This window comes from Shewanella sp. VB17, from assembly GCF_013248905.1.
Classification (GTDB): Bacteria; Pseudomonadota; Gammaproteobacteria; order Enterobacterales; family Shewanellaceae; genus Shewanella.
The window spans coordinates 3,861,454-4,092,139 of the sequence record NZ_JABRVS010000001.1; the positions used below are offsets into that span (position 1 = coordinate 3,861,454).

Here is a 230,686-nt window from a genome sequence, read left to right on the forward strand (position 1 = left end):
CCAGAATAATTATAGCTAATACGACAAAAGGAAAAGGAGTCAATTTTATGGAGAACATTCCATTTTGGCACGGAAGTGTGAGTCTTTCTGAAGATCAATTTTCGGCCGCGATGAAAGCCCTTGGATGTTCCGACATTGATATTAAGGAGTACTATTAATGTCTATTATACCAACACTAGTAGGACAACAATCAGACTCCCTAAGAGAAGCCTTTGGTAAAGCTATAACACTCTTAGCAGAAGAAGACAGTACTATTCTAGTCTTAGATGCTGATGTTGCAGGAGGTACTGGCGCGCATCATTTCAGAAGTCATCATCCAAACAGATTTATTCAGTGTGGCATCGCAGAACAAAACATGATATGCGTTGCTACTGGTATGGCGATAGCTGACTTTAAGCCTTTTGTTACCACTTTTGCAGTTTTTATGTTGAGAGGGTTCGAACAAATTAGGTTATCTATTGCTTATTCGAATAAAAATGTAAAACTCATCGCCAGCCACCCTGGGTTAGATGTAGGTCCGGATGGTGCTTCAGCTCAATGTTTCGAAGATATAGCTTGTATGAGGTCTTTGCCCGGTATGGTCGTATTGTCGCCATGTGATGCATTTGAAATTCAAGCTGCAACAAGGGCACTAGTCAATTATCGAGGTCCTGCATATATGCGTACAGGCCGCAGTCCTTGTCCGAGTGTGTTTGCAGAGGAGCCAGTATTTATAATAGGTAAGGGTAAATTATTAAAGCAAGGCATTGAACTAACATTAATTAGTTGCGGTGTTATGACTCACAGGGTATTGGCAGCAGCTGAAAAACTTGAAAAAAATGGAATATCCATACGAGTAATACATATGCCATCAATCAAACCTATAGATAAGGATTTGATTATTAGTGCAGCAAAAGAGACTAAAGCAATTATTAGTTGTGAAGATCACAGTATTACTGGTGGTTTAGGAAGTGCTGTCGCTGAAGTTTTAGCTGAAACTCCTTTATGTCCTTTACACCGAATGGGGATAGATAATCAAATAGGTCGCTCAGGTGAACCTGACGAATTAGCTATTTTTTACAATCTAGATGTTAATAGTATTATCAAAAAAGTTAAACTAGTACTTGATAAGGAAATAAATAATGCAAGCAACAGCTAAGTTAGTACTCATAACTGGTGCTAGTAGTGGCGTAGGAGCATCAATGGCGAAATGCTTTGCACAAAATGGTTATTATGTCGGAATAGGTTATAACAACAATAAAGAAAAAGCTGAGCGCATAGTTAATGACATTACAACAAAAAATGAACAAGCATTAGCAGTAAATTTTGATTACTCAAATCGAGAAAGTATTCAGAAAGCCATAGCAACCTTAACAAAGTACTTTAATAAACCAGTATCAATATTGATAAATAATGGTGCAATTGCTCAAGAGAAACCTTTCCATACGATTACAGATGAAGATTGGCAAAGAATGTTACTCATTAACCTTCAAGGACCATTTATGGCAACCCAAGAAGTGTTACCACAAATGCAAACTAAAAATTGGGGAAGAATAATCAATATAAGTAGCATTGGAGGGCAATGGGGAGGATTCAATCAAGTACATTACGCAGCTTCAAAAGCCGCACTGATAAATTTCACCCAATCTATGGCTAAAATCTATTCAAAAAATGGTATTGCTTCGATGACGATTGCCATAGGCCTTGTTGAAACCCCGATGTCAGCGTCAGAACTAAATACAGATTTGGGGAAGGAAAAACTTAAAAACATCCCGGCACAAAGATTGGCTACCGTAGAGGAAATTGCAGAATTAGCAGTACAATTATGCAAAGAGCAGTCATCATACTTGTCTGGACAAACTTTAAATATGAACGGAGGAATGTATTTTGGCTAACCTAATGACTATAGAAACATTATTCGAAGATATTTCACAATGTACCGAATGGCTAACACCTGAGGAAATACTAGCAACCTATCCCGAAGTTATTGTTTTTGGCACAGGACAAGCCGGGCTTAGCCTTAATGAGGTTCTTACCGACTTCAACGTCAATATTCTATATTTTGTCGATAACGATGAAAGCAAACATGGTCTAGATTTTTTAGGAAAAGAAGTTAAGTCGCCCACAGCCTTAGCTGGAGAAACTCGCCCAATTTTAATTGCAAGCTATTGGGCAAGAGATATTGCAGAACAATTACAAGATATCGGCAGCCAATATTTCGACTTCAGTTTTTGTGTCGACTTTAATCGTTGGAAAAATCATTTTAATTGGCAATGTTTCAATATTAATGCTGCAATTAAAACAGGTGAAAGATATTTAAAAGGTAATGATTTATTAAGCTATCTAGGTTGTTTAAGATACAGGCAAACCTACGATCCACTCTACTTAACTATACCTAATTGTGAACATTATATTCATACATTAGTTACGCCTATGTCATCAGATGTTTATATTGATGGAGGCGCATGGCAAGGCGATACCCTCCATGAATTAAAACAATTATTGGGAAATGAGATCGAAATACATAGTTTTGAACCCGATGAAAGTAACTTTAAACAGTTAAGCAATCTGATTACTAACCAAAAACTACCCAACTGCTACATCCATAAAAAAGCACTTTGGAACCAAGAAACGACTCTTAACTTTTTTAACTCATCTAATGCCGTACATACCATGCAAGCAAGGGTTTCAACAGAATTAAATCCTAATATAATGACCAAGGTACAGGTAGCTGCAATTACACTTGATAGCTACTGTCAAACACTAGAACGAACTCCAACTTATATAAAACTTGATGTTGAAGGCGCTGAACCACAAGTGCTAGAGGGGGCAACAATACTTATAAATACATCGGCACCGAAACTTGCAATAAGTGCATACCATGAACCCAATCATATCTGGGAGTTAATGGAACAAATAGCCTTGCTGAACACAAACTATCAATTCTTTTTTGTTCATCATTCTCAACAACTTTTTGAGTCGGTCATTTATTCAAAAGTGGATGCGTAGTCATGATTAGAAAATGTTTTTTATGCGAAGAAAGCACAGAAAAGGTGTTTTCAACTACCTGGGTGTTACCAGGTCTACTGCCTACTGAAATTGGGTTTTCAATTTGCCCTAAGTGCGGTTCTGTTTGTCAAAGTCCATCTGTAGACTTTGATGATATGATGGCATTTTACAGTTCAATAGCAGTATATACAAACCCTGGCCGCCAAGAATTACCTAGTACGGCAAAAATAAGAGATTTAGATGAACAGATACAATTTATTAAACGCGGAATAGGGAATCTGCCTAATTCTGTTTTACAAATAGGAAGTTCAGATGGGTACACACTTTCACGTTTTCGAGATGCGGGAATAGCACGAGTATTAGGCGTCGAACCAGGTGCAGCTTCGGTTTCATTAGCTAAACGCCTATATCAAGTCAACTGTATTCATGGTTCAGCTGAAACCTTTGAAACTAATGAAAATTTTGAGCTTATCCTCATGACGCACGTATTGGAGCATCTTTATAATCCACAAACTACGCTATCGAAATGTTACCGAATGCAACAGAAAGTCACAGAAGGTTTTATCTATATCGAAGTACCTTTGATGGCTAAGGCAAGTAGCCTTTGCCCAGGTTTTTTCTCTTTTGAACATATCAACTACTATACTCGAGATAATTTACTGAAAAGTCTAACTGATGTCGGATACTCGCCAGTTTCAGTGTTGGAACACTTTAATAGTAATCTCTCACCTGTTATAGGTATTCTTGCTAGTACCAAAGTACAGCACCACTATTCAGAATATCAAAGTTGTTACGTCGACAATAAGCAAATATTACTTGAATACCGTCAAAAAGAGATTAGTTATTGGCAAGGATGCCTAGATGCTTTGCTACCAAACCTATCTAAAAGCCAAAGAGTTTTTTTGTGGGGGGCTGGCATACATACAAGCCAACTAGTCACTAACACAAACCTCTTAGAGATCGTGAAAATTAATGGATTAACCGACACATCACCTTTGAAATGGGGAATAAACCAAGGCGATTGGTTATGTCAGTCTCCTAAAGATATAAATTGGAAGATTGGAGACTATGTGATTATATCCAGCTATGCCTCAGAAAAAGAGATATTTATCGCTCTATCTTGGTTAAGAGATATAGGGGTAGTAACTCTATGTTTGCATAACAGAGATATTTGAAGCTAAATGTATATCCAACTACGATATAGTGAATTGAAATGATTAATAAAAGCCTCATTATCATTGGAGCAGGTATAGAAGCCTGTGAAGGAATTAAAATAGCCAAGGAAATGGGCCTAAAACTGATAATCATTGATGGTGATCCCATAGCTCCCGGCTTTAAGTTTGCTGATATTAGTCTAATAATAAGTACCTATGACGGTAAAGAAATCACCAATAAAGCTCTAGCACTCAAGAACAGAGGAATTGTTATTGATGGTGTTATAGCAATGTGTTCTGATGTCCCACTAAGCGTTGCGAATGTTACAGATAAACTTAATTTACCTGGCCTAAGTATTAAATCTGCCTCATTAGTAGCTGACAAACTGTTGATGAAAGAACGTCTGCAACAAATGGGGATCCCTATACCCCATTTCTCAGCTGTCAATTCTTTAGATTCACTGAAAGCTCTGGCTTTAGATTGGGGTTATCCATTTATCATAAAGCCTGTTGATAGCCGTGGTGCAAGAGGTGTACAACTTATTGAGTCTGGTTGCCAGCTAGAGCAAGCTTTTATTCAGGCATATAATGAATCACCCACTCAAAGAGTGATGATTGAAGAATACCTTATTGGACCTCAAATCAGCACTGAAACCCTCATTGAAAATAGCAACTGCTATACCCTAGGTTTTTCAGATAGAAATTACGAGTGGCTACTGAGAACTAAACCCCAAATTATAGAAAATGGTGGGGACTCGCCAAGTAAACTATCACAAGATGAACAGCAACAAGTAACGGCAACTGTTGAAGCCGCTGCACTTGCACTTGGAATCACACAAGGTGTCGCTAAAGGGGATATGGTATTAACCCCTGATGGTGCCAAAGTGATTGAAATTGCAGGCCGCCTCTCTGGAGGGTATTTTTCAACAACACAGATCCCATTAGCTACTGGAGTTAACTTTGTAGAGCAAGCAATTAAACTTGCATTAGGCGAGCCATTAAATATTGAGCACCTCACACCAAGTAGGTTACAGGGGGTTGCTATAAGGTATTTAGATCTTAAACCAGGAGTTGTCGAACGAGTGCTTAATCTAGATAAAGCAGCAACCAGCAAAGGGGTTGAAATGCTGTCGACCTTTATTAAACCTGGCGATACGATTAGCTCATTAACAAGTCACACTCAACGCTCTGGATTTGTTATCTGTACAGGAACATCTAAAGAAGAAGCCGTATACCGTGCACAAAAGGCACTAGCTCACATAACGGTTGAATATTCCCATGAGTAATCAGTGTAATATATATACTATTTTTCACTTAAACCTTGCATTTTCCTCTATTGAAACAGAACAACATCGCACCGTCACCCAAAGGTGCTATTGGCCGCTTATTAAATTGATTGAGGAAGGTATTCCATTAGGCATTGAGCTAACCGCCTATACTCTAGAGTGCATTCAAAAAGTAGACCCTAATTGGATCAACCAATTTAAGGCTTTACTGAAAGATAACAGATGCGAACTCATTGCCAGTGGAGATAGTCAGATAATAGGACCTCTTATCCCCGCCGAAGTCAATCAACATAATTTACGTCTTGGTCAGGAGTATTACCAACAAATCTTAGGTGTTAGCCCCTCGCTGGCCTATATTAATGAGCAAGCCGTTTCTGCAGGATTATTGGATGTTTATATAGATGCTGGTTTTGATGCCATAGTCATGGAGTGGGATAACCCATACTCCCATAATTCTGATTGGTCACCAACATTTCAGGACCAACCTCAACAGATAACTAGCGCCAGCGGTCGCTCAATAAAGGTTGTCTGGAATAATGCTATTGCATTTCAGAAATTACAGCGTTATGCACATGGGGAGATAACAAAGCAAGATTACCTCAACTACCTAGACAAAGTAATATCTGAAAATTGCGCTGCTTTTCCTCTTTATGGAAGTGATGCGGAGATTTTCGATTATCGTCCTGGAAGATATAAAACTGAACAAGCCCATTCTCAAAGTGAGTGCGCACGCATTGAAGCACTGTTTATTACTTTGTCCCAAGAAAAAAAATACCTATGGGTTATGCCAAGCCAAACCTTAAGTTATTGTGATGAGACAAACCATCTTAATATCGCTGTTTCAGCACATCCTATTTCAGTTAAAAAGCAGGCTAAATATAATGTCACCCGCTGGGCATTAAGTGGAAGAGATGACCTTAGGCTAAATACACATTGTTTTGCTAAGTACCAGGAATTAACTGCCGACACTAACCAGTCAGATAATGATTGGCGCAATTTATGTCGATTATGGTCTAGTGACTACCGAACCCATTTAACTCAGATTCGCTTCGATAAAATAATAGCAAAGCTTCCAGCTATAATACCTTTCGTATTACCAAATTATAATAGCATCAATTCACACCCTCTTTATCAAATCTCATTTGATAAAGATAGAAATAAGATAGAGATTTCTTCAGTGGAGTTAGTATTAGTTCTCAACGCAAATAAGGGATTAAACATTGAGTCATTAGCCTTTAACGACCACTGTTTTTCTCCGGTTAGCGGTACATTAGCTCATGGACACTTTGACCATATTAGTTTTGGTGCAGACTTCTATTCGAACCACCTCGTTCTTGAACGTTTCCGCGAACGCGACAGAGTAACAGACCTGACTAAAGCAAAGTGGCAGCTTGAAGATGATAACGGTGCCTTAATAATAAGAACCTCTCTCACTACATTAAATGGCACCTTAACAAAATGGTACCGTCTCGAAGGACAATCTGTTCAATGTGGGTTTTATTTCGATGAACCATGCAGACCAGAAGCCTCATTAAGACTCGGTTATATAACCTTGCAGAATTGTGATATTCCTTGCTGGTTCGCCGCTTACAATGGTGGTTATGAAATGGAATATTTTCAAGTTGATAGCAATATAGATCATGGTAGCCCAGTATCATCCATTGTATCTTCAAATAGTGCGCTAGGTGCAACAACCGGTGAGGTATTATTTGGCAATGGAATTAAAGGTATTCGTATTAACTGGGAGCCTAATCAATGTGCTGCACTCCCCATGATTTCGAGTAAAAAAATAAACGGTAAGTATCTTAATAGGTTATGGTTCTCTTTAATTGAAGCTGATGAAACACTTAAACTAGGGGGACACTTACCTGCTTTTTGTTACACTATGTCTCCATATATCATGCTTAGCAATGGAGCTAAAATTTGAAATCAATTGCTATCATTGGTGCTAGGCTCAACTCCAGTCGTCTACCAAAGAAACACCTACTTCCACTCGCAGGTCATCCCCTCATACATAGGTTAATTACTCGATTACAAAGGTGTAGCTTACTCGATGAGATCATTGTTGCTACAACAGCTGATAATTTCAACCTTCCATTGGTAGAGGCTGTAGAATCACTGGTACCCGTTGCAAAATATAATGGTGATGTCAATGACCTTATGGGTCGGCTAGACTCTGTAGTCACCCAATATGATCCCGACTTCATCGTCTATATCTGTGGTGATTGCCCCTTAGTTGAACCCCTGTTTATCGATCATGCATTAGCACTACTCGCAACCTCCCCAGAAAAAAATAGCATAAAACTAAAAGATACAATAGTCAGTATTCATGAAGGCATTGGATTTTATAGTAGAGAGGGGTGGAACAAATTAATGTTTGTAAGTCAATGCTCAATGTCACGAGAACATGTAGGTTACGGGGACAAATTAACCCCTGTGCTTGAACGATTAGAAATTGACGATTGCGATGACTTTACGAGCATAAAACACAGAATTTCTGTTGATACTCTAGCCGATTATCAATTTATGCAGCAGATATACTCAAATTGGTATTTATCTAATCATGTAAATAGCATAGTCGATCTTAAATGGGTGCAAAACCAGCTAATATCTCAATCTCATTTAAGTAAGATAAATCAACATGTAGTACAAAAAGATCCAAGTAAAATATACAAAAAAATCAGTTTATATTGTCACATTAGCGCAAAAATTGGTATTGGACACTTAAAGCGCTGTCAATTAATCTCTGAATTCCTCATAGAAAACTTAGGAATAGGCATTGAGTTACATATTATAGGCGAACAGCATCAAATTTTGATAAAGAGCACAAATAATACGTGGTATCCGACACTCGATACAATGATTAACCAAATGAAAATAGATGAAAATCCACTATGGCTTCTGGACTTTCATCCTGAACATGTTGATATTGAAAAACTAAAATTAGCAATACAAAAAGTAAAAAAGCATTATCACACTCGAATAATCGCATTAGACAAACTCATCGCTATTATTGATCATGTCGATGAGTTATTTATCCCCTCATTTTATAGTCATTCACAGAATATAAAAATAAGCTATGGCTGGGATCATCTATTACTATCTAAGCCTAAAGAACACACAAATCTCGAGCAACTCCTTGTTATTACTGGGGGTAGTGACGCACTTGGTTATGGAGAACATTTACCAACGCTAATCGAATCAGTCACAGGCTCAAACATTCAGTTACATTGGGTACAAGGCCCTTTGGCAAAACCACCAAAATTGAGAAGTAAAGGACGTTGGCATATCCATAAAAACCCAAGTAATTTACCTGAATTGATTGCTCAGTCAAAAATTATCTTGAGTTGTTACGGTTTATCATTATTTGAGAGTATAGCCAGTGGAAACTTAGTTTTACTTTTACCCGTGGAGCATCTTTGTGGCAAGGAAGAACTATTAAAATTAAAATCTGCAAACTGCTGTATAACCACCGATAGTCAAGATATGAAACATAAAATCCAAGATGCTATTGATAATCCTGAACAATTTAAATATATGCAAAAAAATGCAAAAAAAATTCTAAAACCTGGAACAGGACTAGAGCACCTGAGCCAACATGTCACATTACAGCTCTCCATTTTTGATAGTGAAATATAAAAGGAATAATCTTTGAATAATATATTATTTGAGAACGATTATATACTCAGTGTTGGAGCTGGTAAAAATCAGCTCCCACTCATTAAAGCAATAAAAAAATATGGTTACAAGGTTATATCTTGTGATAAAAACCCTGAAGCTGAAGGTAAATCTATTTCCAATATATTTTTAAATATCAGTAGCCATGAACCAGAAAATATAATTATTGAACTAGGCTTATTGAATGTAAAACCAAAAGCAGTATTAACACGTTCAACAGGTATTCCTGTAGTAACCTGTGCGATAATTGCTGATAGCTTTAACTTATCAGCCCTAGACATTGCTACAAGCAAATTATTAATTCACAAGAATAAATTTACAACAAATAATAATAAATTAAATATACCTTCACCTAAATTATTTTGTAAAGAGCACTTACAAGATATATCATTCCCCGTGTTCATTAAACCTGCATATACGGTGGTATCCCATGCAGCTATGAGTGTTTGTCACAAATTTGATGATTTAGCTCCTGCTATAGCAAGTGCTAAGGCCGTATCTACAGATGGTAGTGTTAATATTGAAGAATACTTGATAGGTAATGATATAGCTTCTATTGACTTCGTTCAAAACAAAAAAATACAACACTTGGTCTCTATTGGAGAAATATCAACAGGGGCTCCACATTTCGATGGCTTAGGCTGGTATACTCTTGACAGAACCACAAGTGACATAGCCAGTTCAAGCTTTGCGACTTTAAAGCATAAACTTAATCTCTCTCACGGTTTTTTTCAAACCGCAATGAAATACAATAGTATTGAAAAGACAGCTAAGATTTATGAGATTCATGCTGAAATAGGCGGTGACTTAGTTAATGATGTTTTCATTCCTCATATTACTAATGGGTATGACATTTTTAAGAACAATATTTCACTATCATTAAATGAGAAACTAGATAGTTGTACTAAAGTAATAAAATTCGCAATAATATTATTTAGAAAAAAAATTAAGCAATACAACCTTTCAATACCTAAGCATACATACGTACAAGCAGTTGAACATAAAGATTATTTAACTTTTGACTTTAATAGTCAAAAGGATTTAAATAAATATCTTTACAATTTAACCTCACAGAAAAATGTTTCAATTACTAATAGAGAAAATTAATATGAAATGGGACCTTCACTACAAAAATATTCGCTCAAAAGCACCATTTGTATGGCCAGACATAAATGTTATTAGACTTTTATCTAAATCTTCTTTAACAATATCTTCAAATGTTCTTGACTTAGGTTGTGGAGAGGGACGAAATATTCGGGCCCTACATGAACTTGGTATTAATACCATTGTCGCAGTAGATCAAAGCAAATATGCACTGAATGTCGTTAATAAGCTGTATGGTATTGTTCCAGAACAACTCTTTTGTACAGATATCAGTCACGGTTTACCTATGTTACAAAGTAGCAAATTTGACCTAGTACTTTGTTGGGGACTAATGCATTACCTAACTAAACCTGAAGATACTTTACGAGAAATACACAGAGTTTTGGCAGATAATGGTTCTGCAATACTCTCTTTCAGTTCAAAAAGCGACCAAAGAGAAACTGTAGACAATGTTTGTAATTATTATGAACAAACACAAATCGAGACCTTGATGCAAACAGCTGGATTCAATATTAAATCTTTAGGTAAGATCACGGATCAATTTATCAGCGATGGTAAAATAGAATCATACTACTGGTTAATGGCTGTTAAACTATAAAGTTGTAGTCTGATATTTTTAACAATATAACTAAACTCCGATGTTGTAAGAGTGGGATAAAGTGGCAAAGTAAGGAGCCGTTGATAAAAAGCTTCAGCCTGCGGAAAATCTCCCACTTTAAAGCCAAAGTTAAGATAAAAAGGCTGTAAATGAACAGGGAAGTAATGCACATGTACTTGTATGCCCTTCTCTCTCATTTCATCAAAAACGGTTTTTCTATCTGCGATATCAGGCAAAATAACCAACATTAGATGATATGCACTCTCGCTATTAGCCATCGGTTTGATTAGAGTAATATCTGTTCCTGACAAAGCGAGCTTATAATCCTTAGCAAACTTATTACGTTTCGATACAAACTCATTTAATCGAGTCAGCTGGCTTAACCCTAAAGCTGCCTGTAAATCAGTCATTCGATAATTGAAACCCAACTGATGTTGCTCATAGTACCAATCTCCTTCATCAGGTCGTAACAATATAGCTGGATCTTTGGTTATCCCATGGCTTCGGTAGGAAGCCATGCTACAGGCCAATTGAGCATTCTGAGTAGCTGCAACACCTCCTTCCGCACTAGTGATAATTTTAACAGGATGGAAACTGAAAACGGTAATATCAGAATATTGACAAGCCCCAATTTTGAAACCTTGATAACTTCCGCCAATAGCATGTGCAGCATCTTCTATTACTTTTATGCCATACTGTTTAGCCAAGTCACCAATAGTTTGCATATCACAGCTGTGCCCCGCTAAATGTACAGGAATAATTACTTTTGGCAGCACTCCAGTCTCTGCTGCTAGAGCTAACTTCTTGCTCAGGGCTTTAGGGCACATATTACCCGATGCTAATTCCACATCGACAAAATCCACATAGGCACCGCAATAAAGCGCGCAGTTAGCCGAGGCAACGAAAGTGATAGGGGAGGTCCAAACTCGATCTCCAGGGCCAACATCGAGCGCTAAACAAGCGATATGCAATGCAGAGGTCGCACTATTTACTGCTACCGCATGAGCAGATCCTGTGTAATCACAAATAGCCTTTTCAAAAGCCGGAACTTTAGGACCTTGTGTAAGAAAGTCAGATTTAAGTACTTCCATCACAGCATCAATATCTGCCTGGTTAATATCTTGTCTACCGTAAGGAATCATTAAAAATTATCATCATCAAAAGCTTTAATTTGCTCAATGGTTAGACAATCTGGATTGTTACCAGAGTTATATTCAAACCTTTCTTTAACCAACGCACCTTTTGCCCCAAGCTTATTACTCGTATAATCAATATCACCACCATAAAAGCGAATACTAGGCGTAATAACATAATGGTCATCAAATTCCAAAGTATGGTGTGAATCATCTCCTGGGCACATTATCTCGTGCATCTTTTCACCAGGGCGAATTCCCACAATGTCATGTACCAAGTTTGGCCCATAAGCGATTGCAATGTCAATGAGCTTTACCGAAGGGATCTTAGGAACAAAAATCTCTCCACCTTGCATTCGAGAAAAGTTTTTAAGAACAAAATCAACACCATCTTGTAAGGTGATCCAAAATCGAGTCATATCAGGATGAGTGATAGGTAAGGCACTTGCTCCATCGTCAATAAGTGATTTAAAAAATGGCACAACCGAACCACGAGATCCAACCACATTTCCATAACGTACTGCCGCAAAACGCGTTCTACCAGAGCCAACAATATTATTGGCAGCGACGAATAATTTGTCAGATGCTAACTTAGTCGCGCCATAAAGATTAATGGGATTTGCAGCCTTGTCGGTTGATAGAGCAATGACTTTGTTAACATTATTGACTATCGCCGCCCTGATCACATTTTCGGCACCATAAATATTGGTTTTAATGCATTCCATTGGATTATATTCAGCCGCAGGGACTTGTTTAATTGCCGCAGCATGAATGACATAATCAACATCCTTAAACGCTTGTAACAATCGGTCACCATCACGAACATCACCTAAAAAATATCGCATACATGGAGCATTAAAGACTTGTTGCATCTCGTATTGTTTGAGCTCATCACGAGATAAAATTATCAAGCGCTTTGGCTTATATCTCTCCAAAATAGTTTTGGTATATTTCTGGCCAAACGAACCAGTACCGCCTGTAATTAAGATTGATTTATTATCAAACATGTATTCTCCAAAATATCGATGCACGGTCCTACACGAATGAAAGTCAATTGAAACATACTAAATCATTTTAAAGCAAATAAAAACAACATTAAACAAACAAAAAGACCACACTTAGCAACAGTAACGTTTGTAGAAAAATACTATAAACATTACTAATATTAGTAATTTAATTCTAATTGTCTAACCTTATTTTTTATAATAATGCTATAGAATTAGTATTTTGCAAAATAATAAAAAAATAGTTAAGCTTAATCTTAACTATTATCTTGTTAAAAAAACAACCATTTAAGAGTGGTAATGTAAGACAAATTATTTACATTTAATCGATTAATGTTCACGGGTTGATAAGCAATTAACAAGATTATGCAATCAGGATCAAAGAGGGGAAAAATGCTTAGTACTCATCCAGAAATATCTAACACATTTTCAATTAGTCAGTTTAATGAGTGTTACCTCCCCAGTGTTAATCGACGTACATTTGAAAAAAACCATTCAACGTCTCTGTTCGATGAAGAATTTAAAAGTTCCTTTTCAACTCCAGATACACTACACATAATCATAGGGTTGGATTCAGGTCTTCTAGCTAACTATGTCATGGAACGATCTTTAGCAAAAGGAAGTAAGTTCCTATTCGTTGAATTAGTTGAAGTGCTAGACCTGCTTGCTATTGATATACCAGATGCACATACTGATGATATATTTATTACTAACCTTGATGAATTCTCTCAACACATTACTGAACACGAAAATAACCTTTTTATCGTAAAGAAAAAATTCAAATTACACCGCTCAATAGCAGTAAAAGGTAACTACCTCGAGATTTACTGCACTTTGTCCTCTCAAGTTGAAAAAGCAATAGAGCATGAATATTTTAATCAAAGCATTGGTTTTAATCAAAAAATTTTTATAAAAACACAGTTAGAAAATGTGGCTGAAAACCTTCAACCAGCGACAGTATTAAAAAAACAGTTTACTGGTAAAACCTGTATCGTGCTAGCTGGAGGACCTTCACTCGACAATAGCATTGATTGGATTAAAGCACATGCTAAACAATTAGTGATAATCGCAGTATCACGCGTTGTTGGTAAGCTCACTAAGCTCAACATAAAACCCGATATTGTCGTGTCTGTCGACCCTCAATTTATTAGCTTCGATGTTAATAAAGAGTTCATGGAAATTGACCATAACACCTTATTAATCAACTCCTATCATGTTGTTCCACAAATTTTAGGTCAATGGCAAGGTACAGCACTCTACACAGGGTCCCGCTTACCTTGGGATAATCACAGTGATATTGACAATATCAAATCTATTGGTCCAACGGTCACAAATAGTGCCATCGAAATTGCGACGAAAATGGGCTTTAATCAAATACTCCTGTGTGGTGTGGACTTTTGCCACTCTCAAACAGGGAATACTCATACACAAGGCACTTATGGGGCAAGTCTAGGTCCTAATATAGGGGCAATACTGGAATGGGTTGAAACTAACGCTGGTGAAATGGCTGAAACCCCGATGACGCTCTTGCACGCTATTCAGTCTTTACAAACATTTGTGACAGAACATCCTAATATAAACATCATCAATTTATCAAAAGATGCAGCTAAAATTAACGGCGTCAATTATATTGAATCACAACATATCGTGCTTGAGGATATTAGCGATAAGCAACGTGCATTATTAACACCAGAAAATCATCAACTTCCCTCATTGCAAAAAATAGCTTATTTAAACAATACACTTAATGAACTGACCACTGCTAACAATAAGTTGAAAAAACTTCAAGTCATACTGGCTGATGCATTAGTCATAATCGAAAAAATGGAAATTGCTGAGAAAAAACCACAGAGAATGACTAACTTGGCAGGAAAGCTTGATAAAATGGAGCGAAAAATAAACCTTAAGTTTGATAAATTCGCAAACTTAATCAAATTTTATGGTTACTATGAATTCTCACACTTTTTGTCAACAAAAAAAGAAGAGGAATGGACACAACAAGATGTTAACGATCAATCTCGTGTCTATTACAATGCATTCCAATCAATCAACAATCAATTATCTACACTGATTCAATCTGCAATTATACGTATCAAGTCTAGAATTGATGAATATCAACCCTCATGTAATATTCAAGCATTGTGTCTGCAATGGAATAATGATAAACAGTGGGGAAGATCTGTTTTATGGCAGCAGCAGCATCCACAAGAATACGCTAACTTATCACCAAATGATCGTTTGCAAATTAACGCCTCCCAAGATAAGTTTTATGAACAGTTTACCGTCAAAAAATTTATTGATAAGACCGATCATGCTGTTACTCCAATTATGGGGAACGCGTTTAAAAAGTTACAAGTGTTACTGCAGAATAAGCATCTTTTAGGTATATCAAAAATAGTACAATACTCACATCCATTTATTGATACTGATCAAGAGGTTTTACGACTTTACCACCTAGCACTAAGCTACCAATATATGCTGGAGAACAAACAGGAACAGGCCTTAAAAACAATATTGTTAACCCCAAAAGACATGCGCCATGAAGCAGAACTAAAACAAGTCATTAGACTCGCGCTCAACCTTAACAAGCTCGAACTAGCAAGAGACAACTTTGCTAGTATTATCAAATACAGTGATGAATACTTACCTCAATATGCCCATGTACTCAAATTAAGTGAACAAGGACAAGAAGCCTTGGCTATCTACCTCGATTATCTCGATAAATACCCTAAAGATATTCCTGTACTCATTAAGCTTGGTATTTTCTTAGCAGAAGTAGGCCAAATTGAGGAAGCTAAAAGTGTCTTTTTGCAAGCTTTAGAGGTTGATCCAAGTAATTATGCAGCAGCCAACTACCTTGAACAAGTCAGCACCTATGCGCTTAACTAAAAGCGATGAAATATGTATACCTGTGATCATTGAATGTGTAGCTTATTCAAAAAAAGCTTAATTAATTTTATCATGAGATCGTGATATTCCCTTGCAAAGAATATCATTAACAGTTTAAAAGAAATATTCCTTAGAATCATAGCACAAAACATACCGTGATTGCCATCTGCGTAACTGAATAAAAGTTATTTTACTGTGTTCTGAAGCGGTGTCTGCCCCCATGATTGCATAGGCTATTAGATTACATGGAATCAGTCTTACCAGACATCAGACAGCTTTCTCAACTTAACAATATTAACACCAGAAAATGGTTGCTCTAAGGCTATTTCAATGATGAACAGACACCCCAGCTTATCGAGCACCTTACCGACTATTGGAGTTACTTTAAACGGTAAGATTAATGGCCATGTTCAAATACTCAAATCTGCACCTTGAGGTCCTTTGGGTATAGATTTTGTATGAATCACCAAAGGCACAAGAGCAATGGGATTACCCGCTATGCTTTGCCCTAAATTCGCGACTAAGAAAGCGTTACGCTAAACTCACTAATCCCATAAGCATTCACGAAAATGTTTACGGCACACTGAGTCATAACGTTCATTACCACCAATAGCTACTTGCTCACCATCACGCATAGCCTTACCTTCTTCGTCAAGACGAAGCACCATATTCGCTTTTCGACCACAGTGACAAATGGTCTTTAGCTCAACCAACTTATCAGCCCAGGCTAATAAATACTGACTGCCACTAAAAAGTTCACCTTGAAAATCAGTTTTAAGCCCATAACAAAGCACTGGGATATTCAAATTATCAACCACATGAGTCAGTTGTTTAACTTGCTCTTTACTGAGAAATTGAGACTCATCAATTAATATACAATGCATCGTCTCTGCTTTATTAGCATCTTCAATCATAATGGCAATATTATCGTCACAGCCAAACATGCATGCCTCAGTTTCAATCCCTATTCTGGATGCGACTTTTCCCACTCCATATCTATCATCAATAGAGGCTGTCATCACTAAAGTATTCATACCACGCTCGCGATAATTATAAGATGACTGAAGTAAAGAAGTCGATTTACCGGCATTCATGGCCGAATAGTAAAAATAAAGTTGTGCCAAGTCGATATTCTCTCATTAAATAATTTCTGTTAGCTTATCACCATTGATGCCAAAAGCTTATATCAAAGATAAAATGTCCCGTATCAAACAAAAAAGCCGCTTATAATAGCGGCTTTTTCTGGGGAGTACAGCTCAGTTTATACCGAAATGCGATTAACCTTAATTTTGAGGGCGATCACTGTTATCACGAGTAAGATACTGCAAGTCGCAAAACCGGCAATAACAGACTCGGTAAATCCAAGCACTGTGTAACCCACTAAACTAATAACAGCCACAATTAACGCATAAGGCAACTGAGTTACCACATGGTCAATATGATGGCAATTGGCTCCGGTAGACGATAAAATAGTGGTGTCAGAGATAGGCGAACAATGATCGCCAAACACAGCACCAGCTAATACAGCTGCCAGCATAGGTAACATCATATTAGTATGTGTTCCCATCGCCATATCTGCAGCGATGGGTAACATTATCCCAAATGTGCCCCAACTTGTTCCCGTTGAAAATGCCGTCAAACCAGCCAACATAAATAGTACCGCAGGAAGCAAAGCAAAAGGAATATTCCCTGTCGCTAAGCTCGCCATATACTTACCTGTTTCAAGTTGGCCAATCACACTTGCAATCGTCCAAGCAAATAACAAGATATAAATAGCGGGTAACATTGAGCGTGCCCCCTCAATAATCCCTTTCGCCATGTATGACTTATTTAGCCCTTGGCTTACCACTAACACCAAAGTTGATACCAAACCTACCGCAGCACCAAAGAATAAAGATGAAGCCACATCGGTATTTTCAAATGCACCAAGAAGGCTAAACGCTAAACCTTTAGCCTTAAGAGCATCACCGCCACTGCTGACCATAAAGTAAAAAGTAGCTGCTACCAGTACAGTGATAGGCAGAAACAACCCTAAAATTTTACCATTGTCAGCTTCAGGAAGATCTGAATTTGCCCCTGGTGGTAAACCTTTGGATTCATCATATAAGATACCTTTTTGCGCATTCAACTCATGTGTACGCATAGGGCCTATATCCAACCCTAGAAAAGCAACACATAGGAGTAATAATAGTGCGAATATCGCATAAAAGTTCATCGGGATCATCTGAATAAACACACTTAAATGACCTGAATCAGTAAATCCATGTGCTGTTAAAATCCCACCAATTAAGGCAATAATATATGCGCCCCAACTCGAAACCGGTGAAATAACACACACTGGCGCAGCGGTTGAATCAAGTAAATAAGCTAACTTACTACGAGAAATGTAATACCTATCCGTTAAAGGCCTCGCCACACTACCAACAACCAAACTGTTAAAGTAATCATCGATAAATACCACACAGCCTAAGAACATAGTTAATAATTTAGCATCACGCTTATTACGAATTTTTGTGCGTGCCCAGTCCGCAAAGGCTTTAGCTGAGCCACTGACAGTTATAAGTGCCGTGATCATCCCCAACAACACCAAAAAGCCTATTAGATAAAGGTTCCAACTGTTGAGACTACCATCATCCCAAAATAACCCCGCGATTTTTTCGGCTAAATACTGGCCTGAATTAATCACTGAAAAATCTGAAATCAATGTAGCACCAATAATAATACCAACCCCTAAAGAGAGCAGTACACGACGAGTAATAATTGCTAATAAAATTGCCACTACAGGAGGAAGCAATGAAAGTGCCGAATCGGCGTAACTTAAAGTTGTCATTTATATTTTTCTTCGTTTAAGTACGGAATGGAGAGCAACTGAACTGGTGGGATAATTAATATATATCGGGTACACCTATCGTATCAGTAGCGCTCCATAGTAATACCATATGTTAAAAGGTATAAAATCTTCTTGCCCTAAAAGACAAGAAATACTATGGCAGTGCTGCACCTATTCGATGTCAGCCCCAGCAGTAAACCGTGATGTGTATTACTACTTCGGCATTAAATCCTTTCATGATAGATAAACGGGCTCCCCCTACTATCACTACTGATATTTAATGCTCCTCTACATTCTCAGGACGTCATCTAACCTTGTTCCAAACGACGCGAAGGCCATAAAACCATAAACGGCTTTGGAGATCCTACCCCAAAGCTACTTGTTGTGATCTAAGTCACACTAATTCGAGTAAATTAAACCTTACTCAACTTAAGTTCAACACTAATGCGACACCTAAAACGGATTTAAACCAATTCAACCAGCTGGGGGACCACTTCAAACAGATCAGCCACTAGACCATAATCCGCAACTTGAAAAATAGGGGCTTCTGGATCTTTGTTAATCGCAACGATCACCTTAGAATTCTTCATTCCGGCAAGGTGCTGAATCGCACCAGAGATCCCAACAGCAATATAAAGATCTGGCGCCACTATTTTCCCCGTTTGGCCTACTTGAAGATCATTAGGCACAAAGCCGGCATCAACAGCGGCACGAGACGCACCCAACGCACCCCCAAGTTTATCAGCAAGCTGCTCTAAAATTGTAAAGTTTTCAGCACAGCCTAATCCACGACCACCAGAGACAATTATGGATGCAGCACCAAGATCTGGACGCACAGATTGAGTCAAACTTTGAGAAATAAAGGTTGATTGAGATTCAAAAATATTATCGATCGTAACCCTCGCCGCTGAGCCATCATTACTCACTTCATCAAAAGCACTACTACGTACTGTCATCACCTTCTTATCATCTAAGCTCTGCACCGTCGCCAACGCATTCCCCGCATAAATGGGTCTAACAAACGTATCTGTACTAACAACTTCAATCACTTCTGAAATTTGAGCCACATCTAATAACACCGACACCCTCGGCAATGTATCTTTACCATGACTGGAAGCCGCTGCGAGTATATGATCATAATCAGATGCAATGCTGACAATAAGCTCAGCAACATTATCTGCCATATGGCTAGCATAGGTAATATTATCAGCAACCAGTACTGTACTGACACCAGACAGTTTTTGAGTCGCTTCGACGACATTTCCGCACTCATACCCAACCACCAAGACATGGATATCATCACCAATCGCTTGAGCACAGGCAACGACTTTAGCCGTATCCAGTTTTAGATCACTATTATCATGTTCTGCTAACACTAAAATTGCCATTAAATCACCTTCGCTTCGTTTTTCAATTTTTCCACTAACTCAGCCACTGAATTCACCATAACACCTGATTGACGCTCAGATGGAGGTGACACTTTCAGAATACGTTGATGCAATTTCAAGCTAACACCTAAACTGTCAACAGACATAGTCTCTAACGGCTTACGTTTCGCTTTCATTATGTTAGGTAACTTAGCATAGCGAGGCTCATTTAAACGTAAATCAACAGTGACAACAGCAGGAAGTGGTAAGCTAAGACTCTGTAAGCCACCATCTATTTCACGAGTAACAGTAAGCACTTCACCTTCAAGTTTCACCTCTGATGCAAATGTGGCCTGAGGCATCTTTCCTAATGCTGCTAACATTTGACCTGTTTGATTGTTATCACCGTCAATAGATTGCTTACCAAGTAAAATGAGCTGGGCTTGCTCTTTTTTTTGTACACAATGGAGTAACTTAGCAATAGACAAGGGAACGAGCTCCTCATCAACTTCAACATGAATACCTCGATCGGCCCCCAGTGCCATAGCCGTCCGTAACTGCTCTTGTGCCGCTTTGGGCCCAATCGTGACCACCACGACCTCTGAAGCAACTCCCGCTTCCTTTAAACGAACGGCTTCCTCTACAGCAATCTCACAAAAAGGGTTAATTGCCATCTTCGAGTTTGCGGTATCGACACCTGTATTGTCAGCATTTACTCTAACTTTTACATTTGCATCGACGACGCGCTTAACGGGCACCAATACTTTCATAGGGCTTCCTCTTACGTCATATTTTAGCGGAGTGCATATAGGCCATTACCTATAAGTAAGTAGGCCTACTGTACTTGCTGTTAACGTTAACGTCAACAAGCTTTCAAACGCTCGTTTGCATAAAAAACGATAACCAAGGCAAAAATAAAGATTTTTATTGCTCAAAAACAATAAAAAATACTTATTTTTGATTTTTATTTGTATATTGGGCAATTAATATCAAATATTATTTGATCCTTGTTGTATAAATTCCTATCATTAGCTATCTAATATATTTTTTACCTCACTTCTATTAATTGGACCAATATTATTATGAATGATTTTCTTGAAATACTAACTCACGGTCGTCGTTTTAAAGCGGCAGTAAAAGAATTATCTATCGATGATTTAAATGAACTATCAGGCAAACTTGAAAAAATTATCACAGAGAGAGAATCTCAAGCTGAAGTAGAAACTGCAGCGATGGCAGAGCGTAATGCTAAAATTGATGAAATCCGTAAGCAAATGCAAGCAGTTGGCTTATCAATTGATGATTTAGGTTCTACTACTATTAAAGCAGCACCTAAAAAGCGCGACCCACGCCCAGCGAAATATACAATAGCAGCACCAAACGGTGAAGCTATTACTTGGACTGGTCAAGGTCGTATGCCAACAGTGTTTAAAAACGAACTAGATAAAGGGCGCACTATGGATGACTTCCTTATCTAAATACTATTATTTTAGATAGTGATTAAAACCGGCATATGCCGGTTTTTTTATAACCTAAAACAACAAAATAAGACCCATTACTAACATTAATAGCACCTTAACAAGGTAAAGCTATAACACTTAATCACAGGTAGATAAAATAACCTCCAAAATAAAACATATAAAAAAATTTTCGATAAAAAATTTAAATCTATAAAAACACAAATAAGAGCCGCAACATACTGATAACATTAAAAAATAATATATGTGCGTTGGTTTAACCTTAACTGTGATAATTCAATAATAAGATACAATCACTACAGCGTATAATCAAAAAAATGACCACTGTTATAATAAATAATAAAGTAATAACATCATCAATACGCTATCGACTTAAAAAAGTCCACTCTGTAAAATTCATCATTATTTAGCTATAGATTATGCTAATGAATTGATTTTTTTATATTTAAGAAGTAAATTATTACTTCTTATCAAAAAAAATAATACACATAAAAAATGCAAAAAATAGCACTATTCATAAATTAAAAAGCAATTTAACGTCATTGAAATCAATAAAAATACATGAAAAAAGCTATAAGTGGTGGCGTAATGTACAGTCAAGTAACCTCAATGAAATAATCTATGCTCTTATCTCAAATTAACACCGACATTGATAAGAACATACTAAGATACGACACACTACTAACTAATAGTTAACGGCTGATGAAACATAAACCATTATCGCCCTCAATCCACACCCGCTCATCTGCCACCAATTAACATAACAATAAATGCAAATGACCCCTATAGCATACAATAAAGAACTGCTACCATACTTAACTTTCTAAAACAATGTTAAAAACCAGTTTCACTGCTGTTTCTTTTTCAATCGACAAACACAATACATCAAACGTTATATCATCACTAAAAGTGACTCTTATGAAGAGATATAAGGACTATAGGCAAAAACCAATGCCAATATAATAAAAGCAGATCAAAATAATCAACAACAACCTCTTTATCAAAAGCATCTAAAGCGATAGAATCTCATGCACATGACACTACAAAAAACGTTAGTGACGACTATATTGTCTCTAGTGCTATATGCCTAAACATAAATGCCTGATTGTTAACCTTCGATCTAAAAATGGGTCAGCATCTATAATTTAGGATCGAAAATGATATTTACAGGCCTAAATGATGAAAAAAACCTTAACACCTATCCTTCTTTTACTCCTAAATGGTTGTGCAAACGGGTATACATTTAACAGTAACCTCAATGCAGAAGCTATCGATGAATATTTCAAAGTATCTGATGTCATTGTCTATGAAGATAGTCTACCTAACAGCAACTTTGAACCTAAAGGACTCGTTGAAGGAGAATCTTGTCAAATAGGAGTAAATGATGCGCCTGCAACGATAGTAGAAGCTCGTACACTCGCCAGACGTTCAGCTGCTGATAAAGGCGCTAATGGCCTTATTATCAAAACCTGCTTTGTATCAAAAGAACAAACACAAGACTGCGTAACGAGTGCCCTTTGCATTGGGCAAGCCATTAACCTTGCTAGCTCAGATATCCACTAACCTAATTTTAAGAAGCTAAATACAGATGACATTAACCAGTCAGCTTCAGGCTGTTGGCATATGCCGCACGCCATATAAGCAAAAGTTCGGGATCCCAAGACAGCCAGGTCTCGTCACTGCGGCCCGAGGCTTTGTCGAACTTCAGCCACCATTTAATCAAATCGATGCGGTTAGAGGATTAGAGCAATACTCACACATATGGCTACTTTTTAGTTTTCATGAAAATTTATCTCAAGGTTGGAAGACCACCGTGAGACCTCCTCGTCTTGGTGGAAACATAAAAATGGGCGTCTTTGCTACACGTTCGACCTTCAGGCCTAATGGCATTGGTCAGTCGGTGGTAAAATTGCATCAGATCAATCACAAAAATGGGATTGTCTCACTTGAGATCTCCGGCATGGATCTCCTCGATGGTACGCCCATTATTGACATTAAGCCTTACATTCCCTTTTCTGACGCCATTGAAGATGCACAAGGAGGCATCGCTCATGAAACACCAAGCCTAACTCAGGTCATATTTTCAAAGCATGCTCGCCAACAACTCATTGATCACCAAAAGCAAGCTCAATATCCAAGATTAGAAGCCCTAATCACAAGCGTACTAGCCCAAGATCCTCGACCCGCCTATAAGAAAGCTAAAAGCGATCCTAAAGAGTATCAAGTAGCACTGTATGACTTAGATATTATCTGGCATATCGAAGGAGACACAATTCAAGTGACAGAATTACGTTCAAGTTCAAAAGAATAAGGACAATTGACTCAATGCTAAAAATAAAAAATCTTGAGTAAATAACACTTAAAAAAATATTTAGCCAGAGGGAAGCTACTTTAAGGGTTATACACTTAAGAACCAGTTTACAGCTTGATTTTCATGGTATTGAACAAAGCTATCTTTACCATGACAATACACATCAATATCATTATTACATGTGCTGGCAAGCTCTATTTTTAAAGTTTGATACTCATGCATTATATCTGGGTGGGCTATCAAATAATCACGAAAGGCGAGATGTCTTTGTATGTGGCAATCTCCAACCATAAACCCATGAATTTGATGGGTTCGATGATCTCCACCCTTGCGATAATAGCGCCTCCCTTCAATGCCAAACTCCCCCATAGCTTCATAACCCATCTCTTCAAAAAAGCCAGATGCAGCATCTAGCTTTGTGAGAGAGTCCACTTCGATCATAATATCGATAATGGGTTTTGCAGCTAAACCTTTCACTGCTGTACTGCCTATATGGTGAACCTTACACACCATTTCACCCAATGTATTTAATAACGCGCACTTTTCCTCTTGATACAACTCAGCCCAACCTTGTTGATATTTTACCACATTAACTATCATAATTTTAACACCTTAATTTTGTTCGATCATAGTTAGAATAAATTTAAGACGTTCAGCAACAGAGGTTTTAGGTACCTCAACCAAGGTATAACCGAATTTTTGATAGGCGCTGACCATCTTGTCGTAAGTAGCAATAGCTTGCTTAAATTGCTGCTTACGCTCCGCATCATTTATAAAAATTTCTTCCCAAGGCGGAAAAATAAAAACTTGAGGATTATACCTAAGTGTTTTGCAGTCCATTACAAGTTGCTCTGGAATGACCAACTCTTCTAATCTCGAATAGCCATATGAATCAACAATTCCACGATCGAAGAACACTAGGCTCTTTGATCCTTGATAATAATCGAAAGTTAACATTTCAGCTTTCACCATTTCATCTCGAAACGCCACCTTATCTTCCCAAGGTAGTGCTGTGCCATGCTGGGTAACTTGCAACTGTATTATTTTTCGCCCGACCTCAGAGGCACATTGAAACCCCAAGTTAATTAGCTCATGTATCACACTCGTTTTTCCAGAGCCTGGGCCACCTGTAAATACCATGAAATTATTCAAAATAACCTCCTCTTCGTTGTAACTGTACCTCATTAGCTTTGAATCACACAATGGCATTTACATGATGAATAATGTTAACACTTAACCTTCAGCACTACGTTTGAATACATGTTGAGCAAAATAAATACAACAAAAACTAACGCAGCAATAAATATGCTGTAAATACACAGTCCGATTGTCATTGCTGCAAACAGGTCTGGCGCTTTCATCAACGTCGTCATCAATGAATCTTGATAATAAAAAAACCACTGATGATTATCAGGAAACACCACCTCATGAAACCAATAAAACACTCGAGTCGGACCAATGACAAATACACACACTAGACTAGCACCAATAGCGGCACTATAGACTGTGAACAAAATGTGTTTGTTGAACATAGGAAATGTTAAGGGCTGATGAAACATCAGTCCTCTAACGACGGGCAATAAAACAAGTACTAATAACACTACAATACAAAAAAATGATGCGTTATTTAATGTATCAATCAAATTGGCAACATCTTGTAGATGGATCACCTCGGCTTTGGTCAACAATGGCTGCGTATGGTAAGAAGTGTTAAAGGAAAGCTCGGTTAATCCAACGCCATGATGGTGAATGGCACTAACAATGTCAGAAAATAGCCGTACGTGCTCAGTTTTACCTAACTGTTCAAGTCCCAAAAAGTGCTTATTTTGCGGTCCAAACACATCTATGTGTTGCTCTATCTCAATCCAATCATAAAGGCTTGCATAATGAAAATCTTGTGATTTCATTACATGCCACGCAGCCCAAACTACGGCAATAAACACACATATACTCACGATAAACCAATAACAACTGACAGCTAATTGATTCATTTTTTTGGGCAAAAACATCATTATTTTTCATCCATTTTTTTGTGATTAAATGAAACTATCTCCAAACAACGTCACAATGCAGCGTTCAGCATTTCAACGTTATTGGATATCAATAAAGAACAAGCAGAAAATTAAGGTGAGAATATATCATAAAAAATAACTAAATTTGGATGAGGGCGACTTTATTGATGAACTGATACATCACTATCGCTTCCATGACACACACTAAGTCACCATCAATAGTTTCGAATCTGATTGGCTTAACCAAGCTCAAGCGTATTAAGTATAATGAAACATCATGAGGTTCTTCGAACGCAGCGACAATAAGTGATCAACAAAACCTCTCACAACAGTCAATGACTCTGTGTTGCGAAGGTTTGAATAATCATAACATTATAATCCACTTTGATTTTATTAAAGATGCAACAATAACTATCGAACCTATACTCAGAGTAAATTCTATTCACTGCTGTGCTCAGTAATCAAGGATTTTTGACTGTTATTAGCATTATTTTGGTACAGTTTGAGAAGCCATGAACTGGTTAGCTTGCTTTAAGTATTCCTCAAATTTTCCTTCTACTTTCATTTTTCGAAAAATATCTGCCAATCTAACCGTCAGCTCACTATGACGTTGATGTAGGTAACCATAAATATGAATTTTTTCTAATGTCGTGATCATTTTAATTTTTTTATCCGCAAATTCAGGCGTGTTTAATACATCATTGGTTATTCTATCAGCTGCTATGTAAAGATCGATTCGACCTCTACCTAATTTATGCAATGAATCAATCGGGGCTGAAGAATCATTGATATTGTCAGGATACTTGGATTGTGAAAGCCGTTTAGGCACCAGGTAATTTCCGCGATAATAGTCGATTTTATACTGACTACTGACGACATCCTGCCAAGATTTGATCTCGATTAATGGATTAGATGCAAATACGCCAATATGAGTAGTACTTATGGGTTCTTCTATCCGAATAAGATTCGGATGTCCTAACCCATAATGCTCAACTCGTAGCGCTTCACCATCGAGTACCCCTGAATCTGTCATCCGACTTGCACGAACAACAGGCAGAACTATATAGCTAAAATTTATATTGATGCGTAAAAAAGCATCAGTATAAATTAATTCAGCCCATTTCATATTTACATTGCTATCAGGATCAGCAGGAAATGCGAGCTTGATACTTTGATTGTTCGCTCCTTGTACTATTAAGCTAAACATGCTCAACGCACCAATGAAAACAATGCTTTTCAAGGTTAAGAATACATAATGTGAAGGCTTACACCATACAGTCACAACACGTGTAGTCGTACACTGGCAAATGGATATTAATACACCTAACATAAAAATATATCCTGAATTTATTCTTTAACCATCACACTTATTAAACTCTTCTGCAGCTTTCTCATAAACCGTACAAAAATCATCGCTCCCATTCGATGCTTTAATTTGCTTATCATCATATAATGCATTAATAACTTTCGATTTAGTCACTGTCACTCGTTTATTTTTACAAGATGAAACTGCCATTTCGCCACATTCTTGTGCACTACTTGCCTCTTTAAATTTAGAACAGCTTTGTTTACCTTTACACTTTTTATAACTGATCTTCTCTTTATCTGGACACGATGTACGAGTGTACTGAATTTCACAAGCACCAGCGAAAGCAAATTCAGTGAACATAAAAGTAAATATAGCCATAAATAGACAAATAAATTGAAGTTTCATACCAAAAATCCTCTTATTGTAAGTCGTGGGTTAGTTAAGTTTTAAAACGATTTAGCAGCGCACGCTGTGCCTCTGCCATTTCAGCAAGTTGTTGGCTCGCTTCTTGGTTTTCACGTGCTCGCACCGCCGTTTGCTCTGTAATATCATTGATATCATTGACGCTCGTTAATTGTGATTGGGCTGCAATGGTTTGCTGCTCTGATGCTGAAGCTATCTGTTGACTCATGTCACGAATAGACTGAATACTTTCAACGATATTATGCAGCATATCTTTTACTTTGTTACTTCCAACGACACAGTTTTGTGAAGCATCTTGTGATTCTTTCATGCTATCAACTGACCGTCCGGCTCCTTCAACTAAATGTTCAATAGCAGACTGGATCTCCTGAGTCGAATCTTGTGTTCGGCTTGCCAATGACCGGACTTCATCAGCGACAACGGCAAAGCCCCTTCCTTGCTCACCGGCACGAGCAGCTTCTATCGCTGCATTTAATGCAAGTAAGTTAGTTTGTTCTGCAATCCCTTTAATCTCAGATAATACTGAACTAATATTCATCGTATCATCGTTCAAACTTTGTATAACCTTCGCTGACTCTTCAATTGTATTACCTAACTGAATAATACTCTCGGTATTTTCCAGCAACACAGATTCACCTTGTTTTGCTTGCATATTAACCTGTTCAACTTGAGATAAGGTGACATTAACACTCTGAGATACTGACGATACAGTTTCAGTCATTTGTGAAATCGAGCTACTCATCGCTTCCATTTGCTGCTGCTGTTGATTGGCACTAGCAAAGCTCATATCTGCAATGGTACTGGTTTCTTCAGCTGTACTGGCCAATAAATGGGAATTATTTGCAATTTCCTGTAATGCATTACGAAGACTATTTAATAACTGTTGCATACAATCAGCCATATCCCCTAATTCATCTTTGCGCTTATTGTCAAACTGGACCGTCATGTCACCGGTTGCTGCGATCTTTAATTTCTCAACCACTTGTTTAAGGGGATAGCAAATTGAGCGTGTCACCAAAAATGACATCACTAAAGAGAGAATAACGATAAGTAATACCAAAATAATTAACGTCAATTGGCTGTCTGCCACAATGCCTGAAGCACTTTGCTTTACACCATCTGTGTAGACCTCTATTTTGTGATTCAGCTCTATAAGTAACGTTTGCATTGTATTAGCTTGAGTCGCGGACAATTCAAACTCTTTTTTTACTTTAGAAAAGCTTTTAAGATTATTAATCTTTGACTTAATCGCACTATTATCTCCACTTAATGCCCCTTTAAACTGCTGGATATTGTCAACCATCGCAATTAACTCATCACTTCCTTTAAGTTCATAAGATGATTGCAACGTTGTTAACAGCGTAGATATGTCTTTTAGACTAGTTTCCACCTCTTTACTTAGACCCATAATTTCAAAGGCCAAATTTGACTTAAGCGCCTGATTTGCAGTCCCTACCGTCACTTCAATTAACTCAACAAATCGAGCTATATCATCAACCGTTTGCTGATCTTCAGCCATGCTTTCTAAATCATAGGCAAAACTTAAACTTTCATCACCCATGTCACCAAATTCACGCGTCAATTTAGCCGTTATTTCTATTTGCTTAAGAACATTTAATAATTGTTCAATGCCTTTATTAGCAATACCGTATAGCTGTGCATTGGCCTTTTCAACTTGTGTGAATAGCTCAACAAACTCAGGTAAAGTATTAAGTTGATTACCTAAATTAATAATACTCGTTTGATTAACTGCTTGCACTTCAGTAAAACGTTCTGACAATAACATCGCTTCACTAAGCTTATCTGCTGTTATTAATTGCTTTAATACAAGCTCACTGGTCAATACACTTTTTGATAAGTTTGCAGCAGAAATAAGAATTGGCACACTTTGGGAGGATAATTTATCGATACCAGTATTGATATTATTAACACTGGTACGTGCAACAAGAAACAGCACGATAGAAAGCAATAATGAAATGGCGAATCCGCTATAAATCCTAGTTGTCACAGTCATATTACTACATCAATTTAAATGAGCCTCTATTAGCTATAGCAAATTATGCCGTGAATGCGAGAAAACGACTAAAAAAATAACAATATCGACTTAGGTATCCTCTGTTTTTATTCTACTGATTAGTCACTCCCGTGAGCGCGATAAAATAGTAATTCACCGTCTATGTTCCCTATCGAAAGCCGCTCAAGCACACTAAAACCATGTTGACTAAAAAGTTGAACGTCACGTTGTGCACAAGTAAAGACTCCCATCCCATCTAACTCAGGTTGTTCGTCACACCAACTCAGGGCCGCTTCAACCAATTTGCCCCCAAACCCCTTACCTTGCTCACAGGGAGACACGGCAATAAATTGTAATACACCACATCGAGGGCTGGGTAAATGCTCTAATAAGCAAGTCTCTTTTTTAATCAAGGATTGGGTAGATTGCCAACCAGTACTGAGCAACATTTTTAATCGCCAATGCCAATATCTAGCCCCTCCTAACGGTACTTGCTGTGTCACAATACACACAAGCCCCACCATTCTATCTGAGTCAAACAGCCCTATTAGTGCTTGTTCTTGTTGCCATAACTCGTTGAGTTCCTCACGTATAGCTCCTCTTAGTTTTTGCTCATATATTGCCATATCACCAGTGTGCAATAAATCCACAAAAAAAGGATCGTCATGATAGGCATTATAAAGTATTGAGGCTGCAACTCGTAAATCTTCAGCGGTTAAATATACAGCTCGATATGTCTCTAGTGATCCATTCTCATCTTTAATCATTTGTTGTTAACCTATTACCTCAAAAATAATGAGTGATTAATGTACCAAGTCAAAGTGATAGTGCAAATGTTAATCGCATAATGCTTTTAAAATAAACACTTTGTTGTAGTTTGATCCATACTTGTACTAATCATTTATCTTAGCGACACATTGATACCTAATTTAAGGAGCAGTCAATGGATACGACACCTCAAGATCTCAGCCATTTATTTGAGCAGTTAGGCATAGATAACAGTGCACCTAATATCGATAAATTTATTGGTGATCATAAAATTCCCAACAATGTACTTCTTTGTCAGGCTGATTTTTGGAATGAATCCCAAAAAAGTTTTTTAAAAGAGGCTATAGAGGAAGACGCACAATGGTCTGAAGTGATAGATCATTTAGATACCTTAATCAGAAAATAGTATCTCTACATTAGAGACTAGAAAGCAAATCAGTATTTATCATCCATACCATCTTACTTATCACATCATTTCATCAAATTTGTTTTCACTATGACGTTCTATTTCTTTATGATAGTTAACCTGAGATCGGGTTAAGCAGCGCCGCTTAATATCGCTATTTTGGCCCCTATCTTTGTTGTGCTTTCTAGTAATAGCCAGCTATTACGTACGAAATCCCGCCTTGATATCGACAAAGATTTCGGCATTAAGCAAGCGGGTGGGTAAATAATAACCAGGTTAAATTTAACCTGTTGATTTTAAGTAAAAAATTAAATATATCTGACACTCGTTATCCCGAGTTCAGGTTAGTTAATCTCGTTAAACGCAAATAGCAGATCAACAGGCTAATACCCTATTATGGTCTGTTTTATATATGAACCATTTAAACCAGATAATTGAGATAGAAACCATCATGAGTCCTTTAGAAAGCGTATTAGCAGCAGCAAAATCTATCGCGAACACAGGGAAAAAACCTAGCTTAGCGTTAATCAAAACAAAGTTAGGCATTAATATTCCAATGCCAATACTTATTCAAGGTTTACAGCAGTTTAAATCTATGTCTCAAGATTCTATAACGCAAATCCAAACACTCGATACTTGTTTATCCGATACAAAGCATCCTACACCATTATCTGAAATCGACGTATTAGCACTAGAAATAAAACAACTAAAAATGTTATATCAGCAACTTCATAACAGAACATCTCAGTTAGAAGCCGACTATAAGGCGCTAAAATAATGCATGTTATTGAACTAAGATTTGAATGTTTTGACGACACGACTATCACATCAGCAGAAAAAGCGATAAATGGTTTGCTCGAAGCTTATAGGGCCAATGGGCAAGTGTTGGGGAGAGAGTTCGCTATTGCCTTTAATGATGGCGATTTCAAAGTTCGACTCTTAATGCCAGAAAAAAGCAGTTTAGCTAAACGTTTCAATAGCCCTTGGGTCAACGCCGCATTCGATGCATTAACCCATGCTAAATTGCTTGCTCCACGAGAGAAGTATATTGGCCAAGATATCAATTCAGAAAGTAGCAATACTGAAAAGCCCAGTTGGCAACTGATCTACACCAGTTACGTGCACATGTGCTCACCGGTTCGAAATGGTGACACTTTACAGCCCATCCCACTTTATCAACTACCAGCAACCTTTAATGGCGACCATAAGCGTGTAATTAGATGGCAAACTGAATGGCAAGCTTGCGATGAGCTGCAGATGGCTGCAGGTACTAAAGCCGAATTTGCCGCTTTAGAAGAGCTCACTTCAACCAACAATGATCTTTTTCGCCGTGGTTGGGACATCAGAGGCAGAATTGAATTTCAAACTAAAATCCCAACTTACTACTACCTTTATCGTGTCGGTGGTGACAGCTTAGCAACAGAAAAAAAACGTCCTTGCCCTCGATGTAACAATAAAAACTGGTTATTAGATGAACCTTTACTGGATATGTTTCACTTTCGCTGTGATCCATGCCGTATAGTGTCAAATATTTCATGGGACCATCTATAAATGGCTCACAATCTGCAATCTAAAAGCGTTAACTAACTCTATTTTTCCTTAAGGTTCAGCCACATTAATTTAATTCTCTGCCAGATCCCTGGGTGATCTAATTCAGGCATCGATTCTTCTATGTGTAACTCAGGCGGCGCCACTCTCGGCGTCAAAACCTCAATAAATGCGCCCAATGAATCGGTCAGCTTCTCACTGGGTGTTTCACCTGGGATCTCAATCCACACGCTACCATCACTATTATCAACGGTGAGCATTTTATCACCATCGCCTAATACACCAATAAACCAGGTTGGCGCTTGCTTAAGTTTTTTCTTCATCATCAGATGACCGATGATATTTTGCTGCAAATAATCGAAGTCAGTCTCATTCCATACTTGTAATAATTCTCCAGCACCCCATTTTGATTCAAACAATAAAGGAGCTGAAAAATATCGGCAAAAAAGACCATTAATATCTGCATGTAGCTTAATATCTAATGCTGTATTCACATTATCAAAAGACACACTATCCTCTCTGTTAATCGGATGCCAGTAAACTGCTGTTTCAGTTCCCTCACCATGATCATCAAGAAACTCACCTTCAATACAAGGAGAATCCTCACCTTGGGGATAATACCGAGGAGACTCTCCTAATTTATCTAAGTAAGCTTGGTGGTATCTATTCAAAAAATGATCTAATGCAGGTAGAGAAGACACTTAATAGTTATCCAAAATTAGGTATAATAGTTGGCTATTTTGCCATGGAAAAAACATTGATGACACAAGTTCATGATCACTATCGCGATGCACAGGCTCTTTCTGAACTGACATTAGGAAAGTCAACAGGTTACCAATCTGAATATAATGCCTCTTTGCTGCAAGGCGTTCCTCGTCAACTCAACCGTGATGCCATCGGCCTCAGTACAGATTTACCCTTTCATGGCACTGATATCTGGACAGGTTACGAACTCTCTTGGCTTAATGCCAAAGGCAAGCCAATGGTCGCTATCGCTGATTTTTTTCTCCGTTTTGATAGTGATAATTTAATCGAGTCTAAGTCTTTTAAACTTTACCTCAATAGCTTCAATCAAACCAAGTTTGACACTGTAGAGCAAGTTCAATCAACCTTAGCCAATGATCTCAGCCGCTGCGCTAATGGTGAGGTAGTAGTCAACGTTATCGAGCCTAAGCAATTCACCAGCCAAAGCATTATTGAACTGCCAGGTACCTGTATTGATGATCTCGACATTGAAATTAACGATTACCACTTTAATCCCGATCACCTACTAAACAGCAGCGATAAGACAGTCATCGTCAATGAGACGTTAAATTCTAACTTGTTAAAATCTAATTGTTTGATCACCTCTCAACCCGATTGGGGCAGCGTGATGATCCACTATCACGGCCCCAAAATAGACCAAGAAAAGCTGCTGCGTTATCTTATTTCATTTCGCCAACATAACGAATTTCACGAACAATGTGTCGAGCGTATCTTCGTTGACATCAAACGTTTATGTCACAGTGCCAAGCTCACCGTTTACGCCCGTTACACACGTCGCGGCGGCCTAGATATTAACCCCTACCGCAGCGACTTTGAGCAACCAACAGAGAATCACAGACTCGCAAGGCAGTAATGGATAATAGCAGGGTCCTGTATACAAAACGAAGCAAGTTTCACCTAACTGGTTAGCTGCCAAGATTAGGCTTCGCTCCTAATAAATAGACATAAAGAGTAAGTCATCATATTCATCACAAAAAAAATAAGCTAACCTATTAAATTTAGTTAACTTCAAGGAATTATTAAATCCTTGAAGTTAACAAGTTTTATTTATACTTAAAGAAACAAAAATATATAGCTACAGTGTATTTAATTTGGCCAACATACTCTGCAAACTTAACGTCTCTGTCACTAAGGTAACCTTGTCAACATTGGATACACTTAAGGCAAAACGATATTGTTCATCCAATTTAGCAAGATAAACCCACCAATTTTTAGCCTCATGAATACTCATATCTTGATGATGAAAGTTCAAGTCAATATGTTCAAATGAACGACATTTTTTTACTTTATCTCCACTGTCTTTTAGTAAGAGAGTGGTTTCAATCATCTGACTAAAATCAAAACTAAAGGATTTAAGCGATAGGGCTAGCCCTAAACCTTTGGCTTTTATGTAAGACTCTTTCAGAGCCCAAAGATCGAAGAAACGCCCTCGCTGGCAAGATCCAGGTAATGCCAAAAGCGCATCAGTTTCAACTTGGGTAAAGTAATGCTTTAAAATAGGGTAGATATTCGTGCTCTCCCTACTGCGCTCAATGTCCACGCCCAGCTCAATGCAAGCATCATCAATCATTGATGCTTGATGAACATTGATTAACGCCACCACCAGCCAGTCACCACTGTGGCTAATATTAAACTTAATTCCTGTGCGGGCACTCAATTCGCTTGTTAATTCAGGCTTACCTTTCTCACCGTATTCAAAGCGCCAATCCTGCGGTACGATCTTTAGATCGACCGCACTACATAAAGATAAAATACCTCTAAGGTAGCCACGAACCATTAACCCTTTATCACGATCTTTTGCTTGAAGGTAACGAGACACTTTTTTCAGTTCATCTTCAGTTAACCACTCTCTGATAAACGCTGCTTGCTCTAGCGTCATTTCATTTATATTTAAAGGGCAAAAATAAACCATAACTTCTGTAGTGGGAGATGCTTGAAATGAGGTAAGCAAATGGGCTCCATTGAGATTCAATACCGATAAAATAAGATAGTAGCAGAGTTAAAGATAAGATAAATAGGCAATATTAATTGCTACTGCTAATCTCTTGCGGTTAATAATGAGATAAAAAAGCCACCGCTTTGTTGATGGCTTTACTTTTATCGATATCAATACTAATCAATACTAAAGGTGAAGCTCATGCACCTTGAATAGGTTACAGCAGCTTCATTTCCTGAATGATTTCATGGGCAATCTCTGGAGTCGTGCTCACGGGTTTTTCATGCATGTCTGCTTTTAATTGACCTTTACGGTGCTTAAGTGCTGCATCGAGTTTCTTCGCTGCTGACGCAATAGCTGGGAACATGATCTCATGTGTTCCTGAAGCTGAAATTCGGCTACCTTCATAATTTGTACGTAATTCAACTTGGTGCTCACCGTGTTCTTTTGAAATCGTCACATCTAGCGAGATTAACGTTGGGAAGTGAGTGGCTATTTTAGAAAACTTGTCGTTCACATGCTCTTTAACTGAATGGCTAACATCAACGTGGTGACCTGAAAGATTTATTTTCATAGGTTTTCCTTTTAAAAATGACTTCAGTAATAGAAATTGGGACTCATACGGGGAAACACAAGGGATGTGTAAAATAAACTTATTCAGTTACTTTTCCGCGCACTTAATTACATTTAACCCTTTACTATCAAATTTTTATAATTGCGTATCGATTTCAGAAATAAATTACAATGTCATTTAAAGCTATATTATCAATACTATAACTTACTTTCATGGTATATAGCAGCAAAAAATATGCTGTGCGATGGACCATTCAGCTCGCTAACTAATACTTACTCCTCATATGTCACAAAAGCAAGACTTTGAGAGATTCAATGTCAAACATTAAGATAAAACTAAACTAATCGTCATAAAAACGAACAAAGTGTGACATTTTTACTCATCTATAAAAATTATTGTAAAACACTTAATAAGCATAAACTAAGATCCTACGATTTGGTCTAAAACTCTCATAAAAAAGACCCCACTACATGAAGCCGATCACTTAACATAACGAGCATATTTGAGATCCAATCGACACCTTTACAAATTAAATCTAAATAGAAATAGTTCTCATTAATGGATATTCATGTAAAATCATTATATTATGCTTAACCGATATATGTTAAGCGCAATTCATTAGGACCAAAACCGTGGTATTAACTCATATAAAGTGGCGCAAATACGTTACAACATCGGGTGTTGATATTTTATCTCGCTCACTAGCCGCTATCATCGGAGGCTATTTTGTCGCAGCAACAGCTTGTGGACTTCTCTCTATCGCATTACCACTTCCTACAGCAGAAAGTGTGCTTAGCGCAATGATGTTATCATTTATATTCTATGTGGCCGCAGCGTTGTGGTCTTTTAGTGTCAAAAAAAGTGGGCAAGCATGGCGTGATCTCTTATCTACAAGCGCTATTTTTTATATTGCCATCTTAGTCATAGGTTAAGTTATGAAAGAAACATTTTTTCGCACCATGACTTGGTTGCATACTTGGGTCGGTTTACTCGTATGTTGGGTTTTATTATTAGTTTTTTTTGCTGGCACGGTGAGCTATTATCGCCACGAAATCTCACTATGGACCCAACCAGAACTACATAAAGACGTATTTCAACACTACCAAACAGAAAAAATCAACGAACAACTCGTAACAGGACAAGGTTATTTATCCACCCATGCTACTGGTGCTAAAGATTGGCGAATTAACTTACCTACTGAACGAAAACCTTACTTAACTTATGGCTGGCAAACACAGCCTAAACCAGACCAAAGTTATGGCCAATTTATTGAGCATGTCATCAAAATTCAGGATCTAGGGGTTGTCACTGATATTCGTGATTCCCGTGGGGGCGATTTCTTCTATCGTTTACATTTCGATCTTCATTATTTACCCACTAATATCGCCCGTTGGATAGTGGGGTTTTGTACTATGTTTATGCTATTGGCTCTTATCAGTGGCATAGTGATCCATAAACGTATATTTAAAGATTTCTTTAAATTCAGACGTAGCAAAACCAGTCGTTCTTGGCTCGATGCTCATAACATTAGTTCTGTATTAGCCCTCCCCTATCACTTAATGATCACCTACACCGGCCTTATTACCTTAATGGTTATGTATATGCCTTGGGGGGTAATGACAGCCTATGATGGCGATGTGAGTGCATTTCGTACTGAAGTAAAACCGCGCATTGAGCAAGTTGAAGCTATTGGAGTCCACGATGAGATGGTTGAACTGAGTACATTATTAGCGCAGGTCACATTACTTTGGGGAGAGTCACCAATTAAGCAAGTGGTTATTACTCATCCCTATGATAAAAATAGCCGTGTCACCTTCTATCAAGATACCCAACAAACTGTTACTGATAAGCGGGTTTCTTTAGTTTTCAATGGCATTACAGGTAAATTAATCAGTAAAGCTTCTCCTTCATCAGCAGTTCATACCACTCATGATACGTTAATGTCGCTACATACCGCCAGATTCTCAGAGCCTGTACTCAGAGCTTTTTTCTTTCTATGCGGTATAATGGGCTGTGCGATGATCGCAACAGGCACCCTTTTGTGGGCGGTAAAAATCCGTCAAAAACAACAAATAAATATTAAAAAAGGCATGGCTGCAAGCCTAAGTTTACGACTCGTGGAAGGATTGAACCTGACGTTTATCACTGGACTGCCATTGGCAACCTGCAGTTTTTTTTACGCAAATAGAATACTTCCAACAGACATGATAAATCGAGCACAATGGGAAGCAAACAGCTTTTTTATTGCATTAGTCCTCGTCGCCATATTAGCCTGTATTAATCGAACACTAACAAGCTGGCGGTTAGTATTGCGTATAACATCAATAGGCTTAATCGGTATACCACTGCTTAATGCACTGACATCAAGCAGCCATCTAATCAATAATATTCTCACCCATCAATGGACCTTAGTCGGATTCGATATCATGTGTGCTGTAATAGGAGGAGCACTTTGGCTTACTTCCAACACCCTAAAAAATAATGCCATAGCGAAAGTGGTGAGTCACACTAACAAAAAAATGAGTAACACTTTGATCGCTGACTTATCACCGAGCGACAGATAAGCCTATATCTGTAATATAAAAGAGAGTCTAAATGATTATTTCAAACAGCGTAGTCCTCAGCTTGTTAAGTTTCAGCTACCTTGCATTAGGATGCATGGCTCTGGCGATGTTTTCTCACTTTCGCGACTCCTTTAAGCGTTCTCCCACTCAAATAATAAGCCGAGGATTACATTGGCTGGGCTGGGCAATCCTAACCATAAGCTACGGCATAGCCATCAACAATCAAGGGGTTTCTTATGGCAGTATTATGTTTACAGGCATTATATCGCTTGCAGGACTCTTGGTTATTTTAACGGCTACCTACTTGCCTCGATACCTGCCGTATTTTATGACAGGTTTAACGTCATTGGGATTAACTTTAATGTTTATTAACTAACCTGTATTCCCACTAAATACTTTCATATAGCTGAGCGTTTTTCAATCACATTCAGTGAGTGTTCAGCTAAATCAGCATATCATACCTGTCCATTCTATTTTTAACATGATGAGACTAGTATGCAAATTACCCCACAGTCACACAGTACACATGAAGCATATGGCGTCACCTCTAAAACAGCAATAAACCCAGACTCTAAGGTACACTCAACTGTTAACCAACATAAAAATAGTGCGTCAATGGATCTCGTGACCATTTCAGTTCAAGCAGCTGAACTTTTAGCTCAATCGATAGCAACGGGTGAAACGACAACCTTACCAGCGAAACCTTCGTTTCCTTATGGCGGAGACAAGGTAGAAAACTACCTTGAGTTTCGCAAAGCAAAAAACCAGTATCAAATTTATTCATATATAGCTGGATTTGCTACAGGTAACAGCAAAGGAATGTCAGCTTCAACCGTGTATTACTTATCAAATAATGATGATGCACGTGCTACTGTTGTTAATCGTAAGGCACATCAACAGCAAGTATCAGCGATGCAGACCTACGCCAAAATGGCGCAAATGATAAATGAGTAACATCTCCACACAGCAAGCCAAGATACGATCACAGTACAAAGCTAAATTCATAAACCATAACAAGAATTATTGCTCTCCCACTATTTTTTATTTACATTATCGATGACTAAAAAGGTAACTAATTGAATGCCGTTCAGTCACCAAATTATTAGCAACTGTGTACAACTCAATTGCATGCCTATACTTAACTGATATTTATCAATACTGCAGGTTAAAGATGGGGTTAATAACAGAAGATAAAGAGATAAAAGATCACATAAAAGAGGATTTAGATCTCCTCAGCGATGAAGAAGCCTTACCCATCAGGCAAGATCCTATCATTGAAAAACTGCTACAAAAATTGCCGCCTCAGATAGCTGATAGCTATACAGATATACAGCTTCAAGGTATTCGGGTTTCTCTTGGTGATCGTACTTGGGGAAAACATTTTATCGATAATCGAGGCGCTTTGGCTTTCCCTTTTATTCGTTGGCGTTTTTTTTATGTTTTTTTACTTGGAAAAAACAGGCGTGCCTACACTCGCCGCGAAAGACATGCCTCAATGTTAATGTTTATAGGCCTGATGGTGAGTTTTATCGCCATCAGCCTACTGGTTGGCATCTTTACTCTCTATATCCTTAAATCAGCACTGGGTGTCGATTTACTAGAAGGAACATCACTCGGAGTCTGGGATTGGTTTAAAGAGCTATTTTAAGCCCCTAATATCATAGTTATATCAGAGGCTAATGAATATTAACCGTTATTTATCTACCATTGGCTCATTCGGGTTAGGCAGAGAAATAATGACTTGCTCGCTTAATGTTTTCCATCTTAGATATTCAGGATGTTCTTTATTTCGTAATTCCGGATACACCTTACGCATCTTAAATATCAATTTTTTAGCTTCGTTCCATTGATCTTTTTTCACTAAATTTTCAAGATGATTCAGTGCTTGTTTAGCACTCACAACCGCCTCCCGTTGTGGCATTCTATTGTTCGGTTGGCTCTTTGCTAAGGATCCGATACTCATTTTCACGTCTTCACTTAGCGGCTCAGTTCGTTCAGTATTAATATCCGTTTGTACTTGTTGCTCTTGAACACCGGAACTGATCTGCATTAAAGCAGGTCCTGTCTTATCATGCCTGATAGACTCTTTTTGTAATGGCGTTCTCATCTGCATCATAGCTGGAGTATAAATCTCATCTGATACTATCTCCTGCGTCATCTCTTGGTTAACCAATAGCGAGGTTGCCACAAGCATCACCGAAGCTGCTGATGAAATTGGCCAGCGATAGCGACGCCAAACACTGCTTTCAACAACAAAATGATTATCCTCCATTTTTTCTACTGCGCTTTTGGCCAACGTCATGATAGCATCATCAAGCTCTGCACTTGCATTTTCCTCTGCCTGAGCACGGTACCAAAGCTGAAGGTCACGATCAAATTCAGCAGGCTTACTTGCATTATCATCTTGCATTTTCAACCTCCTGCCACTTATTCATCACACAGGCTTTTAACCCCTGATTCGCATAGCGAATACGACTCTTGGCAGCTTCAAGTGTACTGCCGACGACTTCGGCAATCCCACTAGCAGTAAACCCACCTTCCATATTCAACAACAAGGCCTCTTTTTGCACACTAGGCAAGAGTGCAATACAATGTTTGAGCAACTTAGCCTTAGCATCCTCGATTAATTGAGTATCGGGTGATTCTGTATTATTGGAAAGAAATGAATCAGCATCATGCTCTTCACTGAACACATCACTAAAGAGATCTACAGGCTTTACAGCTCTAATATGATCAACAAGTAAATTATGAGCAATGCGATATAACCAAGTCGTAAATTTTGCACTACTTTCATACCTTACAGCGGCTTTAATCACCCGGCTCCAAGTTTCTTGATAAAGATCCTCCGCCAACTGAAGATCGCCAATCTGGCGTACAAAGTAGCGATAAAGTCCCCCTTTATATTTTTGATACAAGGACTCAAATGCAGAGACATCCCCTTGAGCATATCGAAACATCAATTGTTGATCAACGTCAGCCTCGACCCGCTTATCTAATGCTTCTGCCACATGACTCTCCAAATAAATACTTTGACCTTAGTTGTCTGTATTACTCCAAGGCGTTAATGATCGAAAGTGTGCACCGCTAAACCCTCTTTGTCTATCCCAAGTTCATCTGATTGCTCCATGTAGTGTGACAACGGCTTTGCCAACAACCTTGCAGTTTTACTCAAAATCCTCACTCTCTTAATCAAAGCTGCTTAATGCCGACTGTAATGGTTTAATGAAACTGTATTGGTTACTGGCTATCAGTAGGAGCAAAAGTTAACCCACTGCTCCACCCTGATAATTCCCTTATTGTGGTATCAGTAGCTTTGAGCTTTGATACTCTTTTGCTTGAGATCAACTCCGCTGGTGATTGGTCACTGCCTGCGACTAAGGCAAAACTTGAACTCATTACTGATGTTATTAAACATATTGAAATATAAAACCTTTGCTATTCGCACCGTCATTTAATTTAACTTACATGAGACTATCTAATGACATTCAACGGTTGTCGTTGTAAAGGTATAAACGGAGGTAAAGCAGAAAGTGGTTAAGAAATATCATTAATGCACCATCCAGCTATCATAAACGTAATAAACTTAATCAACTTGAGCAATTTGCCTGCAAGGCTTCGATTAACCAGCTTGTATGTGTATAATCATGCGAAAATTTCACCTATGTCGTGTTTTTAAGCTCACCCTACGAAGGAGTATGTATGAAAGTTGGTATCATTATGGGTTCCAAATCAGACTGGCCAACCATGGAACATGCGGCGCAAATGTTAGATACATTTGGTATTGCCTATGAAACACGCGTGGTTTCAGCACATCGCACCCCACAGCTACTCGCTGAATACTCCTCAACTGCTGCAGAGCGTGGCATAAAAGTCATTATTGCTGGTGCAGGTGGTGCTGCGCACCTTCCAGGAATGGTTGCCGCACATACCAGCTTACCAGTGTTGGGAGTACCGGTTAAATCTAAAGCCCTAAACGGGATAGACTCCTTACTTTCTATTTGCCAAATGCCTAAAGGTGTCGCGGTAGGTACCTTAGCTATTGGCGATCCTGGTGCTGCCAATGCAGGTTTATTAGCGGCACAGATTTTAGGGTGTCAGCAACCTGAAATTTTTGCAAAAATAGAGGCTTTCCGTCAGGCACAAACTGACTCCATACTTCTTAACCCGGATCCTGCTATTTAATATGAACATATTAATTTTAGGTGCTGGACAACTAGCACGTATGATGAGTTTAGAGGGGGCGCCGCTGAATTTAAATGTGCGCGCTTTTGATGTTAGCTCTCAAAAAATCATTCATCCACTTACCTATCAAGTGTTTGAACAAAGCTTAGAACAAGCTATCTCCACCGTTGATGTGATCACTTCTGAGTTTGAACATATCCCTGATGATGTCTTGGCTCTGTGCTGTCAAAGTGGCAAGTTTCATCCCGGTAAAGCAGCCATTAAAACAGGGGGGGATCGCAGTATTGAGAAAGATCTACTCGATAGAACTGATGTCCCATCAGCACCCTATCAGTTGATCACACAAAAACAGCATCTCTTAGATGCCGTTTCTGTGCTCGATTTACCCCTTGTAATAAAAACTTGCCAAGCAGGGTATGATGGCAAGGGACAGTGGCGTTTAAAATCGTTAGATCAAGTTGAATCTATTTGGGCTGAAATGGCCGGATTTATTGCGAGTGGGACTGAGAGCTTCCCCCACACCATCATTGCTGAGAAGATGATCCCATTTGATCGTGAAGTATCTCTGATTGGTGTCCGTGATAAAAAGGGGAATGTAAAAACCTACCCTATCACTGAAAACCAGCATACCAATGGCATCCTCACTCTATCTCTAGCGGTTAAGGTGGATGATAACATCCAACAACAAGCAATCAATGCCTTTAACAAGCTGGCTGTATCTATGGATTATGTTGGCGTACTGGCTATCGAGTTTTTTGAGGTTTCAGGCACCTTGATGGTCAACGAAATCGCCCCTCGCGTACATAATTCGGGTCATTGGACCCAACAAGGGACTGCTTGTAGTCAATTTGAAAACCACCTACGTGCGGTGACTGGATTGCCTTTAGGAGATACTCGCGCACAAAAGCCGAGTGTGATGATCAATGTATTGGGTCAATCTACTATCCCAACGCAGGTACTAGCGATTGATGATGTTAAAAGTCACTGGTATGGTAAAACACAACGAACTGGCCGTAAAATGGGTCATATTAATGTATCTGCTGAAGACAACATCGCGTTAGGCCATAAACTACTGCTACTGTCAGAAATACTACCTGAACAAGATTATCCTGGCGTTCGGGCAATGTCAGAGCGCTTGTTACAAGGTTAACTGGCGGCTAGATAATACTAATTGGTATTATCTAGCCGATATTACACTTTTATATTTCGGTTTTTTATGCTTTAAAATCAACCGAAAAATAACCGCCATAACCAAGATGAGTCAAGATCTTCCTTACAGGTTCGATACTGCTCTGCATAGCGCTTAGATCTATCATCCACCTTTTTAGCAACCTTGACCAACCAAGCTTTTTTATTATAAGTTTTACGCTTATATCCACCCCAACCCTCGTGATAATTAAGGTATTGATTACGCGCATCCCACTTAGAGACACCATTGATTTTATTAGTTTTATAGATAAACCAGCCCATAAAATCCATGGCGTCATCAAAGTCACTGCGACTTGACCATGAATTACCCGTCTCATTGACATAATCATCCCACGTCATGGTTTTTGCTTGAGCATATCCATAAGCATCGCTGGCACGACCTATAGGAATAAAACCCAGAAAATATTCCATTGGTGGAGCGGCATTATGCTTAAATGAGCTTTCTTGATACATCATAGCCAAAGGAACGTGTACAGGAACTCCCCATTTCTCCTGAGTATTTTTAGCAGCTTCATACCAAGAGCGATTTTCTTGATAAATAGAGCATAAATTCTCAGGCTCTCGTGGAGGCGATGTGGCACAACCTGACGTTAAAATAGCCAAAATTATCACCACAATGTAAGAAGGAACTGTCATTAATTCAAATACCGAAAATCTTAATTATCGAAGACATAGTGTCACATTGATGAAGAAAAGAAGCAACTCTCACCCAATAAGTTCAAAATACAACATTACTTAACCTCAGGCAGTTCACACTCATCCTCTTCTTGTCGCCAAATTTTAGGCTCCCAAAAACCAGTGTCTACACCTCGGTATATTTTATCTGTATTAAACTTAGCAGCGAAATGATATCTCCGATTAGCCTCAACTGTGATTGATAGCTCTTTAGGTGTTCTCGCAGCCAACTTTACTTTTAATGCAGGAGAGCTAATTAGTTCAGCTAAAGTGAATGTATACTCTCCTGGAGAAAGTTGATAATTTGGCTTAGAAATAACAGGTTGACCGTTTAAATGTGTCACTACAGCACGATACAAATCTTGCTCAGGGCTAGGCTCTAGATAACCAGATACCGTACCACAATACCGACGAGTATCTGGTTGTGAAGCACAACCAGATATGAGTATCGCTAGCCCTAAAAACAGTAAATAATAATAGGATTGTGGTTTCATTTAAGCACGATTTACTTGTGTATGGCCCGCTAAACAAGGCTCAGCAAAATAATCTTCAAGAAACGAATCAAAGCTCTGAGTTGTCTCAGCTTCCATCACTCTTTGTTTTTCGATAGAGTTAGTTGCCGCGTCTCGATACGCTTGCTTAACACTTTCAGGTAGTGGGTATTCATTCAATGTTTGGTAGTAAGTTTCGGCTAAAGATTTCACCCAATAACCATGATCAATTTTAGACGTGTTTAGCTCTTTCATCACCAAGCCAGAAATTGATAATTCAGGGTCATCAACCGCTCTACGCCAATGTATCAGGGCTTCGCGATAACTTTTATCTTCTTCTCTATCAAGTAACTCACATAAACAATCAAGTTCATCAAAGAGCTGATTCATCCAGGAGGAAAGTAAAATAGGTTCACCATTTTGGCTTAACTCAAGCTCAGGCTTACGTCCCTCTAAAATAACACGGTTTAAATTACTCGAAATTTCTGCTTCCTGAAAAGCATCACTCGAAGGAGATACATTTAATAGACAGTGCAATAAAAAGAGATCTAAAAATCTGATCTGTGAAGCTTCAATGCCTATTGGGCTATGAGGATTCACATCCAATGCCCTTACTTCTATATATTCGATACCTCCTCTGGCCAGTGCTTCGGAGGGTTTTTCACCATTTTCAGTCACTCGTTTAGCCCGAATAGGTGAATAGAATTCATTTTCAATCTGTAATACATTGGCATTTAACTGGCGATATTCACCATCGACTTTAACACCTATGTCTTCAAAATTTTTAGAAGGCTTATCAATTGCCGCTTTTATACCTATCAAATATTTTTCAAGAGAATCGTAGCTAATGTCTAACTGTTCTTGTTCCTTATTGGTATAACCAAGATCACTCATTCTCAATGAAGTTGCATAAGGAAGATAGAGTGTCCCCTGACCCATTTTCTCAAATGGAATATCTGTCTCTTGTTGCTTAATAAATGAGCCACATATAGCAGGTGAAGCGCCAAATAAATAAGGTAATACCCACACCATACGGCGATAATTACGAATAAGTCCAAGATAAGATTCTGAGATAAAATCACTTTTGGCAAGTGAACTACCTGAGAATTCATACAAATTGTTCCAAAGCTCTGATGAAACTGAAAAATTAAAGTGCACTCCCGAGATAATTTGCATCTGGGCACCATATCGATAAGTCAGTCCCTTACGATACAAACTCTTCATCAACCCTTGATTAGAAATACCATAATCAGCAATGGGGATATCTTTCACATCACCAACATAGCATGGCATGCTAACTGGCCACAGTCTTTGGTTATCAAGATTTTGAACGGTAAACGCATGGGTATAAGTCAAATCTTCCAGTAAGTCATCTATGTCACGGTAAACCGGAGTAATAAACTCTAACAATGATTCACTGTAATCTGTGGTGATACGCGAGTGAGTTAACGCCGATCCTAACGCTTGTGGATGGCTGTCAAGCGCCAAGTGTCCAGAGCGATTAATCCTTAATGCCTCGCGTTCAATACCACGCTGCATCCCTTGTAGTGCATGACGACCCTCAGGGTTTGAGAGATGATCAATTAATTCATTGAAAGCGTTCAACATATTCTTCTCTTGTTTCATCATTTTCGCTTATATGTAAGTCAGAGTACACTGAGTTAATTGATGTTGGCAACCTTCATTAACAAGGCAGTTCAACAGGACAAATACACAGTGAATAGACTCCATCTCCTGTGGGATTATTCATCCTGTAAAGTAGAGCAGTATCATGTTAATGTTTTCACTTAAGCCTAACATTAACATGTTTACTGCCCACTAGCCTTCTAGATATATGGGGCAGTTTATCAAATCACAACTCTAAAATTGAGACTGGATATCCAAGTGCGTTAATATCCGCCTCGATCTTAGCTTTATCTCCAACGATGACGATGATCATTTGATCAAATCTCAATTGCTCTTTAGCTAACTTATTAAGCTCAACTTTAGTCATATTATTAGTGATTTCAGTCTGCTTATCAGTAAAATCGGCATCAAGTTCATAACGCTGAATCAGACGCATAAATCCTGCTTTTTGGTATGGTGTTTCGTAGTCTAACGCTTTACTTTGAGACACTGAGGCTTTCATAAAATCCAGCTCTTCATCAGTGATCCCGGAAGCTTGGTATCCTTTTATCTCTTTAATAAACTCAATTAATGCCAGAGATGTTACATCGGTTCGGACACTCGCTTGAGCGCCGAATAATCCCAATTCACTGCCACCAGAGAAATAACTACGTGCGCCATAGGTATAACCCTTATCCTCACGAAGGTTTAGGTTAATACGGCTATTAAAAGCCTCACCTAGCGGATAATTCATCAGATATGATTTAAAAAAGTCACCAGTGGCATCCCAAGGTAAGCCATGTTTACCTAATTTGATAACGGACTGACTAGCTCCAGGTTTATCGAGTATATAAATAGTCCCACCTTTAAGCGTCGGTAAATTTCCTAATGCTGGTAATACAGAAGCTTCTCCTTTCCAATGGGATAAGCCAGCAAGCTTAGATAAAATCTCCGCTTTATCTAAATTGCCCACAGTAACAACTTGTGCATTTCCACCTGTGTATTGTTGATGATAAAAAGCAATGACATCTTCTAACGTTAATGCTGATACCGTCTCTAACGTGCCACTTGTACTCACACCTAGCGGACTATTAGCACCATAGACCAAACCATCAAATGCGTTACTAGCTAGATAGTTTGGATCGGACATCATGTGCTGTAAACCTTGCAGCTGTTGCTGCTTAAGGCGTTGAAAATCTTTAGCTTTAAATCCAGGTTCAAACAGCCGTTCTTCGACGATAGCTAAGGTTTCATCTAAATGGGAAGTCAAACTTGATACCTTGATGAAACTTTGATACCCACTGGCTCCAAAGCTCACACTGCTGCCTAGCATTTCCAATGCTTGTGCTAGTTGCTCTGTACTGTGTTTCAAACTTGACTCATTGAGCATGGCTGCAGTTAGTCCGGCTAATCCTGCTTTTTTGACAGGCACTAACCTGTGTCCACCATTGAGATATATTAACAGCTCAACCGTTGGCGTTTCTTGACTTTCGGTACCAATGATTTCAATCCCATTCGCGAGCTTACCACGCCACAACTTAGGTGATGTTAACTCTGGTGATTTACCGGCTGCAGGCATCACACTTCGATCAAATGCTGAAATGATCTGTTGATAATTAACCCCTCCTTTCACTGCAACATTTGAAACGTGAGTGGCTGGTGGGGTATAGGTATCAGGATGGGCAATTAATTCCTTTTGTCCTTCAGGAACGACACTCATCACTACCATAGGTTTATTTTTAATATACGTATTAAAGACCCGCATGACATCCGCTTTAGTCACATTGGCATAACGAGCTAAATCTAATGCGATCATATTAGGGTTCCCCCCAAATGTTTGATTAAAGGCCAGTGCAGAGACCTTACCGGAGACACTTTGCAGGCCGAAAATAGTACCCGCTTCAAACTGCACTTTCACTTTTTGTAAATCGTCATCGGTAACGCCGCGTGCTTCAAACTCGTCAATCGAGTCTTTCATCCGCTGTTCAAGATCCTTCAATTGACTCCCTTTAGCTGGGTTAGCCAACGCATATAGTGAGAATTGACACGCCAATTCCTGACAAGGATGGCTAACCCCGGCTTGAACCGCATATCCCTCTTTCACTAAATTTTTATAAAAAATAGAGGTTTTACCACCGCCAAGAATGTTTGAAAGGAGATCGAGAGCAGCTTCATCTTTATGCCGTTCATACACTGTAGGAAAACCTATACGGATAAGCGGTAAATGTATTTTATCTTCCATTGAAATATAACGAGTTTTATCTAAAGTAACTAAAACTTTCTTATCCGCTTTAACCTCTGATCCTGATGGGATCTCACCAAAATACTGATTGACCCACGCCAAAACTTGCATTTCATCGAAGTCCCCTCCTATCGTTAACGTGGCGTTATTTGGACCATACCAACGTTTAAAGAAATGTTTAACATCATCTACACTCGCCCGTTCCAGGTCTTCAGGCCAACCAATAACGGGCCAAGAATACTGATGTCCAGCAGGATAGAAAGCTTGATTAAACAATTCCTCCATACGCCCATAAGGCTGGTTATCAATACGTTGAGCACGCTCATTTTTAACCGTTTCACGTTGAACTTCAAATTTTTTCTCCGTTAATGCAGGCAGAAAAAAGCCCATCCGATCAGACTCTAACCAGAGCATCTTTTCTAATTGATTACTCGGTACCGTTTCAAAATAATTCGTGCTATCTGTATTCGTTGAGCCATTAAGTGTTCCACCAGCTTCGGTAACCGTTTTAAAATGCTGTTCGTCGCCGACATGCTCCGAGCCCTGAAACATCATATGCTCAAAAAGATGCGCAAAGCCCGAGCGTCCTTCTAACTCACGGGCTGATCCAACGTGGTAAGTCACGTTAACATTCACTAAGGGATCTGATTTATCTTGGTGCAAAAGCACCGTAAGCCCATTGGCTAATTGATATTTTTTGTAAGCAATACCGACTTCAGATTTAGCAACACTCACAGACTCAAGCAAGGTCACACCTTGAGGTAAATTTGATTCCACTTGCTGGTTCGCACATCCCGCCAACACAGCAGAAATAGCCACGGTTAATATCCATTTTTTCACTGTCAAACCCCTTATAGACTAAGCACTACTCAGTCATTTTATCATCCATAAAGTGCAAAAGCTGCCACTAAAAGATATCGAATACACTTACCAATTAATATCATCAGAGTCGATCTAAGCAGTGGAAGTTTCATCCAACCCGCTAATAAACACAAAAGATCACCCATAAAAGGTACCCAAGAGAGCAAAAGTGCCCAATAACCATACTTTTCAATGAGTACTAAAGAGTGACGGTACTTACCCCTAGTCATCTCTTCAGGTGCTCGTGCAAACCGCCCCAAACGGCCTAAATAAAAGCTGGTCATTGCACCAAGCGAATTGCCCAACGTCGCAACAACCACTAACCAAGCCCAAGTAGAAGGATTTTCATTTAACAGCGCTACCAGTAGAATTTCAGATCCTCCCGGTAACAAGGTCGCAGCAAAAAAAGCAGCTGTGAACATTAACAATAACGCTGACATGTATAGCTTACCTAATGATAAATAATAATTTTTTATTAATGAATACTAAGAGTTTATCAAGCTAATTTCATGCTACCCACCAGGGTTATTAAAACAAAATTCACTATCACAATAAGTTATAACGAAATGGGTTTGTCTTGCAAGTAGTAGAGGCTATACAATGGCCACATCGGATTAAAACATCCTATTCATTGCTTCTATTTTGAGCATTGAAATATATTAATGACCTCTTATTTATCATAAAAATTTTGGAAGAATCATCATGTGGCAAACGATTAAGCAGATCCCCTTTTGGCAAAAGGTCCTCGCTGGCTTTATTTTAGGGGCTAGTATCGGGGTTATTTTTGGCGATTCTGCCACTGTACTAAAACCGCTAGGTGATCTATTTATCAGTGCAATTAAGATGCTAGTTGCACCATTAGTATTTTGCGCTATTGTCGTGAGCATTACTTCTCTGAACTCACAGGTAAGCCTAAAGAGGTTAAGCTTTAAAACCTTAGCGATGTTTATGTTTACTGGCACAATAGCTTCGTTAATCGGTCTTACTGTTGGCTCGCTTATCGATATGGGCGGCTCTATGGAATTAGTCGCAACTGAAGTTCGTGAACGTAATGTTCCTGGTTTTGCCCAAGTAATCCTGGATATGATCCCAGTCAATCCCTTTGCTTCGCTTGCTGAAGGTAAAGTATTACAAATCATAGTCTTCGCTGCATTAGTCGGTATTGCCATCAATAAAATCGGTGATAAAGCCACACCGCTGAAGCACGCTTTCGAAGCGGGTGCTGAGGTCATGTTCCAGCTCACTCGCATGGTGCTGCAACTCACTCCTATTGGTGTTTTCGGGTTAATGGCTTGGGTTGTCGGTGAATATGGTTTGTCCACCCTGCTCCCTTTAGGTAAATTTATTGGTGCTATTTATATCGCAGCCTTTATCCACATCATCTTTGTTTATGGAGGTTTAGTTAAATTTGTCGCTAAGGTGAGTCCTATTCAATTTTTCCGTAAAGCCATGCCTGCTCAACTTGTCGCATTCACCACAGCGTCAAGTTTTGGGACTCTACCAGCAAGTGCACGTTGTACTGAATCTATGGGTGTATCGAAACAGTACAGCGCTTTTGTATTACCTTTAGGTGCAACGATGAACATGGACGGTTGTGGAGGCATCTACCCAGCTATCGCCGCCATATTTATCGCCCAAATCTATGGGATCTCATTAGACATGACTGATTATATGCTCATTGCAGTCACAGCAACGATTGCCTCAGTAGGTACTGCAGGTGTACCAGGAAGCGCGATGGTAATGTTATCCGTGACGTTAGGTGTTGTGGGACTGCCGCTTGAAGGTATTGCCTTTATCGCCGCCATTGATCGCATCATTGATATGATGCGTACCTGTACTAATGTCACTGGCGATATGATGACTGCAGTTGTGATAGGAAAGTCAGAAGGTCAACTCGATGAAGGATTATTCTACAGTAACAAAGAAACTGAACTCAGCGAAACTTCAGCAAAAAACAGCTAAACAAACACTGGTTTAGGTTCATTTTTATCACCAAATGAATCGATATAACACAAGCCGCTTATGCGGCTTTTTTATGCCAATATTTCTACCTTATTCATTCTCTTTGTCAACTATATCAAATGACCTAAAAATGCAGGACTCAGCCATCCTATGTGGCTCCAACACGAGCATGTGGAAGTGGATTGGGTATATAATAAACGAGAATAAAACAAAATGTACGCCACTATCCCTCTAAATAGATGTCCTTATCATTTACATTCCTACACTTTTAATGGATTAATTGGCGTGTTTATAGTATAAGCTCTCTCAATTTAGCGCTATTATTCACAATCGCAGTATGCAAAGGTCTCATGTCAGATAAATTTTTTTTTAAAGGACGCAAAAATCCTAAGCCTAAACATGAGAGTTTTGGCTACAACACTAAGCGCGCTTCTAAGCTTGGCACCCCAGATAACCCACTCACTTTGGTTGTCAGTCACGAAGAGCGGAAAAAGGAAATTGAATCGCAATTAAATAAACACAACTTAACCGCTGACATACAAATTAACTCTGAAGTCAAAGAGGACATAGTAGAGCTTGAGGCAATATTAGCTCTGCCTCGGACCATTCTATCCGATAAGAAGCCGAATCGAAATGAGCCTTGCCACTGTGGAAGCGGTCAAAAATATAAGAAGTGTTGTGGATGAAAACAAGCAAGATCCTGTAGATCTATCTACAGGATCTCATTCACATCGCTCATTATACCCACACTAATTGAGGTCATTCGAGGCCAACTTTATCCCCCTAACCAAGTACAGCGATTAATACTCCTGCAGCGACAGCAGAGCCTAGCACTCCAGCAACATTAGGCCCCATGGCATGCATCAATAAGTAGTTATGTTGATTAGACTCTAAACCCACTTTATTAACCACTCTTGCAGCCATAGGAACCGCCGAGACACCCGCAGCACCGATCAAAGGATTAATCTTCCCACCAGATAGCTTAGACATCAACTTTGCCATACACACGCCGGTAGCGGTTCCTATCGCAAATGCTATCGCACCAAGTAACAAGATCCCCAATGTTTCCAGTTGCAAGAATTTCTCAGCGGATAGTTTTGAACCCACAGCCAAACCGAGAAAAATAGTCACGATATTAATCAATTCATTTTGCGCTGTGCTTGATAGTCTATCTACCACTCCCGACTCACGCATCAAATTGCCTAAGCAAAACATACCAACTAAAGGCGTCGCTGCTGGCAGGAATAAAATGGTTAAACCCAGTACCATAAGTGGAAAGATAATTTTCTCTTTCTTACTCACTTCACGTAATTGCTCCATTTTAATTTGACGTTCAGACTCTGTCGTCAACAGCCTCATGATTGGAGGTTGGATCAAAGGTACTAAAGCCATGTAGGAATAGGCTGCAACCGCAATGGCTCCAAGTAGATCAGGAGCGAGCTTAGAGGCCAAGAAAATGGCCGTCGGCCCATCAGCTCCTCCAATGATGGCAATGGCACCAGCATCTTTCATACTAAACTCAAAACCTGGCACAAAGTTAAGTGCTACTGCACCAATCAAAGTAGCAAAGATCCCAAATTGAGCAGCAGCACCAAGTAGCAACATTTTAGGGTTAGCAATTAACGCCCCAAAATCAGTTAACGCGCCCACTCCCATAAATATGAGTAATGGGAATATTCCTGTTTCAATCCCCGCATGATAAGCAAAATAAAGCAGTCCACCTTCTTCCGTAAAGCCCCCATTAGGGATATTTGCCAAGATAGCACCAAAGCCTATCGGTAAAAGTAATAAAGGCTCAAACTGTCTCACAATAGCAAGATAAAGGAGTAAAGCACCTACTCCCATCATTAATAATTGGCCACCGGTAAAATTCGCGATTCCTGACTCAGACCAAAATGCAATTAATCCTTCCATCTAAACTCCTATGCCAAATCTAATAATTGATGACCAACGGAAACAGAGTCCCCCTCTTTAACCCAGATGTTATTGATCACGCCATCAGCTTCTGCACGTATTTCCGTTTCCATCTTCATCGCTTCTAATATAATCACCACATCGCCTTCATTCACAGCATCACCCACAACGACATTGACTTGAAAAATATTTCCTGACAGAGGTGAATTCATCGATAGTTTGGTAGCACTACCTTTTGTTATGTCCGTATGTGATGCCACTGGTGACGTAAAAGTTTCCCCTTTTTTCACTGGACATATTTCATTGATATTTCCCCCTTGTGATACCTCAACAACAAAGCTCTGGCCTTGTACATTCACGGTATAAGTTTCAATGCCACGATCTTGAGATGCGGTATTTTGAGGTTCGATCTTAGGATCCAATGTTGGCTTTGGTTCAAAAGTATTAGGATTATTTCTATTCTTAATAAATTTCAACCCTATTTGTGGAAACAATGCATAAGTTAGTACATCCTCAGACAACTCTTGAGCTAACTCAAGCTTCTCTTCATCGGCTTTAGCTATTAACTCTTGGGTTAACTTGGCTAATTCTGGTAAAAGTAAATCTGCCGGACGACAAGTAATAGCCTCACCACCATTGAGCACCTTAGCTTGCAACTCCAAATTCACCGGAGCTGGTGTCGCACCATATTCACCTTTTAATACACCTTCAGTCTCCTTTGTTAATGTTTTATATCGCTCCCCCGTCAACACATTAATGACTGCTTGAGTTCCCACTATCTGCGATGTCGGCGTCACTAATGGAAGAAAGCCGAGATCTTCGCGCACCCTAGGTATCTCTTCGAGGACTAAATCTAACTTATCGATTGCTTGCTGTTCTTTTAATTGTATTTCAAGGTTAGTTAACATCCCACCCGGTACTTGAGCACGTAAAATACGAGAATCAATTCCTTTTAACTCTCCTTCAAACTGAGCATACTTCTTACGAACGTCTCTAAAATACGCTGAGATATCCTCGAGCAAAGCCATATCGTAGCCTGTTGCTCTATCTGTATCTTCAACCATAGCAACTAACGTTTCTGTCGCGCTGTGGCCGTACGTTTGGCTCATGGATGAAATAGCGGTATCGAGAACATCGATCCCTGCCTCAATGGCTTTTTGATATGTCGCAGTACTTAGGCCTGTCGTGGCATGACAATGCATAGAAACGATAAGGTCTGTTTGAGATTTAATTTGGCTTATCATGTCAAATGCATCAAAAGGCTTAAGTAAGCCAGCCATATCCTTGATACATATAGAGTGACATCCCATGTCCTCAAGACGTTTAGCCATATCAACCCAAGTATCTATATTGTGCACAGGACTTTGGGTGTAAGAAATTGTCCCCTGAGCATGCCCTCCGACTTCAACGACTGACTTTACCGCGACAGCTAAATTACGCACATCATTCATCGCATCAAATATACGAAATATATCCACACCATTGCTATGTGCACGTTCAACAAACTTATATACAAGATCATCAGCATAATGACGATAACCTAAAAGATTTTGCCCACGTAATAACATTTGTTGTGGTGTATTTGGCATTGCCTTTTTTAACTCTCGGATCCGTTCCCATGGATCTTCACCTAAATAACGGATACAAGAATCAAATGTCGCTCCCCCCCATGACTCTAAAGACCAAAAACCCACTTTATCCAATAATGATGCGATAGGCAGCATATCTTCAGTTCGAAGACGAGTGGCCAGAATTGATTGGTGTGCATCTCTTAAAACAACATCGGTTAACGCTAATGGCTTACTCATAGAACATTCCTACTCTTATTATTATAATTGTGCTCGATATTGTTGAATAGCCACAGTAATGGCTGCAACTATTTTGGGATCAATATCCTGGTTGTTAACATCAACTCTATCTTTGATCACAGCTTTAGCGGATACAGGCAATGGAGCAAATTTCCATGCCACCAATTTAATCGCTAAAATCAGTATCATTAAAAAAACAAACACCAAACTCATGCCTAAAAGCATGATGCCAAACGATACAACAATTTGTTCTGATATCGAGTCCATATCATCCTCTTTAATTAGGCTACTTTGTGAAGCATTTACCATGTCACCGACTTTCAATAAACTTAGTTCTACATCATATCTAGGAAAACAATTTTTATTCGTCATGACAATAAAACACCTCATTGTGACAATTAAATTTGTTAAGGATATAAATTTATTCGCACCTGCTATAGCCGAAAACAATGATCAAGTTCTAACAAAATAGCGTATCAATTGTAAATTGGTCATACCAAATAAAAATAGATCTACCACTAGGAAATGCATTATTCACAAAATAAATGACAATTTATTGGATAATAAATAGAACCCAAACGATTTAAAATCACTTCGTTAATAAAAATCACACAAATCAGATGGGATTCATTCTAATGAAAAGAATAGTAATATGGCACAGTGGCACCCAATATCATTCTTAAGTATTGCATGACAAGGATCAGTGCTGTACTGCCAGTATTGAGGACATACACAAACTCATCCAAAATACTTATTTTAAATCAGCAATGGAGTAGCAAAATACGGCTGGACTAAAAGAGGGAGCTTACTCGATTATCAATATCACAACACCATAATGAGACTTGACAGTAACGCACTATGAGCCAGATAAGAAGATACCATCAGATTGTGACTTTGAAGCCTAATATTTTTAAATAGATTGTATGTGTTTATATAGAGAGAGATGATATTGATGACTTGATATGATAGGTATTGTATATATATTTCACGTTAAGCGAGATCTAACACTTAGATATGTGTATATTTATTACGTATGATGAAAATTATCTATAATATTCAATATGGTGCGGATGGGAGGAGTCGAACCTCCGACCGCCTGGTTCGTAGCCAGGTACTCTATCCAGCTGAGCTACATCCGCATATACTGATTAACGTCTACTTTTAAACCACAAAGTATTACAACAATGAATCAGGTGAGTGTAATAACTGATTCGATCAAATGGCGGAGAGGGAGGGATTCGAACCCTCGATGGGATTTAAAGCCCATACTCCCTTAGCAGGGGAGCGCCTTCGGCCACTCGGCCACCTCTCCTAACGTGATAAATGGTGCGGATGGGAGGAGTCGAACCTCCGACCGCCTGGTTCGTAGCCAGGTACTCTATCCAGCTGAGCTACATCCGCTCATTTATCTTTCTACTTGAACCTATAATATAGGTTATTTCACTTCCCGTTATGACTAACAAAAAATAAAATGTGGTGCGGATGGGAGGAGTCGAACCTCCGACCGCCTGGTTCGTAGCCAGGTACTCTATCCAGCTGAGCTACATCCGCTAATTTATCTTTCTATTTGCACCTACTAACATAGGCTATATCATTTTTCGTTATTACTAACAAAAATCAAATGTGGTGCGGATGGGAGGAGTCGAACCTCCGACCGCCTGGTTCGTAGCCAGGTACTCTATCCAGCTGAGCTACATCCGCAACGTGTTTCAATCAATTCCGTCATCTTACAAAAATGGTGCGGATGGGAGGAGTCGAACCTCCGACCGCCTGGTTCGTAGCCAGGTACTCTATCCAGCTGAGCTACATCCGCAACGTATTTGTCATTAAGAAATGGCGGAGAGGGAGGGATTCGAACCCTCGATGGGATTTAAAGCCCATACTCCCTTAGCAGGGGAGCGCCTTCGGCCACTCGGCCACCTCTCCGTTTCTTGGCGCACATATTACTGTTTGAATAAAATAAGTCAAACCATTTCTTATAAAGGGTTGCTAACTGGGGTGTTTTTAAACAGATTAGACAAATAACGCTCGACTTAGAGATATTAGTGCATTATTTCCCTCAAAAGACGCACCAAAAAAAGATAACTATCTTCATTTTAAAAATAAAAAAACCAGTTAATTACTGGTTTTTTTATCAGCTAATTTTTAAAGGTGGTATAAAACTAAAAGTTACCACCTTCTGAAGTATTTCCAGCTTTCTCTGATTGAATACGCTGGTAGATCTCTTCACGATGTACTGAAACCTCTTTAGGTGCATTGACACCGATACGCACTTGGTTGCCCTTAACGCCTAAAACAGTGACAGTTACTTCATCACCAATCATCAGTGTTTCACCAACACGACGAGTCAATATCAGCATTCGTTTGCTCCTTTAATTCTAATCTTCTCTAAACGGCACTAATCCGTTATATGCTTATTACAAGGTTAGTACAAATTAATAGTACTCAACCTTAAAAACATCATTTTAATACGGTAGATTCACAATAAACCGTATTATACACCACTACTAGCCTGATACTAAAAACAAACCAGAAGCAGGTATAATACTATACTTGCTTTATACTAAAAATAAGTCTGAAGCAGTATAAATACTATCTACACTGCAATTAACCTAGCATTAAAAGTTTAAAATCCCAAGGTTAAAGCTATTATTGTGTCATAATAATGATATTATCAACAAAAACCCCACACAAAAACAACCCACCAATCACACAAGTTACGATATGCATTAGAACTTATAGTATACTTGCCTAACAAAAAAATGATTAATATAACTAAAAGTACAACAAAATAAACGCCTTAATGATTCAATCAAGGCACTTAAATACCATGCACTAATGTCTTAAACCAAACGCTCGGCAAGCCATGGTATTACTTTTTCTAACGCTAAATCCAAATATTCAGGCTGAGTTCCACCCGCTTGTGCCATATCTGGGCGTCCGCCACCTTTACCACCAACTTGGGTTGCTATCGATGCCACCAACTCTCCCGCTTTGACCTTAGCGGTTAAATCTTTAGTGACACCCACAATTAAATTAACTTTAGCTTCTCCGCTAATAGCAAGTACAACAATACCTGAGCCTAACTTTTGTTTAAGCTCGTCTTGTAAACCACGTAACGAACTGGCATCGACACCCACTAATTTTTTAACCAAAACGTTAACGCCATTAATTTTTTCAGCCTCACTGGCTAAATCTGCACTTGTTGCTGCGGCAAGTTTATCCTTAAGTTGAGATAACTCTTTTTCAAGCAGTTTGGTTCGTTCCAACTGAGCTTTAAGCTTAATAACAACTGATTGGTTGTCTGTTTTAAGCAATGTAGCAGCTTGATCTAATTCTGTTTTTTGCACTGCAATATACTCCATCGCAGCAGCACCCGTTACCGCTTCAATACGACGTACACCAGCTGCAATACCACCTTCAGAGGTGATTTTAAACAAACCAATATCACCTGTGCGACCAACATGGGTACCACCACAAAGTTCAATGGAGAAGTCCCCCATGGTTACAACGCGCACTTCATCTGTATATTTTTCACCAAAAAGTGCCATCGCTCCCTTCTCTTTGGCTTGCTCGATACCCATCACTTCTGTGCTTAATTTATGGTTATGACGGATCTGTGTGTTAACAAGATCTTCAACGGCCTTCAGCTCTTCAGGTTTCACACTTTCAAAATGAGAAAAGTCGAAGCGTAGCCTTTCAGAATCAACTAGAGAGCCTTTTTGACAAACATGAGTTCCCAGTAATTGGCGTAAGGATTCGTGTAATAAGTGAGTAACAGAGTGATTTAATCCCGTTTGATGACGCAGCTTCTCATCGACCATAGCTTCGACAGTATCACCAATGGAAAGAGTACCTGAATTCAAACGTCCTTGATGACCAATAGCCTGTCCGTACTTTTGCGTATCTACAACGTTAAAATCAATACCTTTGGCAGTTAACAAACCTTTGTCACCACATTGTCCACCCGATTCACCATAAAATGGTGTGCTATCGAGCACAATTACGCCATCTTCATCAAGATTCAAAGTATCTGTGAGCTCACCCGCTTTATAAATAGCAGTCACCTTACTTTGCGTTCTTAATTCGGTATAACCCGAAAAATGAGTCTCTTCATCAATTTTCAGCTTATCATTGTAATCGGTATCGAACTGGCCAGCAGCTTGAGCACGGCTTCTCTGCGCAGCCATCGCCATTTCAAACCCTACTTCATCAACGGTGATCTCACGCTCTCGGCATACATCTGCCGTCAAATCGACAGGAAAACCATAAGTATCATAAAGCTTAAATGCGGTGTCGCCATCTAATACATTTCCTTTCAATTCATTCAAAGCTCCATCAAGAATGCCGAGACCACGCTCTAGAGTGCGCGCGAATTGCTCTTCTTCAGCTTTCAATGATTTTTCTACAATAGCCTGTGTCGTAATTAAACCTTTGGCGGCATCTCCCATCACTTCGATAAGAGTCGGCACTAACTGATAAAAGAAAGAGTCTGTCGCCCCTAGCTTATTCCCGTGACGCACTGCTCGACGAATAATACGGCGAAGAACATATCCACGACCTTCATTCGATGGCATCACACCATCAGCAATAAGGAAGGCGCAAGAACGAATATGATCTGAGATAACGCATAATGATTTATTTTTTAAATCTGTAACCTTCAAAATCTCAGCCGTTTTCTTAATCAAAGTTTGAAAGATATCAATTTCATAATTTGAATGCACTCCCTGCATAATGGCAGCAATACGCTCAATCCCCATACCGGTATCGACTGACGGTTTTGGAAGCGGCAACATATCACCATTGGCTTGGCGATTGTATTGCATAAATACAATATTCCAGATCTCAATAAAACGGTCACCATCTTCTTCTGCGGTACCAGGACGACCACCCCAAATGTGTTCACCATGATCATAAAAGATCTCAGAACAAGGACCACAAGGACCAGTATCACCCATCTGCCAGAAGTTATCAGACGCATATTCGGATCCTTTATTATCGCCAATACGGATCAGGTTTTCCGCTGGAACACCTATTTCCTGCGTCCAGATATTGTAGGCCTCATCATCAGTTTCATAGACAGTCACACACAAACGTTCTTTAGGAAGCTTCAACTCTTGAGTTAAAAAATCCCATGCAAATCCAATCGCTTCACGCTTAAAGTAATCACCAAAACTAAAATTACCTAGCATTTCAAAAAAAGTGTGATGACGAGCCGTATAACCCACGTTATCTAAATCATTGTGCTTACCACCCGCGCGTACACTACGCTGAGAAGAGGTTGCTCGAGTGTAACTCCGCTTGTCTTCTCCAAGAAATACATCTTTAAACTGGTTCATACCTGCATTAGTGAACAATAAGGTTGGATCATTAACAGGTACCAGTGAACTACTGTCTACAACCTGATGACCGTTAGTGCGGAAATACGCTAAGAAAGCACTTCTTAGCGCTGCAGTGGTTTGATACATGAAATCATCCTGAATTAAGTTAAGCTAACAGTGAGTATTAAAATCACCAACATACTATCTAGCCGGACATTATAATCAGTCTATAGGATAACAACCAGAAATTTAGAGTATGGAGAGATGGAAAAGAAATTAAGTTAGCAGTCTAAAGCACATTAAGCTGTAGAATATACCCAAGTGACTTCAAGATCCAGCATGTCGAGAAGTGGCAGAGTTCAAGGGCGTTAATTGCTCCTCGGTAACGGCTCCTGCATTACGTTAGTGCAACCAACAAGGGAGCAACCATTGTCAAATCGCTGCCTCATTCAACCATCTTATGTGAACTCAGCAATGAGCATTTTGAAGTGACTGGAGTATAAGTTTTCGAGACAGTTAATTAACAAAACCAAATCATGAGTAGCCATAAAAGTCATCATAATTTAGGCTCTGTTTAAACGTAATATTCATTTATACAAGACATATTCTAACGCATAAGAGATCTGATCGTAAGCAAAGCCTTGGCCCAAGAGATAGCGAGTTCGCCTAACTTTATCTTTATGATCTTCTATCTGAATGTGACCATATTTCTTTAACGCTTTTTTCTGCGCAAGCTCAAACCAATCATAATCACAGCTATCCAGAGCAAGATTTATTTCATTTTTATCAAGCCCCTTTTGCGCCATAACTTGTCTAATCCGTGTTGGACCATGGCCCTTATTAACATGGCTTCTAATGAGCAATTCTGCATACCGCTTATCATCAAGAAATCCGCTAGATTCACATCTATCTAACGCTTTTTCAATCTCAACAGATTCAAAACCTTTCAATTTAAGCTTGCATTGAACTTCATGGCGAGAGTAATCGCGGCGCGCAAGTTGCGCAACCGCAAAATAATGTGCTGAATGATTCATAACGATAATTAATTCAGAAAATTAAAATACTTCACCGGTTTCAAGATCAACATTTTCATCGCCGATACTTGAATCCGCAGCAGGAACAGCAGGCGTTAACAGCATCGCTCTTAGCGCGGTATCGATTTCTTCAGCAATCATCGGGTTTTCAAGTAAATGTTTACCTGCATTTGCACGACCCTGACCAATTTTATCACCTTTATAGCTGTACCAAGCACCCGCTTTTTCAACCAATTTATGAGCCACGCCTAAGTCAACCAATTCACCAGTGCGATTAATTCCTTCACCATATAAAATTTGAAATTCAGCCTGCTTAAATGGTGCTGCAATTTTGTTTTTAACCACTTTAACGCGAGTTTCATTACCAATGACTTCATCACGATCTTTAATCGCACCAATACGACGAATATCAAGGCGTACAGAAGCATAAAACTTAAGTGCATTACCCCCTGTCGTTGTTTCTGGGTTACCGAACATAACACCAATCTTCATACGAATTTGGTTAATAAAGATTAACATGGTATTAGTTTGCTTAAGGTTACCGGCAAGTTTACGCATAGCTTGACTCATCATACGAGCAGCAAGCCCCATGTGCGAATCACCGATTTCACCTTCGATTTCCGCTTTTGGCGTTAAAGCAGCGACGGAATCGACAACAATAATATCAACAGCACCTGAACGTGTTAATGCATCACAAATCTCTAACGCCTGTTCACCAGTATCTGGCTGTGAGCAAAGCAAGTTATCAATATCAACACCGAGTTTCTTTGCATAAATAGGATCGAGAGCATGCTCTGCATCGATAAATGCGCACACCTTACCTTCGCGCTGTGCAGCAGCTATCACTTCAAGCGTCAAGGTTGTTTTACCTGATGACTCAGGGCCATAAATTTCAACAATGCGACCCATTGGAAGCCCACCAGCACCCAAGGCTACATCTAAAGAAAGTGAACCAGTAGAGATAGTTTCAACATCCATCGAACGGTTCTCGCCCAATTTCATAATAGAGCCTTTACCGAATTGCTTTTCTATTTGGCCTAATACTGCGTTAAGTGCTTTCTCTTTGTTCGCGTCTATCTTCATTCCAGTATCCTCAGAGTCACAGCGATTACGCTGATTAAAAACTGTAATAGCTCCATCACTTCGTTAAAAGTGCTTTCAAAGAAGCTTCAATATGCAAACTAGTATACTGTATAGTCATACAGTATCAAGTGCTGTTCAAGATTATTTTTCTTCACTCATAATCACTCGATAATAAGTGCCTATTTAGACAGATATTATTCATTCGTATTTTTAATTAAAATTAACGACTCATGATGAGAAAATATTGCTAATATTGGCGCCAACCTTTATGGCCACTAAACATTCATGCGGCCTATTAATACGTCAGAAAAGAGACCTGCTGTAGAATGAAAGCGATCGCAACCCAAGATTTAGAAAAACATACACCCATGATGCGTCAATATTTGACGCTAAAAGCCGAAAATCCAGATGTGCTTCTCTTCTATCGTATGGGTGATTTCTATGAACTTTTTTACGATGATGCCAAAAAAGCATCTGAATTATTAGGGATATCGCTAACGGCAAGAGGTAAAAGTGGTGGTGATCCTATTCCAATGGCCGGCCTACCTTATCATGCCGTCGAGGGCTACTTAGCTAAACTTGTTCAACTCAGAGTTTCGGTCGCCATTTGCGAACAAATAGGCGACCCAGCGACATCAAAAGGTCCTGTCGAGCGTAAAGTTGTTCGGCTGGTCACACCTGGTACGCTTACAGATGAAGCCCTCCTTCAAGAGAAACAAGATAATCTACTTGCTGCTGTATATCATGATAAAACAGGATTTGGCTATGCCACCTTAGATATCAGCTCTGGTCGTTTTGTTGTTGCCGAATTAATCACATCTGAGGCATTAGAAGCTGAACTTCAGCGCACCTGCCCAGCCGAACTTCTTTATAGTGAAGACTTCAGTGAAATGAGCCTTATCGCAAGTTTAGAAGGTACACGTCGTCGCCCTGAATGGGAATTTGACTTTAATACAAGTCAAAAACTACTACGAGATCAATTTAACACAAAAGATTTACGCGGATTTGGTTTAGATGGTGCCCGTCTTTCTGTCCAGGCTGCTGGTTGCCTCATGCAATATGTTAAAGATACTCAGCGTACTGCACTGCCACATATCAATTCAATCGTTAGGTTTAATCAAGGAGACAGTATTATTCTTGATGCAGCGACTCGACGTAACCTTGAATTGACAACCAACCTTCAAGGTGGTCGCACTAATACCTTAGCAACCGTGTTGGATAATACCACCACACCTATGGGTAGCCGCATGTTGCAAAGGTGGATACATGAGCCATTACGTAATAAAAATCACATTGAAGCGCGTCAAAATGCCCTCGAAGAAATATTAGCAAATGGACTCTATGATGAACTTTACCCTTTATTAAAATCACTAGGAGACATCGAACGGATCACAGCAAGGTTAGCTCTAAGGAATGCTCGCCCTAGAGATTTTTCTCGTCTTAAACATGCCTTAGGGATACTCCCAGAGATCCAACAAATTCTAGCCAAATGCCAATCAGAACACATCAAATTGCTTGCCCGTAAGATCAGTGAATTTCCGCAAGAGCTGGCATTACTAGATAGTGCCATCATCGATAATCCTCCTATGCTTATCCGTGATGGTGGGGTATTAAAAACCGGTTACAATACCGAATTAGATGAATGGCGTGATTTAAGTCAAGGTGCGACAGATTATTTGGCAGAGCTTGAAGCAAGAGAAAAAGAAGCTACCGGTATATCGACATTAAAAGTCGGTTATAACCGTGTGCACGGCTACTATATTGAAGTCAGTCGTAGAGAGTCTGATCTTGTGCCCCTTAGTTATCAACGCAGACAAACACTCAAAAATACAGAACGGTATATTGTCGCTGAGCTCAAAGAACATGAAGAAAAAGTCCTGTCTAGCCAAGGTAAAGCATTAGCACTTGAGAAACAATTATGGGAACAACTTTTTGATTTAATTTTACCTCAACTTCATCCACTTCAGCAGTTTGCTCAAGGTGCTGCAGAACTTGATGTGATCACCAACTTTGCAGAGCGAGCAGATACGCTTAACTACCAAAAACCCATGTTAAGCGAAACCTCAGGAATACAAATAGAATCAGGTCGACATCCGGTTATCGAACAAGTGAGTCAAACTCCTTTTATCGCTAATCCCGTAGTACTGAATCCAACACGTAAAATGCTGATAGTGACAGGCCCGAATATGGGCGGTAAATCGACGTATATGAGACAAGTGGCTTTGATCACATTGATGGCACATATCGGCTGCTACGTGCCCGCTCAAAGTGCTATTATCGGCCCGATTGATCGCATATTTACCCGTATTGGTGCTGCAGATGACCTTGCATCAGGTCGTTCGACATTCATGGTTGAAATGACTGAAACCGCTAATATTCTTCATAATGCAACCCCAAACAGTTTAGTCTTAATGGATGAAATAGGACGAGGAACTTCTACTTACGATGGCCTATCACTCGCTTGGTCAGCAGCGGAATACCTCGCTCAGAAAATTCAAGCAATGACCTTATTTGCCACCCATTATTTTGAGCTCACTCAGCTACCAGAACTCATCTCAAATGTGGCTAATGTTCATTTAGATGCGATTGAACACGGTGATAGCATCGTCTTTATGCACGCTGTTCAGGATGGCGCCGCCAGTAAAAGCTATGGCCTTCAAGTTGCTGCACTGGCAGGGGTACCTAACTCTGTTATTTTAGCTGCAAAACATAAATTACATCATCTGGAAAGCCGTAATGCCAATCATTCTGAACGATCGTCATCACAAAGCATGCAACAAACAATGACATTTCCAGAACCAGTAACCTCTCTTCTTCAGGAGACGATGGACTCAATCAAGCCTGATGAATTAAGCCCTAAACAAGCACTAGACATCTTATATGAACTCAAGAAATTAAGTCATTAGATAACAATATTACCACCATTAAAAAGCGCACAATGAAGTGCGCTTTTTAATTATTGTTAACTCAAGTAAAATTAGCCTAACGTTAAACGGCTAAATTTTAAATATCGCCTCTACAGATAACCCTTGAGCGCTTAGCAGATCTTTAAGTCGCTTCAAAGCTTCTACTTGGATCTGACGTACTCTCTCCCTCGTCAGCCCAATTTCTTTTCCGACATTTTCAAGTGTCGAAGGCTCGTATCCCAACAGACCAAAACGACGTGCTAACACCTCTCTTTGCTTAGTGTTAAGTTCATCTAACCACTTAACCACCGACTTAGACATATCTTCATCCTGAACCTTATAGTCAGGACCGACATTATCATCATCAGCTAATACATCGAGCAACGCCTTATCGTTATCACCACCAAGCGGTGTATCGACAGAGGTGATTCTTTCATTAAGCTTCAGCATACGGCTGACATCTGAACTGGGAAGATCGAGTTTATCAGCTATTTCTTCAGCTGTAGGTTCATGATCTAATTTATGAGCTAATTCTCTTGCCGTACGTAGATAAACATTCAACTCTTTAACAACATGGATTGGCAGGCGAATCGTTCTTGTTTGATTCATAATCGCACGTTCTATCGTTTGGCGGATCCACCAAGTTGCATAGGTAGAAAATCGGAACCCTCTTTCAGGATCAAATTTTTCAACCGCTCTTATCAACCCCAAATTTCCCTCTTCAATCAGATCAAGTAGAGCAAGACCACGGTTGTTATAACGACGGGCAATTTTAACCACAAGCCTTAGATTACTTTCAATCATACGGTTACGGGACTTATCACAGCCTTTCAAAGCCTTACGTGAAAAATACACCTCTTCTTCTGCACTGAGTAAGGGGGAAAAACCAATTTCACTCAAATACAACTGAGTTGCATCCAGGTTTTTTTGCAAATCATCCTGAACTTGATTATCAAGCTCAGCTCCTTCTGCTTTTGTTCCTGTTGTTTCGGTAATAATGTCGGACTCAACCTTAGTTAAATCCACTAAAGGCTCTGCTACTGCTGTATTTGTTTTACGACCCATAAAATGATCTCCCAAATTTTGCTCAATTTGATTACTTCACGTTAATATCCTCCAATTGCCAAAACGGCCCTAAACCATTATTGCTTAGGTAAATATTTCATAGGGTTAACAGATTTACCATGATGTCGGATCTCAAAATGTAACATGATCCTATCCGTACCTGTATCGCCCATTTTCGCTAATGTTTGTCCAATGGTAACAAACTGTTTTTCTTTAACTAAGATACTATCTGCATGAGCATAAGCACTGAGGTAGTCATCACTATGTTTGACTATCACTAAGTTACCATACCCTCGAAGTGCACTACCTGCGTAGACGACTCGTCCATCTGCGGCAGCTTTAATTATGTCACCTCGGTTTCCCGCAATCTTAATTCCTTTATTTCCCTGCTCTTTGGCAGAAAAAGTACCAATCAACTTACCTTTCACTGGCCATTGCCAACGAGTAACAATTGTAGGTAATTCTTCTTTAGGCCTGTGGATAAGACCGTTAACATCTTGTTGACTAGTTGTTACAGAGTACGCATGATTTGGCTGTTGATCAAGAGATTTTTTTTCTGAGATTATTTGAGTCTTTTTTGTCGCAATATTTGAATTAACCTTTTGTTCCACAATAGGTTCTCCCTTATACACTGCGCTATTACGACTATTATTTGGTTTAACCTTAGCCACTGTGGCATTAGCTTCATTTAATTCCAAATTAAGGTTTAGCCTTTGACCAGGAAAGATTGTATATGGCTTCTTCAGCTTGTTTTTGTTAGCTAAATTGATAAAATCATTATCAGATGCCCACGCAATTGAATAAAGTGTATCACCTTGCTTTACGTAATAAAAATCAGATTTTAATGCTCCTTTAATATAAGCAGTCTTAACAGGCGTAGTCACGCTGGACACGGGAGCAGGTCGTTCGGACTGAAAACTACAACCAGTGATAACAAAACAAATAATACACAAAAATTGAACGTACCAGCTCATCTTTATTTTAACAACCAAAGAAATCACCTAACTCCATATAATTATTTACTGAAATAAATATTAATACCATAAAGTCAACGGATTAACAGCTTATAACTATGCAAGCTCACCATTGACTAAAGGTACAAAACGCACAATTTCTACCACTTTTGAACTGAACTTTTCACCTTGACGCACAACTTTTAAAAGCTGTTGTGAAGCCTCTCCAACAGGAATAATCAACACACCATTATCAGCAAGTTGAGTAAGTAAAGCCTCGGGGACGGTACTGGCTGCGGCTGTCACGATAATGGCATCAAAAGGTCCCTTATTAAGCCAACCTTTCCATCCATCCCCGTATTTAAAAGAGACATTATGTAAATCTAAACGTTTCAACCTTTGTCTTGCTTGGATCTGTAACCCTTTAATCCGCTCAACAGTGCATAACTCTGGAACCAGTTGCGCTAAAATAGCCGATTGATAACCCGAACCAGTACCAATTTCGAGCACCTTAGCAGGGCAATGTTCCAACAATAATTCCGTCATTCTGGCGACGATATAAGGTTGAGAAATCGTTTGCCCCATTCCGATCGGCAGGGCTGTGTTTTCATAGGCCTTATGTTCAAGTGCGGCATCAAGAAATAGCTCCCGAGGAGTATTAGCAACAGCCTGTAAAACGGTTTCATCCTTGAGCCCTAAATCACGCAAGTTTTTTGCTAAATTCAGTGCTGCCGTTGTCGCGACCCAATTCATATTCTATCTATCCACTGTTCCATTGATGTAATTTGATTAAATGCAGTGAGATCAACCGTTAGTGGCGTCACTGAAACAAACCCATTATTCACCGCGTGAAAATCTGTCCCTTCGCTAGCGTCTTGTTCTTCACCTGGTGGGCCTAGCCAAAATATATCACGCCCAGACGGATCCAAAGTTTTAACCATGCCAGCAGCCTTATGCCTAGCACCCAATCGCGTCACTTTAATTCCTTTAATCTGTTCGATGGGCAGATCTGGCACATTAATATTCAGAATTTGATCTTGGTCTATGGGGCTTTTTAACAAGCCTTTAATTATTTTACAGGTAAAATAAGCTGCACTATCATAATGCTTAAGTGTAGGGCCCACTAAAGAAACAGCTATGGCTGGCAATCCAAGAAAACGCCCTTCCATCGCTGCAGCCACAGTACCTGAATACAGAGTATCATCACCCAAATTAGCCCCTGCATTAATCCCTGAAACCACCATATTAGGCTCATCAGTATATAACTCCCTGATAGCCAAATGAACGCAATCGGTAGGTGTCCCACTTACCGACACATAACCATTATCTAATGTATTAATGCGTAAAGGGTTAGTTAACGTTAAAGAATTACTTGCACCAGAACAATTGCGATCAGGTCCTACAGTCATCACTTCATAGAAAACTGCCAAAGCATTGGTTAACGCCACAATCCCAGGTGCTGTGACACCATCATCATTACTTATCAGAATTTTTATCATTTATTTGCCAATGTCTATTTTCTTTTCGTTAACCTGAAGATCCTTGTTTACAATCCACTCAAATCTTTTCTTATTTGTTGACGAGCATGAAACTCACGATCGTTAACATCTTCATAATCAAAAATTTCTCTCAGTACAGATGTCGCATAGCAGCCCGCTGGTAACGCAAACTTAATAACTATCACATCATCACTTTGTTTCTCATAACTTAAATGTTGTGGCTCAGATAGCAGTGTACGACGTTCTTGCGTTAACCCCGCATGCTCTAAACCATCACGTTCAGCTTCAAAATCTGCTAACACCTTGGTTTCAAAATCTGCAGCTTCACCTTGTGGTAAAGAAGCTCCCCTGCCCCACATAGGTGCTGAAAGTTGAATGTCTTTTTCATCAAGACGTTTCACCATCGCATCATCCCACTGCTCAGCAGTAAAATAGCTTTTACTGCCAGCTAACATCACACAATCGCCAACCAACTTATCTAAACGATGTTCAACTAACCTTGCAGATACTGAAATATTAAACAAATAAGAACGAACTGCAGACAAATACATACTGCGTTTCTTTCTATCCTTCACTTTTCGCCCTGCTAGCATTTGACGACCAAATATGAGATTTTTACCATCATGACCGAACCTTTGTTCACCAAAATAGTTAGGTACACCGGTTTTATTTACCAGTTCGAGACGTTTAATAACCTCATCCATATGATCAACATTACGCAATGTTAAAGTAAAACGGTTACCTGCTAAAGCACCGATGCGCAATTTTTTATTATGGCGGCTACTGGATAAAATGGTTAACTGTTGACTATTCAGAGTTGCCCAATCTGGAGTCTCTTTTCCTGGTATCCGCACGCCAAACCACTGTTCAGTAATAGCGTTTTTATCTTTTTGACCAGCATATGTCACCTCTTTAGGATGGACATGAGCAAACCCAGATAAGAGGGTAGCAACATCATTAGTGTTCAGACCCTCTTTACGAATATGAAGTAAATGATGCTCTCCTTCACCAGTAGGTGTAAAAGGCAAAATTTCCTGAACTTGAAAGTCGCTATTATAAGTGCGTAGATCCGCTTTAGAAATGGGTTTACCGTGTAAAAAATGAAGTTCAATCATGGTGACTCTGTTCTCTCTATTGGGCAACTAATTAGGTACTAAATATGAATTTGACTCACTTTGAAATAACATAAGTGCATATTTATTATATTTTCTGCACTAAAATCACCGCTTCTACGGCGATCCCCTCTTTACGCCCAGTAAAACCCAATTTTTCAGTTGTTGTCGCTTTCACATTGATATTATCAAGTGCAGTCTCAAAATCTTGACATAATACTTGTCTTATCGCCTCAATATGAGGTGACATTTTTGGTGCTTGAGCAATAATAGTCACATCTAGGTTGCCAATATAAAAGCCTTTATCTTTAGCAAGTTGATAGCAATGACGTAATAAATGACGGCTATCGGCGCCCTTAAAATTAGTATCAGTATCTGGAAAGTGTTTACCTATATCACCCAGTCCTACGGCCCCAAGAACAGCATCACTAATGGCATGTAATACAACATCACCATCAGAATGCGCGATTAAACCTGTTTCATAAGGCACATTAACCCCACCTAATAATAAGGGTAAGTCACCACCAAACTTATGCACATCAAACCCATGACCAATACGTATATTCATTTTAAATCCATTCACTGACAGCCATCACTTAAACCATCAGCTCTAATAGGTTATAACGACAATTCAACGGAAAAATATCATTATAAAATTAATTAGCTAAAAATAATTTTGCTAGTCGAAGATCATCAGGATGCGTGATCTTAATATTTTCTACATTTCCCGAAATTAACCCAGGTGAAATCCCTGACCACTCCATTGCAGAAGCTTCATCGGTAATAGTGACATTCTCGGATAGGGCTAAACTTAAGTTATTTTTCAGCTCAGAGCCTAAAAAAAATTGCGGGGTCAATGCATGCCAAAGCTGCTCGCGGCAAACCGTTTTAGCTATGGTTCCATCACACTTACCCCGTTTCATTGTATCCCTAACTGGCGCTGCTAATATAGCGCCTTGAGGAAATTGTTCTCTCGATCCAATAAGCCTATCAATATCCTCATGAGTCAAACAGGGACGCGCTGCATCATGTACTAAAGCCCAAGTATCATCTTCAATGTCATGTAAACAAGCTAAAACAGAATCGGCACGTTCATTTCCACCGATCACGGTTTGTAGTTTAGGGTGAGATGCCTGAGCTAACGTATGAAATAGATTGTCATCTGGGTGCAGTGCCACCACCACCTTATTGATCTTAGGGTGCTCCAAGAGTATGAGTAATGTTAAGCTTAAAATGGTAGTGCCATTAATCTGAAGGTATTGCTTAGGGATCTCAGCCCCCATACGACTACCAATCCCTGCTGCGGGTACAATAGCAACAATCTTGTCTTGATGATCATTCATAATTCAAAGCTCATATTATATTAAAGAGGAGTTAATGACTCGACACTTCACTTGCTCGTTTATCACCGACAACACGAAAAAATGTTTCCCCTTCCTTTACCATGCCAAGCTCATTCCTCGCTCGCTCTTCTAACGCTTCAGTGCCACTACTTAAATCAATAATTTCCTCTCTGAGTACTTGATTTCTAGCAATCAACTTAGCGTTACTCGCTTGCTGGAGAGATATCTGTTCTTTCAGTTGAAACGATTCAGGTAGGCTGTTTGCTCCGACCCAAAGTTGGTGCTGCAACAAACCTAGCAGTGATGCCAATGCAAATAGGAGACGTTTCATTATGAGTTAAATTCCCACAGTTGAAAATTTGACAAACTTCTAGTAATAATAACAAAAAAGGCCACCTAGTGGTGACCTTTTCTAGCAAAGCTATCATTTAATTGCTATTAATGACGACGATTATCTAACCGATGACAACATTACTTGTATTGATTATAATTGGCCTTTAATTTCACGACGGCCATTATAAGGGGCTTTGTCACCCAATTGCTCTTCAATACGAAGCAATTGATTATACTTGGCTACACGATCAGAACGGCATAATGAACCCGTTTTAATTTGTCCTGCAGAGGTAGCCACTGCTAGATCGGCAATGGTTGAATCTTCCGTTTCACCACTACGATGTGAAATAACCACGGTATACCCTGCTTTTTTTGCCATGCTAATAGCAGCTAGCGTCTCAGTTAAAGAACCAATTTGATTAAACTTAATCAAGATTGAATTAGCAATGTTATTGTCAATACCACGCTGTAAAATTTTAGTATTGGTAACAAATAGATCATCACCGACTAACTGGATGTTATCACCCATAATTTTCGTCTGATATGCCCACCCTTCCCAATCTGATTCATCCAGACCATCTTCGATTGAAGCAATTGGATACTCTTCAGTCAATGATTTAAGGAAATCAGAAAAACCATTTGCAGAAAAAACTTTACCTTCACCCGTTAAATTATATTGGCCATCTTTATAAAACTCAGAAGCAGCACAATCAAGTGCTAATGTCACATCTTCACCTAGCTTATAGCCCGCTTTCTCAACAGCAACCTTAATCATTGCAAGCGCGTCTGCGTTAGAGGCTAAATTAGGTGCAAAACCACCTTCATCGCCTACAGATGTGCTCAACCCTTTGTCTTGTAATACTTTCTTCAGGCTATGAAAAATCTCAGCACCAACACGTAATGCTTCACGAAACGTCTTAGCACTAACGGGTTGAACCATAAACTCTTGAATATCTACATTATTATCGGCATGCTCACCACCATTTAAAATATTCATCATAGGCACGGGCATAGAATATTGGCCTGGAGTACCATTTAACTCAGCGATATGCGCATATAAAGGTATGCCTTTAAATGCAGCAGCAGCCTTAGCGGTAGCAAGAGAGACAGCCAGAATCGCGTTAGCACCTAGCTTATCTTTATTCTCTGTTCCATCTAAGTCAATCATCAATTGATCAATGTCAGCTTGAGATGTCGCATCTTTGTCCATCAGCACATCACGGATCGGCCCATTGATATTAGCAACCGCTGTCAATACACCTTTGCCCATATAACGAGCTTTATCGCCATCGCGCAGCTCTAATGCTTCACGACTACCAGTAGATGCACCTGATGGTGCAGCCGCCATACCGTAAAGTCCACCTTCTAAATGAACTTCAGCTTCTACTGTTGGATTACCACGTGAATCCATGATCTCGCGACCAATGACGTTAATAATTTTAGCCATAATTCCCTCGGTTTAAATTTAATAAAAATGAAATCTATTCACCAAAATCAACAACAAAAATTTTAAGGTTCATCAGCTAACTTTATAATGCATATACACCTAAATGGTACAAGGATATATTCAATTATATCCACTGTAAAATACAGTATCATCAAACAAGTTGCTGACAAACTTTATCTCTAATGGAGTCTTACTTTATCCTAAATCACGTTTTTGATATGCTGCTGCAGCGGCAATAAACCCAACAAACAATGGTTGTCCATCACGTGGCGTTGATGTAAATTCAGGGTGAAATTGACCTGCTACAAACCAAGGATGGTCTGGCAATTCAATCATCTCAACAAGTTGACGATCTGAAGACAGTCCACTAAATACAAGACCTGCTTCCTCAAGACGAGCTCTATAGTGATTGTTCACTTCATAACGATGACGATGACGTTCAACACAAGTATTCGCTTCATATGCCGCACTGGCTTTGGTGCCTTCTTTTAGGTGACAAAGCTGAGCACCTAGGCGCATCGTTCCACCGAGATCGGATTTTTCGTGACGCTCTTCAACATCACCATCTTCATTAATCCATTCTGTGATGAGGCCCACAACAGGATGCGGTGTTTCCTTATTAAACTCTGTTGAATGTGCGTCTTCTAAACCTGCAACATGACGAGCGAACTCAATCAGAGCAACTTGCATGCCTAAACAAATACCAAAATAAGGGAGGTTATTTTCACGTGCATACTTAGCAGCAACGATTTTACCTTCTACACCACGCTCACCAAAACCACCTGGCACTAAGATACCATCTAATCCTTGAAGCACTTCATCGCCTTTCGCTTCAACGGTTTGGGAATCAATATACTTTATGTTAACCGAAACACGATTAAACAATCCTGCGTGTTTAAGTGCTTCGTTAACAGATTTATAGGCATCAGGTAACTCAATATATTTACCTACCATACCGATAGTCACATCGCCGATAGGGTTGGCTTCTTGATAAATAACCTGTTCCCACTCATGTAAGTCGGCTTCAGGACAATCGATACCAAAACGTTTAACCACTAATTCATCTAAAGCTTGCGCCTTCAGTAGAGCAGGAATTTTATAAATACTGTCAACGTCTTTAAGCGAGATAACAGCGCGCTCCTCCACATTACAAAAAAGTGAAATTTTCGCTTTTTCATTGGATGGAATAGGCCTATCACCACGACATACCAGAACATCAGGTGCAATACCGATGGATCGAAGCTCTTTCACTGAATGTTGTGTCGGTTTTGTTTTCACTTCGCCTGCTGCACCAAGGAATGGCACTAAAGTTAAGTGCATAAACAAGGTGCGTTGACGACCTAATTCTACACCTAACTGACGAATAGATTCCAAAAATGGTAAAGACTCAATGTCACCAACCGTTCCACCAATCTCAACAATGGCAACATCATGGCCTTCACCACCTGCTAATACCTTCTCTTTGATGGCATTAGTAATATGTGGGATAACCTGAATGGTGGCACCTAAGTAATCACCGCGACGCTCTTTACGAAGCACTTCTGAGTAAATACGACCCGTAGTAAAGTTATTACGACGGTTCATCTTGGTACGAATAAAACGTTCGTAGTGACCTAAGTCAAGATCCGTTTCAGCACCGTCTTCTGTTACAAAGACTTCACCGTGCTGTGTCGGGCTCATCGTCCCTGGATCCAAATTAATATAAGGATCCAGTTTCATAATGGTTACATTTAGGCCACGGGCCTCTAAAATTGCAGCCAGAGATGCTGCTGCAATGCCTTTACCTAGTGATGAAACCACGCCACCAGTAACGAAGATATACCTTGTAGTCATTATGAACCTGAGAAAATGAGTTGGAAATACGTGCTTGTAATTAAGCACTAGGACGGGGAGATATTATACCAAAAAGCGAGCCATTCGACAAACAAGATTATTATAAAATGTTCATTTGATCGCTTACTCATGTGATTTTACTTCATTCCAGTATTGTTCTAGTTCATCTAAAGTATGTTCATCCATTGACTTATCTGATTGATTTGCAAATAATTCTACCCCTCTAAAACGCCGTTCAAACTTGCTGTTAGCACGCCGTAATGCTTGCTCGGGTTCAACCCCTAAATGCCGAGCAAGATTGACAACTGCAAAAAACAGATCACCCACCTCATCTTGTACTTTTTCTTCACTCACCTCTTGCTGCTCAACCTCATGGATAACTTCACTTATTTCTTCATGGATTTTATCAATGACTGGCCCAAGCTCAGCCCAATCAAAGCCCACTCGAGCAACCCGTTGTTGAATTTTTACAGCACGAGACAATGCAGGTAAACCCAATGGAATATTATCCAATACAGAATGTTGATTTTTATCAGCACGCTCTTTCGTTTTTATCTTCTCCCAATTCTCTTTAACCTGCTCGGCGCTCATCTCTTTTAACGACCCAAAAACATGAGGATGACGGGCTGTCAATTTATGACAAATTCTATCTACCACATCACCAAAATCAAACATCCCTTTCTCTCTACCCAGCTGACAATAAAAAACCACTTGAAACAGAAGGTCGCCCAGTTCATCGGGTAATTCATCGATGGCGGCTCTCTCTATGGTATCTGCCACTTCATAGGCTTCTTCTAAGGTAAATGGAACAATAGTGTCGAAACTCTGAGCCTTGTCCCAAGAACAACCTGTTTGAGGATCTCTGAGCTTAGTCATAATGTCTATCAGAGGTTGAATATCGTTATTGTGCATCACCACATCCTAAAATTATTTACTGGAACATAAAAATGGCGACCTAAGTCGCCATTTTTAACATTATCAAAGTTGTTACACTCTTCTTGCTTCACTCACGCCTTCAATCTGAGTTAGTTTAGCCATCACACGTGAAAGCCCATCTAAATTATACAGCTCAAGTTCAAGTTCAATCATTGCTGTTTGTGTTTTCACATCTGATGATGAACTCATGGCCATCACATGAGACTTTTCAGCTGCTAAAACCGAAGTGAGATCCTTAAGTAACCCAGAGCGATCATTGGCAATAATACGTAAGCGTATTTTGTAACCGCCAGAGTAATGCTCCCCCCACACCACATCAACGGCTCGCTCAGGTTGTACTCTTATCAACTCTTTCACCTGCTCACAATCAGCACGATGAACAGAAATACCTCGGCCTTTGGTAATAAAACCGAATATTTCATCACCCGGTACAGGCCGGCAGCAACGAGCGATATGACTCATTAAATTACCAACACCGTTGACTTCTACCTGACCTCTATTTTCTTTCTTCGATTTAATTCCGCCCTTTTTAACCAGATCTTCAACTGCTGTTTCATCATCAATCTGGTTAATATGCATCTGACTTTGGACATGATTAACCACTTGATTAAGACGTACATCTCCTCCTCCGATACTCGCCAATAAATCATCCATACTCACTAAATTAAAACGCTCGACGGCACTTTGAGCATCTTTAATTTTAAGCCCAGATCTGGCTAATTCCACTTCTAACATTTCTTTACCTGCAACGATATTTTTATCTCTATCTTGCTGTTTAAACCAATGTTGAATTTTAGAACGAGCCCGTGAAGTTCGAATATAACCTAAATTAGGATTTAACCAATCACGCTTAGGGTTGGGATGTTTAGAGGTAATAATTTCAACACGCTGGCCAGTTTCGACTTGATAAGTAAAAGGTACAATACGACCATCAACCTTAGCACCAATGCACTTATGTCCAACATGTGAGTGAATATAATAAGCAAAATCCAGCACACTAGATCCTAATGGCAAATCGACAACTTCACCACTGGGTGTAAATACATACACACGATCTTCAAATACTTGGCTACGCACCTCTTCAACCAAGTTACCACTTTCCGCCACATCCTCCTGCCATTGAAGAATTTTACGTAACCAGTTTATTTTTTCTTCATAACCACTTTGCTTACCCCCACTTGCCCCTTCTTTATACTTCCAGTGTGCTGCCACCCCGAGCTCTGCATCCTCATGCATCTGCTCTGTGCGTATTTGTATTTCAACGGTTTTCCCTTCTGGTCCAACGACTATCGTGTGAATAGATTGATACCCATTAGGTTTGGGATTAGCCACATAATCATCAAATTCACGTGGGATATGATGCCAAAGAGTGTGCACAACACCTAGCGCCCCATAGCAGTCTTGTAGTCTGTCGGTGACGATTCGTACCGCGCGAACATCAAACAGTTCATCAAACTTGAGATCTTTACCTCTCATTTTCTTCCAGATACTGTAGATATGTTTAGGACGACCATAGACTTTCGCTCTGATTTGATCTTTATCGAGTCTAGTCTGAAGTTGTTGAACAAAATCATCAATAAAAGTCTCACGATCTAAACGCTTACCATCAAGCTGCTTCGCTATCTCTTGGTAAGTTTTTGGATGTAAGTAGCGAAAAGAGATATCTTCAAGTTCCCATTTAAGCTGACCAATACCCAGCCTGTTAGCTAGGGGTGCGTAAATATCTGCAATCTCACGTGCCAATAAGACCCGCGACTCTTCACTGGCATTTTTACTTTCTCTAAGCAGGCAAATCCGTTCTGCTAGTTTAATAACCACTGCGCGTACATCTTCGACCATCGCCAGTAACATACGACGAATATTATCTATTTTGACATCACTGGTACGTGACTGATTATTGACTTTAAGAGCACCAATGGCATTCATTGTCTCGACACTCATCACTAATCGGGAAAGCCCACTACTAAATCTCTCCTCTAGTGCCGCTTTGGATAAGATGCCAGCATCAAAGACAATAAACAATACTGATGCTTGCAAGGTTTCAATATCCATATTTAATGGCGCTAAAATCTCAATCATCTCTCTGGCGCGTGCAAGCCAGGTAGTATTATCTTGTTTGCTATTGGCAAGCATGATCTCGATACGGCTGATAAGTTCGAGCAATATTTGGGCTTCATCCGTATCACTAATGTAACGGTTGACCCACTCTTCCAGCTGAAAATTAGGATCGCTAAAATGTGCTTCTCGAACAGATACCATCTCAATCTCATCCTTAACGTTAAATCAAAAACAATGGACCACTAAAAATTTACGTAATACAAATCAATCATATTAAATTCCAAACAATTTTGACATTATTTATCTCAAGTTCAAGTTAATTCAAACAATGCCATGGATTCAATGTGATGCGTTTGTGGAAACATATCAATTAACCCCATTTTTTTCAGTTTATAGCCATGCTTTAACAAGGATTCACTGTCTCTGGCTAAACTTGATGGATCACAGGAAACATAAACTATCGCTTTAGGCTTCATCTTTTTCAACCACTGAAGGCTTTCAAATGCCCCCGCTCTTGCTGGATCAAGCAATAACTTATCTACTTTTCCTAACCAAGGTTCTTGTGACAGATCAGCACTTAAATCTGTGTGAAAAAAACTCACATTAGACAAACCACTTTGCTTGGCATTGATTCTCGCTTGAGCAACCATCTCTGGTACACCCTCAACCCCAATGACTTGCGCACCGGATTTAACCAGCGGCAAGCTAAAATTCCCCACACCGCAAAAAAGATCCAATACACGCTCACCAGACTTAACTTGCAGCCATTCAACAGCCTGTTCAACCATAGCAGCATTAATATTCCCATTAACCTGAACAAAACTTCCCGGTGTAAAGCTCAACTTCAGTTCACCGTTTAAGGTATAAAAAGGACGTTCTTTAGAGCCTTCGAGTACAGAAAAATCCCCCTCATTGCCCTGTACAATCAAATTTATGCCGTGTTGCTTGGCAAACAAGCTTAATCTTTCGTTATCATTATCCGATAACGACTTTGTCATTCTCACAACAACAAACTGGCCATTATCAACATCAATAAGCTCAACATGGCCTAAAGCCTTTCTGCCTGACAGTTGATTTAACACCTTAGATAGCGGTGAGATTAACACCGTCAGTGCTGTCGCAAGAACCGGACAATCAGTGATACTGATCACCTCTTTACTCGATTTCGCTCTAAAACCTAACGTGATTTTTTTTGTCTCTTGATTATAATAGGTTGCTAAGCGTGCACGGCGACGATAGGCCCATTGCTCACTGGTAATAGCAGGCGCTAAGGTTTCTACTTTGGCATGACTCAATTTTCCCATCAATCCGATCAAGACAGATTCTTTATGGCTACGTTGCTTATCTAATGCTAGATGCTGAAGATCACAACCACCACACTCATTGTAATGACCACATTTAGGCTCCACTCGATCCTTTGAGCTAGACTCTAGTGTTAACAGCTTGGCTCTAGAATGGCGTTTTTTCTGGTCTGTTAGCTGAACTGTTACTTGTTCGTCAGGTAAGACACCTGAAATAAATACAACTTTACCTTGATATTGAGCAATACCAGCCCCTAAATGATCCAATCGGGCCACTTTGAGTGATATTTTTGCCGAGAGCTTCGTTGAACTGTTTGGTTTTGCTTTAAAAAACTGTGCCATTTAGGCCTCTAAATCAATAATAATACTGGCCAAGACAACCTGACTTCTGGCAGTCTAGTGTAACGTGTGTCGAGAACGAGGTAAATCAGCGAACCTAATGAATAAAGCTTACAACATGACAAAATATAGCCTTAGATCATGGGTGCTTGTATTGGCGTTAGCCCCGACGATCCTTGTTGGCATATTATTAGGGAGTTATTTTACCATAAATCGTTTTTATGAACTCGAAGAAACACTCATCGAACAAGGTGGCAATATTATTGAACCGCTTGCGATTGCCGCAGAGATAGGACTGAAGAATAAAGATTTTGAAACAACTAAAAAATTAATCACCGCAGCCCAACTTAATAAATCATCTTTAGTGCAATTCATTGCCATTTTTGATAATAAAAACAATATAGTAGTAACCTCTCATCACTATAAAAACCACGAACTTATGCGCTATAACAAGCCACTAAGTTCACTACTAAGAACGGAGTTGGAGCAAGTCGGTGATAGTTTCATTTTACGCAGCCCTATTTTCTCCTCCGATTATGATCTTCAATTAAATGCTTTTGATTTCAAAGATCCACAACAATTAATACCAACGAAGTTGGGCTACATTGCCATACTCGTCAATAAAGAGAACTCCTTACTTGAGCAGCACAGAGCGGCTGTAGCTGCCTTTATTATTGTATTGATCGGTGTTCAACTTAATCTACTCTTTACCTTTCGTCTGGTTAAAAATGTAACACAACCTATTACAGAGATGGTCAGAGTGGTGGCTAAAATTCGAGAAGGTAAACTCGATACCCGAGTCAATGGTAATTTAATTGGCGAGCTGGATTTACTGAGACGTGGCATAAATGCCATGGCGAGTTCACTATCGGAATACCATGACGAGATGCAACAAAATATAGATCAAGCAACTTCAGATCTAAGAGAAACATTAGAACAGATTGAGATCCAAAACGTTGAGTTAGATTTAGCTAAAAAACGCGCACTTGAAGCAAGTCGAATTAAATCAGAATTTTTAGCCAATATGTCACATGAACTCAGAACACCACTTAATGGCGTGATAGGATTTGCTAAGCAGCTCTTAAAAACACCTTTACACTCAAGCCAACAAGACTACATCAACACCATCGAAAAAAGTGCAGCAAATTTACTCAAAATTATTAATGACATTTTAGACTTCTCTAAGCTAGAAGCAGGAAAACTGGTGATAGAGAGCTTACCTTTTTCCTTACGTGAAATTATCGATGATACCGTCACTTTATTGTCAAACAGTGCCAGAGAAAAAGACATCGAACTGGCTATTGACATCGACCCTACTATCCCAGATGACCTCTGTGGTGATGCGATGCGATTCACTCAGATCCTCACCAATTTAATCGGTAATGCAATTAAGTTCACTGATAAAGGTAGCGTCCACTTAACTCTTAAATTAACAGAAAGCACAAAAAGTAAAGTCAACTTTCGGTGTGAAATAACTGATACTGGTATTGGCATAGACGCCTATCAGCAAGAAATACTGTTTCAAGCCTTCGGGCAGGCTGACTCCTCTATTTCACGTCGCTTTGGCGGAACAGGCCTAGGCTTGATCATCACTAAACGCCTAGTCAATAGAATGGGCGGACAAATTGGCTGCCAATCTGAAGCTGATGTTGGATCAACTTTCTGGTTTACTCTTCCTTTAGAAATTAGCCAATATCCTGTCATGAATTTTCTGGAAACCAAAACATTACTCAATAAAACCCTGCTTTTACTAGAGCCAAGAACACTGTCAAACAGCATATTAATGAAACATTTTGATCAATGGGGAATGAAAACAACCAGTATTCATTGCATCGATCAGTTATCAACACATTCCCCCAATAAATCGCTTATCTATGACTATGGTATTGTCAGTTGTAAGGCACTCAATCCAGATGTCGATTTTTCCATTCAATTGAAAACAATTAAGGCACAATGCCAATATGTAGTTCTCTTATTTTGTACGAATAAACAAGAATTGCACACCGTTTTAGGCTCAGTGGACAAAATTTTACCTGCGCCGGTCAGTGAGAAAACCTTAGCTCAAACACTTATCGACCCAAAATCAGACAGAACGTACCAACGTCAGGATAACAGCCAACCTAAGCCTATTTTCAGAGAAGCCTTAAATGTACTGGCTGTGGATGATAACCCTGCAAACCTGAAATTAATTGATACCCTTTTAAAAGAACTCGTCAGTCAGGTTACGGTTATCAATAACGGTAAAGGCGCGGTAGAAATTGCCCAAGAACGCAGTTTTGATATGATATTTATGGATATACAGATGCCTGGCACTGATGGGATCAGCGCAACTAAGCAGATCCGTCAGCATTCTTTAAATCGTAATACACCTATCATTGCAGTAACAGCTCATGCTATTGCTGAAGAAAGACAGTTAATCCAACAAAGTGGTATGGACGGTTACCTGCCTAAACCTATCGATGAAGCCGCACTAAAAGGAGTGATCAATCGATGGAAAACTCGCCCTAAATTTACCCATTTCGATCCCTTCACCCTTAATTGGGAGCTTTGTTTAACCCAAGCTAACCAAAAGACTGATCTCGCACTTGATATGCTTAAAATGTTAGTCGTATCCCTGCCTTCTACCACAGAACACATAAAAAGAGCATTAGAGGAACTGAATCAAAAATCAATGCTTTCATCTGTACATAAACTTCATGGAGCTTGTTGTTATTGCGGCGTACCAACAACACAAAAACTTTGCCAGGCGATTGAATCTAGCTTAAAGCATGGTGCTGCTGTAGAAGATGTCGAACCTGAAATACTTGAGTTACTTGACGAGTTAATTAAGGTAGAATCGGCAGCAAATCAAGTGATATCACAGTTATCAACGGATATAATAGATGACAACAAAACTAGGCTTCTTTAAACGTGTAAAAGCATTAGACCTTCAGCAGAAAAAAGTATTCGCCATCGCTTTATGCCAGCGCATGTTGCCAAATTATCAACTTTTTTCTGAAGTCTGTGAATTTGGCGATCCTCAGGTATTAGACACAGTGCTAAACCTATTATGGCAATCAAGCTATGATTCAAAATTAAAGTTGAATATCGACATTTACTTAGAAAGATTGGAGCTTATAACACCAGATCCGGCTAATTTTGATGTGTACGGCGTTTATCCTGCTATGGATGCAACCACGGCATTGATCGCGCTGTTAAGTGCAATACAAAGCAAAGTCGAAGAAGATATTGTCAATATAAGTAAACTATCATCAAGTACAGTAGCCAATTACATCGAAGCGATTTCAGAAGTAGAACTTGATGAAGAGGCATTCGATGACTACATTTTTAATCATGAAGTTATGCTGGATGAAAAAGCTCTACAAGAAAATTTATTAGAGCTCATTGAAGATAATCCTAAACTTAACGCTGAGTTTATTAAGTCATTACGTAAAGATATTATCGATGCAGGTATATCCAATATTGGGATTGGTACACAAGAAAACTAACTTTTATACCCAAAACCTCAAGATGCTGAATCCTGCATCTTGAAGTCACTTGAGTATAAGCACCATTTAATTATTTATGAATAAAAATAACGGTGGGAATTAAAAACACAGATTAATACTACTCAAATAACCCCCTAACACCAGATCGAAAACAACGCTGATAATCAAAGTGAAACACTGTGCCAATGAAATGACGAAGTAAATTTAAACACGGCCTCTTTATATCCGTAGACCCAAGATCGTAGTCCACATGACACCCGTTATGGTACTTTAGTTCGGTACACACCCTATTTGGAATTACTGCTCATGTCCCCCATCCTTACCCCATTATTTACTGTTATCTTCATGATGCTCTTGGGATCATTAGTGCAAAAAATAAAACGACTTCCAGCCAATACAGATCTCGTCTTGAACCAGTATGTTTATTACGTGGCATTTCCTTCCATCATGTTAATTGTATTGGCGAAAACTCCCATAAACGAAATATTACAATGGGGATTTATTGCTGGTTACAGTCTCGCCATGATGATCACTTATCTACTGGTGATATTAATATCCAACCTTACTAATAAGGGACGTGCTGACTTAGCTGCATTAAGGGCACTAAACACGACATTCGGTAACACCGCTTTTATTGGGATGCCTATGTTGACCATGTTATTTCCCAAGCAAAGCAGTGCCCTGACAGCCGCTGCAATTGCAAGCTTATTATCTGTTATTATCTTCGCTTTAGCCCTTGTCTCTATTGAGCTATACCAAAAAAAAGTGACTGGAGTGAAAAAGGAAGTCGAACAGTACTCACCGCTGTTCACTATTATTCTTTCCTTAATGCACAACCCTGTCGTTATCGGCAGTAGTATTGGTATACTCCTATCTGCCACCCAATTCGAGCTATTTGATCCGCTCTCTATTGCGCTAAAGCAAATAGGCATGACATCTACTCCTTGTGCCCTCTTCGCTATCGGCATGGTTCTGGCTAAAGTGAACACACATCAGGACACTCCCGATAACAAAAAATCTCTTTGCAACACAATTATCGAGCTAAGTTGGATAAATTTGGCTAAATTATTCATCCAGCCAGTACTAGCCTATGTTTTACTGTCGGCTTTCAACGTCAAGGGAGATTATTTCATAATGGGTGTGTTATTAGCTGCGCTTCCGACCGCTGCGAGTGTCTTCCTATTAGCAGACAGATACCAAATTAAGGTCGTAATGAGTGCGCAAGCCATAATGCTAGGCACTATACTAAGTATGTTAACCTTGCCTTTAATCGAGAATGTGCTCCATTAAAAAATAGTATCCACTGAACACTAGGACGGCCCTATATTTACCTGTCCAAGCAGAAAAACATCAAGCTTTATGGCACGATTTTTCACACAAAGCTTTACTGTATATAATAACAGTATATACTGTTTATAAACACAGTATAACAAAGTGAAGGGATCACAGCATGCTTTGCCAACTTAGCATTAATAATTTTGCTATCGTTCGATTTCTCGAACTTGACTTTAAACCTGGAATGACCAGCATCACAGGTGAAACAGGTGCTGGTAAATCTATCGCAATTGATGCCTTAGGCTTATGTTTAGGTAACCGTGCTGATGCAACAACGGTTAGACCTGGTGCATCAAAAGCTGAAGTCAGTACAAGGTTTTCATTAAACGATGTTCCCTTAGCAAAGCGTTGGCTTGAAGATAATGATCTTGAATTAGAGCAAGAGTGTATTCTTCGACGAACAATCAATAGTGATGGACGCTCAAGAGCTTATATCAATGGTAATCCAGTCCCTCTCAGTCAGCTTAAAAGCCTCGGACAACTGTTAATTGGAATACATGGGCAACACGCTCATCATGCTATGCTTAAAAATGAGCATCAACTCACTTTACTCGATAGCTACGCTAATCACAGACTGTTACTTGAGGCGGTGTCCTCTGGATATCAACGCTGTAAACTCATAGAGAAGGAGTTAAAATCTCTGCAGCAAACTCAACATCAACGTATTGCTCGCAAACAGTTATTACAATATCAAGTCGAAGAGCTCAATGAATTTGCACTCAATAAAGGCGAGTTTGAGGACATTGAAGCTGAACATAAAAAACTGGCTAATGGTACCGCACTGGTAGAAGCATGCAAAAAACAACTCAGCATATTACAAGACAATGAACAAGCCAATATTGAATCACTTATTAATACTGGGATCACTCAAGCTCAGGAACTTGAATCATACGATCCCCATCTCAAAAGCGTGGTCACTATGCTCAATGAGGCCCTTATTCGGATCCAAGAAAGCAGTAATGAAATAGAGTGCTATTTAGATAAACTTGAACTAAATCCTGAGTATTTTGAAAAGCTTGAATTAAGGCTTTCACAATTAATGCAGCTATCACGTAAACATCAAGTTCTCCCAACGACACTCTACGATCATCATCAAGAACTGCTTACAGAACTCAATTCATTAGATTCCGATGAAAGTGCTTTGCTCCAATTAGAAGAGCAAGTTAATGCCAGTAAACAGAATTACTTAGTTCATGCTAACAAACTCAGTCAAAGCCGGATCCGTTATGCGAAAGAACTAAATAAAAAAGTGACTCAATCGATACATGAACTCAGTATGCCAAAAGGTAAATTCTGTATCGCTGTAACATTTAACCCAGAATCAATGTCGCTTAATGGCTGTGATAACATAGAGTTTCAGGTATCAACGAATCCAGGTCAGCCAATGCAGGCCATCTCTAAAGTCGCATCTGGTGGTGAACTTTCACGTATAGGCTTAGGCATACAAGTGATTACAGCCAAAAAAGTATCGACACCGACACTCATTTTTGACGAAGTCGATGTTGGGGTTTCAGGACCCACAGCTGCAGTTGTTGGCCGCATGCTTCGCACCTTAGGTGATTCAACTCAAGTGTTTTGTGTCACTCATTTGCCGCAAGTCGCTGGTAACGGTCATCAACATATGTTCGTCAACAAGCACAGTAAAGCAGGGAAAACAGAGACCTCTATGGTCTCGTTAAATAAATCCCAGCGTATCGAGGAACTCGCAAGGCTACTCGGTGGCGATGTGATAACCAGCAATACTTTAGCCAATGCTAAAGAACTATTACAAAGTTAATTATTCTTAATAATGCCCTCTTAAACGGTATCTCAAAACCACTTAAACATGCAGGATTTAATATGTTGAAGTGGAATACTTAAACTGAGACTAAATAAATATTATTTTTAGATCTGTTAACCTGTTCTCAAGCTCAATATCACAACTTGCTGGCGATAAATCTACTTTTTCACATCGGTTTAGCTCTATTTCAAATTTTTTATTAATGATTGCTTTAGTCAATGCTTTACAATCTATAGGATTTATGCCCTTTTCTTTAAAACATAACGGCTGCTGAAATCCCTTATCTGCATCGTTGGAAATAAGATACGCCCAATCATCGCCCCATGAATCAAGACCCAGAATATGCTCGCCAGTATCGGTAAAAACCTTAATTTGAGGGCCCAACTTAATGCCATAATTAAGGTGGTTTGTGGCCATAACTTTTAAATTACAATGTTGAAATTTTTCAACAGAATTAGATGATACAAGCTTAGAAGTAGAAACAGAATCTAATTGAAATGTAAGGTCTTTTTGACAGCCACTGATGAGAACAATACTCAACATAAATATTGACGTAGTAGAGGGGATCATTTCAGTACAAACCCTATTGTAATTATTTGTATCCTAGTCTATCAGAATTTCATGACATATTGACTGTCATTACAAAGTAAACAACATGATAAATGCTGACGCAGGTAAACCAAAGATATTCAGCCGTTTCTCCTGCTCAATGGCCTCTTAATAAATTACCCCATGAAAAATGACAAGAGTAACAATAACATTATGATGTCACTCACTCTGCAACATGTTACTCCTTTAGATATTATGCTTATTTTCCATCATTAATACCGATCACATGCATTGAGCAAGGGCTCCTTTTTTTGTTGCAGCCATAACACAGCCACGCTCGCTATCCGATGCAGCCTTACAATCTGCCATCATGGTTTTACCATCCGGCGCCATACTGCCCAACACTTTTTTAGCGTGCTTAACCACCTCGGTACATTTTTCAGCGGGCACGGGAGCATAGTTAGTGCATCCGTTAAGTGATAATAGGGATATTGCTATTAGCGGTAGAAAAAATCGGATCATGTTATTTCGCTCGACAAAACTAAACATATTTTATCCTCAGTGGCTTATATTCATTTCGTTAACACTAAAAGACTAGAAGAGATATCTAAGTTTTGCGAAATCACTTGCCTTATATCAAGCTAAAATTTTTATCCCTCCCCACATACAATACACCTAACTGAGCTTAACCAGCATTTTACCGCGGTTTTTACCTTCAAATAGACCAATAAAAGCATCGGGAGCACTCGCCAAGCCTTCATAAATAGTTTGCTCAGCTTTAACCGCGCCGGTAGAAAGCCACTGCGCCATCTGTTGTGTAAATTCAGGGTAATGAGCCCAATGCTCAAATACAATAAAACCTTCTATTTTAAGCTTCTTCATTATGATCAAAGCAAGGTTACTTGGCCCAGGTGTCGGAGCTGTATCATTGTATTGAGCAATCATGCCACATACAGCAATTCTGCCATGATCATTCATATTATCCAGTGCGGCAGCAAAATGCTCGCCACCGACATTTTCAAAGTAAACATCCACCCCTTGAGGCGCTGCAACCTGTAACGCAGCACTTAAATTATCGACCGTTTTATAATTAATCACAGCATCGACACCTAAACTTTTCAGGTGAGTCGCTTTTTCATCAGAACCGACAGAAGCAATCACTTTACACCCCATTAACTGAGCTAATTGACACGCCACACTTCCTACAGCACCAGATGCTGCAGAAACAAACAAGGTTTCCCCTTCTTTTAGCTCAGCTATTCGATTCAACCCAGTCCAGGCTGTCATACCTGGCATGCCTAACACGCCAAGAAAATGTGACTCACTTAAAGGAGTTTCTGGAAGCAGAGTGTGATCACTACCGTCAGTCACATAATGACTTCGCCAGCCTAGCATACTGGTCACTTTAGCACCGACAGGGAAGCTCGAATGACGCGACTCTATCACCTCACCAATCGAACCACCTTCGAGTGCTTCACCAAGTACAAAAGGGGCAATATAACTCTCTCTATCTACCATACGCCCACGCATGTATGGATCCACAGACATCCATAAGTTTTTAACTAAAAATTCCCCCATTTGGATCGCTGGTAATGAAACAGGCACTAATTTGAAATTAGCATGAGTGGGTAAACCGTCTGGGCGTGAGTCTAATAATATCTGTTGGGCCTGCATAAAACCTCTTTTACTTTGTGCGCTAATTAATTGTGGTAAACTCTACTCTCAAATATCGACAAAGGCAATTGCTTTGCGCGCAAAGTATATTGTGATTAGCTAAGTCATGATTAAAACTGAGCATATATCGACACTAACAAGCACATTAAAGGCGTACAAAAGGTGACCAAAACATCTCATCAAGATAGACAAAAAACGACCCAAATTGATGATAGCAAGGGCACGACATCCCTATCTGACAACGTCTGTTTTGCCCTATACACCGCAAGTAATGCATTGGTCCGTGCATACCGTCCATTATTAGAACAATGCGACCTAACTTACCCGCAATACCTAGTCATGCAAGCTTTGTGGCTTAATGATGGCGCTAGCCTCACCGACCTATCTAAAGAAACACGCCTAGATCTTGGCACTTTAACTCCGATAGTTAAACGCCTTGAAACTAAAGCCTTATTAGTTCGAAGTGTTGATTGTAAAGATGAACGAAAAAAAATAATCCAAGTAACAGCATCAGGTACAGCACTTAAACAAGCGGCCTTATCCTTAAAGCAAATTTTACTCAATAAAGTCAGTATTACGGAGCTGGAAATCGACTCTTTACGAGATTTATGCCTAACACTCACAGACGATCTCAATAAGAAATGAACAACATTCTGTTTACTATGATCAGGTAATAATATCTGCCAAATATTTTCACAGCAACTCATAGAGAATGACCAATATATAAACCGCGCTATTGGTATTGATAGCCATGCCACCAGCGTAAAGCTAGAACTGAGTTTTTGGCTGATATTAGAAAAAATCACAAGGGACCAAGAAATGTCGATTGCAAATAGACGATATAGAAGTGTTTTTATCATAAAAACCATCCGTGCTATAATCGTCTGGCATAAACTTGATTTGAAACACCATATTTTTTATAAAAAGATCTCAAGCCATGCGAACTGAATTGAATCGCTCTCGAGTCCAAATCTTGGTGGGCCCAACGACGAACAATAGCATCATTTAAAATCCATTGACCTAAACTTCCAGCTAAATGACTTTTTCGTTCGCTCCAATCTAGACAAGCCTTACACTACATATTATCAAGATAATAGGCGCTATATATTTGTGTTACCTAGGAGGGAAAACCTATTTTTCTCCTGTATCTCAAATGAATACAGGCAGTTCATGTCACGCTAAAAATGAGACGTCATCAATCATTTTCAAACAGGCATTTTTTATGACCTCTTCAAACCCCAAAGCCTTGATATTTGTCTCTGCTTTATTGCCCCAATTTATTCAAGCCGATACTGCGTTAGTGCCTCAAGTCACTGCACTTTGTTTCATTAGTGCAATGATTCATTTTGCTATCTATTTAAGCTATGCAGCACTTGGGGAAAGGGCTAAATCTTTACTGAATAACAATCAAAGACGTCAACGGTTTAATCAATTCAGTGGTGTCATATTCTTAGTATTTGGCATTTTTATAGGGCTATCTACCATTTGATACTCATTTGTACTCATAGGCAAAGTCGTTGACGTCTAATCGCTAACCTCAGTGTCAGACACCAACTTCTTATAGCAAAAATAACCCTAGCTAAAAAGAAACTGACACAGGTCACCTAACAACTTTGCTACTGGTAATGCTTACCAAGGTAACTTTTCACCATTGCAGTGCCAGAAACCACCGGTATTATCAATGTTCAACTGTTCAATACATAAGACTAAGCCTTTAGCTGAATCCTCTGGTGTGATGTCCCCATTGAAACCCACCATGCGTGTTTTCACAAATCCGGGGTGAAGTTGCGCCACCGCAATGCCTCGGGGTTTTACATCTTCTGATAGAGATTTACCAAATGCATTCAACGCTGCCTTTGAAGCGCGATACCCATAATAATGTCCGGATGTATTGTCGCCCATGGATCCCATACGACTGGTAATATTGACAATTTTACCGCCCTTGTTTATCTTGGGCAGCAATACTTCTGTCACACGAAGCGGGCCATAAGCATTGACCTCCATTTGACGCTGAATGCTGTCGAAATCCAAACACCCTAAGCTTTCATTGGCAAATAAACCCGCGTTGTTGATCAAAATATCAATTTGTTCATTGCTTAATATTATGCCCAACTCTTCAACGTTATCGCCTTTAGTGACATCTATGTTTTCCACTACCATGGAGGCCATTTCATCCAACTCTTGGGAGGTCTCACGACAAATACCAATAACATTATCGCCTTGCTTGACATAATGGCGCACTAACTCAAGGCCAATGCCACGGTTAGCGCCAGTGATCACAACAGTTCTAGACATGATTATTCCTTATGATTATCAATGCTTATTTTAAAGTATGTACTTAAGCAACAATATCATAGCCATCGTTCAATAACATATCGAAGTCAGTAGTGCTTTTGGAGGGAATATAAAAGGGAGATAATCGCTGAGTACCTAAGTACCTGAGTATAAAATTACCACTAATTAGAACATTATTTAAACACTGATTTTTTACATTTTTAATCTTGCATCAAAATCACGATTTACGTATAACTACTGACTGAATTTACTCATTATTTTTTATATGAAACAAGTTAGATCACTGTTAGAACATGAGTTCACTACGCTGGAAGAAGCATTCAAAAATCATCCTAAACATCGTTGTAGAACGCGTGTTCATGCAATATTGAGTAGTTATCATGGATTCAGTCTCAAGCAAATTGCACAAATATTATTGGTAAAACCCGGCACCGTATCTGGATGGATAGATCTATGGTTTGATTTGGGGATCAGCTTTCTTTATGACGGTAAGCGAACTGGACGACCAGAAATCTATAATGAAGCTGAAAACTTACAGTTAAAAGAGTGGGTCGATGATGAGCCTTATCAACTTAAACGAGCTCAGGCGATAATGGCATCAGAAACAGAAAAAAAAGTCAGTAAATCAACGATAAAAAGAACATTAAAAAAAATTCAATTATAGCTATAAACGTGCCAGACATAGCCTAAAAAATCAACGTTCTGAATCAGACTTTTTAGATTGTCAGCAAACATTAGCAGGCCTCATTACAGCTGAAGAGGCTGGGAGAATTGAGCTCTTTTATTTTGATGAGTCTGGCTTTAGCCAGAAGTCAAACTTACCCAGCGCTTGGTCTCCAAAAGGAGAGCCGTTAGTGATGCCTTCATACTCTCATAGCAAGAGGCTTAATGTACTTGGTTTTTTAAGTAGAAAAGGAACACTTGTTTACCATACCACTGAAAGTAAAGTGAATACCGAGGTTGTTATAGAAGCTTTTGAGCACTTCATATCGACTAAACATCTTGATAAATTAACGATTATCTACCTTGATAATGCTTCATTTCATCGCGCTAAGCGTTTTAAAGAAAAGTGCTATGAATGGTTACTAAAAGGGCTTGTCATTATGTATTTACCTGCTTATTCTCCCGAACTCAATATCATTGAAATACTCTGGAAAAAGATCAAATATGAATGGCTATCTTGCCATGCTTTTATCACGTTTGAGACGCTAAAAAATAGTGTGAAAGACATACTGGATAATTATCAGTCTAAATATTCGATAACTTTTAGTTAAGCACTTAACGACATGCTCGTGCATGCCGTTAGGTAATTTTTGTTATTCATCTTTTTTGACTGGGGTTAAGCCTTTATCTCTCGATTCCACTGCTTTCTCTAAATCAAATCCGCCCATTTTCCAATTTTTAGCTTCGTCTGCATTAAAAGATTGTTTATTCCACAGTCCAGCACTTTCAACATCAAACCCTGCCATTGACCAGTTATTTGCTTTTTCTGGTGTAAAACCACTTTTTTTCCAAGTCTGTGCTTTATCAGCATTAAACCCTATCTCTTTCCATGCCGAAATATCTCTTTCTGACATTCCTTTCCATGTTGCTGGAGCAGAGGCGCATGCTGTAAGTATTAACACCAAAATAAGTGAGCTAAACTTTTTCATATCATCATCCATTGTCGTCGTGTGATAAACACTGACCATGCACCAATTTTATTGATTTATCAGTGCGATCAGATAAAAATCGCTTGGGTATTTATCATAGATAAAAATTATTTATGATGTTAAAGATAGACCTTCATATATTGAGCAGCAAGCCATCAACCAGATAATAATGGGAATAGTGATACATTACACCCTAGCTGCTAAGTATAATAACCGGACCAGAATCAATACGAAACCTTGTTACATTGTTCGTGGTAAACTTTAAATTAGTCAAAAAATGCCATGCTCCCACCATAAAAGGTGACTAGCCTTCATTTTAATCTGCTGACAATGATGACGTTATACGAACCCTTCAACTGCTTTTTTTGGTATAACTGGAGAAGAAAGTAATTCAATCAACTTTTCTTTAACCCCTTTTCTATCCTCTTTATACCCTAGCCAATATTCACCTTTAATATCTTCAGTTTTAAATAGATTTTCTATTTTTTCATCAATTGTACCATCGCTTAAACGTCCAAGTTGTAACCTTAAATCATTGCTTAATATCTGCAATGATTCTTTCGCCTGCTCGTGGAGTTTATCAACAACAATAGGTCGATTAGAAGATATTTGATTAGGTGTTGTCATAATGTTAAACAATAATCTTAACCTCAAATATTTGCTCTTTAAAAAATCATTGCTAAATCTCTCACTTTCAGATTTATTCATCCCAGTTACATCGACTTCTTTATCTAAGAAAAAACTCAATGGATCAACTTTAACAGTGGTCAAGTCGCTAGTCTCCATGGGGGGATAATATACTTTGCATCTCACTGCTTCCATCATTTCTTCTGCACTAATAAGATGTTTAGATTCTGCTGGTACTTCATCGTCAACATTGGCACCGACTTTATCATGCAATAATGATAAAAAATGAGTAATTTTGGGAACCAAAGCTTCTTTGTGCAACAAGTAACTATTGTTATCGCAAGAAAACATCACATCAATATCTGATCCTGGCTTTTCATTACCTGAGGCGTATGAACCATAAAGAATAGATAACCAAGTACCTCCACAACTGTCTGACAATTGATGACAAAATTTATCAATAGACTTTTTAATATCACTAGTATTTTTAATTATCTCTTCAATTTTGTTATCTAACTCTAAATACAATTTATCACTTGGAAGAATACTTTCATCACAAGAGTAGTCGTAGTTATATTGCTCACAAAAACGTAAACGTCGACCTCCTTCGTTGGTGTCATGAGTCTCTACAATCTGATCATTTGAGGTAATGAAAGCATCTTGCCTAATATACATATTCTTGCCTTGTAAGTTCTCACTATGCATAGACAATACCGGATACCAGTTATATTGATGGTCACTCTTTCTATCAACCTGATCAAAAATTTCTGAGTTCGGGCCACGCCTAGAGACAATGACTTTTGCAGTATCTATCGTCAACTGATCTCCTGCATTCGTTTCCTTACTACTTAACGATTTAAATAACGAACCATCCGAAAGTTCAACAAGATGACTTTTACCTACGGTTTTAATTTCTAGACTATTTATTTTTTTATCTTTAAATTCTAAATTCCCTTCGCTAATACTCGAACGCCTTTCAGAGCTGACTCGGGTAACTTCCCTCCCATCCCTACCAATATCATCACCTCTGAAGCTGTGACTCCTTGAGATACTAATCATAAAAACCTACCTTTTACCGTTAAATGCATATACTCATTATTATTTTATAGGATCAATAAAACTAACATTTTCAATGAGGAAATACCCCATCCTAACCTCATTTTCGTATTCAACAATCAATTTTAAAATCTCGCCGATGATGGTTTCGCACTCATCAGAGTTTAATTTAGTTCTCATGTTGTAATAAATAAAACCATGACCTAATTCAGAGCCATAGTGTCTTCTAAAGTTTGTTATAATACTAATGCTGGGGATATCTTGACCCTTTTGAACTTTAGACGTGATAAACTGATAGAACCCTTCATGTAATCCATTAGCTGAATATATATCTACCAAATCATGACTTGATTTAAAGTTAAAAATGACCTCCCAACCACATGAGCTATGATTTAATACAGCTATATTTTCTTGCTCATCAAAACACTCCTTTAGCTTTTGCGCCGATTCTAGTAGTTGGCAGAGGTAATTTCTTAGCCCATTTAAACCTAGGGAATTTAACGCTGCCCATGCACTCGCAATCCCAGCCGCACTACGTGAATTTTCTATCGTATGTGTAAAGGCAACAAGATCCCCATAAGCCAAATGACTTTTTTGTTTAGGAAATTGAGCTTCGTTAGTAATAAAGAAGCTACTCGAATAAGGGCATAATGCATTTTTATGAAAATCAACCCCCAGCGAATCAAACCGATGAATAGACGAAAACTTGTCCGTCACTTGCTTAAGTTTGCCAATCACCTTTTGGGGTGTTTCAAAACGGTCAAAAAAGTCTTGGGCATCATGGATTAAACTGAACCATAACCAACCAATAACACTATCTAAATGTAAGTATGGAGTATAATCTAAGTGATGATTTTTAACGATTTCTTCTACCGTTGAAAAAATAGTCTCAGTGTTATCACAAACAAAATCTAATGTCGTTCCACCGCATGCGATTATTGCAGCGACTCGTTTACCATTTTTAATTTGCGTCAAAAACGCATCAGTAAGATCAGAATTTGATAAACCATTAGAAGATGAGATCGGGATCCGTACAACACTTTGCCTGCCAAGACCGAGAAACTCACATACATGTTCAATGGAGTAATGAGCCCCTTCAGATGTTAAAATAACAAGGTCTTGAGTAACTCCTTGATTTATATATGTCGGACAGATACGGCTAATCGCTGACTTTATGGCATAAAGTAGGGTAACTTTTCCACCGCTGCATGAAGTCCCGAACGCCTTATCCCAGCCGACCAACTTACCTATAAATCGAGCAATCAGTTGCTCAAATAGAAGAGACTTACCTCCATAGGTATCCATTATTGAATTCACATTATAAAGCAACATTAATGAAGCTGCAGCCTGTGTTTCTGGGAGCGGCTGAGGTACCATATTATATACGGCATTATTTGACTGCGGTCTAATGCTCCCCTCTATAATTTGACTAAGATCAGCCATAGTTTCTTTATCTGATGCTCCATCAAGAGGAAAATGATAACTATCAATTAACTCTTCATAAAAAAAATTTTCTACTTTAAAGCGTGGCCCAGAACTTTGCTTAGACTCAATAGAATGGATTCCTTCTTTTAATAATTCAAGAAAATTTTCTACATGAATGTTAAAATCATCAACCTGACATGGCGTAGAGCCGCTTGAACTTAAAATATGCATACACACCTCAATGCTAATTAAATATCAATTGATAAATAACACACAGCAACAAGCTTACTTTAACTTTATTAAGGTAAAGATTTTTATTAACTGAGTATTCCCTATCATTTTTACATTTTCTTGATTTAATCGTGATCCGTAACAGACGCCTATTTTAAGAAAGGTTAAAATAGCATTACCTGTAATAATGGTAACCATTATTACTAATACTTTCAAGCTATTGACAAATGTTTATATTAAAATGACCTTAGGTTGTTATTATGTTTAACTGAAACCAAAAAAATTAACATCGCTAACAAAAAAACATAATGTTTTGTAAATCAATAATTATTTAAATCCCATGCACCAGAATAAAATAACACTATTTAACATTATTTCTCTTGTCCTATTTCATATATTTCCTATAAATAGCGAGTTATCAAGTACACCAGCTCATTTTATTTTTTAATCGTTAATAACAAAAAAAAACAGTATTTAACAAAATATAAAATATAATTAGAGATGGATATAAATTAACATATCGGTTTCATTTACCCCTTTGATTTATTAAACACTCCGAATTATATGATTACACAATAGAAAAAAATGAACCTCTTATATTTGGTTTTATTTATCCTTTTTATCAAAAATCACATTAAAAAAAGTCTCAGGACAGCCCATTAGTCTTATGGACATATTATAGCCACAAGGATATGTTGCAATTAATGCAGATACTTAGTCATAACAACAATTCTAAGCTGTAACTAACGAATTTTTGCTGCATTTCAACTTAAATACGGTTTTAGCAAGGATTATCGTATAACAGAGAGAATAATTTTTACCAATAATGAATAACTTATAATTGTAGTGGATGAAAAAATGCCCCCCATTAATGCAACGTTGTCTGGAACCTCATCAATCATGATGGATGAAATGAGTGATGAGGAAAACATAGCGCCTAACGAAAAATTGACTGTTATTAAAGTTGAAAAAATAAATAAAACGAGAGAATGGAATAACGTATCTAGTCAATTTCGTCACTACACAGTGGAAACAATAACCCCAGTTAACATAAAACGGGATAAGCCATTAAAAAGCAAGAGTCATCAGACACGCCCAATTAAACTGACTCCATCGTGCATGTTTGCTGATGTTGCCAGTACTCACGTTAATCAAGTGATAAGCCAAAAAGAAGATGCGAGTGGTGAGCATGTACTTGAAGGCTTCAGCGAAGAGTTTGATCATATGTGTAAAATATGGGAAGAGTTTATGTTGTTGGGATACAACCAAACAACGCCTGTAGTACACAAGACTAAATTGGTTACTTTGTTAAGTATGACAAAAACACTTCATCATCACCAAAATGAAAGGTTACAAGAATTTGGTGCAAGAATTAGGCGAGTGTTAGCTCTACTCCCTGAAAATGATAACAATAAATGGATAAAAATACAGCTCAATCATGGCACAAGAAGTAAAGCGGTCGTGATGGCTGCTTTTTTAAATGCGGTGTTCAGTGCATTACTCGATGCGTCTAAAAAATTGATAGGACTTGATGAACAGCCCAAAATATGGGCAATGCAGAGTGAGATAACCAACACTGATTTAGTCAACGAAGCTGCAACTCACCTTCTTGGTGGAGTAGAGGAAATTAAGGCCGATCCGAAGGCATTTAAACGTCTTAAAGCTGAAGTGCTCTCAACATTAACTCAAGAGAAAAAAAAGGGACTGTTAGGTCAAAAATTGCAGAGACTGCAACAAGAAGCGATAAAAAATGCGAAGGCAGAAGAAGCACATCAATTGAGGATATTGGCGACGAGCATACGAGTGGTGGCAAAAAAAGTAAATCCATCGAATTTAAAGGCAGTAAAACGAGTGTTTTCTTTGCAAGCACCAATATCAATAGAGAATAAAAAAAATGTGGATAATTTTCTAAGGCTTGCCTCTCGTTTACTGAGCGATTTATCCGATGAATTTGAAGATATTGGTCAGCAACTCTCCCCCCTTCCTTCTATAATAAGCCAAATTAGCTCATCGGTGACCAATAGTTTGATCGATACCTTAGTCGCTGTCGATAATCCTGAATACTTGTTTGATAAAGTCAGTTCTTCCGTTGAAAAGCATAAACAAAGATTACCTGTAATGGGAAAGCAGTTAATAGCGACAGGAAAATATGGCGTCAATAAAGTTAATCAGGGAATACGAACACAATTAACAGAACATATTGACCGCAATGAACGAATTGTGGATTCCGTGTTGAGATCGATATTGACTCAATTATTGGATGCCAGAGAACACTTGAAAAAAACAAGCGATCCTTTAAGCGAGACGCTAGATGAACTTAAAAAAAGTGAAGAGAAGCTTGAGGGGGAACTAGGGAGTAATTTTGTACGAAGATTTGGTTTGAGCCTTAAGGAACGAACTAGCATTGTAGACCAAGCCTTGCTAAAGGATCGAGATAAAGACAAAACATTAGTTACCTTGACGACAATATTAGATACACATTTAGAGATAAATAAGGTAATAAATACTCAAGATAGAAGGCAATGGTATGCTCTGAAAGAACATCTCACTGACAAATGTCATGCCGCACATCTAGCAGTAAAGCGAGTACATGAAATGGTATCTGATAATAATATGGATAACAAAATAAGGGCGATATTAAGTCAAGTGCCAGATGCATTACAAAATAAAGCTAAAACACAGATTGAGGCGCTAAATAAGCTGATTATTCCAGAGGTTAAAAAGTTAAGGCAAGCGGCAAGTACACTAGAGTCAGCCACGCATTTGGCGATGAATAATCAATTATTAGCGGCAAGTAATGAAGTGGTCAAGGCTGAGCTTTTATCGAAAGAAGCTAAAGGGTTAACAAAAATTATTAGTGCTATGTTTACAGGTGAATCACTCAATAGTTTTTCTCGTCAGGGAAGATTAGCGAAATCAATAGCGGAATGGCTCAATAAAGTGCAAGACAATTTTACGAGTGAGCCTAAGGAAATACGGGAAATAATTAACGGTTTGCTAATGACATTTCGCCATGGTGAAATGAAACAGAGTTTTTCTAAGTGGACAGATCCTATCGGGATCTTATTATCTGGCAGGGTCGATAGTGCATATACCGATGCGCAAGATAATGTACTGAGATGGAATTCAAGTGCTGCAGAAATTATGAAAACAAGAACAGGATTAACAGATTACCTTATCTGTTGGGGAGAACAGAATGTCTCTTATAGTGCGGCGCTAAGTATTATAGGTGGTGCAGTGGGAGAAGGCGCAGCCGCGTTAGAATATCTAGCGTCAACAGATCCTAGGTTGCAACCTAAATTAGACTTTTTAATGGTCGCATTAGCGCCAATAACCATGGCCATTGGCGTAAGGAAGTTAAAAAAATCGGTAAAACCAGGTGAAGACTTACCCTTTGCAGAGATAAATCAATTTATCCGAGAAGAAGCCTGTAAAGCCGCGTTTAGACTCGTAACAGGACTTCTTCCCAAAGTGGGTAAGACAAGCTTGGGAGTTGCCCTTACCCTTGGCGGCATAATGAGTGGTAGAAGTCATCTCGGGCAAACACTGACAAGTCAACTCCCTCTTGATGCCGCTTATGTGAGCGGTTATTTAAGCTACCGTGCTACGAGGGAGCAAGATATTGAAGAGCGAAACTGGATACGCGTGTAGCGATAAATCATTTCCAGTGACTTGGTTCGACAATATTATTGAGATATTTAATAACTAGAATGTTAATTGCAGATTCAACCTTGACCATTAAAACTATGGGTGGATGGTTAACCTGTATTGAACAATGATTTTTGGATAGTTTGAGTTTACATTAGTGGCAGTTCCAACCTTAAAATGGATAAATAGCCAGTCATTCTTAATCACAGAACATCCACGTGGAAAGAGACTAATTATTTATTTATTTTTTGTGTGCCGATAAGCTGTTTGGCTTGGATTAAATAAGCGTCAAATTTACCTTCAACTTTCATTTGGCGGAATATATCGGCTAATTTAAGCGCGAGATCATTGTGACGTTGATGTAGATAACCATAAACAGGATGGGTTTCAAGCTGGGTTAGCATTTGGATATTCACATTGATGAATTCAGGCGTACTTAACAGCTCATTCACGACTTCATTCGTTTCGATGTATATATCAATTCTACCTCGAATCAATTTACGCAACGATTCGCTTCGGCTGGATGAATCACTTAATCTGTCTGAATTAACGTATTGAGTAAGTCGTTCATGCATAAACTGCGAGCCGCGGTAATATTCTATTTTATATTGGCTGTTTTTTATATCTTGCCAAGAATCAATTTTGATTGATGAATTGTAAGCATAAGCACTGATGTTAAATACAGAGATCGGCTCATTTATGCGCACTAGATTGGGATGTGCAGCGCCATAACCTTCATATCTCCCCATTTCACCGTCTATCCTGCCTAAATCAGCCATTCTACTGGCTCTTATCATTGGAAGGATAATGTATGAAAAATCAATGTTAAGTCGAGCAAATGCATCTCTATAAATCAACTCACCCCATTTACCATAAATATCGACTTTGGGATCGTTTACATAGGCTAAGGTAATTTCCTGACTATTGGCTTTTACCACTATGATATTGAGCAATAACAAAATGATAATGACGCTCGTACCTTTAATCGTTTTATTCATATTTATACACCAAAGGTAATGAAGTAAAGTTAAAGTTAAGTGTAGACGAGAAGATATTTTACGAGCATAGGACGTCTTGAAAGAGGCTAAAAGAAAAATTATAGAAAAATTATAGCCAGCCATTGTTAATCAATAACATATCGACATTCCCGCGAACCTTCAACGTTCTGTAACTGTCAATTTATGGGAGAAAGGAGTGTTAAGCTCATATAACTGAGTGCTCTTAACAAAATGAGTTTTTTTGTCGTAAAAAGTTGATTTTCAGGCAAGAAATATCTGCTCTGTTGATAAACTGAGGAAGATTTTATTGGGGGTATATTAGAGCTCTGTTGCACTTATTACATAAATCCAGCGCCTAGCCTACTTTCAGATACTCACAACTCGTGGAAAAATGCCGTCGTCTTTTATTTAAGTGTTCACAGTAGCAACTTAGCTCTTGCAGTGTCCCTACTGCCCCATGAAATAGATGCCCAAACTCTGTGGTGATTTTGAGCCAATTGTCAGCAGAGCCAAAAATAATAGCCAGCCATAGAGCCAAAAATAATAGCCAGCCATTGTTAATCAATAACATATCGACATTCACGCGAACCTTCAACGTTCTGCAACTATCAACTCATGAGAGGAAGGAGTGTTAAGCTCATATAACTGAGTGCTCTTAACAAAATGAGTTTTTTTGTCGTAAAAAGTTGATTTTCAGACAAGGAATATCTGCTCTGTTAATAAACTGAGGAAGATTTTATTGGTGGTATATTAGAGCTCTGTTGCACTTATTACATAAATCCAGCGCCTAGTCTACTTTCAGATACTCACAACTCGTGGAAAAATGCCGTCGTCTTTTATTTAAGTGTTCACAGTAGCAACTTAGCTCTTGCAGTGTCCCTACTGCCCCATGAAATAGATGCCCAAACTCTGTGGTGATTTTGAGCCAGTTGTCAGCAGGAATGTTTAACCTCGTTAATATCTTATCTGCATTCGCTGAGATTGCTCCGCGTTTATCATCTCGAATAATACGCCCTGTTTCATCAATTAATTCAAGATAGTCTTTCAGCGCGAAGTTTATCCCTTTGGGTTGATTCAGCCGTTCATTCCCAATAAAGGGCAGTAATCTGGTGGGTTGTTTTCCATTGATTGCCGCGTTGACTCGCAATTGAAGGCTGGTGTAGTCTGAATTCTCTGGCGTATTGGCCATCTTAGCCCGAATTGGATTAAGTTCAACGTAGGCCATACAAGCCAGCACTGCCGCTTCATCCAAAAGCGCTTGAGATTTAAACCGTCCTTCCCAGAAATGACCCGTGCAGTTATCTTCAAAGTTGGCTTGCCTAGCAATGGGCTCATTAAGACATCGCATAAACCAGCTAATATCACTCAGCCGTGAGCGGTAAGTTGCAATAAAATATTTTAATTTAGCCACTTGGTGCTCATCAATCACTTCACCTCGAGCAAATTTTTGTGTGAGTGCTGTGCCGTTAAAGCATTGATGCCATTGTTCTACCACCTCCCTATCTGACCAGACATTGGCTTTATCTAAATCGATATATAACACAATATGCAAATGATTACTCATCACCGCATAGGCCGCCACATCAATCGCAAAGACGTCAGATAATTTAAGCACTTGCGCCTCAACCCAACCGCGTCGATGGTCATAGTTTTTCCCTGTGTACTTATCGTCACCACAGAGATATGCGCGGCGCACGACACGGCTACAACAATGATAATAAGGCGTGTCTTCGATACTGATTAGCGTTCTTCTAGGCCGAGGCATAACTCACTCCAATGATATCACCATAATTAAATTTTAGTCACAGCGACAGGAAGTGCAATTAACGATGGCTGTCTATGGATTAATTAGCAAAATGCAATTAACGATGGCTTTTTATGTGCTTTTTCCCGTTAATTTCAAGCTGGCCAACTTCTTCGATTTGGTTTTATTGGTGATTTATCTAGCACCATTATCTAACCATCCTGACACAAGAACCTTAAGACAGCACATAAGACTTATGGACATATTATAACCATAAGGATATGTTAAAAACATTGTGGGTGTCCACTTAGTGCAATTGCAGCGGCTATGTGACAGTACCACTAAATAGACATAAAAATTAATACCTTACCACTTACTTTATTCAGGGGTATTGTAGGCGATAAAGGAAAAGTCTATCTTGTTTTTACTATGGATGGCTTGGTTTGCTCTCTCATAGCAAGAGGCTTAATGTACTTGGTTTTTTAAGTAGAAAAGGAACACTTGTTTACCATACCACTGAAAGTAAAGTGAATACCGAGGTTGTTATAGAAGCTTTTGAGCACTTCATATCGACTAAACGTCTTGATAAATTAACGATTGTCTACCTCGATAATACTTCATTTCATCGCGCTAAGCATTTTAAAAAAAAACGCTATGAATGGTTACTTAAAGGGCTGGTTATAATCTATTTACCAGCTTATTCTTCCGAACTCAATATCATTGAAATACTCTGGAAAAAGCTCAAGTATGAATGGCTATCTTGCCATGCTTTTATCACGTTTGAGACGCTAAAAAATAGTGTAAAAGACATACTGGATAATTATCAGTCTAAATATTCGATAACTTTTAGTTAAGCACTTAATACCTATATTAGCAAGAAAAAGAATTATGATTAAATCATAAAAAATGAATTTAACTTACTCGTTAAAATATCACTCCAAGTTGAATCAACTTCTAAGCCATTTAAATCAAAATTAAATGCGATCGTTCTTCTGACGATGTCATAATGACTAATTTTGTATATTTCGTATAATTTATATTTCACTTCATCTGTTTCAAAGTTTTTATAAAACCACATAAGTAAGTCAAAATAATTCATTTCATCGCCTAGCAGTTGGTACTTTTCAAGTACTAATACAGAAAGCTTTGCTGATGGTGGCAATCTAGCCGTTTTTATTATAAGAGAAGAAAACATCAAGACTTTCAAATTATCAAGAGATTCATAAAGCAAATCATCAACAATATCATTAATGATTTCTTTAGCATTTTCATATTTACCCTGACACATATAAGATTCATATAAACGATAATAAAAAATATTTTGTTCTACTCCACTCGTTCTATACATCACTCCTCGTATGATAGATTCAGCTTGTTGGTAATGCCCAAAAACTAGAAAAAATATTATTTGTGACTCTCTATAAAATATAGATTTTAACATTTCAGGAGGGCATTCACTATCAATGGTAAGCATTCCATTTTTTTTCTTTAAATTTATTTTTAATCGCTCCAAAAACATAACGTTTTTAATAAAAGAAATATGATCAGCAATCATATAGTCATTTATTGTTATTGCCCCCAAAGTAATAAAACCATTATCGTTATTTAACTCTTCAACTATTCTATAAAATTCATCATAATTATTATTTAAAACATGTAATCTAGCTAGGTTAACTGTGGGCTGAAGTACTTTAATCAAAAAATCATTGTTTTTTGTTTCAAGGTAACGTGCAACCCAAAAATCAATGACTGTTTCCAACATTTTTCGACTTAAAACATGTTCACCTTTAAAAGATAACATAAAGGTGTAGTTATTTACTAATACTTCTATTTCACTATTTATCGATAATTTTTTTGGGTTTATTTTTGAAAACATTGATTTTTCAAAAACATCATACAGTCTCTTTGACCATGCCTCAATATTATAATACGCGATTAGATCTCTTGATTGAGATATTAGCTTTACATTAACTTGACATTCATCGTCCATATAACTATTTTTTTTATCTTTAACATCAAACAATAATCACCTCCCAGTTTTTAACTTTTAAAAGTAAAAATTCAGCGTTTAACAATTTCAAAGGTTGCCGATGAAATATTATTTTTTAGAAAATTCACAGCTGTGGCTAATACTGCGTCATCATCGGATAGGTAATAGGACATATCTCGTGCAACGTAAATATCAGGCTTTACCCCATAACCAACAAAGTCACGACCATCAGGATAAGAATCTCTTTTAGTACAAATTTTTGCTGTTCCTCCACCTGGAAGATCAATGATTAATGGTTGTCCTGTACTACCAAAAGTCGGCTCGCCGATGGTGGTGAAATGTTCAGCACCATCGGCATAAATTAGAAAGTTTTCAGCAGAGCTTGAAGTATTTCGACTGATTAAGATGACCGTGGGCACCACATTTTTTTCTGTAACATTGACCTCATCTGCAGAAATAATATCAGCAGGCATTTCTGTCCATGCTTGTCCTAAGAAATAAGATTCATATTTTTTTGCCCAAGTATAATCTTGTGAAAACTTCCCCCAAGCTTTAAACGTCGCATTATGGATACGCATTTTACTTTTAGCCCCGACTAAATCATGAAAAGTCAAGTGTTTAAGGATATCTTCGACAATCATAGTATTACCACCATGATTAAAGCGTAAATCCAAAATCAACCCCTTTGCTAATTGCATTTCAGGGAGCATCTTTTTAAATTTATCGATAATGTCAATATCATGAAAATTATTTAGTGCAATATAGTAAACATTATTATCAAGTAATTCACCCACAATGGATTTTTTGTTATTGATTTCTCTTTTGGTAACATTTTCAGATGAGTGCCATTTTATATTGTTATTACTTAAATTACGTTCCAGCCAGACATGTTTTATTGAATTATCTGGGAGTTGAAATTTAATATCCATAGTAGTACCTGGTTTTCCGGCAAGTAAGCCATAACCTTGACTAAAACTCCCCTTAATCGCCCAATCTAATTTTATTTGATAAGTTGAGCTGCTGATATACGGAAATACATCATTTTTTAACACATCAAATGTATCTCGGCCATCAATAGACAAAACTATGGAGCCTAATGGTATATCATTTTTAAACTTTTCCGCAACAGCAATAACAATAGCTTTGTTTTCAGCTTCTGCTAATTTTATACTTGGAAAAGATATGTTTTTATTGACTAAATCTTTTGGAATTGTCACATAAGTCATACCATCATTGAGTTCAGCAGCTAATTTACTTAATAATCGATAATATTCGAAATTATTTTTACTATTTTTAACTTCTGAAATATAAGAAATATATGTAGCATCCCAATCTAAACTTTTTACTTGATCAAAATAGGCAAAATTATAGCTTGCTTCTTTCCAAAAAAGTGAAAGACCATATATTTTTTGTTCTGAAGTTAAAATATCATTTCCAATGACACCACTATATCCAGAAAAACTATTTAACAAAAAAAACATTGCGAGAATTTCCTTTAATCCTTTCATGTGACCTCTTAATATAAATAAATGTTCTACTTAACAATTGTCAATGTAGTCTGACGTACTTTATCTTCAATAATAGTTGGGGATACTTCAAAATCTACCTGTGTCAAATCAATTATTCTGTCCGCCATTTTTATTGTTTCTTGTCTATGTGATATCATTATTCTGGTTATTCCTAAGAACTTTAGAACAGTATTTATTTTTTTTTCGGTTTCTGAATCTAAAGCACTACTCGCTTCATCTAAAAACAATACTTTAGGCTCTTTATATAACGCTCGTGCGATTAAAACACGCTGGATCTGACCTCCTGATAAGGTACTGCCCATATCACCAGCCAAAGAATGGAATCCCATAGGCATCGCCACTATATCATCATAAATAAAAGCATCTTGTGCCACTTTCTCTAAGCGTTGCATATTTTGATCGATAGAAAAAAAACTGATGTTATCTGCCAAAGAACCTGATAATAAATCATCACCTTGCATCACTGCAGACATTACATTTCTATAGTTATTCAATCCTATTTGGGTAATATCTTTATCATCTATCAACACAGCACCTGAAGTCGGTGGCAATAACCCCATAATGATTTTCATCAATGTCGTTTTACCAAAACCAGAAGGGGCAATTAAGGCAACACATTCTCCACCTTGGATCGTTAAAGATAAATTTTCAAAGATATAAGGTTCATTTTCATTATAACGATAAGATATATTTTTGAGTTCGATTTTACCAACTACATTATCTAATTCGGGATGATTAGTGTCAAGAGCATGCTCTTGATCCTCTAAGGCGATATCAGCTATCCGACTTAGATGTAATCCCATCATTCGCCATTCAAAGATTTTTTCCAATAATGTATGCGCACTAATAGTGAATTGTTGCCTGTATGCTAAAAAAGCAAATAGTACTCCAATAGTAATTTTTTCATCTAGGATTAAATATGCCCCTAACCATATTAATAAAACGTATTCCATTCCTTGTAGTAATTCTTTGAATGTATTATAGGCTATTGTTAACTTGCCTAATTTTATATCTGCATTCATCCAATCTGCATTTGCATTTTCTAACTTTGATTGTCGAATAGCCTCGCCACTGAATATTTTTACTGGTTGAACCGATCGTACTGACTCATAAAAAAGTCCGTCAGAAATAGCTTTTAACTGTAGTTTTTCTTTAGTGTGATTGCGTATTGGTTGGAATAAGATAATGCGGGATAATGTATACAAGGAAATGGCAGAAATAGCTATCAACGTGAGTTTAGGTGAAAAAACAAACATCATAATTACCGTAATAATTGCCATCACACCATCGATTAACCCCTCGACAAAGCCACTGCTTAACAGTTGTTTTATATATTCGAGCGAACCAAACCTTGAAGTTATGTCTCCGATAAATCGTTTACCAAACCAAGTCATGGGTAACCGTAACATGTGCCTGAATAAATTAGACACCAGTTGAATGCCTAATGTCGTTCGCAAATAAACAATGATCCAAGAACGAAACGCTTGTGTCACTACTTTTAACAACAATAACAAGGAAAAACCAAATCCTAATACTAATAAAAATCGTCTATCATTCGTTATGACTACATTATCAACCACTAATTGAATAAAATATGGGGCTAGTAAAGCAAGAAACTGTAACACCACAGACAAAATAATTATTTGTACTAAACTACGTTTCAAACCTGTAATACTTTTCCATAACACACCTAAACCTAGTTTTAATTCTTCATCTTTTTCGGTGAAATCATCTGTTGGCCTAAGCTCTAATGCAATGCCGGTAAATGATTTTGATACAGCCTCCATAGATAAAAACATTTCACCTTTAGCCGGATCATGAATAACAATGCCATTTCTTTTAACCGCTTTTAGTACTACAAAATGATTAAGATCCCAATGTAAAATCACTGGTGTATTAAGTGTTTTAAGTTGTTCCAGTTCTACTTTTAACGCTCTACCTGATAGATTTAGCTGAGAGGCTATATTGACCAGTTGTTTTAATGTCGCCCCTTTTAAACTAATTGGATATTTACGTCTTAAGCTGAACAAATCGATTTTATGGCCATAAAAATTTGAGATCATGCAAATACAAGTTAACCCACATTCAGCAGCTTCACTTTGCAACAATACAGGCAGTTTATTTTTATTACTAAAATTTAGTTTACTTGTAATATTTTCCATATTTTATCCGTGCAGGTGTAATTAACTGTTATTCTGAGCTGTCATCATTGGTTCAAAAATCCAGCCAAAAAATGAACGCGTTTCCCCAACAATATCCGCATCAAGTAACATTCCTGTTTGCAATTTAATCGCTTGATTTTTTATATCTATATTTTGCTTATTTAGCATCACTATCGCTCGATAGGAAGGTGCTTCAACAAGCTCAGAAACCTCAGCTTGAAAGGGTTGGATTAACGTTTGTGAGATATTTTCAATGGTACCGGAAAAGATGCCAAACTTTTGAAAAGGGAAAGCCTGATATCTCAGATTAATCTTGTGCCCTATTTTGACCTGACCTATGGCACTTGTCGGTATGTATATTTCTGCAACCAGTTGGTGGTTTTTAGGCAATAAAATCATAAGTGGTTTATTCATCTCGATAAAAGTACCATTTCTAACAAAAACATTAGCAACGATGCCATCATTAGGTGCTGTTATAATATAAAATCGATCAGATTCTTTATTCGCCAAATCTCTTTGAATATTGGCTAAATTTTGTTGATAACCCACCACCATCGATTTCCCTTGTACGGTAATATTACGGATACTTTTTTCCGTTTTTTTAGCCTGTTCAAGAAAATTCAATTTGGCTCTGCTGAGCGATTTCAAAACAAGACGCGCTTCGAGTAACTGTGCATATTTGGCATTATATTCGGTTTGAGAAACTTGTTTTTTATCTCTTAATTTTGAAATTATTGATAATTCTGAAGCTAATAACTTCTTATAATCATTTTTGATGTTTATCTCTTCTTGCGCAAGTTTTGCTTTTTGTTTTAACGTTCTTACTGCACTAATCAAATCCTCAACATCAAATTTATTAAGTTCTTTTTGATAGATTATTTTCTCATTTATCAACGCTATACTTTCTTTCAAGCTACTAATAAGTTTATTGTTTATAGAGCCACTCTCACCTTGCTTGTCTGTTCTTATTTTATATAAAGATGTTCCCTGTGATACAAAGTCACCTTCATTGAGGTAAATTTCTTCTACAATACCGGGTTGATAAGCCATAATCTCGGTATCACCAGTGCGACTTTTTAAAACACCTTTTACAGGAGTTGCCTGAGTATATTCTCCAAAAAAAAGAAACAAGGTTATAACAAGTAAAATTATAACAATGAATATGGAGATAAGACTAAAACTGATAGGTCTTATCAATATGACTTCTCCATGTCTTGATGACATAGCTTCAATAACTTCAGTTCTAAAAATTTGACGTTTCTTTTTAATCATTTTCTACTGTCACTCTATTTAATCTCACCCGTAGTATTTAGTGATTGCTTCAATATAAAACAATACCTTGAATAAAAATTAAATTATAACTAAATCCAGCCAAATTAAGATTATTTCAAGACAATATAGATACTATCTTAAAATAAAAGTTAATATCATGATAAAATAAGGCGGCATTTTATTACTTACTGTTTAAACTTATTCAGTACTATATTATAAATAATTAAAGGGTATTCTCATGTTATTTAACAGAACAAAAAATAGTAAACAAAAAAAAGAAGATGAACTTTCAACAGAAGTACTTGATAGTGAACTGTTGGATTTAGAAGATGATATTTTATCTGAAGCAGGAGGTGGGAACGCTCCTAATATGGGTTGCGGTGTAAACAACCCAAATTAAGTAAACAAGCTTATAAACACGTAAAAAATCATTCGAAAAAACAATGAAAATATCAAGAGCCAGAGAAGTATGACTTTCATATACTCTTGCTCTACTTTCACACAATCAACTACATTATATCTAATAACATTTACTTAAATAATCACGTGTCAATCATCATAGCATTTTCAACTCTTACTTTTAATTATTATTATAATAGAAACCAAATAAAAGTCATGCTTTTACGCTATTATTTGTACGATATTCCCTTGGTGATACGCCTATATTAATTTTAAAATTATTTCTAAAATTAATCGTACTACTAAATCCAGCAGCATCGGCTATGTCATCAATGCTCATTTCACTAATTATTAAATAGTTAATGGCCAGTGAAATACGTTTACTAGTTAGCCATGACTTGGGGCTTTGTTGATAGATTAACCTAAACTTCCGATCAAAGTTCCTTCGAGACATAAAACATCTTTCGGCCAGAAGATCTAAATTATCTATTTTAGCTAAATTTTTTTCAGCCCAGAAAATGGTACTCCTTAGCCTTTGATGACAACTAGAATATGTATCATTATGTAAAATACCTACTGGTGATACTTGTAAAAGATTAGCGACCTTGATCGCAATATCACTTTCAATGTCTTCCCCGATGAGATGAATACCTAGTTGCAACGCTGCAACACTCGATGCAGCACAATACAAGTTATCTTCGCCACTAAATGCAATATCGGTACTAAATTTCACTTGTGAGAATCTAATAGAATAAGCAGCAAAATAACGTTTATCTACTGCTATCATCTTCCCATTTAGTAAGCCTGTTTGAGCGAGTAATGAAACACCACTACCTAATGCAACCAAACGATTTCCTCTTTGATGAAATTCTATCAGAAGATCTAATAGTACAGTTTCATTCGCCAGTAAGTCAGAGTCAACATCAAGCAAAACAATAGTATGGCTTTTCAATAATACTTCTGATAATTCTTGGGTAAAGTTATCCCATTTTAATACTCTTGAATGATACCATTTAGAGCCGTTAGCTATATTATTAACAAATATCTCTTGAGCACAACTTAAGCTAAAAGAGTGATAATTTGTAAATGAAATAATAGAAACATCTAAATTTTCATTTGTTTTTTTAAAATCATCCAACACAATACTAATCCTTTAGAACTACAACAATATACTTAATACAAATCAATTTACTATAAAAACATTGATTTTTTCGAAACTACTAACCGACATTAAAGCTTGATAGCCACAACCCTACAACAATTACACAAAAAAATAAAATAAAATACATAATGCATAATGCATAATGCAATAAAAAATCTTAAAAGTGCTTAAAAAAAGATTAAGCTAAGGGTTTTACTTAACAATATCAATGCTAGTTCTCAGCAATAATCAACTGACCTTTTTATCTATACCAAAGTGTGTCGGTTATCCTTGAAATCTAAGAAGCACGTCTTAATTTTATCATTATTTGTCTTGATTTTTATGGTTTACGATTTCTTTTTTTGTTATTTTTAATTAGCCACATAACATAGTGGTGACTATTGAAAAACTAAAAAAGGATAGATCATGACTGAGAATACACAAGCTAAAGATAAAATAAATAAAATAAAAGATGACTTTTTGAACGACTTAAGCACTGACGAACTTGAAATTTTAGATGATACCGCAGGTGGTAAAGCAAAGCAGTGTGATAATTTGGCTTGCGATACGAATTGTTAATCCATATATGAACTGATATTTAAAGCCTTGATTATTAATCCTTGGCTTATTTTTAACCTATGGATAATATAATTACCATGAATAAACTAAGTACTCATTTTAAAAGAAATTATATCACATCTGCCAGTAATGGTTATATGCAACTCACACTATTACCGACTGAGAAGTGTAATTTTCGCTGCGTTTATTGCTATGAAGATTTTAAGATAGGCAAAATGAGCCAAGATACGATAAAGGGAATAAAGGCATTATTAACAATATCAGCTCCAGAGCTAAAAAAATTACATATTCAATGGTTCGGTGGTGAGCCAACTTTAAATAAACAAGGTATTATCGACATTTCTAAGCATATTATTTCCCTACAACAAAAATATCACTTTGAATACAATGCTAATATGACCACTAATGCCTATTTACTCGATAATAAAATGTTTAAAGAGTTTATTGCATTAGGTATTAGTGATTATCAAATCACGATTGATGGTACTGCCGAGCAGCATAACACCACGAGAAAGAAAGCCAATGGAAAAGGAACCTTTGATACCATTTGGCAGAATTTATGTAGCTTTCAAGAAATTACAACCCATTTTAAAATCACGTTTAGATTGCATGTCATGCAGGACAATACAGCATCAATGTTACAATTAAGTCATATGATTAAAGAACAATTTGGCCATGATAAACGCTATGTGAGTTTTATTCGTAACATTGCAAATTTAGGTGGAACAGTTAAAAATACCGTTGACCAATACGTACCCAATGAGCGACAAGATGTTAATGCATTAATCAAAAAAATGAAAAAAATAATGGAACCAGAGACACATCCCTCCGAGAACAAACAAAGTGATGATCCTTACATTTGCTACGCTTCCAAACCTCGCCATTTAACCATTAGAGCTGACGGTAGGTTAGCCAAATGTACTGTTATGTTTGATGATGAACGAAATGACATAGGTAAAATTAACCCCGATGGTACATTACAAATCAATGGTGATAAGTTTGATTTTTGGACTCGGGGTTTTACTAGTTTAAACTTAAAAGAACTGGCTTGCCCAAAAACAAATTTACCCATGCTAAAGCCTGATTATGGTGAAAGAATCGCAATCAATATGCTTTAAAGGTATTGTATGATTCACTAATTTTAGGCCTCCGAAATCACGAGGCCATTACAGTAGGCTGATGAAGAGATTAGTCAGTCATTAGTTGTGAAGTCTTTTTTACGGATGGTAGTTTTAGTCATGACTTTAGCTGACAATTTACCCGTCATTTCGACTGAGAGCAGTGAGTCCCTAAGTCGGCGGCGATTTCACTGGCACCGGCATAGATAATATTGGTGATAATGCCGCGAATAAGCTTGATACTGATCCCGCCATTAAAATCGGTGTTTTTCGTTAATATCAAATACTCCGCCAAATTCAATATGTAGGTTTCATAAACAAAAATAGTTATAACTCAAGAAATCCAAATAATCAGTAAAATAAGTAATGATTTTCAGCATCTTACTTTAGACTTTCACGTAATTCTGCTCTGACCTTCAGTGCTGCAGGTTTTGAATTTTCATTTAAAATCCCTAATTTTTGATGAGGAATATGAGATAGATCAGCTTCATTTTCATTGAAAATTTAATACTTAAACAACTCTAACCAAGCATTACGCTGACTCTGCGGCAAAACCCTCATTGACAATACAGCATGTTTAAAAGCTTCATTTGCTGTAGTTCCATAGCTTGGTATTTGATTCCACCAATAATTAATTAGCACATTAAAAGGTGCTAAGGCTTCAACTTGGTTCCACCACATACTTGGTATAAAAATAGCGCCACCAGGATATAATTCTACAACGATGGCATGTTGCAGCGCGGTTTTAAATTTAGGATATCTTACAAAATCCGGATTTTGCATATCAACTAGACTCATAGATCGTCTACCTGGACCATGATCTAATGCACCAATGTAAAGATTTTTAACTTGTTCTGGAGGAAAAAGCGTAAAGCATCTTTTACCAGCAACCACACAGGCAATATTATCTGCCTCATCAAAATAGGCAGCAACTGCTGTTTGCTAACCTATCCAAACATTGAATGCACATTAGAACCAGTAATCCGATAGAATCCACCTTTGCGACGGTTCGACTGATAACCCATAGAGTGAAAAGTTGCGGCAGCCTAAGACTACATTAGTGATGGTCTTTAAACTCGCCCAATCGGCAGAGAAGAGATTGTATCGTCTGCGAGGATTAAGCTACTGGCTGATGTAATCACAGGGGTGAAATTTAAAGACGGTGAAAGAATAACTCAAGATCAACCAGAGCATCAAGATGTGCTCATACACCAGATTTGACAATAACGCCAAAAAGTGGACCATACTGATAAGAGATTTGAAATCTGTACTAAATCGTTTTATCATTGAGTTTGAGGAACAATTAGCTCCCCATGTCTAAAACGGGTAATTCTCAGTTTTTAAAGTCGGTGCGTCAGATTAAGTCGGAACTCATACAGGTAATATCAAGCTTTTATCAGGCTACATTAACCACTTGGATTTCATTTCCCTGCCGTACGCTAGTGTGTTTAAGTTTAGGTAAGTTACTAGCCGGGCAACCAATTTCTCTTTTATCTAAACTAATAAAGCCCCTGACCCAAAGTTCCAATTTATCTCCATCTAACGAATAGCTACCATCCCTGTTTATTTTCCCTAAGGTATTCCTGTCATCATTAAACATCACTGAACATTTTCCTATTCGTCCGTCAGCTCTAATTAATAATTGTTTTGGCATGGCTGCATAACAAATGTAGGGGTTCTTTTTAGTATGTTTACTTACGGTATCTAAATTATAGGACATTAATTCTTTTATTTTATTGACTGTTCGTTCACCATCGCTTGGCTGGTGTTTACTTCCGTCACCTGTAACCCCTTTACCCAGATTTTTAATCGATTCTACATGAATAGTATATCTTTTGTCGCTGCCAAAGTTTTGAGTGATTTGATGACACAAATCCAACATAGATTGTGCGTTATCATCTGTGACATGTAATCTGATCACTAATTTGAAGTCATGTTGTGATTGTTTAAAAGAAATAAGGTTATGCCAAATTTGATCAAAACTTCCACTTCCATTAAGCTGTATTCTGGTTTTATTGTGTGCTTCCTTACCGCCATCTAAGCTAACCTGATAAGTGTTCACGCCTAATTCGACTAATCGATTGAAAAGAGGATAGTTTAATAAATATCCGTTTGTTGTCATTCCGCCGTTATATTTAAATCCATATGTACGTTTTAAATCCATTATGTGGCTTGAGATATCTTCTATTGCTTTACTATTCAGAGTCGGTTCACCTCCGAACCAGGCTATCGTTAAGTTTTTTAAAGTAGGGGCTGCTTTTGTTAATAAATTTTTTATACCATGAACAGTATCCTGACTCATTTTTCCTATTTCAAAATCTTCATAGCAATACACACATCTAAAATTACATTTCTCTGTAGGGAGGAGCATTAGATATAAATAGCCTTCACTGCTTGTGGCTATATATTTTTTTTTGAATTTATTATCTAGATCATCCATATAGTCATCCTAAAATCCCATTACATCTCAAAAGCTATCGCTGTGATAGATAAAGTTTAATTACCTCAAACTGGATCTGAGGGTTATTTTGTTACACCCTCGAAGGGCTTAAGTCGGTGTGCGAGTGCGATACCCTAAATATCAGTCGCTCTCTACACTCATTCACTAACTCTGGCTACGTATGTATTTCAGAATTATTTTTTCATTTAAGCTAAGTGTTGATACAAAATATTATCAAATAAAAAGATGAGTAGGGTTTATTTCCCTGCCCCTAAAATTTATTATTGAAATTTTTTTGCCATTTACAGTAACTAATTACCTTATTAAGGGGGCAATCTTGTATGAGATACCCCCGGCTAAGCTAGGGGATGCAATGTTTATTGAGTGTCACTCTCATTACAAAAACAGTCACAACCAGCTCCGCCACCACCACCAGATACATTTTCGTCGTCTAAAATTTCATCCTCAGATACTTCAACATCATTGATAAATTTTTCTTTAGTTTTCTCTATCATTTTTTTTATTTCTTCAGGCATAACTTTACTTCCCCTTTAATATTAAAATCATGATCATAATTTGGATTTTTAAATCAAATAAATACTATCATTGGAAAAATAAGATAATACGTAAAATTAAGACATAAATAGGTAAATATAAGTCATACTTAGATTCCAAGGATAACCGACACACTTTGGTATAGATAATAAGGTCAGTTGCTTAATAAGCTTCAGGCTCTCACACAATCCACCAAGGTCACCACAATGGGAAACCAACCTAAGCAACTGATACTCAAAGAAAGGTATCAGATTGAAGCATTTTGTAAATTAAATTTTTCAGCGAGAAAAATGGTTAAAGAGCTTGGCCGTAGTAATAAAACGATTTCAAATGAGTTCATTGGCTCCTGCAAGAAGGCGTATAGTGCAGAGACTGCGGAGCAGCAAATGCAAATACGCCGTAGTGAGGCCGCTAAATACACTAAATGCTCTGCAAGCTTAAAAAATCACGTCAGGTCGTTGTTAGTATCCATAGGTAGGATCTTAAGGGATTAGCCAGTATCATTTTGATTGAACAGTATTATTTTGAATAAAACTGGAGGTTGTACTCATCTCATGATCAAATATCTCGTGTGAAAGATCCATCCAACCACGAGAGAGCACGAAATGAAGTTTAACTGCATACCTAAGCGCCTGACAAGTATTCTTAACTCCACAAGCATTACACAATTAGCTAGAAAGTGTGGTTTTATGCAGCGCATGCGCAACATATCACCGACGGAGCTGGTATTTGCTCTACTCAACACTTTGGGAACAAGGTCAAATATCAACCTTTCTGATATACATAAGAATTTATGTATTGAACATGGCAAAGGCATTAGTTAACTTACCTCCGGCAAAGCCGGAGGCTTATTTAGGTGACGCCCTAAAAGGGCTTAAGTAAGTGCCCAAGGCACTATCTACATTCCGAATTTTAATTGAGCACGATGAATGTCATTTTTTTCTTGGTTTCGTATGTACTCTTTTATCATGTCCTCATCCAAACCAACCGTAGAAACATAGTAACCTCGTGCCCAAAAGGCCTCTCCATTGAAATTCTTTTGCCGTCCCTTAAACTGACGAGCAATTGAAATGGCACTTTTACCTTTAATAAATCCGACGACGTTGGATACTGAAAATTTCGGTGGAATGCTCAAACACATATGAACATGATCTGGCATTAGATGTCCCTCTTCGATCACTACCCCTTTCTGGCGGGCTAGTTCGTGAAATACATCGCCCAAATGCTTTCGAATAACACCAAATATTAACTTACGTCTCTTTTTTGGAATAAATACAATATGGTACTTACAATCCCAACGTGTATGGGACAAACTCTTAGGGTCTCGCATAGGTTGCTCTCCTGTCTTTTGATCGAGACTTGAGCGTACCTAATACCGCGGTATAGGTGAAACCTATGCGAGTCACCCCGGCAGAGCCGGGGGTTTACCGTTTGTTAATTATAAGCCATTTCACAACAAGCTGAAAAAACCTGAATTAACTCAACTACTTCGAGGTCTTACCGAACAAGCTGCCAAAGAATGGCTATTTGAGCCCTTACAACAAGCCTTTCCGAGCGAATATCCCTTTAAGGCGATAGAAGCACATGATGGAAGTTCTCTCAAATTACATATTGGTTTAACGGAACAATTTCCAGGTCGATTTACCAAGACTCATCCCGCAGCAATGGAGCTACACATGACCATGGACTTGATGTCGGGTGGCTACAATTACCTTGGCATTGCACCGGATTCGGAGAGTGAGAGGCACTATAATCCGTTTGCTTTTGAAATAAAGGATATCTTGCTACTTATGGATGCGGGTTACTTTAATATCGAATACTGCTATCAGGCTGACAAACATGGTGGTTATGTGATCATGCGGACTAACGGTCAAATTAACCCGAATATAATCGCTGCTTTTGATAGCCAAGGAACAGCCATTAAAGCGCTAGTAGGTAAGAAGATGAAGCGAGTTAAATTGAAGAAAGATCAACTTGTTGACCTTGATGTGCAATGGAGTGACAAGCCGGGTTTACACCGATTAATTGCATTCTGGGATAGAAAAAAATCTGCCATCGGTTATCTCATCACTAACCTAAAACGAGAGCAATTTCCTGCAGTCAAAGTGTGTGAGTTATATGGACTACGTTGGCAAATAGAGCTATTTTTCAAAGAATTAAAATCATATAACGGCTTAAAAACCTTCAACACAAGGAATAAATCCATCGCTGAGAGCTTAGTCTGGGCGAGTATGCTGACTTTATTACTCAAGCGTTTTATCGCCAAAGTGAGTGGCGAAATACACAAGGTGATGATTTCAACACAAAAGGTTGCTCGATGTGCAAACGATTGGCTCCCAGATATTCTAAAAGCACTGAGATCGGGACGAGAATATAGAATAAAAAATCAACTAAGGAAGTGGTGTCGATACTTAAGTGAATATGCTTGTAGATCACACCCTAAAAGAGATAACGAGACACTGTTTGTGCAGTTAACTGAACATGCCAGCGCTGCTAATAATGTATAAACCGTTATATTTAAAGGGCTGCAGCACCTTAAAGAAGCCTTGTTTCCTAAATCGAGGGAACCTTTTGCCGTTAGCGTGATCTGATCCCTAAAGATAGCTATACGGAAGCTGAAAAGTGGGAAAATCTAAACATAAAATAACCAATTGGTCTCAGTACAATAAGGCGTTGATTAATCGAGGCTCACTCACTTTCTGGATTGATGAGCAAGCAATTAAGTCTTGGTATTGTTGTGAACACCACGGGCGTCGTGGTCGAGGGTTCACTTACTCTGATGTTGCTATTGAAACAGCACTCGTTGTGAAAGGCGTTTTTAACTTGTCATTACGAGCACTTGAAGGATTCACCAACTCTGTATTTCAACTTATGGATGTGCCACTGACTTCACCAAGTTATAGCTGTATAAGCAAAAGAGCTAAGACTGTTGAGATCAACTATCGAGCACCGAGTCGTGGCTCTGCTGCACATGTTGTGATTGATTCAACAGGTCTGAAAGTTTATGGAGAAGGAGAATGGAAAACGCGTAAGCATGGTAAAGAAAAACGCCGTACTTGGCGAAAGCTACACCTTGCAGTGGATAGTAATACCCATGAAATTGTGTCAGCTGAAATAAGCTTAGTTAACGTTGCCGATAATGAAGTATTTCCCACATTACTTAACCCATTAAGAAGAAATATAACTCAAGTCTCAGCTGATGGTGCCTATGACACTAAGGCATGTCATAAACTACTTCAGCGCAAAGGATGCAAGCCAACTATCCCTCCGAGAAGTCATGCTGGATATTGGGAGGATGACCACCCCAGAAATGAAGCAGTAAAAGCACTCAAGGCTAACCAATTAGCGCAATGGAAACAGGATAATGATTATCATCAGAGATCACTATCAGAAACAGCGATGTATCGATATAAACAGTTAATTAGTCCAAAACTGAGTCTTCGGGATTATAACGCTCAGGTAGGTGAAGCGTTAGCGGGTGTTAAAGCAATGAATAAAGTCATAGGGTTAGGAATGCCAGTTAGGAAACACGCTGCCTAATTGGGTGAAACACCTTGGGGTGCTGCGTTTAGATTCGGGATTTGAGCAACAACGCCCCTTAAAGACTAACTTATGAGCCACTACGAAGAGCTGGTTCGTGTTTACGAGGAATTTTGGCTGTAAAAAAATCATAACCAGTCATTGTAAATCAACGAGATCCTAGAATAAAAGCCAACTCTTATAAACATAAAAAAATAATAAGGAGAGATAACTCTCCTTATTTACAATTTCACTTTATTTTAATCCATCAGTACTTCTAGCGTTTTAGCCCCTATTTGTCCTGCTTCACCCAAGCGATTTAAATTCATAGCTGCTGTAATATAAAACTGTGATGCTTCAATGAATTGACTTGTTATATAATTACCGCATTCCTCGTAAGGTATATCCAACTCATCACACATTTCAATATTATAAAAGTATTCTGTGACGCTGTTTGCCACAAAGGAATCAAACAAATTTCCTACATACTCTTCAATAAGTAGATTCGAGGTAAATTCCACAGCCATTATTTCAGTCGATTTAGACCAACAACGGGTTAACACTCCCGTACTAAATACACCTTGATGCTGGCGATCTATTGCCTCTAAAGCGGCTATATTTTGCACACCTTTATTGAGTACGTGATTAAGCCCGGTTAGCAGCCCCGTACTTAATACACCTTCATGCTGGCGATGTATTGCCTCTAAAGTGGCTATACTTTGTAAACTTTTATCTAGTACATGATTAAGCGCGATTAATTCATCAAATGATTCGCATTGCATTGGATGACTCGTGACTTCATGCAATATGTCATTTCGTTCTTTGACCAGCGCGACATGTGCTGGGGAATATAACAAGCCTAACCTTTGCCATTGCGCTAATGCAAATGAGAGCCGTACACCATAAAAACTATATTCATATTCAAGAGCATGTTCATGAAACCATATCACACGTTCAAGTGCTTGTGCGTATTCTTCATGATCGATTAAGTATGTGATTTTTTCTTGGTATTCAAACAGAAAATCTGCATCTGATGACAAGTTATCTGCCTTAGTCCAAGTAGAATTCATACAGAAAACGACATAAATAAGGCCAAGAGTCATGTATTTCATATCAATAATTCCTTTTAGTGAATGGTTAGTTTAAAACAGGTAAAGCTGTATATTGTTATATTGCGTGTTATTTCCAGCAGTTGAATATGATAATTATCCTTAGCAAGATAGGGGCCAATAAAAAATAACTCGAATAACTGACAATAACACTTCGATTTGGCTTAATTAGTCGTTATTCGCTTTTCGCTTTATAAATCATTTTGCCCCTATATCAGTTTTTGCAGGCTAAAAGACAATCAAACCGAATAAGATTTTTTTCTTTAGAAAAGCTAATGTAAAAGGCTTTTGTGTAGCCTATAAAGTTATGCCTGTCCCATCTCTTTAACTCCCTCATTGCGATGAAGAAGAGGTCAACATGACCAAATATTGGACAAAGTATATTTTATAAATTACGAAAAGGGACGTTTATACTCAACATATTGCTTTATCTCGTCAACTTTGCGACAGAACCCAGCTCCCCCCCAAAAAAACATTACCCACCCAAGTCGATTAACATAATAAGAACGGATTTCATTAAAAATGCTATACATCAACGATTAATGATAACATCCGGTTGAATTGTTAATGGATAAATAAAATGAATTTAAAAAAACTTGTTATAGCAACCAACCTAATGCTTTATACCGCGTCAAGCCAAGCAGATGTAGCACTTGAAGATTTCAATAAAGAATCATACGCTTTTAGAGGCGCGTTGGCGCTGGCAGGTTTAGCTCCCCCACCGATGAACGTTTTGGGAGCAGCTATCGCGGGAGGGGTCTTAACTCCAGCTGGGAGTGGTGCTGAAATAGATGAAATGAATGAAAGGTTGATTGATATACAAAGCGATCTTAGTGAAATTAAGAATATGATTAGAAATTTACGAGGCGATGTTTTAAGTGATTTTCAAAATTATATGGCGGGTCGTGACTATATCACTATTCAATCACGTCTAAATTATGTCATAAATACATTAGATGATGACTACAAAAGTTTTACTGACGGCAGATCAAGTGAGTCTAGAGAAAAATTACTCACCCCACTGCATGATCTACTTTCTGAAACAATAACATGGTTTATAACTGACTCATCGCTGAGTAACACAGAACGACTTTCGACTGCCGGTGATTTTATGGCACTAATGACGGTTCATATGTCAGTATTACAAGAATTAGTAGAGATCTATCGTCAACAAGCATATGTCGATTGTGCTGGAAGTCTGTGTGATGAGCGGGTTGAGATTTTAAAAACAAACGTCAATATATTTAGTGCGAAAGTGGATCGCTATATCGATTACTTAGTCAGCATAGCAACAGATTCCCGAACTTACCGTAATGACCAGTTTGGCAATTTAAAGATTAACGCTACCCCAAAGGAGCTGTGTAGTGGTTGGCCTATCCGTTGCAACATCTATGCAATCGATTTCTATTATAGTGGTTATGATGCTGAAACCAAAAAATACTATGTAGGGGGAAAACATACCCAAAGTCCTAGCTCGTTTGATCAAGAATTATCTACTGAAATGGAACTACGTGCTGAGTCTGGCTGGGCTGCATATAAGAAAAAAATCATGGATGAATTTGATGCTAAATTAGATGCTGAAATATATTCCATACGAGATAACCTTGAAATTGCTAAAGAAAATTATGAATTTTTGGATAATGACATATACAAACAAGATTGCGTCCGATTTTATGAAAATGTAGATTTTACAGGCCAGTACCACACAATGTGCGGCGTAGACTCTCAAAAAACATTAACGGCAAGAACACGATGTAGCAGAACAACAGATCCAATAGTAAGAGGCTGTACTACGGTTCATCAAAGTTGGGGGAATGCTTTGGGTAGCAATATTTCTTCAATTTCGCTAGGAAATGGTAAAGCGATTAATTTATATTCAGGCTCTAGCTATAGCGGTAATATGATTACCATTGAAGGCGAAAAATCTGTCAATTTACAAGATTTCGGGTTTGATAACTTAACTCGCTCAGTTGAGTTATTAAATAGTCAGTAACCTTTATAAAATACAATGGTTACTTTCACTGAAACTGGCTAAAGAACCCCTCCTAGCTGGTTTCAGTGACTGAATTTAATACCCGCTATGAAGAAAAATCATAGCCAGCCATTGTTAATCAATAACATACTTAAATGCCAGTGAAGTATCAAAGCTCTGCAACTATCAACTCATAAGAGGAAGGCGTGTTAAGCTCAAATAACCGAGTGGTCTTAGCAAAATGCAATTAACTATGGCTTTCTATGTGCTTTATTGTCGTTGAATAAGTTCTGGTAAACAGTAGGATAGATTCTATATAGAGTCGAATAAAGGCGAAGAAAGCATTATAACGTGCATACATATTATACAAAGGTTGTACCATTGAAGGAAATGTAAATAGTGAATATCATTAAGCCAGACTCAATATCTTTCACGACTCACCACCTGCATATGTGTTTTAAGGAAACAGGCTCTGTTCTCTCATCTGGCACTGGGTTTATTTATAAGTATGAAGCTGATTTTTACTTGATCACTAATTGGCATAATGTATCCGGTAAAAATCCAATTACTGGTAAATGCCTTTCTGATACGTTGGCCGTACCTGATTTTATTAGCACATTATTTAGGGAAATTGAACAGCCTGCTAATTGTAAAAGAGAGCCAATTTCTCTCTTCAATGATAGCCTGATGATGGAGCCTGTCTGGTACGAACATCCTGAGTACACCAACAAAGTTGATGTTGTCGCCATCCCTATTTCTAAAGATATCTCAACAAAATATAAACTTTTTCCAATCAATGAAATTGAATTTGGCGATGAATATAATGAAGAGGTCGCTGACGATGTTTTTGTCATTGGATATCCCTTCTCTGATATGACCTACCTACAAATGCCTATTTGGAAAAAAGCCAGCATAGCAACTGAACCTGATATCAATATTGAAGGACTGCCTAAGATTCTTATAGATACCGCAACAAGATCTGGATTATCTGGCTCTCCTGCAATTATGCAGCGTATTGGAATTCATGGAATGGTAGATGGAAAAATGCTTCCAGCGACGAGCATAGGAAGGGTTAGGAATTTTTTAGGGGTATATTCAGGTAGAGTTGGTGATGATGAATTTAAGGCCCAGCTGGGAGTTGTTTGGAAGGCAAGAGTTATTGATGAAATTATCACAGCTAAAAAAATCGGAACTGCTCCATGTTTGGTATAACAAACGAGTCAAATACTCAGGCGTTAACTTTATGAAGGTTTATATAGAATAAAAAAGTCATAGAAGAAAGTCGGGACAGACATATCTTATGTTGTTAGCTACGATCTGATTTGAGCCACTTTTTAACTGGAATAATCCACTCAGGAAGAGGCTTATAAAATGCACCATGTTCTTTACCAGTAGTAATGGAGATCTCTTTAAACGTGTTAACTTTTTTACTGCGATCAATTAAGAATTGACAGGATCCAACACCATCAGAAGTTTCAAATACAGAAAACACATGCCCGATCACTTCTAATTCAGGGTTGTTTTTAATAACTTTGGAACATCCAGCTAAAATAACAAAATTAACTTTTTCGGAGGCTAAGTAGTTTGAAGTTAATACAGTTATAGCTCCGCCACGCGAAAAACCAACGAAAGTAATATTTTCAGGTTTAACACCATTGTTGATAAGAGCATTGGCATTTTCAGTTAATTTTTTGGCAAATTCTCTTGGATTTGTATCTTTTGGGCGATGATAAGCAATAAGATTATAGCTATCATCTGAGAGAGATTTTTTAATTTCAGGAAAGTCATACATTCCCCAACGTGGATTTATTGGTGTTGGGTTTTTACCTTCTACGATAAAGCCATGAGAATAGAATACATATTTTTCATTTGGTTTGATTTCATTGGGAAAACTTTCATATATATTATTAGCAATACAACTTGATGATAGAAATAAACCCATGGCAGCAGATATTAGAATTTTGATGATTATTTCCTTTAGTCGCTAACGCCGTTTTAAGCAGAAAATTGCAGTTGGCTAAAATGTGTGAGGTACGAACACGGTGTTTTTCAATGTAATTTGTCAGACTTGGAAACCCTTATTAGGCATCGGCTATTCTTTCACAATTTTAGAAGCATATGTAAGGCAAACCTCAGAGTTCCACATAACCTTTATAGCAACCACATAACCTTCTTTAGGCGAAATTATAAATTTGCCTACATAGTTATCCTTGTTCATTATAAAATCGATAAAGTCACCTAAAACACCTTGAATTTGTAATTTTTCACGATATTGATCTTTAGGCTCACAAAATATTTGTGAGCCATCAGGTAACTTTTCCTCAACGCAGTTATCTACCCGTTCACGAGTGTAGTAAACAAGAAATAATTCAGGTGAACCTTCTGACTTATATACGCTACGGGGAATAGATAACTGATACAGGTTATTTTCATCTAACTCCTTAACCTGAATTAATTTATCATATTCTTCACCTTGATTTGGAATTGTACAAGCAACACTTTTAACAAGTGAAAACATGCAAAACATTATCACCAAAAACGATTTAATCATCTAGACCCCTAATAGCTTGCTAACTAGCAGCGCAGATAACATATTATCTGCGCGTCTTGATAACGTTTTCCGCACAAACTATAACCTATTGTTTTAAAAGATAACATAAAAATGATTAGGATATTATCGATACAATATTGCCAACCACCAAACCAGCCCAATGAGCCCAACCAAAAGATACTTGAAACTTGTTATCCGGTAAGTTCACCAATTTTTGTCCAAAAGCGTGCTAGCAACCAAAACTCAAATCGAAGAAACGATGCTTTGCTTTTGATAAAGGTGTAGATACGGCAGTGAGCTTCGATGACAAGGATGTCATCGTAGAGACTACAGGGATCGTACTCGCGTCGTCTCACTGAAGTATCTGCACATAAGCCCACGGCAGGTGATAAGTTAAATTTAGGTTATGGTTATCAATAAGCCAATCAAACACCAAACCAGCCCAATGAGCCCAACCAAAAGATACTTGAAACTTGTTATCCGACAAGTTCACCAACTTTTGTCCAAAACCATCTCAGCAACCAAAAGCTTCAATCGAAGAAACGAGTCTTGGCTTTATACAAAGGTGTGAACGCGGCTGTGACCTTCCGTGACAGGGAAATCACGGCAGAGGCTATAGGGATATATTCACGCCGTGTCACTGAAGTGTTCGCACAGTTCTCGCCGAACAGGCGTTAAACACCAATTAAATTTTGGCCATCAATAAGCCGACCCAACACCAAACCTGCCCAATGAACCCAACAACAAAGAGACTTGAAACTTGTTATCCGACAAGTTCACCCTCACCCCTTGTCTATTCTCCTAACCCTAGCCCCACTTTCTGCATATAACTCAGCAGCGCCATGGCATCTGGTGTCCCTGTAGATTGTAATCCCTGCACTACACCAAGCTGATCGGCAACGCTGCGATGTTGACCCAGTTTTTGCTTGCCTTGCATATGAGTTATTTCAATTTTAAATCCAATGATCCCACTGGCCAGTCTATCTCGGTATTCATCGCTAAGTCGGTCGCGCTTAACCAATAACTCTGGCTCATAGGTATTAACGGTTTCATCCAGTGCTTTTATGGTTTCATCATTAGACAGCAAATGCATCTTGCCCTTAAGGTGAACAGCTGCATAGTTCCAAGTCGGCACCGCAGGCGATGAGGCGTACCAGCTTGGGGAGATATAATTGTGGGGTCCTTGTAAAACCACCAGTACATTGTGCTTATCTTGTGCGGCCAAATGACGGTTTGCCTTAGAAAAATGTCCATAAAGCGTCCCCCGCTCACCCTCAAATTTTTTGAGTAAAAATGGCAGGTGATTAGCATCAAGTTGCTCAGATATTAGAGTGCCAAAACTAAATTTATCAATAAAGTCATTCATTAACTCTCTATTTTCAATCGTCATGCTTGCTGGGATATACATCTACTTTCCTTTTAATAAACCCGATTCAAGTACCATAAACACATCACCAACCTAGGTGATTGCCATTTTAGCCTGCAGATCAGTCTTAACCTGCGGCCACTCTTGCTCGGTGATACTAAAAATAGCCGTATTCCTGAAGCTGCCATCAGGTAAAATTCGGCTATTGCGCAACACACCTTCAAATTTTGCCCCTATACGCAAAATGGCCTTACGTGATGTTTGATTTTTTTCATGGGTTTTTATCTCAACTCGAATGGCCCCCAACACTTCAAAGGCATGTTGTAGCAATAAAAATTTCGCCTGAGTATTCACATGAGTACGCTGGAATTTAGGCGTAATAAAGCTATGACCAATTTCAATATTTCGGTCATCACGCCTAATTGAGCAATAGCGAGTGCTACCTATTATTTCCTGACTGTGATTATCGATAATCACAAATGGCACTTGATGACCTAACTCACACTCTGTCAATGCTTTATCAATCCAAGCAGCGGTATTTTCCAAAGATTGGCATGGATTCGGGCTCATCCACCTCCATATCTGTTCATGGTTACCTGCGTGATAGAAGCCCTCTCTATCTTTACTCGTTAACGGTTTAAGCCTAACGTCTTTCGATTCAAGTGTAATAGCTTGGGGATTGAACGCTGTTGATGTCTGCACGTGATGCCTCATGTTGACATTGATATAGGTTATTGTTGCAGTATTTGGTATAAGTTAAACACCCAGATTTTAAAAGTGTCCTATACCAGTAATGAAAATGCTCACACTCACTGTCGATAAACACGCCAAACCTAAGTTTTTGCACATCGCTAGCGCAATCAGATCAGCCATCAAACAGGGGCAAGTTAGCGCGAGTGAGGCTCTGCCCTCTGCCCGCCAACTTGCTGAGCAATTACACACTAACCGCCATACGATAATGGCGGCTTACCAAGAGTTAATCGCACAAGGTTGGGTTGAATCTATTGAGCGTCAGGGTTATAAGGTGGTTGAGTCATTTCCTGTTGAATCCAGTCGACATACAAAAGCCAATATAGAAGCCAATAAAAGCACATTTAAGTGGCCATTAACCCCACTCATTCTAGATGTTCATCGTGGTAAACCCGCCCATGAATATCGCTATAACTTTGCCGGAGGCAACCCAGATATATCCGCTTTCCCTTTTCATGAACTCAAACCCTTTATGAGTGACTGTCTCACCCGGCCAGATCTCCCTCATCTGTCCTATGGCAATAACGCAGGCAATCAGCAATTCATCTCGCAAGTCGCAACCTATTTACGTCGTGCACGTTCAATCACAGATAAAGACATTATTACCGTCAACGGCTCACAGGAAGCGTTATATTTAATTTCTCGTGTTTTACTAAAGCTAGGCGCTAAGGTTGCCGTTGAATCCCTAGGCTATCGACCTGCATGGAACGCCTTTAAAACAGCGGGAGCAGAACTGGTCGCTATCAAACAACATTCCAAGGGCATTGATATTGACCACTTAACTCAGTTGGTTAAAAACCAAGATATCTCACTGATTTATCTAACACCTTTACATCAGTACCCAACGACGGTGACCTTACCTATCCATGAAAGAATTAAAATTTACCAACTCGCTGCCCGCTATAACGTCGCGATTATCGAAGATGATTACGATCATGAATTTCATTATGCCAGCCAGCCCTTAGCCCCTTTGGCCGCTGACGACCCTAAAGGACTCGTCATTTATGTGGCTACTTTCTCTAAAATTATGTTCCCCGGTTGCCGTATTGGTTACATGGCCGTGGACAAATCATTAACGCAAGCACTCATCAACTACCGCAGCGTCATGAATCATAAACCCAATGTGTTAATGCAAGATGCCATAGGCCGTTGGATGAAAGACGGCGCGTTTGAAAGGCATTTAAGGCGAACCACAAAACAATATCAACAAAGGCGGGATCATCTCGTCTCAGCACTTAAAAACTATCAAGAACAAGGGCTAGATATTAGCTTTACTGTTCCTGACGGGGGGATGGCTATCTGGCTAGATGTGAAAAAAAATGCCAAGGAATTAGAGCAATTTGGTTTAGCCAATGATGTTTATTTAGTCTCTGAATCAAGCTTTCACCTAGCGCAAAAAAATAATCAAAATCGCTATATTCGCCTTGGTTTTGCCGGAATGAAACCAGAACAACTCACCTTGGGGCTGGCTAAACTATTTGATTATTTCTCTCAATGATCCAGGCAATAATTGACTTGCCAACATCATCTAACTCGCGTAAAACATACTTTGTAGTTCAAATTGAACTTTTAAGTACAACCATTTAAAATACCAACGTTGAAAATAGATATTTTAAACACTCACAAAGTCACTGGAGCCTACATGTCTTTATCCGATACCCTATTTAGCAAGACAACAATGCTACTTAAAAATAATTTTTACAGTGAAAAAGGTGTCCACAAAACCCCTTTACTGCATGCTGTGGAATTATCCAAACTGTTAGGCTGCCAGCTGTATCTCAAATGTGAAAACCTGCAAAATACCGGCAGCTTTAAAATAAGGGGCGCGACCAGTGCCATTAGTCGTCTTTCGCCCACACAAAAAATGGCTGGCGTGGTGACCGCAAGCTCTGGTAATCATGGCGTAGGCACCGCTTTAGCAGGGCAAAGCTTAGGTGTGCCGGTGCATATTTATGTGCCAGAATCGGTGAGCGCTATCAAGGCTGATAAAATCATCGCTATGGGCGCATCACTGCACAAGGTATCTGGAGGAACAGAAAATGCTGAACGTAAAGCCCAAGAAGTGGCAGCGCAATCACCATTAACCTACATCAGCCCTTATAACCATATTGATGTCATTGCAGGTCAAGGTACCATTGCACATGAGATTGTTGATGAACTCCCCAAGATAGATTCATTACTTATCAGTGTCGGAGGCGGCGGATTGATTTCGGGAATGGCTGCCAATATGCGCCATTTAAGTCCTGCCACTGAGATTGTGGGGATCTGGGCTGAACATTCCCCTGTCATGCTAACCTGTATGGAAGCTGGAAAAGTGACCCACGTCCCTGAATTACCCACCTTATCAGACGGCACCGCTGGTGGGCTCGATGATGATGTGATAACCCTTCCCCTATGCCAAGCACTAATTAATCAAACCAGACTGGTGTCAGAGATGGACATTGCTAACGCAATGGCGCTTGTTAAACACTATCATGGATTCACCATTGAGGGCGCAGCAGGTGCTGCGCTTGCTTGTGCGATTAAATACCCAGAAAGCTTTGTAGGCAAGACCATAGTGGTGGTGCTGTGCGGCGCTAATATCACAGATAAAAAATTTACCGATGCCATGAATATGCTTGGAGATGACAATGGAACTATTTAAAGCAGCTTCGATAGCCCAAGCATTGCCCACACTCGATGAACTGATCGGCGCACTAAAACAAGGTTATATTGATTTATCTGAGCAAAAATATATTATTCCTGCCGTCGGATACCTCCCCCTACCCGATGGCGAGCTACACATAAAATATGGCAGATCGTTAGCTGGCGGAATGACGGTCATTAAAATCGCCGCAGGCAGTTATAAAAACCATCTTCAGGGACTGCCCGCTTCAAGTGGCTGCTTGTTATTACTTAATAGCCTCACAGGCATCCCCATCGCGCTCTTACAAGATAATGGCTTGCTCACAGATATTAGAACCGCTGTTGCGGGGGCCTTGATGGCAAAAGAATTATCCCCACTGGCTCAGCATATCGGATTGATTGGCGCCGGTGGCCAAGGGTATTATCAAGCCCTCTATACCTGCCAAGCTCTGGGATTAACTAAGGTATATGCGTGGTCAAGAAGGGATGATAGCCTATATCAATTAGCGTCAAAACTGGCAGTTCATGGCATTGAACTCAACTGCCTACCTTCAGCACAAGATGTCTGTGAAGTTGCCGACATATTGATCACCACCACCCCAGCGACAACACCCTACATCCAAGCTCAGTGGTTAAAAGCAAATGTACATATTAATGCCATAGGTGCCGATTGCGAAGGTAAATGTGAGTTATCAGCCTGCGTCCTCAAGCAGGCTTCGTTGCTATTAGCTGACAGTATTAGCCAATGCCTAGATCATGGTGAGTATCAATACCTGCTTGAAGCGCAGCAAAATAAAGTCGCTGAATTCGGTGATTTTTTGGGAACATCCCAGTATGATGGCAAAGGGATCAGTATCGCTGATTTTACTGGTACTGCGGTGCTTGACATCATTACCGCCAACATGGTTTACCACCAGCTGCAAAAAACAAACCCAATATCGACTCAACAGAAATAGAGTAATATGCATACCCAAGAAAAGTTAATTCTCTCACGTTACGCCAGTATTGCTGACGCCATCGCCATTTTGCTCAACGGGTATGCCGAAATCGTCATCCATAGCTTACAGACATGTAAAGTACTCTATATTGCCAATAATCTATCTAATCGTGAGATAGGCTGTGACTCAGGGCTAGATGAGATCAACTTTAATGGGGATGAGACTGTCATCGGCCCATACAATAAGCTCAACTGGGATGGGAAAAATATGCGCGCTATCAGTGTGATTCTCGGGGATGATAAAAACAGCCCTGATGCCATGATGTGCATCAATATGAATCTAGCGGAATTTGAAGCGGCGAGAGATGTACTGAATTTATTCCTCAACAACCGTGCGCTAGTGCCTCAGCCAGAAAAACTATTCCACGATGACTGGCAAGAACGCGTCAATACCTACATACATAACTGGTTAGCAGAGCAACAACGCACCCTCATCGGATTATCCCGACAGGAAAAAAAGGCACTGGTATTCGCACTACACGACCATGGCGCTTTCAAAGGTAAATACATCACCACTTATGTGGCTAAAACCTTGCAGCTCAGTCGTACCACAGTATTCAATTATCTCAAACAGGTACGATCTTGACGCTATAGATCGTGAGACCACTTAGGCTCATACACAATGTCTAAACCCAACAAGAAAGGCCCAACTCGGACTGTCGATATTTTTTGTGCTAAGTGCAAAACACAACTATTTAAATATCGTAAGGGCGGTAAAGGGGCCTTAGTCAAATGCTTTAAAGAACGTATTGTCGTCGATCACACTCACACTCCTTGCATCTGCCCCAATTGTAAGCAACCATTCGCCAGAGAGGATTTAATCAGAGGAACACCTGCGTTTAAGATAATCAGCGGCAAGGTCACTGTTAAATAAAAACTTACATTCGGATCAGTTAACCTTCATCAGTCAAGTAATTTTCTGCTAACTTTTTCACGATAAAATCCAAAAAAGCGCTAATATGGGGCTTAGGATACTGCGCACTTTTATAGAGAGCAAAGATTTCTCCGCTACCATTATCCCAATGACCCACGGTCCAATTTGGTAAAATATTCACTAACTGCTTACTCTCTAGATAAGGCTTTACCATCCACTGCGATAACAGAAGTACGCCAGCGTCTTTAAGTGCTGCCGTGAGCAAAGGAGAACCCCCTTTTGACATGAAATTACCTTTTACTGCCACTTTTTGTTTAGTGTTTCCTTGGCTAAAATACCAGTGATTTACCTGTCTTTCTTGACTGATCAGCAAACAATTATGCTCATGTAGATCAGATGGCTGCGTTATTGCACTATGTTGATTTAGATAACGTGGAGATGCTGCTAATAGGGTGGGATGATTCAACAACTTTCGCGCTTTCAAACCGCTATCTTGTGGAATACCAATACGGATTGCAAGATCGACATTATCCCTATGAAGATCTACCACTTTATTCTCCAGTTCTAAGGTGATCTGCACATTGGGGTATAACTGCAAAAACTCAGGAATAATCGGTGCCAAACATAAGTTGCCGAAACTTTCAAATACTGAAATCCGTAGCATGCCCTGAGGAATATCTCGAGAACCTCTCATCTCAGCTAACAAGGTGTCAGCATCTTCTACTAATTTGCCTGACTGTTGATAAAAGTAACTCCCCTCTTCGGTCAAAATAAGCTGGCGAGTACTGCGTTTGAACAGTGTCGTCTTAAGCTGCTGCTCTAATATATCGATATTACGCGCAATGGAAGAAGGAGCCATATGTAACACTTGCGCTGCCTGAGAAAAACTTCCTGAATCAACAACCTGATAAAACACCTTAATCTTCTCTAACATTTTTACTACCCCAGTGTTTTTCAACAAACAGCTTTGCATTTTACGCTAAACTGTTGCAGTTCATGCACATATTCAGTTGTTGATATTAATTATGCACAATTAGCTCATCACAAGAAAGTCGCTTTAACCTCAATAAAGGACACAAGATGACAAACCGCATTGATATATCCCAAACACAACCTGCAGCATTAGCCGCGATGATGTCTGTTGAACACTATTTAGCTGAAACAACACTACCAACGGAGTTAAAAGAACTGATTAAAATACGTGCTTCGATGATTAATCAATGCGCTTATTGCATTCAAATACATACGGAAATGGCTTTAAAGATAGGAATACCACAACAAAAACTGTTTGCCGTATCGGCTTGGAAAGAGTCGCCTTTATTTAATTGCATTGAACGTACTGTACTTGCTCTGACAGATGAAATTACCCACGTTTCACACGCTGGACTCAGCGACTCTACTTACCAAAAAAGCCTTGAATTATTAGGTGAAGAGAAACTGACACAAGCTATGATGCAAGTGATTATGATTAATGCTTGGAATCGATTCGCAGTAGCGACGAAAATGAAACATCAAGAAGCTGATTAGGCTTATATCAGTTGGAATTTATTACATGGTGAAAAACTAAAACTGGTAATTAACTCCTAAATAACCCGAGATAAGGATAGCCAGCGTAATATTTATTTAATAATCATAAGTTTAATTACCACCCACTTCAACTGATGGTTGAATCACTATCTTGCCTCGACGACTCGATTCATTTTCTCGAACCATTAAACTTAGATTTAAGCAATACGCCAGAAATCAAAAACGCCAGTAAGCATAACTTACTGGCGTTCATATTAAAGCGGCCGTTTTATGCGGCCAGTTAACCTTGTTAGCTATCCTTACAGCTTATAACTAAAAGCCAATTTAGCATTACGCTCCTCACCTGGCATACCGCCAAGAAACATTGCCTTACTATAGTAACTTTCATTTAATAGATTATTAATATTAAGCTGTAACTTCCAACTATCCACCTGATAACTTATTGCTGAATCCATCACGGTATAACGAGGAACATACCCATCGGGGATCCCGAACCCACTCGAGTTAGTACTACGCTCATCGACATAAGTCGTCCCTAAACTGATACTCAGCGGACTTGCCAATGAGAACCACTGTGCTCCATAGGTTACCCAAGCGCTACCGGTCACATAAGGTACCCCTTTTTGACGAGTATCAAAACTGCCCTGAGTTGGATCTTTTTTATCTCTAGCATCTTGATAGACCCCGTTCACATTGATTGACCATTGCGCATTAAGATGGGCGTTTATATCCAGTTCAACACCCGAAGTTTCCTCTTCTCCATCATAAAAATATTCTATTTTTTCAGGGTCTAACTCATCTTTAACCGTATATCTCAAATTGGTTCGCGAACTCTTAAAGAACACTAAAGAGGCCAATAACTGATCGTCAAACACTTTATAACGTATGCCCAGATCATCACTCTCAGATCCAGAGTCTGGTCTGTCATCACTGCCGTCTATACTCCCTAAAATACTATAGGCCGTTCGCCCTTTAGAATGATTAATGAAAAAAGCAAGATTATCAGTCGGCATATAGGTCACACCTAGATTATAAGTCATACCGTTATCACTCGTATCTTGCTCTGGTGTTGGCTCAGCGGCACTAGCACGGTATCGAGCATCGACACCTAAGTGCTCATAACTCTGGGTGATCTCATTAAATGCCACGCCAATACGAGTCGTCAAACCATAACCAAAGTAACCCACATGTTGTACTCCAACCCCCCAAGCATTAACGGCCTTATTGTAGTTGCTGGTTAACAGTGGGTCATAATCTTCAAAGCTACCTTTACCCCAGTTTGGATAACGGATATCGTAGATATAAGGATGAGTTCCTCGATAGATAACCTCACCCTCTTTGTTCTTAATCACCTTATCGGCATCATAGATAGAATGCTGCTTCAAGCGGATGTTGCGGTCTTCAAAATTGGCATTCATTAACAACTCATTTTCAACGCCAGCAAACTCGAAATCGTATCTCAAATCAGCAAAATATTGCCATGAAGTCTCATCCGCTTCCACTTTTCGATACTCCTGACGACGAGCAGCAAATGGATGTAAAATTCCATTTTCGACAAGCGGTGCTCGAGGCTCCTCATTGACAATACTGCTCCCCTTAGACGTGCGCTTCCAATAAACATAGTTATAAGCACCGGTTTGACGAGCAAAACCTGAAGTATAATCCCGATATTGTAGTTGCTGATTTAAAAATAAATTATCATTAAAGTAGATATTATGGATCAGCTTAAATCTGAGCTCTTCACCTTCATTATCTTTTGCGATTGGTGAAATAATACCAGCTTTACCAAAAGCATAAGGGCTCAGTCCATCATCCGCAGCAAGAGAATCAGCCAATTGCCGTCGTTGAGCATCACTGAGTTTTATACCATTGCCTTTGGGATCATTAACCAGATCTTGCCAACCCACCTGTTCTGCAGTTTTACCTGCTACCGATGCGGCATTATAAATTCTAATAGGGTGACCGATAGAGTCAACGGCAATAGAGTCTTTAATATAATAAGCCGATAGCATCAAATCTTGGCTATCGTCGATAACATATTTAAGTGAAGTATAAACTTCATCTCTGTCGGTACCTATTTCTCGGTATCCATCGCTACGGGCAGTTTTTGCCACAACACGATAAGCTAAGTTATCAGTCACTCCACCAGTACTGTCTATCGATAGAGCAGAAGTATTCCATTGACCCAGTTCAATACCTATCTCATTTTTCGACTCAAATTCTGGCTTCTTCTCGATAAGGTTAATCACACCACCAGCACTGCCCATTCCATATAGACCTGTTGCAGGTCCCTTAAGGACTTCTATTGATTCAACATTAGTGAGTGAACGAGTTGGATTAAAGGTATTGCCTAGTCCTGCGCCACCATACATACCATCAAAAGTATAATTGGCCCCTAGACCACGGATCACTAAGTTATCACCAATACCATAGTTATTACCCGCTTGAGTCACACCACTGATATTACGAACCAGATCTTGAAGACTATCGGCCCCCTGCGACTGAATCAACTCTTGATCGACAATCACCACTGCCGCAGGAGTTTCCATCAAAGTCATGTCAGATTTGGTCGCAAGACCTGAATTCATGACCACTTGGTTTTGTCTTCCGTAAACAGTAATACGCTCTACATCTGTGTTTTTCAGCTCTTTAGCTTGTAAGTGTTGTTGCTCAGAAACGTTATTTGTCACCATATCAGCAGCAAGCAGACTCCCAGACAACAAACTAGATGCACAAGCGGCAGCAAGTAGAGAAAAACGAAATTGTAACATTAGTTAATATCCCCCATAAGTATTATCTGAAGATGATAACGATTATCATTATTGATGCAATAGGTGTTTCACTAATTGGTATAAAGTTGAGCGATAAGTTAGCTTTTACTGGATTTTCTTACAAAGTAAACCGTAATTGATACGAACTAATGGGGGACAAGAAGAATACACATACATAAAAAGCACTAAAATAGCCTCAAGCATAGCGCTCAAAAAAACTAAAATTGATAATTAACCCCTAAATAAACATTAGACAGTTCTGACTCTAATACATTATTAATAGTACTATTTTCTAACTCTGCTAGAATTTTCTCATAAGCAAGACGAACATTAACATGAGTCGTCACTGCAAAATTAAACCCAACTCCCCACATCCAACCGGAAGCTGAATAATCATCTTGATCGGACTCAACTTGGGTTTTAGCAACCCCAACCTTAATAAACATAGAGTAAGAAGGGTTGAAAAAATGATTAAGTTTGGCCGCAAAGGTTGCGGCTTTCGCCTTTAGATTACTCTCTTCACCTAAATCCGTCGTCGTAAAAAAGGTGCTTTCAAACGACAAGTCTTTACCAAAGCTGTAACCTGCATAACCACCAAAACTGCTTGCCGATTCATTAGCATCGTTTAAACTTAATTCACTGTAACCTGCCATTCCACCCATGTAGTATCCCTGAATATCAGGGGCTGCTGTGGCTGATGTGGATAACAATAATATAAAAAAAATCCCACTCAGTAAGCGTAATTTTTTCATATTCTCTCCCCTGAAAGCATAATCTCTGGTTTTCACCGCTTTATCTAGGATTAGCCTAGCAGAAAATACATTGATAACAACTTACTAGCACACATAATCTGGTTTAAATTAAAATATTGTTAGGCACGTTCTAATTGCTGAATATATGGAGACACTATCGACATGCTATGAACCACAGTCGATTCTTTTTCACCCACTGGAGCCACATAGTGGATTGCAGATTCAGCAGACCCTTTACCCGCTAATTTAGCAATAATCCACGTGGCTAAATATTGAGATGCCATACAGCCACCAGAAGTTGCAATGTTATTTTTTGCGAAAAATGGCTGATTTAACACCTCGACTCCGGCATCAATGACCCATGGCTTGGTTGTTAAATCGGTGCAAGCCGGTAAACCATCTAAAATCCCCAACACTGACAAGAGTAGTGCGCCAGAACATTGCGCACACACCAATTGATTAGATGGGTCCAAATTAAGCCTACTCAATATGCTCTTATCTTTAACTATGTTACGGGTATATACCCAAGCCACTTCAAGGTGCTCGTTTCAGAGCCCCCATAGGATGGCTGAATAAGGCAGTGATTGAGAGAATGGTTGTTCCCTTGTTGATAACACTAACGCAGTGCAGGTATTCTATGGGAACTCCCACAGGGCATGGCGAGAAGCAACATATTTATTCGTTATGAAATATTGAATTAGAATAACTAGTCCATCAATTTCATGCCTTAAACTCTGTCACTTCTCGACATGCTGAATCCTGCATCTTAAGGTAGCTTGGGTATACACTACCAACCAACACTGCATCAGCGCTATTTGCAAACTCTAGAGGCTGCTGCGCTTTGACTTTTACACCATTCATTGATGTTACAAAATCAGACGGACATGTTATTTGCACATTCCATCCACTACTTTTCATTCGGTTCAATATGCCAGCAGCGATAAATGAATCGAGTTCATTAAATCCTTCAAAAGTGAGAATGGCTATATTCATAGTGTTTCCTACTGGCTAATAAGTGTTGCTGGTAAATGGGAAGTAAAATCATTTAAATGTCCGATTAAATCATGAAATTCTATATGTAAGACCTGACTCGGGTCCCTGTTAAGTTGATAATCATACACATTAGCGCGGTTACAGATAACATAAACATAAGTAACGGTGCAGCCCAGAAAGAGTTGATGGGCAATTGACTGGCTAAGGTGCCGATCATTGCCGCCATAAGTTGATGTAAAAATCCACATAATACCATTGGATGTGCACTGGCGATTGGAGCTTTGTCGTTAGCAATAGCCAAGCTTGTAGGGTAACTCATTGCTTGCCCAAATACTGCAAAGCAATAAGGTAACCACAGTAATACTTCATTGTGTAATACACCTCCCACCAGCATTAAAGTACTGCCACCGACTATGATGCAAATCCCTGCTAGCAACATAACATTATTCCCTGTTCTAACGACATTGCGATTAACAATCAGTGATCCCATAAAGTAGGCAAGACTTATCAACCAGCCGAGTTGACCATATTGGGTGAAACTCCAGCCCATTAGGTTTTGAAACAAAAATGGCCCACTAGTATTAAAGACAATAATCGTGCCATAGCCAAGACCACCGATCAGTGTAGGAAGCATAAAATCCTTACTAGTTAACAGTCGACTATAAGCTTGTAATGAAGATAATTTAGCTGCAGGTAGTGGTACTTTTATGATAGGCGTTAGGCTAATGACACCTAACAGAATGACACTTGCACCAGCCAATGAGCCAAATATAGAACGCCAGCCGAAAAGCGCGAGTAAGATTGAGCCAAAATATTGCCCAATACCTAAGGTAAAAACAAAAGCTATCGATAGCCAAGATAGTGATTTGGCTAATTGTACACCGTTAAATTGATCTTTAATCAACACACGCGCCATCACGGACATTCCGCCAGCCCCTAGCCCTTGAACCAAACGAAGCAGAATAAATAACTCAATACCGTTTACTAAACAAATACCTATGCTCGAAGCAATATAAAGTACGATGGCCACTAGAAGAATGGTTTTACGGCCATATTTCTCACTCAAACTGCCCCACACTAACATTAGAGCAGCCATACCTACTAAAAAGGTCACAAGGGCTAGAGAGGTATTTTGCTGTGTACCGTTAAGTTCCATCGATATAATTGGCACAGCTGGCAAGTACATAGTAATACCGAGTTGTGCCATAAAAACCGTTATGCAAGATATAAAAATAATGCGCATTCTTAACCTGTATTTATTTATTGAACATTGCGGATTTTTTGATCTGCCAGCTAATACCATAATAACGATAATACCCCAGTAAATTACTGCCAATAAACAGCAGTTCCATCAAGACTGCTGTTGGCGATCCTGCTAGGTAATTATGCACTAACCAAAATGAGGTCCCCACGATCATAAGTTGGCGTAACCTTTGATCGCTTTGGCAAAAAGCCGCGGTAGTTTGAAATATTGTGCCACTAAAACTTAGTACACTGAGCAAGCCAGAAAAGGTCGTTAATGTGATCATTAAGGCACAAATCAGAAAACACACCATTAGTCGCTTCGACGTGGTAAAAATGCTTAAAAAATACCGAACACTCGCCAACATCATTAAACCAGCAGCGGTCCACTGTTCAAGTAATATAAAATGGGTACAGATCAAGATACCTGATATACACAAACAACTGACAATGTGTTGTCTCTGTTTACATTGAAATGATGCGAAATCAAATAAAATCGCAATGGCAATTAACACCTGAGACCAAACAAATACAGACACTAATTTTACCCTCTATGACTGATGCATAAACTAAAAAAGCATTATGCCAAGAAGCAAAGCGAAAGGAATTAACTTAAGTTAAGCAGCAAAAATTTAACGTAACAATCGCGACTTTAACCTTGAAAGGCTAACAGGACTAATACCGATATAGCTGGCAAGTTGAATATTATTAAGTTTTTCAACCCATAAAGGCCAAAAATTGAGTAAGTGTTGATATCGCTGCTCAGGGTTTTTTAACAACAGAAATGCTTCTTTTTGCTCTTTAAACAACAACTGTCTTTTCAGTAAACTTAACTGAGCAGGGAGCCATTCAGGCAAAGCAAGTAACCCTAATGGGATTTGAACCACACAGGCTTTATCAAGGGTTTCAATTTGATATTGTGCGGGTTTATCCGTTAACCAGCTATGATAAAGAAAACAAAGTTCCCCAGCAAAGTAGAACTCCTTACAACGCTCGACTCCTTGCTTATCAAAATGGCAGGCCTTTAATATTCCTGACAAAATAAAGTAGCCATACCGTTGCTGACTATTTTGAGCTAATAAAACACGTTTTCCATTAAGCGAAAGCTTGTTCACATTTAACGTATTGACTTCAATCGTCTTAGGTAAACCCAATGTAGATAAAAAATGGGTCAAGGTTATCATGTCTTCAGGAAGTAAAGTCGTCATATATATTACTGATTATAAGAATCTTATTATTTTTATTAACAATAGGCATCTGATTTTAGCTTGATCCTAACACCGAACAAGCCTCAATGCTTCTTTTCAAAAATATTCACTTAGTATCAATAATTTTTACAGCTGAACCTTCAGTCAATATCATAGAAAAAAGGAGGGATGAATTGCAAAGAATACTCTCTTAATAGATTTTTATGATTCACTCAATCGATAAAGACCTTTTCTTTTAATCTCTATTCTCGTCTTACACTGTTTGCAGGCAAAAAGAGCCTTCGTTGTAAATAAAGAGGATAACCATGGATATAAGAATAAAAAGCTGTGTTGTACTATCGATAAGTCTGGCATTGACTGTTCAGGCTGAAACATTAACCCGTGACAATGGTGCTCCAGTAGGAGACAACCAAAACTCAATCACTGCAGGTCATAATGGCAGCGTACTTTTACAAGATGTCCAGTTAATCCAAAAATTACAACGTTTCGCTCGTGAACGTATTCCTGAGCGTGTTGTTCACGCCAGAGGCACAGGTGTTCATGGTGAATTTGTGGCCAGCGATAACCTAAGTGATCTAACCCAAGCAGCTCCATTTGCAGCGCAAGGTAAAGTGACACCTGTCTTTGTGCGTTTTTCAACGGTCATCCATTCAAAAGGCTCACCAGAAACCTTACGTGATCCACGTGGATTTGCGACACGCTTCTATTCTGATCAAGGCAATTGGGATCTCGTGGGCAATAACCTGCCAGTCTTCTTCATTCGTGATGCGATAAAATTTCCAGACATGGTGCACTCACTTAAACCTTCACCCATTACCAATATTCAAGATCCGAATCGCTACTTCGACTTCTTTAGTCATGAAGGCACGGCAACGAACATGTTAACTTGGGTGTACACAAATTTAGGCACACCTTCAAGCTACCGTAAAATGGACGGTTGGGGTGTGCATGCCTATAAGTTTATTAATGATGATAATCAAGTTAAATATGTGAAGTTTCACTGGAAAAGCCAGCAAGGTGTTGAAGGGCTAAGGCCCAATGAAGTCACCGAGATGCAAGCTAAAAACTTTAACCACTTAACCGATGATCTCTATACTCAAATTAATCAAGGTAATTTCCCTAAATGGGATCTAAAAGTCAAAGTGCTGAGCCCTGAAGATTTGAGTAAATTCGATTATAACCCACTCGATGCAACGAAAATGTGGCTCGATGTACCAGAAACCACTGTGGGCACCATGACCCTAAACCGTGTACCTGATAATTTCTTCCAAGAAACAGAACAAGTCGCATTTGCCCCTTCGAACTTAATTCCAGGTATCGAGCCTTCAGAAGACAAGTTGCTTCAAGGACGCATATTCTCCTATGCCGATACACAGCTATATCGTTTAGGTGCTAATTTATCACAGATCCCGATTAACCAAACACAGGTAAAAGTGGTTAATCACAATCAAGATGGAGCATCAAATCAAGGGCATACAGCAAGTGATATTAACTATCAGCCAAGCACACATTTAGCATTAGCCGAAGATAATCGTTATCGCTCAGTCAACACAGCTTTAACAGGAAGCGTACAGCAAAAAGTCATCCATCAACAAGATAACTTTACCCAAGCAGGGATCTTTTATCGTGGCTTAAGCAAGCAAGATAAAAGTGATCTCATCACCAACTTATCTGGTGATTTGGGACAAGTAGAAGACGGCAATGTGAAACACCAAATGTTGAGCTACTTCTACCGAGCTGATAAAGACTTCGGTAAAAGGCTGACGAAAGCGGTCGATGGCGATCTCAGTGAAGTAAAGCAAAGAGCAAAAATGTAATTTTTTACTCGGTATATTGATTAGAAAATAAGTCCTGTAAGTCGTTACTTTGCTGAGATCTAGCGAGCACCTCTTACAGGCAACCGGATCACAGGTTCATACTTAAATTAACCAAACCTATAGTTTCTGATATTAAAGGTGTTTTCAATGAAAAAATCATTCACGATTAAATCGATACTTATTACTATCAGTGTTCCTCTGGCTGTGTTTTTCACCATATTTTGTATTACTTATTATACGGCCAGTGCCTCAGTGCGAAAACAAGCACACGAAGGTGACAAAAGTGCGTATATAGAGCCCCTTACAAACACTGCAGCAAGTGTCCCTTCATCTATCTCTTTTTTGGATCAAACGCAGTTAACAAATAACAAAGATGAAGGAGCAATTAAAGCGACATTACTCAATGATTACTTTTTTGCTGCTGCCAGAACTGGCAATGTCGAAGTCATTCATTATTTTGCAGAAGCCGGATTTCCTGTTGATCAGCGTAACAGCCAAAGCTATACAGCACTGATGGTGTCAGCCTATAACGGTCAAGAACAAGCTATTGAGGCACTACTCAATCATGGCGCAAATGCATGCTTGCAGGATAAACGTGGAAATACCGCGATTATGGGGGCTGTTATCAAAGCTGAATTCGCCATTATGAAGCAACTTTACCGCCAAGACTGTGATGCTAAGTTAACCAATAAATCCGGTATGACACTGGAAGAATTCGCTCAATATTGGGGACAAAGTCAGCAGTTACAAAAGGCTAGCCTAGCGGCCAAGCAACAAATGTAGTCATAGCGCTGTGCTGATTAATTTCAGACTAATGAGCGAAAAACACTCAACTTAGAATCTGTTACTGACAAGATTGTGCATAAAGATCACTGACCCAAGCGCTATTATCGATAAAAGGGTTTCTATTTTTCTGCCACTCAAAGATGCGATTATTACGCCGACGTTCCCAATCGCTAACAGGATCTTGTTGATGCCAACGAAGAAGCATGCAGCGATCACCAAGTAAAGCTTGGCCAACTTGAGTAATACCATTAGCAATCGTTAAGTTAGGTGTACCACTACTATCATTGCCTTCATACCTGATATCCATATAGAAAACCATACGTGCGACGTCACCCTTAATGTCATCTTTGGGCTCAAAACTATCTGAATCAACATAATTACCTGGTGCTTCAGATATCTCACTGCCTCCGAGAGCAAAATCCTTATTACCTCGACTGCTGTTAACAGTCACATCTGCTGGTCGTAGATGATGCATATCGGTATAAGCATGCATGTTACTGTCAGGGAAACCATGACTTTTCGCCCACACATGTTCACGATTCCATGCATCGAGTGAATGGCTCATGCCAACACGGTTTATTTTTGGCTCAGAGCGACCTGTGTATAACAAGATCACATTGTTACTATTGGCAGGATCTTCATCGGCATAACCTAATCCGTCCCATACTTCACGGTAACTTAACTGCTTATGCCCCTTAATGATCACATTTAAACGGTCTTTTAATGCCGCGCCTGATTGGCCTATTGCATCAGCATAATAAGTGGCAAAGTCATACTCACTATGGCTTTTATCTGGGCCAGTCTTATCGTCTTCTGTAAGATACTGAAACACGATACTCACATCACTAAACGCTTCATAAGCATAGATATTAATATAATATCTCCCAGCCGTAGGACTGGTGACCAAACACTGCTCATTATTGCCTGTTAAGTAAGATGCACAATCATGTGTATCTAACCTTGGCTCACGACCTTGTCGCAAATAAAGATCCCCATCTCCCCTTCCCCCCATCATGGTCACACTGACTTGAGTCACGCCAACAGGAAGATCCGCTATGTATTTCAATGTTTGCCCAGTATTAGCACTCAAATTGACCTTAGTCTGATCATTGTCAAGTTGGTCATATCCAGTCGCCTTGCGATCATCACAATTGATCGTCAACAATCCAGAATCTTGATTAACCGCCTTATCAATCGATGGCCAATCTGCAACGAATTGAGTACTGTTTGTTGTCGTTCGATATTGACTTAAATCGACTTCAGTACATCCTGCATTAAACCGTTCAATATTCTCCACCACGGCATCATTATTTAGCGTACCGTATAAAGCTTCACTCATAAACACACTAGCATTGACGTTAAATGCAAATACAGGCAAGAGCAACATTAGAGGTAAGGTGAATATTTTCATCAGCGAGACCCATTTGTTATTATAGAATTCAATTCATCATAGAACTGATCACCCATATTTCCCATCCATCTTAAATGAATAAAGGAAACATAATGTTTACAATAACCAAACAAGATTACAGTTTAATTATTAGCGTAATAAAAAGACCTCAATCAATGAAATATTATACTCAAAAGGATAAAAATGGTGTCTGCGGAACTCAACAGCTATCTAGACTCTTGCTTGCTGCAAATATTGAGTCATTTCAACTTCAGGCACCATACCGCCGCCAGTAGCCCAAACCACATGAGTCGCATTAGCCAGCAAACCTTTAAGTCCCATACGCTCAAGATATGCTTCGTTATTCAATACATGAACAATACCAGGTACTCCAGCCAAAGCTGAAGGTTCTAATTTGAGACCTTCAGTATCATACATCATACCCAATAGTCGATACATCTCATCATCACTAATGGTGATATAACCATCGATCATTCGTTCCATCGCCTTACCAACAAAGCCTGAAGCACGCCCTACTGCCAATCCATCTGCTGCAGTGATATTGTCAATCCCAAGATCCTGCACTGCTATTTTATCATGCAGCCCAGTGTGAACGCCTAATAACATACAGGGTGATTGTGTCGGCTCAGCGAAGATACAGTGTACATTATCACCGAAGGCTTGCTTAAGACCAAAAGCGATCCCACCGGGACCACCACCAACACCGCAAGGCAAGTAGACAAACAATGGATGCTTTGTATCGACAACCACTTCTTGTTCAATAAGTTGCTGCTTTAGTCGTTCACCCGCAACCGCATAACCTAAAAACAACGAAGTCGAGTTTTCATCGTCGACAAAGTGACAACATGGATCGGCCTCAGCTTCAATGCGGCCACGCTCAACTGCAATACTGTAATCGAATTCATATTCAACCACATTAACCCCATGACTGCGCAAACGATCTTTTTTCCATTGACGAGCATCGGCTGACATATGCACGCTTACCCTAAAACCTAAACAAGCACCAATAATGCCAATCGACAAACCTAAATTTCCAGTGGATCCGACAGCTATCTTATATTGGTTAAAAAAAGCCCTACACACATCACTATCAAGCTTACTGTAATCATCATCAAGTTTAAGGATCCCTGCGTTAAGTGCTAACCTTTCTGCATGTTGCAGCACCTCATGAATTCCACCTCTGGCTTTAATCGAACCCGATATAGGCAACTGAGCATCTAGTTTGATCATCATTTTACCTAAAAGCTTTGTCTCATAACGTTCACTTAAGGCTATTTGCATTGTCGAAATAGCAAGTAAAGGTGACTCTATGATCCCTTTACTTGCTATTGTTTCAGGAAATACACGACAAAGAAACGATGCAAATCTCGCCAATCTGTCACTGGTTTCTTTCACATCAACCTCAGTCAATTCGACATAAGGTAATGCTTCAGCATAACTTGTCACATTAGGATTAAACCAACTTAAGGGCTTAAGGCTCATTAACTCGGCCACTAAAGGGAATTCATTCACTAATTGCACTATTTCTTGTTTATTCATACGTCACATTTTCCTACATGAAGCGAGATAATCATTACGTTTAACATCGCTGGTACTGGCAACACAATGACATAACTCATCTTATCAAGCTATTTAGGAGATGAAATAATTGACATAATAAAAGTAATACTAATCCGCAAGTGATGACTAAACTGAACACATTTCAATCCAAATGGTGTAGTATCCTTATCATCAAAAAATAACCTATTTATCTATTCAATAGTGTAAGGAGAAAACTTGATTGTTGCTGAAACTGAACGGCTCATATTACGTCGCTTTACCGCGGAAGATAAACAAGCCATTTTTCTGTTAAATAGCATTCCAGAGATATTAACCTACATCCCTGGAGAGCCTATGTCATCGGTTAAACAAGCTGAAGATATCTTAAATGAACTTATTTTTCCTCATTATGAGCAGTTTGGCTTTGGTCGCTGGGCAGTTGAGCATAAAATGGATAACAAGGTGATTGGATTTTGTGGGCCGATATTTGTACAAGAGTTTAATGAGGTCGAACTAGGTTATCGCTATCTTCCAGAATATTGGGGAAAAGGGATCGGTTTTGAAGCAGCTAATGCTTCACTTGCTGAAATGCCAAGTTTGAGCATAAATAATATCATCGCCCTTATCTTGTTAGGTAACAAAGGTTCCGAAGCTCTGGCTAAAAAAATCGGTATGACTGAACGAGGACGAGATAGTTTTATGGGACATAAGGTCAATGTATTCCAAAAAAATATAATATAAAACACCTTACTGGTATGAATATATAGTCACATATTATGTTCTAAAATCATTTTAATTATCCCGAAGAAATCAATACACAATTTTACTTTCATGTATTTTTAAAAATACTTTTCACTTTTACACCTCAATCATTGCTATATCAATTTCATCATATCCACATTAAAAATAAAAACTAAAGTGTATGTTATAAAGTAAAAAGTAACCCTTACCACCTAGTGGTCGTACCTGATATTCATTGCTAAAATATAATTCATCTTTAATATGCGCTTCCTTATTTAAAATAAATCCAAATAATATATTACATTTACCAAGGGAACATATGACAAGTAAATTATCTCTGAGTATAAGCTTCACCATTGCATTAACTCTCAATCCATTCTATGTATTAGCCGATATATCTAACAATGAAGTTAACTTACCAACTCAATCAACATCACCAGACCCATTAGCTATACGTTATGATCAAGCTTGGAAAATAAGTTTTGCTCGAGATCATGCCCAAATTGTTCAGCAGATCCCGGACCCTCAAATGATCGCGGCCAAAGAATTAAAAAAGGCATTAGAAAAACACAATTATCACGATATAGATCCAGACAATACCTTCTACAACTATTTTGATGGTGCCGTTAACAGTCCAAGGAGCTATAACGGTTGGGAACATTTCACTCAACCAAAAAGGTCTTATACCTTAACTCAGGCCGCAATACTGAATGTTTTTAATCAATTTCGTGACAGTTTTCCCGGAGAGATAGATCTCTACACTGGTGTTTATAAGCAAGGAATAGGGGCAAGCCGTTATAATGAAAACAATGATGTTCGGCTGCTTTCTTCCAAATTATGGGACATCGCCTATTACGATCTCGATATTCAGGCTTCGTACACCGCGGCGCTAAAAGATTTTTGGCAAACTTATGGCGAAAAATTTACTCATCTAATGCGCGATAGTTTCGCTTTTTCTGCCTACCAACAATACCAACTTGGCTTACTTACCCAAGCACAATACCAACTCGCCAATGCCATTATTAAAGGTCAACGTTCACAAGATATTTATGTCTACCGTTTTGATATTTATGGCTACGATGCAACTGACATTTTAGTTATAGAGCAGCAGGGCCATGACGCAGGTTTACTTTATATCCCAGGCTCTGCTCAGGCCTTTATTCCTTTTAATAATGAACGTCATTTAAAAAAGATTATTTATAAAGCAATACAAACCGACAAATCAAAACTGGCATTAGCTAAGCACTTCAGCCTATATGATCGCCAAGATGGTGTCAGCTATTACGGTATCAATTCAGCATTAAACGGATTAGCAGATAATTCATGGGATGACTCTTATTTAATGGAGAAAAAACATCCGATTTATGATGATGTATTTGCACGCCTAACTGAACTACAAAAAGCCAGAATGGCCAGTGATGGTGATACTGTCATAAAATCTAATAGTGAATCAGAGCGCGACTATATTCTTAGCACCACTTATTCCTTATTCACCGTATTACCCATTATGGATGTTATATTACCAGAACTCGGCATACCAATCACTCTGGCTATTGGTTCGACTCAACTTGGATTAAGTATTGATCAGTCTATCAACGGCGACACATTAGCAGAACGCTTACAAGGCACTAAAATGACGGCGGTTAACACTGCCCTACTTGCTGCTACAGCGGTCATTCCAACGGTTGCAAAATATGGCCGTAATGTGTCCGAATCTCTCGTGACTGTTTCGGAAAGCATGGATAACCAAATCCTTTTAAATCCGGGTATTACTGAATCTGAAATGACAGGCTTCACTCATATCCCCAAAATTATCGAGCACCCTCAGACCGGTGAAGAATTGCTTGGGGTAACACTCACTGATCAACCCAGAAATGTATTGCTTAAAGCAGATGGTTTTGGAATGTACAAGGAAGTTGATCCATTAAGTGGACGTATTATTTCGGATGCACGCGTAATGCGAACGCTGTCCTATGACACTGGCGAGGTACAATGGCTGAGTCGTGGTGGTTTAAAAGGTGGTGGCGTCAGTGAGTCAGGAGAAGAAGTTGGGGGGTCAGTCAACTCAGAACAAAGCAATGAAAATACAGTACAGTCTGAAATATTATTGCCAGAAGATCTCCCACAACGACCAGGATTGGGTGGTTCCGGCTATGCACAAATGGGAGGGCGTCTTGATGATGTCACTCGCGATTTTTTAGAGCTTGAGATGAAAGTCGATCCTTATGCCAAATTAAATGATGTGAAAGCGCTGCATCGTTTAAATCAACAAGCTCAAACAGAAATCGAAAACATGCCATTTTTACGCAGTTATGAAACTGAATTAACGGGTATAACAACGTTTAGAGGAGATGAACGCTTACCTGATGAGTTATTCCACAGCGGTTTTAATCGCAGAGTGGGCCCCGTTGAATATATCAGTTTAGCTGAACACACCAAAGCCATTCGTGGTGTGATATCAACCAGCACAAATGAATCTGTTGCTGTCAGTTACGCCATTCATAACCAACGAGGTTATGTTTACGCTATCGAACTCAATCACGGTGGCGTTGCTGTGAATACTTCATTGCGCGGTGAAACCTTACATGAAGTCGCCACCCTTAATATTCCACCAGAAGATATTATGTTTGCCGTTGGGCCCTTTAACAATACTGAAGTTAACCTTAGCATCATCAAAGAAAAAGTCGATGCTAGAACCGCTGAACTATTGATTAACCCACATGCGACTGCATCGGCAGAGGTTGCTGACGCGGCATTTGAGAAGCTCAAAACCACCTTAAAATACGATTTAAGCCCTGAAATGTCTTTTACGGAACGCTATGAAAACCGCCAAGATCTTTTTTGGCATGAAGATGAAGCCATAATAGAGCCAATAGTTGAAACCATACATTAACGGCTAAAATAGGCAATAAAGCTTAAAAGTATACAAAGCATAGAGCTGAAAATAATTCAGCTCTATGCTTCATTAAATATAGCCATGCATGTCAACAACCACTTAAACAATAAGTATTAACATCTAACAAACAACCCATGTAACTTTTCGATAGTTAATCAAATAATGCCACACCATCAACACACGATAAAACTATAAAACAAAACCAACCGACACGAAACAACAACATACGATAAAACTATAAAACAAAACCAACCGACACGAAACAACAACACATATTGATAAACTTAAAAACCAAAAAAGATACATCAATTCATTTTATTTCGTATCAAATCAGATTAATTCAACACTTTTCATATCTTATCAGATTAATTCACAATCATTCACAACCCTATTTATTTGTTGTCATTAAAATAAAGATCACAATTTCACTCAAGCTGATCACAGATGGCTTAACTTCATCAAGAACTCCTTATATTTATGTCTAACAGAAAAATAGCTTTACTAGCACTATGTGTCATACCCGCATTTTCATCTGCAGCTCAACTGTGTACGCCCTATAAAAAGATTGATTTATTAAATGAGCATGACTATTTAAATTACCAAAAAAAACAATACTTGGCGTCAAGCGATCGTATTGAAGTTAATCATTTATTTAACCCTAAACAATCCCCCTCACTTATCGAAAAAGCAGCATTACCTGAAAATGAACTCGTCTATAGCGAAACTGCAGCAAAGCTTGCTAAAGGCCCGGCTACCAGTTTTGAGCTCTCCGTTGCGAGTTCTAAAAGTTTGTTACGTTCAATGGGGCGCACGACTATCAGCTTAGGTAGCCAAACACTTGAGGCATTAGGTCCGATCGGTGATGCTGCTTTCATTGGTCTATGGAGTAAGAATATCGCTGACACCTTTAGTAATGAAAGTGCCACTTCTTATGATAAATTTGAGTCGATCATTAGCCTGGTAGATTGGTTTGGTCTATTCAAAATAGCCCAAAGAGACATAGATGCTAAGATTTATGCCGATCGTTGGGATGCGATGGCTAGCGGTAAACATTACAGTTATACCCTACATAAGGATCTGTTCACCGAACAGGAGTTCAAAGATAAAGAACATTGGCTAAAATATGCGACGGGCTATAAAACATTTCTGAAAAATGCCACTACTAATATCGTCAATGAAGTCAGTATGAGGTACCAGTTATACTATCTTGATAGTGTCAATGCTCAAACAATAATAGCGCGCCAATTGATAAGTGGCATAGATCAAGAATTATATAAAGGCATCGCACACTTGCTCTCAGCCAACTACAAAGGAAAAAAAAATTTTTTCCGCGACAATGACATGGTATGCGATAGTGAGTTCAGCGCTCTAACTAACGAGGGTGAAAGGCCTGTCTATGACCTAGATACGGTAATTAACAATTTTGAACAATGCCAATATACTGTATTACACAATTTAATGAGCCAAATTTATCACTTCAGTAAGGGGGAGATCCCCTCTGCAAGCGAAACGCAAATTAGAACCTTATTTAACAAAGCCATCGAATCAAAAATCCAGATAGCCCAAACTGCACATGTCAATATTGAACAAATTAAACTCAAATTAATTAACAAGATGAAACTTGCTGGTACCGCTGCTATCAATAAACTATTTACATCTGGTTCCGTGGTTAAAAACCATTCATTTATTATGACCCAAGCTACCAATACGGCTATGGATGAATTAGTACGCAGTGAATATGGCCGTTCCATCACTCCAACAGAACTATTTACTGGCATTATTATACTCGAAGAAGCATATCAAACATGTGTCAGTTGGAGCTGGGGATCTTGTAATAAAATAGGTTGGGTTCCCGCTGTTTCTCGTATGTTCGAACCTTGGAAAGATCCTGTACTCAGTCAAATTACTTTGCCTCAAAAAACTGTTTATTTAACACAATTTGATAGAGAAATTGACAGTATTATTCACAATGGCTGGCATGTTCAACCCCTTGAAAGCTGGTTTGATAATCAAATATCTGGATTTACATCTCGCTACTGGACACAAAAAACAGCAAAAGAATCCGAAGCGAGGATAAAACTCGCACTATTTGACACCAACTATGGCTGTGAATCCAGCTACGATTGTAGTGGCTGGAGTTCAAGCTATTTGGCCAATAACGGTATTACCCAGAGTAGCTCACTGCATGACATTGAACATTGGATGGCCGATTATGAAGGAAAAAATGCGCCTGTACACCAAGGGAGAATTCGCAGAATAGTCAAACTGTTACCTGGAGCCATCACGGATCAATGGCTTTATAAAGATTATTCAGTTTATCGACACTTTGCCAAACCAGACACCTTTGATCTTAAACGTTTTGCTCCCGCTATCTACCAAACATTATATCAAGCCTATCATGAAGACCATATTTACTCTCAGTCTGAATTAAAAAAAATAGCCAAGACTAAAATAGTTAATTTAAGCGCCGAAATTAACCAGCATAACTCCGGATGGCTCAGCTCACAGATCGGTGATTTTCACCGATACATTGCTCTGGCCCAACTGCAAATGCGCACTTCAGGTCATTTTGCCCCCAACTCGGCTGAATCAAGCTCGGTGCTATTTAATGAAATATTACCCGCTGATATTCGACGTTGGATGATAGCTGATATCCCTAATGGCTATGTTGATACCCTAAAAATGGCAATGGATGCCTTTTTTTCGTACAAAGATGCCGCTAATTGGCAGGCACAATATACAGTAAACCTCACAACATCTCTTAACGTTAATCACATTCATGACGTCATCAATGTTGATTTTAATTCTTTGGCTTTAAGACAAAAAATCGCGGCTATTATTCCCATGATTGAAACCTATAACCCCTCTCAAACTCAAGCAGGATCATCTGCTTGCCAGCAAAATTTAGAACCTTTATACCAAAGTTTATGGTCTATTGCATCGGATGAAAATTTAGTTTGGATCCCTTACTTATCGGATCACATCGATGATTTAGCTTGGTATCTTAATAGTATGGAACAAGTAGAAAAAGAGATAAACCATCGGCCTATGTGTACAGGTATATAAAATTAGTGATGTTAGCAATAAATAATTTAAGAGCAATATAATGAAAAAGCGTAATTTAAATTTAACAAACACAAAGATACCCCCCCCATTGAACAGCAGTTTATCTAAACTGGCCCAATTTAAAACGTTTTCCTTACTATTAGGCTTAATACTCAGCTTTAGTGTCCTAGCTCAACCTGGAGACTATGCGGATATTTTTGCAGATTTGACAAAAAAAACATCCCGCTCAGCCGCCTTTCTTGAAAGGCAGGTTGCACATATGACCTTGGTCCATCAAGCTGATACTCAAGGAGTATTGTCTTTAGTCAATAATGATGAATACACCACTATCAGAACCTATACACGTAACCAGACCTTATTTAACAATTACTTAAAACAAGGCGTGAATATAGATCATTTTGTGAATGTACAAGCACAAGATTTGGATATGGCGTTATCTAAATTACCCGATTTTGAAGAAATTACCTATCGGGGCATCATCGCACCAAAAGGAGTATTCGGAACTAAGATTATTGCTAATGATGTAGTCAGCAACAATTTATTTATGTCGACCTCTTCTTCTAAAGAATATCCTAAGAGCTTCGCTCTAGCCTCTTCAGATAACGCTGGCGTTGTTTTTCGTATTGAAGGCAAAACGGGGAAAAATATTGCTTTATTTTCTCGCTTCCAAGGAATTAAAGGTGAAGCTGAAGTCTTATTTAGGCCAAACACACAATTCAGAGTATTGGATATCAAAAAATCGGCAGGAAAAACCTACGTACTTCTCAAACAAGAACTCAATTATGTCGGTCCGGCTAAAAGAATATTCGACGGTGATCCGATTAATATTGCTATCTGCGGCATCAATTAACTTAATCCTACACAACCGCCCTGACCATTAGGGCGGTGATGCAGTAATCTTCATCGAAATAACGATAATATTATCAACAAGACAAAGTCGACACCTTCTAGCTCAGCCCGCCTCAACATTACAACTTTAACCGCAACATCAAACAACAAGAACTGACAATGGAACACATTAATTACTTATTATTTACTTTTATCACTGTGATATGTAGGATGTCGCTGTAGTTATGTGGGTGTATTTGAAGTGGTTAAGGATAAGTCCGCAGGTAAACATGGACGAGAATAGATTAACATTACAGTTAAAGTTAATGATTTTTAAAGTACAAGCCATCACTTTATCTTCAATTTACCTCCTTTTGCCATATAAGCTAACTCGACCACTCAGATAATTAAAAAACATAATAATTATGACCCTAAGTAGCAACGACAAAACCTAAATGTAACAAGGATATTACATGAAAACGATGAAAAAAAAATGGCTAGTGTCAACCAGTATGGCTATCGCACTCACCGCATGCGGCGGTGGCTCAGATTCTGCTACAGCACCTGTTACACCCGCACCTGTTACACCCGCACCTGTTACACCCGCACCTGTTACACCCGCACCTGTTACACCCGCACCTGTTACACCTGCACCTGTAGTCGAAGCGACGATGAAGCTGTCAGGCAAGGTGATCGACGGTTATGTATCCGGGGCGACAGTCTGGCTGGACATCAATGGTAATAGGATTTTAGAAGCTGATGAACCAAGAACCCTATCAGGTACTGCTGGTAATTATGCATTCGAATTCACACAAACCCAAGCCGATTGTGTGCCTTATGCAGCCATGTATGTCGATGTGCCAATTGGCGCTATCGATGAAGACAGTGGTGAAGTGATTGAAGCCTACCAAATGGCCTTTCCTCCTTCTATTACACCATTAACCGATGGTGACATCCGTCATATTACACCATTGACATCTATCATATGGCAACAGCTTGGAAACACCTCAGAATCGGCTAATAGACCACATTTAACCTGTGAGGACTTAAAACAAAACGTACAACTACAAACAACTCTTCAGAATGATATTAATTCTTTAATAGAAAATTTAACCGACCATTATAAGAATATTTCAAAGGAACAAATTTTTGCCGATTTTATCGCCGATGATAATACTGAAGCATATGAGTTCGCTCAATCTATTGTTATCGGACTTAAAGCCTCATACGCGCATAAAATAAAATTACAAGTTCAGTTCGCCGATGCAATAGAAGTTCGTGTGGTTACCTATCAAGACAAGGGTAAAGATAGAGATCTTAACTTTGATAATGCCTGGTACCGTAATACCGTTATTTTTACTCCTACTGGTTATACTGCTAAAGAAGTAAAACTAAAAGATAACATATTAGATGTCGACATTGTCCTCACTGACTTAGTTCGGCTTGATAAGCCTTGGGGTGATCAAGCCTTAAAAGGGGAATTAGGTATCCGTGAAGATGCTTATTATAATATCGATGGTACTTATCGTTGCTCGGCTATTGAGATAGTGAGTTTCACACAAGATAAACTCGAGTATGAATTGAGCAATTCCCCAGCTTATACCTACTCAGATACGATTGCAGACTGTAAATACAGTCTTGAAACACCTTTAGATCGTACGTATCGAATTTCCTTTGCTGAAGCAGATAAAAATTACTTCGCTGAATTTAATTTTAGGGAAACACAAGCTGAATTTAAGTCTTTACCTAATTGGGTAAATGTAGAAAATAAAGCCGATATGCTCAACGCAGCTGAACTGATTACTCACTTAAATTTATTACCCAGAAACTGGGATGATGAAGTACTAACCGATATAAATTACTGGCGAAAGCGCATGTGGTTTGACAATATCACCATCGATAAAGAACATGCTGGTGATAAGAACAATGCGATTCAATGGGAAAAAAGGACTCTACAAGACAATGGTACCACAGTGAAGGAGTGTAGCACTGATGGGATAACTTGGGCTAACTGTATTACTGCACCATAAATGAGATAAGGCTATCACCTTTAAAAGGAGATAGCCTTATCTATTCACATATAGATGAGTTAGCAGCCTAAATTCTTATGCACTTTAAGGTTAAATCTGCCTGTGTTCTAAGCCGGCTAAGCATCGGCATCTTGAGCTTTTCGGTGGATATAATAACCTACTCGATCAGTTCAAATAATAAGCTAACCCTTGCAGACAAACGAAAGAAAATCCCCCCGCTAATACATCATCAATCATGATCCCAAATCCACCTTTAACTTTGGCATCCAACCAACAAATAGGCCAAGGTTTAAGGATATCAAAGAATCTAAATAAACCAAAACCGACCAGCAACCAAGGCCAACCAGCGGGCGCCGCTATCATGGTGATCAATAAACCAGCCACTTCATCCCAAACAATGGCTCCATGATCATGCACTCCCATATCTTTAGCAGCTTTTCCACAGATATAGACCCCACCAATCACACTCAGTAAGGTCAACCCCAAATACCATTGAATAGTCAAAGGTGCCATCAAGAGATAAAGAGGAATGGCTGCCAGTGTACCAAAGGTACCAGGCGCTTTCGCCATCATTCCTGAGCCAAAACCAAGGGCTAAGAAATGAATAGGGTTAGCCATGGATAAACGAGTCAGTACGTTATCTTTAGAAATAAAATTCATCAGGAAAAATGTTCAAATCCAATATTAATGGGAGTATAAGGCTGACCGTTTCGTATCAACTTCAATTTGTCACCTGAGCTTATCTGTCCGATCTGAGTAAACGAAACCCCGGTATTGGCTAACGCTATTTCCAGTGCTCCCTTTTGCGCTTCTGGCACAGTAAAAAGTAACTCGTAATCCTCACCCCCAGTTAGTGCATAGCTCAATGCTTCTTCATCAGTAACAGAAGACTTCAAGGGATCCGATAGTGGTAAAAGATCAACATCAATAATCGCACTGACCACTGATTGTCGTAACAAATGTTGTATATCACTATACAAGCCATCAGATAAATCAATAGCACTAGAGGCCAGTGTACGTAAAGCAAGTCCAGCCAATACCCTAGGCGTCGGGTAGTAATGACGACCAACCAAATAAGATTGATGCTCTACAGCCACTTGCTGACTACCACGGATCACATCTAAACCCAATGCAGAGTCTCCCAATGTTCCCGTCACATAAATCCAATCGCCATTTTTTGCACCACTTCGTGTCAGTGCCGTTCCTATTGGTACTTGACCATTAACTGTCACCGTAATAGAGCGCGGCCCACGAGTCGTGTCCCCCCCAACAAGGGCTATATTATAATATTCTGCCGCTTCAAATAAACCTGAACTATAACTTGTAAGCCACTCTTCATCGACATCGGGTAACGTTAACGCCAATGTCATCCATGCCGGCTCAGCTCCCATAGAAGCCAAATCAGAAAGATTAACAGCCAGTGATTTATAGCCTAAGGCTTTAGGCGGAATATCCGGATAAAAATGAACATTCTCGACTAAAGTGTCACAGGAAATAGCAATGGCTTTATTTGCTGCTGGGATCACTAAAGCACAATCATCGCCAATACCAAGCTCTACATCATGGCCTGATATGGCTTGCTTAGTAAAAAAATGTTCTATTAATTGGAATTCTTTCACAGAAATAAACACTCATTCGTTGGATGAAATGAACACATGTCAATCGAGCTCATGTAATAATGATGAGTAAACATAATGAAGATCTTTATTAAACATCTAAGCAGCGAAATTGATGGAGCAGACACAAAAAATGGCACCCTGCTAAGGTGCCATTTTTAATATTACTTACGACCTACGATTTTATCGAGAATACCGTTTACAAACTTATGGCCATCTTCAGCGCCAAACGCTTTCGCTAATTCGATAGCTTCGTTAATGGCCACTTTATAAGGCACATCACGACGAAATGTCAATTCATAGGTTGCCAATCTTAACACGGCTTTCTCAATAGGAGAGACCTCATCAAAAGGACGCTCAATATGGGGTATAATTTTTTCATCTATTTGAGCCTGTTTTGTCGCTGTTCCCGATAGTAGCTCACGGAAGTAAGCAACATCGATACCATCAATCTTTTGCTCTGTAAGAAACTCATGCTCAACATCAGCAATATTATTTCCACTTAACTGCCAAGAATAGATGGCTTGAACGGCTAAACGGCGGGCCTTGCGGCGCTCAGAAGGCTTCATTTTTATTCCTAATCTTGCAACTGCTGTTCTAGTTCTTGCAATACGTTAACCATTTCAAGCAGACTAAGTGCAGCTTCGCCACCCTTATTACCTGCTTTAGTACCTGAGCGTTCAATTGCTTGCTCTATGGTATCTGTAGTTAACACACCGAATGCAACAGGAACGTCAAACTCAAGTGCAATCTGAGCCAATCCCTTATTACATCCATCTGCAACAAAATCAAAGTGTGGCGTACCGCCACGGATAACTGCACCTAATGCAATTATACCATCAAATTTACCGCTAGCAGCCACACGACGTGCAGCTAATGGCAATTCAACGGCTCCTGGTACCCGAACCACTGTAATATTCTCATCAATGACTTGACCAAAGCGTTTCAGTGTATCGACCGCACCGTCAAGTAAACTTTCAACAAGAAAACTATTAAAACGTGATACTACAATAGCAACCTTTGCATTTTTCGACTCGATATTACCTTGAACTATGTTCATTTATCTTACCTAAATTAGCTAATTTTACCGGCACGGGCACGGAAGAGGCGGCATGATAGCACAGGCTCAGGTTCTGCCGCAAACAGATAGAATGGTTTATAGTCTACAACCACTTCTTATATTTAGATTTATGGTTCTCAATGTTTATAGACCACATTTACAATTAATCATCATAATATAAAGGCTTCATTGTAAAAGATTTGCAGCACATCTATGGCCAGCAAATCCGCTGATGTTGAAAAAGAGATATTGACGGATTAAGCAAACTGCTATCATTTATATGCCTATAGCGAGCGAATTCAAAGTACGGCAAAAAATCCTTTTCCGCTAAATGGTTCATTTATTTTGATTTGGCCTCTATATATTGCTGTGCTTGATGATAATATGCATCAAATTTACCTTCAGATTTCATTTGTTTAAACACATCAGCCAACGTAATGGCAAGATCGCTGTGGCGCTTATTCAGGTAACCATAAGCGGATATACTTTCTAAGCGAGTAAGCATTTTTATGTCACTATCGATAAATTCAGGAGTGGCTAATAGTCCCGTCGCTATTTGTTCTGTACCAATATAAACATCTATTCGTCCTCTGAGTAATTTGCGCAAAGATTGGGTTGGGCTCGATGAATTAGTCAACCTGTCAGCACTCACGTATTGAGACAACCGTTGGCCTGCCAAATGTTGGCCACGATAATATTCAATTTTATAGTGGCTGTTCTTAACAGCTTCCCAAGAACTAAGGCTAATCGTTGAGTCATGAGCAAAAGCACTCAAATTAACAACGGTGATGGGTTCTTCTATCCTTATCAAATTAGGGTGTTCATCACCATAGGTTTCTCCCCTCACAATTTCACCGTCTATTTTCCCTAAATCGGCCATTAAGCTAGCTCTGATAGCAGGCAAAACAATATATGAAAATTTGATGTTAAGCCGAGTCAGTGCCTCTGAATAAATTAATTCGCTCCATTTCATATGGATGTTGGTATCAGGATCGATAAAAAACGATAGGGTAATATTTTTCTCATTAGCTTGCGCCACTATGTGAAACATAAATAATAAAAAAATCAAATTAATCTGATGGATTATTCGCCACATTTGTGAGTATTCACTAAGTTAGATAGGTAGTTTGATCATAGTTTACTTTTCTTTGTTACAGACAAAGATAATAGTCAATGATTGAGCTTACCAATTATATTATTGTAACGTCCCTCGAATTTTTCAATTAAAATCAAACAACATGTTTATATTCCAGTATGCTGACGCAAAAAAGCAGCACCTTTGACTTACATGTAACCCCCCAGCTGGATTTCACGCCAAAATATCCTAAAATTATTTGTGAAAAATACCGAATAACACTCTCAGCACCAGAAAACTAACAGAAACCATCATCAATTAGCCATCGTTAGAGTCGGCAATCTTTACGTGAAGTCTAAGGGAAATACAATGAACAACATGGACGCTATCACCCTTATCAGCATTATTGCTTTTATGAGTCTATTAACACCAACTACTGCATTTTCTGCTCCTGCTGCCAATGTAAAAACCTCAATCGATAGAACAGAGACAACCAACAATATAAAAGAAAAACTCATTTTACCTTATATATTCAGTAGTGATTCCATGGGACTCAATGTGGGTGTAGGTGGCATGTTAAGTGGCTATTACCAAAAGCAAATGACCCTTGGAGGGACGGTATTTGGCGGCGACGTGAGTAGAGGAGTAGGCCTTGGGGTTTGGAATTTTAAATTGCCAAAGACTGAACGCTTCTTTCTAAGTACTTATGGCTTTTTAGGTTATTACCCCGAACAACGTGCGTACACAGGTAATAGACAATCGTTTATTCCTGCAGGCACACCACTTCCGGGCAGTAACGATTCCTCCAACTTACAATTTTTAGAAGCCGATGGCTCATCAAACTGGTTTGATGTGAAATTTGAATATGCTCTGCCAATCGGGGCCACTAGAGATAAAGGCATGGTCGAATATAGGCTCAAAAATGGCTTATTAATTTCAGAACCTAGTGGAGGTAAAGAATGGAATCCTCTTAAAAGTGGTGCAACCGTGGCAGTATTGCGCCAATTTAATCGTTACCAAAGTTTCGAATTCGCTAATGAAGAGCTCGATGGCACCATTCATGCCATAGAGTTGGGTATTTTATATGACAACACCGATTTTTCAGTCAACCCATCAAAGGGAAGTAGCCAGTATTTTTCAATTTCAAATGACGCAGCATGGTTAGACTCAGATAATAAATGGACCTTTATGAATCTCGACATGAGTAAATATTTTTCACTTGGAGAGTCTGCTTATGCCAGTCAACGAATTGTAGCACTTAATTTTTGGACTGGATACTCACCTTCTTGGGAAATAGAATACGACAATATTGGTGGCAGAAAGGTGGTTAACAATGCTCCCTATAACGAAGGAGCAACCTTAGGAGGGTTTTATCGTATGCGGGGTTTTGATCAAAATCGTTTCCATGATAAAGCCGCTATCTATACCACTGCTGAGTACCGCTATACCCTAAAATATAATCCGATAGAGGATGTGAATTGGCTTAAATTTCTAAAACTTAATTGGTTTCAAATTGTGGGTTTTGTTGAAGCAGGTAGAGTCTCACCTGAATATACTGTCAACACATTATTCTCAGATCTTAAAATGGACTATGGGGTTTCATTAAGGGCATTAATGGCAGGGATAGTGATTCGGTTCGACGTCGCACATTCAGATGAATCGACAAATAGTTGGATAATGGTAGACCATCCTTTTTAATTTACGCATCCTCGTTAAAATATTAAAGACTGCTTTAGGATGCTGATGAAAAAGCAGATGAACATGGCAGCACAAGCATATCGAAACAACAATATTGTCCTTATTACATCAGTGCTGACATGAACTAGGCTTCTCATCTTCACAGATACTATTTTGAAATATACTCTGTTACTTCTAAGCCAAAACCAGAAAGTGAATGATAACGCTTTGGTGAGCTCAATAAACGCATTTTAGTCACCCCCAGACTCGCTAGGATCTGTGAACCGACTCCCACGAGACGAGAACTTCCTTTCCATTTAACAGCAGCAACAGACTGCCCACTGTCTTCAAGTTCAAACGCTTTCACTTTAGCTAAAATATCGCTGCTATGTTCTAGGTTACCCAGTAAAACAAGTACCCCTCCTTCATCAGCAATGCGTTCCATTGCTTTCTCTAACGGCCAGCTACGCTGCTGATCACGCTCAGAGTGAAGTAAATCATTAAAAGTATTTTGCAAATGAACCCGCACTAATACCTGTTCTTTCACTTCACCTTTGACAAGAACATAATGTAATTGATTATCAATAGTATCCCTAAAAGTTACCATATCAAACTCGCCGAAGCGTGTTGGCAACTTACACTGAGCTTCACGAACAACTGTCGTCTCTTGGGTGTTTCGGTATTCAATTAAATCTGCAATCGTACCCATTTTAAGCCCATGCTCCTTGGCAAAGACCTCTAGATCAGGACGACGAGCCATAGTGCCATCATCATTGAGAATTTCAACAATAACAGAGGATGCTTCAAACCCTGCTAGACGCGCTAAATCGCATCCAGCTTCAGTGTGACCAGCACGAATAAGCACACCGCCTTCTTTAGCCATTAACGGAAAAATGTGACCAGGTTGAACAATATCTGTCGGCTTAGCATCTTTGCCTACAGCCGCAAGCACAGTAACAGCACGATCTTGAGCTGAAATCCCCGTAGTGACTCCTTCTGCTGCTTCAATAGAAACAGTAAAATTAGTCGAAAATTGGGCGTTATTATCCTTTACCATTAATGGTAAATGTAACTGCTGACAACGAGCTTGAGTGAGTGTCTGACAAATTAACCCCCGACCAAATTTAGCCATGAAATTGATCGCTTCTGCCGTCACCATGTTGGCAGCCATGATCAGATCACCTTCATTTTCTCTGTCTTCATCGTCCATCAAAATAACCATTTTGCCTAGGCGAATATCTTCGATGATATCTTCTATACTGTGTAACGACATTATAAGGCCTTAATTTTTATTACTAATATAAATAGTTTCATTTCTGTTGTTCATCACTAACGTAAAAAACCTGAGCGAGCTAACAGATCCATGGTGACCGTTGACTCAGGCACGTCAGGCTTGTCGCTGTCATAATTCATTAAGCGTTCTAAGTGACGGGCAATAAGATCAACTTCAATATTGACGGTATCACCCATTTTCAAATCAACTAACGTCGTTTCACCTGCAGTATGAGGAACAATCGTCAATCTAAAACGGTTACCACTCACTTCATTGACCGTCAAGCTCACACCATCAATCGTGATTGAACCTTTATGGGCAATATAACGCGCTAAATGAGCAGGCGCTGTTAGCCAAAATTCAATCGCCTTACCACGATACTGCCTGTCATCGACACGCGCCACACCATCCACATGACCACTGACCATATGGCCACCAAGGCGAGTAGTGGGTGTTACCGCCTTCTCAAGGTTAACTTTATCGCCAACCTGATAATGAGAGAAACCTGTTAAGCTAACCGTTTCTGCTGATATGTCAGCAACATAACCATCATTCATGCACGCCACAACGGTAAGGCATACGCCATGAGTAGCAATACTATCACCAAGACGTACATCACTCAGATCTAGCTTACCGCTCGCGACGCTAAGGCGTATATCATCACCACGGCGTTCTATTTTACGCAGCGAACCTACTGATTCAATAATTCCAGTAAACATAATTACGACCTTATAGCTAATGTTAAGCGGGTATCTACCCCAACTTTACGTTCATCAATGAGAGTTATCTTCGGCACATCAGACATCACTTGGTGATCTGCCATCGTGAGTAAATTGCGCCCAGCAGAGCCTAAAATTTTCATCGCTTGGTACAGGATTAACTCATCGGCATAACCTTGTGCTATCACGCTCCCAGCTAAAGTTGCACCAGCTTCAATAAGCACCGCATTACAACTTTTACCAAGGTATTCAAATAGTTCATTTAAGCTAACTCGTCCTGACGCATCAGCTGACAATGTTATCTGGCTAACATGAGATGGCCAATGAGCTTGTTCAGATACAGGATAATCTACGCATGATACTAACAGGATCGGATCTGTAATAGAAAAAAGCTTTGGTGAATGCGTTAAACGAGCACGGCTATCAAGCACAACGCGTAGAGGCTGATGCAGTTCACGTGCTGACAGTGTATGGCTCAGATAACCTAATTCGTTGTGACGTACATTAAGCGATGGGTTATCGGCTAATACCGTTTCAACACCGGTAATGAGGGCGCAATGACGAGCGCGTAATCGCTGTACATCACGGCGGGCATCAGGGCCAGTGATCCATTTAGAAACCCCATTTGATAACGCCGTTTTACCATCAAGACTCGCGGCTAATTTAACCGTGATCCAAGGTAACCCAAGCTTCATTCGCTTCATAAAACCAACATTTATCAAGCTAGCCTCATCACAAAGCAAACCCACATCGACCTGAATGCCCGCATCTTTAAGCATAGCAATACCACGTCCTGACACTTGTGGATTTGGATCTTGCACCGCAACAACAACTCGGCTGATCCCCTGTTTGATAAGTGCTTCAGCACAAGGCGGTGTACGGCCATAATGACTACATGGCTCTAAAGTCACATACACTGTGGCGCCTTTAATACTCAGTTTCGAGCCATGACTGGCCATCTCCAACGCATGAACCTCAGCATGAGGGCCACCAGCCTTAATATGAAAACCTTCACCGATAAGCTGACCATCTTTACTTATCACACAACCAACACATGGGTTTGGACGAGTAGTATAGCGTCCTTTACGCGCCAATTTGATCGCACGGCTCATCATTTCAATATCTTCTACAGACCACATAATGCACTAACCTTGGACTAATACACATTTTCAATAAATTCATTTACTTTTGCAGTTTTGCGATAGCATCACCAAACTCACACACATCTTCAAATGCACGATACACGGAGGCAAAACGAATATAAGCCACTTTATCAAGATTTACTAACTGATCCATCATCAAGTTGCCTATCATTTCAGACTTAATTTCTCGTTCACCCGTAGCACGCAGCATTGATTTAATTTTTGTCAAAGATTGTTCAATTTGATCCATCGATACTGGACGTTTTTCCACTGCTCTGAGCATACCACCCCGCAATTTATCTTCATCAAAAGGTTGACGACTGCCATCTTGTTTTATCACCCGAGGCATCGCTAATTCTGCGCCCTCAAAGGTGGTAAATCTTTCATGACACTCAGCACACTCACGGCGACGCCTAACTTGATGACCATCAGCCACTAAGCGAGAATCGATCACCTTAGTCTCTGTTGCGCTGCAAAATGGACAATGCATTGAACCTCCAGCTGATAATAATAACAATAAAACCAAATTCTTATAGGTGACAATTTTACACCAGAGTATCAAGACACTCAAAGTTAATCATCAGATACAAAAATGACCGCTAAAAAGCGGCCATCGAAGTTTACCTGATTTAACCTTTAAGGTTAACCATAAACAGGAAACTTAGCACACAATTCAAGAACCTGCTGCTTAACACGCTCTATGGTCGCTTCATTACTAATATCATCTAATACATCACACATCCAGTTAGTTAATTCAATCGCCTGTGCTTCTTTAAAACCACGGCGAGTGATAGCCGGAGAGCCAATACGCAGACCAGAGGTCACAAATGGTGAGCGAGGATCATTAGGCACTGAATTTTTGTTAACAGTGATGTTCGCCAAGCCCAAGGCTGCATCGGCATCTTTACCTGTGATATCTTTAGCAATGAGATCAAGCAAAAATAAGTGGTTATCAGTACCACCCGAAACGACATCATAACCACGCTCAATAAACGCGTTAGCCATTGCTTTAGCATTAACAACAACTTGCTCCTGATACGCAGTAAATTCAGGCTCTAATGCTTCTTTAAATGCGACCGCTTTAGCAGCAATAACGTGCATCAAAGGCCCCCCTTGACCACCAGGGAATACCGCTGAATTAAGCTTTTTATAAATGGCTTCATCGTCAATTGCCGACAATATCAAACCACCACGTGGGCCCGCAAGCGTTTTATGAGTGGTCGTGGTAACGACATGAGCATGTGGCAATGGGTTGGGATAAATGCCTGCAGCCACAAGGCCTGCAACATGTGCCATATCGACAAATAGGTAAGCACCAACTTTATCTGCTATCTCACGAAATTTGCCCCAATCAATAATCCCTGAATACGCACTAAAACCGGCAATGACCATTTTAGGTTTATGCTCAATCGCCAAACGCTCAACTTCGGCATAATCTATTTTGCCTGTTGTTTCGTCAATGCCATATTGAACTGCATGATACAATTTGCCAGAAAAGCTCACATGAGAACCGTGAGTCAAATGACCACCATGCGCTAAGCTCATGCCTAGCACAGTATCGCCACCTTCAAGGAGTGCCATAAAAACAGCTGCATTAGCTTGTGAGCCTGAATGAGGTTGCACGTTTGCGTAAGTAGCACCAAAGAGTTCTTTTGCACGTGATATTGCTAATTCCTCAGCAATATCAACATGTTCACAACCACCGTAATAACGCTTCCCAGGGTAACCTTCCGCGTATTTGTTCGTCAGCTGAGAACCTTGTGCTTCAAGTACACGTGGACTGGTGTAATTTTCTGAAGCAATAAGTTCAATATGCTCTTCTTGACGACGAGTCTCATCTTGAATCGCTTGAAACAGTTGTGGATCAAAATCCGCGATATTCATCTCTTTTTTCAGCATTACTGACTCCAGCTGTAAATTCTTATAGTAGGGTTAGCCCATATTCTACAGCGCATTTGACTACAATCACAATCTTTGGAACATGAAATTATTTACTGTTCAACCTGAGTAATGTCCATACTCACACCCAATAGGGACTGTACGTAATATTCACATCTGTTTTACTTTATAAAATTCATAACGTGTTACTTTAATAGCCATTTTAGAAAACACTTTTTTCAATTTTAAACGTGATCATCACTCATATAGAATAAAGAGGTGTTTATTGCTTGCTTAACTATCTAAGCTAAAACTGTTTATCTCTGTTTAGCTTGCCTATTTTATCGAGTAGAATCACTGACATTGTTTTATCAAAGAAGAACACAATCATGGCTCAATTTGTTTATAGCATGCTTAGGGTGGGTAAAATTGTTCCACCGAAAAAGCAGATCCTGAAAGATATTTCTTTAAGTTTTTTCCCCGGTGCAAAAATTGGTGTTTTAGGTCTCAATGGCTCAGGTAAATCAACTTTACTGCGTATTATGGCCGGTATTGATACTGAAATTGAGGGTGAAGCTCGCCCAATGCAAGATTTGAAAATAGGTTATTTACCCCAAGAACCTAAACTAGATGAAAACCAAACTGTCAGAGAAGCGGTTGAAGAAGCCGTTTCTGAGGCAAAAAATGCCCTCACACGATTAGATGAAGTCTATGCATTATATGCTGAACCTGACGCAGATTTTGATGCATTAGCCAAAGAACAAGGCCAACTAGAAGCCATCATTCAATCTCAAGATGCACACAACCTAGATAACGTCTTAGAACGTGCAGCAAACGCACTGCGTTTACCTGATTGGGATGAAAAAATTGCCATTCTTTCTGGTGGTGAACGTCGTCGTGTCGCTATCTGTCGTTTACTATTAGAAAAGCCAGACATGCTGTTGCTTGATGAGCCTACTAACCACTTAGATGCAGAATCAGTGGCTTGGCTTGAGCGTTTTTTACAAGATTATACGGGGACCGTTGTCGCCATTACTCACGATAGATATTTCTTAGATAATGCCGCAGGTTGGATTTTAGAACTTGACCGTGGTGAAGGCATCCCATGGGAAGGCAACTACTCCTCTTGGCTCGAACAAAAAGATGCTCGCCTAACCCAAGAGTCTGCAACTCAAAGTGCACGTCAAAAAACCATCCAAAAAGAACTTGAATGGGTACGCCAAGGGGCAAAAGGTCGTCAATCTAAAGGTAAAGCTCGTATGGCTCGCTTCGAAGAGCTTAATACTAACGACTATCAAAAACGTAACGAAACCAACGAGCTCTTTATTCCTCCGGGACCACGTTTAGGTGATAAGGTCGTTGAGATAAAAAACCTAACTAAATCTTATGGGGATCGCGTACTGATCGATGACTTAAGTTTCACCGTACCTAAAGGTGCCATTGTAGGTATTATTGGTGCAAACGGCGCGGGTAAATCAACCTTATTTAAAATGATATCTGGCGATGAGCAACCTGATAGTGGCAGTGTCGACATTGGTGAAAGTGTACAAATCGCCTCCGTTGAGCAATTCCGGGATTCAATGAACGACAAAAACACTGTATGGCAAGAGATCTCTGGTGGGCAAGATATTATGCGCATCAACAACACTGAGATCCCAAGCCGCGCTTATGTCGGCCGATTTAATTTCCGTGGTGGCGATCAACAAAAAATCATTGGTAGTCTATCTGGAGGTGAACGTAATCGCGTCCATTTAGCTAAGTTATTGCAAGCTGGCGGCAATCTGTTATTACTCGATGAGCCTACCAACGACTTAGACGTTGAAACATTGCGAGCATTAGAGGAAGCCTTACTCGAGTTTCCAGGTTGTGCCATGGTCATCTCTCATGACCGTTGGTTTCTAGATAGAATCGCTACTCATATTCTCGATTACCGTGATGAAGGTAAAGTGAACTTTTATGAAGGTAATTACACCGAATATTCAGCTTGGTTAAAAGAAACAATGGGCACAGACGTGGTTGAACCTCATCGCCTTAAGTACAAACGAATGAACTAGCTCTTAACCTAAACCCAACCTTATCGCTATATAAAAGCCTGTACACTCGAGTTACAGGCTTTTTCTATGATAAAACTATCACTGAGATGGATGCTGTGCCGCTATTGCTTCAGCAAGTTTGGCTTCGACAAATCCAGGGGAATGAGTATTACCAGAGATTAAACGGTACATAGCAGGAATAACCAACAAAGTCACAAACGTAGCAAATGCCATTCCAAAAAAGACCACTGTCCCTACCGCAATACGACTCTCAGACCCCGCTCCCGTTGACAAAATCAAAGGCACAGCACCTACTAATGTCGTGAATGCCGTCATTAAGATAGGGCGTAACCGACGGGCTGATGCATCAATAATGGCCTGCTCAAGTTCGGTGCCTCTGTCCCTTAATTGATTGGCAAATTCAACAATCAAAATACCATTTTTAGTCACCATACCAATCAGCATAATCATGCCAATTTGACTATAAATATTCAGCCCTTGACCTGTTAAATAGAGACCAAGAAACCCACCCAATACCCCCATAGGAACAGTAAACATCACCACCATGGGATTAATAAAGCTCTCAAATTGTGCGGCGAGCACCAAATAAGCCACCAACAAAGCTAAACCAAATACCATTAACACGCTACTTTGGTTTTCTTTAAAATCTTTTGATTCTCCAGTATAACTCACTGAAATATCACTAGGTAATATCTCAATAGCCTTAGCATCTAAGAAATTAAGCGCTTCACCTAGAGTATATCCTTCCACTAAGTTTGCTGCCAAAGTGATGGATTTTTGCTTATTGGTATGGCTAAGCTTATTGGCAGAAGCCACTTCTTCGGTATGAGTGACTGAATCCAATGTGATAAGCTCACCTTTGGCTGAACGCATATAAATCTGGCTTAAGTCGGCCACACTATTAAAATTATCTTCATCACCTCTTAGGTAAACATCGTATTCCTCACCGCGCTCAACAAACGTCGTCTCTTTACGGCCACCTAACATTACCTCTAAAGTTTCAGATATCTCAGCTACGCTGATCCCAAGCTCTGCTGCACGTTCGCGATTAACACTGACAACTAACTCTGGTGTCGTTTCAGCGTAATCAAGATCCACCCCTGTTAGCATAGGACTAAGAATCGCTTCCTCTTGCAGCACCTCAGCCCACTTAAACAGCTCGGTATAATCAGAGCCACCAATCACAAACTGCACCGGCTCGCTCGACTGCCCTCTAAAACCAGGTAACATAGGGCGCACCATCACATCTGGGATATCTTGCAATGCTTTACCAACCACACCTAATGCTTGCTGAGCATTGATGTTTCTGTCTTCCCAGCTTTCAAGTTGCATGATCACAAAGCCTGTCTGATCGCCTGCATTACCACCAAAAGCTGGAGCCTCAATACTAAAAGACTTAATCACACCTTGACCTAACAATGGGATCAACCTCTGTTCGACAATATTCATATTTGCGTTCATGCGATTATAACTGGTACCTTCCGCTCCCTTAACAAACGCAAAAATAACCCCGCGATCTTCTTGTGGGGCTAACTGAGACGGGACATTTTGCATCAGCAGTCCACTGCCTAGCATACACAACATAATAATAAAGGGGGCTGCGACACGAAAACGCATCACCTTAACCAGCACCATACGATACACCTTGTCCAATCGTTCAAACTGTTGATTTATCCACAAATTAAAACAGTTAGGTTTTACATTGGCTTTAAGTAATTTACTGCTCAGCACTGGCGTTAAGGTTAAGGCGATAATTGATGAGAAAATCACTGACATAGCCAACATCACCGAAAATTCGGTAAATAATCGTCCAACCATACCCTCCATAAACGAGATAGGTAAAAACACCATCACTAATACAGCCGTTGTGGCTACCACTGCAAAGCCAACTTCACGGGTACCTTTATAGGCAGCCAGCAATGGTCCCTCTCCTTTCTCCAAATGATGAAAGATATTTTCCACCACCACAATGGCATCATCGACCACGAGACCAATTGATAAAATAAGCGCCATTAACGTTAGTAAATTGATGGAAAAACCGAAAATATTGGCGGCAATAAAAGCTGAAATAAGAGAAACTGGTACCGTCACAGCAGGAATCAGCGTAGCCCTCACCTGCCCGATAAAAATGTACAGCACCAGCACAACTAATCCACCAGTAATAAACAAGGTGTTATAGACTTCAGTAATTGAGCGGTCGATAAACACAGTCGAATCATAATCAACGACGAGTTGTGTACCTTCAGGCAAAAATTGTTGAATACGATTAACTTCTTCGTGAGCCGCTTTAGCGACAAGTAAAGGGTTAGCATCAGACTGAGCGATAATGCCTAAACTCAAATTAAGCTCACCATTACTCTTAAACGTGGAATTTTCGTTCTCTGCCCCAATAAACACCGAAGCAATATCTTTAAGGTAAACAGGCGTTCCATCGCTCGCAGTTTTCACCACTAAATAATCAAAATCTTCAGGATTTTGGTACAAACGTGCAGTACGAACGGTCATGACTGTGGTATCGTTGCGTACTTCTCCACCAGGTGTTTCCACATTTTCTTTATTTAAACTCGCAATGATGTCTGCCGTCGTTACGTTTCGGCCTGCCATTAGCTCTGGTTTGAGCTGGACATACATCACCTTGTATAAACCACCAGAGATGTTCACTGAACTCACACCAGTAATCAGGCTGAACCTATCTTCTAATACTCGTTGGGCATAATCAGTCAGCTGAGTCCTGTCCATCACGGAAGAACTTAAATTAATATAGAGTGAAGGCTCTCCAGAACCATTATCTTTAGAGACAATCGGATCGTCAGCTTCATCAGGAAGCCGACGCTGAGCTCTGGCAACCGCGTCGCGAACATCGCTCACTCCTTCAGTCAAATCCCAATCAAGGGTGAACGTAATCGTGATGTTCGACATACCGTTACGAGTCACTGAAGTTATCTCATCGATGCCACTTATCCCAGTGAGTTCATCTTCTAACACTTTGGTAATTTGACTCTCCATGATGGTTGCTGAAGCCCCCTCATAATTGGTCATAATCGTTACCACAGGACTTTCAATGTCCGGCATCTCACGGACAGCAAGCTTGGAGAATGAAACTAAACCAAATACACACAGCAGTAGACTTAACACAATAGCAACAACAGGACGTTTAACCGAAATATCAGAGAGTAACATTAACTTTCATCTCCCTTATCCCCAATTATTTTGGTCTTCATCCTCTCTGTATTCATCACTGAAAGATCATTAACTTTAAGACCATCACGCATATTAACCAATCCTTGAACCACGATCTTCTGCCCCACATCGACACCTTCAGAGATCACCACTTCATCTTTAATTCTAGCCCCTAATATCACTTGAGTCCGGGTCGCTAACTCATCTTCACCGATCACGTATACAAAACGCTTAGTGCCCGAATATTCGATAGCCTGAACAGGGATAACAGGCTCAGACACTGCAGGAAAATCTAATCTTGCTGACATCAACATCCCAGGTTTAAGCTTATTATTATGATTATCAAAATTAACTCTGACTTTTAAGCTTAATGTCTCCTGATTAATACGCGGATCAATTGCCACCACCAAACCAGTAAACACCTCTGAGGGCCATGCACTATTTATCGCACTGACTGTCATACCAACATTTAATTGAGACAGGTAATTCTCTGGCACTTGTAAATCAAGCCTCATCGATGAAAGATCATCTAACGTTAATAATTCACTGCCTATCGCAACCATTTTTCCTAGACTGAAATCCAACAAACCTGCTGTACCTGTAAACGGAGCTTTAATATAATGAAAATCAAGCTCAGCCTTAGCTGCAGCCAAACGTGCAACAGCAATATCAACACTGGCTTGCTGTGCATCTATTTCGGTTTGAGTAATGGCATTTTTAGTAATTAACTTTTTAAATTCTATTAACTTACGTTTTTCATCATTAAGGTAAGCGTTTGCTTCGGACATACTCGCTTGAGAACGCGCATCTTCTAATTGAATGAGTATTTGGCCAGCTTGAATTTCTTGATCTGCCGCTACCTGAATCGCCTTTATTTTGCCCGCTACTTCAGATGCAATAAACACGGATTTATCCGCCGCTAATTTACCAATGAGTGATATCGTTTGCGAGAGCAGATGTTGCGCCACCATTCCTGTCACTACGGGAACAACACGCGGCCCACGTGACTCCTTATCCACTGTGGTCTTTGTTTCAAACAAACCACTTAATAAGGCCATTAATATGACCAATGTAATAAAAGGAATAACAATCAGGCTTTTTTTCATGTAAAAATATCTTTATCAGTTCATACGATGAGTAATGGGGATTATTTTAGATAAAAATTATCCTTTATAGGGTAAAGCTGTGTAAAGCTAAGCAAAATAAAGCCTATATTTGACAGATAACTTGTAATAAGTCATGAATAAAAACCAATCAGTAACAAAGTAAGACTTAAAAATAACAATCAACCAAATCGTTAATATGTGGTGCAAGGTTAAAGGCTAATACAATAACCCATGATAGAAGCAATCAATTTTGATAACATCATTCAACAATCAGATTAAACGAGTAATACTGTGGACCTTCATTGGCTTCCCATCAATAAGCGCGCGCAAGCTTATTCTTTTTACAAGCAATTTATGCCTTATGCTCGACTGACAAAAAAAGAACGGCTTGCCGTTTTTTTATCCGAGTCAGACTCCAATAAAACCGAACCCCACACCGAAGTCATCGCTGCCATTAGACTTCGCCCAATCGGGAGAGACACCTTAATCACTGGGATGCTGGTTCATCCAAGCTTTCGAGGTCAAGGTTTAGGACATTCATTAATGAATGCCATCATTAATGAATTGAACGATGAACACGCTTTTCTGTTTGCGCTGCCTCATCTCGTTTCCTTTTATCAGCAACATGGATTTAATCCATTGCAAACCCCACCCAATGACATTGCTCAATTATTTATCAAGCATCAACGTAAACATAAACCTTTATGTCTAATGGGGTTTAAAAAAATGTAAGCGAGAACATTCAGCTCTAATGATAACACTTCATTCCAACGGCACTCTGATGTATGGTGCTATTGTCATTAAATCTATCAAGGGGTTAACGTGAAAAAAATCGCCATTTTTGTCGATGTTCAAAATATTTATTACACTTGCCGCCAAGCTTACGGCCGTCAATTTAACTATCGAAAACTCTGGCAACATATTCATCATGAAGGTGACATTATCTCAGCAACCGCGTATGCCATACATAAAGGAGATGATGGCCAATTGAAGTTTCAAGATGCACTTAAACACATAGGTTTTGATGTCAAACTGAAACCTTTTATCCAGCGAGCTGATGGCAGCGCAAAGGGAGATTGGGACGTAGGGATCACCATCGATATCATGGAAGCAGCCAGCGAAGTCGACAGTATCATCTTACTTTCAGGAGATGGAGATTTCGATGTATTAATGCTGAAAATATATCAAAAATATGGTGTTGAGACCCAAGCCTATGGTGTACCAGGATTGACAGCTAAATCCTTAATCGATTCGGTTGCACAATATCATGAGATTGATGACGGCCTACTACTTTAGCTGTCTATTTTTGACAATGTAACCCCATGCTATAAAAGTCATTTTTATGTATAAATTGTTTTCTCTGCTCTTCATAAGCCATGACTGACGACACTTTATACTGCCAAAAAATCATCAAAATCAATGAAAAAGTAAATCACTACGCACACGCTAGCACCTAAGATTTTTTACCATAAAATAGACTATTTATGATGATTAAGAGGAGTAATAAAGCCAAAGCGACTATAATTGATGGGTCATAATGTCTTTATGAGGTTACACAATGACTATATCTATACGTTTAAACGAATATTTGCACCATAATGAGGTCAGCTATGATCTCATCCCCCACCCACATAGTTCAAGTTCTATTAGCTCAGCAGAGGCAGCAAAAATTTCACCCGCTCAAATAGCCAAAGCCGTTATCTTAGAAGATCACGAAGGTCGAAAAATGATGGCTGTATTATTGGCTAATCACAAAATAAGCTTAGGATCACTAGGAGAAAAATTAAATCGAGATCTGCACCTTATTAATGAGCAAGATGTCTACACAATGTTCAACGATTGCGAGAAAGGAGCGATCCCTCCCCTTGGCAATGCCTATAACATAGAAGCCGTTTATGATGATCTGCTCATCCAATCCAAAGAACTGTATTTAGAAGCAGGCGATCATAATAGCCTGCTGCGCATCAACAGAGACGATTTTATTCGCCTAATTAAAGATGCCAAACATTTAAGGTTTAGCCATCGGACACTGCATTAAATACCTTCACAACTCATTAATACACATTTGTTGCCACCTAGGGTCTGTTGTCCTAATTACCATTTTGCAGATAAACAGACCCTAATCATAAGTAACAATCAAACTCGATGACAAAGTACTAACGGTAAAATTGATAAAGTTGCCTAACATAATCTCTGGCAGAACTTGACCAATCAAAGCGCTGTGCTTTAGCCAACGACTGCATCTGCTGCCACTTATCCGTCCCCTTTTCAGATATAGCAACACTGAAACGACTCAAAAAATCTTCTCCTTGTGCCACAAGCGTATCGCCATTAAAAACATAGCCCGTCTCATTATTGATCACAGTATCTTTAAGCCCACCAATCCCATGAACCAAACAAAGCTGACCTTCACGCATAGATAATAACTGACTTATCCCGCAAGGTTCAAAGGAACTAGGCATAATAAACAGATCTCCTGCCTTATATAAAAATTCAGACACTTGTTCATGATAACCATTAAGAAAAATAAAATGACTATGATTAACTGCAATAGCAAGAAACTCTCTTGCAATCTCGCTATCACCACTGCCAAGCAACACGAACAATCCATTAGGTTCAAGCGCTCTGAAACGCTTTAACATTATTTCTAGTACGGTTTCATTATTGATTTTTTGTCGTAAAATCAACATTTTTTGATCCGTCAATCGACCAACTGAAGTCAGTAAGCAACTGGGCATAATGTTGTTAGCCAGATCTCGCCAGCGTGCATTTAATCGTGTCAAGGCGACCTGATCCCAACTTGATACCGTCTCTCGCCCACCTTGCCAACTCACTAATGTGGATTCTATTTGAGTAAAGGTGTGCTCATATTTCAATCGATTATGGCTATATACGTCAGTATCACCAACATTCAGCTCAGCGAACTCAGCAGAGTAAAAGCACCCGTTTAAAATCCCCACTAATGCTTGTTCATCACGCTTACAGATTAAATCAGCTTCCAATCCCTCGCCACCAAAAAAACCTGCCTCATAATCAGATGGTAACAGTACTTCATCGACATAACTGGGCGAAACGAGATGGACTCGATCACACAAGTTAATACCGACTCGCATTGGGTTTACACAATTGGGGTAACGAGGATCAATAATCAAGGCACGTTGTGACAGATCCAATTGCGCTACTAATTCTGGATACCAAGCCTCTAATGAAGAAGGATCACCACATAAAGGCCGTATCCCCTGCAGTGCTAAATTATGTATGGTGAATACGCAAGGAATTGATTTTAAAATACTAAATTTAGGAACATAGGCTCGCAATAAAGCAAATAATCCTGAATGCCAATCATGAAGATGCATAAGATCCGGTAAAGGAATAGCTTGCTCCACTAAAGCCACGGCGACACTTTGACAAAATAGGGCAAATTTACTGGCATCTTCGGCAAAAGGTCGATCAGCACAGCCTGAAGAATATATTTTTTGTGTTCCGCTATCAGACGACACAAAACAAGGATGTGCTAAGAAATAAAGTTTAACACCTGCCACATCTGGATGGTCACTTAAATACAAACCTACCCGATATTCGCCACCAGCAAAAGGAACCGATATCTCTTTCACCCAATGTGCACCAGCTGAAGCCGCTAAATAACCATAACTTGGCATGATCACATCAGCGAGTACTTCCTGCCCCTTTAAGGCTTGCGGTAGATCCCTTATCACATCAGCCATACCGCCCACTTTACCACCAGTAATACTGCCATTTTCGGCTGCAAGCATGAGGACTCTTTTCACAATTCATTCCTTTTTGCTAATCTATTCATCATCACTATTCATAACCAACGGGTAAACCCAACATTGTTCGAGTCACCAATACCACCCCTTTTTCTGAGACCTTAAACCCTCTTTTACGGTCATGATCATGGTTATAGCCAATATCAGTGCCTTCGGGAATGATGCAACCTCGATCAAGAATTGTTTTCTTAATTTTACAATAGCGTTGCACCACGACATCAGGTAACAAAACTGAATCTTCTACTTCGGAATAAGAACACACTCTCACTTCGTTAAATAACACACTGCGGCGCACTGTTGCCCCAGAAATTATACAGCCACCCGAGACAATAGAATCCAAAGTCATGCCTCGTCTGTCATCGTCGTCAAATACAAATTTGGCTGGAGGCAACTGCTCTTGATACGTCCAAATAGGCCACTTAGCATCGTACAGATTCAAGGCTGGTGTCGGCGACAGTAACTCCATATTAGCCTGCCAGAATGAATCTAATGTCCCAACATCACGCCAATAAGCTTTTTCATTATCAAAATAATTACAAAAACGATATGCAAATACATTATGTTGTTCAATAATCGCTGGAATGATATCTTTACCAAAATCCCTTTCTGAACCTTCGTTCATGGCGTCCTTTTTTAACTGCTCAAATAAAAAATCAGTATTAAAGACGTAATTTCCCATAGACGCTAAACATGATTCAGGATCACCAGGCAGAGACTTGGGCGATTCAGGTTTCTCCTCAAAACCTAAAATACGATTATTTTCATCAACTTCGACCACACCAAAATCACTTGCAGCCTCAACAACAGAGACATTGATACACGAAATAGTCATATCGGCACCGGACTCAGCATGAGCCGCAAGCAGACCCGCATAATCCATGCGATAAACATGATCTCCAGATAAAATCATTACGTATTTTGGCCGTTCATGCCGTATGATATCAATGTTTTGAAAAACGGCGTCAGCAGTGCCTTGATACCAGTTCTCACAATTACGTTGAGAAGCTGGTAAGATCTCAACCGACTCACCCAGCTCTTTTTTGAAGTGTCCCCAACCACGCATAATATGTCGGATCAACGAATGAGATTTATACTGAGTCACCACCCCAATACGGCGAACACCGGAATTGACACAATTGGATAGCGGAAAATCGATAATTCTAAATTTACCACCGAAATAGAGTGCTGGTTTAGCACGCCATTCCGTCAATTGGTGTAACCGAGAGCCTCTTCCACCAGCAAGAATAAGTGCGTAGGTATCACGGGTTAAATTACTAATATAACGTGGGCTGGAGCTAGGACTAGACATATTGATTGTTCCTCTGAGCCTTATATTTAGCATGCTAACATCATTAAGATTGACTCTTCCTAGCACAAATTTAAATAGTAATGTCATCATGCTCGCCAAATGTCATCACGATAACCGGCAATCGTTACATCGCTAGAAAAACGACCACTGGATGCAGTATTATAAATGCTCATTTTGGTCCAATTCTCACGGTCTCGATAGGCTATCGCGACTTTCACCTGAGCTAATCGGTAAGACTCAAAATCCGCTGCCGTCATCCAAGGATCCGATGGACTTTTGATAGCATGAATAATGGGATCAAATATTTCAGGTTCGAGTAAATTAAAATGACCACTTTCTAGCAGCTCCATAACATGGGATAAGTCCGATGATGCTGCGATAAATCGATTCGGATCATAATGCCCACGCAGCGAAGTAACTTCATTGGCATTTAAGCCAAATAAGAAAAAATTCTCCTCCCCGACTTCTTCGAGCATTTCAATATTGGCGCCATCTAACGTCCCAATCGTCAAAGCCCCGTTCATCATGAACTTCATATTGCCAGTGCCTGACGCCTCTTTCCCTGCGGTAGATATCTGCTCAGAAAGATCAGTGGCAGGGCATATTTTTTCCATGGCACTGACATTATAATTAGGCAGAAAAGCAAATCGAAGATAACGGCTAACTAAGGGATCGGAATTGACCATATGTGCCACATTATTGGCAAGCTTGATAAGCAACTTGGCCATGGCATAACCCGGCGCAGCTTTACCACCAATCAAGACACACCTTGGCACGATATCATCGGTATTGCCTTGCTGTATTTGGTGATAAAGATGTATGACGTGCAGTATATTTAATAGCTGACGTTTATACTCATGGATCCGCTTAACCTGAACATCAAACATCATAGTGGGATCGAACTGAACGCCACACTCTTTGGCTATCATATGAGTTAAATCGACCTTATTCGCCAGTTTTACCTCCTGCCATTTTGTTAATAACGTCACATCTTCGGCCACGTCTTTTAACTTTTGCAGATGATGCAGGTTCTTCACCCAGCCGTCACCTAATCGTGCCGTTAGTAGCGCTGATAACCTAGGATTACAATGCGCTAACCAACGCCTCGGTGTCACACCATTGGTGCGGTTATTAAACTTCTCAGGCCACAAATCATAAAAGTGTTTAAACAATCCACTGGTCAGCAGCTGAGTATGCAACCCCGCCACACCATTAACCGAGAAGCTTGCCACAATGGCTAAATAAGCCATACGCACATGAGGGACTTCACCTTCTTCAATTATCGACATCTTAGCCAACATTTTTCCATCTCCAGGCCAGTGGTGTGCTACGTCATCAAGATAACGTGCGTTTATCTCATAAATTATCTCTAATATTCTGGGGAGCATCTGCTCAAAAATACGCACAGGCCATCGCTCTAAAGCCTCTGGAAGTAAGGTATGATTGGTATATGCCATGGTACTTGTGGTGATAGACCACGCTTGATCCCAACCAAGAAAATACTTATCCACCAGTAAACGCATTAACTCAGGGATGGCAATACTTGGGTGAGTGTCATTGAGTTGCATCACGTAAGCTTTAGCAAAACCACTAAAATCAGTCCCTTGGTGCATTACCCAATTGTTGAGTAAATCCTGCAAACTTGCCGATGACAGAAAATACTGTTGCCTTAATCTCAGTTCTTTGCCATTTTCACTGGTGTCATTGGGATAAAGCACCATTGTTATCTGCTCAGCCAAATTCTTACTGGCCACAGCCTCAGTGTAATCTCCTTGATTAAATTCTTTTAAATCAAAATCATCTGTAGCCTCAGACTTCCACAGTCTTAAAGTATTGATCCGATCGTTACGGTAACCTGGCACAGGCATATCGTAGGCGGCAGCAACCACATCTTGGGTGTCTACCCAGCTGGTATTACGTCGGCCATCTTTATCAATATAAACCTGAGTACGACCAAAAAAAGGCACGATGACATTATGTTTCGGTACGCGCACTTCCCATGGATTACCGTCTCTTAACCAACGATCTGGACGTTCTATCTGATAGCCATCGACAATTTTTTGAGCAAACATGCCGTACTCATATCTGATCCCGTATCCCGTTACAGAAATATCCATACTGGCACAACTATCGAGGAAACATGCCGCCAGCCGACCTAAGCCTCCATTCCCTAAACCAGCATCATGCTCTAAACTTTCAATTTCTTCTAAATCAATAGCATATTGCTGTAATGCTGCACGGCTTTCATCCTCCAATTGGAGATTAAGCAAAGCATTACCTAATGCACGCCCCATCAGAAATTCTAATGACAAATACGCCACGTGTTTCGTTTGATATTGACTGTCTTTAGTACGTGTTTGCCGCCAATTATTTAACATCTGATCACGTACACTTAATGCCAAAGCATGAAACAATTGCTGCTCTGAGTATTCCTCATTACCTAAACCATTGCTCATGTAACGTGTTAATGAACCAGATAATGAATCACAAGGTTCACAATCACTTAATGTCGCTTTCGTCGCTCGTTTACCTTTATTGACTTTAGCACTCATGAATCGACTCCTTAAATTCAGCATAAAAAAGCATTAAACTTCGTTCTTGCAGACAATATAACGCACATTTTTCGGATAATTTTTGTGATACCACCTCAGAATCTTGGGTATGTAAAAGACACTGCCAAAGGCCGAGTTTAGGTAGGTCAGGTAAATAAAAATCTAAACTCTGCTCATCCGTATTTAACATCAATAATAATGCCTGACGACAGCCCTTCTGCGCTTCAAGCTCACCGCTTATCACCACACTTAAACTACGAGTATGAGACTCACACCAAAGATTTTTTGTCATTTCAGTTCCATGCCGGCTGAACCAGTCAAGACCTGGTTCCTCAAAATTGACACTGTCGTGGATGTATTGACGATGGCAAAGCAACGGAAAACGTTTTCTTAATTGAATTAATTTTCGCGTAAAATTAAGCAATTCAATTTTACTGATATCTTGTGACCAATCGAACCAACTCAGTTCATTATTTTGACAATAGGCATTGTTATTCCCTCCTTGTGAATGCCCAACCTCATCGCCTGCGAGTAACATTGGCACCCCTTGAGATAGGAAAAGAGTGGTGAGCATGTTTTTACACTGCCTAATTCTTAATGCATTAACGTTAAAGTCATTTGAATGTCCTTCTACACCATAGTTATGGCTAAAATTTTCATTGTGACCATCACGATTATCTTCTCCGTTGGCTTCATTGTGCTTCAGATTAAAACTGACAAGATCCATCAAAGAGAAGCCATCGTGACTGGTGATATAGTTAATACTGGCTGAAGGTTGGCGACCTGAATGCTCAAACAAATCACTGGAACCGTGAAAGCGTCTGGCAAATTCAGGCAAAATACCTGCATCTCCACGCCAAAAGCGGCGAATCGTGTCACGATATTGGTCGTTCCATTCACTCCAACCAATAGGAAACTGACCTAATTGATAACCACCGGGTCCGATATCCCATGGCTCAGCGATCAAACGGACTTGGCTTAACACTGGATCTTGTGTCAGAACATCAAAGAATCCAGAGCCAATATCAAACCCCTGCTTTTCACGACCTAGACAGGTGGCTAAATCAAAACGAAACCCGTCAACACCCATCACTTCAACCCAATACCTTAATGAATCCATCACCAATTTAAGTACGTTAGGATTATCAGTATTGAGGGTATTACCACACCCGGTATCATTAATGTAATACCTAGGCTCATTGGGATTTAAACGGTAATAGCTCAGGTTATCAATGCCCCGAAAACTATAGGTTGGGCCTAAACGATTGCCTTCTGCGGTGTGGTTATAAACCACATCCAAAATCACTTCAATGCCAGCTTCATGCAATCTTGTCACCATTTGACGAAACTCAAACACATCATCATTTGTCAAATAAGCGTGGTGGGGCGCAAAAAAACCAATACTGTTGTACCCCCAGTAATTATTAAGCTTCTTTTGTTGTAAAAAAGGCTCATCAAAGAAACTGTGTACTGGCATTAACTCAACACTGGTGATCCCAAGTTCAGTCAGATACTTGATTGCTGCAGGTGAGCATAACCCTGAAAATGTTCCTCTTTCATTCTTAACAATATCGAGGTTAAGCTGCGTAAAACCTTTGACATTAAGCTCATAAATGATGCTGCGACGTAAAGAAAGCGACACTTCTTCTTGGCTATAATTTTTCTGAACAGGAGGCACCGGTAAAAGGTGGCGATGATCGATAACTCGGCACTTAGGCATAATATTGGCGTTGTCTGTCGTATCAAATGACAGATCTTCATCTTTATCATCAAGGCAATAACTATATAGACTCGGAGCATCAATACATTCCCCTACTAGCTGCTTAGCATAAGGATCGAGTAATAACTTATTTGGATTAAATCGATGCCCAGATAATGGCTGAAAAGGCCCCTCGACGCGATACGCATAAACAACCCCTGCACACACGCCTTCGAGAAAGCCATGCCATATGTGCTGAGATTTTCGAGGAAGTGAATAACGCGCTATCTCGTCCTTTCCTAACGCATCAAAAATACACAGAATAACGTTAGTTCCATGAGCCGAAAATAGGGCGAAATTCACCCCAGAATCTTCAACACTTGCCCCTAAAGGATAAGGTTTACCATTACTTAATTTCATCAAAGCCTCCTATCTCTTAGCATCGATGATTGAAATCACTAAGCAGGCTAAAGGCGGTACTGTGATCACACTACTTTGAGGCATATTTTGATAGGGGATAGGTTCAGCAGTGATCACACCGGCATTACCGACACCACTGCCACCATAATATTGGCTATCGCTATTGAGTAATTCTTGATGTTCGGCATTGACTGGTAAACCAATACGAAAATCATAATGCACCTGCGGTGTCATATTGACCACAAACAACAAGTGATCATCGGGCATATCCCCATAACGAATAAAACTAAACACACTTGTTTGATGATTATTACAATCTAGCCAACAAAAACTGTCAGCTTCTGTGTCTCTGCTAAACAGCGCAGACTGTTGCCGATAAAGTTGATTTAAATCTTTAACCCAAGCTTGTAGCCCTTTGTGAGGTAAATACTCGAGCAAATGCCAATCTAAACTGCGGTCATGACTCCACTCATCACGCTGACCAAATTCATCGCCCATAAACAAGAGTTTTTTACCAGGATGACCCCACATAAAGCCTAAATAAGCACGGATATTGGCAAATTGTTGCCAGTCATCACCTGGGGGCTTACTAATCAATGAACCTTTGCCATGCACCACTTCATCATGACTTAACGAGAGCACAAACTGCTCGCTAAAACAGTACATCAAACTGAATGTCAGCTCATTTTGATGATAGCTTCGATGGATAGGATCTCGGCTTAAATAACGTAAACTGTCATTCATCCACCCCATGTTCCATTTAAAACCAAACCCAAGCCCACCTTCATCAACTCTGGTCGTGACACCAGAAAAAGCCGTCGATTCTTCGGCAATCATGACGATGCCAGGAAAAGCTTGATAGAGACGTTGATTTAACGTTTTTAAGAACGCTATCGCCTCAAGATTTTCACGACCACCATACTCATTAGGTACCCATTGTCCTGCCTCACGACTGTAGTCGAGATATAACATCGACGAGACCGCGTCTAAACGTAACCCATCAAAGTGAAATTCATCCAACCAATAGCAAGCATTACTCAACAAATAACTTTGCACTTCACCACGGCCATAGTTATAAATCAAGGTGTCCCAGTCAGGGTGCTCACCACGTTTAGGATCATGATGTTCATACAAACTGGTACCATCAAATTGCACTAACCCATGAGGATCTTTCGGGAAATGAGCTGCCACCCAATCAAGTACAACGGCAATATTTGCTTGATGACAAGCATCAATAAATGCTTGTAAACCCAATGCATCTCCAAATCTATAGGTCGGTGCATAAAGCCCCACTGGTTGATAGCCCCATGAGCCATCAAAAGGATATTCATTAATTGGCATCAACTGAAGATGGGTAAATCCCATCTCTACGACATAAGGAATAAGTTCATCGATGAGATCTTGATAGTTTAAGTATTGCTGGCCCCCATCCCCTTTCCTCCGCCAAGAGGCTAAATGGACTTCATACGTAGATATTGCTTCTTGATGCCATTGTTTTTTATGTCGCTTGGATAACCAAGCTTTATCTTGCCAAACATGGTTTTTCTTAAGAGGGATAAGCGATGCATTACTGGGCGAACCTTGCATCGATTTAGCGTAGGGATCAGACTTTTCTAGCCGTTCTCCGTCAGTGGTGATTAACTCGAATTTATAATGCTGTGACTCTGCCGCGTTTGGAATAAATATTTCCCAAAGACCATTGGCTTGATGCTGACGCATGACATGCCTAGTCCCATCCCAATGATTAAAATCCCCCACCACTGAAACTCGTCTTGCATTGGGTGCCCATAAGCAAAAGTGCACGCCAAGAACTTGATTCACTTCACGCCAATTTGCACCTAAAAATCGATAGGCTTGTTCAAGTCGGCCTTCACCAAATAAATAGAGATCATTATCATTAAGTAAGCTTGAAAACTGATAAGGATCGATCACCTCTTCAACGCCAAGAGGGTATTCGACCCTTAACTTATAGAGAAAAGGGTTAACTCGACGGCCCATAACCCCGGCAAATAGCCCGGCTTTATTAACATGGTCTAAACTCGCCACCTTGCTACCATCCTTAAGACTAATAACATCAACCTTGATCGCACCACGTAGTAAGCATCGAACGATCAGTAATTGCTTAGGTTTAGCCGCCTTACTCTTAGCTGTATTTTCAACCTCAATTAAATGCATACCAAGGATAGAAAACACATCATAATATTCACCATTGAGTAGCGATATATCGGCACCGTTATGAAAATATGGGGCATTTTGAGTCATCATTTATCTTCCATTAGAATGTAAATTACACGCCTGAAATCAAATTAAACAGTTACTGCGTCCATTTCAGATCGACTTCGCGCTGAACAAATCTCTCTCAATAACATTTGAGCCTGGGGAGAGTCTTTGATTGCCTTTAAGGTATGAGGTAAGCGTCGCTGCCAGTTGGCGTACTCCTGCCAAGTGCCAGGAATATTAACGCTATGCCTTTCGCTAATCAGATCACAAATTTGCATGCTAAACAAACTAGAGTAGCTCTTAGCAGCTAATGCAACCCAGGCATGTAAGATCTGCTCATACTCAATACTGTTAATATCTTCTGTGTCTGAGAGCAATCTGTGATGCACTAAGAGCTCAAATAGTTGATACTTTTCATGCTCACGCTGATTTAATGCATCACCGAGTATCTCATCATTATCCAAGAGTTCAATCTGTCGCTTAAGGTGCAAATCACTGGATGACCACCAAGCAGCTAAAGTCGGCACATCATGATTTGCCAACATCATTAAACTGTGGTTTTTATGCTCATCGGGCTCATTAAAGCCATTAGTGTGTTTGCAAAAATAGAAGAGTTGATTAGAGTAAATGCCAGCTTGAGTCAGGTAACCATAAAGCTCTGGGGGAACGACACCAAGATCTTCACCTATGATACAGCACTTAGCACGTTGGCTTTCTAGGCACAAAATGGCAACTAAAGTTTCAACGGGATAATACACATAGGCACCATTGCCCAAATTGGCAATATTAGGCCACCACCACAGCCTCAATATCGACATCACATGATCAATACGCAGTGCCCCACATGCTTGCATATTACTACGTAGAATATGGATAAAATGCCCAAAGTTATGTTGCGTTAACTTGATGGGATCTAAAGGCGTCAATCCCCAATTTTGACCTTGTGCAGCAAACGGATCTGGCGGCGCGCCAATACTCGCATGTAAACAAAACTGATGTTGATTTTGCTTAACTTCAATACCATCAGGCGAAGCTCCTACGGCTAAGTCACGAATTAAGCCGATGGACATCCCTAGCGCCTTAGCATTGAGCTGACATTCCTCAAGTTGAGATTCGGCTAAAAACTGTAAATAACAATAAAAATGAGGATCAGCACAAAAGCCTACTGGTGCCTGTTTTGCCAGCTCAGTAGCAAAGTAATGTAAATCATCACCCTGTGAGTCAACAAACAGCGAGAATACTTGCGCACGAGGAGAGTCAGCGGCTAACTCATAAGTGCAAAAGGCATCATATAACATATTGAGTAGTTCATATTTAATCGTGATAACACTGGCGTAATCGAGCCAATTATCTCGATTCAAAGCGATCTTTTTATCTGTAAATGTCTGAGTAGTCACTTGTGGTTCAATGTAGCGATATTCATCCACTCCCGAGATTTCAATATAAAGAGGATTAAGTCTTCTTCTGTCACTGGGACTATAAGGACTGATACTTGTCTGCTTAAAATTGTCTAATGCATGCAGTGGATTTAACTGAATAAAATCACCACCTTGCTCTGCTATCATGGTGATTAAATAGCGTAAATCACCAAAATCTCCTATGCCCCATTGCTCATCAGAGCGCAATGAATAAAGTTGAACACTTATGCCCCAAGGTCGAATTTCAGTCTCTAAATGAACGCTACCTTTGGATGTATCTTGTTTAATATCATCGAGTTGATATGTTTTATCTGGCGACACTAATAAAGTCCCACTCAAAGTAATAGCCTGATCAACAAGAGTGAGTTCAAGAGTGTGATAGCCTAAGCCGAGTTCGATATTGGGAAATAATTGCTTTAATGAGCCTTGATAATGCAAATAGAGCGTATCGTTAATTCTATAGTCACCGCAGATATGAAGATCTTTAGGGTAAGCAATGGCAATATCATGTTCACCGTACTCTGTGTATATCTGTAAGCTGATTGCATCAGCGTAATCACTGTTCAAGTAAACATTGACATAAAGTTCACTTTCATTGGTATGCTGAAAGGCATGTAACGCAAGAGTCCAAGGCTTAGCATCAAGGAGGTAAACCCTTTCATTAATACCCTGCTCTGAATCTGAACTGACAGAGCAATCTCCTCCCGCTAACATGCACTGCAAAATTCCAGTTCTATCGCAGGCAGAGATCTCAATACCTTGCCCATAACAATCGATAAATCTATCGCCAATCCCTTGTAAATAGAGTAATTTTTCAATATCCATGCACTTTAACCTTGTGCATATAGAACACGGTTCTCTGTAAAATCACTGTATTCATTAAACCACCAAGAAAAAAATATAAGCAAACAAAAAGCGAAGTAGGAACCCTGCCACAAATTAACGACAAACCATTTAACAACAAAATAGTTACATTTTAGTGACAAAATAAAGAATTGAAAGGTTAATTCATAACAATTGATAATATTAATAGTAAATCAAGTAATAAAAGCGTCGGGATGTACACGTTCAGGTATTGCTAAAAAAATTAAAATAATGTAACTTCAATGACATAAAGTCTACATTGTGAATATCAATAAAATAGATTTGAATAAATAAAAACGACAATGAAAATCATTAACGGTGTACTTTTGAATGGCTGGGCTCGATCTACACGTAAGGCGGCATAAGTAGTTAAGTCTTTAGATAATTTTGAGGACTGTAAAAATTGAATCAATTAACTGAGAAATCGATAGAATGCCCTTATTGTGGTGAGACAATTGATGTTTTAATTGATTCCACCGACTTTGAACAAGAGTATATCGAAGATTGCCAAGTATGTTGTAGACCCATCAATGTCTTGGTGTCTGAAAGTATTGATGGTGAGGTTACAGTGACTGTTCATAATGAAGATGACACATTTTGAGACAAGGCATGTATAAACTGTAGTTGATGTGATCATGGAGGATTTATATATATGAGAAAGTGGACATGGAAGATAGCAACAGTCTTGGTGATAGGTGCATGACTACTCAATCCTGAGTTAATGTCTTTGATGGTACTGATTGATGCTATAGGACTTGATCTATTCCTATTACTTATTGAAGTACAGATAGTGGCTGTAAGTGGCTATTATTTTCAAGTGTGGTTTAAGCCTATATTGATACCTTACTATAAAATATTACGTAAAGTTGATCCCTATTTTTTCATCCCAACCAAAAACTCTGTTGCCAAATATCCTATGATTTTGTGTCATGCAGTTCCTTTCTTAATGCTATTCATTATCGGCATCACAGTCGCTAAACCTGCGATTAATATGGCATGATGTAAATTAGCGAAAGAAATGGCAGACTCAAAAAGATAAAGTTCACAAGAAATATAAAGAGATAAATCATCTTTTAAAGCCATCAAAACACAATTTTTACACGGTTCCTCATAACTGCACCTTGAACTTATAGCTCAGGATCACCTGTAAAAATAAGGACGTGATCGCGTCCTTATTCCAAGTGTTGAGCAAAATTCAAATGTCACTTTCGTCCCGTTTCAAACGAATCATATCGGGGTAAGCTAGCATCTAGATTTTCCCAATTTGCTTTTGACGATACAAAATTATGAGAAATAGGTCGTTCGACTATATCTGAATCGAGGATCCCCAACCTTATTCTATAACGGGCAGGATCCTGCTCATTTGAACTATAAACGGGTGAGCCACAACGTGAGCAAAAATACCTATTTTTGCCGGGCTTAAATGAAAAGGTACTTAAGCTTTTTTTACCTAATGTTATTTCTAAATCTGCAGAGTTGATGAAACCATTTGTGGCAAAAGCGGTACCACTATTTTTCCGGCACAGAGAACAGTGACAGTGAATAATGCTGCTTATTTCACCATTGATTTTTATTTCCACCTCACCGCACAAACATTTACCTAAGTACATAATTTGATATATCTCCAAGTTTATTACCGCAGCCTTTAGGGTATAAACATTATAACCTATGAGTTGAGGCCCATATAACAACTTAACCTATTAAGCTAATAAAAACATCTATATAGAAAATTTTTAAATGCTTAACACGCTTATACATTGCTCTTTAACCGCCCACAGCTCTTTCGCTTGTTGTGAGCTATAGTGCTCACTCATAGGTAGGATCTTAAGGGATTACCCAGTATCATTTTGATTGAAAAGTATTATTTTGAATAAAAACTGGAGATTGTACTCATCTCATGATCAAATATCTCGTGTGAAAGATCCATCCAACCACGAGAGAGCACGAAATGAAGTTTAACTGCATACCTAAGCGCCTGACAAGTATTCTTAACTCCACAAGCATTACACAATTAGCTAGAAAGTGTGGTTTTATGCAGCGCATGCGCAACATATCACCGACGGAGCTGGTATTTGCTCTACTTAACACTTTGGGAACAAGGTCAAATATCAACCTTTCTGATATACATAAGAATTTATGTATTGAACATGGCAAAGGCATTAATTATAAGCCATTTCACAACAAGCTGAAAAAACCTGAATTAACTCAACTACTTCGAGGTCTTACCGAACAAGCTGCCAAAGAATGGCTATTTGAGCCCTTACAACAAGCCTTGCCGAGCGAATATCCCTTTAAGGCGATAGAAGCACATGATGGAAGTTCTCTCAAATTACATATTGGTTTAACGGAACAATTTCCAGGTCGATTTACCAAGACTCATCCCGCAGCAATGGAGCTACACATGACCATGGACTTGATGTCGGGTGGCTACAATTACCTTGGCATTGCACCGGATTCGGAGAGTGAGAGGCACTATAATCCGTTTGCTTTTGAAATAAAGGATATCTTGCTACTTATGGATGCTGGTTACTTTAATATCGAATATTGCTATCAGGCTGACAAACATGGTGGTGATGTGATCATGCGGACGAACGGTCAAATTAACCCGAATATAATCGCTGCTTTTGATAGCCAAGGAACAGCCATTAAAGCGCTAGTAGGTAAGAAGATGAAGCGAGTTAAATTGAAGAAAGATCAACTTGTTGACCTTGATGTGCAATGGAGTGACAAGCCGAGTTTACACCGATTAATTGCATTCTGGGATAGAAAAAAATCTGCCATCGGTTATCTCATCACTAACCTAAAACGAGAGCAATTTCCTGCAGTCAAAGTGTGTGAGTTATATGGACTACGTTGGCAAATAGAGCTATTTTTCAAAGAATTAAAATCATATAGCGGCTTAAAAAGCTTCAACACAAGGAGTAAATCCATCGCTGAGAGCTTAGTCTGGGCGAGTATGCTGACTTTATTACTCAAGCGTTTTATCGCCAAAGTGAGTGGCGAAATACACAAGGTGATGATTTCAACACAAAAGGTTGCTCGATGTGCAAACGATTGGCTCCCAGATATTCTAAAAGCACTGAGATCGGGACGAGAATATAGAATAAAAAATCAACTAAGGAAGTGGTGTCGATACTTAAGTGAATATGCTTGTAGATCACAGCCTAAAAGAGATAACGAGACACTGTTTGTTCAGTTAACTGAACATGCCAACGCTGCTAATAATGTATAAACCTTTATATTTAAAGGGCTGCAGCACCTTAAAGACTAACTTATGATTGCTCACTAATGTATGCTTACCGTCATAAAGAAAGCTGATCCCCAAATCAAACTATAGATCTATCCATCCAGATACGGTGTCGGATTTTACCAATAATATTTGGGCAATTTTCTTGAGACTGAATCCATGATAACTACTCAATATTGCATGAGCACGCGTTCTACAGCGATATTTAGGATGATTTTTGAATGCTTCTTCCAGCGTAGTGAACTCATGTTCTAACAGTGATCTAACTTGTTTCATATAAAAAATAATGAGTAAATTCAGTAAGTAGTTATACGTAAATCGTGATTTTGATGCAAGATTAAAAATGTAAAAAATCAGTGTTTAAATAACGTTCTAATTAGTGGTAATTTTATACTCAGGTACTTATCTAAATAACAATAAACTTAATAAAAACTGGTCTAACCATAGACAAAATACACGTTACAAATCTATAAATACTGATATATTAAAAATATGATTCTATTAATTGCTAGAACTCAATAATCATCAGCGATATATTTCAAAGGGAATAACTAAGAAGTGAAAAGTGAAAAGTGAAAAGTGAAAAGTAAAATTTCTAGTCAAAACGATTACAATTGCAAGCGAATCGACAATATTACATTATTTTTGACAAAAAAAAGACTGCCATTGGGCAGTCTAATTTTTAACCTAGAAAAATCTAGATTACATAGGTACTACATTAGCAGCTTGAAGGCCTTTTTGACCTTGCTCAACTTCAAAAGATACTTTTTGACCTTCTGCAAGAGTCTTGAAACCGTCTGAAGTAATAGCACGGAAGTGAACAAATACGTCAGGACCGCCATTTTCTTGAGAAATAAAACCGAAACCTTTCTCTTCGTTAAACCATTTTACAGTGCCAGTAGTTGAATTAGACATTTTGTGTCCCTTATATAAATTCATTAAATTTATCGCGAAAATGCGAAGTGCTGAGAAGCTGAATTATTAAGTATTACGATGAAGCTAAGGGAAACACACTACCGAGACAAACTTACGAAGATCTGACTGAGGGTTCTACTTTTACTTAATTCTTATCTTTAATAACTCTTACAACAGAGCAAAATAATAATAGCATACTTTTATTATTTGTAAACATATAAAGTCATTATATTATTCCTTAGCACAAAAACAACACCAAGAAAAATACACAAGCCATTGAATTAAATGCAGTTAACTTGATATTGCATATAACTAAAACACATCAATTTAGTTATTTTTAACATTAACGCCGTTATCTTTTTTATCTAAATGGAATCAATCACAATAATGAAACACACTGCAGCCTGAAGATAAAGACAATCATGTAATCATAAGCTTAACCTTACCTCACAGTCCACTCCCATTGTCTCTACAATTTTACTCATCATGATGAAGAAAAAAGCAATTATTTTTCTAAACTGAGATCTAACGCAAGGTTATCAAAGCATCACTCATGATAAAAAGAACAAAGAGTGGCTTAAAATGACATTGACTTAACAACACTATACTGAAAGAGTAAAGCGACAATTAACATCAAAACGAATATATAGTGTTAGTCGATTTATAATAGCGATATCTACGATCGCATCAGTATTCGCATAACAGGTAGGTAGCATATGACAGCAATTTCTCATGTATACAACTATACAGTTCGATGCCCACACATCAAAGATCCTTCACACCCTACAACATGGCAAAACCATATTGAGTTTAACCAATCATGTGAAATAGGCTTAAACAGGTTAACTAAATGGCATGACCGTTCTGGTCATCGTATCTTTGAAATTGATGGCTTTGTAGTACGAGAAGCAAATACTGAAAGCGCCTATTTTGCTATGCAAACCAGTCGACTTAAGGCTGACGGACATGCCATTGTCACTTTTAAAATTTATATGGATGATGATACTAAAGACACATCGGTCGAAGAGATCATGCAATACCTGATTGAAGACTATGGTAACAAAATCACCAATCTTTAACGTCTATGTTAATGAATATATTCATTAAGCTTCAAATGCCGTCTAGATCATAATGGCGGCACAAAATTTATCCTTAATGCCGCTACTATCCATGGCCAAATAAGCGTCATTAAAAATATGTTGAATATATCATGGCAAGAGAGTAAGTGATTGATAATAATTACATCCAAATATATTAGATCTGTGTCCTACCCTGTACTTAAAAAACGAACAAAAGAAACAATTCACTATTTAAGAAACAGCACCAAATCTGGCGTGTATCAAGGATAATGCCACTTAATGGACGAGTGATACTTCGATTATAGATAACTGAGCATTAAAACCCAAGCTTGATAAAGATCCTACATTAGTCTAAAAAAATCCTGGTCATTGACATCTTAGGTCCAAGTGGTTTTTGATCATTTATCATATCCAAACACATCGCTGAAATAGTGAGTTAATGAAGACAAGAGTGATGAGGCTGCGCGCCGTATAGCACATACGGCGTTGAAAAATAAATGACAACAAAAGACATTAGCAATCAACTAATAAGACTTATCACCTTTATACATAATGACCTCTTTGATCAAAATACAGCTTTGCGCCATTAAAATCAAGGTGAATGGCACAGCGCCTAATATGGCAATTTGCTTATTTAAATCAATGTCATTTTTCAAAATTAACGCTGTGGTAATAGACACTAAAGCTAAGCTCCACATCAACTTAGCCCCTAATCTAGGGCTTCCAGTCAACATACCACTGACATATATTGCAGAGTCCGCACTAGTGATCACAAAGGTCACCAACAACACAATTGCACCGTAACTTAATATATTCCCGTAGGGCAAAGATGCTAAAAATGAAAACAGTCCATAAGTCACATCACTATCGGTTGCGGCGATCACATCATTTAAAATATTCATTTCAAGTACACTGCCACCAAAAGCACTAAACCAAATAATAGTCATAACTGTTGGGATTAATAAGGTGCAGAGTAAATATTGACGCACACTTCGGCCACGACTGATCCTAGCGATAAATGGACCAACAAACGGAGCCCAAGCTATCCACCAGACAAAGTAGATAATACTCCATCCCTCACTCCAATTACGCGACTGTGGATCGATGGAAAATGAAATAGAAGGCAACAGTCTTAAATAACTAGCCGTGGAAGTAAGCGCAGTTCTAACCACCTTAAAAGGATCAACGATAGCGACAATAGCAGTCAACATAGCAACCACTAACAGCAAGTTAAACAGGCTCATCTGTTTAATGCCTCTCTCTAAGCCTAATGTCGAAGACACAGTAAAAACCAATGCTATAATCATCAGTAATCCTAAGCGAAACATCAAACCAGCAATATCCCAAGGCACGATTGCTTGTAAACAACTTTGTACTAACGCTATGGTATTGGCTAACGTTCCTGCTACACCAAAAATAACCGCAATCACAGCTAAAAAATCAAAAACCTCAAACTTACTCCCCTTTATTTTATCAGTAAAACTGGCGGAAATAGTCATGCTTCTAGAGCGATTAAAAGCAAACCAAGCCATCACTAAACCTGAGATAGCATAGACTCCCCAAGCATGCATACCCCAATGAAAATAGGTCAGAGCTAAGGCAGTATCTTTTGCATTTTCGACGTTAGAAGACAAAGGAGAATTTGCAACAAAAAAAGGCGGATGAGCAAAATGAACAATTGGCTCTGCAACCCCCCAAAAAATAAGCCCTGATCCCATACCGGCGGTAAATAACATCGCCGTCCAACTGATAAAACCAAATTCTGGTTTTTCATCTTTCTTGCCTAATCTCACCTTACCAAATGGTGTCACGACAATAATCAATGACAAAATAACCAACAAAGAAGGAAAAATAATAAATGCCAGACCATACTCCTTAACGACATAGTCTGTAACACTTGCCGCTAACGTAACAGCCGTTTCAGGAAACAGTAAAAATATAGCCGCAAGCGAAAGACAAGAAATAAAACCGATCATCTTCTTACTGAAGTAGGCTTGGATGTCCAAGCGAGTTTTAGGGAAAGCGAGACTGAACTGACTTGATAAATTACTGACACGTGTTGATGTTTTCTTCATAAAAAATATTGACTGTAAACAAACTTGCATGAACTGAAAAGAAAAATACTATCAATATCGCTGACCAAAAACAATCAGACGCCTAATTTAAGTATGTATTTACCCTCGCTCCTTAAATACAGCGCAAGGTGTTCATTATCTACAAACCTACTTATTGCTTATGAAGCGAAAAGCAAGCTTGTGAGTCAGCTCTTTAATGAACTTACATACTAGATCTCTACATATAAATCAATTTATTACCTTAAAAAGTGGCACCTATCTAGATTTATCCTAATCTTGTACTAAATAAACACATGATCAATTTTGAGAATAACATATGAAACAAAAAATTATGCTCGGTTTATCCTCTTTATTACTGACAACATCCGCACTTGCTGAAATTAACATTTCTGGTTTTGCATCTGTTGTTGGAGGCCAAGTCCTTGAAGGATCGGGTATAGCAGAATATGGTTTAGACCCTACATTTCTTGCAGATTATCCTTCAGTAGGCGCTTATAATGAAGATAAAATCAGTTTTAATCCTGATACTCTTTTAGGGTTACAATTTTCTGCTGATTTATTGGATGGATTATCCGCAACAATGCAACTTGTAGCCCGTGGTGTCGATAACTTCGAGGCCGATTTTGAGTGGGCCTATTTATCCTATAATATGAGTGAAAGCTGGACCATACAAGCAGGTAAGAAGCGTCTTCCATTATATTATTACAGTGATTTTTTTGATGTTGGTTACGCTTATCCTTGGATCCGTCCCCCAGCAGATAACTACACATGGCAAATATCCAACTATACCGGGATCAGTGCGTTATATAATTATCAGCTTGGTGACTGGAGTATGAGTGGTCAATTTTATTATGGGGAAGAAGACAGTGAGCCCAACAAACTCTTATCAGAATTTTTCTTTGGTGAAAAAACTCGTGAAATTTGGAAAGACATTGCAGGCATCGTATTACAATTTAATAGAGATTGGCTTGATATTCGTGCAACCCACATGCAATACGGCAATGAAAGGTATAGAAGTGACGTTCAGGTAATATGGAATGATGGCACGAATACACGTAAGGGGAAATTTTACGGTTTATCCGTTAACATTGAATATGACAATGTTATCATATTGACAGAATTAAACCGTTTAACGATAGAAGGAACTGACAATGACACTTATCTAGTGACGTTTGGCTATCGATTTGACGACTTAATGCCATATGTATCTTACTCAGATTTTGATGATGGCGAAGGTGGTGAGGTTCATAATACAAGCTCATTGGGTATTCGCTGGGATTTTCATCCATCAGCAGCATTAAAAATTCAATATGATGATATTGAAGATAATGGAGGCCCTGACTTAAAAGTAGCGGGAGATTCTACATCCCTTACTGTTGGGATCGATGTTGTATTTTAATGACATGACAAATACAGAAAACACCCAAGTCCAAGAAATGAAATGCTTGTATGAAGGTGTCGAAGATGAAGAGATATACTAACCTTTACCTGAGTATTCGAGCTCATAAAATTGCGTTGTCAGGCATATTCCAGTTACCCTTTATGATTAACTGGAATATGCCAATTAAAGTAATGACAATGCTATATCTAGCTATCATACACCTTACTTTCATTACCAATATTAACGCTGAGGAACTGTCTCAACTTGAATACTTAACAGAGTCATACCCTCCAAACAATTACATCAAAGAAGGCAAACTAGAAGGTATTTCAGTCGATTTACTTCTTGCCTCTATGGCTTCACTCAATGAGCCTTTAGATATCAGCCAGATTCAATTACTTCCTTGGTCTAGGGGATATATGATGGTGAATTCACGTAAAAATAGAGTATTATTCTCCATGACTCGCACACCAGCAAGAGAAAAACTTTTCTCTTGGGTAGGACCAATTACCACCACTCGTGTGGTGTTATTTTCTCGTCAGCAAGATAAGATAGTAATAGATGATATTGACTCATTAAATAAATATACTATCGGTGTGATTCGTGGTGATGTAGGTGAGTCATTACTCATATCCTCCGGTGTTAATGATAAGCAACTTATACGAGTCAATAATGTAACTTCATTGTTTAAAATGCTAAATCTAGGTCGTATCGACTTATTTTCCTATGAAGAAAATGCTGGCCGCTGGTTCATCAAAGAAACAAAATTGAATACAGAAGACTTTAAGGTCGTCCACACTTTACAAGAAAGTGATCTGTACTTTGCTGTTAGCTTAGGCACTCAACAAAAGTTAATTGATAAGTTACAATTAGCTGTCGAAAACGTTAAAAAAAATACATTAGAAAATGGTAAGACACAATATGAAATGATCATGGAAAAATATAAATAACTTCAACATTCAATCTAAGATTAATAGTGAAAATGGTTATTGAGACAATACTAACCCATATGGTGAGTAATACTCACCATATGGTTACTTTTCCTTACACTCATTAATACTTAATCACATGACTTGTCATGTAAGTGGCAAATAAATATCAGTAACAAGGTCATGCTCTGCAACTTCAGGAAAGAAGTTTTGATAGTGGAAGAAAACGGGCGAACCTCTTAACACTTCACCACTTTTTGGCAACCATTGCCCATAAAGATAATGCACCTTGCTCTCTAAGTTATCATGAGTCCCTCGATGGCGAAGTACTGCGCAACGTCCTCCCTCAATGGTTTTATTTATCACACCATATTCATTTTTCGGCACGCTATCGATAACGGAACCACAAATATCAAATCTGTACTCCTCTACAGATACAGACTTAGGATCATCATAAATTATCCCAAATGTCCGGCTTTTTGCCACTGGCGATAATCCCGTTTTTTTACGCCAAACAATAAATCTAGCGACCGACTCATTCACTAACTCTGGCGCCCCTTTATGTTCATAAACCGCTATTTTAGTCTCTGTAAAGTTAACCACATCAACCTGCTGTTCTCGCCCCAGACCCTGACCCATTCTATTACTCCTAAATTGATATTTATCATTCCATATCAACCAATTAGGTTGACGGCGAAATTCAGTAGGAGATTGTTCGAAGGCTTTCTTAAATGCCCGAGAAAAAGATTCTGGATAATCAAACTTCGCATCGAAAGCAATATCAATAATCTTGGCACCATGGTCAAAGCAAAGACGGTAAGATGCTCTTTTTAGGCGTAAAAGTTGAATATATTTTCCAATGCTAATGTCCATATAAGTTGAAAATTGACGATGAAAGTGGAACTGAGAAAAACCGGTAAACTGACTCAGGTGTTTAACTGTTAGTTCTTCATCTAAATTGGCATAGATATAATCGCAAACCCGCTCCATACTTTTATCGTAATCACTTAATTTTGTACTATTTACCATCTGATTCCATTACCCAACCACCTACTGAATACCCGGAGAGTATCTAGCAAGTTTCAATTTCTTTCCTAACCAAACTTGCGCATTTGTCAAATGACCCATTTAACGAATTAAACAGATATTAAAATTCATATTCTATGGCTAATCTAAAGGTGTGGTTTTTACCCGAATGGACAATTTCAGTAATAAAACCAAGCCCTTACGGAGCTTTAAAGCATAATTAATATTCATTATTACAACAAGTTAAACTCAAGCGTGTGACGTTCACACTCTTGAGTTTAATATTTGAACTTTAGATAACAGAGAAGATATAGATGTTAGCTATCTGAATTAACACTGACTAAAACCTCCCCACTCTCAGCCACTTTATCGTTATTTAACCAACAAATAAAAAGCTCATACCAAATAGCTAATACCACTGCCCCAAGAAAAAGCCCTATAATACCTGCCGTTAGCATGCCGCCGATAGCACCAAGCAAAATAACGGGCATAGGTACATCGACACCCCGCCCCATCAACATAGGCTTTAGCACGTTATCAGACACTGCAGCTAACAGTACCCAAATGGAAAAAATGGTTGCGGGAGTCGTATCTTTCGTTGCAAAAACATAAAACATCACCGGCAATACGACGATCAGAGCAGGTAATTGAGCTATCCCAAAAATCAACACCACAAAAGTAATAAGACCAGCTGCTGGAATACCAAATACAAACATGGCTGAGCCAACTAGCATAGATTGTATAAAGGCGACTCCAACGACACCCAATAGCACACTACGAATCGTCGCCGCAGTAAGGTTAGTCCATGCTTTAGCATTGGGTCCAACAGCTCTCACAGCAACGTTAGCTATTGCTGCTGAAACAACTTCAGCATGTGCCATAAATCCAGCGGCAATAGCAAGTGAAATGATGAACATCACTAACGTTGCCAGACTACTGCCAATCACCCCTGCCATGCCTGCAGCAATAGACTTTATCTCTGGTAAAAAATGTAATACAGCTTTTTCAAGGTTACTTGAGAAAAGAGACCATATTTCGAACAACTTATCACCAATCACCGGAATATCAGCAACTCTTTGCGTCGGCCCAGGAATGCTAATCTTACCACTTTGCAACATTTCAAGAGAATGAGTTACGCCATCAAAAATGGAACCCGACACCATAATAAATGGCGTGAACAATAATACCATCCCAAGTAAGGCTAAAAATGTTGCCGCCAATCCCCGACGCACTTTCAATAAACGCTCTAATTTATGCGTCAGCGGCATTAGAGCAACAGCAATGATCCCTCCCCATAGCATAGGGATAACAAACGGCTTAATAATATCATATGTCCATGATATTAAAAAAATAAGTAAGCCAATTTTTATGGCTGATTCCATCATATTACTCACAAATTGTGTACTTTGAGTATGTTGAGATTGGTTATCCATTTAAGGTCCTTTGATCATTTTGTGTTTGAGCTAAACCAACGCTCACTAAACTTGCCACAACAATTGCCATGTAAAACACACCAGCAATCGCCTCCATATAAACCGCAACTTGAGCAAATGGGGTTTGAGGGCTAATGTCTCCATAGCCTAAAGTCGTTAACGTGACGAAACTAAAATAAGCTAGTTGCGACAAATTCTCCCTCCAAGGCCGAGCATCGATACCAGAAAATGACTCTGGTGATACCGAGACAATTAAAATATAAATAATAGACCACATTAACCCCATCAATAAAAACAAAGCGATAGAACCAATTACCTTGTTAGTGTCCACCTTACCAACAAATAAAATCTGCCGTGCAATAGAGCGGAATGTCCCCCAAAAAAAACCAAGCATTAGTACTAAGGTTAAATAATCAAGAATGACAATATTAAAAATATTGCGCACCAAAGTTGCGGCTAACCAACAAAAAATCAACCCAACCATAAAGCGATACCAAGTTTTATCAAATCGTAAGCTAAGGATACATACGATAAATGTAACCACAGTGAAGCCTTCAATAATAAATTCTAAAATACCTTCAGGGACCACCTGTACCAAAGATGCACTAATCAGTAATGCTATTAACGCTGCCGTAGTAAAGAAGAAATTATTTTGTTGGTTAATCTTGATCGTCATAAAATGAATGCCTCCAATTATAATTAAAGTAATATTTATTCAACATCAGCCTCCTCTTGTATCACCATAATGGATGCTGATAATCCAAAACGCAGCATAACCCCCTCAGGGATCTCGCTAAACTGGATCCGTACAGGGATCCGCTGAGCTAACCTTATCCACTGAAATACAGGGTTAACATTGGGCAACAAATTATAGCCAACGGTACCGTCTTTAGGCGCTATCCCCCAACCTATAGATTCAACTAAGGCGTCAATAGGTTTATCCGGATAAGCCATTAACGTAACCATGGCCTTATCACCAATAGCAATTTTAGCCAGTTGACTCTCACGAAAATACGCAAACGTCCAAAAACTATGGCTATCAACTAACGCAATTAACGGCTGGTTTGCGACAGCTTGAGTACCGTCTTGAATATCAATATTCGACACATAGCCATCGACACTGGCATAAGCTTTGGTAAAATCAAGATTCATCTGCGCTGCTTTTAATTGCTCTTCTGTTGCTTTTATCTGCAATAAAGATTCCTCATAAGCAATCTCTCTGCGTACTAAATCTTTATGGGAAACAGCGCCTTTGTCTTTAAGACTAATATCTTTAAGTCGATCATATTCAATCTTTTTCCCTTGTGAACTCACTTTAGCTTTAGCAAGAGACACTTCAGCTTGGGAGAGACTCACTTCATAGGTACTAGGGTCAATTTCAAATAAAAGATCACCTTTATGCACAAACTGATTGTCTTTGATGGCAACACTGACAATAGGACCCGATACTCGAGGAGCAACCTTGATAATATTGGCGCGAACTTGGCCGTCTCGTGTCCAAGGATTATTAAAATAATCTTGATATTTTTGATAACCTAAATAGAGTGCACCACCAATAATCAGTAAGTTGAAGACAATAATAAGTATTTTTTTCATGGCTAATGATCTCTATAACTACGGTTTAAAAAGGTAAAAATAAACGGTCGATACCGATTACATACAACAAGGTTATCGCCATAAATGTCAGTGAAGGAAAAGCGATGAACCGAGATAATCGAGTACGATTGAGTATTACGACAGTGATCCATGCCAACATGATGGCGAGTACTATCACTAATAATAATGGTGAAAAATATACATCTCCAGCGGCTAATTCACGAGGTAATGACATTAATTTCCCTCCCAAGTTGAAACTGATTTACTTGATGACGATGGTAATAACAATGGCTTATCAAGTACGCTTTCCCAGTCACTACGTTGCTTCATCTGCTCAATATTGGCATTATTTATAAAAGCCTTACCTGAATTAGCCTGCCAACCACCACCTAATGATTTATATAAAGCAACGACCTGATTAGCCACATTACCTTTAATTTGAGCATAACTGTCTTCACTTCGGGTCATCTTTTCTACTGAATTAAGCAGGCGTTCAAAACCTATTTGACCATTTTCATATTGCGCCATAGAAATATTAAAGGCTCGAACAGCGCTATTGACCGAACTAAGTCGTAATCCTTGTTGCTCCTTAAGTAGCCCATAACCACTTAACGCACTGCTCACCTCAGAGATCGCTTGCAGCAGCTTTTTATTATACTGAACCAATGTTTCTTGCAAACGCGCATCTTCGAGGCGAACATTATTTTTAATCCGTCCATATTGAAATAAATTCCATGAGAAACTCGGCCCAGCCGCTAACATCAAAGAATCACTAAACCGAAAACTACTGCCATTAGGCACTGCACTGCTGCTCCCAATCGACCCAAACAAGGAAAAATTAGGGTACAGAGCCGATTCGGCAATACCTATTTTGGCACTTTGAACATGTGCTGCGAGTTCAGCAACCTGTAGATCCGGGCGCCTCAACACAAGATTTGCATCTATGCTAATGGCTACCTCTGGTGAGCGTGGCACTAAGCTACTTGATTGACTCTTATCCATCGGTCGCTTAGTGCCATAGTGCACATATTGCTTTTTATATGTCACTATTTTAGCAGTAAGTTCAGGTGGGTTAAGCATAGATGTTACTGCATCAGGTAACAGTCCAAGCAATACCGATAAAGCATTATGAGCCTGAATCATACCTATTTTCAAACTGGGTAATACGGCTTGAGTACTGTAGAGCTGACTTTTGGCTTGCTGTACATCAAGCTCAGTCACATTCCCCGAATCGAACTGCACTTGAGTAATATCGACAACCCGTTTCTGGATCTCTATATTACGTTCAGATAACAAGACTCGCTCCTGAAACGTTCGATAATTAATGTAGTTACGAGCAACCTCAGAAGTAATGGTCACTGAAATATCATGGTAAGATGCAATACTGGCATACAGCCCAGCTTCAGAGGATTCTATACCACGAGCATACTTCCCCCAGATGTCAATCTCCCATCCAGCATCAAAAGAGAGCGAGCCACTACGATATCCCTTTTCATTTTGATAACCTTTGGCAAAACTGCCTGATAATTGCTGTACCTGTGGATATTGCGATCCTTCACTAATCCCCAGCACCATGCGGGCCTGCAAAATACGCAGACCTGCAGACTCAATATCCAAATTTTGCTCAGTGGCTGCAATAACCAAAGCATTTAAGATCGGATCATTAAATTGTTGCCACCAGTTTTTAAGATCATAGCCTGCATCTATCGACTGACGTTGGTGCCATTCACTGGGTAATGCTACAGGCTCAACGCCCTCAAAATCAGGTCCAACCATGGTGCAGCCAACTAACACAACCGCGAAAATGACTATCACACATCGTTGAATAAATGTCCCTACCATGACCATGCTCCTAAAACCGCTTCTGTCGTAACGCATGCCAATCGACCTTGTCATAAGCCGATTTACATTGATTAATTGCATCGAAAATATTTCGATGCAAGTTAAGGAATATATAAAAGGTGGCTATCTCACGCTGGCTATATTCAGCGATGTCGACATGATTAAAAAATTGAATCAATAACCGTTCCCATTGTTGATAATTTTGACCATAATCCTCAAAATCAGGCCTGAAAAGATCCTTATTGTTTTGATTAGCGAGTGCTAATGTCATTTTTAGCAATGTATTTTCTTGATAATCTTGTCGAACGAGATGAACCAGAGGATTGTGGGTCAATTGAATATCAGCGCGAATAAAAAGATTGAAATGGTCAGTCAATGACTGGCATGCATGTCCAAAACCTTTCAGCGCCTCTGGGGATATGCCGCTAAAATAATCTTTATCTAGCTTATTCATCCATAACAATAATTTAGGTAAGGTCGCATTCATCGCACTAATATGCCAACTGAGCTTCACTCTATTCAAATAACTATCCGCACCCAATTGATATTGAGTCATTCCCTTTGTAACATGCCTAAAATAACGCTCTTTCATAACTAAAAATAGGTGCTCAGCACGACAGTTAAAGGGAAAGTAATGGGTAAGAACAATCATAAATACCACCATATAAAACAACATCATAATGTTTAATAATATGGCAAAATTGTAATTCATCTGATTATCTATACCCAATACAAACAACCCCATAAGAAAAAATATGATCACTGGCCCCTTAAAAAGATAAAAGGCAATAAAAGTATAGAGAAATAAAAATACCCCAAGTGCTAACCAATGAGTTAAATTGGGTAAAATAAACACATAAGCAGGCATAGCAAAGAAAAACGTGAAACTAAATAACAGTAACAACAGCTTAGGATGGACTGGTAAAAAAGAAAGAATAGCTGTAAATATCACTGAAAAGATGACAAATGAGTAACCTCCTGGCGGATTAAAGTAAATCCAAATAAGCCCAGAAACCCAATAGATAACAAATACTTTTATTGCTGTTTTAGCATTTTCAGCATCCCACCACAAAAAACGATCCTGTCGCTGCAGTGACACTTCCTTGAAAGGTACTGAGCCTGTAACAGAGTCAATACAAGAGATGATGATCCCAAGACGACTTAAGTTGATGTTCATTTGATTTAATAGATAAGCGAAGGAAAATATCTCCGCACGCTGTAAATGAGCCAGTTCATTGATTGACTCATCATTGAGCTGAAGCTCTAATGCTTGTTCGTCAATCTTCAGCGATTTATCCATCCAAGCGTTATCTGACAAAGTAAACTTTTGAGTTACTGCATCGATACTCTGTTGGTAACCATTAAAATAACGCGAAAAATCAACTGCATCTGTTTTATGATTATCGATACTATAAATCAGTAATTGAGTGTTTTTTTTGTAATAATCTAACGCCAATTGCCATTCTTTAAGGCACCCAGAGACATCACTACACTCATAACTTAATAACTGAAAACGCTGTTCAAGGGCAGATTGGGCAGCAAAAAGCTCATCGGTCATTTGCTGTCGAGCATCTCGCCCAATAGGCGTTGCATGACCATGGTGTTGACTCAGCATCAACTCAAACAAGGATCGCTGTTTTGCCGACAAGGCCTGAGATAGATCGATTAAGTTTCGCTCTAATCGTTGCGGAAACATAAATACCGACACTAAGGTGTAAACGACCACCCCAAAACAAGTGGCAAATGCTCTATCAATACCATAGAGAAATGCCCCTTGCGCATCACCACCATTTGAAACCATCAAAATCATGACTCCTGTCAACATAAAGACAGTGGGATCACGCTGATAGGCATTACGTAAATAGAACACCAATGACACCACAACAGAAACACTGAACATATACAGTAATCGCTCTTGTATCAGTAAACCCACTAGCAATAAGCCTATGACTGCACCGATCACAGTGCCTATTACTCGATAAGTTCCTACGGCTAATGATTCTCGTCGCCCTCCAGTTGACGCAATGAGCATCACAGTTGTCGCTGCAGTTGATGCTTGAGGCCAACCCATGGCCATAGGGATCAAATAAGCTAGGGCTAATGCGAGAGCCACCTTAGATGCGAATGTGAACTTTGCACTCATGCAAAAAGGCAACAACCACTGGCTACAATATTGCCAAGATGCAATAAACCGATGTTGAGTCGATGGTTTGTTGCCATTTTTAACCATTATTTACCACCTCGCCTCTCGATAATTGGAACGACTTTTGATGATTATGACGAATCCAACAGCAAATAATCTTCAACTTCTAATATCGAAAAATATAATCTGGACGAGTTGAGTCATTAAATTGACTATAGATAATAAAACCACAAAAGATTGAGCGATAACTAGTCTGAATCATAATTAATTTAAGATCACGCTAATTTCAACTAACCTCATTTGTTTTGTTTCTGCGCGGCCTAATTGTTAATTAAATACCCGTTATTACTCAAAATACACTCACGAATGTAAGTAAAACAAACAACAAGGAACCAAATTAAAACACATAAAAAACAAAAAAAACCACGTTAAAAAACCGATTTAGCCGCTGTTTGGTATGACACAGCATGATTAACCTTAGTTCAAATTAGCCCTATCCTTTACTCATTGCAGATAACATCATGCTATTGACTGAACATTAATCCTTCTATCATCTCATAAGCACAGCAGATCATTTTATCGTCCTCAACATTCCAAGGTATTAAAATAATGCCGACTATATCCTCTCATCAAATAAAACAATGTCATAAAACTGCCATATTCTTGTCCTCTCATCGTCATATAAATATCAGACCATCATCGCGTTAGCTAACAGGACTCAAAAATAAAACTCAATAACATAAGGGTGATGATAGTGATTAATATGAAAAATATGGCTACGCTCGTGTCATGCAGTTTAGTGGCTATGGTAACCAATGCTGCTATATTACCCACGACGCAAACCGACAGTAAATGGTTTAAAACCAGCGCGGAAAAAGTGGCTGAGAAAACACAACAACAGCACAATCAAAAAAAAGCAAAAAATGTCATTCTTTTTGTCGGTGATGGTATGGGAATATCAACATTAACTGCAGCACGTATTTACCAAGGTCAACAATTGCAAGACAATATGGGCGGCGAGGAAAACTTTCTTAGCTTTGAACAATTTCCTCACACAGCTCTAGTGAAAACCTATAACACGAATCAGCAAACACCGGATTCAGCAGGAACCATGACCGCAATATCCACCGGGGTAAAATCTAAAGCTGGCGTCTTATCGGTATCTGACACGAGTTTACGTGCCAACTGCTTATCATCTAAAGGAAATGAACTCATCACTTTAGTGGATCTTGCCAACGAAAAAGGCCTCTCTACTGGGGTTGTTAGTACAGCACGAATAACTCATGCAACGCCAGCTGCAACTTACGCTAATACTCCAGAACGAAATTGGGAAGCCGACAGTGATCTATCAGCTGAAGCCGCTGCCAATGAATGTCAAGATATCGCCTATCAATTAGTGATGCGTGATGAAGCTAATGCTTTATCCGTTGCCTTAGGCGGTGGACGCCGTAATTTTATTCCAACTACTGTCACTGATGGTGAGAATAAAAAGGGCAGACGTGACGATGGAATTGATCTGACTAAACGCTGGACAGAGCAGTTCACCAACTCAGCTTATGTATGGGATAAAGTAGGCTTTGATGCTATTGATACGACGACGACGGACCACTTGTTAGGCTTATTTAACGCTTCTCATATGGAATATGAGGCTGACAGATTAAATGATACTGCTGGTGAGCCATCACTGACACAGATGACCACTAAATCTATCGATATTCTCAAGAAGAATGATCAAGGTTATTTATTAATTGTTGAATCGGGTCGAATCGATCACGCACATCATGCTGGTAACGCCCATCGCGCCTTAATCGATGCTGTCGAACTCTCAAATGCCGTTCAGGCTGCTGTTGATAATACTGATCCAGATGATACTTTAATCATGGTGACTGCAGATCACAGCCATGTATTCACCATTGCAGGTTACCCTAAACGCGGCAACCCTATCTTAGGATTAGTGCACAATGTCGATGGTAAGCTAGCCACTGCCGATGATGGTAAACCCTACACCACCTTAGGCTACACCAACGGACCCGGTGCAGTGGTCGGCCTGCGCGATGATCTTTCGTCAATTGATACCCAAGAAAAAGACTTTATTCAACAAGCTCTTATTCCAATGGGAAGTGAAACTCACGCAGGTGAAGACATCAGCTTACATGCAACCGGGCCTGGGTCATACCTTGCACAAGGCGTGATCGAGCAAAACGTTATCTTCCACATCATTAACCAAGCACAGTCTCTTGGTGCCAGTAAATACTAGCCAAACAGTCGCTAATTTTGGAGCAAAAAATGAATAAGAAACTAGTTATACTGTCTATAGCAGTCATATTTGGTATCACAGCCTGTGGCAGCGATGGTGACAGCGGTAATAACGGTACCAGTGGCAAAGACTGGACAGCCGTTAACGAATGGTATGTTGCAGGTCAAAACACAGTGGCTCAAGCTGCCGAACTCACCATTAATAACGAAGCCGGTGCTGCGAAAAACATCATCCTTTTTGTGGGTGACGGCATGGGCGTATCAACCATAACGGCGGCGCGTATTCTCGAAGGACAGTTAAAGGGAGAGACAGGAGAAGAGAACTCTCTCTCTTTTGAAACGCTGCCTCACTTAGGGCTTGCAAAAACCTACAATGTCGATGGTCAGACTCCTGACTCAGCAGGCACAATGACAGCAATAGTCACAGGAGTTAAAACCAATGTCGGCGTAATATCCCAAGCTGAAGGCGTCACTCGGGGGAATTGTGCTTCAGCAACAAATCAACATCTCGTCACCTCCCTTGAGCTAGCAGCCATGGCTGGTTTGTCGACAGGGATAGTGTCAACCGCACGTATTACTCACGCCACTCCAGCAGCAACTTATGCTCATGTACCTGAGCGTAACTGGGAAAGTGATGCAGATCTCCCACAAGAAGCTGTCACTCATGGCTGTAAAGATATTGCCGCTCAACTATTAGATTTCAACTATGGCAGTGGCATCAATGTCGTCATGGGGGGAGGACGCCGTGCTTTTATTCCAAACACTCAAACCGATCCTGAAGGCAAAAATGGCAATCGAATAGATGGTCGTGATCTCACAGATGAATGGACGGCTAAATACCAGAACTCAGCTTATGTTGAAGACCGAGATAACTTTTTAGCCTTAGATCCAGACATCACTGATCATCTCTTAGGTTTATTTAATTCATCACACATGGAGTATGATTTAGACCGTACTACTCAAGGGACGACCGGTGAGCCCTCTCTCGCTGAAATGACAGCTAAGACAATAGATATTTTAAAAAGGAATGACAAAGGCTTTATGTTGATTGTCGAAGCAGGACGTATCGATCATGCCCATCATGCTGGTAATGCTGCCAGAGCCTTACACGATACCATAGCACTTTCTGAAGCTGTGCGTATTGCGATGGAGAAAACGTCATCAAATGATACTCTACTTATGGTCACAGCCGATCACAGCCATGTGTTTACTATTGCAGGTTACCCTACTCGAGGAAATCCGATACTTGGCCTTGTTAAAGGCAATGATCCATCGGGCATTGCCGATGTAACTAACTCGACTGATAGTAATGGCTCTCCTTATACGACGCTTGGTTATACCAATGGACGTGGATATGCAAACCTAAGCACTGGCGGAGATGAGCGTTATGATTATCCGATAGAGGCTGGACGAGTCGATCTTAACTATGTCGATACTCTTAGTGCCGGTTACCATCAAGAAGCCTTGATCCCACTGGAAGATGAAACACATGCGGGTGAAGATGTTGGCATTTTTGCAAGCGGACCAGGTGCCCATTTGATAGAGGGAACTGTAGAGCAAAATCATATTTTTCACGTCATGGATCATGCAGCAAACTTAGTGGTTAAAGCACAAGCAGCCCAGTAAGTCATATTACATCACTTAATCTGAACAAGGCCACTGCTGTGTTAGTGGTCTATCACTTTGGTTAAATCCAATGGAATTTCTATGAAGTATTATTTACTTAACGCAACCATGTTACTCATCGCTAGCCTGCCGAGTCTAGCTCATTTTGATATTGTTAAAGAACAGCTCAATACCGAACAAAACCTTATCTTTAACTGTGCACAATTAAATGCGACCAATATGGTGGCACGTTATGAGATAGTCCAATCAAAGGGAGCTAGACAAACCACTCCAACTCACGAAATCAAGTTAATTAAAAACCAACACCAAGTGATTTATAAACGTTCATCAGCAACATTTGAAGCCTGGGATCGTAACGGTGAATATAGTCGTTATTTCCCCCAGGAACGACGATCAATTACTTATCGCCCCAGTGATCTACTCTCTGTGAATAGGCGCTACGATCTCGAGCAACAATTTCACTTAGTGTCCCCTGAGTTGAAATCGACATTACAACAAGGTAAAAATACTCAACGATCATGTTTTGAAGTGAGTCAATACCATGGGGAACAAGCTGGACAAACAATCACCCTAGAATGGATTAACTCACTTTCAATGCCTTATTTGCTCACCTTAGCGCAAGGAACTGCCAGTACCACATACCGCTTAATCCAAGTTCATTCCATCACAAATGAGCAAGTTAACGCGCTTACTCAAGGTTATAAAGACTTAGATTTTGCCGATGTTGGTGACAGTGAATCCGATCCTTTTATTGCTAAAATGATCACTCAAGGATTTATTCAGCACGGTAATTCTGGCTTCTACGACAGTAATGGCAACCCTATCTCTAAAGAAGATGGCAAACACGCACATTAATTAAAGTCATAGAGCTGAAATTAAAAAGTCTGCAGTAGCAGACTTTTTAATCGATGTAATCATCTATTTTTTTAGATTGCTTTTAAGCTCACGAATAAAAATATCGATATCATGACGACTGATATCTGCATGCGTCACTAAACGAATGTTTGAACTAGGGCTAATAAGTATTCCACTGATTTTCAAATTAGCAGCAAGCGCGACAATATCGACTCCTTCTACTACCTGCACATACACCATGTTGGTTTGCACCAAGGACTGATCGACACTCAATTCTTCCACACCAGACAACTGCTTAGCCAGATAACGGGCATTATCATGATCAATAGCTAAACGCTCAACTTGATCCGTTATCGCTAAACTTGCAGCAGCAGCAAGGATCCCAGCTTGGCGCATACCTCCACCGAGCATTTTACGCCACCGCCTCGCTTTTTTTATCAAGCGCTCGTCACCTAATAAAATCGACCCTACAGGCGCACAAAGTCCTTTAGATAAACAAATAGACACTGAATCAAAATATTGCGTAATATCACTTATCGCTATATTTTGTGCCACTGCGGCATTCGCGACTCGAGCACCATCTAAATGAATTTTCAAACCATGATCAAAGGCCAATTGCTGTGCCTGAGCAATATATTCTTGAGGCAGTATTTTACCACCAATTGTATTTTCTAAACTCAGTAAACCTGTTTTAGCAAAATGGAGATCATCAGGTTTTATGGCCGCTTTTACTTCTGAAAGCAAAATAGAACCATCACTTTGATTGGTCAATGGTTGTGGCTGAATACTGCCTAAAACTGCTGCGCCACCACCTTCAAATTTATAGTTATGTGCCTGTTGACCACAAATATATTCATCTCCGCGTTCACAATGTGCCATTAAAGCCAATAAATTAGCTTGAGTGCCCGATGAAGTAAACAGCGCAGCATCAAAGCCATACATTTCGGCAGACACAGCTTCTAATCGATTAACTGAAGGATCATCACCATATACATCATCACCCACTTCAGCATTAGCCATCGCCTCACGCATTGCTGAAGTAGGCATCGTCACAGTATCACTACGAAAATCTATCATTAAGACCACTTTACAAGAGTTAATTTTTCCAGATTGAGCATACTAACCCTAGAGTGAATGCAGTACCAGCATTAATCTGGCCTGTATAATGGCCATACAAATTGCATAACCATTAATCAAATTTAATAGTGAAAAGCCAGCTAAACACAAATTTAATCGTAAAAAATAATAACAATAAATTTAGCTAACACTTAAAACGACCAAAAAAGCTTGTAGATAGAGGTTTTTAAGAAAAATAAGATCAACAAGGATTAAAAAATCTAATCATAAACAATAAAAAATGTTGATGTAATTTTGATTAATTTTCAGGCAAAATCGCCTATCTTTCACTCAATGGTAGCCGTAAATGTTAGAAATTAAATTTATCAGCCTACTCTGGCTCATCGGTATCATTGCTGAAGCGATGACTGGCGCCCTATCTGCTGGTAAAAAACAAATGGACCTTTTTGGTGTCGTCATCATAGGTTGCACTACGGCTATTGGCGGCGGAACACTACGTGATATTCTGCTAGGAAATTACCCATTAATTTGGATAGAAAATGTACATTACTTAATTGCTATAGCGCTTGCATCATTGCTAACAGTATTAATCGCACCTTTGATGCGCTATTTATCTAAACTATTTCTCGCAATCGACGCGCTCGGACTCGCTGTATTTTCTATTATAGGGGCACAAAAAACATTAATGTTAGGGTTTAGCCCTGTCGTTGCTGTTGTAATGGGGCTTGTCACTGGCGTATTTGGTGGTGTGATCCGTGATATATTATGTAATCAGGTACCATTAATTTTTAAGAAAGAACTTTATGCTCTAGTTTCACTGCTAACAGCAGGCCTTTATATCGGCCTTAAATCCTGTGAAATCGCAGAGTGGATAAACTTAACTGTCTGCCTATCGTTTGGGTTTAGCTTCAGAATGTTAGCCATTATATTCCAGTGGGGCATTCCTAAATTTAATTATCAATATGGTCAAGATGGCCTATCACGTTGATCTGATTTTGTAGCTAGTATTAATGATTTTGGTACAGCGAAAACCATTTCCCATCCATGATGGTTTTCGCTATCTTGCAACAATCACATACCAATCGATTGTATTATACTGATGGCGTTTCTTTTACATGAAGATCAATTTGCGGATAGGGAATGCCAATATTCGCATCATCAAGCGCGAGTTTAATCTGCTCAAGTATTTCAAACCGTGCTGGCCAATAATCGCTGGTTTTAACCCAAGGCCGCACAACAAAATTAACCGAAGAGTCAGCAAGTTCTGCAAGCCCTATCGCATGTACTGGATCTTTTAACACATATTGATTACTCTCAAGCACCTGTGTTAATACTTTTTTTGTTGCAGCCAAATCGGCATCATAAGAGACACCAATGACCAAATCGACACGACGTGTGTCCATGGCTGAATAATTAATTATTGTGCCATCCATCATTGCAGAATTAGGGGCGATGATAAGCTTGTTATCAGTCGTCAACAGCTTGGTAGAAAAAATAGTGATTTCATTAACGACCCCAGAAATACCTGCAGCATCAACATAATCACCCACACGACAAGGACGAAATAGCACCATCAACACACCAGATGCAAAGTTAGACAATGAACCTTGAAGTGCTAAGCCTATCGCTAAGCCCGCGGCACCTATCACCGCGACAAGCGAAGCCGTTTGCACTCCAATTTGACCCAACGTTGCCACAATAGTGAAGACAAACACCAAACTCCATGCCATATTTCCAACAAAAGAGACCACCGTTTGATCCACTTTTTTCTTCACTAATAACTTACATGTTAATTTTTTTGCTAACGTCGATAAATATTTACCGATAATGAAAATGATAATAGCAAAAATCATTTTCATACCATAAGTCACAAGTAGTTCGGGGACTTGCTCAAATAAACCTTCTAAGTTTTCCATTTTTGCTCCCTAAAGTTAACCCTATAAAGTTAGGATTTATAGATTTCAATTCAAAAGTTAAATATTCACGATTGAATTAATTCAAACAATATACTCATTACTACCCGTAAACTGAATTATTAATCTCTATTTCAACTCAACCAATAACTCAACACGGCGGTTAGCCGCCCTACCATCAGAAAGTTGATTACTTGCCACTGGTAAGCTATCAGCCATACCTTTAACAATAAAACGCTCAGAATTAAAACCAAAATCTTCAACAAAAATTCGCTTAACATTAAGCGCACGTAAATAAGACAATTGCTTATTACCCACCTCGCTACCAACTGAATCCGTATGGCCTAGCAGGCATAAGTTCACATTATAGCGTAAAAGAAAGTGCTTCATCATATACGATCCAACTCATGCAGCATGTTGAAATATAACTTTAGCTATTTTATTAAAAATAGCCAAAAGGATACAAAGGCAGTATAAAAATGGCATTATCGCTTTTTTTAAAACCTTAACATACAAATGCTAAGATAAGATTCACACTACTACTTGATGACGGATGTGGTCATAGCACCAGTTAAACACTATCGCATAAAAGAAGAAAAATATAAGAAAAGCAACCTCCATTAATAAAGCAGAACTTAAGCTTATTTCTAAAAACCAAGCAACTACTGGCACCGTGATGAAGATGATGCCTAACTCAAACCCAAGTGTATGTCCAACACGCAATAACACGGTTCTTGAAATTCGCTCACGACCAAATTGCTTATCAAACCAAATATTGTAAAAAAAATTCCAAAAAACAGCATATAAACTTAACCCAACAGCAACAACAATCAAAGATGAAGCTTCTTTATCGCTGAAAAAAGTCGCTGCAGGAACCACTATGGCTAACGCTAGCAGTTCAAACATTATCGCATGGTAAATTCTTTCTTTAGTATTCATATCTAACATTCCAATAAGTAACTTGTGGTAATTATCATCTAGACATATGATGAATAAAAGTTACATACCATCACATTTACTGATATGTCTACGATAGAACAATTAACAGCATTCATTACCACCGTTGAATCGGGTTCATTTTCCGCTGCTGCTCGCAAGCTAGGAAAAGTGCAATCTGCGGTGAGCCAACACATTATGAATATGGAAATAGATACCGGACTACAACTATTTGACCGAAGCGGTCGTTACCCTATTCTGACTGCTAATGGTGAGAAGTTGTTACCACAGGCTAAAGCTGTTATTGCTCAGCATCATCGACTTAATCAACAAGTCACAGCACTGGGATCTGAAGAGGTGCTTAAACTGACTTTAGCTATAGATGAAGGGATCCCCTATGCCAAACTTATTAAATTGTTACCACAACTTGAAATATTACATCCTGAGCTAGAATTAGAATTCCTCTGTGCTTCTAGCCAAGATGTGATCCAACTTGTCATTGATAAAAGAGCAAGCTCAGGTTTGATATTTAGTGACAATGTATATCCTGATTCTCTCGACTTCGAAACTTTAGGTACTGTGAAATTTGAGCTTTTAGTGAGCACGCTACATCCTTTAGCTCAAGTTGATTCCGTTCACATTGATATGTTGAAACTACATAGACAACTCGTCATTAGCTCTCAAGGTTCAAAAGTCACTTGGTTCAATCAAGCACACTCACCCGATGTCTGGCATGCAGATAACTATTATGTATTATTAGAGTTAGCTAAATCTGGATTTGGCTGGACACTACTTCCTGAGCATTTAGCACAAGATGCACTGAAAACCAATGCACTTTGCAAAGTACCAGTACAATTCGAACAATTAGGCTGGCAGGCAAATGTGGATGTAATACAACATAGCTCAGTGCAAATAAATGCTAATGATACTCTAAGATCACTTCTTAGAAGATTACTTCAGGATTAACTTCAGCGTATGAATTTTATGAGAATATCCCCCCGTATAAGTTAATCTTGAGGCTCACTGAATAACCCGTTTATACATTGGACTAAATATGTTTAGTAAAGAGCACGATTAAGTGATGGATAAATCTTTGTATTTCGTGACCGAGGCATTAAAAAAGCATGAATAACATTCATTTTCACCGCACACCAATCAGCTCATGATCTCTAGAATTTCAGGGGAATGTCTCTTAAAAACAGCGGTTAAATCATGATTTAACCGCATATAAAAAATCCCTCTTCATGGGGGGAATTTTAATTCTATTTATGATGAAAGCTAAACAACTATTTAGCAGTAGGCTTAGGTGGATAGTTTTTTAACATCTCTGAAATAGCTTGATTAACAACCTCAACTCGCTCTTCTGGAGTATTTTGGTCACGGATAGTGTCTGCAACAGAGCCTCTCCAAATCAATTGACCTGACTCTCTATTAACCATATCTAAAATAAGTGTGCCAACTTCATATTCACGAACTGTTGTTTGGCTATACATAGAGCCGCTCATCCCCCAGCCATGACCATAATAAGGGTTATAGCCATAATTTGAGTTAAAGGTATCAACATTAATCTTCTTATCAACCTTTGTTAAGTAATTCACTAGTACATCAGCTTTAGCTGGATCAGTCAGCTTTATGCCTTTTAAAGATAATTGACTATCCACTGCAGTGCGAACACGCTGGTCCATTAATCCATCTAAGTGATAGCGACTATCCTGCGTTTTTTTCTCAACCCAAGCATAAGTGTTAACATCATTAAAATTAGCTTCCGGATCGTAATCGGAACTAGTTTTCAGCGAGCTACACCCAGCAAGCATACTAAGTGATAGCCCAGCCAAAATAACCTTAAAATTTTTCATATTAACCTCGTCAAATCAAAAATCACCATCCATTCTCCTACCAGCTTACATAGCTATGTTAAGTTCGACAACTCAATTTTATTGATAAAACAGGTTTCATTCAGCTTGACCTTTCACAAAATACGCATGATACTCAAAAAACTGTAATGATAACTGTTATCATCTAATAATTAGGGACTTTGATATGCTTTGGTTTATTGCTGCTGTTTTGATTGCTACTGCAGTTTTTAAGTTTGCTCCAGCAGATATCACCACACAAACAATCAGCCGTTCAAACAAAGATAACCTAGGCCACATTAGTTTTTTCATTTTACCGATACTCGTTTTAGCCTGGTTACTCTTCACTGTAGCCCAAGGAGAAAGTCATAGTTACGGTGCTGCATCTTTCGGATTTGTATTGACAGCATGCTCTACCGCATTGGCAAAACTTCATAAATTCATTATCCCTTGTGCGTTTATCACGATCATTCTTCTCATCATAGGTGTTACTCAAACTTAATCAGGATCATGTTACTAAAAAGCCAAATAATGACTAAGAATTCGACACTGTAAAGTCGCATTATGACTCAATGAGCTCACAAGCAGGTGGTCTTTTTTATTTATAAAATTACAGATGGACTCCCACAAGTTTCATCATTTTTGTTAAACTCGTCCTATTATCGCTAAATTAGTGACTCTCTCATGATAAAAGATACAAATGTGACACTGGTCTATAGTACAGATGTTGGCAGAATGACTCCTGAAAAGGAAACTGAAGAAATGCCATTAAGTGATGGTATTGTCAGGATCCATAGAGACAGCAAAGGTCGAAAAGGAAAAGGCGTCTCTATCATAAAAGGTTTGGGGTTAAATAATAAAGAACTCAAAACGTTAGCTCAAAACCTAAAAAAACAATGTGGTTGTGGTGGTACCGTTAAAGCGTTTAATATCGAAGTTCAAACAGATAATAGAGAACAGATTAAAACCATACTTGAAAAACTTAATTATCAGGTAAAATTAGCTGGCAGTTAATTTATTGCTAATTGCATTCCCTTTTGCGGAGTTAACAATGGACAGTCTACAGAACCATTTATTAATCGCTATGCCTTCTCTTCAAGATACCTTTTTTGAACGCTCGGTGATCTATCTTTGCGAACATAACGAAAAAGGGGCGATGGGGATAATGATTAACAAACCTATCGGCATAGATGTTAACGAAATTTTAAAGCAAATGGAGCTGAACGAAGAACCCCATTTAGTGACTTCACTAGGCTCCACCGTGCTCATCGGCGGCCCGGTAAATCCAGAAAGAGGCTTTGTATTACACACACCACAAGCTAATTTCAATAATAGCCAAACCTTAACTGATGACATTATGCTGACAACATCAAGAGATGTACTAACAGCACTAGGGAGTCACGTCGCACCAAAGCACTTTATTGTTGCCCTTGGCTACGCAGGCTGGACCAGAGGGCAACTAGAACAAGAATTAGGGAATAACACTTGGCTTTCTATCCCTGCAACAAAAGAATTGTTGTTCGATACTCATTTTGCTCATCGATGGCAGCAAGCCACAGAGTCACTGGGCTTCGATATCTGGCAACTTTCTCATCAAAGCGGGCATGCATAATTTGCCCATAGCCGTATATTTTATTAATTATTAAGAAGTCATTTATGAGTGCACAAACGGTGTTAGGTTTCGATTATGGTACCAAAAGTATAGGCATTGCTATCGGACAATCACTCACTGGCAGCGCCAATCCGTTGCAATCGATAAAAGCCATTGATGGGATCCCTAAGTGGGAAGAAATAGGCTTATTAATTGAAGAGTGGAAACCTGATTTAGTCGTCGTAGGACTGCCATTAAATATGGATGGAACGGAACAAGAAATGACCAAAAGAGCGAAGAAATTTGCTAACAGACTCAGTGGCAGATTCGGCGTAAAAGTAGCAACACAAGATGAGCGCCTAACGACAGCTGATGCGAAGGCTAGACTGTTTGAAATCGGCGGCTATAAAGCCCTAAGTAAAGGGCAAATTGATGCTATGTCTGCAGTATTAATCATAGAAAGCTATTTCGAAAGTTTATATTTATCTTAACCTACTATATTGAATAAAAAGGGAGCCACAACTCCCATTTTACATGTCCATACTTAATGCACATCTACTTATAAGTAAGGCTTAACAAGATTAGCCATCATTTTTATATGAAGATCTGTATCATTCAATGCTGGAATATAACGATATTTCTCACCACCAGCACCTTCGAAAATTAATCGATTCTCTTCGGCAATTTCTTCTAATGTTTCTAAGCAATCAGCACTAAATGCTGGGCACACAACAGCAATGTCTTTTATGTCTTGTCCCGGTAGCTTCCCCATAGTCTCATCAGTATAGGGGCTCAACCACTTAGCTTTACCAAATCGAGATTGAAAAGTAGCAATATATTGGTCTTTTGTTAACCCTAGCTGCTCTACAACCAATTTCGTTGTCGTCATACAGAAACAATAATAAGGATCGCCAAGATGCAAGTTGCGCTCAGGCATACCGTGATATGACAATACTAGTTTTTGGGGTTGACCATTAACCTCAAAATCATGCTTTATCGAGGTAACTAATGCATGAATAAAATCAGGATGATCATGGTATGTATTGATAAAATGCAATGATGGCAAATAACGCCAACTCGTTAACTCCTTTGCAATAGCATCAAATACAGATCCTGTAGTCGGTGCTGCATACTGGGGATAAAGAGGCAGTACTACGATTTTATCTATCCCTTCATTATGCATACGCTTTAACGTATCAGATACTGACGGATTGCCATAGCGCATACAAAAATCGACTGATATATCTTGTTCGACATCTTGATCTGTACCATTTTCTTTAAAGTAGCTAGCTAACTTTTTTGTTTGTTGACGCGTTATCGCCATCAAAGGCGAACCTTTTTCTGTCCATACTTGCTTATATAACTCAGCTGATTTAGCGGGTCTAATACGTAAAATAATACCATGTAAAATTAACATCCATACTAACTTAGGTATTTCAATCACTCTAGGGTCAGATAAAAACTCAGCAAGATATCGCCTTACTGATAACGTTGTTGGTGCATCAGGAGTCCCTAAATTAATCAGAACAACACCAGTTTTACCTCGTTTCGTGTGCGCAATGTCTTTTGATAAACCTAAATATTTAGCCAAGTTAGCCTCTTTGAATTTGATGCAATTACTGCGATTAAAACATAATTATTAGCGATATATTAAGTCATTAATGACAAAAAATAGACCTAAGACACGATTCAATATGTATGATGACTAAAAAGAGGATAAAAGTGGCTTGTAAGTGTGTCAACAACCACATTTTTACGTGTGCTAACCTTAATCCTCATGTCACTTCAATATGCAAAATTTAAGCATATCGTGAAGTGAAAAATAGTCAATAAATGGCTCCTAGGTAACGACTCCCAGTCGTGGCTCACAGTAATTGTGCCGACATGACTTTGCCTTCTCCCATTGAACCACAGGGTACTGATTGAAAGGTAGTTACACAAAATTATTTACAGGCTCTATACGCTAGCAATAACACATTGGATCACTTAACCTAATACATTGATAGCAGCACTTAGATTAATCTAGATCCAACGTTACTCCTTCCATAAAGCCTTCTCCCCCCGTCTCCTTACTTTGTAACTTGATCATCAAACGGAGATCATTTGCAGAGTCTGCATGATGTAAAGCATCTGCGTAACTGATCTCGCCTTCGACATAAAGATACAATAATGCTTGATCGAAAGTTTGCATGCCCTGTTCATTTGACTTTGACATGGTCTCTTTAAGCGAGTGAAGCTCATTTTTAGCAATAAGGCTGCTTATCCTAGGTGTATTAATTAGAATTTCAATCGCTGCTCGTCGCCCTGTGCCATCGATAGTCGGCACCAATTGCTGAGCCACAATCCCTCTTAAATTTAACGAAAGATCAAACAGCAGCTGTTGATGTTTAGTTTGAGGAACCAAATTCATTATGCGATCTAATGCCTGATTCGCATTATTAGCGTGCAATGTTGCCATACATAAATGACCCGTTTCAGCAAATGCAAGCGCAAACTCCATTGTTTCTTGAGTACGGATCTCACCAATTAAGATAACATCTGGTGCTTGACGCAGCGAGCTCTTAAGTGCGGCATCAAACGATTCTGTATCCACACCGACCTCACGTTGAGTAATGATACTCTTACGGTGGTCATGAACAAATTCAACCGGATCTTCAATAGTAAGAATATGCCCCCGAGAATTTGCATTACGGTAACCCACTAAAGAGGCCAATGATGTTGATTTACCTGTCCCCGTTCCTCCAACCATGATAATTAGCCCACGTTTACTCATGACTAAATCTTTCAAAATAGGTGGAAGTTTTAGATCGTCCGTATCAGGGATAGTCGTTTCAATTCGACGCATAACACATCCCGGTGCTTCTCGTTGCCAAAATGCGCTCACACGAAAACGGCCTAACTCTTTAGTCGCAAATGCAAAGTTACACTCACGTGTATTGTGAAACTCCTCCTTTTGCACATCGGTCATTAACGACTCAACAAACGCTAGTGATTGCGCTACCGTAAAAGAGTCTTCACCTAACGGTCTTAACTCACCATCTATTTTAGCGCTGGGTGGGAAACCTGCGGTCACAAATAGATCTGACGCTTTGCGTTCCACCATTATTTTTAAAAAAGGACAAACATCCATAGCTAAACCTTATAATACTCATGTGTATTAAAACGTAGTTTGTTTATTAGAACTCTTATGTTGTGCATCTTCTTTTGAGATCTGGCCACGGTTAACTAAATTTTGCAGACATTGATCTAATGTTTGCATCCCATGAGCCATTCCCGTTTGAATGGCGGAGTACATCTGCGCCACTTTATCCTCTCGAATTAGATTTCGAATGGCTGGTGTTCCCATCATAATTTCATGGGCTGCAACACGACCACCACCGATTTTTTTTATCAAAGTTTGCGAAATAACGGCCTGCAGAGACTCTGATAGCATAGTCCGTACCATGCCTTTTTCTCCCTCAGGAAAGACATCAACCACACGATCAATGGTTTTAGCTGCTGATGTGGTGTGTAGGGTACCAAACACTAAATGACCGGTCTCAGCGGCTGTCATCGCTAAGCGTATCGTTTCTAAATCACGCATCTCCCCCACCAAAATCACATCAGGATCTTCACGAAGTGCACTGCGCAATGCAGCATTAAAACTATGAGTATGGCGATGCACTTCTCGCTGATTAATCAGACACTGTTTAGTTTGATGTACGAATTCTATCGGATCTTCGATAGTAAGAATGTGTTCGTGGCGACTCTCATTAATATAATCAACCATAGCCGCAAGAGTGGTACTTTTTCCAGATCCTGTCGGTCCAGTAACCAGCACAAGACCACGTGGAAATTCCGATATTTGCTTAAAAATTTCAGGAGCACCAAGTTGTTCAAGGCTCAAAATGTCGCTTGGAATAGTACGAAATACCGCTGCGGCACCCCGAGACTGGTTATAAGCATTAACACGAAAACGAGCAAGGTTGGGAACTTCAAATGAGAAATCAATCTCTAAATGCTCTTCAAAATCTTTACGCTGTTTATCATTCATGATGTCATAGACTAATCCATGAACGCCTTGATGATCTAAAGCAGGTAAATTGATCTTCCTGACTTCACCATCAACACGTATCATAGGGGCAACACCTGCAGAAAGATGCAGATCTGATGCATTGTGCTTTACACTAAAAGCAAGTAACTCTGTGATTTCCATAATATGGTACACCTATTCAATCAAAATGATTACATGATGACAACAATAGCAGATAGACTAATTAACGCCCAATATCGAATCGCCCAAGCAGCACAATCTTCATCAAGACATGCTGATGACATTCAACTGCTCGCAGTGAGTAAAACCAAACCTCATACAGACATTATAGCGGCCTATATTGCCGGGCAGAGACATTTTGGTGAAAACTATGTTCAGGAAGGTGAAGCTAAAGTGACTGCTTTGAAATCTTCTTGCCCTAACATTGTGTGGCACTTTATCGGCCCTTTACAATCAAATAAAACAAAGATCGTCGCAAGCTTGTTCGACTGGATGCACACATTGAGTCGAGATAAGATTGCCCTACGTTTAAACGACCAAAGGCCCAATGGCTTAGTACCACTAAATGTGTGTATTCAAATTAATATCAGTAAAGAACCAAGCAAGTCAGGAGTGACTGCAGATGATATGCTCGCTTTAGCTGAAGTTATCAATTTGCTACCAAACCTTACATTACGCGGATTAATGGCAATACCTACCGCAACATCAGAGGTAACCCAGCAGCAAGCTGAGTTCAAACAATTACATCATTTATACTTGCAATTACAGCAGGTCTATCCCGACGTTGATACCCTATCGATGGGAATGAGTAATGATCTTGAACAAGCTGTAGCACATGGTTCTACAATGGTTCGAATAGGCAGTGCCATATTTGGTCAACGTGTTCCGCTTCATATTTGAGTAATTTCACTTATAATCTTTTGGGCGCAATACAAGCTTGCTTGTTTTATCGATTTTAGCCCACACATTATAATATAAGCTCAAGACACATTTGCCCCAACAACAAAGCTGCTTAAGGCTAAACAAGAGAAGAAATATGGTTGAAAAAAAGTTGTGTTTTATCGGCGCAGGTAATATGACACGCAGCATGATAAGTGGTTTGGTAAAAAGTGGTTACACACCATCATTCATCCATGCAACGAATCCCAGCATTGAAAAATTAGATGCCTTGAAACACGATCTTAATATTAGGGTCTCTCAAGATAATCTGACAGCAGCTAAGGATGCTGATGTGATCATTTTGAGTGTTAAACCTCACTTTATGCAGGCTGTGTGTGAACAGTTAAGTGTGCTAGATTTAACACATAAGTTAATCATCACTATTGCTGCAGGGATCACTGCGAAAAGGTATAGTGATTACTTTGATCAGAAAGTAAAGCTTATCCGTGCCATGCCTAATACGCCAACCCAAATAGGCGTTGGAATGACTGGATTATTCGCAGATGAAAATGTCTCACAAGAAGAAAAGAAAACTGCAGAGCAATTAATGCTAAGTGGTGGTGAAGTTCTTTGGGTCAATACTGAAGATGAACTCAATCAAGTTATCGCCCTCGCAGGTAGCTCTCCTGCGTATTTTTTCCTGTTTATGGAAGCGATGTTAGGTGCCGCTAAAAACTCAGGTATCGATGAGTTTAAAGCTCGACAACTGGTACAGCAAGCCGCATTGGGAGCGGCGCAAATGGTCATCCAAAACCCTGAGCTTAGCGTATCTCAATTACGAGAAAATGTGACTTCTAAAGGAGGAACCACAGCTCAAGCCATATCAGCCCTTGAATCTGGTGATATAAGAGGGTTAGTTAAGCAAGCAATGAACGACTGTGTCATGCGAGCACAAGACATGGCAAAACAATATTAATCAACCTTCACATTGAAATGATAAAGTAGAGACTTCAGATGAATGCATTAAGTTTTTTAGTCAGTACCTTTTTTGATTTGTACCTAATGGTGGTCATTTTACGCATATGGCTGCAATTAGCAAAAGCGGACTTTTACAACCCTTTTAGTCAATTCATAACCAAAGCCACTCATCCTATACTTGCACCTATGCGCAGAGTTCTGCCCTCTATCGGTGCTTTTGACACATCATCTGTTTTGTTGGCACTACTGGTGGTAACCACTAAATTTGTTACTTTGAGCCTTATTGCCGGTGCGGCAATCAATATCCCAACCATTCTTTTGATTGCTATTGTGTCAGTATTTAAGCAAGCCGGTGTACTGCTTTTTTGGATGCTTATCATTAGAGCCATATTAAGCTGGGTAAGCCAAGGTCATAACCCAATAGAAATGGTTATGGGTCAGCTAACTGAACCACTGCTGTCACCCATTCGACGCATGCTACCATCAATGGGCGGGTTGGATCTGTCCTTATTAATCATGATGGTCATTCTTAACTTCATTAACATTTTACTAGCCCAATACGTGCCTTTTTGGGCCAGTGTTTAATTAAAAATCAACCATAGAGCAGCAAAGTAATTTGCTGCTCTGTCTTAGAGTCAACCTATGATTCCCAACAATGCCTCAGCATACATCTACAATACCTATGGCGTATTTTAGGGATAACAATAAAATGTTCAAAGGAGCTCAGCCATGTTAAAAATCATATTATCAACACTCATTTTAAGCCTTTCTTTCGTTAGCAATGTTTTTGCAGAACAAAAACAGAAAATAGGCAATTTTGATATCCATTACGTTGCTTTAAGCAGTACTTTTTTGACGCCAAGTATCGCCAACTCATATGGTATTAAACGCAGTAGCTATAGTGGGATCATCAATATTTCAGTACTCGACACCAGTCAAGCTGATCATCCTCCTGTCGCTGTCGAGATTTCAGGTATTGCCAATAATTTATTAGACGCACGTATTGATCTCAAGTTTAGAGAGATCAGAGAAGGCAGAGCTATTTATTATGTCGCTGAAGTCCCTTACCGCGATGATCAAGAAGTGAATTTTCAAGTGGCTATCAAATATGGCAAAAAATTGAATACTCAACTGAAATTTAAACAAAAATTTTACGTTGAATAAAATGTGGTAAAGACGCTGTGCTTTGCGAGTAAGCAGCGTCCGTTCAACCTTATTCAATTCTCTACAATCTCTACTATCGTTTCCTCTCAGCCTTAGTTATCATTGCGCCAAAAATGAATCTCTTCAATTTAAGGCAACTCATGGATAAGTTCGTACTCGCCAGTGGCAATAAAGGCAAACTAAAAGAATTCACAGAGATTTTCACTCCATATGGGATTGAAGTCTTCCCACAGAGTCAGTTTAACGTTATAGAGGTAGCAGAAACAGGCACCACCTTCGTTGAAAATGCCATCATCAAAGCACGCCACGCAGCCCAAGTCACGGGGATGGCCGCCATTGCAGATGACTCAGGATTAGAAGTCGATATTTTAGCTGGTGCTCCAGGGATCTATTCGGCCCGTTACGCAGGTCAAAATGCAGCTGAGACAGACAATTACATCAAGTTACTCAATGCATTAAAAGATAACGCTAGCGGCCGTACAGCAAGATTTCAGTGTGTTTTGGTCTATATGCGCCACGCCAAAGATCCCACCCCAATTATCAGTCAAGCAGCATGGGAAGGTCACATAGGCTTAGAGGCCAAAGGAGAAAATGGCCATGGTTATGATCCTATTTTTATTCCAAATGATCACACTTGTACCGCTGCAGAGATCAACAGTGATGAAAAAAATCGTCTTAGCCATAGAGGAAAAGCAATGAAGATGTTAATTCGCCAAATGCAAAAACAGGGTATATTAATTTAATGCTCACATTACCTCCTCTAAGTTTGTATGTTCATATTCCTTCGGTTTATGTGGCTAGAAATGCCCTTTGCTATATATCCTCCAATAAGAGAGATAATTAATGCTCACATTACCTCCTCTAAGTTTGTATGTTCATATTCCTTGGTGCGTGCAGAAATGCCCTTATTGTGATTTTAATTCTCACGGTCAAAATGGTGAATTACCCCAGCAAGAATACATCAATGCACTGATTGCCGATTTGAGTCATGATTTACAATATGTTCAAGGACGAAAATTACATTCAATATTCATCGGTGGTGGAACACCCTCTCTTTTTCACGCCTCACAAATAAAAAGATTATTAACCCATGTCTCTCAGGTTATTCCATTTAAAGATGACATAGAGATCACCATGGAAGCCAATCCCGGTACTTTAGAGCATGATGATTTTGCAGCTTACTATCAGGCTGGTGTCACCCGCTTATCCATCGGGGTTCAGAGTTTTTCCAGTGACAAACTGAATCTACTTGGCAGGATCCATGATGAGAATGAAGCCAAAGTAGCCGCAAAAAAGGCGCTTAGTGCTGGTTATAAGAGTTTCAATCTAGATCTAATGCATGGATTACCGAATCAAAGCTTTGATGAAGCAATGGCTGATATAGAAACAGCTGTAGGACTTAATCCACCTCACCTTTCTTGGTATCAGCTGACAATTGAACAAAATACATTATTTCATTCAAGACCGCCTCAACTTCCCGATGATGAAGCACTTTGGAAAATATACGAGCAAGGTCAACAAAGATTAGCAGACTTAGGCTACGAACAGTACGAGATATCCGCCTACGCTAAACCAGGCTTTCAATGCCAACATAACATCAACTACTGGCAGTTTGGTGACTACTTAGGCATAGGTTGCGGTGCACATGGAAAAATAACATTACTCGATGATAATAAAATATTGAGAACCGTCAAAATTAAGCATCCAAAAGGCTATCTTGCAGCAGATGATCACAACTTTGAGACCACAGAAGTGATAGCAGCAGATCGCGCTCTTGAGTATTTAATGAATAGATTCAGGCTTATGTCACCTATACCAAAAAGTGAATTTGAGCAAAGAACAGGCCTTTCAAGAGACGTGTTAAGTTCTGGGATTAGCGCCGCAAAAGAAAAACACCTCATCACTGAGAATAGCGAATTTTGGGAATTAACGACGAAGGGAAAACTGTTTGTTAATGAACTGCTTGCTCAATTTTGCTAACGTTTATTTTCAAGAAATAGGCTATCGAATTTAGGTTGTTAGAAATATTTCCTAACATTTAAATCAAAATATTAACGATGATTGTCTTTAAGATTGGCTGTTACTTTATATTAATTCTAAAAAATAAGACTAATTAATCATGCAAATAACAACTAAAATCAGCTTAATAGCCTTAGCATTAACAACATTTATCAGTGGGTGCACAACATCCCCTGAACCGCCATCGTCATTAACTTCAGACCCTGTAATAGAAAAAACAGTGATCAATGAGTCTGAAAAAGCAAATGCCCTTTTTGAAGCCATGTTCATGGAAGATGTAATGGCAAGCCCCATATATCAAACTATTCTGGGTATCAAGACAGATTACGGTAAATGGGACGAACAAGACGAAGATGCCGATGCACAAGATCTAGCCCGAACTAGGCGCCACCTTAAACAACTTACACAGATTGATTCTAGCAAGTTGGATAAACAAACCAGTTTGAGCTATCACTTATTCAAACAGAGCTTAGAAAACAATATTACTGACTACAAGTGGCGCTATCACGACTACCCCGTCAATCAAATGGATGGCGGGCACTCTATGCTAGCCTCATTTTTGATTAACCAACATCAAGTCAACAGCATCGAAGATGCTAACGCCTATATCAGTCGCTTAAATGGGATCCCTCGATACCTTGAACAGCTTGAACATAATTTAGACATTCGAGCCAAGAAAGACATTATTGCTCCTAAGTTTGTATTCCCACTCGTGATTGTTGGCAGTAAAAACATCATTACAGGCGCACCTTTTGATGCAAGTGAAGATAGCGCGCTATGGTCTGATATCAAAGGTAAAATAAATCGCTTAGACGTAAACGATAACCAAAAAGACGCCCTATTAGACAAAGCTAAACAAGCTTTATTAACTCAAGTAAAGCCTGCTTATAATCAACTTATCGGCTTTCTCAAGCAACTTGAAACTAAAGCTGATAATCTCGATGGCGTCTGGAAACTCCCCCAAGGAGAGCAATTTTACAATCACATCCTTGCCCGCACCACAACCACTAATATAACCGCTGAACAAATTCATGAACTTGGCTTAACTGAAGTTAACCGTATTCATCAAGAGATGCGCGAGATCATGAGAAAAGTTGGCTTTAAAGGAGATCTGCAAGCTTTCTTTGCATTTATGCGCGAAGATAAGCAGTTTTATTACTCTGCGACCAATCAAGGTCGTAATGCCTATTTACATGATGCTGTCGAAATTATCGATAGCATGTCATCACGTCTTGATGAAGTATTTAATCTAAAAGCTAAAGCCCCTATGATAGTTAAGCGTGTCGAAGCATTTAGAGAAAAATCTGCCAGCAAGGCATTCTACGAGCAACCATCACCCGATGGCAGCAGGCCAGGTACGTATTACGCCAACCTATATGACGTGAAAGCCATGCCGACATACCAAATGGAAGCATTAGCCTATCATGAAGGTATACCTGGTCATCATATGCAAATATCTATCGCCCAAGAGCTTAATAGTATACCTAAATTCCGTAAGTTTGGTAATTATACTGCCTACATTGAAGGTTGGGGGCTTTACAGTGAATATTTTCCTAAAGAAATGGGCTTCTACTCAAATCCTTATTCTGATTTTGGTCGACTCGCGATGGAGCTATGGCGAGCATGCCGTTTAGTGGTCGATACAGGAATACATGTCAAAAAATGGACCCGTGAAGAGTCGATTGACTATTATGTTCAAAATACCCCCAATGCAAAATCTGACGCCGTAAAAATGGTAGAAAGACATGTTGTCATGCCTGCGCAGGCAACGGCTTATAAAATAGGCATGCTAAAAATATTAGCCCTTAGAGAAAAGGCTAAAAAAGCGTTGGGAAGCAAGTTTGATATCAGACAATTCCATACCATTATATTGAAAAATGGTCCTTTGCCATTGGATATACTCGAAGAGCAAGTTAATCACTGGATATCATTGCAGCGTTAGTAAGCAGTGATAAATACCTTCTAAAGAGATCCCCCGACAACATCTGGGGGGAACTAAGAATGGTAATGTTGCCACTAATAATGTTTGAATTATTTAATGTCAGTATCAACTTTTGAATTATCATTAAATCAAAAGTTGATACCAATCAGTATTTCTATTTTCCTTTAGGATAAACCCCTTCATAAGGAGCATCCCAATAAGGAGGTGAGCCTATATGTCCCTTTATAAAGTCAATAAATGAGCTGACCTTAGGTGCTAGGTGCTTTCTTCTGGGGTAAACAGCTTGTAGCGGGAGATTATGCGTGAGTTGCCAATCTTGTAATAGCGGTACTAGGGTCCCTTTAGCTAATTCATCTTCAAGTAAATAACTAGCAAGGTAAACGATGCCTAAACCACTGACAGCAGCAGACTTTAATGCTGGCGCATTATCAACTCTAAAATTCCCTGAAACACCTATTTCACAGAAATCATCACCCTGTTTAAATTGCCACACACTGTGTTCATGCCATTCGCCCTGATACACTAAGCAATTATGATCGACTAGCTGCTCAGGACGATCCGGTTTACCATGCTTATCTATATAATCAGGAGAAGCCAATAACAGAAACTGACATTTCATTAGTGGACGAGCAACCATACCTAAAGGTAGCTGTTCAGACATTGTCAATAACAAATCTAAACCTTCACTGACCACATCAACTTTATGATCCAATAAGCTCACTTGCAATTCTAACTCTGGGTGAGTCGCCATAAATTCGGGTAAAGCAGGGATAATATGCATAGTACCAAATGATTGTGAGATCCCAACCTTTAATACCCCACGAGTCGCATCATTAAGATTATGAACACTAGCCACCGCTTGTTCAGCATCCCTAAGTAATTCTTCACCCTGAGTATAAAGTAGCTGTCCAGCTTCGGTTAAACTCAGACTTCTAGTGGTACGTTGAATAAGTTGAACACCCAATTTATGTTCTAGATCTGCAACTTGAGTGCTCACCTTGGACTTTGAAATCCCCAATTTTCTTGCTGCGGCACTGAAACTACCCGCACGAGCAACATGAGTGAAAATGGCGATGGGTTCCAATAGTTCTAACATGTAAATTACCTTAAGGTGTTTACCACACTATTTAATACTTATCATAGCCAAGTAGGGCTTAATGAGAATAACTAGCCCAGCAATTTTATGCCTTTAACTCGTCCACTTCTCAACATACATAATTCTGCATCTTGAGGTGGTTTGGACGTAGTAGAGACAGATGCATGACCTAATGTGTAGACTTGGTTTGTGTGCTTATTATTTAGTAGTAAGTATATCAAAGTTTTTCACTTTCTAAGCGCTATTTTATTTAGTGAATAAAACCAGTTATTCGCTAATTAACTAATATAAAAACACATAAACGTAACTAGAAGATAGAGCGGCCAATTCGTTGGCAAAATTCTTCCAATGCGGCAGTCCCCGCAAGTGAATTACCATTTAAATCTAACTCTGGTGACCAGACGCAAACAGACATATCCCCAGGGATCACAGCAATAATACCGCCACCCACTCCACTTTTGCCCGGCATTCCGACTCGATAAGCAAACTCTCCAGCACCATCATAAAGTCCAGAGGTTGCAAGTAACGCATTCATTTGACGTGTTTGAACTGGCGATATTAACTGGGATCCTGCTAACGTTTTACCTCTATTTGCTAGATATAACATGGCTTTTGAGAGATCGGCACAGCTCATACGCATAGCACAGTAATGAAAATAGCTTTGCAATACTGTATCCACATCATTATTAAAGTTACCAAATGATTTCATTAAATATGCAATCGCAGCATTTCTTGCACTGTGATCGTATTCTGACGCCGCAACGACCTTATCGTACACTAGTTTAGAGTTATCACTTATTTCACGCACAATCTCAAGCATTCTATGTTTAGGTGCGCCTAATCTTGATTGCAGTAAATCGGCGATAACTAAAGCACCAGCGTTAATAAAAGGGTTTCTTGGTACCCCTCTTTCTAACTCTACCTGAACTAAAGAATTGAACGATTGACCAGAAGGTTCTTTACCCACCCGGGACCAGATCTCCTGCTCATCATATAATGTTAGCGCTAACGTCAGACTAAAAACTTTTGAGATACTTTGAATTGAAAAAGGCTCAAGGTGATCCCCCGCGCCTATAGTTACACCATCATTTGTGGTGACAGCTATTCCCAATTTATTAGGATTAACATTTGCCAGTGCGGGTATATAATCGGCAACCTTGCCTTGTCCAATCAAAGGTCTAACTTTTTCAATCACCTCATCTAACAATGCTTGTTCAAGCATTAACTCCACCAAATATCGTATAACTCACTAACAACCAGATCTGACACATCTTGCCCTTTCCAAAAGTCAATAACAGCAATACGGTCTTCTTCAGAACATTTACCGATCTCTTGCGTCGCGATAATGCCTTCCCACTCTTTATGACCACCTCCATGGAAGCCTAAAGCACGTGGTTCAATCACTTTATCGATAAACTGATCAACAAGAGTGTCTATTTGCGCTTCACTCACCGAATGATTAAATGTCCAGCTCATATCAAAACCAAACTCTTGAAACTCATCAACGCGTAATTTCTTACGTAAACGTCTAGTACGTGTTGCCATGGTAATTCCCACCTTAAATATAAATGATGTCTAACATGATTTTTAACTCAGTTAAACAGTACGTTCGAACATAATGTCCCAAACTCCGTGGCCCAGTCTGTGTCCTCGAGCCTCGAACTTAGTCAAGGGACGATGAGCTGGGCGTGCTATAACATCGCCTGTTATAGATTGATTTTTATAACCTGATGCCTCATTTAACACTTCAAGCATGTGTTCACTGTAATTTTCCCAATCTGTAGCAAGATGAAAAACGCCACCGATTTGCAACGCATTACGGATAGTTTGTACAAAATCAGGCTGAACAATACGACGCTTATGATGACGAGCTTTATGCCAAGGATCAGGAAAGAAAAGCTGTACACGAGCAAGCGTTCCAAGAAAAATACTGTTCTCTAATACTTCAACAGCATCATGATGAAAGACACGTAAATTAGTCACTCCAGCTTCAGCTGCAATACTTAAACACGAACCAACGCCTGGCTTATGGACTTCAATGCCAATAAAATTCAGTTCAGGTGACGCTTTAGCCATTTCCACAAGAGATGCGCCCATGCCAAAGCCTATTTCTAATACCGTATCAGCTTCTCGACCAAAAACCTTGACCAGATCAAGTGGCTCAGAAGAATAATCAAGGCCCATTGATGGCCATTGTTGCTCAATTGCCGTGGCCTGCCCTTTAGTTAAGCGGCCTTCTCTCAAAACAAAGCTTCTGACTTTACGAAGGTACTTACCTTCTTCATTAAACTCGGCCGTTGTTACATCGCTCATTGTCGCCCTCTATCTTGCTTGGCATGGTAAATAGAAAAATAGAGCATTATCCAAAGTTCAACGAACAGTGCAAGCCCTAGATCTCAAATAGCTTGAGAATTAGTCGGTGAAGTATACCAATTTTCTACACTAGTGCGAATATCCTAGTCCTGATAACCAAACATAGCTTGTCTCTATGTCCCATGATGGATAGACTTCGCCCATAAAAATTATCTAGCGTTAACGACTCTTAATATGACATCAACTGAATCCTTAAAAGTAAGCACTGCCTCTTTCTCATCACGGATTATTACTTGGTATGACAAATTTGGTCGAAAGCAACTTCCTTGGCAGCAAGCAAAGACACCTTATAAAGTCTGGGTCTCAGAAATTATGCTACAGCAAACCCAAGTTAGTACTGTCATCCCTTACTATATAAAATTTATGGAAAGGTTTCCCAGTATTGAAGCATTAGCTCATGCACCACAAGATGAAGTGCTTCACTACTGGACAGGACTTGGTTATTACGCTCGAGCAAGGAATTTGCATAAATCAGCCCAAATAATCAACAAGGATTTTCAAGGGCTATTTCCTATCGATTTTGACAATGTACTCGCGCTACCTGGTATTGGCCGCTCTACCGCTGGCGCTGTATTGTCACTCTCATTAGGGCACCCCTACTCAATACTCGATGGCAATGTTAAACGTGTATTAGCACGCCATAGCGCTATTGGAGGTTGGCCAGGACAGAA

At 39.1% G+C, this 230,686-nt stretch carries 203 protein-coding genes, 7 tRNA genes, 3 pseudogenes and 1 riboswitch (2 of these 214 running past the window's edge); of the genes and pseudogenes, 88 read left to right on the plus strand and 125 right to left on the minus strand.

Annotated features, from left to right (window positions below; all coding sequences use genetic code 11):
* The 10 genes in view from HQQ94_RS16635 to HQQ94_RS16680 are tightly spaced (at most 38 nt apart) and all read left to right on the plus strand, a layout consistent with a single transcriptional unit that may run on beyond the window.
* A protein-coding gene (locus tag HQQ94_RS16635; RefSeq protein WP_173295461.1) for a transketolase crosses the window boundary here: on the plus strand, positions 1 to 158 show its final stretch. 679 nt of this gene lie to the left of the window's left edge; the window shows 158 of its 837 coding nt (coding positions 680-837); the start codon falls outside the window, past its left edge; the stop codon is at positions 156 to 158.
* Complete coding sequence (locus tag HQQ94_RS16640) at positions 158 to 1,138, plus strand: transketolase family protein (RefSeq protein ID WP_173295462.1); 981 nt, start codon at positions 158 to 160, stop codon at positions 1,136 to 1,138. The genes HQQ94_RS16635 and HQQ94_RS16640 overlap by 1 nt, the downstream gene beginning before the upstream one ends.
* Complete coding sequence (locus HQQ94_RS16645) at positions 1,122 to 1,874, plus strand: SDR family NAD(P)-dependent oxidoreductase (protein WP_173295463.1); 753 nt, start codon at positions 1,122 to 1,124, stop codon at positions 1,872 to 1,874. Before HQQ94_RS16640 ends, HQQ94_RS16645 begins: the two co-directional genes overlap by 17 nt.
* Before the next feature lie 4 nt (positions 1,875 to 1,878).
* Positions 1,879 to 2,988: an FkbM family methyltransferase gene (locus HQQ94_RS16650; protein WP_173295464.1), complete on the plus strand. Its 1,110-nt coding sequence runs from the start codon at positions 1,879 to 1,881 to the stop codon at positions 2,986 to 2,988.
* Between the two features lie 2 nt (positions 2,989 to 2,990).
* The gene (locus HQQ94_RS16655; protein WP_173295465.1) at positions 2,991 to 4,163 is read left to right on the plus strand and encodes a bifunctional 2-polyprenyl-6-hydroxyphenol methylase/3-demethylubiquinol 3-O-methyltransferase UbiG; all 1,173 of its coding nucleotides are present in this window, start codon (positions 2,991 to 2,993) and stop codon (positions 4,161 to 4,163) included.
* A 38-nt stretch (positions 4,164 to 4,201) separates the two neighbouring features.
* Positions 4,202 to 5,428 (plus strand): ATP-grasp domain-containing protein, encoded by a 1,227-nt coding sequence (locus tag HQQ94_RS16660; protein ID WP_217274052.1) that lies wholly within the window; start codon positions 4,202 to 4,204, stop codon positions 5,426 to 5,428.
* Positions 5,421 to 7,355 carry a glycoside hydrolase gene (locus tag HQQ94_RS16665; protein ID WP_173295466.1) on the plus strand — a complete coding sequence of 645 codons (1,935 nt, stop codon included), beginning with the start codon at positions 5,421 to 5,423 and terminating at the stop codon, positions 7,353 to 7,355. Before HQQ94_RS16660 ends, HQQ94_RS16665 begins: the two co-directional genes overlap by 8 nt.
* Positions 7,352 to 9,067: a cytidylyltransferase domain-containing protein gene (locus tag HQQ94_RS16670; RefSeq protein WP_173295467.1), complete on the plus strand. Its 1,716-nt coding sequence runs from the start codon at positions 7,352 to 7,354 to the stop codon at positions 9,065 to 9,067. Before HQQ94_RS16665 ends, HQQ94_RS16670 begins: the two co-directional genes overlap by 4 nt.
* A gap of 12 nt (positions 9,068 to 9,079) precedes the next feature.
* On the plus strand, positions 9,080 to 10,213 hold the full coding sequence (locus tag HQQ94_RS16675; RefSeq protein ID WP_173295468.1) for a hypothetical protein: 1,134 nt from the start codon (positions 9,080 to 9,082) through the stop codon (positions 10,211 to 10,213).
* A 1-nt stretch (position 10,214) separates the two neighbouring features.
* A complete protein-coding gene (locus tag HQQ94_RS16680) occupies positions 10,215 to 10,808 on the plus strand; it encodes a bifunctional 2-polyprenyl-6-hydroxyphenol methylase/3-demethylubiquinol 3-O-methyltransferase UbiG (protein WP_173295469.1) in 594 nt (197 codons plus the stop codon).
* On the opposite strand, the gene pseC is transcribed toward HQQ94_RS16680, so the two are convergent.
* Positions 10,781 to 11,950 (minus strand): UDP-4-amino-4,6-dideoxy-N-acetyl-beta-L-altrosamine transaminase, encoded by a 1,170-nt coding sequence (pseC, locus tag HQQ94_RS16685; protein WP_173295470.1) that lies wholly within the window; start codon positions 11,948 to 11,950, stop codon positions 10,781 to 10,783. The genes HQQ94_RS16680 and pseC overlap by 28 nt on opposite strands.
* The gene (pseB, locus tag HQQ94_RS16690) at positions 11,950 to 12,948 is read right to left on the minus strand and encodes a UDP-N-acetylglucosamine 4,6-dehydratase (inverting) (RefSeq protein ID WP_173295471.1); all 999 of its coding nucleotides are present in this window, start codon (positions 12,946 to 12,948) and stop codon (positions 11,950 to 11,952) included. Before pseB ends, pseC begins: the two co-directional genes overlap by 1 nt.
* A 390-nt stretch (positions 12,949 to 13,338) precedes the next feature.
* Between pseB and HQQ94_RS16695 the strand changes: the two genes are divergently transcribed.
* Positions 13,339 to 15,834 carry a 6-hydroxymethylpterin diphosphokinase MptE-like protein gene (locus HQQ94_RS16695; RefSeq protein ID WP_173295472.1) on the plus strand — a complete coding sequence of 832 codons (2,496 nt, stop codon included), beginning with the start codon at positions 13,339 to 13,341 and terminating at the stop codon, positions 15,832 to 15,834.
* A gap of 545 nt (positions 15,835 to 16,379) precedes the next feature.
* Here the strand turns inward: HQQ94_RS16695 and HQQ94_RS16700 are convergent.
* The 4 genes from HQQ94_RS16700 to HQQ94_RS16715 form a co-directional block, all read right to left on the minus strand.
* Entirely contained in the window at positions 16,380 to 16,958 is a 579-nt protein-coding gene (locus HQQ94_RS16700) for a thymidine kinase (RefSeq protein ID WP_173295473.1), read from the minus strand.
* Between the two features lie 137 nt (positions 16,959 to 17,095).
* Positions 17,096 to 18,664, minus strand: a complete 1,569-nt coding sequence (locus HQQ94_RS16705; RefSeq protein WP_173295474.1) for a Na+/H+ antiporter NhaC family protein — start codon at positions 18,662 to 18,664, stop codon at positions 17,096 to 17,098.
* A gap of 79 nt (positions 18,665 to 18,743) precedes the next feature.
* Positions 18,744 to 18,963, minus strand: a riboswitch (Lysine riboswitch).
* Between the two features lie 165 nt (positions 18,964 to 19,128).
* The gene (locus HQQ94_RS16710; protein WP_173295475.1) at positions 19,129 to 20,052 is read right to left on the minus strand and encodes an electron transfer flavoprotein subunit alpha/FixB family protein; all 924 of its coding nucleotides are present in this window, start codon (positions 20,050 to 20,052) and stop codon (positions 19,129 to 19,131) included.
* Positions 20,052 to 20,801: an electron transfer flavoprotein subunit beta/FixA family protein gene (locus HQQ94_RS16715; protein ID WP_173295476.1), complete on the minus strand. Its 750-nt coding sequence runs from the start codon at positions 20,799 to 20,801 to the stop codon at positions 20,052 to 20,054. Before HQQ94_RS16715 ends, HQQ94_RS16710 begins: the two co-directional genes overlap by 1 nt.
* A gap of 312 nt (positions 20,802 to 21,113) precedes the next feature.
* Here HQQ94_RS16715 and HQQ94_RS16720 point away from each other — a divergent pair, with 312 nt between their 5' ends.
* The 3 genes from HQQ94_RS16720 to tsaA all read left to right on the plus strand — a co-directional run bounded on the left by HQQ94_RS16720 (position 21,114) and on the right by tsaA (position 23,820).
* Positions 21,114 to 21,509, plus strand: a complete 396-nt coding sequence (locus HQQ94_RS16720) for an H-NS family nucleoid-associated regulatory protein (protein WP_173295477.1) — start codon at positions 21,114 to 21,116, stop codon at positions 21,507 to 21,509.
* Between the two features lie 1,179 nt (positions 21,510 to 22,688).
* Complete coding sequence (gene rcsF, locus HQQ94_RS16725; protein WP_173296685.1) at positions 22,689 to 23,072, plus strand: Rcs stress response system protein RcsF; 384 nt, start codon at positions 22,689 to 22,691, stop codon at positions 23,070 to 23,072.
* 25 nt (positions 23,073 to 23,097) lie between these two features.
* Positions 23,098 to 23,820 (plus strand): tRNA (N6-threonylcarbamoyladenosine(37)-N6)-methyltransferase TrmO, encoded by a 723-nt coding sequence (gene tsaA, locus HQQ94_RS16730; RefSeq protein WP_173295478.1) that lies wholly within the window; start codon positions 23,098 to 23,100, stop codon positions 23,818 to 23,820.
* Between the two features lie 87 nt (positions 23,821 to 23,907).
* Here the strand turns inward: tsaA and HQQ94_RS16735 are convergent, their stop codons facing one another.
* The 7 genes from HQQ94_RS16735 to HQQ94_RS16765 form a co-directional block, all read right to left on the minus strand.
* Entirely contained in the window at positions 23,908 to 24,420 is a 513-nt protein-coding gene (locus HQQ94_RS16735; RefSeq protein ID WP_173295479.1) for a GrpB family protein, read from the minus strand.
* A 12-nt stretch (positions 24,421 to 24,432) separates the two neighbouring features.
* Entirely contained in the window at positions 24,433 to 24,972 is a 540-nt protein-coding gene (locus HQQ94_RS16740) for an AAA family ATPase (protein ID WP_173295480.1), read from the minus strand.
* 74 nt (positions 24,973 to 25,046) lie between these two features.
* Positions 25,047 to 25,832: a DUF1461 domain-containing protein gene (locus tag HQQ94_RS16745; protein WP_173295481.1), complete on the minus strand. Its 786-nt coding sequence runs from the start codon at positions 25,830 to 25,832 to the stop codon at positions 25,047 to 25,049.
* A 487-nt stretch (positions 25,833 to 26,319) separates the two neighbouring features.
* Entirely contained in the window at positions 26,320 to 27,039 is a 720-nt protein-coding gene (locus HQQ94_RS16750; RefSeq protein WP_173295482.1) for a hypothetical protein, read from the minus strand.
* Positions 27,040 to 27,186: 147 nt separating this feature from the next.
* Positions 27,187 to 27,546: a hypothetical protein gene (locus tag HQQ94_RS16755; protein ID WP_173295483.1), complete on the minus strand. Its 360-nt coding sequence runs from the start codon at positions 27,544 to 27,546 to the stop codon at positions 27,187 to 27,189.
* Positions 27,547 to 27,580: 34 nt separating this feature from the next.
* Positions 27,581 to 29,578, minus strand: a complete 1,998-nt coding sequence (locus HQQ94_RS16760; RefSeq protein ID WP_173295484.1) for a methyl-accepting chemotaxis protein — start codon at positions 29,576 to 29,578, stop codon at positions 27,581 to 27,583.
* Positions 29,579 to 29,697: 119 nt separating this feature from the next.
* Positions 29,698 to 30,345 (minus strand): GNAT family N-acetyltransferase, encoded by a 648-nt coding sequence (locus tag HQQ94_RS16765; RefSeq protein WP_173295485.1) that lies wholly within the window; start codon positions 30,343 to 30,345, stop codon positions 29,698 to 29,700.
* 176 nt (positions 30,346 to 30,521) lie between these two features.
* Between HQQ94_RS16765 and HQQ94_RS16770 the strand changes: the two genes are divergently transcribed.
* From HQQ94_RS16770 to HQQ94_RS16780, 3 genes are all read left to right on the plus strand, one after another.
* Positions 30,522 to 30,752 carry a DUF2789 domain-containing protein gene (locus tag HQQ94_RS16770; RefSeq protein WP_173295486.1) on the plus strand — a complete coding sequence of 77 codons (231 nt, stop codon included), beginning with the start codon at positions 30,522 to 30,524 and terminating at the stop codon, positions 30,750 to 30,752.
* Between the two features lie 451 nt (positions 30,753 to 31,203).
* On the plus strand, positions 31,204 to 31,530 hold the full coding sequence (locus HQQ94_RS16775; protein WP_173295487.1) for a hypothetical protein: 327 nt from the start codon (positions 31,204 to 31,206) through the stop codon (positions 31,528 to 31,530).
* Positions 31,530 to 32,303: a Zn-ribbon-containing protein gene (locus tag HQQ94_RS16780; RefSeq protein ID WP_173295488.1), complete on the plus strand. Its 774-nt coding sequence runs from the start codon at positions 31,530 to 31,532 to the stop codon at positions 32,301 to 32,303. Before HQQ94_RS16775 ends, HQQ94_RS16780 begins: the two co-directional genes overlap by 1 nt.
* Positions 32,304 to 32,341: 38 nt before the next feature.
* Here the strand turns inward: HQQ94_RS16780 and syd are convergent, their stop codons facing one another.
* Positions 32,342 to 33,001, minus strand: coding sequence for a SecY-interacting protein (gene syd, locus HQQ94_RS16785; RefSeq protein ID WP_173295489.1), 660 nt, complete (start codon positions 32,999 to 33,001; stop codon positions 32,342 to 32,344).
* Between the two features lie 59 nt (positions 33,002 to 33,060).
* Here syd and queF point away from each other — a divergent pair, with 59 nt between their 5' ends.
* Positions 33,061 to 33,918, plus strand: a complete 858-nt coding sequence (gene queF / locus HQQ94_RS16790) for an NADPH-dependent 7-cyano-7-deazaguanine reductase QueF (RefSeq protein ID WP_173295490.1) — start codon at positions 33,061 to 33,063, stop codon at positions 33,916 to 33,918.
* 222 nt (positions 33,919 to 34,140) lie between these two features.
* On the opposite strand, the gene HQQ94_RS22900 is transcribed toward queF, so the two are convergent.
* The gene (locus HQQ94_RS22900; protein ID WP_302051855.1) at positions 34,141 to 35,016 is read right to left on the minus strand and encodes a 4'-phosphopantetheinyl transferase superfamily protein; all 876 of its coding nucleotides are present in this window, start codon (positions 35,014 to 35,016) and stop codon (positions 34,141 to 34,143) included.
* Between the two features lie 202 nt (positions 35,017 to 35,218).
* Positions 35,219 to 35,575, minus strand: a complete 357-nt coding sequence (gene hpf, locus HQQ94_RS16800; protein ID WP_173295491.1) for a ribosome hibernation-promoting factor, HPF/YfiA family — start codon at positions 35,573 to 35,575, stop codon at positions 35,219 to 35,221.
* Between the two features lie 632 nt (positions 35,576 to 36,207).
* On the opposite strand from hpf, the gene HQQ94_RS16805 reads away from it, so the two are divergent.
* From HQQ94_RS16805 to HQQ94_RS16825, 5 genes are all read left to right on the plus strand, one after another.
* Positions 36,208 to 36,507 (plus strand): hypothetical protein, encoded by a 300-nt coding sequence (locus tag HQQ94_RS16805; RefSeq protein WP_173295492.1) that lies wholly within the window; start codon positions 36,208 to 36,210, stop codon positions 36,505 to 36,507.
* 3 nt (positions 36,508 to 36,510) lie between these two features.
* Positions 36,511 to 38,139 carry a PepSY domain-containing protein gene (locus HQQ94_RS16810; RefSeq protein WP_173295493.1) on the plus strand — a complete coding sequence of 543 codons (1,629 nt, stop codon included), beginning with the start codon at positions 36,511 to 36,513 and terminating at the stop codon, positions 38,137 to 38,139.
* 31 nt (positions 38,140 to 38,170) lie between these two features.
* Positions 38,171 to 38,515 (plus strand): DUF3325 domain-containing protein, encoded by a 345-nt coding sequence (locus tag HQQ94_RS16815; protein ID WP_173295494.1) that lies wholly within the window; start codon positions 38,171 to 38,173, stop codon positions 38,513 to 38,515.
* 119 nt (positions 38,516 to 38,634) lie between these two features.
* The gene (locus tag HQQ94_RS16820) at positions 38,635 to 39,093 is read left to right on the plus strand and encodes a hypothetical protein (RefSeq protein ID WP_173295495.1); all 459 of its coding nucleotides are present in this window, start codon (positions 38,635 to 38,637) and stop codon (positions 39,091 to 39,093) included.
* Positions 39,094 to 39,310: 217 nt separating this feature from the next.
* On the plus strand, positions 39,311 to 39,787 hold the full coding sequence (locus HQQ94_RS16825) for a hypothetical protein (RefSeq protein ID WP_217274053.1): 477 nt from the start codon (positions 39,311 to 39,313) through the stop codon (positions 39,785 to 39,787).
* Between the two features lie 45 nt (positions 39,788 to 39,832).
* Here HQQ94_RS16825 and HQQ94_RS16830 read toward each other — a convergent pair whose 3' ends face one another.
* Together HQQ94_RS16830 and HQQ94_RS16835 are read right to left on the minus strand one after the other, a co-directional pair.
* On the minus strand, positions 39,833 to 40,549 hold the full coding sequence (locus tag HQQ94_RS16830) for a hypothetical protein (protein ID WP_173295496.1): 717 nt from the start codon (positions 40,547 to 40,549) through the stop codon (positions 39,833 to 39,835).
* A complete protein-coding gene (locus HQQ94_RS16835) occupies positions 40,539 to 41,096 on the minus strand; it encodes a sigma-70 family RNA polymerase sigma factor (protein ID WP_173296688.1) in 558 nt (185 codons plus the stop codon). Before HQQ94_RS16835 ends, HQQ94_RS16830 begins: the two co-directional genes overlap by 11 nt.
* Before the next feature lie 742 nt (positions 41,097 to 41,838).
* On the opposite strand from HQQ94_RS16835, the gene purE reads away from it, so the two are divergent.
* Both purE and HQQ94_RS16845 read left to right on the plus strand, forming a co-directional pair.
* Positions 41,839 to 42,321, plus strand: a complete 483-nt coding sequence (gene purE, locus HQQ94_RS16840) for a 5-(carboxyamino)imidazole ribonucleotide mutase (protein ID WP_173295497.1) — start codon at positions 41,839 to 41,841, stop codon at positions 42,319 to 42,321.
* A gap of 1 nt (position 42,322) precedes the next feature.
* Positions 42,323 to 43,471: a 5-(carboxyamino)imidazole ribonucleotide synthase gene (locus HQQ94_RS16845; RefSeq protein WP_173295498.1), complete on the plus strand. Its 1,149-nt coding sequence runs from the start codon at positions 42,323 to 42,325 to the stop codon at positions 43,469 to 43,471.
* A gap of 77 nt (positions 43,472 to 43,548) precedes the next feature.
* On the opposite strand, the gene HQQ94_RS16850 is transcribed toward HQQ94_RS16845, so the two are convergent.
* The 5 genes from HQQ94_RS16850 to HQQ94_RS16870 all read right to left on the minus strand — a co-directional run bounded on the left by HQQ94_RS16850 (position 43,549) and on the right by HQQ94_RS16870 (position 49,844).
* Positions 43,549 to 44,166 carry a hypothetical protein gene (locus HQQ94_RS16850; RefSeq protein WP_173295499.1) on the minus strand — a complete coding sequence of 206 codons (618 nt, stop codon included), beginning with the start codon at positions 44,164 to 44,166 and terminating at the stop codon, positions 43,549 to 43,551.
* Positions 44,167 to 44,261: 95 nt separating this feature from the next.
* Positions 44,262 to 44,699, minus strand: coding sequence for a hypothetical protein (locus HQQ94_RS16855; RefSeq protein ID WP_173295500.1), 438 nt, complete (start codon positions 44,697 to 44,699; stop codon positions 44,262 to 44,264).
* Positions 44,700 to 46,325 carry a glutamate--cysteine ligase gene (gshA, locus tag HQQ94_RS16860; protein ID WP_173295501.1) on the minus strand — a complete coding sequence of 542 codons (1,626 nt, stop codon included), beginning with the start codon at positions 46,323 to 46,325 and terminating at the stop codon, positions 44,700 to 44,702.
* A gap of 223 nt (positions 46,326 to 46,548) precedes the next feature.
* Entirely contained in the window at positions 46,549 to 49,383 is a 2,835-nt protein-coding gene (locus HQQ94_RS16865) for a pitrilysin family protein (protein WP_173295502.1), read from the minus strand.
* A 41-nt stretch (positions 49,384 to 49,424) separates the two neighbouring features.
* Positions 49,425 to 49,844, minus strand: a complete 420-nt coding sequence (locus tag HQQ94_RS16870) for a YqaA family protein (protein ID WP_173295503.1) — start codon at positions 49,842 to 49,844, stop codon at positions 49,425 to 49,427.
* 259 nt (positions 49,845 to 50,103) lie between these two features.
* Between HQQ94_RS16870 and HQQ94_RS16875 the strand changes: the two genes are divergently transcribed.
* Positions 50,104 to 51,366 (plus strand): dicarboxylate/amino acid:cation symporter, encoded by a 1,263-nt coding sequence (locus HQQ94_RS16875; protein ID WP_173296689.1) that lies wholly within the window; start codon positions 50,104 to 50,106, stop codon positions 51,364 to 51,366.
* A 350-nt stretch (positions 51,367 to 51,716) separates the two neighbouring features.
* Entirely contained in the window at positions 51,717 to 52,052 is a 336-nt protein-coding gene (locus tag HQQ94_RS16880) for a PBPRA1643 family SWIM/SEC-C metal-binding motif protein (RefSeq protein WP_173295504.1), read from the plus strand.
* A gap of 97 nt (positions 52,053 to 52,149) precedes the next feature.
* On the opposite strand, the gene HQQ94_RS16885 is transcribed toward HQQ94_RS16880, so the two are convergent.
* From HQQ94_RS16885 to recA, 14 genes are all read right to left on the minus strand, one after another.
* Positions 52,150 to 53,280: a sodium ion-translocating decarboxylase subunit beta gene (locus tag HQQ94_RS16885; RefSeq protein WP_173295505.1), complete on the minus strand. Its 1,131-nt coding sequence runs from the start codon at positions 53,278 to 53,280 to the stop codon at positions 52,150 to 52,152.
* A gap of 8 nt (positions 53,281 to 53,288) precedes the next feature.
* Positions 53,289 to 55,088 (minus strand): sodium-extruding oxaloacetate decarboxylase subunit alpha, encoded by a 1,800-nt coding sequence (oadA, locus tag HQQ94_RS16890; RefSeq protein ID WP_173295506.1) that lies wholly within the window; start codon positions 55,086 to 55,088, stop codon positions 53,289 to 53,291.
* A 21-nt stretch (positions 55,089 to 55,109) separates the two neighbouring features.
* A complete protein-coding gene (locus HQQ94_RS16895; RefSeq protein WP_254304087.1) occupies positions 55,110 to 55,460 on the minus strand; it encodes an OadG family protein in 351 nt (116 codons plus the stop codon).
* A 690-nt stretch (positions 55,461 to 56,150) separates the two neighbouring features.
* Positions 56,151 to 56,227 (minus strand) — tRNA-Arg (locus tag HQQ94_RS16900).
* An 81-nt stretch (positions 56,228 to 56,308) separates the two neighbouring features.
* Positions 56,309 to 56,400, minus strand: a tRNA-Ser gene (locus tag HQQ94_RS16905).
* 12 nt (positions 56,401 to 56,412) lie between these two features.
* A tRNA-Arg gene (locus HQQ94_RS16910) sits at positions 56,413 to 56,489 on the minus strand.
* 73 nt (positions 56,490 to 56,562) lie between these two features.
* Positions 56,563 to 56,639: transfer RNA gene (locus HQQ94_RS16915), tRNA-Arg, on the minus strand.
* A gap of 73 nt (positions 56,640 to 56,712) precedes the next feature.
* Positions 56,713 to 56,789: transfer RNA gene (locus HQQ94_RS16920), tRNA-Arg, on the minus strand.
* A 35-nt stretch (positions 56,790 to 56,824) separates the two neighbouring features.
* Positions 56,825 to 56,901, minus strand: a tRNA-Arg gene (locus tag HQQ94_RS16925).
* A gap of 21 nt (positions 56,902 to 56,922) precedes the next feature.
* Positions 56,923 to 57,014: transfer RNA gene (locus HQQ94_RS16930), tRNA-Ser, on the minus strand.
* Positions 57,015 to 57,250: 236 nt separating this feature from the next.
* Entirely contained in the window at positions 57,251 to 57,448 is a 198-nt protein-coding gene (csrA, locus tag HQQ94_RS16935; RefSeq protein WP_173295507.1) for a carbon storage regulator CsrA, read from the minus strand.
* Positions 57,449 to 57,931: 483 nt separating this feature from the next.
* Positions 57,932 to 60,556, minus strand: coding sequence for an alanine--tRNA ligase (gene alaS / locus HQQ94_RS16940; RefSeq protein WP_173295508.1), 2,625 nt, complete (start codon positions 60,554 to 60,556; stop codon positions 57,932 to 57,934).
* A 440-nt stretch (positions 60,557 to 60,996) separates the two neighbouring features.
* On the minus strand, positions 60,997 to 61,443 hold the full coding sequence (locus tag HQQ94_RS16945) for a regulatory protein RecX (RefSeq protein WP_173295509.1): 447 nt from the start codon (positions 61,441 to 61,443) through the stop codon (positions 60,997 to 60,999).
* 21 nt (positions 61,444 to 61,464) lie between these two features.
* A complete protein-coding gene (gene recA / locus HQQ94_RS16950; RefSeq protein ID WP_173295510.1) occupies positions 61,465 to 62,526 on the minus strand; it encodes a recombinase RecA in 1,062 nt (353 codons plus the stop codon).
* Positions 62,527 to 62,852: 326 nt separating this feature from the next.
* Here recA and mutS point away from each other — a divergent pair, with 326 nt between their 5' ends.
* A complete protein-coding gene (gene mutS / locus HQQ94_RS16955) occupies positions 62,853 to 65,432 on the plus strand; it encodes a DNA mismatch repair protein MutS (protein WP_173295511.1) in 2,580 nt (859 codons plus the stop codon).
* 90 nt (positions 65,433 to 65,522) lie between these two features.
* On the opposite strand, the gene rpoS is transcribed toward mutS, so the two are convergent.
* From rpoS to rlmD, 13 genes are all read right to left on the minus strand, one after another.
* Positions 65,523 to 66,497: an RNA polymerase sigma factor RpoS gene (gene rpoS, locus HQQ94_RS16960; protein ID WP_173295512.1), complete on the minus strand. Its 975-nt coding sequence runs from the start codon at positions 66,495 to 66,497 to the stop codon at positions 65,523 to 65,525.
* Positions 66,498 to 66,574: 77 nt separating this feature from the next.
* Positions 66,575 to 67,471 carry a peptidoglycan DD-metalloendopeptidase family protein gene (locus HQQ94_RS16965; RefSeq protein ID WP_173296691.1) on the minus strand — a complete coding sequence of 299 codons (897 nt, stop codon included), beginning with the start codon at positions 67,469 to 67,471 and terminating at the stop codon, positions 66,575 to 66,577.
* Positions 67,472 to 67,567: 96 nt separating this feature from the next.
* Positions 67,568 to 68,203, minus strand: coding sequence for a protein-L-isoaspartate(D-aspartate) O-methyltransferase (locus HQQ94_RS16970; protein WP_173295513.1), 636 nt, complete (start codon positions 68,201 to 68,203; stop codon positions 67,568 to 67,570).
* Positions 68,200 to 68,949 carry a 5'/3'-nucleotidase SurE gene (surE, locus tag HQQ94_RS16975; RefSeq protein WP_173295514.1) on the minus strand — a complete coding sequence of 250 codons (750 nt, stop codon included), beginning with the start codon at positions 68,947 to 68,949 and terminating at the stop codon, positions 68,200 to 68,202. Before surE ends, HQQ94_RS16970 begins: the two co-directional genes overlap by 4 nt.
* 47 nt (positions 68,950 to 68,996) lie before the next feature.
* Entirely contained in the window at positions 68,997 to 70,064 is a 1,068-nt protein-coding gene (gene truD / locus HQQ94_RS16980; protein WP_173295515.1) for a tRNA pseudouridine(13) synthase TruD, read from the minus strand.
* A gap of 85 nt (positions 70,065 to 70,149) precedes the next feature.
* A complete protein-coding gene (gene ispF / locus HQQ94_RS16985) occupies positions 70,150 to 70,629 on the minus strand; it encodes a 2-C-methyl-D-erythritol 2,4-cyclodiphosphate synthase (RefSeq protein ID WP_173295516.1) in 480 nt (159 codons plus the stop codon).
* 88 nt (positions 70,630 to 70,717) lie between these two features.
* Positions 70,718 to 71,404 (minus strand): 2-C-methyl-D-erythritol 4-phosphate cytidylyltransferase, encoded by a 687-nt coding sequence (gene ispD / locus HQQ94_RS16990; RefSeq protein ID WP_173295517.1) that lies wholly within the window; start codon positions 71,402 to 71,404, stop codon positions 70,718 to 70,720.
* A gap of 31 nt (positions 71,405 to 71,435) precedes the next feature.
* Positions 71,436 to 71,735 carry a cell division protein FtsB gene (gene ftsB, locus HQQ94_RS16995; RefSeq protein ID WP_173295518.1) on the minus strand — a complete coding sequence of 100 codons (300 nt, stop codon included), beginning with the start codon at positions 71,733 to 71,735 and terminating at the stop codon, positions 71,436 to 71,438.
* Positions 71,736 to 71,888: 153 nt separating this feature from the next.
* Positions 71,889 to 73,184, minus strand: a complete 1,296-nt coding sequence (gene eno, locus HQQ94_RS17000) for a phosphopyruvate hydratase (RefSeq protein WP_173295519.1) — start codon at positions 73,182 to 73,184, stop codon at positions 71,889 to 71,891.
* A 195-nt stretch (positions 73,185 to 73,379) separates the two neighbouring features.
* Positions 73,380 to 75,017, minus strand: coding sequence for a CTP synthase (locus tag HQQ94_RS17005; RefSeq protein ID WP_173295520.1), 1,638 nt, complete (start codon positions 75,015 to 75,017; stop codon positions 73,380 to 73,382).
* 123 nt (positions 75,018 to 75,140) lie between these two features.
* A complete protein-coding gene (gene mazG, locus HQQ94_RS17010) occupies positions 75,141 to 75,929 on the minus strand; it encodes a nucleoside triphosphate pyrophosphohydrolase (protein WP_173295521.1) in 789 nt (262 codons plus the stop codon).
* A gap of 75 nt (positions 75,930 to 76,004) precedes the next feature.
* Positions 76,005 to 78,212: a GTP diphosphokinase gene (relA, locus tag HQQ94_RS17015; protein WP_173295522.1), complete on the minus strand. Its 2,208-nt coding sequence runs from the start codon at positions 78,210 to 78,212 to the stop codon at positions 76,005 to 76,007.
* 110 nt (positions 78,213 to 78,322) lie between these two features.
* Positions 78,323 to 79,654, minus strand: coding sequence for a 23S rRNA (uracil(1939)-C(5))-methyltransferase RlmD (rlmD, locus tag HQQ94_RS17020; RefSeq protein WP_173295523.1), 1,332 nt, complete (start codon positions 79,652 to 79,654; stop codon positions 78,323 to 78,325).
* Between the two features lie 97 nt (positions 79,655 to 79,751).
* Here rlmD and barA point away from each other — a divergent pair, with 97 nt between their 5' ends.
* From barA to recN, 4 genes are all read left to right on the plus strand, one after another.
* Positions 79,752 to 82,559, plus strand: a complete 2,808-nt coding sequence (barA, locus tag HQQ94_RS17025) for a two-component sensor histidine kinase BarA (RefSeq protein ID WP_173295524.1) — start codon at positions 79,752 to 79,754, stop codon at positions 82,557 to 82,559.
* On the plus strand, positions 82,534 to 83,139 hold the full coding sequence (locus HQQ94_RS17030) for a YjaG family protein (RefSeq protein ID WP_173295525.1): 606 nt from the start codon (positions 82,534 to 82,536) through the stop codon (positions 83,137 to 83,139). Before barA ends, HQQ94_RS17030 begins: the two co-directional genes overlap by 26 nt.
* A gap of 306 nt (positions 83,140 to 83,445) precedes the next feature.
* Positions 83,446 to 84,429, plus strand: coding sequence for an AEC family transporter (locus tag HQQ94_RS17035; protein WP_173295526.1), 984 nt, complete (start codon positions 83,446 to 83,448; stop codon positions 84,427 to 84,429).
* 160 nt (positions 84,430 to 84,589) lie between these two features.
* Positions 84,590 to 86,251 (plus strand): DNA repair protein RecN, encoded by a 1,662-nt coding sequence (gene recN, locus HQQ94_RS17040; RefSeq protein WP_173295527.1) that lies wholly within the window; start codon positions 84,590 to 84,592, stop codon positions 86,249 to 86,251.
* Positions 86,252 to 86,341: 90 nt separating this feature from the next.
* Here the strand turns inward: recN and HQQ94_RS17045 are convergent, their stop codons facing one another.
* From HQQ94_RS17045 to HQQ94_RS17055, 3 genes are all read right to left on the minus strand, one after another.
* The gene (locus HQQ94_RS17045) at positions 86,342 to 86,824 is read right to left on the minus strand and encodes a hypothetical protein (RefSeq protein ID WP_173295528.1); all 483 of its coding nucleotides are present in this window, start codon (positions 86,822 to 86,824) and stop codon (positions 86,342 to 86,344) included.
* A gap of 261 nt (positions 86,825 to 87,085) precedes the next feature.
* A complete protein-coding gene (locus HQQ94_RS17050) occupies positions 87,086 to 87,352 on the minus strand; it encodes a hypothetical protein (RefSeq protein ID WP_217274056.1) in 267 nt (88 codons plus the stop codon).
* Positions 87,353 to 87,478: 126 nt separating this feature from the next.
* The gene (locus HQQ94_RS17055; protein ID WP_173295529.1) at positions 87,479 to 88,477 is read right to left on the minus strand and encodes an NADP-dependent oxidoreductase; all 999 of its coding nucleotides are present in this window, start codon (positions 88,475 to 88,477) and stop codon (positions 87,479 to 87,481) included.
* A 204-nt stretch (positions 88,478 to 88,681) separates the two neighbouring features.
* On the opposite strand from HQQ94_RS17055, the gene HQQ94_RS17060 reads away from it, so the two are divergent.
* The 3 genes from HQQ94_RS17060 to HQQ94_RS17070 all read left to right on the plus strand — a co-directional run bounded on the left by HQQ94_RS17060 (position 88,682) and on the right by HQQ94_RS17070 (position 89,966).
* Positions 88,682 to 89,122: a MarR family transcriptional regulator gene (locus HQQ94_RS17060; RefSeq protein WP_309247284.1), complete on the plus strand. Its 441-nt coding sequence runs from the start codon at positions 88,682 to 88,684 to the stop codon at positions 89,120 to 89,122.
* Positions 89,123 to 89,212: 90 nt separating this feature from the next.
* The gene (locus tag HQQ94_RS22675) at positions 89,213 to 89,425 is read left to right on the plus strand and encodes a ribbon-helix-helix domain-containing protein (protein WP_309247285.1); all 213 of its coding nucleotides are present in this window, start codon (positions 89,213 to 89,215) and stop codon (positions 89,423 to 89,425) included.
* A gap of 136 nt (positions 89,426 to 89,561) precedes the next feature.
* Positions 89,562 to 89,966 (plus strand): LysE family translocator, encoded by a 405-nt coding sequence (locus HQQ94_RS17070; protein ID WP_309247286.1) that lies wholly within the window; start codon positions 89,562 to 89,564, stop codon positions 89,964 to 89,966.
* Between the two features lie 140 nt (positions 89,967 to 90,106).
* Here HQQ94_RS17070 and HQQ94_RS17075 read toward each other — a convergent pair whose 3' ends face one another.
* Positions 90,107 to 90,772, minus strand: coding sequence for an SDR family oxidoreductase (locus tag HQQ94_RS17075; RefSeq protein WP_173295532.1), 666 nt, complete (start codon positions 90,770 to 90,772; stop codon positions 90,107 to 90,109).
* Positions 90,773 to 91,037: 265 nt separating this feature from the next.
* On the opposite strand from HQQ94_RS17075, the gene HQQ94_RS17080 reads away from it, so the two are divergent.
* Positions 91,038 to 92,046 (plus strand): IS630 family transposase gene (locus HQQ94_RS17080; RefSeq protein WP_173295533.1). Its coding sequence is split into 2 segments (ribosomal slippage): positions 91,038 to 91,418 and positions 91,420 to 92,046, totalling 1,008 coding nucleotides; the frame shifts between segments, so codons are not numbered across the junction.
* Positions 92,047 to 92,088: 42 nt separating this feature from the next.
* Here the strand turns inward: HQQ94_RS17080 and HQQ94_RS17085 are convergent.
* From HQQ94_RS17085 to HQQ94_RS17095, 3 genes are all read right to left on the minus strand, one after another.
* Positions 92,089 to 92,424: a hypothetical protein gene (locus tag HQQ94_RS17085; protein ID WP_173295534.1), complete on the minus strand. Its 336-nt coding sequence runs from the start codon at positions 92,422 to 92,424 to the stop codon at positions 92,089 to 92,091.
* A gap of 339 nt (positions 92,425 to 92,763) precedes the next feature.
* On the minus strand, positions 92,764 to 94,110 hold the full coding sequence (locus HQQ94_RS17090) for a nucleotidyltransferase domain-containing protein (RefSeq protein ID WP_173295535.1): 1,347 nt from the start codon (positions 94,108 to 94,110) through the stop codon (positions 92,764 to 92,766).
* A gap of 39 nt (positions 94,111 to 94,149) precedes the next feature.
* Positions 94,150 to 95,763 carry a pyridoxal-dependent decarboxylase gene (locus tag HQQ94_RS17095; RefSeq protein ID WP_173295536.1) on the minus strand — a complete coding sequence of 538 codons (1,614 nt, stop codon included), beginning with the start codon at positions 95,761 to 95,763 and terminating at the stop codon, positions 94,150 to 94,152.
* A gap of 858 nt (positions 95,764 to 96,621) precedes the next feature.
* On the opposite strand from HQQ94_RS17095, the gene HQQ94_RS17100 reads away from it, so the two are divergent.
* Positions 96,622 to 99,414: a hypothetical protein gene (locus HQQ94_RS17100; protein WP_173295537.1), complete on the plus strand. Its 2,793-nt coding sequence runs from the start codon at positions 96,622 to 96,624 to the stop codon at positions 99,412 to 99,414.
* Positions 99,415 to 99,644: 230 nt separating this feature from the next.
* On the opposite strand, the gene HQQ94_RS17105 is transcribed toward HQQ94_RS17100, so the two are convergent.
* From HQQ94_RS17105 to HQQ94_RS17115, 3 genes are all read right to left on the minus strand, one after another.
* Positions 99,645 to 100,409 carry a hypothetical protein gene (locus HQQ94_RS17105; RefSeq protein ID WP_173295538.1) on the minus strand — a complete coding sequence of 255 codons (765 nt, stop codon included), beginning with the start codon at positions 100,407 to 100,409 and terminating at the stop codon, positions 99,645 to 99,647.
* A gap of 355 nt (positions 100,410 to 100,764) precedes the next feature.
* A complete protein-coding gene (locus HQQ94_RS17110) occupies positions 100,765 to 100,992 on the minus strand; it encodes a hypothetical protein (protein ID WP_173292469.1) in 228 nt (75 codons plus the stop codon).
* Positions 100,993 to 101,196: 204 nt separating this feature from the next.
* Entirely contained in the window at positions 101,197 to 102,174 is a 978-nt protein-coding gene (locus tag HQQ94_RS17115; RefSeq protein WP_173295539.1) for a transposase, read from the minus strand.
* Between the two features lie 422 nt (positions 102,175 to 102,596).
* Between HQQ94_RS17115 and HQQ94_RS17120 the strand changes: the two genes are divergently transcribed.
* Positions 102,597 to 103,007, plus strand: a complete 411-nt coding sequence (locus HQQ94_RS17120) for a transposase (protein WP_173295540.1) — start codon at positions 102,597 to 102,599, stop codon at positions 103,005 to 103,007.
* Positions 103,008 to 103,045: 38 nt separating this feature from the next.
* Here the strand turns inward: HQQ94_RS17120 and HQQ94_RS17125 are convergent, their stop codons facing one another.
* The 4 genes from HQQ94_RS17125 to HQQ94_RS17140 are packed head-to-tail and all read right to left on the minus strand — an operon-like array spanning position 103,046 to position 109,106.
* Positions 103,046 to 104,176, minus strand: a complete 1,131-nt coding sequence (locus HQQ94_RS17125) for a hypothetical protein (RefSeq protein WP_173295541.1) — start codon at positions 104,174 to 104,176, stop codon at positions 103,046 to 103,048.
* A gap of 38 nt (positions 104,177 to 104,214) precedes the next feature.
* The gene (locus HQQ94_RS17130) at positions 104,215 to 105,651 is read right to left on the minus strand and encodes a S41 family peptidase (RefSeq protein WP_173295542.1); all 1,437 of its coding nucleotides are present in this window, start codon (positions 105,649 to 105,651) and stop codon (positions 104,215 to 104,217) included.
* Between the two features lie 26 nt (positions 105,652 to 105,677).
* Positions 105,678 to 107,834 (minus strand): peptidase domain-containing ABC transporter, encoded by a 2,157-nt coding sequence (locus tag HQQ94_RS17135; RefSeq protein WP_173295544.1) that lies wholly within the window; start codon positions 107,832 to 107,834, stop codon positions 105,678 to 105,680.
* A 21-nt stretch (positions 107,835 to 107,855) separates the two neighbouring features.
* Positions 107,856 to 109,106, minus strand: a complete 1,251-nt coding sequence (locus tag HQQ94_RS17140) for an HlyD family secretion protein (protein WP_173295546.1) — start codon at positions 109,104 to 109,106, stop codon at positions 107,856 to 107,858.
* Between the two features lie 238 nt (positions 109,107 to 109,344).
* Here HQQ94_RS17140 and HQQ94_RS17145 point away from each other — a divergent pair, with 238 nt between their 5' ends.
* Complete coding sequence (locus tag HQQ94_RS17145; protein ID WP_173295548.1) at positions 109,345 to 109,506, plus strand: hypothetical protein; 162 nt, start codon at positions 109,345 to 109,347, stop codon at positions 109,504 to 109,506.
* A gap of 213 nt (positions 109,507 to 109,719) precedes the next feature.
* Here HQQ94_RS17145 and HQQ94_RS17150 read toward each other — a convergent pair whose 3' ends face one another.
* A complete protein-coding gene (locus tag HQQ94_RS17150) occupies positions 109,720 to 110,646 on the minus strand; it encodes a GlxA family transcriptional regulator (RefSeq protein ID WP_173295550.1) in 927 nt (308 codons plus the stop codon).
* A gap of 426 nt (positions 110,647 to 111,072) precedes the next feature.
* Here HQQ94_RS17150 and HQQ94_RS17155 point away from each other — a divergent pair, with 426 nt between their 5' ends.
* Positions 111,073 to 111,225: a hypothetical protein gene (locus HQQ94_RS17155; RefSeq protein WP_173295552.1), complete on the plus strand. Its 153-nt coding sequence runs from the start codon at positions 111,073 to 111,075 to the stop codon at positions 111,223 to 111,225.
* Positions 111,226 to 111,302: 77 nt separating this feature from the next.
* Complete coding sequence (locus HQQ94_RS17160) at positions 111,303 to 112,343, plus strand: radical SAM protein (RefSeq protein WP_173295560.1); 1,041 nt, start codon at positions 111,303 to 111,305, stop codon at positions 112,341 to 112,343.
* Positions 112,344 to 112,465: 122 nt separating this feature from the next.
* Here HQQ94_RS17160 and HQQ94_RS17165 read toward each other — a convergent pair.
* Together HQQ94_RS17165 and HQQ94_RS17170 are read right to left on the minus strand one after the other, a co-directional pair.
* Positions 112,466 to 112,584: pseudogene (locus HQQ94_RS17165) on the minus strand (DUF697 domain-containing protein); the annotation flags it as partial.
* Positions 112,585 to 112,847: 263 nt separating this feature from the next.
* Positions 112,848 to 113,264: pseudogene (locus HQQ94_RS17170) on the minus strand (cupin-like domain-containing protein); the annotation flags it as partial.
* A 41-nt stretch (positions 113,265 to 113,305) separates the two neighbouring features.
* On the opposite strand from HQQ94_RS17170, the pseudogene HQQ94_RS22685 reads away from it, so the two are divergent.
* Positions 113,306 to 113,564 (plus strand): annotated as a pseudogene (locus HQQ94_RS22685) (IS256 family transposase); the annotation flags it as partial.
* A 175-nt stretch (positions 113,565 to 113,739) separates the two neighbouring features.
* Here the strand turns inward: HQQ94_RS22685 and HQQ94_RS17175 are convergent.
* Positions 113,740 to 114,783 (minus strand): radical SAM protein, encoded by a 1,044-nt coding sequence (locus HQQ94_RS17175; protein ID WP_173295564.1) that lies wholly within the window; start codon positions 114,781 to 114,783, stop codon positions 113,740 to 113,742.
* A 377-nt stretch (positions 114,784 to 115,160) separates the two neighbouring features.
* Complete coding sequence (locus tag HQQ94_RS17180) at positions 115,161 to 115,319, minus strand: hypothetical protein (RefSeq protein WP_173295565.1); 159 nt, start codon at positions 115,317 to 115,319, stop codon at positions 115,161 to 115,163.
* Between the two features lie 225 nt (positions 115,320 to 115,544).
* On the opposite strand from HQQ94_RS17180, the gene HQQ94_RS17185 reads away from it, so the two are divergent.
* Positions 115,545 to 115,832 (plus strand): helix-turn-helix domain-containing protein, encoded by a 288-nt coding sequence (locus HQQ94_RS17185; protein ID WP_173295566.1) that lies wholly within the window; start codon positions 115,545 to 115,547, stop codon positions 115,830 to 115,832.
* A gap of 404 nt (positions 115,833 to 116,236) precedes the next feature.
* On the opposite strand, the gene tnpA is transcribed toward HQQ94_RS17185, so the two are convergent.
* Positions 116,237 to 116,668, minus strand: coding sequence for an IS200/IS605 family transposase (gene tnpA, locus HQQ94_RS17190; RefSeq protein WP_173295567.1), 432 nt, complete (start codon positions 116,666 to 116,668; stop codon positions 116,237 to 116,239).
* A gap of 52 nt (positions 116,669 to 116,720) precedes the next feature.
* Between tnpA and HQQ94_RS17195 the strand changes: the two genes are divergently transcribed.
* Both HQQ94_RS17195 and HQQ94_RS17200 read left to right on the plus strand, forming a co-directional pair.
* Positions 116,721 to 117,845, plus strand: a complete 1,125-nt coding sequence (locus HQQ94_RS17195; protein WP_173296694.1) for an IS4 family transposase — start codon at positions 116,721 to 116,723, stop codon at positions 117,843 to 117,845.
* A gap of 115 nt (positions 117,846 to 117,960) precedes the next feature.
* Positions 117,961 to 118,878: an IS5 family transposase gene (locus tag HQQ94_RS17200; protein WP_173293111.1), complete on the plus strand. Its 918-nt coding sequence runs from the start codon at positions 117,961 to 117,963 to the stop codon at positions 118,876 to 118,878.
* A gap of 239 nt (positions 118,879 to 119,117) precedes the next feature.
* Here the strand turns inward: HQQ94_RS17200 and HQQ94_RS17205 are convergent, their stop codons facing one another.
* The gene (locus HQQ94_RS17205; RefSeq protein WP_173295568.1) at positions 119,118 to 119,969 is read right to left on the minus strand and encodes a hypothetical protein; all 852 of its coding nucleotides are present in this window, start codon (positions 119,967 to 119,969) and stop codon (positions 119,118 to 119,120) included.
* Positions 119,970 to 120,546: 577 nt separating this feature from the next.
* Here HQQ94_RS17205 and HQQ94_RS17210 point away from each other — a divergent pair.
* Together HQQ94_RS17210 and HQQ94_RS17215 are read left to right on the plus strand one after the other, a co-directional pair.
* Positions 120,547 to 121,959, plus strand: coding sequence for a hypothetical protein (locus HQQ94_RS17210; RefSeq protein WP_173295569.1), 1,413 nt, complete (start codon positions 120,547 to 120,549; stop codon positions 121,957 to 121,959).
* Between the two features lie 378 nt (positions 121,960 to 122,337).
* Positions 122,338 to 123,150 (plus strand): hypothetical protein, encoded by an 813-nt coding sequence (locus tag HQQ94_RS17215; RefSeq protein ID WP_173295570.1) that lies wholly within the window; start codon positions 122,338 to 122,340, stop codon positions 123,148 to 123,150.
* 94 nt (positions 123,151 to 123,244) lie between these two features.
* Here the strand turns inward: HQQ94_RS17215 and HQQ94_RS17220 are convergent, their stop codons facing one another.
* The 4 genes from HQQ94_RS17220 to HQQ94_RS17235 all read right to left on the minus strand — a co-directional run bounded on the left by HQQ94_RS17220 (position 123,245) and on the right by HQQ94_RS17235 (position 126,557).
* On the minus strand, positions 123,245 to 123,880 hold the full coding sequence (locus HQQ94_RS17220) for an alpha/beta hydrolase (RefSeq protein WP_217274058.1): 636 nt from the start codon (positions 123,878 to 123,880) through the stop codon (positions 123,245 to 123,247).
* 150 nt (positions 123,881 to 124,030) lie between these two features.
* Positions 124,031 to 124,489: a hypothetical protein gene (locus HQQ94_RS17225; protein ID WP_173295571.1), complete on the minus strand. Its 459-nt coding sequence runs from the start codon at positions 124,487 to 124,489 to the stop codon at positions 124,031 to 124,033.
* A gap of 793 nt (positions 124,490 to 125,282) precedes the next feature.
* Positions 125,283 to 125,897, minus strand: coding sequence for an FMN-binding negative transcriptional regulator (locus HQQ94_RS17230; protein WP_173295572.1), 615 nt, complete (start codon positions 125,895 to 125,897; stop codon positions 125,283 to 125,285).
* 51 nt (positions 125,898 to 125,948) lie between these two features.
* A complete protein-coding gene (locus tag HQQ94_RS17235) occupies positions 125,949 to 126,557 on the minus strand; it encodes a GNAT family N-acetyltransferase (protein WP_173295573.1) in 609 nt (202 codons plus the stop codon).
* Between the two features lie 97 nt (positions 126,558 to 126,654).
* Between HQQ94_RS17235 and HQQ94_RS17240 the strand changes: the two genes are divergently transcribed.
* The 5 genes from HQQ94_RS17240 to HQQ94_RS17260 all read left to right on the plus strand — a co-directional run bounded on the left by HQQ94_RS17240 (position 126,655) and on the right by HQQ94_RS17260 (position 131,101).
* On the plus strand, positions 126,655 to 128,103 hold the full coding sequence (locus tag HQQ94_RS17240; protein WP_254304088.1) for a PLP-dependent aminotransferase family protein: 1,449 nt from the start codon (positions 126,655 to 126,657) through the stop codon (positions 128,101 to 128,103).
* Positions 128,104 to 128,247: 144 nt separating this feature from the next.
* Positions 128,248 to 129,249 (plus strand): threonine/serine dehydratase, encoded by a 1,002-nt coding sequence (locus tag HQQ94_RS17245; RefSeq protein ID WP_173295575.1) that lies wholly within the window; start codon positions 128,248 to 128,250, stop codon positions 129,247 to 129,249.
* On the plus strand, positions 129,236 to 130,186 hold the full coding sequence (locus tag HQQ94_RS17250) for an ornithine cyclodeaminase family protein (RefSeq protein WP_173295576.1): 951 nt from the start codon (positions 129,236 to 129,238) through the stop codon (positions 130,184 to 130,186). The genes HQQ94_RS17245 and HQQ94_RS17250 overlap by 14 nt, the downstream gene beginning before the upstream one ends.
* A gap of 6 nt (positions 130,187 to 130,192) precedes the next feature.
* On the plus strand, positions 130,193 to 130,813 hold the full coding sequence (locus HQQ94_RS17255) for a transcriptional regulator (RefSeq protein WP_173295577.1): 621 nt from the start codon (positions 130,193 to 130,195) through the stop codon (positions 130,811 to 130,813).
* A gap of 36 nt (positions 130,814 to 130,849) precedes the next feature.
* Positions 130,850 to 131,101 (plus strand): hypothetical protein, encoded by a 252-nt coding sequence (locus HQQ94_RS17260; protein WP_173295578.1) that lies wholly within the window; start codon positions 130,850 to 130,852, stop codon positions 131,099 to 131,101.
* Between the two features lie 19 nt (positions 131,102 to 131,120).
* Here HQQ94_RS17260 and HQQ94_RS17265 read toward each other — a convergent pair whose 3' ends face one another.
* The gene (locus HQQ94_RS17265) at positions 131,121 to 132,035 is read right to left on the minus strand and encodes a LysR family transcriptional regulator (protein ID WP_173295579.1); all 915 of its coding nucleotides are present in this window, start codon (positions 132,033 to 132,035) and stop codon (positions 131,121 to 131,123) included.
* A 146-nt stretch (positions 132,036 to 132,181) separates the two neighbouring features.
* Between HQQ94_RS17265 and HQQ94_RS17270 the strand changes: the two genes are divergently transcribed.
* The gene (locus HQQ94_RS17270) at positions 132,182 to 132,628 is read left to right on the plus strand and encodes a carboxymuconolactone decarboxylase family protein (protein WP_173295580.1); all 447 of its coding nucleotides are present in this window, start codon (positions 132,182 to 132,184) and stop codon (positions 132,626 to 132,628) included.
* A gap of 299 nt (positions 132,629 to 132,927) precedes the next feature.
* On the opposite strand, the gene HQQ94_RS17275 is transcribed toward HQQ94_RS17270, so the two are convergent.
* The 7 genes from HQQ94_RS17275 to HQQ94_RS17305 all read right to left on the minus strand — a co-directional run bounded on the left by HQQ94_RS17275 (position 132,928) and on the right by HQQ94_RS17305 (position 139,594).
* The gene (locus tag HQQ94_RS17275) at positions 132,928 to 135,399 is read right to left on the minus strand and encodes a TonB-dependent siderophore receptor (RefSeq protein ID WP_173295581.1); all 2,472 of its coding nucleotides are present in this window, start codon (positions 135,397 to 135,399) and stop codon (positions 132,928 to 132,930) included.
* Positions 135,400 to 135,617: 218 nt separating this feature from the next.
* Positions 135,618 to 136,151, minus strand: coding sequence for a porin family protein (locus HQQ94_RS17280; protein WP_173295582.1), 534 nt, complete (start codon positions 136,149 to 136,151; stop codon positions 135,618 to 135,620).
* Positions 136,152 to 136,270: 119 nt separating this feature from the next.
* The gene (locus HQQ94_RS17285) at positions 136,271 to 136,624 is read right to left on the minus strand and encodes a hypothetical protein (RefSeq protein WP_217274060.1); all 354 of its coding nucleotides are present in this window, start codon (positions 136,622 to 136,624) and stop codon (positions 136,271 to 136,273) included.
* A gap of 247 nt (positions 136,625 to 136,871) precedes the next feature.
* Entirely contained in the window at positions 136,872 to 137,144 is a 273-nt protein-coding gene (locus tag HQQ94_RS17290; protein WP_217274061.1) for a hypothetical protein, read from the minus strand.
* A gap of 79 nt (positions 137,145 to 137,223) precedes the next feature.
* On the minus strand, positions 137,224 to 138,387 hold the full coding sequence (locus HQQ94_RS17295) for an MFS transporter (RefSeq protein WP_173295583.1): 1,164 nt from the start codon (positions 138,385 to 138,387) through the stop codon (positions 137,224 to 137,226).
* A 13-nt stretch (positions 138,388 to 138,400) separates the two neighbouring features.
* Positions 138,401 to 138,925, minus strand: a complete 525-nt coding sequence (locus HQQ94_RS17300; protein ID WP_173295584.1) for a YgjV family protein — start codon at positions 138,923 to 138,925, stop codon at positions 138,401 to 138,403.
* Between the two features lie 93 nt (positions 138,926 to 139,018).
* Positions 139,019 to 139,594 (minus strand): Crp/Fnr family transcriptional regulator, encoded by a 576-nt coding sequence (locus tag HQQ94_RS17305; RefSeq protein ID WP_173295585.1) that lies wholly within the window; start codon positions 139,592 to 139,594, stop codon positions 139,019 to 139,021.
* Positions 139,595 to 139,899: 305 nt separating this feature from the next.
* Between HQQ94_RS17305 and HQQ94_RS17310 the strand changes: the two genes are divergently transcribed.
* Together HQQ94_RS17310 and HQQ94_RS17315 are read left to right on the plus strand one after the other, a co-directional pair.
* Positions 139,900 to 141,411, plus strand: coding sequence for a catalase (locus HQQ94_RS17310; RefSeq protein ID WP_173295586.1), 1,512 nt, complete (start codon positions 139,900 to 139,902; stop codon positions 141,409 to 141,411).
* A gap of 147 nt (positions 141,412 to 141,558) precedes the next feature.
* Positions 141,559 to 142,194, plus strand: a complete 636-nt coding sequence (locus HQQ94_RS17315; RefSeq protein ID WP_173295587.1) for an ankyrin repeat domain-containing protein — start codon at positions 141,559 to 141,561, stop codon at positions 142,192 to 142,194.
* A gap of 61 nt (positions 142,195 to 142,255) precedes the next feature.
* On the opposite strand, the gene HQQ94_RS17320 is transcribed toward HQQ94_RS17315, so the two are convergent.
* Both HQQ94_RS17320 and HQQ94_RS17325 read right to left on the minus strand, forming a co-directional pair.
* The gene (locus HQQ94_RS17320; protein ID WP_173295588.1) at positions 142,256 to 143,608 is read right to left on the minus strand and encodes an endonuclease; all 1,353 of its coding nucleotides are present in this window, start codon (positions 143,606 to 143,608) and stop codon (positions 142,256 to 142,258) included.
* A 210-nt stretch (positions 143,609 to 143,818) separates the two neighbouring features.
* Positions 143,819 to 145,147: a D-serine ammonia-lyase gene (locus tag HQQ94_RS17325; protein WP_173295589.1), complete on the minus strand. Its 1,329-nt coding sequence runs from the start codon at positions 145,145 to 145,147 to the stop codon at positions 143,819 to 143,821.
* A 237-nt stretch (positions 145,148 to 145,384) separates the two neighbouring features.
* Here HQQ94_RS17325 and HQQ94_RS17330 point away from each other — a divergent pair, with 237 nt between their 5' ends.
* From HQQ94_RS17330 to HQQ94_RS17350, 5 genes are all read left to right on the plus strand, one after another.
* A complete protein-coding gene (locus HQQ94_RS17330; RefSeq protein ID WP_173295590.1) occupies positions 145,385 to 145,888 on the plus strand; it encodes a GNAT family N-acetyltransferase in 504 nt (167 codons plus the stop codon).
* A 319-nt stretch (positions 145,889 to 146,207) separates the two neighbouring features.
* Complete coding sequence (locus HQQ94_RS17335) at positions 146,208 to 148,781, plus strand: dermonecrotic toxin domain-containing protein (protein ID WP_217274062.1); 2,574 nt, start codon at positions 146,208 to 146,210, stop codon at positions 148,779 to 148,781.
* 480 nt (positions 148,782 to 149,261) lie between these two features.
* Entirely contained in the window at positions 149,262 to 151,850 is a 2,589-nt protein-coding gene (locus HQQ94_RS17340; RefSeq protein WP_173295591.1) for a hypothetical protein, read from the plus strand.
* 40 nt (positions 151,851 to 151,890) lie between these two features.
* Entirely contained in the window at positions 151,891 to 152,700 is an 810-nt protein-coding gene (locus HQQ94_RS17345; RefSeq protein WP_173295592.1) for an ADP-ribosyltransferase, read from the plus strand.
* Positions 152,701 to 153,151: 451 nt separating this feature from the next.
* A complete protein-coding gene (locus HQQ94_RS17350) occupies positions 153,152 to 154,708 on the plus strand; it encodes a hypothetical protein (protein WP_173295593.1) in 1,557 nt (518 codons plus the stop codon).
* A 165-nt stretch (positions 154,709 to 154,873) separates the two neighbouring features.
* On the opposite strand, the gene HQQ94_RS17355 is transcribed toward HQQ94_RS17350, so the two are convergent.
* The 5 genes from HQQ94_RS17355 to HQQ94_RS17375 form a co-directional block, all read right to left on the minus strand.
* Positions 154,874 to 155,368, minus strand: coding sequence for a phosphatidylglycerophosphatase A (locus HQQ94_RS17355; protein WP_173295594.1), 495 nt, complete (start codon positions 155,366 to 155,368; stop codon positions 154,874 to 154,876).
* A complete protein-coding gene (thiL, locus tag HQQ94_RS17360; RefSeq protein ID WP_173295595.1) occupies positions 155,368 to 156,327 on the minus strand; it encodes a thiamine-phosphate kinase in 960 nt (319 codons plus the stop codon). The genes HQQ94_RS17355 and thiL overlap by 1 nt, the downstream gene beginning before the upstream one ends.
* A gap of 161 nt (positions 156,328 to 156,488) precedes the next feature.
* The gene (gene nusB, locus HQQ94_RS17365) at positions 156,489 to 156,893 is read right to left on the minus strand and encodes a transcription antitermination factor NusB (protein WP_173295596.1); all 405 of its coding nucleotides are present in this window, start codon (positions 156,891 to 156,893) and stop codon (positions 156,489 to 156,491) included.
* A gap of 8 nt (positions 156,894 to 156,901) precedes the next feature.
* Positions 156,902 to 157,384, minus strand: coding sequence for a 6,7-dimethyl-8-ribityllumazine synthase (ribE, locus tag HQQ94_RS17370; protein ID WP_173295597.1), 483 nt, complete (start codon positions 157,382 to 157,384; stop codon positions 156,902 to 156,904).
* Between the two features lie 340 nt (positions 157,385 to 157,724).
* Entirely contained in the window at positions 157,725 to 158,423 is a 699-nt protein-coding gene (locus HQQ94_RS17375) for an ABC transporter substrate-binding protein (RefSeq protein WP_173295598.1), read from the minus strand.
* 405 nt (positions 158,424 to 158,828) lie between these two features.
* Here HQQ94_RS17375 and HQQ94_RS17380 point away from each other — a divergent pair, with 405 nt between their 5' ends.
* Positions 158,829 to 160,157, plus strand: coding sequence for a BamA/TamA family outer membrane protein (locus tag HQQ94_RS17380; protein WP_254304089.1), 1,329 nt, complete (start codon positions 158,829 to 158,831; stop codon positions 160,155 to 160,157).
* A 148-nt stretch (positions 160,158 to 160,305) separates the two neighbouring features.
* On the opposite strand, the gene ribBA is transcribed toward HQQ94_RS17380, so the two are convergent.
* The 5 genes from ribBA to glyA all read right to left on the minus strand — a co-directional run bounded on the left by ribBA (position 160,306) and on the right by glyA (position 165,169).
* Positions 160,306 to 161,409 (minus strand): bifunctional 3,4-dihydroxy-2-butanone-4-phosphate synthase/GTP cyclohydrolase II, encoded by a 1,104-nt coding sequence (ribBA, locus tag HQQ94_RS17385; protein WP_173295599.1) that lies wholly within the window; start codon positions 161,407 to 161,409, stop codon positions 160,306 to 160,308.
* Between the two features lie 56 nt (positions 161,410 to 161,465).
* Positions 161,466 to 162,128, minus strand: coding sequence for a riboflavin synthase (locus HQQ94_RS17390; protein ID WP_173295600.1), 663 nt, complete (start codon positions 162,126 to 162,128; stop codon positions 161,466 to 161,468).
* 2 nt (positions 162,129 to 162,130) lie between these two features.
* Positions 162,131 to 163,267, minus strand: a complete 1,137-nt coding sequence (gene ribD, locus HQQ94_RS17395; RefSeq protein ID WP_173295601.1) for a bifunctional diaminohydroxyphosphoribosylaminopyrimidine deaminase/5-amino-6-(5-phosphoribosylamino)uracil reductase RibD — start codon at positions 163,265 to 163,267, stop codon at positions 162,131 to 162,133.
* Between the two features lie 43 nt (positions 163,268 to 163,310).
* Positions 163,311 to 163,760 carry a transcriptional regulator NrdR gene (gene nrdR / locus HQQ94_RS17400; RefSeq protein WP_173295602.1) on the minus strand — a complete coding sequence of 150 codons (450 nt, stop codon included), beginning with the start codon at positions 163,758 to 163,760 and terminating at the stop codon, positions 163,311 to 163,313.
* Between the two features lie 152 nt (positions 163,761 to 163,912).
* Complete coding sequence (glyA, locus tag HQQ94_RS17405) at positions 163,913 to 165,169, minus strand: serine hydroxymethyltransferase (RefSeq protein WP_173295603.1); 1,257 nt, start codon at positions 165,167 to 165,169, stop codon at positions 163,913 to 163,915.
* Between the two features lie 368 nt (positions 165,170 to 165,537).
* On the opposite strand from glyA, the gene ettA reads away from it, so the two are divergent.
* Positions 165,538 to 167,202 (plus strand): energy-dependent translational throttle protein EttA, encoded by a 1,665-nt coding sequence (ettA, locus tag HQQ94_RS17410; RefSeq protein WP_173295604.1) that lies wholly within the window; start codon positions 165,538 to 165,540, stop codon positions 167,200 to 167,202.
* A gap of 78 nt (positions 167,203 to 167,280) precedes the next feature.
* On the opposite strand, the gene HQQ94_RS17415 is transcribed toward ettA, so the two are convergent.
* Together HQQ94_RS17415 and HQQ94_RS17420 are read right to left on the minus strand one after the other, a co-directional pair.
* On the minus strand, positions 167,281 to 170,382 hold the full coding sequence (locus HQQ94_RS17415) for a multidrug efflux RND transporter permease subunit (protein WP_173295605.1): 3,102 nt from the start codon (positions 170,380 to 170,382) through the stop codon (positions 167,281 to 167,283).
* Positions 170,382 to 171,488 (minus strand): efflux RND transporter periplasmic adaptor subunit, encoded by a 1,107-nt coding sequence (locus HQQ94_RS17420; RefSeq protein ID WP_173295606.1) that lies wholly within the window; start codon positions 171,486 to 171,488, stop codon positions 170,382 to 170,384. Before HQQ94_RS17420 ends, HQQ94_RS17415 begins: the two co-directional genes overlap by 1 nt.
* A 291-nt stretch (positions 171,489 to 171,779) precedes the next feature.
* Between HQQ94_RS17420 and HQQ94_RS17425 the strand changes: the two genes are divergently transcribed.
* From HQQ94_RS17425 to HQQ94_RS17435, 3 genes are all read left to right on the plus strand, one after another.
* Positions 171,780 to 172,220, plus strand: a complete 441-nt coding sequence (locus HQQ94_RS17425; RefSeq protein WP_309247257.1) for a GNAT family N-acetyltransferase — start codon at positions 171,780 to 171,782, stop codon at positions 172,218 to 172,220.
* Between the two features lie 90 nt (positions 172,221 to 172,310).
* The gene (locus HQQ94_RS17430; protein WP_173295607.1) at positions 172,311 to 172,784 is read left to right on the plus strand and encodes an NYN domain-containing protein; all 474 of its coding nucleotides are present in this window, start codon (positions 172,311 to 172,313) and stop codon (positions 172,782 to 172,784) included.
* A 262-nt stretch (positions 172,785 to 173,046) separates the two neighbouring features.
* Positions 173,047 to 173,526, plus strand: a complete 480-nt coding sequence (locus tag HQQ94_RS17435) for a YbaK/EbsC family protein (RefSeq protein WP_173295608.1) — start codon at positions 173,047 to 173,049, stop codon at positions 173,524 to 173,526.
* 118 nt (positions 173,527 to 173,644) lie between these two features.
* On the opposite strand, the gene HQQ94_RS17440 is transcribed toward HQQ94_RS17435, so the two are convergent.
* From HQQ94_RS17440 to malQ, 6 genes are all read right to left on the minus strand, one after another.
* Complete coding sequence (locus tag HQQ94_RS17440) at positions 173,645 to 175,261, minus strand: glycogen synthase (RefSeq protein ID WP_173296699.1); 1,617 nt, start codon at positions 175,259 to 175,261, stop codon at positions 173,645 to 173,647.
* Positions 175,262 to 175,310: 49 nt separating this feature from the next.
* Positions 175,311 to 176,585, minus strand: a complete 1,275-nt coding sequence (gene glgC / locus HQQ94_RS17445; RefSeq protein WP_173295609.1) for a glucose-1-phosphate adenylyltransferase — start codon at positions 176,583 to 176,585, stop codon at positions 175,311 to 175,313.
* Between the two features lie 86 nt (positions 176,586 to 176,671).
* On the minus strand, positions 176,672 to 179,137 hold the full coding sequence (locus HQQ94_RS17450) for a glycogen/starch/alpha-glucan phosphorylase (protein WP_254304090.1): 2,466 nt from the start codon (positions 179,135 to 179,137) through the stop codon (positions 176,672 to 176,674).
* Positions 179,127 to 181,256: a glycogen debranching protein GlgX gene (gene glgX, locus HQQ94_RS17455; RefSeq protein ID WP_173295611.1), complete on the minus strand. Its 2,130-nt coding sequence runs from the start codon at positions 181,254 to 181,256 to the stop codon at positions 179,127 to 179,129. Before glgX ends, HQQ94_RS17450 begins: the two co-directional genes overlap by 11 nt.
* A gap of 9 nt (positions 181,257 to 181,265) precedes the next feature.
* On the minus strand, positions 181,266 to 183,521 hold the full coding sequence (gene glgB, locus HQQ94_RS17460) for a 1,4-alpha-glucan branching protein GlgB (protein ID WP_173295612.1): 2,256 nt from the start codon (positions 183,519 to 183,521) through the stop codon (positions 181,266 to 181,268).
* 41 nt (positions 183,522 to 183,562) lie between these two features.
* Positions 183,563 to 185,719 (minus strand): 4-alpha-glucanotransferase, encoded by a 2,157-nt coding sequence (malQ, locus tag HQQ94_RS17465; RefSeq protein WP_173295613.1) that lies wholly within the window; start codon positions 185,717 to 185,719, stop codon positions 183,563 to 183,565.
* 442 nt (positions 185,720 to 186,161) lie between these two features.
* Here malQ and HQQ94_RS17470 point away from each other — a divergent pair, with 442 nt between their 5' ends.
* Positions 186,162 to 186,359, plus strand: a complete 198-nt coding sequence (locus HQQ94_RS17470; RefSeq protein ID WP_173295614.1) for a CPXCG motif-containing cysteine-rich protein — start codon at positions 186,162 to 186,164, stop codon at positions 186,357 to 186,359.
* A 120-nt stretch (positions 186,360 to 186,479) separates the two neighbouring features.
* Complete coding sequence (locus HQQ94_RS17475; protein ID WP_254304091.1) at positions 186,480 to 186,758, plus strand: hypothetical protein; 279 nt, start codon at positions 186,480 to 186,482, stop codon at positions 186,756 to 186,758.
* Between the two features lie 202 nt (positions 186,759 to 186,960).
* Here HQQ94_RS17475 and HQQ94_RS17480 read toward each other — a convergent pair whose 3' ends face one another.
* Positions 186,961 to 187,368 carry a GFA family protein gene (locus HQQ94_RS17480; RefSeq protein ID WP_173295615.1) on the minus strand — a complete coding sequence of 136 codons (408 nt, stop codon included), beginning with the start codon at positions 187,366 to 187,368 and terminating at the stop codon, positions 186,961 to 186,963.
* Positions 187,369 to 187,706: 338 nt separating this feature from the next.
* Between HQQ94_RS17480 and HQQ94_RS17485 the strand changes: the two genes are divergently transcribed.
* Positions 187,707 to 188,990, plus strand: a complete 1,284-nt coding sequence (locus HQQ94_RS17485; protein ID WP_173295616.1) for an IS4 family transposase — start codon at positions 187,707 to 187,709, stop codon at positions 188,988 to 188,990.
* A 717-nt stretch (positions 188,991 to 189,707) separates the two neighbouring features.
* On the opposite strand, the gene HQQ94_RS17490 is transcribed toward HQQ94_RS17485, so the two are convergent.
* The gene (locus HQQ94_RS17490; protein WP_173295617.1) at positions 189,708 to 189,920 is read right to left on the minus strand and encodes a cold-shock protein; all 213 of its coding nucleotides are present in this window, start codon (positions 189,918 to 189,920) and stop codon (positions 189,708 to 189,710) included.
* A gap of 716 nt (positions 189,921 to 190,636) precedes the next feature.
* On the opposite strand from HQQ94_RS17490, the gene HQQ94_RS17495 reads away from it, so the two are divergent.
* Positions 190,637 to 190,999 (plus strand): cytoplasmic protein, encoded by a 363-nt coding sequence (locus tag HQQ94_RS17495; RefSeq protein ID WP_173295618.1) that lies wholly within the window; start codon positions 190,637 to 190,639, stop codon positions 190,997 to 190,999.
* Positions 191,000 to 191,523: 524 nt separating this feature from the next.
* On the opposite strand, the gene HQQ94_RS17500 is transcribed toward HQQ94_RS17495, so the two are convergent.
* Positions 191,524 to 193,074, minus strand: coding sequence for a BCCT family transporter (locus tag HQQ94_RS17500; RefSeq protein WP_173295619.1), 1,551 nt, complete (start codon positions 193,072 to 193,074; stop codon positions 191,524 to 191,526).
* 316 nt (positions 193,075 to 193,390) lie between these two features.
* Between HQQ94_RS17500 and HQQ94_RS17505 the strand changes: the two genes are divergently transcribed.
* Entirely contained in the window at positions 193,391 to 194,473 is a 1,083-nt protein-coding gene (locus HQQ94_RS17505; protein ID WP_173295620.1) for a porin, read from the plus strand.
* A gap of 65 nt (positions 194,474 to 194,538) precedes the next feature.
* Positions 194,539 to 195,405, plus strand: coding sequence for an ABC transporter substrate-binding protein (locus HQQ94_RS17510; protein ID WP_254304092.1), 867 nt, complete (start codon positions 194,539 to 194,541; stop codon positions 195,403 to 195,405).
* A gap of 126 nt (positions 195,406 to 195,531) precedes the next feature.
* On the opposite strand, the gene HQQ94_RS17515 is transcribed toward HQQ94_RS17510, so the two are convergent.
* The 7 genes from HQQ94_RS17515 to HQQ94_RS17545 form a co-directional block, all read right to left on the minus strand.
* Positions 195,532 to 196,413, minus strand: a complete 882-nt coding sequence (locus tag HQQ94_RS17515; RefSeq protein ID WP_173295621.1) for a GyrI-like domain-containing protein — start codon at positions 196,411 to 196,413, stop codon at positions 195,532 to 195,534.
* A gap of 314 nt (positions 196,414 to 196,727) precedes the next feature.
* On the minus strand, positions 196,728 to 197,843 hold the full coding sequence (locus HQQ94_RS17520; protein WP_173295622.1) for an AI-2E family transporter: 1,116 nt from the start codon (positions 197,841 to 197,843) through the stop codon (positions 196,728 to 196,730).
* Positions 197,836 to 198,519 carry a potassium channel family protein gene (locus tag HQQ94_RS17525; protein ID WP_173295623.1) on the minus strand — a complete coding sequence of 228 codons (684 nt, stop codon included), beginning with the start codon at positions 198,517 to 198,519 and terminating at the stop codon, positions 197,836 to 197,838. Before HQQ94_RS17525 ends, HQQ94_RS17520 begins: the two co-directional genes overlap by 8 nt.
* A gap of 35 nt (positions 198,520 to 198,554) precedes the next feature.
* A complete protein-coding gene (locus tag HQQ94_RS17530; RefSeq protein WP_173295624.1) occupies positions 198,555 to 199,439 on the minus strand; it encodes an HlyD family secretion protein in 885 nt (294 codons plus the stop codon).
* A gap of 25 nt (positions 199,440 to 199,464) precedes the next feature.
* Positions 199,465 to 199,674, minus strand: coding sequence for a DUF1656 domain-containing protein (locus HQQ94_RS17535; protein ID WP_173295625.1), 210 nt, complete (start codon positions 199,672 to 199,674; stop codon positions 199,465 to 199,467).
* A complete protein-coding gene (locus HQQ94_RS17540; RefSeq protein ID WP_173295626.1) occupies positions 199,674 to 201,281 on the minus strand; it encodes a TolC family protein in 1,608 nt (535 codons plus the stop codon). Before HQQ94_RS17540 ends, HQQ94_RS17535 begins: the two co-directional genes overlap by 1 nt.
* Positions 201,282 to 201,291: 10 nt before the next feature.
* Positions 201,292 to 203,511, minus strand: a complete 2,220-nt coding sequence (locus HQQ94_RS17545) for an FUSC family protein (RefSeq protein WP_217274063.1) — start codon at positions 203,509 to 203,511, stop codon at positions 201,292 to 201,294.
* 661 nt (positions 203,512 to 204,172) lie between these two features.
* Here HQQ94_RS17545 and HQQ94_RS17550 point away from each other — a divergent pair.
* The 3 genes from HQQ94_RS17550 to HQQ94_RS17560 all read left to right on the plus strand — a co-directional run bounded on the left by HQQ94_RS17550 (position 204,173) and on the right by HQQ94_RS17560 (position 208,161).
* Positions 204,173 to 205,681, plus strand: coding sequence for an alkaline phosphatase (locus HQQ94_RS17550; RefSeq protein ID WP_173295627.1), 1,509 nt, complete (start codon positions 204,173 to 204,175; stop codon positions 205,679 to 205,681).
* A gap of 29 nt (positions 205,682 to 205,710) precedes the next feature.
* Entirely contained in the window at positions 205,711 to 207,306 is a 1,596-nt protein-coding gene (locus tag HQQ94_RS17555) for an alkaline phosphatase (protein WP_173295628.1), read from the plus strand.
* Positions 207,307 to 207,387: 81 nt separating this feature from the next.
* Positions 207,388 to 208,161: a hypothetical protein gene (locus HQQ94_RS17560; RefSeq protein WP_173295629.1), complete on the plus strand. Its 774-nt coding sequence runs from the start codon at positions 207,388 to 207,390 to the stop codon at positions 208,159 to 208,161.
* A 63-nt stretch (positions 208,162 to 208,224) separates the two neighbouring features.
* Here HQQ94_RS17560 and ltaE read toward each other — a convergent pair whose 3' ends face one another.
* On the minus strand, positions 208,225 to 209,238 hold the full coding sequence (ltaE, locus tag HQQ94_RS17565; RefSeq protein ID WP_173295630.1) for a low-specificity L-threonine aldolase: 1,014 nt from the start codon (positions 209,236 to 209,238) through the stop codon (positions 208,225 to 208,227).
* Between the two features lie 346 nt (positions 209,239 to 209,584).
* On the opposite strand from ltaE, the gene HQQ94_RS17570 reads away from it, so the two are divergent.
* Positions 209,585 to 210,226 carry a trimeric intracellular cation channel family protein gene (locus HQQ94_RS17570; protein ID WP_173295631.1) on the plus strand — a complete coding sequence of 214 codons (642 nt, stop codon included), beginning with the start codon at positions 209,585 to 209,587 and terminating at the stop codon, positions 210,224 to 210,226.
* Positions 210,227 to 210,329: 103 nt separating this feature from the next.
* Here HQQ94_RS17570 and HQQ94_RS17575 read toward each other — a convergent pair whose 3' ends face one another.
* The 3 genes from HQQ94_RS17575 to HQQ94_RS17585 all read right to left on the minus strand — a co-directional run bounded on the left by HQQ94_RS17575 (position 210,330) and on the right by HQQ94_RS17585 (position 212,090).
* Positions 210,330 to 211,154 (minus strand): mechanosensitive ion channel family protein, encoded by an 825-nt coding sequence (locus HQQ94_RS17575; protein WP_173295632.1) that lies wholly within the window; start codon positions 211,152 to 211,154, stop codon positions 210,330 to 210,332.
* Positions 211,155 to 211,280: 126 nt separating this feature from the next.
* On the minus strand, positions 211,281 to 211,544 hold the full coding sequence (locus HQQ94_RS17580; protein ID WP_173295633.1) for an OmpA family protein: 264 nt from the start codon (positions 211,542 to 211,544) through the stop codon (positions 211,281 to 211,283).
* Positions 211,545 to 211,682: 138 nt separating this feature from the next.
* The gene (locus HQQ94_RS17585) at positions 211,683 to 212,090 is read right to left on the minus strand and encodes a PACE efflux transporter (RefSeq protein ID WP_173295634.1); all 408 of its coding nucleotides are present in this window, start codon (positions 212,088 to 212,090) and stop codon (positions 211,683 to 211,685) included.
* 84 nt (positions 212,091 to 212,174) lie between these two features.
* Here HQQ94_RS17585 and HQQ94_RS17590 point away from each other — a divergent pair, with 84 nt between their 5' ends.
* On the plus strand, positions 212,175 to 213,053 hold the full coding sequence (locus HQQ94_RS17590) for a LysR family transcriptional regulator (protein WP_173295635.1): 879 nt from the start codon (positions 212,175 to 212,177) through the stop codon (positions 213,051 to 213,053).
* A 320-nt stretch (positions 213,054 to 213,373) separates the two neighbouring features.
* Here the strand turns inward: HQQ94_RS17590 and HQQ94_RS17595 are convergent, their stop codons facing one another.
* Complete coding sequence (locus HQQ94_RS17595; protein ID WP_173295636.1) at positions 213,374 to 213,943, minus strand: DUF4136 domain-containing protein; 570 nt, start codon at positions 213,941 to 213,943, stop codon at positions 213,374 to 213,376.
* A gap of 184 nt (positions 213,944 to 214,127) precedes the next feature.
* Between HQQ94_RS17595 and HQQ94_RS17600 the strand changes: the two genes are divergently transcribed.
* From HQQ94_RS17600 to ruvX, 4 genes are all read left to right on the plus strand, one after another.
* Positions 214,128 to 214,442: a hypothetical protein gene (locus HQQ94_RS17600; protein WP_173295637.1), complete on the plus strand. Its 315-nt coding sequence runs from the start codon at positions 214,128 to 214,130 to the stop codon at positions 214,440 to 214,442.
* A 182-nt stretch (positions 214,443 to 214,624) separates the two neighbouring features.
* Entirely contained in the window at positions 214,625 to 214,954 is a 330-nt protein-coding gene (gene yciH, locus HQQ94_RS17605) for a stress response translation initiation inhibitor YciH (RefSeq protein WP_173295638.1), read from the plus strand.
* A gap of 37 nt (positions 214,955 to 214,991) precedes the next feature.
* On the plus strand, positions 214,992 to 215,552 hold the full coding sequence (locus HQQ94_RS17610; protein WP_173295639.1) for a YqgE/AlgH family protein: 561 nt from the start codon (positions 214,992 to 214,994) through the stop codon (positions 215,550 to 215,552).
* 44 nt (positions 215,553 to 215,596) lie between these two features.
* Positions 215,597 to 216,022: a Holliday junction resolvase RuvX gene (gene ruvX, locus HQQ94_RS17615; protein ID WP_173295640.1), complete on the plus strand. Its 426-nt coding sequence runs from the start codon at positions 215,597 to 215,599 to the stop codon at positions 216,020 to 216,022.
* Between the two features lie 68 nt (positions 216,023 to 216,090).
* Here ruvX and hemH read toward each other — a convergent pair whose 3' ends face one another.
* The 3 genes from hemH to HQQ94_RS17630 all read right to left on the minus strand — a co-directional run bounded on the left by hemH (position 216,091) and on the right by HQQ94_RS17630 (position 219,726).
* Complete coding sequence (gene hemH, locus HQQ94_RS17620) at positions 216,091 to 217,122, minus strand: ferrochelatase (RefSeq protein ID WP_217274064.1); 1,032 nt, start codon at positions 217,120 to 217,122, stop codon at positions 216,091 to 216,093.
* A 426-nt stretch (positions 217,123 to 217,548) separates the two neighbouring features.
* The gene (locus tag HQQ94_RS17625) at positions 217,549 to 218,661 is read right to left on the minus strand and encodes a PilT/PilU family type 4a pilus ATPase (protein ID WP_173295641.1); all 1,113 of its coding nucleotides are present in this window, start codon (positions 218,659 to 218,661) and stop codon (positions 217,549 to 217,551) included.
* A gap of 27 nt (positions 218,662 to 218,688) precedes the next feature.
* Positions 218,689 to 219,726 (minus strand): type IV pilus twitching motility protein PilT, encoded by a 1,038-nt coding sequence (locus HQQ94_RS17630; RefSeq protein ID WP_173295642.1) that lies wholly within the window; start codon positions 219,724 to 219,726, stop codon positions 218,689 to 218,691.
* A 36-nt stretch (positions 219,727 to 219,762) separates the two neighbouring features.
* On the opposite strand from HQQ94_RS17630, the gene HQQ94_RS17635 reads away from it, so the two are divergent.
* The 7 genes from HQQ94_RS17635 (at position 219,763) to HQQ94_RS17665 (ending at position 226,546) form a co-directional block, all read left to right on the plus strand.
* Entirely contained in the window at positions 219,763 to 220,464 is a 702-nt protein-coding gene (locus HQQ94_RS17635) for a YggS family pyridoxal phosphate-dependent enzyme (RefSeq protein ID WP_173296703.1), read from the plus strand.
* 136 nt (positions 220,465 to 220,600) lie between these two features.
* Positions 220,601 to 221,419, plus strand: coding sequence for a pyrroline-5-carboxylate reductase (gene proC / locus HQQ94_RS17640; protein ID WP_173295643.1), 819 nt, complete (start codon positions 220,601 to 220,603; stop codon positions 221,417 to 221,419).
* 38 nt (positions 221,420 to 221,457) lie between these two features.
* Complete coding sequence (locus tag HQQ94_RS17645) at positions 221,458 to 222,006, plus strand: YggT family protein (protein ID WP_173295644.1); 549 nt, start codon at positions 221,458 to 221,460, stop codon at positions 222,004 to 222,006.
* A gap of 144 nt (positions 222,007 to 222,150) precedes the next feature.
* The gene (locus tag HQQ94_RS17650) at positions 222,151 to 222,585 is read left to right on the plus strand and encodes a DUF4426 domain-containing protein (protein ID WP_173295645.1); all 435 of its coding nucleotides are present in this window, start codon (positions 222,151 to 222,153) and stop codon (positions 222,583 to 222,585) included.
* A gap of 140 nt (positions 222,586 to 222,725) precedes the next feature.
* Complete coding sequence (gene rdgB, locus HQQ94_RS17655) at positions 222,726 to 223,328, plus strand: RdgB/HAM1 family non-canonical purine NTP pyrophosphatase (protein WP_173295646.1); 603 nt, start codon at positions 222,726 to 222,728, stop codon at positions 223,326 to 223,328.
* A gap of 100 nt (positions 223,329 to 223,428) precedes the next feature.
* Positions 223,429 to 224,565, plus strand: a complete 1,137-nt coding sequence (gene hemW, locus HQQ94_RS17660; RefSeq protein WP_173295647.1) for a radical SAM family heme chaperone HemW — start codon at positions 223,429 to 223,431, stop codon at positions 224,563 to 224,565.
* A 139-nt stretch (positions 224,566 to 224,704) separates the two neighbouring features.
* Positions 224,705 to 226,546, plus strand: a complete 1,842-nt coding sequence (locus tag HQQ94_RS17665; RefSeq protein WP_173295648.1) for a DUF885 family protein — start codon at positions 224,705 to 224,707, stop codon at positions 226,544 to 226,546.
* 154 nt (positions 226,547 to 226,700) lie between these two features.
* Here the strand turns inward: HQQ94_RS17665 and HQQ94_RS17670 are convergent, their stop codons facing one another.
* From HQQ94_RS17670 to trmB, 4 genes are all read right to left on the minus strand, one after another.
* Positions 226,701 to 227,642, minus strand: a complete 942-nt coding sequence (locus HQQ94_RS17670; RefSeq protein ID WP_173295649.1) for a LysR family transcriptional regulator — start codon at positions 227,640 to 227,642, stop codon at positions 226,701 to 226,703.
* Positions 227,643 to 227,949: 307 nt separating this feature from the next.
* A complete protein-coding gene (gene glsB, locus HQQ94_RS17675; protein ID WP_173295650.1) occupies positions 227,950 to 228,864 on the minus strand; it encodes a glutaminase B in 915 nt (304 codons plus the stop codon).
* A complete protein-coding gene (locus HQQ94_RS17680) occupies positions 228,864 to 229,187 on the minus strand; it encodes a 50S ribosome-binding protein YggL (RefSeq protein ID WP_173295651.1) in 324 nt (107 codons plus the stop codon). Before HQQ94_RS17680 ends, glsB begins: the two co-directional genes overlap by 1 nt.
* Positions 229,188 to 229,238: 51 nt before the next feature.
* The gene (gene trmB / locus HQQ94_RS17685; protein ID WP_173295652.1) at positions 229,239 to 229,955 is read right to left on the minus strand and encodes a tRNA (guanosine(46)-N7)-methyltransferase TrmB; all 717 of its coding nucleotides are present in this window, start codon (positions 229,953 to 229,955) and stop codon (positions 229,239 to 229,241) included.
* Positions 229,956 to 230,189: 234 nt separating this feature from the next.
* On the opposite strand from trmB, the gene mutY reads away from it, so the two are divergent.
* Positions 230,190 to 230,686: the 5' end (the start) of an A/G-specific adenine glycosylase gene (gene mutY, locus HQQ94_RS17690; protein WP_173295653.1), read on the plus strand. 589 nt of this gene lie beyond the right edge of the window; only the first 497 of its 1,086 coding nucleotides appear in the window; its start codon is at positions 230,190 to 230,192; its stop codon lies beyond the right edge, outside the window.

Excerpts from the sequence above, each read along its gene's own strand:
- alaS (WP_173295508.1), bottom strand. The coding sequence starts at position 60,556 with ATGTATCAAACCACTGCAGCGCTAAGAAGTGCTTTCTTAGCGTATTTC.
- HQQ94_RS16655 (WP_173295465.1), top strand. The coding sequence starts at position 2,991 with ATGATTAGAAAATGTTTTTTATGCGAAGAAAGCACAGAAAAGGTGTTT.
- HQQ94_RS16830 (WP_173295496.1), bottom strand. The coding sequence starts at position 40,549 with ATGCAAGATGATAATGCAAGTAAGCCTGCTGAATTTGATCGTGACCTT.
- csrA (WP_173295507.1), bottom strand. The coding sequence starts at position 57,448 with ATGCTGATATTGACTCGTCGTGTTGGTGAAACACTGATGATTGGTGAT.
- HQQ94_RS17580 (WP_173295633.1), bottom strand. The coding sequence starts at position 211,544 with ATGATGAAGCACTTTCTTTTACGCTATAATGTGAACTTATGCCTGCTA.
- HQQ94_RS17515 (WP_173295621.1), bottom strand. The coding sequence starts at position 196,413 with ATGGTAAATAGTACAAAATTAAGTGATTACGATAAAAGTATGGAGCGG.
- HQQ94_RS16855 (WP_173295500.1), bottom strand. The coding sequence starts at position 44,699 with ATGAAACCACAATCCTATTATTATTTACTGTTTTTAGGGCTAGCGATA.
- HQQ94_RS17205 (WP_173295568.1), bottom strand. The coding sequence starts at position 119,969 with ATGAAATACATGACTCTTGGCCTTATTTATGTCGTTTTCTGTATGAAT.
- HQQ94_RS16695 (WP_173295472.1), top strand. The coding sequence starts at position 13,339 with ATGCTTAGTACTCATCCAGAAATATCTAACACATTTTCAATTAGTCAG.
- HQQ94_RS16870 (WP_173295503.1), bottom strand. The coding sequence starts at position 49,844 with ATGTCAGCGTTATTGTTAATGTTCACAGCTGCTTTTTTTGCTGCGACC.
- HQQ94_RS17315 (WP_173295587.1), top strand. The coding sequence starts at position 141,559 with ATGAAAAAATCATTCACGATTAAATCGATACTTATTACTATCAGTGTT.
- mazG (WP_173295521.1), bottom strand. The coding sequence starts at position 75,929 with ATGCACAATAACGATATTCAACCTCTGATAGACATTATGACTAAGCTC.
- glyA (WP_173295603.1), bottom strand. The coding sequence starts at position 165,169 with ATGCTGAAAAAAGAGATGAATATCGCGGATTTTGATCCACAACTGTTT.
- glgB (WP_173295612.1), bottom strand. The coding sequence starts at position 183,521 with ATGATGACTCAAAATGCCCCATATTTTCATAACGGTGCCGATATATCG.
- HQQ94_RS17350 (WP_173295593.1), top strand. The coding sequence starts at position 153,152 with ATGAAAACGATGAAAAAAAAATGGCTAGTGTCAACCAGTATGGCTATC.
- HQQ94_RS17575 (WP_173295632.1), bottom strand. The coding sequence starts at position 211,154 with ATGGAAAACTTAGAAGGTTTATTTGAGCAAGTCCCCGAACTACTTGTG.
- HQQ94_RS16640 (WP_173295462.1), top strand. The coding sequence starts at position 158 with ATGTCTATTATACCAACACTAGTAGGACAACAATCAGACTCCCTAAGA.
- HQQ94_RS17130 (WP_173295542.1), bottom strand. The coding sequence starts at position 105,651 with ATGAAAGGATTAAAGGAAATTCTCGCAATGTTTTTTTTGTTAAATAGT.
- HQQ94_RS16945 (WP_173295509.1), bottom strand. The coding sequence starts at position 61,443 with ATGAATCATTCAGCACATTATTTTGCGGTTGCGCAACTTGCGCGCCGC.
- rpoS (WP_173295512.1), bottom strand. The coding sequence starts at position 66,497 with ATGGGTCGTAAAACAAATACAGCAGTAGCAGAGCCTTTAGTGGATTTA.
- trmB (WP_173295652.1), bottom strand. The coding sequence starts at position 229,955 with ATGAGCGATGTAACAACGGCCGAGTTTAATGAAGAAGGTAAGTACCTT.
- ltaE (WP_173295630.1), bottom strand. The coding sequence starts at position 209,238 with ATGATAGATTTTCGTAGTGATACTGTGACGATGCCTACTTCAGCAATG.
- HQQ94_RS17495 (WP_173295618.1), top strand. The coding sequence starts at position 190,637 with ATGACAGCAATTTCTCATGTATACAACTATACAGTTCGATGCCCACAC.
- nusB (WP_173295596.1), bottom strand. The coding sequence starts at position 156,893 with ATGAAGCCTTCTGAGCGCCGCAAGGCCCGCCGTTTAGCCGTTCAAGCC.
- HQQ94_RS17085 (WP_173295534.1), bottom strand. The coding sequence starts at position 92,424 with ATGAAAAAGTTTAGCTCACTTATTTTGGTGTTAATACTTACAGCATGC.
- HQQ94_RS17645 (WP_173295644.1), top strand. The coding sequence starts at position 221,458 with ATGAATGCATTAAGTTTTTTAGTCAGTACCTTTTTTGATTTGTACCTA.
- ftsB (WP_173295518.1), bottom strand. The coding sequence starts at position 71,735 with ATGAAACGTCTCCTATTTGCATTGGCATCACTGCTAGGTTTGTTGCAG.
- tsaA (WP_173295478.1), top strand. The coding sequence starts at position 23,098 with ATGACATTAACCAGTCAGCTTCAGGCTGTTGGCATATGCCGCACGCCA.
- HQQ94_RS17265 (WP_173295579.1), bottom strand. The coding sequence starts at position 132,035 with ATGTTAGAGAAGATTAAGGTGTTTTATCAGGTTGTTGATTCAGGAAGT.
- HQQ94_RS17270 (WP_173295580.1), top strand. The coding sequence starts at position 132,182 with ATGACAAACCGCATTGATATATCCCAAACACAACCTGCAGCATTAGCC.
- HQQ94_RS17535 (WP_173295625.1), bottom strand. The coding sequence starts at position 199,674 with ATGTCATTACCTCGTGAATTAGCCGCTGGAGATGTATATTTTTCACCA.
- HQQ94_RS17485 (WP_173295616.1), top strand. The coding sequence starts at position 187,707 with ATGAAGTTTAACTGCATACCTAAGCGCCTGACAAGTATTCTTAACTCC.
- HQQ94_RS17280 (WP_173295582.1), bottom strand. The coding sequence starts at position 136,151 with ATGAAAAAATTACGCTTACTGAGTGGGATTTTTTTTATATTATTGTTA.
- mutS (WP_173295511.1), top strand. The coding sequence starts at position 62,853 with ATGAAAGCGATCGCAACCCAAGATTTAGAAAAACATACACCCATGATG.
- HQQ94_RS17545 (WP_217274063.1), bottom strand. The coding sequence starts at position 203,511 with ATGGTTAAAAATGGCAACAAACCATCGACTCAACATCGGTTTATTGCA.
- HQQ94_RS17680 (WP_173295651.1), bottom strand. The coding sequence starts at position 229,187 with ATGGCAACACGTACTAGACGTTTACGTAAGAAATTACGCGTTGATGAG.
- HQQ94_RS17335 (WP_217274062.1), top strand. The coding sequence starts at position 146,208 with ATGACAAGTAAATTATCTCTGAGTATAAGCTTCACCATTGCATTAACT.
- HQQ94_RS17435 (WP_173295608.1), top strand. The coding sequence starts at position 173,047 with ATGACTATATCTATACGTTTAAACGAATATTTGCACCATAATGAGGTC.
- HQQ94_RS17255 (WP_173295577.1), top strand. The coding sequence starts at position 130,193 with ATGCATACCCAAGAAAAGTTAATTCTCTCACGTTACGCCAGTATTGCT.
- HQQ94_RS17250 (WP_173295576.1), top strand. The coding sequence starts at position 129,236 with ATGGAACTATTTAAAGCAGCTTCGATAGCCCAAGCATTGCCCACACTC.
- HQQ94_RS17440 (WP_173296699.1), bottom strand. The coding sequence starts at position 175,261 with ATGCTTGCAGCCGAAAATGGCAGTATTACTGGTGGTAAAGTGGGCGGT.
- HQQ94_RS17175 (WP_173295564.1), bottom strand. The coding sequence starts at position 114,783 with ATGGATGATCTAGATAATAAATTCAAAAAAAAATATATAGCCACAAGC.
- HQQ94_RS17320 (WP_173295588.1), bottom strand. The coding sequence starts at position 143,608 with ATGAAAATATTCACCTTACCTCTAATGTTGCTCTTGCCTGTATTTGCA.
- hemW (WP_173295647.1), top strand. The coding sequence starts at position 223,429 with ATGCTCACATTACCTCCTCTAAGTTTGTATGTTCATATTCCTTGGTGC.
- HQQ94_RS16660 (WP_217274052.1), top strand. The coding sequence starts at position 4,202 with ATGATTAATAAAAGCCTCATTATCATTGGAGCAGGTATAGAAGCCTGT.
- malQ (WP_173295613.1), bottom strand. The coding sequence starts at position 185,719 with ATGGATATTGAAAAATTACTCTATTTACAAGGGATTGGCGATAGATTT.
- HQQ94_RS17600 (WP_173295637.1), top strand. The coding sequence starts at position 214,128 with ATGCTTTGGTTTATTGCTGCTGTTTTGATTGCTACTGCAGTTTTTAAG.
- glgX (WP_173295611.1), bottom strand. The coding sequence starts at position 181,256 with ATGAAATTAAGTAATGGTAAACCTTATCCTTTAGGGGCAAGTGTTGAA.
- HQQ94_RS16750 (WP_173295482.1), bottom strand. The coding sequence starts at position 27,039 with ATGTTTAGCTTAATAGTACAAGGAGCGAACAATCAAAGTATCAAGCTC.
- HQQ94_RS17290 (WP_217274061.1), bottom strand. The coding sequence starts at position 137,144 with ATGAATATAGCCATTCTCACTTTTGAAGGATTTAATGAACTCGATTCA.
- HQQ94_RS17475 (WP_254304091.1), top strand. The coding sequence starts at position 186,480 with ATGTCTTTGATGGTACTGATTGATGCTATAGGACTTGATCTATTCCTA.
- HQQ94_RS17540 (WP_173295626.1), bottom strand. The coding sequence starts at position 201,281 with ATGGTAGGGACATTTATTCAACGATGTGTGATAGTCATTTTCGCGGTT.
- HQQ94_RS17480 (WP_173295615.1), bottom strand. The coding sequence starts at position 187,368 with ATGTACTTAGGTAAATGTTTGTGCGGTGAGGTGGAAATAAAAATCAAT.
- HQQ94_RS16705 (WP_173295474.1), bottom strand. The coding sequence starts at position 18,664 with ATGACAACTTTAAGTTACGCCGATTCGGCACTTTCATTGCTTCCTCCT.
- HQQ94_RS17275 (WP_173295581.1), bottom strand. The coding sequence starts at position 135,399 with ATGTTACAATTTCGTTTTTCTCTACTTGCTGCCGCTTGTGCATCTAGT.
- HQQ94_RS17225 (WP_173295571.1), bottom strand. The coding sequence starts at position 124,489 with ATGATTAAATCGTTTTTGGTGATAATGTTTTGCATGTTTTCACTTGTT.
- HQQ94_RS16850 (WP_173295499.1), bottom strand. The coding sequence starts at position 44,166 with ATGACAGTTCCTTCTTACATTGTGGTGATAATTTTGGCTATTTTAACG.
- hpf (WP_173295491.1), bottom strand. The coding sequence starts at position 35,575 with ATGAAAATAAATCTTTCAGGTCACCACGTTGATGTTAGCCATTCAGTT.
- HQQ94_RS17420 (WP_173295606.1), bottom strand. The coding sequence starts at position 171,488 with ATGAAAAAAAGCCTGATTGTTATTCCTTTTATTACATTGGTCATATTA.
- HQQ94_RS16845 (WP_173295498.1), top strand. The coding sequence starts at position 42,323 with ATGAACATATTAATTTTAGGTGCTGGACAACTAGCACGTATGATGAGT.
- HQQ94_RS16645 (WP_173295463.1), top strand. The coding sequence starts at position 1,122 with ATGCAAGCAACAGCTAAGTTAGTACTCATAACTGGTGCTAGTAGTGGC.
- HQQ94_RS17500 (WP_173295619.1), bottom strand. The coding sequence starts at position 193,074 with ATGAAGAAAACATCAACACGTGTCAGTAATTTATCAAGTCAGTTCAGT.
- HQQ94_RS16965 (WP_173296691.1), bottom strand. The coding sequence starts at position 67,471 with ATGAGCTGGTACGTTCAATTTTTGTGTATTATTTGTTTTGTTATCACT.
- HQQ94_RS17415 (WP_173295605.1), bottom strand. The coding sequence starts at position 170,382 with ATGTTACTCTCTGATATTTCGGTTAAACGTCCTGTTGTTGCTATTGTG.
- recA (WP_173295510.1), bottom strand. The coding sequence starts at position 62,526 with ATGAAGATAGACGCGAACAAAGAGAAAGCACTTAACGCAGTATTAGGC.
- HQQ94_RS16780 (WP_173295488.1), top strand. The coding sequence starts at position 31,530 with ATGCATGTTATTGAACTAAGATTTGAATGTTTTGACGACACGACTATC.
- HQQ94_RS17340 (WP_173295591.1), top strand. The coding sequence starts at position 149,262 with ATGTCTAACAGAAAAATAGCTTTACTAGCACTATGTGTCATACCCGCA.
- proC (WP_173295643.1), top strand. The coding sequence starts at position 220,601 with ATGGTTGAAAAAAAGTTGTGTTTTATCGGCGCAGGTAATATGACACGC.
- HQQ94_RS16770 (WP_173295486.1), top strand. The coding sequence starts at position 30,522 with ATGGATACGACACCTCAAGATCTCAGCCATTTATTTGAGCAGTTAGGC.
- HQQ94_RS17590 (WP_173295635.1), top strand. The coding sequence starts at position 212,175 with ATGTCTACGATAGAACAATTAACAGCATTCATTACCACCGTTGAATCG.
- HQQ94_RS17625 (WP_173295641.1), bottom strand. The coding sequence starts at position 218,661 with ATGGATGTTTGTCCTTTTTTAAAAATAATGGTGGAACGCAAAGCGTCA.
- HQQ94_RS16715 (WP_173295476.1), bottom strand. The coding sequence starts at position 20,801 with ATGAAAGTATTGGTGCCCGTTAAGCGCGTCGTCGATGCAAATGTAAAA.
- HQQ94_RS16710 (WP_173295475.1), bottom strand. The coding sequence starts at position 20,052 with ATGGCAATTTTAGTGTTAGCAGAACATGATAATAGTGATCTAAAACTG.
- HQQ94_RS16765 (WP_173295485.1), bottom strand. The coding sequence starts at position 30,345 with ATGATTAAAGATGAGAATGGATCACTAGAGACATATCGAGCTGTATAT.
- purE (WP_173295497.1), top strand. The coding sequence starts at position 41,839 with ATGAAAGTTGGTATCATTATGGGTTCCAAATCAGACTGGCCAACCATG.
- ribBA (WP_173295599.1), bottom strand. The coding sequence starts at position 161,409 with ATGTCGTTACACAGTATAGAAGATATCATCGAAGATATTCGCCTAGGC.
- HQQ94_RS16820 (WP_173295495.1), top strand. The coding sequence starts at position 38,635 with ATGCAAATTACCCCACAGTCACACAGTACACATGAAGCATATGGCGTC.
- HQQ94_RS16680 (WP_173295469.1), top strand. The coding sequence starts at position 10,215 with ATGAAATGGGACCTTCACTACAAAAATATTCGCTCAAAAGCACCATTT.
- HQQ94_RS17530 (WP_173295624.1), bottom strand. The coding sequence starts at position 199,439 with ATGAAAAAAATACTTATTATTGTCTTCAACTTACTGATTATTGGTGGT.
- HQQ94_RS17490 (WP_173295617.1), bottom strand. The coding sequence starts at position 189,920 with ATGTCTAATTCAACTACTGGCACTGTAAAATGGTTTAACGAAGAGAAA.
- HQQ94_RS17570 (WP_173295631.1), top strand. The coding sequence starts at position 209,585 with ATGTTAGAAATTAAATTTATCAGCCTACTCTGGCTCATCGGTATCATT.
- HQQ94_RS17145 (WP_173295548.1), top strand. The coding sequence starts at position 109,345 with ATGTTATTTAACAGAACAAAAAATAGTAAACAAAAAAAAGAAGATGAA.
- HQQ94_RS16810 (WP_173295493.1), top strand. The coding sequence starts at position 36,511 with ATGAAAGAAACATTTTTTCGCACCATGACTTGGTTGCATACTTGGGTC.
- HQQ94_RS17050 (WP_217274056.1), bottom strand. The coding sequence starts at position 87,352 with ATGTTTAGTTTTGTCGAGCGAAATAACATGATCCGATTTTTTCTACCG.
- HQQ94_RS17585 (WP_173295634.1), bottom strand. The coding sequence starts at position 212,090 with ATGAATACTAAAGAAAGAATTTACCATGCGATAATGTTTGAACTGCTA.
- rlmD (WP_173295523.1), bottom strand. The coding sequence starts at position 79,654 with ATGGCACAGTTTTTTAAAGCAAAACCAAACAGTTCAACGAAGCTCTCG.
- HQQ94_RS16665 (WP_173295466.1), top strand. The coding sequence starts at position 5,421 with ATGAGTAATCAGTGTAATATATATACTATTTTTCACTTAAACCTTGCA.
- HQQ94_RS16735 (WP_173295479.1), bottom strand. The coding sequence starts at position 24,420 with ATGATAGTTAATGTGGTAAAATATCAACAAGGTTGGGCTGAGTTGTAT.
- HQQ94_RS16650 (WP_173295464.1), top strand. The coding sequence starts at position 1,879 with ATGACTATAGAAACATTATTCGAAGATATTTCACAATGTACCGAATGG.
- truD (WP_173295515.1), bottom strand. The coding sequence starts at position 70,064 with ATGATTGAACTTCATTTTTTACACGGTAAACCCATTTCTAAAGCGGAT.
- HQQ94_RS17595 (WP_173295636.1), bottom strand. The coding sequence starts at position 213,943 with ATGAAAAATTTTAAGGTTATTTTGGCTGGGCTATCACTTAGTATGCTT.
- HQQ94_RS17185 (WP_173295566.1), top strand. The coding sequence starts at position 115,545 with ATGGGAAACCAACCTAAGCAACTGATACTCAAAGAAAGGTATCAGATT.
- tnpA (WP_173295567.1), bottom strand. The coding sequence starts at position 116,668 with ATGCGAGACCCTAAGAGTTTGTCCCATACACGTTGGGATTGTAAGTAC.
- HQQ94_RS17390 (WP_173295600.1), bottom strand. The coding sequence starts at position 162,128 with ATGTTTACTGGAATTATTGAATCAGTAGGTTCGCTGCGTAAAATAGAA.
- ruvX (WP_173295640.1), top strand. The coding sequence starts at position 215,597 with ATGAGTGCACAAACGGTGTTAGGTTTCGATTATGGTACCAAAAGTATA.
- HQQ94_RS17115 (WP_173295539.1), bottom strand. The coding sequence starts at position 102,174 with ATGCCTCGGCCTAGAAGAACGCTAATCAGTATCGAAGACACGCCTTAT.
- yciH (WP_173295638.1), top strand. The coding sequence starts at position 214,625 with ATGATAAAAGATACAAATGTGACACTGGTCTATAGTACAGATGTTGGC.
- HQQ94_RS17140 (WP_173295546.1), bottom strand. The coding sequence starts at position 109,106 with ATGATTAAAAAGAAACGTCAAATTTTTAGAACTGAAGTTATTGAAGCT.
- pseC (WP_173295470.1), bottom strand. The coding sequence starts at position 11,950 with ATGATTCCTTACGGTAGACAAGATATTAACCAGGCAGATATTGATGCT.
- HQQ94_RS17090 (WP_173295535.1), bottom strand. The coding sequence starts at position 94,110 with ATGATTAGTATCTCAAGGAGTCACAGCTTCAGAGGTGATGATATTGGT.
- ispF (WP_173295516.1), bottom strand. The coding sequence starts at position 70,629 with ATGAATATACGTATTGGTCATGGGTTTGATGTGCATAAGTTTGGTGGT.
- rdgB (WP_173295646.1), top strand. The coding sequence starts at position 222,726 with ATGGATAAGTTCGTACTCGCCAGTGGCAATAAAGGCAAACTAAAAGAA.
- HQQ94_RS17550 (WP_173295627.1), top strand. The coding sequence starts at position 204,173 with ATGATAGTGATTAATATGAAAAATATGGCTACGCTCGTGTCATGCAGT.
- HQQ94_RS17155 (WP_173295552.1), top strand. The coding sequence starts at position 111,073 with ATGACTGAGAATACACAAGCTAAAGATAAAATAAATAAAATAAAAGAT.
- glsB (WP_173295650.1), bottom strand. The coding sequence starts at position 228,864 with ATGCTTGAACAAGCATTGTTAGATGAGGTGATTGAAAAAGTTAGACCT.
- HQQ94_RS17525 (WP_173295623.1), bottom strand. The coding sequence starts at position 198,519 with ATGACGATCAAGATTAACCAACAAAATAATTTCTTCTTTACTACGGCA.
- HQQ94_RS17045 (WP_173295528.1), bottom strand. The coding sequence starts at position 86,824 with ATGATCCCCTCTACTACGTCAATATTTATGTTGAGTATTGTTCTCATC.
- HQQ94_RS17345 (WP_173295592.1), top strand. The coding sequence starts at position 151,891 with ATGAAAAAGCGTAATTTAAATTTAACAAACACAAAGATACCCCCCCCA.
- HQQ94_RS17100 (WP_173295537.1), top strand. The coding sequence starts at position 96,622 with ATGCCCCCCATTAATGCAACGTTGTCTGGAACCTCATCAATCATGATG.
- HQQ94_RS16760 (WP_173295484.1), bottom strand. The coding sequence starts at position 29,578 with ATGACTGTGACAACTAGGATTTATAGCGGATTCGCCATTTCATTATTG.
- HQQ94_RS17310 (WP_173295586.1), top strand. The coding sequence starts at position 139,900 with ATGGATATAAGAATAAAAAGCTGTGTTGTACTATCGATAAGTCTGGCA.
- HQQ94_RS17510 (WP_254304092.1), top strand. The coding sequence starts at position 194,539 with ATGAAGAGATATACTAACCTTTACCTGAGTATTCGAGCTCATAAAATT.
- HQQ94_RS16815 (WP_173295494.1), top strand. The coding sequence starts at position 38,171 with ATGATTATTTCAAACAGCGTAGTCCTCAGCTTGTTAAGTTTCAGCTAC.
- HQQ94_RS17555 (WP_173295628.1), top strand. The coding sequence starts at position 205,711 with ATGAATAAGAAACTAGTTATACTGTCTATAGCAGTCATATTTGGTATC.
- HQQ94_RS17650 (WP_173295645.1), top strand. The coding sequence starts at position 222,151 with ATGTTAAAAATCATATTATCAACACTCATTTTAAGCCTTTCTTTCGTT.
- HQQ94_RS17610 (WP_173295639.1), top strand. The coding sequence starts at position 214,992 with ATGGACAGTCTACAGAACCATTTATTAATCGCTATGCCTTCTCTTCAA.
- HQQ94_RS17450 (WP_254304090.1), bottom strand. The coding sequence starts at position 179,137 with ATGAGTGCTAAAGTCAATAAAGGTAAACGAGCGACGAAAGCGACATTA.
- HQQ94_RS16825 (WP_217274053.1), top strand. The coding sequence starts at position 39,311 with ATGGGGTTAATAACAGAAGATAAAGAGATAAAAGATCACATAAAAGAG.
- HQQ94_RS17505 (WP_173295620.1), top strand. The coding sequence starts at position 193,391 with ATGAAACAAAAAATTATGCTCGGTTTATCCTCTTTATTACTGACAACA.
- HQQ94_RS17355 (WP_173295594.1), bottom strand. The coding sequence starts at position 155,368 with ATGAATTTTATTTCTAAAGATAACGTACTGACTCGTTTATCCATGGCT.
- HQQ94_RS17305 (WP_173295585.1), bottom strand. The coding sequence starts at position 139,594 with ATGACGACTTTACTTCCTGAAGACATGATAACCTTGACCCATTTTTTA.
- HQQ94_RS17295 (WP_173295583.1), bottom strand. The coding sequence starts at position 138,387 with ATGCGCATTATTTTTATATCTTGCATAACGGTTTTTATGGCACAACTC.
- rcsF (WP_173296685.1), top strand. The coding sequence starts at position 22,689 with ATGAAAAAAACCTTAACACCTATCCTTCTTTTACTCCTAAATGGTTGT.
- HQQ94_RS17635 (WP_173296703.1), top strand. The coding sequence starts at position 219,763 with ATGACAACAATAGCAGATAGACTAATTAACGCCCAATATCGAATCGCC.
- HQQ94_RS16755 (WP_173295483.1), bottom strand. The coding sequence starts at position 27,546 with ATGAAACTTCAATTTATTTGTCTATTTATGGCTATATTTACTTTTATG.
- HQQ94_RS16970 (WP_173295513.1), bottom strand. The coding sequence starts at position 68,203 with ATGAATTGGGTCGCGACAACGGCAGCACTGAATTTAGCAAAAAACTTG.
- queF (WP_173295490.1), top strand. The coding sequence starts at position 33,061 with ATGACACAAGTTCATGATCACTATCGCGATGCACAGGCTCTTTCTGAA.
- HQQ94_RS17260 (WP_173295578.1), top strand. The coding sequence starts at position 130,850 with ATGTCTAAACCCAACAAGAAAGGCCCAACTCGGACTGTCGATATTTTT.
- HQQ94_RS16720 (WP_173295477.1), top strand. The coding sequence starts at position 21,114 with ATGAATGATTTTCTTGAAATACTAACTCACGGTCGTCGTTTTAAAGCG.
- oadA (WP_173295506.1), bottom strand. The coding sequence starts at position 55,088 with ATGAGTAAGCCATTAGCGTTAACCGATGTTGTTTTAAGAGATGCACAC.
- ribD (WP_173295601.1), bottom strand. The coding sequence starts at position 163,267 with ATGTGGTCTGTAGAAGATATTGAAATGATGAGCCGTGCGATCAAATTG.
- glgC (WP_173295609.1), bottom strand. The coding sequence starts at position 176,585 with ATGTCTAGTCCTAGCTCCAGCCCACGTTATATTAGTAATTTAACCCGT.
- HQQ94_RS16835 (WP_173296688.1), bottom strand. The coding sequence starts at position 41,096 with ATGTTTCGATATGCTCAAGGGGATGTCTCTGCATTTGAGTCCTTGTAT.
- HQQ94_RS17560 (WP_173295629.1), top strand. The coding sequence starts at position 207,388 with ATGAAGTATTATTTACTTAACGCAACCATGTTACTCATCGCTAGCCTG.
- HQQ94_RS17240 (WP_254304088.1), top strand. The coding sequence starts at position 126,655 with ATGCTCACACTCACTGTCGATAAACACGCCAAACCTAAGTTTTTGCAC.
- HQQ94_RS17095 (WP_173295536.1), bottom strand. The coding sequence starts at position 95,763 with ATGCATATTTTAAGTTCAAGCGGCTCTACGCCATGTCAGGTTGATGAT.
- ispD (WP_173295517.1), bottom strand. The coding sequence starts at position 71,404 with ATGAATGATCATCAAGACAAGATTGTTGCTATTGTACCCGCAGCAGGG.
- HQQ94_RS16880 (WP_173295504.1), top strand. The coding sequence starts at position 51,717 with ATGTCAGATAAATTTTTTTTTAAAGGACGCAAAAATCCTAAGCCTAAA.
- HQQ94_RS17520 (WP_173295622.1), bottom strand. The coding sequence starts at position 197,843 with ATGGATAACCAATCTCAACATACTCAAAGTACACAATTTGTGAGTAAT.
- HQQ94_RS17055 (WP_173295529.1), bottom strand. The coding sequence starts at position 88,477 with ATGCAGGCCCAACAGATATTATTAGACTCACGCCCAGACGGTTTACCC.
- HQQ94_RS17210 (WP_173295569.1), top strand. The coding sequence starts at position 120,547 with ATGAATTTAAAAAAACTTGTTATAGCAACCAACCTAATGCTTTATACC.
- HQQ94_RS16775 (WP_173295487.1), top strand. The coding sequence starts at position 31,204 with ATGAGTCCTTTAGAAAGCGTATTAGCAGCAGCAAAATCTATCGCGAAC.
- HQQ94_RS17665 (WP_173295648.1), top strand. The coding sequence starts at position 224,705 with ATGCAAATAACAACTAAAATCAGCTTAATAGCCTTAGCATTAACAACA.
- HQQ94_RS17135 (WP_173295544.1), bottom strand. The coding sequence starts at position 107,834 with ATGGAAAATATTACAAGTAAACTAAATTTTAGTAATAAAAATAAACTG.
- recN (WP_173295527.1), top strand. The coding sequence starts at position 84,590 with ATGCTTTGCCAACTTAGCATTAATAATTTTGCTATCGTTCGATTTCTC.
- HQQ94_RS17030 (WP_173295525.1), top strand. The coding sequence starts at position 82,534 with ATGACAACAAAACTAGGCTTCTTTAAACGTGTAAAAGCATTAGACCTT.
- HQQ94_RS17630 (WP_173295642.1), bottom strand. The coding sequence starts at position 219,726 with ATGGAAATCACAGAGTTACTTGCTTTTAGTGTAAAGCACAATGCATCA.
- HQQ94_RS17220 (WP_217274058.1), bottom strand. The coding sequence starts at position 123,880 with ATGGGTTTATTTCTATCATCAAGTTGTATTGCTAATAATATATATGAA.
- barA (WP_173295524.1), top strand. The coding sequence starts at position 79,752 with ATGAATAAAGCTTACAACATGACAAAATATAGCCTTAGATCATGGGTG.
- HQQ94_RS16745 (WP_173295481.1), bottom strand. The coding sequence starts at position 25,832 with ATGATGTTTTTGCCCAAAAAAATGAATCAATTAGCTGTCAGTTGTTAT.
- HQQ94_RS17380 (WP_254304089.1), top strand. The coding sequence starts at position 158,829 with ATGAACAACATGGACGCTATCACCCTTATCAGCATTATTGCTTTTATG.
- HQQ94_RS17005 (WP_173295520.1), bottom strand. The coding sequence starts at position 75,017 with ATGACTACAAGGTATATCTTCGTTACTGGTGGCGTGGTTTCATCACTA.
- HQQ94_RS17230 (WP_173295572.1), bottom strand. The coding sequence starts at position 125,897 with ATGTATATCCCAGCAAGCATGACGATTGAAAATAGAGAGTTAATGAAT.
- HQQ94_RS17245 (WP_173295575.1), top strand. The coding sequence starts at position 128,248 with ATGTCTTTATCCGATACCCTATTTAGCAAGACAACAATGCTACTTAAA.
- HQQ94_RS17325 (WP_173295589.1), bottom strand. The coding sequence starts at position 145,147 with ATGAATAAACAAGAAATAGTGCAATTAGTGAATGAATTCCCTTTAGTG.
- gshA (WP_173295501.1), bottom strand. The coding sequence starts at position 46,325 with ATGATGAAACAAGAGAAGAATATGTTGAACGCTTTCAATGAATTAATT.
- HQQ94_RS17160 (WP_173295560.1), top strand. The coding sequence starts at position 111,303 with ATGAATAAACTAAGTACTCATTTTAAAAGAAATTATATCACATCTGCC.
- HQQ94_RS17180 (WP_173295565.1), bottom strand. The coding sequence starts at position 115,319 with ATGCCTGAAGAAATAAAAAAAATGATAGAGAAAACTAAAGAAAAATTT.
- ettA (WP_173295604.1), top strand. The coding sequence starts at position 165,538 with ATGGCTCAATTTGTTTATAGCATGCTTAGGGTGGGTAAAATTGTTCCA.
- pseB (WP_173295471.1), bottom strand. The coding sequence starts at position 12,948 with ATGTTTGATAATAAATCAATCTTAATTACAGGCGGTACTGGTTCGTTT.
- nrdR (WP_173295602.1), bottom strand. The coding sequence starts at position 163,760 with ATGCATTGTCCATTTTGCAGCGCAACAGAGACTAAGGTGATCGATTCT.
- HQQ94_RS17105 (WP_173295538.1), bottom strand. The coding sequence starts at position 100,409 with ATGAATAAAACGATTAAAGGTACGAGCGTCATTATCATTTTGTTATTG.
- HQQ94_RS17075 (WP_173295532.1), bottom strand. The coding sequence starts at position 90,772 with ATGTCTAGAACTGTTGTGATCACTGGCGCTAACCGTGGCATTGGCCTT.
- HQQ94_RS17670 (WP_173295649.1), bottom strand. The coding sequence starts at position 227,642 with ATGTTAGAACTATTGGAACCCATCGCCATTTTCACTCATGTTGCTCGT.
- ribE (WP_173295597.1), bottom strand. The coding sequence starts at position 157,384 with ATGAACATAGTTCAAGGTAATATCGAGTCGAAAAATGCAAAGGTTGCT.
- HQQ94_RS17035 (WP_173295526.1), top strand. The coding sequence starts at position 83,446 with ATGTCCCCCATCCTTACCCCATTATTTACTGTTATCTTCATGATGCTC.
- HQQ94_RS16895 (WP_254304087.1), bottom strand. The coding sequence starts at position 55,460 with ATGACGAATAAAAATTGTTTTCCTAGATATGATGTAGAACTAAGTTTA.
- HQQ94_RS16885 (WP_173295505.1), bottom strand. The coding sequence starts at position 53,280 with ATGGAAGGATTAATTGCATTTTGGTCTGAGTCAGGAATCGCGAATTTT.
- surE (WP_173295514.1), bottom strand. The coding sequence starts at position 68,949 with ATGATAAAAATTCTGATAAGTAATGATGATGGTGTCACAGCACCTGGG.
- relA (WP_173295522.1), bottom strand. The coding sequence starts at position 78,212 with ATGGTATCTGTTCGAGAAGCACATTTTAGCGATCCTAATTTTCAGCTG.
- eno (WP_173295519.1), bottom strand. The coding sequence starts at position 73,184 with ATGGCTAAAATTATTAACGTCATTGGTCGCGAGATCATGGATTCACGT.